Source organism: Actinotalea fermentans, assembly GCF_007991475.1.
Taxonomy (GTDB): domain Bacteria; phylum Actinomycetota; class Actinomycetes; order Actinomycetales; family Cellulomonadaceae; genus Actinotalea; species Actinotalea fermentans.
The window spans coordinates 1,027,594-1,255,414 of sequence record NZ_BJYK01000001.1 but is presented as its reverse complement, the minus strand read 5'-3'; the positions used below and the strand labels follow the sequence as shown (position 1 = coordinate 1,255,414).

Here is a 227,821-nt window from a genome sequence, read left to right as displayed (position 1 = left end):
CCTCGAGCCGGCCGGCGCCGTCGTACTTGCTGCCCTGGTCGTCGAAGCCGTGGCCGATCTCGTGGCCGATGACGGCGCCGATCCCGCCGTAGTTGACCGCGTCGTCGGCGTCGGGGTCGAAGAACGGCGGCTGCAGGATCGCCGCCGGGAAGACGATCTCGTTCATCCCGGGGTTGTAGTAGGCGTTGACGGTCTGCGGCGTCATGAACCACTCGTCGCGGTCCACGGGCCGGCCGATCTTCGCGAGCTCGCGGTCCTGCTCGTAGGCGTGCGAGCGGCGCACGTTGCCGACCAGGTCGTCGGCCCGGATCTCCAGGCCCTCGTAGGACTTCCAACGGTCCGGGTAGCCGATCTTGGGCCGGAACGCCTCGAGCTTGGCGAGCGCCTTGGCCCGCGTCTCCTCGCCCATCCAGTCGAGCTGCTCGATCGACTCGCGGTAGGCCGCCACGAGGTTCGCGACGAGCGCGACCATGTGCTCCTTGTGCGTGGGCGGGAAGTGCCGGGCCACGTACTCCTGCCCGACGGCCTCGCCGAGGGCGCCCTGCACCAGCGAGACGCCACGCTTCCAGCGCTCGCGCAGCTCCTGCGCGCCGGTGAGCGTGCGCCCGTAGAAGTCGAAGTTCGCCCGCACGAACTCGTCGGTGAGGAACGGCGCCCGGGCGGTGACCAGGTGGTACCGCAGCCAGGCGCGCCACTGCTCGGCGGGCACCTGCGCCCACAGCGCGGCGAGCCCGACGGCGAAGTCCGGCTCGCGCACGACGAGCTGGTCCAGCGCGCCCGCTGGCGCCCCGACCGCGGCGGCCCAGCCCGCCCAGTCGAACCCGGGGGCCCGCTCCGACAGCTCGGCGAGCGTCATCGGGTTGTACGTCAGGTCCGCGTCCCGGTCCCGCACGACGTCCCAGTGGTGCGCGGCGAGCCGCGTCTCGAGGTCCACCACCAGCTCGGCCCGCGCCTCGGCCTCGGCCTCGGCCAGGCCCGAGAGCCGGAGCATCCGGGCGACGTGCGGCGTGTACGCGGCCCGCACCTGCGCGTAGTCGTCCTCGCGGTAGTACGCCTCGTCGGGCAGCCCGAGGCCCGACTGGTAGAGGTAGACGACGTAGCGCTCCGGGTCCTTCGCGTCGTTGTCGACCCAGAAGCCCACCGCGCCGGCGCCACCGGTCCGCTGGAGCTCGCCGAGGACGGTGAGGAGCTCGTCCGGTGTGCCGGCCGCCTCGATCCGGTCGAGCTCGTCGGCGATCAGCGTGAGGCCGAGCTCCTCGATCCGCTCGGTGTCCATGAAGGACGCGTACAGCGCGCCCACCTGGGCTGCGGGCGTCGCCCCGTGGGCCCCTCCAGCGGCGCGCTCGGCGAGCTCGGCGATGATCACCCGCACCTGCTCCTCGGCGCGGTCGTGCAGCTCGCGCGTGGCGCCGTCGGCGGCCCGGTCCGCGGGGATCTCGTAGGTGTCGAGCCACCTGCCGTTCACGTGCCGGAAGAGGTCGTCCTGCGGGCGGACGCCGCCGTCGAAGGTGCCGACGTCGATGCCGCTGCGGACGGCGTGGCGGACGGTGCTGGAGGTGGCCTCGGTCGTCATGCGCCCAAGGCTACGTGGCCGACGCGCGCCGACCGGAGGTGGTCGGCGCGCGTCGGCGGGGTCGTGCGTGTGCTGTGTCCGGCGCGGCCGTCAGGCGGTCGTGACCGGCGTCAGGAGCACCCGGTCGTGGCCGAGCGTCCGGGTGGGGCCGGTGACGGTCAGCGGCGCGGTGAGCGTGAGGTCGCCCGACGAGGCCCCGACCGACAGCGACGCGCGGTGCGCCGCGACGGTCCACTCGAGGTCCGCGCCGACCCAGGCGAGACGGTCGGCCGCCACCTGGAACGTCACGTCGCGCGACTCGCCGGGGGCGAGCTCGACGCGGGCGTAGCCCAGGAGGGCCACCTCCGGGCGGGTGACCGGTGCGACGACGTCGTGCAGGTAGAGCTGGACGACGTCCACGCCCGCCCGGTCGCCCGTGTTGGTCACGCGGACGGACACGTCGACCGTGCCGTCCGTCGCGATCTCGGACGTGGACAGCCGCAGGTCCGTGCGCTCGAACGACGTGTACGACAGGCCGTGCCCGAACGGGAAGACGGGCGTCGGGTCCAGGTTCGTCACGCCGACCTTGCCGGCGAGCCGCACGTGGCGGTAGGTCGTCGGCATCATGCCCGCCGACCGCGGGAAGGACAGGGTCGTGCGGCCCGACGGGTTCAGGCGCCCCGAGAGCACGCCGGCGACCGCCGAGGCGCCCTCCTGGCCCGGGAACCACGCCTGCACGATGGCGGCGCAACGGCCGGCCGCCCACTCGAGCGCGTAGGGCCGGCCGGTGACGAGCACGAGGACGACGGGCGTGCCGGTCTCGAGCACGGCCTCGATCAGCGCCCGCTGCTCGCCGGGCAGCTCCAGGTCGTCGACGTCGCAGCCCTCACCGACGGTGCCGCGGCCGAAGAGCCCGGCGCGGTCGCCCATCACCATGACGGCCACGTCAGCGGCCTGGGCCGCGCGGACGGCCTCGGGGAAGCCGTCGCGGCCGGGCTCGCGGACGTCGCAGCCGGCCGCGTGGGTGATCGCGGTGCCGCCGTCCAGCTCGGCGCGCAGGGCCTCGAGGATGGTGGCCATCGTCAGGCCCGGCTCGACGTCCGGGTGGTGCACCTCGACGTGGTTGGTGAAGGAGTAGTCGCCGAGCAGCGCCGCCGCGGTGTCGGCGTTCGGGCCGATGACGGCGATCCGGCCGGGTGCGGCGAGCGGCAGGGCGCCGTCGTTCGCGAGCAGGATGACCGACTCCTCGGCCACCCGGCGGGCGAGGGCGGCGTGCGCCGGCGGGTTGAGGTCCACGGGCTCGTCGGAGAGCTCGGTCGGCTCGTCCAGCAGCCCCAGCTCCGCCTTGAGCTCCAGGACGCGGCGGACCGAGCGGTCGATCGCCGCCAGGACCTCCGGGTCCAGGTCGGGCGTGTCCAGGGCCGGGTAGCAGTCCGCGTTGGGCAGCTCGATGTCGAGGCCCGCGAGGAGCGCGCGCTCGGCGGACGCCCGCTTGGAGCCGCTGACCGCGTGCAGCGTCTGAAGGAAGTTCACGCCGAAGTAGTCCGCCACGACGGTGCCGGTGAAGCCCCACTTCTCCCGCAGGAGGGTGGTCAGGAGAGCGGGGTCGCCGTGCACCGGCATGCCGTCGATCTCCGAGTACGAGGGCATGACGGCGCGGGCGCCGCCCTCGCGCAGCGCCATCTCGAACGGGTAGAGCAGCAGCTCCGTGAGCTCCCGCGGGCCCATGTGCACCGGGCCGAGGTTCCGCCCGCCCTGCGACGCGGGGTAGGCGACGAAGTGCTTGAGCGTGGCGACGATGCCGCCCTCCTCGAGCCCGCGCACGTACGCCGTGCCGAGCGTCCCGACGAGGTACGGGTCCTCGCCGAAGCACTCCTCGACGCGGCCCCAGCGCGCGTCCGTGACGACGTCGAGCAGCGGCGCGAGGCCCTGGTGCACCTCGAGGGCGCGCATGGAGGCGGCGATCGCGGAGCCCACCTCAGCGATCAGCTCGGGGTCCCAGGTGGCGCCGTAGGCGGGCGGCGAGGGGAACGTCGTGGCCTTCCAGGTCGCGACGCCGGTCAGGCACTCCTCGTGCGCGATCGCGCCGATGCCGGACTCGCGGCGCAGCTCGCTCTGCATCCGACGGAGCGCGGTGCGCCCGTCCGTCGGGTCGAGGGGGCGGGTGCCGTACAGCCGCGTGATGTGGCCGAGGCCGGTGCGGGCGAGCGTCTCCCAGTCCGGGCTCGTCGGCATGTTCTCGTTCTGCGCGGGCGCCACGGCACCCGTGGTCGAGTCGATGCCGATCCACGCGCCCACGAGCTGCGCGAGCTTCGCGCTGAGCGGCATCTCGGCGAGCAGCGCGTCCACGCGCGCTCGATCGGTCGTCGTCAGGGCCATGGGAGCCGCCTTCCACTGCGGCCGTCAGCCGCGCCACGTCGGTCCGTGCGTCGTCCGCACGAGGGAGGCCAGAGAGCGCTCTCTCAGGACCTTTCCCGGGCCAGACGATACGCGACCGACGGGGCGCCCCGCCATGGTGCGCTGAAGCGTCGGGCGGGTGATCTGACGCTCCAGAGAGCGCTCTCTCGAAAAGCCCCCGAAGCCTCCCGCCCGGGCCGTCGTTCTGCCACCATGGGCGGGTGCCTGCGCTGCCCCCGACGCCGCGCCGCGCCGCGACCCTCGAGGACGTCGCCGCGGCGGCAGGGGTGTCACGTGCCACCGCCTCCCGGGTGCTCAACGGCGTGCCCACGGTCCGCGCGTCGGCGGTGGACGCCGTCCGGCGCGCCGCCGCCGACCTGGGCTACCGGCCCAACCCGGCCGCGCGGTCGCTGGCCCGCGGCCGGCACGACTCGATCGCCCTCGTGCTGACGGAGCGCGACCTCGCCGAGCTGCCCCACTCGTTCTTCGCCGAGCCGCTGCGCGGCGCGACGGCGGCCGTCACCCGGCGCTCGCTGCAGATGGTGCTCCTCCTCGCCGGCCCCGACGAGGCCGCGCTGCGGCGATACCTCGACGGGAGCCACGTCGACGGCGCGCTCGTCATCGTCGAGGCGCACAGCACGAACCTGCCGCGGCTGCTCCGGTCGAGCGCCGTGCCCGTCGTCTACCTCGGTCGCCCCGTCGAGGACCCCGACTCCCACTCGTACGTCGACGTGGACAACTACGGCGGTGCGCGCCTGGCGACCGCCGAGCTCGTGCAGGCGGGGCGCCGCGTGATCGGCACCATCGCCGGGCCGCAGGACATGGGCGTCGCGGTGGACCGGCTGGCCGGCTGGCGCGACGTGCTCGCGGAGCACGGCCTGCCCGCGCCGACCCCGGTCTACGGGAACTTCACCGCCGACGGCGGCGCGAACGCGATGGCGCGCCTTCTCGCCACCCGGCCGGACCTCGACGGCGTCTTCGTCGCGTCCGACCTGATGGCGATGGGCGCCCTGCGCGTGCTCGCGGCGAGCGGGCGGCGGGTGCCGGAGGACGTCGCGGTCATCGGCTACGACGACTCGATCCTCGCCCGCACCGCGACTCCGCCGATGACGTCGGTCCGCCAGCCGCTGGAGGAGATGGGCGAGCTGATGGTCGACGTCCTGCTCCAGCTCATCGCGGACCCGGCGGCAGGGCCCGTGCGCCGGATCCTGCCCGCGCAGCTGGCCCGGCGCGAGTCGGTCTGACGGCAGCACCGCCGCACGCCGCCGTCCGACGGGCGTCGGCCCGAACGGCCCCGCAGGATCCCCCGCGAGGTGCGGCAGGATGTGCGCCATGCGCATCCACATCGCCGCCGACCATGCAGGGTTCGAGCTCAAGGCCCACCTCGTCGAGCACCTCACGGCTGCCGGGCACGACGTGACGGACCACGGCGCGCACGCCTACGACCCCGAGGACGACTACCCGTCCGTGTGCTTCGCCGCGGCGGAGGCGGTCGTGGCGGACCCGGGCAGCCTCGGCGTCGTCATCGGTGGCTCGGGGAACGGCGAGCAGATCGCCGCGAACAAGGTCACCGGGGTGCGGGCCGCGCTCGCCTGGAACACCACGACCGCGCGGCTGGGGCGCCAGCACAACGACGCGAACGTCGTCGCGGTCGGTGGGCGCCAGCACTCCGTGGACGAGGCGGTCGAGATCGTCGACGCGTTCCTCGCCGAGCCGTTCAGCGGCGACGCCCGCCACCAGCGGCGCATCGACCAGCTCGCGGCCTACGAGGCCGCTCGCTGACGAGCGCCGCCGGCGGGCGGGCGTCGGCCGGCCGGGCGTCAGGCCCGGCCGGTCACCACACGTACGAGGAGACCGGAGCCACCGGCCACCCGAACGCCGTCGACGCGGCGTGCAGCGTCCCGGGCCGGAGCTCGGTCACGAGCCCGGCCCCGGCGAGCGCCGCGAGCGTGAAGCCGCCGAGGTAGGCCGTCCCGAGCTCGCGCACGTCGAGCGCGAGGTCGGCGTCGGCGTCGGTGCGGGTCACCTCGGCGCCGTCCGGGCCGGCGACGAGGCGCCAGCGGCCGGCGTTGGGCGTCCACAGCGCGTCGGTGACCTCGAGCACGACGTCGACGGGCGCCGCGTAGCGCCGCTGCGCGAGCGCGGCCGGCACGTCGAGCACGCGGACCCACAGGTTGTCCCCGACCGCCGGGCGGGCGGCCCGCGGGTCCACGAGCAGGAACCACAGCGGGTCGTCGAGCGCCAGGAGCCCCACCTCGACGCTCGCCATGAGGTCCAGGTCCAGGAGCACGCCCCACAGGGCCCGGGCGGTCGCGGCGTCCTGCGCCACCGCCTCGCGCACCCGCACGACGCCGCGGGGCCCCTCGGGCTTCCAGTCGTCCTTGCGGCGGAACTTGGCGTAGCCGCGCGGCGTGCCGTCGGCGTCCTCGACGAGCGCGATGCGCAGGGACTCGGCCCCGTCGCGGTAGAACTCCGGGTCGGCGAGCGAGGCCTCGAGGGCACCGTCGGTCTCGCGCGTCGCCCAGCCGGGCCGGTCCACCGCGCTGTGGATCGCGTGCAGCACCGGACCGTGCTTGGCGGCGTCGAGCTTCTCCAGCCGCACCCGCAGCGCGTCGGCGCCCGGCACGTCGCGCAGCGCCGCGCCGCGCGGGACCGACAGGCGCAGGTCGCGGGCCGCGAGGCCGTAGCCGAACCGCCCGTAGATCGCGGGCTCGGCCGCGAAGAGGGCCGCGACCGCCTCGCCGGCCTCGCGCGCCTGCGCGAAGTGCCGGTCGATCATGGTGCGCAGGATCCCGCGCCGTCGGTGCCCCGGGTGCACCCCGACCCAGGTCAGCCCCGCGAGGGGGATGCGCGCCCCCGGGACGGGGAAGGACCGGTAGGGGTAGGCCGCGTACATGCCGACGAGCTCCCCGTCCGCCGCCTCCACGCCGCCGGCCCGGGACCAGGGCAGCGCGGTCGGGAGCTCGGCGAGCTTGTCCTCGCCGACCGAGGAGGGGAACGCCCAGGTGTCGATCGCGAGGACGTCGCGCAGGCGCGCGGGGCTGAGGTCGACGGCGCGGTAGCCGTCAGGCACTGGGGTCATGGCGCACATCGTGCCGGGAGTGCCCCTGGCCTGCGAACCTTTTGACCTGCGCGTCGCCCGCCCGGGATAGCCTGCGGCAGTGACCACCCAGGCCGCCGCCCGCCGCGCCCGGCGGGCACGCCGGAGCGCACCGGGCGAGCCCGGGCTCCGCGACGTCCTGAGGCGGCGCCGGCTCGTGGCGCGCCAGATGTCGGCGACGGTGGTCCTCGCGGGCCTCTCGTTCCTCGTCGGCGCCGGGCTGCTGACGTGGCCGGAGTGGCTGACGCCGGCGAGCCTGCTGTTCGTGGTGCTGCTCGGGGTCTTCGTGCTCCGCGTGCGCGCGATGGCGGTGCTGAGCGCCGTCGTGGTCGGGCAGGTCGTGGGCCTGCAGCTGGCCGGGTTCACGCAGTTCGCGCCCGGCGACCTCATCCTGCTGGGCGCCGGGGTGCTCGCGGCCGTCGCCTTCGTGCGGTCGCGGGACCGGCTCGGCCTGCAGGGAGCGGCCAGCGACCTCATGCTGGTCGACCTGCGCGACCGCCTCGTCGCCCACGGCCGGATCCCGCCGCTGCCGCCCCGCTGGCGGGTGGACAGCGTCGTGCGCTCGGCCTACGCGGAGGCCTTCTCCGGCGACTTCGTGGTCGCCTCGCGGAGCCGGTCGGGGAACCTGCTGGAGATCGTGCTCGTCGACGTGTCCGGGAAGGGGCAGGACGCGGGCGTACGCTCGCTCCTCCTGTCCGGTGCCTTCGGCGGACTGCTCGGCACGATGCCGCCCGAGCGGTTCCTGCCGGCGGCGAACCGGTACCTGCTCGCGCAGGACTGGCCGGAGGGCTTCGCCACCGCCATCCACCTCGCCGTGCGGCTCGACACGGGGGAGTTCACGGTCTCGACGGCGGGCCACCCGCCCGCGGTGCAGCTGCACGCCGGCTCGGGCCTCATCCAGGTGCTGGCGACGAACCCGGGGCCGGCGCTGGGCATCGTCGCGTCGCCGGTCTTCGGCGCGCACCACGGGACGCTCGCTCCCGGCGACACCGTGATGCTCTACACCGACGGGCTCGTGGAGACCCCCGGAGCGGACGTCGAGCTCGGCATCGACCGGCTCATGGGGGAGGCCGAGCGCTTCGTCGCGACGCGCAGCGGCGGTGCGGACGCGGTCCTCGACGGTGTGCGCGCCGGTGACACCGACGACCGGGCCCTCATCCTCGTGCACCGGGACTGACGCGCGCCGGACGGAGGCTCAGGTGGACGAGGAGTACGTCGAGGCGGTGCTGGACCTCGCGGACCGCGTGCCCGCCGGGCGCGCCACTACCTACGGGGTGATCGCGGAGGTGCTGGCCGAGCGGCTCGGCCGCGGCGGACCGCGTTCGGTCGGTCAGGCGATGGCACGCGCCGGCGGCGCCGTCGCCTGGTGGCGCGTGGTGAACGCCTCGGGCGAGCCGCCGGCCGCGTACCGGGCCGACGCCGTCGCGCGCCTGCGCGCCGAGGGATGCCCGCTGACCTCGGCCGGCGACGACGCCCGCGTCGTCCTGCGCGCCGCCGTCTGGTGGCCCGAGAACGATTGACGCCCGCTCAGCGCGCGGTGCGTTGCCGCCGCGAGCTGATGACCCCCGTGTCGAACCCGGCGAGGTGCAGGCCCCCGTGGAACCGTGCGTGCTCGATCTTCACGCACCGGTCCATGACGACGTCGAGCCCGGCCGCCTCCCCGGTGCGCGCGACCTCCTCGTGCCACGAGCCGAGCTGCAGCCACAGGGTGCGGGCACCGACGGCGAGCGTCTCCTCGAGCACGGTCGGCAGGTCGTCGTGGCGCCGGAAGACGTCGACGAGGTCCGGCACCACCGGCAGCGCGGCGAGCGAGGGGTAGACCGGGCGGCCGAGGAGCTCGGTGGCCCGCGGGTTGACGAAGTAGACGTCGTAGCCCGACGAGGCCAGCAGGTAGGTCGCCACGAAGTAGCTTGCCCGCGCCGGGTTGGTTGACGCGCCGACGATCGCCACCGAGCGGGTGCGGCGCAGGATCGCGAGGCGTTCGGCCGCCCCGGGGCCCACCCAGGTGCGTTCGGCGGCCTCGGGAGCGCCGGGTGCGCCTGGCGCAGCGGGGACGGCGCACGCGTCGCCCCCGGCGACCGGCCCGAGCGGGAGCACCGTGGTCATGCCGTCACCTCCGACAGGTGGGTGGTCTGCTCAGCCCGGGCCCCGACGGCCGTCGTGAGCGCGCTGTCGAGGTCCCACAGGATGTCCTCGACGTCCTCGAGCCCGACCGAGATCCGGATCAGGTCCGCCGGCACGCCGGCGGCGGCGAGCTGCTCGCCCGAGAGCTGCTGGTGCGTCGTGGAGGCCGGGTGGATGACGAGCGTCCGCGCGTCGCCGATGTTGGCCAGGTGGCTCGCCAGCTGCAGCGACTCGATGAACGCCCGGCCGGCCGCCCGCCCGTCGACGGTGTCGGTGCCGCGGATGCCGAAGGAGAAGACGGCGCCGGGCCCGGCCGGCAGGTAGCGCGCGGCACGCTCGTGGTGCGGGTGGGAGGGCAGGCCCGCCCAGTTCACGTAGCCGATGCGCGGGTCCGCCTCGAGCCACTGCGCGACCACGCGCGCGTTCGCCAGGTGCGCGTCCATGCGCTGCGGCAGCGTCTCGACGCCCTGGAGCAGCTGGAACGCGGCCTGCGGGGAGAGTGCCGGCCCGATGTCGCGCAGCTGCTCGCTGCGCAGCTTGGTCAGGAAGCCGTACTCGCCGAAGTTCTCCCACCAGCGCACGCCGCCGTAGGAGGGCACCGGCTCGGTCATCTGCGGGAACTTCCCGTTGCCCCAGTCGAACCGGCCGCTCTCGACGACGACGCCGCCGAGCGTCGTCCCGTGGCCGCCGAGGAACTTGGTGACGGAGTGGATGACGATGTCCGCCCCGTGCTCGAGCGGGCGGCACAGGTAGGGCGTGGCGAGCGTCGCGTCGACGACCAGCGGCACGCCCGCCGCGTGCGCGACGTCCGCCAGGGCGGCGAGGTCGGCGATCTCGCCGGACGGGTTGCCGATGACCTCGACGTAGACGACCTTCGTCTCCGGCCGGATCGCCGCGGCGTAGTCGGCCGGGTCCGTGCCGGGCACGAACGTGGTCTCGACGCCGAACCGGCGCAGCGTCACGTCGAGCTGGGTGACAGTGCCGCCGTAGAGGGCACCCGCCGCGACCACGTGGTCCCCGGCGCCGACGAGCGCGGCGAACGTGATGAACTCCGCCGCCATGCCCGACGCCGTCGCGACCGCCCCGATGCCGCCCTCGAGCGAGGCGATGCGCTCCTCGAGCGCGGCGACCGTCGGGTTGCCGATGCGGGAGTAGATGTTCCCGTACTTCTGCAGCGCGAACAGGTTCGCGGCGTCGGCGGTGTCGTCGAAGACGAAGCTGGTGGTCTGGTAGATCGGGACCGCGCGCGCACCGGTCGTGGCGTCGGGCACGCCGCCCGCGTGCAGCGCCCTCGTGCGAAAGCCCCACTGGCGGTCGGTCATGCGACGTCCTCCCTGTGTGCGCGTGCGCCCGCGGCCAGGACCGCGGCGATCCGGTGGACACTGCCGGCGTCGGTGAGCGAGGTGACGTCCCCCAGCCTGTCACCCGCGACGAGGTCGGCGAGCAGCCGCCGCATGATCTTGCCCGACCGGGTCTTGGGCAGGTCGGGGACGACCACCACGCGGCGCGGACGGGCGACGGGCCCGATGGCGCGGGCGACGTGGGCGCCGAGCTCGGCGGAGACCTCGGCCGCGTGCGCGGCCCAGGTCCGCGGGTCGCCGACGTCGCCCGGGGGACGGCTCGGCACGACGAAGGCCGCGACGGACTGGCCGGTCACCTCGTCGGGCACACCGGTGACGCCGGCCTCGCCGACGAGCGGGTGCGCGACGAGCGCGGACTCGATCTCGACCGTCGACAGGCGGTGGCCGGAGACGTTGATGACCTCGTCGACCCGGCCGAGCAGCCACACGTCGCCGTCGTCGTCGACGCGGGCGCCGTCCCCGGCGAGGAACCAGCCCTGGCGTGCGAAGCGCGACCAGTACGCGTCGCGGTACCGCTCGGGGTCGCCCCACACGGTGCGCGCCATGCCGGGCCACGGCTGGGTGACCACGAGCAGGCCGGGGGTGCCGGGCGCCACGGGGGCGCCGTCGTCGTCCACGACCGCGGCCGCGACGCCGGGCAGCGGACGGGTGGCGGAGCCGGGCTTGCGGGCGCTCACGCCCGGCAGCGGGGCGATCATCGCGGCGCCGGTCTCGGACTGCCACCACGTGTCGACGACGGGCGCGCGGCCGCCGCCGACGTGGTCGTGGAACCACTGCCAGGCCGCGGGGTTGATGGCCTCCCCGACGCTGCCGAGCAGGCGGACGGAGGACAGGTCGTACTCCGGCGGCGGGCCGCTGGGGAACCGGGTGGCGAGCGTGCGGATCAGCGTGGGGGCCGTGTAGTACGTGGTCACGCCGTAGCGCTCGATGATCTCGAAGTGCCGCGCCGCGTGCGGGGTGTCGGGCGTGCCCTCGTAGAGCACCTGCGTCACGCCGTTCGCGAGGGGACCGTAGAGCACGTAGGTGTGCGCGGTCACCCACGCCAGGTCAGCGGTGCACCAGTAGACGTCGTCGTCGCGCGCGTCGAAGCACGCCCAGTGCGTCCAGGCCGCCTGCACGAGGTAGCCGCCGGTGGTGTGCACCAGGCCCTTCGGGCGGCCGGTGGTGCCGGACGTGTAGATGACGAACAGGGGGTGCTCGGCGTCGAACGCCTCGGGCTCGTGGGTGTCGGGCGCCGCGGCGAGCGCGTCGTGCCACCAGACGTCGCGGCCCGGCGTCCAGGGGACGGGGCCGGTGGCGTCGCCCGTCCGGCGCACCACGAGCACGTGCTCGACGTGGTCGAGCCCGGCGACCGCCTCGTCCGCCGCGGGCTTCGTCGCGACGGCGCGGCCCCGGCGGACCTGGCCGTCGGAGGTGATGAGGACCTTCGCGCGCAGGTCCGCGAGGCGGAAGCGCAGCGCCTCGGCGGAGAAGCCGCCGAACACCAGCGAGTGCACCGCCCCGATCCGGGCGATGGCCAGCGTCGCGACGACGGTCTCGGCGAGCACGGGCAGGTAGACGACGACGCGGTCGCCCGCGCGCACGCCCAGCGCCGTCAGCGCGTGGGCGGCGCGGGCGACCTCGCGCTGGAGCTCGGCGTAGGTGACCGTGCGCCGGTCGCCCGCCTCACCCTCGACGTGCAGGGCGACGCGGTCGCCGCGGCCCGCGGCGACGTGCCGGTCCACGCACTGGACGCTCGCATTGAGGCGCCCGCCCGCGAACCACGTCGCGCGCGGGACGGTGAGCTCGCCGGGCCGCTCGGGGTCGGGCGCCGCGGGCGCCCAGGTGTGCGCGGTGTGCCACCGCTGCGCCCAGTCGAGGCGCTCGGCGGCCCGCTCCCAGAAGGCGACCGGGTCGGCGGCGGCCAGGGCGGACAGGCGGGCGTGCTCGGTGGCGTCGACGTTCCAGGTGCTCATCGGGTCACCACCTCCGCAGCAGGCGGCGCTCGACGACGCCCACGACGGCGTCGGTCGTCTTGCCGAGGACGGCCAGCAGGACGATGGCGAGGACGATCCGGTCCGTGCGGCCGTTGAACTGCGAGTCGTTGAGCAGGAAGCCCAGGCCCATCGAGGACGCGATGAGCTCGGCGGCGACGAGGAACAGCCACGACTGCGCGAGGGCGAGCCGCAGGCCGGAGACGACGGCCGGCGTCGCCGCGGGGAGCTGCACTCGCAGCAGCAGCCGCGCGCCGCGCAGCCCGAAGGCCCGGCCCGCCTCCACCAGGTGCGGGTCCACGTGCCGCAGCGCCGAGGCCACGGTGGTGTAGACGGGGAAGAACGCGCCGATGGCGATGAGCGTCACCTTCGAGTCCTCGCCGAACTTCAGCCAGATCAGCAGCAGCGGCACCCACGCGAGCGAGGGGACGGCCCGCAGCGCCCCGAGGGTGCCGGCGAGCAGGGTGTCGGCCAGGCGGGAGAGCCCGACGACGGCGCCGAGCGCCAGGCCGACGGCGGAGCCGGCGGCGAAGCCGAGCAGCACGCGCTGCACCGAGATCAGCACGTGGGCGGACAGCTCGCCGCGCTGCGCGAGCTCGACGCCGGCCTCCCAGACGGCAGCGGGGGCCGGGAGCTCGAACGGTCCGAAGTAGCCGGTCACCGCGGTGAGCAGGTGCCACGTCGCCAGCACGGCGAGGGGGACGACCGCGGCGAGCGCGACACGTGCGGCCCGCCCCCGTCGGCGTCGGGCCGCGGGTGCCGGGGTGCCGGGTGGCGTCCCCTCGCCCGGCACTGCGGTGCCCGGCGCCGGGCCCGACGCGCGGGCGGAGGGGTCCTCCGCCCGCACGTCGAACGGGGTGCGGGCGGGCCGCGCCCGCGCGTCGGTCACAGGATCGCTGCCGATCGTGCCGGGGATCGTCATGACTGGCTCCTGTGCGCGGGGGACGGGGGACGTACGGCGGCTGACGCGTGCGTCAGTCGTCGATGCGGGACGGGTCGGCCTGCGTCGCGAACGACGGGTCGAAGAGCGCGTCGAGCGCGTCGTCGATCTGGGCCTGGCTGGAGACGTCGCCGGACTCGACGAAGATCGGGCCGACGACCTCGAGCACGGCGCGCTGCGCCTCGCCCGGCACCGGGTCGAGGTCGATGACCGTGCGCTCGAGGATGACCTTCTCGGCGATGGCCAGGTCGATGCCGGCGACGTCGGCGAGGATGGCCGCCGTCTCCTCGGGGTTGGCCAGGGCCCAGGCGCGGGCCTTCTCGTACGCGTCGACGACCGCCTGGACGACGTCGGGGTGCGCCTGCAGGTACTCCTCGCGCACGTTGAGGAACCCGTAGCTGTTGAAGTCGATGTTCCGGTAGATCAGGCGCGAGCCCGCGTTGACCTCCGAGTCGGCCATGATCGGGTCGAGGCCCGACCACGCGTCCACCGACCCGTTCTCGAGGGCGACGCGGCCGTCGGCGTGCTGCACGTTCTGCACCTCGACCTCGTCCAGGCCGACGCCGTGCGCCTCGAGCGCCTGCAGCAGGAAGAAGTACGGGTCGGTGCCCTTGGTGGCGGCGACGGAGCGGCCGCGGAGGTCCTCGACCGAGTCGATGTCGGAGTCGGCGGGCACGACGATCGCCGCCCACTCGGGCTGGGTGTAGATCTCGACGGTCTGGATCGGTGAACCGTTGGCGCTTGCGAGGAGCGCCGCGGAGCCGGCCGTCGAGCCGACGTCGATGGCGCTCGCGCGCAGCGCCTCGTTCGCCTTGTTCGAGCCGGCGGACTGGGTCCAGGTGACCGTGACGCCCTCGAGCTCGGCCTCGAGCCAGCCCTGCTCCTTGATGATCAGGGAGAGCGGGTTGTAGGTCGCGAAGTCGATGTTCAGGGCGTCCGCGCTCCACTGCGCGTCGTCCTCGGTGCCCGCGGTGGCGCCGGCGGCGTCGGCGGTGGGGGCGCTCTGGGCGGAGCCGGACTCGCCCGCGAGGCAGCCGCCGAGCATCAGGGCGGCGGAGAGCGTCGCGGTGACGGACAGTGCGGTGCGGATCCTCATGGGGGTCCCTTCGTGGTGCGGGCCGGCCTGCGGGGTCGCGGGCCGGGTGGGGCTCGTGCGGTGGGGCTCGTGCGGTGGGGCTCGTGCGGGTCAGATCGAGTGGTGCAGGTCGGGCGAGGGCGGGTCGGCGTGGTGGCTCGGCACACCGAGACCGTCCAGCAGCCGGGCCCTCAGCAGCGCGAGGTCGGCGTCGCCCCGGTCCCGCGGACGGGTGCCGGGGACGGCGAGCACCTCGCGCACGGTGCTCGGCGCCGTGCGGGGCGCGCCCGCCGGCCGGCCGAGGAGCACCACGCGGTCGGCGAGGTAGAGCGCCTCGTCGACGTCGTGGGTCACCAGGAGCACCGTCGTGGGTTCGGCGGCGTGCACCTCGAGCAGCAGGTCCTGCATCCGCAGGCGGGTGAGGGCGTCCAGGGCGCCGAAGGGCTCGTCGAGCACGAGCACCCCGGGGTTGCGGGCCAGCGCCCGCGCGAGGGCGGCGCGCTGGGCCATGCCGCCCGACACCTGGCGGGGACGGTGGTGCAGGCACTCGCCGAGTCCCACGAGCTCGAGGAGCTCGCGGGTGCGCCGCTGGCCCGTGGCGCGATCCGTGCCGTCGGGCAGGCCGAGGGCGACGTTCTGCGCGAGCGTGCGCCAGGGCAGCAGGCGCGGCTCCTGGAAGGCGACGGCGCAGCGCGGGTCGGCGCCGGTGACCGGGGTGCCGTCGATGAGGACGCGCCCGGTGGTGGGGAAGTCCAGCCCGACGACCTGGCGCAGCAGGGTCGACTTGCCGCACCCGGACGGGCCGAGCAGCGCGACGATCTCGCCGGGGGCGATCTCGACGTCGACGTCGGCGACGACGGTCGTCGCGGCGCCGCCGCCGGGTGCGGGGAAGGCTCGGGAGACGCCGCGCAGGCTCACGGGGTGGGCGGGATGGGCGCGGACGGACGTGCTGATGGCCATGACTGGTCCTCGGGCTGCGGCGCGCGGCGCATGGCCGGACCGAGGGCCGGCGGGCGCTCGCGCAGGGGCGGGCGGGGAGCGGGGTCGCCGACTGCCTCGGGTCCGCCATCGGACCGCTACGGGGGAGCTGGGCTCCCGCCCGTCAGGCGCCGGCGCAGGGCATCTGCATGCCCATCGGCAGCGCCGTACACATTCGTGCCATGGCGCTGCCTCCCTCCGGCTTCGTCTCGTCTCGCGAGACCGCGCCGTCCGCTGCTCGGACCGGCGTCGCCCCGAACGTTAGAACCGGCGCAGAGCGGGCGCCAAGGGTACCGACCGGTAACTCCACATGCTGAGACGTGGTTCAGGCGCGGGTGCGGGCGGCGAGCGTGTTCAGCAGGGCGGCCCCGGTGGCGGAGTCGTCCACCGTGACCACGACGCGGCGACCCCCGGTGCGCGTCACCTGGAGGCCCTCGCCGCCGCGCAGGACCACGCCGACGCGCCCGTCGATCCCCATCCGCAGGCCCCAGCCGCCGAACTCCCGCAGCGGGCTGACCTGCACCACCTCGGCGTGCTCCACCTCGGCCAGCGGCACGACGACGCGCGGCCGCGGCAGCCGCGCCCGGGCGACCAGGCCGCGCGCGTCGACGGTCACCGTCCAGCTCGACAGCCCGCCGACGAGCGTGGCCAGGAACGCGAAGAGCACCGCGGCGAACCACCACGTGCGGGTGGTGAGACCCATGACCGCCGCGAACGCGGCGCAGATCGCCACGACGACGCCCGGGTGCACCCAGTCGATGCGGCGCACCCACGTGGCGACCTCGCCGTCGGGCAGGGGCAGCCGGGCGGCCGAGGCGGGGACGGGCGCGGTCGCCGGCAGGGCGGCGTCCCCGGGCGTCACCCAGGCTGCGAGGGCCGCGAGGGCGAGCGGGACGGCGAAGGCGAGGGCCATCCCGCCGCCGATGTCGCCCGCGTCGGCCGCCTCGGGGAGGTCGAGCTGAGCGGCCAGCATGGCGAGCGTCAGGGCGGCGGCGAAGCCCGCGACCCAGACCGCCAGGCCTGCGGCGAACCGGCGGGTGAGCGCGGAGCGGCCGGCGAAGACGGCGATCGCCCAGGCCAGGACCGCGAACGGCACGCCGACGGCGGGCAGCACGGCGAGCAGGCCGGCGAACGAGGAGGTGCCGTCGACGCCGTCGGGACCCCAGTGCGAGGCGACCGGGTCCGGGAGGCGGTCGCGCCAGGCGAACGCGACGGCCGTCGCCGCGAGCAGCAGGACGGCCGGCACGACGAGCGTGAGGACGGTGCTCGCGGCGCGGTGGGGGACGGGCGTCGTCGTGCGCCGGGTGGGGCGCGCTGGGGCGGTCATCGCAGGGCCTCTCGGACCAGGGCCAGTGTCGTGTCGGGGGGCACGCCGAGGCGGCGCGCCGTCGCGGCGACCGCGGCGACCGCGTCGGTGAGCGGGGTGAGGTCCCGGCCGGCCCCGGCGCTCACGACGGCGCCCCGGCCGCGCCGCAGCTCGATCAGCCCGGCGTCGCGCAGGTCCTGGTAGGCCCGGAGCACGGTGTGCAGGTTGACCTGCAGCGACTCGGCGAGATCGCGCGCCGCGGGCAGGCGCTCGCCGGCCCCGACCTCGCCGCGCGCGGCGGCGGATCGCACCTGGGCCGCGATCTGGGCGTAGATCGGCTCCGGCGCCGAGGGGTCGATCCGGAAGAGCACCGGATCATCATACTTGTTTGATCACAACTAGAACAACCGACGCACGGGCGGTCGCCGGCGCGCGTGGTGGGCCGAGGCCGACACGGCACGCCGTGGCGTCCGGACCACTCACGTGGAGCGCGGTGGCGGCCGGAACGCCCATGTGGAGCGCCATGGCGCCACGGCGCTCCACGTGAGCGGACGGGGCTGCGGACGGGGTGGCGTCAGATGTACATCGCGGGGTCCTCGGCCCAGACCGCCTCCGGCGGGTGGGGTGCCACGCGGACCTCCGCGGGGACACCCACCGCGACGGCGCCGGCCGGGACGTCCTTGACGACGACGGCGTTCGCGCCGATCCGCGCGCCGTCGCCGATCCAGACGGGCCCGAGGATCTTCGCGCCGGCCCCGACGACGACGCCGTCGCCGAGCGTCGGGTGCCGCTTGCCCTTCTTCATGGACTTCCCGCCGAGCGTCGAGCCGTGGAAGAGCACGACGTCGTCGCCCACCATCGCCGTCTCGCCCACGACCACGCCCATGCCGTGGTCGATGAACAGCCGTCGCCCCAGCTGGGCGCCCGGGTGGATCTCGATGCCGGTCAGGAAGCGGGCGAACTGGGAGAGCAGCCGCGCGGGCAGCCGCAGCCCCGGCTCGCGCCACATCCGGTGCGCGACGCGGTAGGCCCAGACCGCGTGCACCCCGGGGTAGCCGAGCGCGACCTCGACGGCCGTGCGCGCGGCGGGGTCGCGCGTGCGGGCCGCCTCGAGGTCCTCACGGAGCACGGCCAGGAAGCGCTGCAGACGTCTCATCGTGACCCGCTCAGTCCATCAGGTCGGCGTAGAGCGGAGTGGACAGGTACCGCTCGCCGAACGACGGCACGATGACCACGATCAGCTTCCCGGCGTTCTCGGGCCGCCGCGCCACCTGCAGCGCCGCGGCGATCGCCGCGCCCGACGAGATGCCCACGAGCAGGCCCTCGCGCGTCGCGGCGTCGCGTGCCGTCGCCATAGCGGTCTCGGCGTCGACGTCGATGATCTCGTCGTACACCGTGCGGTCGAGGATGTCGGGCACGAAGTTCGCGCCGATGCCCTGGATCTTGTGCGGGCCGGGCTGGCCGCCGTTGAGGATCGGGGACTCGGCCGGCTCGACGCCGACGACCTGCACGCCGGGCTTGCGCTCCTTGAGCACCTGCCCGATGCCGGTGATGGTCCCGCCCGTCCCGATGCCGGCCACGACGACGTCCACGCCGCCGTCGGTGTCCGCCCAGATCTCCTCGGCCGTGGTGGCGCGGTGGATGGCGGGGTTCGCCTCGTTCGCGAACTGGCGGGCGAGGACGGCACCCGGGCGCTCGGCGGCGATGGCCTCGGCGCGGGCGACCGCGCCGCGCATGCCCTCGGACGCCGGCGTGAGCACGAGCTCGGCGCCGAACGCGCGCAGCAGGGCGCGGCGCTCCTTGGACGCCGACTCCGGCATCGTGAGCACGACGTCGTAGCCGCGTGCCGCGCCGACCATCGCGAGCGCGATGCCGGTGTTGCCGCTGGTCGCCTCGACGATCGTGCCCCCGGCGGCCAGCTCGCCGGACTTCTCCGCCGCATCCACGATCGAGACGCCGATGCGGTCCTTGACGGAGTTGGCGGGGTTGTAGAACTCGAGCTTCGCGGCGACCGTCGCGACGGCGTCCTCGGTCAGCCGGTTCAGCCGGACCAGGGGCGTGTTGCCGACGAGCTTCGTGACGTCGTCGTAGATCCGAGCCATGGGTGTGTCCTCTTCTCGCAGGTGGGGGTCGGCCGCCGCCGTGGGCAACCGTGCGTCGGGCGTGGGAATTCCAGCCGCGACGCGGGGGACCGTGCCGGGGGGACGAGCGCTGGCGGCGACGCGGGTGCGCCGGGCGGTCTCAGCCGCGCAGGGGCCAGCGCTCTACAGACAGGTGCAGCGCAGACAGGCGCAGCAGGCACAGGTGCGCCCGGAGCGGGCGACGCGCGGGCAGAGGCTGACGGCAGGCGTGTGCACCCGCATGGCCCCTCCCTCAGTGCTGGATGTCCCGACGCTAGCCGGTGGACGAGCGCGTCCGCAATGTGGTCGCCGCCCGTCGGACGGCGCTCGTCGGACGGTGCTCGTCGGACGGCGCTCCTCGGACCGTGCTGCGAGCGGGCGACGGGAATCGAACCCGCATGACCAGCTTGGAAGGCTGGGGCTCTGCCATTGAGCTACGCCCGCGTGCCCCGGAGGCCGGGACGGGACAAGGGTAGCGAGTGCCTGGGCCGCACCCGACCGGCGGTCACGCGGTCGGCCGGCCCAGCCCTCGGAACTCCCACCCGGCGGCGCGCCAGGCCGCGGGGTCCAGCTTGCCGCGGGCGTCGATCACCCGAGGGGTCGGCGTGAGCGCGGCCAGCATCGCCGGGTCCGCCTCGACGAACTGCTTCCACTCCGTCAGCACGAGCACGACGTCGGTGGCCTCGACGGCGTCCTCGGTGGAGGAGACGTAGGTCAGCGTCGGGAACGTGCGCCGGGCGGTCTCGCTCGCCGCGGGGTCGAAGACCTTCACCTGGGCGCCGCGCAGGTGCAGCGCTGCGGCGACGTTGAGGGCGGGGGAGTCGCGCACGTCGTCGGTCTCGGGCTTGAAGGCCGCCCCGAGCACGCCGATCGACTTGTTGAGCACCGAGCCGTCGCACGCGGCGAGGGCGAGGGCGACGACCGCCTCGCGCTGGCCCATGTTGATCTCGTCGACCTTCTGCAGCAGCCCCGCCATCCGGTACGCGCCCAGCTCGCCGGAGCGGTGCATGAGGGCGCGGATGTCCTTGGGGAGGCAGCCGCCGCCGAAGCCCAGCCCGGCGTCGAGGAACTTGCGCCCGATGCGCGGGTCCAGGCCGATCGCGTCGGCCAGGACCGTGACGTCCGCCCCCGCCGCCTCGCACACGCTCGCGACCGCGTTGATGAACGAGATCTTCGTGGCGAGGAAGGCGTTCGCGCTCACCTTCACGAGCTCGGCGGTCGGCAGGTCGCAGACGATGACGGGGGCGCCGGCCGCGATGGGCCGCGCGTAGACCCGCCTGAGCAGGGCCTCCGAGCGCTCGCTCACGCCGCCGATGACGATGCGGTCGGGGTGCAGCGTGTCCTCGACGGCCTTCCCCTCGCGCAGGAACTCGGGGTTCCACACGAGCTCGGCGTCGACGCCGTCGGGAGCGTGCTGCGCGACGACCTCGCGCAGGCGCGCGGCGGTGCCCACGGGCACCGTCGACTTGCCGACGATGACGCCGTCGCGCGTCAGGTGCTCGGCGACGGCACGCGTGGCGGCCTCGACGTAGCTGAGGTTCGCGGCGTTGCTGCCGGGCTGCTGGGGCGTGCCCACGCAGATGAAGTGCACGTCGGCGTCGCCCACGGCGTCCGCGACGTCGGTGGTGAACCGCAGCCGGCCGGCCTCGACCTGCTCCGAGAGCAGCGCGTCCAGCCCCGGCTCGTAGAAGGGGACCTTGCCGAGGGACAGGGCACGCGTCTTCTCGGGGTCGGTGTCGAAGCCGACCACGTCGAAGCCGAGGGCCGCCATCGCCGCCGCGTGGGTGGCGCCCAGGTAGCCGGTGCCGATGACGGCGATGCGGGGCGCAGGGCCGGCCTCGGGTGCCGCGGCCGTGCCCGTCGTGGCGTCGGTCATGGGTGCTCCTGCTCGCTCGTGGTGGGCGGCCGCGCCGGTGCGTCCGGTGTGACTGATCACGGTATAGGGCGGTTTTATCTTTCACGAGTCCGCGGGGGAGTGCCGCGCGCGGGCCCCGGGCGGGAGTGCCGCGCCGGGCGCGGTCCGGTGCGCACGGACGGCGCCAGTAGGCTGCGCGGTGTCACGGGATGTGGCGCAGGTGGTAGCGCGTCCGCTTTGGGAGCGGAAGGTCGCGAGTTCGAGTCTCGCCATCCCGACCAGGCCCGGCCGCCGGCAGGGGCGTCCGGGACCCCGGCCCACCGCTGCGCGCCGCCGTGTGCCGTAGGATCGGCGGGCGGCGCCCACGCGCCGATCCGCAGGGCTGCAGGCCTCTCGCCGAGGCCCGGCCACCACACGCCACGCCACATCCTGGAGAGCCTTCGTGAAGAGCGCCGTCGAGACCCTGGACGCCACCACCGTCAAGCTGACGGTCGAGGTGTCGGGTGACGAGCTGAAGCCGAGCATCGACCACGCGTACGAGCACATCGGCTCGCAGGTGCAGATCCCCGGGTTCCGCAAGGGCAAGGTCCCCCCGCGCATCCTCGACCAGCGCGTCGGCCGCGCGGCCGTCATCGAGCACGCGGTGAACGACGGGCTCCCGGGCTTCTACGGCCAGGCGGTCAACGAGGCCGGCCTGCGCCCGCTCGGCCAGCCGGAGATCGAGGTCACCGAGGTGCCGGCGCTGACCGACCCCGAGGCCGGCCTGACCTTCACCGCGCAGGTCGAGGTCCGCCCCGACATCGAGCTGCCCGCGCTGGACTCGCTCACCGTGACCGTCTCCGACCTCGAGGTCACCGACGAGGACGTCGACGCGCGCCTCGACGCGCTGCGCGAGCGCTTCGGCACGCTCGTCGGCGTCGACCGCCCGGCCGCCGACGGCGACTACGTCGTCATCGACCTGCGCGCCGTGCAGGGCGAGGCCGAGATCGACTCGGTCAGCGGCGTCTCCTACCAGATCGGCTCCGGCAACCTGCTCGAGGGCCTCGACGAGGCCCTCACCGGCCTGTCCGCCGGCGAGACGACGACGTTCGAGGCGCCCCTGGCGGGCGGCGAGCACGCCGGCGAGCCGGCCCAGGTCACCGTCACCGCCACGTCGGTCAAGGTCCGTGACCTGCCCGCCGCCGACGACGACTTCGCCCAGCTCGCGAGCGAGTTCGACACGATCGCCGAGCTCCGTGACGACCTGCGCGAGCAGGCCAGCCGGATCAAGAGCCAGAACCGCGCCGTCGAGGCGCGCGAGGCCCTGATGGCCGCCCTGCGCGAGGCCGTCGAGGTGCCCGTGCCGACGAACGCCGTGCAGAACGAGGTGCACCGGCACCTGGAGTCCGAGGGCCGGCTGGAGGACGAGAACCACCGCGCCGAGGTCGAGGAGTCCACGCGCGCGGAGCTGGTCGAGCGGATCCTGCTCGACACGCTCGCCGAGAAGCTCGCCGTCCAGGTGAGCCAGGAGGAGCTCCTGGACTTCATGGTGAACGCGGCCGCCCAGTACGGCATGGACCCGAGCACCTTCGTCCAGACGGTCGACCGGCAGGGCCAGCTGCCCGCCATGGTCGGCGAGGTCGCGCGCTCCAAGGCGATGGCGCTGGCGCTGCGCCAGGTGAAGGTCGTCGACGGCGCCGGCGCCGAGGTCGACCTGTCCGAGTTCATCGGCAGCGACGAGACCGACGAGGTCGAGGTCGACGAGGCCCCGGCCGCCGAGGAGACCGACGACGCGGCCCCCGAGGACGCCAAGGCCTGACAGCCGTAGACGAACGGCGGTGCCCCGCAGCGGGGCACCGCCGTTCGTGCGTCCGGCGTCGTCGCCCCTCCGGCGGCGGCGCGGCTCGCGCGCCGGGCCCGGCCGTGCGCCGTCAGCGAAAAGGCGCCGTCGGAGGACGGTTCGGCCACCGGCCGCGCGTTAGGGTCGGTGCGGCGGTGGGGATCCGGTCCACCCGCCGGTACCGACGAGGTGAGGGAGAGTTCGTGAACGAGAGTGTCATGCCGCAGGCAGCGCGCGGTGACGGTCCGAACCTCGGTCTGCAGGACCACATCTACAACCGTCTGCTGCGCGAGCGGATCATCTGGCTCGGCTCCGAGGTCCGCGACGAGAACGCGAACGCCATCTGCGCGCAGATGATGCTGCTCGCGGCCGAGGACCCCGACAAGGACATCTACCTGTACATCAACTCGCCCGGCGGCTCGATCACCGCGGGCATGGCGATCTACGACACGATGCAGTACATCCAGCCGGACGTCGCGACGGTCGCCGTCGGCATGGCGGCGTCGATGGGCCAGTTCCTGCTGTCGTCGGGCGCCAAGGGCAAGCGCTACGCGACCCCCCACGCCCGCGTGATGATGCACCAGCCCTCGGGCGGCATCGGCGGCACCGCGACCGACGTGCGGATCAACGCGCAGCTCATCCTGCACATGAAGCGCGTGCTCGCGGAGCTCACCGCCGAGCAGACGGGCAAGACCGTCGAGGAGATCACCGCGGACTCCGACCGCGACCGGTGGTTCACCGCCGAGGAGGCCAAGGAGTACGGATTCGTCGACTTCGTCGTCACCCACGCCGGCTCGGTGAGCGGCGGCGGCGGGACGACCGGGTCCTGACGGACCCGCCCGCGCCACCACCCGACCCCGCGACACGTCCGAGCAAGGAGCACCCGTGAGCATCCAGTACCCGTTCACCCCCGAGGGCGTGGTCCGCCCCGGCGGCACCGGCCTTCCGTACGGCGCGCCGTCGTCGCGCTACGTGCTGCCGCAGTTCGAGGAGCGCACCGCCTACGGCTTCAAGCGCCAGGACCCGTACACCAAGCTGTTCGAGGACCGGATCATCTTCCTCGGCGTCCAGGTGGACGACGCCTCGGCGGACGACATCATGGCCCAGCTGCTGGTCCTCGAGAGCCAGGACCCGGACCGTGACATCACGCTCTACATCAACTCCCCGGGCGGCTCGTTCACGGCGCTGACGGCGATCTACGACACGATGCAGTACATCAAGCCGCAGATCCAGACGGTGTGCCTCGGGCAGGCCGCCTCGGCCGCGGCCGTGCTGCTCGCGGCCGGTGCGCCGGGCAAGCGCCTCGCGCTGCCGAACGCGCGGGTGCTCATCCACCAGCCGGCGATGGAGGGCGGCGGCTACGCGCAGGCGTCCGACATCGAGATCCACGCCGCCGAGCTCATCCGGATGCGGGAGTGGCTCGAGGAGACGATCGCCCACCACAGCGGCCAGAGCGTCGAGCGGGTGCGGGCCGACATCGAGCGCGACAAGATCCTCACGGCCGAGCAGGCGAAGGACTACGGCCTGGTCGACCAGGTGCTGGCGAGCCGCAAGGGCGTCATCGTCCCGACCGCCTGAGGCGGCGATCGGCAGGTCGCGACGCCCCGGCACCTCAAGCCGGGGCGCCGCAGGCCGATGGAGTCGGCAGAGCCCTTCCGCGCGTCGTGCGCCGGAAGCCCGGGGTGAAGACACGCCGTAGAGGGCGGGGCGGCTGACACCGCGCCCGGGGTGGTGTGCAATGGACTGATGGGGCGCCGGAGGCGGCGCCCAGGGGAGGAGCGACCAGGTGGCACGCATCGGTGACGGCGCCGACCTGCTCAAGTGCTCCTTCTGCGGGAAGAGCCAGAAGCAGGTCAAGAAGCTCATCGCCGGGCCCGGCGTCTACATCTGCGACGAGTGCATCGACCTGTGCAACGAGATCCTCGAGGAGGAGCTCGCCGAGGCCGCCGAGGTCGGCATGGTCACGCTGCCCAAGCCGCGCGAGATCTTCGAGTTCCTCGAGCAGTACGTGATCGGCCAGGACTCCGCCAAGCGCTCGCTCGCCGTCGCCGTGTACAACCACTACAAGCGCATCCGCGCAGGTGAGGGCCCCCGCCAGGACGTCGAGGACGTCGAGCTCGCGAAGTCCAACATCCTGCTCATCGGCCCCACGGGCTGCGGCAAGACCTACCTCGCCCAGACGCTGGCCCGGATGCTCAACGTGCCGTTCGCGATCGCGGACGCCACGGCGCTGACGGAGGCCGGGTACGTCGGCGAGGACGTCGAGAACATCCTGCTCAAGCTGATCCAGGCCGCCGACTACGACGTCAAGAAGGCCGAGACCGGCATCATCTACATCGACGAGATCGACAAGATCGCCCGCAAGGCGGAGAACCCGTCGATCACGCGCGACGTCTCCGGCGAGGGCGTCCAGCAGGCGCTGCTGAAGATCCTCGAGGGCACGACGGCGTCGGTGCCGCCCCAGGGCGGCCGCAAGCACCCGCACCAGGAGTTCATCCAGATCGACACGACGAACGTGCTGTTCATCGTGGCCGGCGCCTTCGCGGGCCTGGAGGACATCATCACGGCGCGCTCGGGCCGGCACGGGATCGGCTTCGGTGCCCCGCTGCACTCGCCGGACGACACCGAGGTGTTCGGCGACGTCATGCCCGAGGACCTGCTCAAGTACGGCCTCATCCCGGAGTTCATCGGTCGCGTCCCGGTCATCACCACGGTGAACCCCCTGGACCGCAGCGCGCTCGTGCGGATCCTCACCGAGCCGCGCAACGCGCTCATCAAGCAGTACCAGCGCATGTTCGAGATCGACGGCGTCGAGCTCGAGTTCACGCCCGACGCGGTCGAGGCGGTCGCCGAGCAGGCGCTGCTGCGCGGCACCGGTGCACGCGGCCTGCGCGCGATCCTCGAAGAGGTCCTTCAGCAGGTCATGTTCGAGGTGCCGAGCCGCGACGACGTCGAGCGCGTGGTCATCACGCGCGAGGTCGTCCTCGAGAACGTGAACCCCACGATCGTCCCGCGCGAGGTGGCACCGCCCAAGCGCACCCCGCGCGAGAAGTCGGCCTGACCCTTCCGCGGTTCGCCCGCGGTTGGGCAAGGGGTGGCGCCCGGGCCTGAGCTGGACCAGTGTGGAGTCGGACAGGTGCCGGCCCCTGGCCGGCCTCGGCTGACCGGAAGGTGCGCGATGAAGCTCGACTCCCTCAAGCCCCTGCTCCACCACGACGGGCCGCTGACGACGGTCTGCCTCGACGTCACCCGCGGTGACGAGTCGAGCGGCGACCGCGAGGTCCGCAGCCGGTGGAACGGGATGCGACGGAGCCTCGAGCAGGCCGGCGCGCCCCTGCAGACCATCGCGGCGATCGAGGACGTCGTCCTCCGCCCCACGCACGTCTCCGGCCCGCACGGGCGGTACGTCGTCGCCGCGCAGGGCCGGGTGCTCTGGGAGCAGGTGCTGCCCGAGCCGCCCGCACGGGACGAGGCGTTCCACGACGGCGCCCCCTCGCTCGTGCCCGCGGTGGCCGGGCTGGCCGAGTCGGTGCGCTACCTGCTGGTCGAGGTCGACCGGCTGGGGGCCGACCTCCGCTGGCCTGGTCAGGCCGCCGACGCGGACGCGCAGGAGGACGTGGGCCGCGTGGAGCACGTGGAGGGCGGCCACGACGTGCTGCACAAGTTCGGCGGCGGCGGCTGGTCGCACCAACGGTTCCAGGCGCGCGTCCAGGACTCGTGGGAGCGCAACGCCGAGGCCGTGGCCGTCGAGCTCGACCGCGTCGTCGCCGAGCGGCGGCCCGAGCTCGTCCTCATCACCGGTGACGTCCGGGCGCTGCCTCTGGTGCGCGCGGCCGTCGGACGGGCGGCGGGTGAGCTGCTCGTCGAGGTGCCGGGCGGGTCACGGGCCGACGGCGTCAAGGAGGACGTGTTCGCCCAGCGGGTCGGGGAGGTCCTCGAGCAGTACCGCGCCCGGCGTCGGGAGGCGGTCGTCGACCGGCTGCGCGAGGCCCTGGGGCGCGGAGACGGTGCCGTGACGTCGCTGGAGGACCTGGTGGACGTCCTGCGCAAGGGTCAGGTCGCCGACCTCGTGGTGCTGCGCACCGCAGGCGGCGCGTCCGTCGCCCGGCTCAACGAGCGCACCCTCTGGACGGGTCCTGACCCCCTGCAGCTGGCCGTCCGTCGCGGCGACCTCGCGGCCCTGGGCGTGCCCGACGGCGCCGCACGCGAGCTGCGGGCCGACGTCGCCGTGCTGCGGGCCGTCGTCGCGCAGGACGCGGGCTTCACCTACGCCGACGAGGGGAGCGTGGACCTGGTCGACGGCGTCGGCGCGCTGCTGCGGTGGACGGACGCCGCCACGCCGCACGAGACGGCGCCGAGCTACACCGCCGACCGCCAGCGCAAGGGGCACCACCGGCCGGCCGGCGGCTGACCGGACGGGCCCGAGGGCGGCGGCGAGCCCGCTGGGTGGTCGCCGCCGCTCCTCGAGCGCTCGAGCCGCGCGCTCGAGCCGTCAGGACGCGTAGAGGGCGTCCACCTCGTCGGCGAAGTCGCGCAGCACCGCGTCGCGCCGCACCTTGAGCGACGGTGTCAGGTAGGCGTTCTCGACGGTGAAGTCCGTGGTCAGGACGCGGATCTTGCGGATGGACTCGGCGCGGGACACGGCCTCGTTCGCGCGTGCCACGGCCCGGTCGAGCGCCGCGAGGACGGCGTGGCTCTTCGACGCGCTGCGCACGTCCATCTCGGGCAGCCCGTGAGCCGCCAGCCACCCGGGGAGCATGTCCGCGTCCAGGGTGACGAGCGCGCCGATGAACGGCCGCCCGTCGCCGACCACGACGACCTGGGACACCAGCGGGTGCCCGCGCAGGCGGTCCTCGAGGAGCGCGGGGGCGACGTTCTTGCCGCCCGCGGTGACGATGATCTCCTTCTTGCGGCCCGTGATGGTGAGGTAGCCGTCGTCGTCGAGCGCGCCCAGGTCGCCGGTGCGGAACCAGCCGTCGTCGAACGCCTCGGCCGTCGCCTCGGGGTTCGCGTGGTAGCCGCGGAACACGTGCGCGCCCTTCACCTGGATCTCACCGTCGTCGGCGATGCGCAGCGAGGCCCCCGGGAAGGCGGGGCCGACGGTGCCGATCTTCACGGGACGGTCGGGGAGGTTGACGGCCGTCGGGGCGGTGGTCTCTGTCAGGCCGTAGCCCTCGAGGACGCGCACGCCGACGCCGCGGTAGAAGTGCCCGAGGCGCTCGCCGAGGGGAGCGCCGCCGGAGATGGCGTACGTGACGCGCCCGCCGAGGGCGTGATGCACCTTGTGCAGGACGAGCCGGTCGGCGAGCGCGTGCTGCGCCTTGAGCGCCGCCGTCGGGCCCTCGGCGGTGTCCAGCGCGCGGGAGTAGACGATGGCCGTCTTCGCCGCCCAGCGGAACAGCTTGAGCTTCGCGCCCGCGCCCGCCTTCTGCTCGGCGGAGTTGTAGAGCTTCTCGAACACGCGAGGCACGGACAGGATGAACGTCGGCTGGAAGGTGCCGAGGTCGGCGACGAGGTTGCGGGTGTCGGGCGTGTGACCGAGGACGGCGCCCGTCGTCATGCAGAGCACCTCGATGAACCGCGCGAACACGTGCGCGAGCGGCATGAACAGCAGCGTCCGGGTGCCCGGGGCGGCGCAGACGTCGTACAGGCCGAGCGCCCCCTCCTGGGTCAGGGACGTGAAGTTGCCGTGGGTGAGTTCGGCGCCCTTGGGGCGGCCCGTGGTGCCGGAGGTGTAGATGATCGTCGCGAGGTCGTCGGGTCCCGCGAGGGCGCTGCGGCGGGCGATCTCGGCGTCGTCGACGCGCGCGCCCTTCTCGACGAGCTCGCCGATGGCGCCGTCCTCCAGCACGAGGACCGGGCCGAGGGCGGGGACCCGCGCCCGGACCGACTCCGTGACCGTGGCGTGGGCGCTGGTCTCCACGACGGCGAGGCGCACGTCGGCGTCGGAGAGGATCCACTCGACCTGGTCGGCCGACGACGTCTCGTAGACGGGCACGGGGACCGCGCCCGCGGCCCAGATGGCGAAGTCGAGCAGCGTCCACTCGTAGCGCGTGCGGCTCATGATCGAGACGCGCTCGCCGGGCTCGACGCCCAGGGCCACGAGTCCCTTGGCGACGGCCGCTGCCTCCTCGGCGAAGGCCTGCACGCTCATCGGGGTCCAGGAGGTGCCCAGGCCGCTCTTGCGCTCCACGAACGTCGCTGACGGGTCGCGGTCGAGGCGGTTCCGCACGAGCTGGGGGATCGAGCAGACCGCCTCGGGGGAGATGAGGCTGGGGTTGGTGGTCTCGCGCACGGGGGGCTCCGTCGTCGTCCGGCGGCCGGCGGTAGGCCGGCGTGGCAGCGGGGGCCGGGTCGGCCCTGTTGGACGACGACCCTAGCGCCGCGCGGCGGGCTGGGTGAGCCCTCGGCCCGCCGCGCGGCGACTCAGGCGTCGGTGCCGGTGACCTCGTCCACGTGCGTCGGGTCCAGGACGCGGCGCAGGAACGACCGCGTGCGCTCCTCGCGCGGGTTGCCGATGACCTGGTCGGCCGGGCCCTCCTCGAGGATGACCCCGGCGTCGAGGAAGATCACGCGGTCGGCGACCTCGCGGGCGAAGGCCATCTCGTGCGTGACGACGAGCATGGTCATGCCCTCGTCGGCGAGCTCGCGCATGACGGTGAGCACCTCGCCGACGAGCTCGGGGTCCAGCGCCGACGTCGGCTCGTCGAAGAGCAGCAGCGCCGGGTCCATCGACAGCGCGCGGGCGATCGCCACGCGCTGCTGCTGGCCGCCGGACAGCTGGGCAGGCATGGAGTCGGCCCGGTCCGCGAGGCCCACGTGCGCCAGGTTCTTGCGCGCGATGGCCTCTGCCTCGGCCTTGGACCTCTTGAGGACCTGCCGCTGGGCCAGCGTGCAGTTGTCCAGCACCGAGCGGTGCGGGAAGAGGTTGAACTGCTGGAACACCATGCCGACGTGCGCGCGCACGCGGTCGATGTCGACGTCGGGGTCGGTCACCTCGACGCCGAGCACCTCGACGGTGCCCGACGTCGGCTGCTCGAGCAGGTTGACGCAGCGCAGCAGGGTCGACTTGCCCGAGCCGGAGGCGCCGATGATGCAGACGACCTCCCCCTGGGCGACGTCGAGGTCCACGCCGGTCAGCACCTCGCGCTCGCCGAAGGACTTGTGCAGGCCGGAGATCCGGACGACGGGGCCGGCGGGCGCCGGTGCGGACGGTGCGGGCGCGCTCATACGTGTCCCTTGTAGCCGGTCTTGCGCTCGAGCCAGCGGGTGAGCGAGCTGAGCGGGATGGTGATGAGCAGGTAGACGAGGCCCACGAGGACGATGGCCGTGAGCCCTCCTTCGGCCTGGCTCAGGGCCTTGCGGCCGACCATCGTGAGCTCGAGGTCACCGACGGCGAGGGCGAGGCCGAAGACGAGGGACGTGTCCTTCAGGAGCAGCACGACCTCGTTCGTCAGGGGTGGGAGCACGATCCGGAACGCCTGGGGGATCGTCACGAGCCGCAGGGTCGCGCCGGAGGACAGCCCCAAGGACCGGGCGGCCTCGATCTGGCCCTTCGGGACCGCCTGGATGCCTGCCCGGATCGTCTCGGCGGTGTAGGCCGCGGAGACGGAGCCGAGAGCGAGCGCGATCTGCAGGACGATCGACTCGAACCGGATCTGGAAGGCCGTCGGGATCGCGTAGCCGAAGGCGAAGACCACGAGGAGCGCGGGGATGCCCCGGAAGAACTCCACGTACCCCGTCGCGACGATCCGGTAGAAGCGCACGCTCGAGAGCTTCATGAGCGCGAGCGTCGTGCCCAGGGTGATGCTGAAGGCGAAGGCAGCCGCCGTGTAGGTGATCGTGTTGAGCGCCGCGCGCGGCAGCTTGGGGGCGACGTACTCGATGGCACCACGGTTGAAGAAGGTCTCGCCGAGCTGACCCCAGTCGGCCATCAGTGCGAGGGCCACGAGGACGGCGACGATCACGACGTACTGCACGCCGCGGGAGATCTGACCGCGGCGGCGCGGGCTCATCCGCGCCCGGCCCGCCACCAGGGCGGGCCGGGCGTCGGTGCGTTCGGTCGACATCAGCCAGCGGACGGCGCGGTGCCGATGTACTTCGTGTAGATCTCCTCGTACGTGCCGTCGGAGGCGATCCGCTCGAGGGTGGCGTTGACGGCGTCGAGGAGCGCGGTGTTGCCGGTCTTGATGCCCAGGCCGTACTGCTCACCGGTCGGGAACGTCGTGCCGACCTCGAAGTCGTCGCTCGCGAAGGGGCCGAGCACGGCGATGTCGTTGATGACGGCGTCGATGGTGCCGTTGCGCAGCGCCTCGATCTGCAGGCCGAGGTCCTCGAACTCGACGACGTTCAGCGCGTTGTCGGCCGCGAAGGTCGCACCGGTCGTCGCGGTCTGGACGCCGACGGTCAGGCCGTCGAGCTCCTCGACCGAGGCGATCCCGGAGCCGGCGGGCACGAGCAGGCCCTGGTCGGCGTCGAAGTACGGGTCGGAGAAGTCCATCTTCGCCTCGCGCTCCTCGGTGATCGTGATGCCCGAGGCGACGATGTCGCAGTTGCCGGAGTCGAGGTCGGCACCGGACTGGATGCCCTCGAATGGCGTGATCTTGATCTCCAGCTCGGCGCCGAGGTCCTCGGCCACCGCGCCGACGATGTCCATGTCGAGGCCGACGACCTGGCCGTCCTCCTCGTACTCGAACGGCTCGTAGGGCGGGTTGGTGCAGACGGTGAGCTTGCCCTCCGTCAGGAGGGTGACCTCGCCGTCGCCCGCGGCGGGCGAGGCGTCGTCGTCGCCGGTGGAGGCGCAGCCGGCCAGGAGCAGGGTGGCGGCGGCCACCGGGACCGCGAGCCGGGTCAGTGAACGCATGGGGAGGGTCCTTCCGGTCGGCCCAGCAGGCCACGTACGAGGGGGCGTATGGCTATGCACCATCAACCATAAGTATACAGCCGGTCCAGCATCTGGGACGCACGTCCCAGGTTGGTGATCTTGGCAGAACGGCCATGACGGCGTGATGCCGAGCATGTGTCATCCGGATTTCGTCCGCCATGCGGGCACGCTCGCGCCCCGCACGGAGGCACCGACGTGGAGCGCGGCGGCGCCATCGTGCTCCAGTTGAGCAGATCCAGCGCCACCGCGCCCCACGGGACGTGGTCGGTGATGCGGCCTCAGGCCGGGGGCTGCTCCAGCTCGGCCGCGCGGACGACGACCGCGTCGGTCGCCGTCTCGTCCGCCACGAGCGTCAGGTCCGCCACTCGGCCCGCGGCCCGGACGTCCGGGGCCGCCGCCTCCACGAGGGGCAGCTCGGCCGCAGGCACGCCCAGCTCGGCGCGCACGATGCCGACGCGCATCGAGACCTTGGCCTCCGACTTCACCTTGCGCAGCGCCGCGAGCGCCCGCCCGGCGGCCGGCAGACCGGCGGGTCCGACGCCGTCGGCGGCCTCGCGCAGGGGAGCGGCCACCGGCCACGACGCGCGGTGCACCGAGCCCTCGCGCCACCACGACCAGACCTCCTCGGTCGCGAACGGGAGGGTCGGCGCGAGCAGCCGCAGGAGCGTGTCGAGGGCCAGGCCCAGCGCGGCCCGCGCCGACGCGGTCGCCTCGGCCGCCCACCTCTCGCCACCGTAGGCGCGGTCCTTGACCAGCTCGAGGTAGTCGTCGCAGAACGTCCAGAAGAACGTCTCGGTGGCCTCGAGCGCGCGCGTGTGGTCGTAGGACTCGAAGGCCTCGGTGGCGACGTCGACGACGTCGGCCAGCGCGGCGAGCATCGCACGGTCGAGCGGCGCGGTGACGTCCGCCGGCGACGCCGCGGCGCCCTCCGTGATCGAGAGCACGAACTTGCTCGCGTTGAGCACCTTGATCGCCAGGCGCCGGCCGATCTTCATCTGGCCGACCTCGAACGCGGCGTCCGTGCCCAGGCGCGCCGAGGCGGCCCAGTAGCGCACGGCGTCGGAGCCGTGCTCGACGAGCAGGCCCATGGGCGTGACGACGTTGCCCTTGGACTTGCTCATCTTCTTGCGGTCCGGGTCGAGGATCCAGCCGCTGATCGCCGCGTGCTTCCACGGCAGCGAGCCGTGCTCCAGGTGCGAGCGGACGACCGTCGAGAACAGCCAGGTGCGGATGATGTCCTGGCCCTGCGGGCGGACGTCCATCGGGAAGACGCGCGCGAACAGGTCCGGGTCGCGCAGCCAGCCGCCGGCCACCTGCGGGGTGAGCGACGACGTCGCCCACGTGTCCATGACGTCCGCCTCGCCGACGAACCCGCCAGGGACGCCGCGCTGCTCAGCCGTGTAGCCGGCGGGCGTCTCCGAGCTCGGGTCGACGGGCAGCGACGCCTCGTCGGGCACGATCGGGTGGTCGTGGTCGACGGTGCCGTCCTCGAGCACCGGGTACCACAGGGGGATGGCGACGCCGAAGAAGCGCTGGCGGGAGATCAGCCAGTCGCCGTTGAGGCCGTTCACCCAGTTCTCGTACCGGACGCGCATGAACTCCGGGTGGAACGCGAGCTCGCGGCCGCGGCCCAGCAGCGCCTCGCGCAGCCCGACGCCGGCGCCCTCCTCGCGGCCGCCGTTGCGGATGTACCACTGCCGTGACGTGACGATCTCGAGGGGCTTGTCGCCCTTCTCGTAGAAGTTCGTCATGCGCAGCGTGGGCGCGGGCTCGCCGTCGAGGTCGCCGCTGGCGCGCAGCTGCTCCACGAGCGCGTTCCGGGCGCCCGTCGTCGTCCGGCCGGCGAGCTCGGCGTAGGCCGCGCGGCCCCGCTCGCTGGTGATCCACTCCGGCGTCTCACGCTGCAGACGGCCGTCCCGGGTCACGACGGACCGCGTGGGCAGCTGCAGCTCGCGCCACCACTGCACGTCGGTGAGGTCACCGAAGGTGCAGCACATCGCGATGCCGGCGCCCTTGTCGGGCTCGGCGGCCGGGTGCGCGAGCACCGGGATCTCGATGTCGAAGACCGGCGACGTGACGGTGGTCCCGAACAGGTGCTGGTAGCGCTCGTCGTCGGGGTGCGCGATGAGCGCGACCACCGCGGGGATCAGCTCAGGGCGGGTCGTCTCGATGTGGAGCGGCGAGCCGTCGGGCCGGTGGAAGGCGACGCGGTGGAAGAAGCCCGGGTACTCGCGCGCCTCGAGCTCGGCCTGGGCGACGGCCGTCTGGAAGGTGACGTCCCACAGGCCCGGCGCCTCGGCCTGGTAGGCCTCGCCACGTGCGAGGTTGCGCAGGAACGCGGTCTGCGCGACGGCGCGGGCGTTCGCATCGATGGTCTGGTACGTGTTCGACCAGTCCACCGAGAGGCCCAGGTGACGCCACAGCGCCTCGAACTGGCGCTCGTCGTCGACGGTCAGGCGCTCGCACAGCTCGACGAAGTTGCGGCGCGAGACCGGCACCTGGTCGGCCGGCTTGACGTTCTTGCCGTCCGTGCCGTCGTGCGGCGGGACGAAGCCCGGTTCGTACGGCAGGGTCGGGTCGCAGCGGACGCCGAAGTAGTTCTGCACGCGGCGCTCGGTGGGCAGGCCGTTGTCGTCCCAGCCCATCGGGTAGAACACCTCGCGCCCGCGCATCCGCTGGTAACGGGCGAGCAGGTCGGTGTGGGTGTAGCTGAAGACGTGCCCGACGTGCAGCGAGCCGGAGACCGTCGGCGGCGGGGTGTCGATCGAGAACACCTGCTCGCGGGTCGCGGTCCGGTCGAAGGCGTACGTGCCCTGCTCGCGCCAGACGGCGCCCCAACGCTCCTCGAGCCCGTCGAGGCTGACCTTGTCCGGGACGCGCTCGGCTACCAGGCCGGACCCCGCTACGGCCGGCGACGTGGGCGTCGCAGCGGGCGTGGTCGCGGTGTTCGGCTCGAGGCTCATGAGCCCCGATTGTTCCAGAACCGCGGGCCCGTTCCTGCCGACGAACGGGCCGGTGGTCCGGGTCTCGTCGGCGGTCGGTCCTGATCGCTCCTGCGAGGCCCGGCTAGGCTGGCCGGTCACCGCTGTCCGCCGGGGTGCCGCGGTCGCCGCGCAGCGCGCGCCGACGTGGTCACCCACCACGTCAGGAGACCCATGACGCGCCCGCTCACCGGACCCACGGAGCCGACGGCCCCGCGACGCCCCCTGATCGTGCGGGCCGTCCTCTCGCTCCTCGTGCTCGCCGGCGCCACGGTCGCCGTCCTGACGTCGTCGCCGACGCTCGGCCTGGACCTGCGCGGGGGCACCCAGGTGGTCCTCGAGACCCGGGACTCGCCGACCACCCAGGCCGACGCGGAGTCGACCGACCGGGCGCTCGAGGTGCTGCGCCGCCGCGTCGACGCGCTCGGGGTCGCCGAGCCGGCGATCGTCCGGTCGGGGGAGCGGCGCATCGTCATCGAGCTGCCCGGCCTGCAGGAGCCGCGCGAGGCGGTCGAGGCGATCGGCCGCACCGCCCAGCTGACCTTCCACGCGGTCGAGGGCTACGCCGCGCAGGCGCCGGCGCGCGCCGAGGGCGAGCCGATCGACCCGTCGCAGCCGCTGGTGCTCGTGGACGAGGCGGGCGTGCCGCTGCAGCTCTCCGCGGCGGCGCTCACGGGCGCCTCGGTCACCGGTGCCCGGGCGGCGACCGAGCCGTCGCGGGGCACGGCGTGGTTCGTGGAGATCGACTTCGCGGGCGACGGGGGAGCGGCCTGGGAGGAGATCACGGCGGCGGCGGCGTGCCAGCCCGACGGCGACCCGCGGCGTCGGGTCGTGATCGCGCTGGACGGCGAGGTCATCACCTCCCCGCAGGTGAACGTCGACGTCCCGTGCGGCGTCGGGATCGTCGGCGGCACCACCACCATCACCGGCCGGTTCGACCAGGCCGAGGCGCGCGAGCTGTCAGCGCTCATCCAGGGCGGCGCCCTGCCGGTCCCGGTCGAGGTCATCGAGCAGCGGACCGTCGGCCCCAGCCTGGGCGCGGCCGCCATCGACGCCAGCGTCCAGGCCATCGTGATCGGCATCATCGCGACCGCGCTGTTCATCGTGGCGGTCTACCGGCTCATGGGCCTGCTCGCGATCGTGGCCCTGCTCTGCTACGCCCTCATCTCCTACGCCTCACTGATCACCCTGGGCGCGACCATCACCCTGCCGGGCCTCGCCGGCTTCGTGCTGTCCGTGGGCATGGCGGTGGACGCCAACGTGCTCGTCTACGAGCGTGCGCGCGAGGAGCGGATCCTGGGCGGGCGCTCCCTGCCGACGGCGGTCGTGCAGGGGTTCCGCCGGGCGTTCTCCGCCATTGCCGACTCGAACGTCACCACGCTCATCTCGGCGGGTCTGCTGTTCTTCCTCGCCTCAGGGCCCGTCCGCGGATTCGGCGTGACCTTGACCATCGGTGTCCTGGTCTCCTTCTTCTCGGCGCTGGTGATCACCCGGGTGCTGGCGCAGTCGATCGCGTCGTCGCGCCTGCTCGCGCGCCACCCGGGCCTGAGCGGGCTCGACACCCTGGGCGCCTTCCGGCGCCGGGTCACCGCCTGGAACCCCGACCTGCTGGCGCGGTCGGGTCGCTGGCTCGCGGTCTCCCTGGCGCTGGTGGCGGTGGCCGCGGCGGGCGTCGCCGCCCGCGGCGTCGAGCTCGGTGTCGAGTTCACCGGTGGCCGCGGCGTCCAGTTCGCGACGCAGGAGCCGATCGGCGCGGACGACGCGCGGGAGGCGGTCGCGGCCGCGGGGTTCCCGGGCGCCGTCGTGCAGCAGGCCGGGGACGCGGACATCGCGGTGCGGACCGAGCCGATCGACGACGCGGAGGTCGAGCGCATCCGGGAGGCGCTCGCCGAGGCCGCAGGCGGCGCGACGGTCGTCAGCGACGAGCTGATCGGGCCGAGCCTGGGCGACGAGCTGCAGCGCAACGCGCTCATCGCGCTCGCGGTCGCCCTGGCGGCCCAGCTCGCCTACCTCGCCGTCCGGTTCCACTGGACCTTCAGCAGCGGCGCGGTCGCCTCGCTCGCGACCAACGTCCTCGTCGTCCTGGGGGTGTTCTCCTGGCTCGACAAGACGCTGGACGGGGTGTTCCTCGCCGCGCTCCTGACGGTCATCGGCTACTCGGTCAACGACTCGGTGGTCGTGTTCGACCGGATCCGCGAGACGTGGCGCTCCCGCCACGACGAGCCGTTCCACCGGCTCGCCGGCGAGGCCGTGCTGCAGACGCTGCCGCGCACGGTGAACACCGGGGCGAGCACGCTGATGGTGCTGCTCGCGCTGCTGTTCCTCGGCGGCAGCTCGCTGGGGGACTTCGCGCTCGCGCTCGTGCTCGGCATCGTGGTCGGCACGATCGGCACGGTCACGGTGGCGGTCCCGCTGACCATCCTGCTCCAGCGTCGCTGGCCGACGGCGGCCCCCGTCCCGGAGGAGAAGAAGCCGCTGCGGCCCCGCGCCGGCGACCGGACGGACGGCGCCGTCGTCTGAGGTCGCCGCGCCAGGCCCCGCGGTCAGGCCGCGCTCGGGCGCGCGTAGGAGCCGGCGGCCACGTCGGTGACGGCGCCGACGCGCCGCGGGTGCCAGCCGAGGGCGAACCGGGTGCGCGTGGCGCTGACGACCTGGCTGGTGGCGAGCGCGTCGGCGAAGGCCGCCCCCACCTCGGTCGCGGTCTCCGCAGTGCTCCGGACCGTCCATCCCGGTCCGGCGCCGGCGGCGTGCGCGGCTGCCGTCGCGAGGTCGGTGACCGGCACGCCCTCCTCGGCCACGCCGTGCAGGACGCTCCCGCTCGCCGCACGCTCGACGGCGGCGACGTACAGGTCGGCCAGGTCGTCGACGTGCACCATGGGCCACCGCACGTCGGCGGCGCCGGTGACGACGCCCGTCCCGGCCCGGCGCGCCTGCTCCACGAGCAGCGCCGGGATGCCGCCGCCGTGCCCGTGCACGATCCCCGGCCGCAGGACGACTGCCCGGACGACGTCCGCCGCGGACAGGACGGCCCGTTCGGCCGCCACGCGGTCGTGCACCAGCGCGATCGGGGCGGTGGGGGAGTCCTCCGCCGCCGCACCGCCGTCGGTCGGCCCGAGGACCCAGACGCCGGTCGTCCACACGAGGACGCCACCGCGGCCGGCGAGGGCGTCGGTGAACGCCCGGGCAGCGGCCAGGTCGGTCGCCAGGCCGCCCGAGGGGGCCAGGTGCACGACGCCGTCGACCCGCGAGGCGGCGTCGGCGAGGACCTCGGGCGACTCGACGGCGCCCTGCACGAGCCTCGTCCCGGCGGGCAGGCCGGTGGCCCGGGACGGCTCGCGGACGACGGCGGTGAGCGCGTGGCCGGCCTCGGCGAGCCGCCGCGCGACGACGCCGCCGAGATAGCCGGTCGCGCCGGTCAGCAGCAGCTCCATGGTTCCTCCTGGGATCCGGACGAGAACCGGACTAGAGTCCGGTACGTGATCGAACGTAACGGACTGCAGTCCGGTTCGCAAGACCCGGCGCCCGAGGGTGCCCTCCTGCCGGTGGTGCAGGTCGGACGACCGGCGGACGTCCCGCGCGGGCGGGCGGACGCCGCGCGCAACCGTGCCCGGGTCCTCGATGCCGCGCAGGCCCTCTTCGCCGAGCGGGGCGTGCAGGCCGTGACGATGGACGACGTCGCGCGGGCGGCCGGCGTGGGCAAGGGCACGCTCTACCGGGGCTTCGGGGACCGCGCGGGGCTGGCGATGGCCCTCCTGGACGACCGCGCGCGCGCGTTCCAGGCGGCGGTGCTCGACGGTCCCGCGCCGCTCGGGCCGGGGGCGCCGGCCGACGACCGCCTCGTCGCGTTCGTGCTCGCCTACTTCCGCTTCCAGGCGGACCACCTCGAGCTCGTGCTCGAGTCCGAGGCCGGGCGCGGGCCTGGGGCTCGCCTCGCCAAGGGCTCCTACCGGTTCTGGCGCCAGCATGTGGCCTGGCTGCTGCAGGAGGCGGGTGCGCCGCACGCCGGCACCCGCGCCGAGGTGCTCCTGGGTGCGCTGGCGGCCGACCAGGTGCGGCACTGGCTCGTCGTCGTGGGCCGGCCCGCCGATGCCGTCGCCGCCGAGCTCGCTGCGGTGGCCCGGTCGCTGCTGCGCTGAGCGCTCCGGGAGACGGGCGGCGCACGCCCCATACGTGTCCGAAACTCTTGACATGATGTCTGGTCTGCTTGACACCCGCCATGTCAAACATTCCTGACATCGCGGAGGCGGACGTGTCGTACGAGGAGAAGGGCACCTGGGCGTACGTCGTCGCGGGCGTCGCGGTGTTCGGGGGGTACGTCGCCTGGCTGCTCGGTGCGGCCGACGGCGGTCCGCTCGTCGAGGTCTCCTACCAGCGGCCGCTTGTGACCGCCATCGTCGTCTCCGTCGTCGCGACCGTCGTGGGCCGGGTGCTCATCGAGGTCGTGCGACCGAGCGAGAGCACCCGGCCGGACGTGCGCGACAAGGAGGTGTCCCGGTTCGGCGACTACGTCGGCGGCACGGTCCTCTCGATCCTCGGCGCGGGCGTGCTGGCCCTCGCCATCGCCGATGCCGACACCTTCTGGATCGCGCAGGCGCTCTACGCCGCCTACGTCGCGTCGATGGTCGCGTCGTCCGTCACGAAGATCGTCGCCTACCGGCGGGGGCTGTGATGGGCCGCGCCACCCGGGTCACGAACTCGATCCGGGTGCACCGCGCCCGGCTCGACATGACCCAGGCGGAGCTCGCCGACCGCATCGGCGTCACCCGCCAGACCGTCATCGCCATCGAGCAGGGCCGCTACTCGCCCTCGCTGGAGATGGCCTTCCAGATCGCCAGGGCCTTCGGGGTCGCCCTCGACGACGTCTTCGCCTACCCCGCCGAGGAGCCGACATGACCACGCACGAGCCCAGCGCGCCCGAGCCGCCCGTCCCCGGTGCGCGGGCCGCCGACCGTCCGGAACCCGCCCTGCCGACGACGATGCGTGCCGTCACCTGCCGGCGCTACGGCCCGCCGCAGGTGCTCCGCGTCGAGGAGGTGCTCGTGCCCACGCCGCGGGCCGGCGAGGTCCTCCTGCGCGTCGGGGCAGTGTCGGTCTCGCGGGCCGACGCCGCGCTGCGTGCGGCGGATCCAGCCATCGCCCGGCTCGCCGCCGGGCTGCGCCGGCCCCGCACCCCGGTCCCGGGCGCCGAGCTCGCCGGCGAGGTGGTGGCCCTCGACCCGGGGGTCGACGGCGTCGCCGTGGGGGACCGGGTGGTCGGCGCGACCGGCGTCGCCCAGGGCGGCTACGCCGAGTTCGCACGGGTGCCGGTGGCCGGCGTGGTCCCCGTACCCGCCGCGATGACCGACGCGCAAGCCGTCGCGCTGGTCGAGGGCGGCCTGACCGCCCTGCCGTTCCTGCGCGACGGCGGCCACGTCGGCCCGGGTGACGCCGTGTGCGTCAACGGCGCCGCGGGGTCGGTGGGCAGCGCGGCGGTCCAGCTCGCCGTGGCCCTCGGGGCGCAGGTGACGGCCGTGTGCAGCGCCGCCGGGGCGGACCTGGCGCTCCCTCGGGGCGCACGAGGTCGTCGACCGCGAGGCCGACGACGTCACGGCGGGCGGCCGGGCCTTCGACGTCGTCCTCGACGCCGTCGGCACCCTCAGCCTGCACCGGGTGCGGCGCGTGCTGCGCCCGGGGGGCACCTACCTGAGCACGGCGCCGTCCGCGGGGATCGTCTGGCACACCCTGACGGCGACCGTCCCCGGCCGGCGGCGCCGCGGCCGGCTCCTGCTGACGGGCCTGCGGTCGGCGCCGGCGAAGGCCGCCGACCAGGCGCGGCTGCTCGAGCTCGCGGCGGCCGGTCGCATCCGTCCCGTGCTGACCCGGACATACCCGCTCGAGGACGCCGTCGCCGCGCACGTCCACGTCGACTCCGGCCGCAAGCAGGGCACCGTCGTCCTGACCCCGTCGTCCTGAGGCCGTCGTCCTGACCCCGTCGTCCTGAGGCCGTCGTCCCGACCCCGCGCCGGGCCTCCTAGGGGTCACCCCGAGCCGGTCGCGCGCCGTCCCGCGGGCAGGCCGACGAGCCGTGTCACCGCAGGTCAGGGCCCTGCGGTCGGACCGGGAGAAATACCGGTGACCGTGTCGGACCTCCGGAGGAGACTTCACCCGGGCGGGTGAGTGGGAGCGCCACCGCCGGGCTCCCCCCACGTGACCCTGAGGCCGCTACGGCGGCTCTCAGGGGCGGGTCCGGGGCACTCCCTGATCCGCCGCCGATCACGGCCCGGCCAAGATCGAGCCATCGCGACGACGACGTCGATCCCCACATCTTTCCTACGAAGGGAACTCCCGTGCGCCCAGTGACCGTCTACCCCCGAGGTGAAGGCGCGATCGCGTCCGCTCGCGGACTCGTCAAGGTCTACGGCTCCGGCGAGACGGCCGTCCGCGCGCTCGACGGCGTCGACGTCGACTTCGCCGCAGGCGAGCTGACCGCCATCATGGGGCCGTCCGGGTCTGGCAAGTCCACGCTCATGCACTGCATGGCCGGCCTCGACACCGTGACCGACGGCACCGTCGTCGTCGGCGGCGAGGACATCGCGCGGATGAACCAGCGCGGCCTGACCAAGCTCCGCCGCGACAAGCTCGGGTTCGTCTTCCAGGCGTTCAACCTGATCCCGACCCTCACGGCCGCCGAGAACATCACGCTGCCGCTCGACATCGCGCGCCGCCCGGTGGACCGCGACTGGTTCGACACGGTCGTCGAGGCCGTCGGCCTGGGCGACCGGCTCAGCCACCGCCCCAGCGAGCTGTCCGGCGGGCAGCAGCAGCGCGTCGCGTGCGCCCGTGCGCTCGTCTCGCGCCCGGCCGTCGTGTTCGCCGACGAGCCCACCGGCAACCTCGACTCCCGGTCGTCGGGCGAGGTGCTCTCCTTCCTGCGGCACTCGGTCGACGTGCTCGGCCAGGCGGTCGTCATGGTCACCCACGACCCGACCGCCGCGTCGTTCGCGCACCGCGTCCTGTTCCTGGCCGACGGGCGCCTGGTCGGCGAGGTCGTCAACCCCACCACCGAGAGCGTCCTCGACGCGCTGCGCGAGATCGGCGCCGGTCGGCGCGACGCGTCCGCGCCCGTCGCGGCCGCCGACGAGCTCGTCGGCGGGCGGCGATGACCCGGGTCGCGCTGCGGGGCATCCGCAGCCACCTCGGTCGGTTCCTGCTCTCGATCCTCGCGGTGCTGCTCGGCGTCGCCTTCGTCGCCGGCACCTTCTCGCTGCGCGAGATGATGTCGAACACCTTCGAGGACATCGTCGCGTCGGGCACCGACGCCGACACCTACGTCAAGGGCCTCGAGGGTGCGGGCGGCGCAGCCGACGACCCGATGGCTGCCAGCAGCCAGGAGCGCTTCCCGCTCGACGTCGTCGACGCGGTCGCGGCCGCCGACGGGGTCGACCGGGCGGTGCCCGACGTCAGCGGGCCGATCGTGCTCATCGGCGCCGAGGGGACCGCGGTCCTCAGCTCCGGTCCGCCGAGCTTCGGCATGGCGGTCTACCCCGACGACTCGGCCCTGCAGATCGTGCAGGGACGCGCGCCGGCGGGCCCGGACGAGATCGTGCTCGAGTCCTCCGCGCTGGAGCGTTCGGGCCTCGCGGTCGGTGACGAGACCTCCGTGGTGCTCGCCGACGGGATCCGGTCCGTCGAGGTCGTGGGCGAGGTCGGCTTCGCCGCGCCGATGGCCGGCGCGATCATGGTCGGCCTGGACGAGGCGACGGCGGTCGCCGCCTACGCACCGGACGGCGCCACGTCGCTGATCTCGGTGTACGGCGAGGACGGCGTCAGCCAGTCCGCGCTCGCCGACTCGGTCTCCGCCGCCGTGGCGGGCACCGCCGCGGACGGGGCCGCCGAGGTGCTCACCGGCGACCAGATGCGCGACGACGCCGCGGAGCAGTGGACGTCCGCGCTCGGCTTCGTGTCCACGTTCCTCCTGGTCTTCGCCGGCATCGCGCTCTTCGTCGGCACGTTCATCATCAGCAACACGTTCGCGATGGTGGTCCGCCAGCGGCAGCGCGAGTTCGCGATGCTGCGTGCCGTCGGCGCGTCCCCGAGCCAGGTGTTCGCGTCGGTGCTGGGCCAGGCCGCCGTGATCGGCATCCTCGGGTCCGTGCTGGGCGTCGGGGCGGGCCTCGGGCTCGTCCAGGTGCTGCGCCAGGTGTTCGCCGGGATGGGCATGGAGCTGTCCGGCCAGGTCCCGCTCGACACGTTCACCGTCGTGGTGTCCGTCGTCGTCGGCACGGTGGTGTCCCTCGTGGCGGCCGTGCTGCCGGCCCGGCGCGCCGCGCTGACGGCGCCCGTCGAGGCCATGCGCGACGACCTGCCCACGCACGACCGCGCGTCGCGGATCCGCACCGGGATCGGCGCGGTCCTGCTCGCGGGCGGCCTGGCGGCCGTCGGTGCCGCCACGGCGGGCGTGGTCGAGGAGAACGCCGGGTCGCTGCTCGGCCTCGGCGCCGCGGCGATCGTCGTCGCCGTGCTCGCCCTCGCCCCGGCGATCGTCCCGCCCATGCTCGGGGCCCTCGCCTCGCCGCTCGTCAAGGGCGCCCGGCCGCTCGGCGGCCTCGCCCGCGGCAACGTCACCCGCAACCCCAAGCGGACCGCCACGACGGCGGGCGCGCTCATGATCGGCATGGCCCTCGTGGGCGCGGCGTCGGTCATCGCCGCCTCCGCCCAGGCCTCCGTGCGCGACGTCGTGGACAACCAGGCCAAGACCGACCTGCTCCTGCAGTCGGCCACCTGGGACGTCCCGGCCCAGCTCGTGGACGACGTGGCGGGCGTGGACGGCGTCGAGCGGGTGGACGCGCTGCAGATCTCCGGCCCCGCCTCGGTCGACGGGACCAGCACGCCGGTCATCGGCGTGCCGGCGGGCTTCTTCACCGACACCCTCACGGTGCCGGTGGAGGACGGCGCGGTCGCGTCGCTGGCGCCGGGCACCGCCGTGGTGCAGGCGACGACGGCGGAGGCGAACGACTGGGCGGTCGGGGACACCCTGACCGTGGCGAGCGCGGGCGGGACGCGTGACGTGCAGATCGGCGCGGTCATCGACTCCGGTGCGCTCGGGCTGCCCGTGGTCCTCGAGGCCTCGGACTTCGCGGCCGTCGCCGGCGCCACCGAGGCCGTCATCGACACGGTCTTCATCTCGGCCGTGCCGGGTGCCGACCTCGCCGACGTGCGGGCCGACATCACCGCGCTCGCCAAGCCGTACGTCATCGTCTCCGTGATGGACGCCGAGGAGTACGGCGACGCGATCGCCGCCCAGGTGAACCAGATGCTGACGATCCTGTACGCGCTGCTCGGGCTGTCGATCGTCATCGCCGTGCTCGGCATCGTGAACACCCTCGCGCTGTCGATCTCGGAGCGGACCCGCGAGATCGGGCTCCTCCGGGCGGTGGGCCTCGGTCGGCTGCAGCTCGCCTCGGTGGTCACCATCGAGTCGGTCCTGACGGCGGTGTTCGGCACGGTGCTCGGCATCGCGGTCGGCGCGGGTCTCGCGTCGACGATGACGGTGGTGTTCGAGGACGAGGGGTTCACCAACCTCGCCATCCCGTGGACCGGCCTGGGCACCCTGCTCGGCCTGGCCGTCGTCGTCGGTGTGGTCGCGGCCGTGTGGCCCGCGGCCCGGGCGTCCCGCATGAACGTCCTCGAGGCGATCGCCTACGAGTGACCGCAGGGCTCGCGGGGTGCCGTCCGGTGGGAGGGACCGGCGGCACCCCGCGCGTGCGCAGCGCTGCCCCCGGCAGCCACGCCACCCGTCCGGCCCGGCCGGCTCGATCGTGAGCCGACCGGGCCGGACGCGTAGGGTCAGGTCATCGTGCAGAGCAGTGCTCGTGCCAAGCAGTGCATACCGTTGAGAGGACGTGGATGGCGGGGTTGACGATCGGGTACGCCGCGGCGCTGGAGCAGTTCCCCCCCACCGAGGTCCTCGACCTGGCGGTGCACGCCGAGGCGCACGGCTTCTCAGGGGTGATGGCGGCCGACCACTTCCAGCCGTGGGTGCCCGCCCAGGGGCAGAGCTCGTTCGTCTGGAACGTGCTGGCGGCGCTCGGCGAGCGGACGCGCGGCGACCTGGGGCCCGGGGTCACCGCCCCGACCTTCCGCTGGCACCCGGCGATGGTCGCGCAGGCGTCGGCGACACTCGCCGCGATGTACCCCGGGCGGCACTGGCTCGGCCTGGGCTCGGGCGAGGCGCTCAACGAGCACATCCTCGGCACCTACTGGCCCGAGGCACCCGAGCGCATCAACCGGATGTTCGAGGCCATCGAGATCATCAGCAAGCTCTTCGCGGGCTCGCTGGCCGGCAAGGACGTCAAGCACGCGGGGACGTACTACAAGCTCGAGTCGACACGCCTGTGGACGATGCCGGAGACGCCGCCGGAGATCCTCGTGGCCACCGCCGGCCCGGTCACCGCGAAGCGGGCCGGGCGCCACGCCGACGGGCTCATCACCGTGGGCGCGCCGCTCGAGAAGATCGCGGGCCTGTTCGCGCGGTTCGACGAGGGGGCGCGCGAGGCGGGCAAGGATCCACAGACCATGCCGCGGGCGCTCCAGGTGCACCTGTCGTGGGCAGCGACCGACGAGGAGGCGCTCGCGAACGCGCTGGACCAGTGGCCCAACGGCGGCATGAAGTTCCCGAAGGGCGACATCCGCTCGCCGCACGACTTCGAGCAGATGGCGCGCCTGGTGCGCCCCGAGGACTTCGAGGGCCGGATGGTCATCTCGGCGGATCCGGACGTGCACCGCGCCGAGCTGCAGCGCTACGTGGACCTGGGCTTCGACCGGGTCTACCTGCACAACGTCGGACGCAACCAGCGGGAGTGGATCGAGGTCTTCGGCCGCGAGGTGCTGCCGAAGCTGCACCGGTGACCGCCCCGACACCGCCCGCCCCGGACGGCCTGGCCGTGTGGGCCCCCGCGGGCCTGCCCGAGATCCGGCCCGGGGACGACCTGGCGCGGCTGGTCGGGGACGTCCTCGCGGATGCCGGTGGGCTTGTGGACGGGGACGTCGTGGCCGTCACGAGCAAGGTCGTCTCCAAGGCGGAGGGCCGCGTGCTCGCCGCGGCGGACCGCGAGGAGGCGATCGCCGACCAGACGGTCCGCGTGGTCGCCACCCGGGAGCGCCCGGGCCAGCCGCCGCTGCGCATCGTGGAGAATCCGCAGGGCCTGGTCATGGCCGCCGCAGGCGTCGACGCGAGCAACACCCCCGACGGCACCGTGCTGCTGCTGCCGGTGGATCCCGACGCGTCGGCGCGGACCCTGCGGGCGGCCCTGGCCGCGCGCTTCGGAGTGCGCCTGGCCGTGGTCCTCACCGACACCGCCGGGCGCGCCTGGCGCGAGGGGCTGGTCGACATCGCGATCGGCGCCGCGGGCCTGCAGGTGCTCGACGACCTGCGTGGCAGCGTCGACGCGCATGGTCGGCCGCTCACCGTGACCGTGACCGCGGTGGCGGACGAGGTGGCGGCGGCGACCGAGCTGGTGCGCGGCAAGAGCGCGGGCCGGCCCGTCGCCGTCGTGCGCGGGCTGGGCAGGTACGTGACGCACGACGACGGCCCGGGCGCCCGGGCGCTCGTCAGGCCCGCCGAGGCCGACCTGTTCCGCGAGGGCACCGACCTGGCCTACGCGCGGGGGTACGCCGACGGCGCGGCAGGCCGTCCGCCGCGCGACTGAGCCGGCGCCGGCGGGCCGGGGGAGGTCCGGCGGCGGTGTCGGCGGTGGCTCGTCGGCGCCTCAGCCGCCCGCCTTGGCCGCCGCCTTCGCGGCCTTCTTGGTCGCGCGGACGCGCGCGAGCGCCTCGGCGTCCGTCACGTCCGCGATCGAGCGGTAGCCGTCGTCGCCGTACGCCCCGGCGGCCTCGCGCCAGCCCGCCGGCTGGATGCCGCGGCGCTTGGCGAGCAGCGCCAGGAAGATCCGCGCCTTCTGGTCGCCGAAGCCCGGCAGCGCGCGCAGGCGGCGCAGCACCTCGGCGGCGTCCGGCTCGCCGTCGGTCCACAGGCGCGTCACGTCGCCGTCGTAGTCGTCGACGACGGCGCGCGCGACCGCCTGGATGCGCGTCGCCATCGAGCCCGGGAAGCGGTGCACCGCGGGCGGTGTCGCGCAGAGGGCGGCGAACGCGTCCGGCTCGGCGTCGGCGACGCGCGCCGGGTCGAGGCCGCCCATCCGGTCGGCGATCTTGCGGGGCCCGGCGAAGGCCGTCTCCATCGCGACCTGCTGATCGAGCAGCATGCCGAGCAGGAGCGCGAAGGGGTCGTCCGCCAGGAGGCGGTCCGCCTCGGGGTCGCCGGTCAGCCAGAGGGTCATCGGGCCATGGTGCACCGGCGGCGGCCAGGGGAGAAGCCCGCGCCCCGCCTCACGACGCCATCAGGACCGGCCGGCCGGTGCGCGGGTGCGTGAGCAGGTCGAAGCGCACGTGGTAGACGGGCTCGAGGACGGCGGGCACCAGGACGTCGGCGACCGGGCCCTCGGCCACGACCCGCCCGGCGTCGACGAGCACCACGTGGTCGCAGGCCGCGGCGGCGAGGTTGAGGTCGTGGAGCGCCGCGACCACGGTGACGTCCGCCGCGGTCAGGCGGCCGAGGAGGCGCAGGAGCTCCTGGCGGGCCCGGACGTCGAGATGGTTCGTGGGCTCGTCGAGCAGGAGCAGGCGCGGCTCCTGGGCGAGCGCCCGCGCGAGGTGCGCGCGCTGTCGCTCGCCCCCGGAGAGGGTCGCCAGGGGCCGCTCGGCGAGCGCGGCCACGCCGGCCGCGTCGAGCGCGACGTCCACGGCGGCGTGGTCGGTCGCCGTGAGCCCGCCCCACCGCGGCAGGTGCGGGGTGCGGCCGAGCTCGACGGCGTCCCGCACCGTCAGGGGCAGGGTGGACGTCGCCTCCTGCTCGACCAGCGCGACGCGGCGTGCGCGCTCGCGGCGGGGCTCGGCCAGCAGGTCGACGCCGTCGAGGCTCGCCCGGCCACCGTCCGGGACGAGCGCGCCCGCGACGACGCGCAGGAGTGTGGACTTCCCGGCGCCGTTCGGCCCGAGCACGCCCGTGAGCAGGCCGCCGGGAGCCGCCGCCGTGAGCCCGTCGAGCACCGGGCGCCCGCCGGCGGACCAGCGCAGCCCGTCCAGCCGCAGGCTCATCCGTCCGCCCCCGCGTGCCGGCTGCGCCACAGCAGGACGGCGAACACGGGCGCCCCGAGGAACGCCGTGACGATGCCGACCGGGAGCTCGCGCGGCTCGAAGGCCGAGCGCGCGGCGGTGTCGGCCCAGACCAGGAACGTCGCGCCGGCCAGGGCCGACAGGGGGAGGAGCCGACGGTGGGCGGCGCCGACGACGAACCGCACCGCGTGCGGCAGCGCCAGGCCGACGAACCCGATGGACCCGCTCACGGCGACCAGTGCCCCGGTGAGGAGGGCGACGACGGTCAGCAGCACCCAGCGCGTGCGCGCGACGTCGATGCCGAGTGCCCCTGCGGCGGTGTCGCCGAACGCGAACGCGTCGAGCGTGCGGCCCTGCAGGGCCAGGCCGGTGCCCAGGACGGCCGTCGCCCCGAGCGCGATCCCGACGGCGGGCCAGCCGGCGCCGGCCAGCGAGCCCATGAGCCACGCCAGGATCTCGCGGTAGGAGTCGCCGGTCGCCGACCAGAAGATCACGAACGAGGTCCCCGCCGAGGCGAGCTGCGCGACCGCGAGCCCCGCGAGCACCGCCCGGCCCGGGGTGATCGCGCCCCCGGCTCCGGCGAGGAAGAGCGAGGCGAGCAGCGCGAGGAGCGCACCGACGAACGCGGCCACCGGGAGCAGCACCCCGGCGCCGAGGACGAGCACGGCGACCGCGCCGAGGGACGCGCCCGACGACAGGCCCAGCAGGTAGGGGTCGGCGAGCGGGTTGCGCGTGAGGCTCTGCATCACCGCGCCGCACACGGCCAGGCCGGCGCCCACCGCGGCAGCGGTCAGCACCCGGGGCAGGCGGAGCTCCCAGACGATGCCGTCGCGCAGCAGCCCCAGCGCCGGCTCCGCGGGCCCGCCGCCCACGAGCGCCGCGAGGTGGTCGCCGATCGAGCGCCACACGTCCAGTGGGGCGAGATCGGCCGGCCCCACGGTCACGGCCAGCGTCACGGACGCCACGAGCAGAGCGGCCGCGACGCCCACGGCGACCGACGTCGGCACGCGCCGCCGGGCGTCGCGGCGCACCGGCGCGCCCGCGCGGGCGGGCGGCGCCGGTGCGCGCTCGAGGACGTCGCTCACCGGCCGGTCAGGTCCAGAGCCGCCAGCTGCGCCGCGAGGTCGACCGTGGCCGGAACGGTGCGCACCCCGGCCTCCGAGCCGGCGAACGGCACGACGAGGTAGCGCTCCTGCTGGACCGCGGTGAGGTTCGCGGTCACGGGGTTCGACGCGAGCAGCTCGCGCTTGGCCTCCGCGGTGTTCCAGGTGGCGTCGACGAGCACGATGACGTCCGGGTCCACGGCCGCGACCTGCTCCCAGCCGAAGGAGGTCCAGGTGTCGGCGACCTCGCCCGCGATGTTGGTCAGCCCGAGCGCGTCCATGACCATCTGCGGGGCGCCGATGCCCGCGCCCACGTAGGGGATGTCGGTGCCCGAGGAGTACCACAGCGCCGTGAGCCCCCGGTCGTCCGGCACGACGCCGGCCAGCGCGTCCTCCTGCTCGGCCACCAGCTCCTCGGCGGCCTCGGGCGCCCCGAGCAGCGCGGCGACCTCGACGATCTCGGCGAACACCGACGCGAAGGTCAGCCGGTCCGGCTGGTAGGCGGGGTCCTTGCACGCCGACGGCGACACGTACGTGGCGACGCCGAGGTCGGCGAGGACCGCCCGGTCGCCGGCGCCCTCGGCGGTGAGGTTCGACTCCCAGCCCGCGTAGACGAGGTCGGGCTCGGTGCCGAGCACCACCTCGGCCGACGGCACGCGGTCCGAGAGCAGCGGGAGGTCGCCGGCGTCCTGCGCCCACTCCTGCGGCACGGGGCCGTCGGGGAACCCGGTCCCGACGATGCGGTCGCCGAGCCCGAGGGCGAGGAGCATCTCGGTCGCGCTGGACTTGATGGTGACGACCCGCTCGGGCGGCGCGTCCACGGTCACGTCGAACCCGCAGTTGTCGACGGTGACGGGGAAGGCGTCGGCGGCGTCGTCGGTGGCGGCGTCGTCGGGGGCGGCGGCGGTCACCCGCGCGTCGGCGGGCTCGTCCGCCGGCCGGGCGTCGGCGCAGCCGCCGAGGAGCGCCAGGGCGACGGCGAGGGGGACGGTCGCGGCTGTCGCGCGCCGGGCGGTGCGCGGGGCCGCAGCGGGCGCAGGGGTGCTGGGGGTCATCGAGGCTCCGGACGGGTCGGGACACGGGGAGGCTCGGTCGGGCCAGCTGCCGACCACGGGTCACGGCCCAGGAACGGACCGGGTGCCGGACCGGGCGTCGGCCGGGGACCCGAGCCCAGCCTAGTCGGCCGCGGCGACGCCCTCCGCAGCCGAGAGCGCCGTCGCGACGCGCACGGCGTTGCGGCCGTCGGCCTTGGCCGCGTAGAGGGCGACGTCCGCGGCGGCGAGCAGCGCCTCCGGCGTGCCGTGCAGGTCGGAGGTGACCACACCGAGGCTGATGGTCAGCCGGTGCCCGGGCATGAGCTCGCCCCAGTCGATGTCCGCGACGGCCCTGCGCATCCGTTCGCACACCAGGACGGCCGTCGCCATCTCCACGTCGGTCAGCACGACGGCGAACTCCTCGCCCCCGTAGCGCGCCGCCAGGTCGTCGCCCCGCAGGGTGCCGCGGAGCTCGGCGGCGAGCCGGACGAGCACCTGGTCGCCGGTCTGGTGCGACCACGTGTCGTTGACGGTCTTGAAGTGGTCGATGTCGAGCAGCGCGACGGCGAAGCGCGCCCGCGTGCTGGTGAGCCGCAGGAGCACGGCGTCGAGCACCCGGCGGTTCGCGAGCCCGGTGAGGGCGTCGTGCGACGCCTCCCACGCCAGGCGGGCGTTGCGTTCCTCGAGCGCCGCCGCCCGACGGCGCTCGGCCTCCGCCGTGCGCTGCGCCCGTTCGACCTCCAGCCGCGAGGACAGCAGCGCCGAGCGGCGCTCGGCCACCGCGTCCGCCAGGCGCACGGTCAGCTCGTGCAGCTCGTGCAGGGCACCGAGGGCGGCGGGCGCGTCGTCGCGGCCCTCGTGCGCGGCCACGAGCGAGCGCAGCAGCTCGACCCGCTCACCCGGTCGGTCGAGCGTCTCGCACAGCGCCAGGCCCGCCTCGACCTCGGCGACGGCCTCGTCGTGACGGCCCGTGAGGACCAGCCAGCGGGCGGCCTCGCGGTGGATGGCCAGCTGCCCGTTGCGCGTCGGGAACCGCTCGACCATCGCGCGCGCGGCCTCGAGGGTCACCCCGGCGGCCGCGAGGTCCCCGGCCAGGATGTGCGCGCCGACGACGGCGAGGCGGGCGTCGATCGCGAAGCGGGTCAGCCCCGCCGCGTCCGCCTCCTCGACCGCCTGCTCGGCGAAGGTCAGGGCGCGGCGCGCGGCCGCCAGGGCGCCGCGCGGGTTCTGCTCGGCGATGCGCCGGCCCGTCACGACGAAGGCGCGCGCCAGGTTGACCTGCGCCACGGCCGCCTGGTCGGTGTCCCCCTCGGCCAGCCACAGGCGCCGGGACTCGCTCAGCACCGCTGCCGCCTCGGGGCCGAACTGGCTCATCCCCGTGTAGACCGTGCCGAGGTGGTTCAGCAGCTCGGCGGTGCCCGCGGCGTCGTCGGCCTCGCGGCGCAGCTCGACCGCGCGCCGCAGCAGGTCGACCGCGTCCTCGACGTGGCCGAGGGCGTGGTGCACGAGGCCCCGGCACACGAGGGCCCGGGACTGCCACACCAGGTCGGACGCCCGCTGGGCCAGGTGTGCCGTCCGCTCGGCGGCGGCGAGCGCGTCCGAGTCGTGGCCGAGGTGCAGGTGCGCGAAGCCGACGTGCAGGCTGATCCGCATCTCGGCGTCGGCCGGGCCCTGCGCGCGGGCGAGCTCGAGGGGACGCTGCGCGCGCACGAGGCAGGCCTGCGGGTCGTGGTCGGCGAGGAAGGCGAGGTCGTCGACGAGCGCGTCCCACTCCGGGGCGTCGTCGTCCGCCGCGCGGAGCGGGCTCCCTGCGCCGTCGACCGTTGTCATGGCCCCCCTGTCAGCGTCGGCTCCTGCCTGGTGATCGGCCGCGCCGCGCCGCTGGTGAGCGGTCGGTGCGCGCGAGCGGCCTACCCTGGCTGCGACACCGTCGAAGGAGCCCGCCATGACCGCCGCCCCCACGTCCGCGCTGCGCGCCGTCGTGACGGGAGCGTCGTCCGGCATCGGGGCGGCGACGGTGCGCCGCCTGCGCGCCGAGGGGTGGGACGTCGTCGCGGCGGCCCGGCGCGGCGACCGCCTGGCCGCGCTCGCGGCGGAGACCGGGGCGGTGCCCGTGACGTGCGACGTCACCTCGGACGACGACGTCGCCCGGCTCGCCGAGGTCGTGGCCGCCCAGGGGGCGGTGCACGCGCTGGTCAACAACGCGGGCGGGGCGCTGGGGCTCGATCCGGTGGCGACCGGGTCGCTGGCCGACTGGCGCGCGATGTACGAGGTGAACGTGCTCGGCGCGCTGCGGACGACGCAGGCGCTGCTGCCGGGGCTGCGGGCGTCGGGGCGCGGCGACGTCGTGCTCCTCACCTCGACGGCCGGGCACGGCACGTACCCCGGCGGCGGCGGGTACGTCGCGGCCAAGCACGCCGAGCGCACGATCGCGGAGACGCTGCGCCTGGAGCTCGTGGGGGAGCCGGTGCGGGTCATCGAGATCGCGCCCGGCATGGTCGCCACCGAGGAGTTCTCGCTCGTGCGGTTCGGCGGCGACGCGGCCCGGGCCGCCGCGACCTACGCCGGGGTCGACGGTCCCCTGACGGCGGACGACGTGGCCGACGCGATCGCGTGGTGCCTGACGCGGCCGCACCACGTCAACATCGACTCGATGGTCATCCGTCCGCGCGCCCAGGCGAGCAACACGGTCGTCGCCCGGCGCGTGTCCTAGGTCCGCGGGCGGCCCGCGTCCTCCGCGCTCCGAGGAGCCCGAGCATGGGACCAACGTCCCAGATGATGGACCGTGCATTCCCGGCGCGTCCACGCGCCTGCCAGAGTCACCCCATGACTTCCGTCCGGCTGCCGTTCGTGCCCTGCGACCTCGTCGCCGCGCGAATGTGCATGCCCGCGGGGGCCTTCGCCGTCTGTCGCTGAGACGACGCGCGCGACGCCCGTCGTCGCCACCTCCTGAGCAGGCGCCTTCGCGCGCCCGGGAGGGTGCAGGCTCCCGCCCCCGCTGACCCGGCCCACGCCCGGTCGCGCCGACGTCCGCGCTGACCTCCGCGCCGACGTCCGTCCGCGACCGCGGCCGGCCCCCTCGCCGCGCGCACCGGCCCGCGGCGCCTCATCGCCTGGCTCCCGCGCGCCCTCGTGCGCCCGCGCCAGGTCCGTCCGAGCACCACCCGTCGCCACACCGTTCGAAAGGGCAGATCGAATGGCCTCAGTCCTCGTCCTCACCGGCAGTCCGTCCGCCGCCTCACGCACCGCCGCGCTCGCGCACCACATCGGCGGCGAGCTGAGCCTCGCGGGGCACGACGTGTCCACCCTGGCGATCCGCACGCTGCCGCCGCAGGCGCTCCTGGCCGCCGACACCGGCGCACCGGAGATCGCCGCGGCGGTCCGTGCCGTCATCGGCGTCGACGCGCTGGTCGTCGCGACGCCGATCTACAAGGCCGCCTACTCGGGCCTGCTCAAGGCCTTCCTCGACCTGCTGCCACAGGCGGCGCTCGCGGGCAAGATCGTGCTCCCGATCGCCACCGGCGGGACGATCGCGCACCTGCTCGCGATCGACTACTCGCTGCGCCCCGTGCTCGCCTCGCTCGGTGCGCGGCACGTCACCGCCGGCCGCTTCGTGCTGGACGTGCACATCGACCACACGTCGGGCGGGCCCGTGCTGGTCGACGACGCCGCCCGCGAGTGCGTGACCCGCACGGCCGCGGCGTTCCGCGAGGCGATCGAGCTCGCCGCGGACGAGGACCGCCGCCTCGTCGCGGCGCCCTGAGCCACGACCTGACTCACGACCTGACTCACGACCCGCGACCTTCACCCGCGACCTTCACCCGCGACCTCCACCCAGACCCAGGAGCAACCATGCCCAAGCAGATCCACGTCAACGCGTTCGAGATGGCCACGCCCGGCCACATCAACCACGGCCTGTGGCGCGTGCCCGGCAACCGCCGCACCGAGTACAAGGACCTCACCTACTGGACGGACCTCGCCAAGGTCCTCGAACGTGGCCTGTTCGACGCCGTCTTCCTCGCCGACGTCGTCGGGACGTACACGACCTACAAGGGCGACCGGCGCGCGGCGCTGCGCGCCGGGATGCAGGTGCCGAACATCGACCCGGCCTTCGTCGTCCCCGCGATGGCGGCCGTCACCGAGCACCTCGGCTTCGCCGTCACGTCCACGACGACGTACGAGCCGCCGTTCGGCCACGCGCGCCGCCTGTCCACCCTGGACCACCTCACGCGCGGTCGGCTCGCCTGGAACATCGTCACCGGGTACCTGCCCGACGCGGCCCTCAACTACGGGCTGAGCGAGCAGATCAAGCACGACGACCGCTACGCGATCGCCGACGAGTACCTCGAGGTCGTCTACCGGCTGCTGGAGTCCTCGTGGGACGACGACGCCGTCGTGCAGGACGCGGAGGCGCTCGTGTACACCGACCCGGACAAGGTCCACGAGATCGGCTTCGAGGGGCAGTACTACCGCGTGGCCGGCCCGCACCTGGCCGAGCCGAGCCCGCAGCGGACGCCCGTCCTGTACCAGGCGGGCACGTCGTCGCGCGGCAAGGGCTTCGCGGCCCGCCACGCCGAGGCCGTGTTCCTGCTGCCGCGCGACGACCAGCAGGCGCGCGAGGAGATTTCCGACCTGCGCCGGCTGGCGGTGGAGGCCGGTCGCGCGCCCGACCACGTGAAGGCGTTCGTCGGCGCGGAGGTCGTCGTCGCGCCGACCCGCGCCGAGGTCGAGGACAAGGTCGCGCTCCTGAAGGAGTACCGCGACGTCGAGGGGCACCTCGTGCTCTTCAGCGGCTGGGCCGGCATCGACCTGTCGGGCGACGACACGGACGCCTACCTCGAGTACAAGGCGGGCGACGCGATGCAGACCTTCGAGCGCATGTGGTCCGAAGGTGCGGACCGCAAGAAGGTCGGCGAGCTCGTCCAGCACCTGTCGGCACCCGAGAACGACAACCGCTTCATCGCCGGGACCCCGGCGGAGGTCGCCGACCGGATCGAGGAGTTCATCGACACGACCGACGCGGACGGGATCAACCTCATCCAGCACCTGTCCCCGGGGACCTTCGCCGACTTCACCGAGCACGTGGTGCCCGAGCTCCAGCGGCGCGGTCGCTACCGGACCGCGTACACGCCGGGGGAGACCCTGCGCGAGCGGCTCTTCGGCGCCGGCCACGCGCGCGCCCTGCCGGACCACCCTGCGGCCCAGTACGCGCGCGCAGCCGCGACCGTCGGCTGACCGGTCGGCCACCGGGGCCGCCCCCGCAGGGGGTGGGCGGCCCCGGTGGCCCGGGCGGTCGGGCCCCGTCAGGCGGAGCGCTCGACCCAGACGCGCAGGGCGTCCCGCACGAGCGTGGCGCCCGGCTCCCCGCCGTAGTTCGCCGCGAACCGCGGGTCGGCCACGTACATGTCGGCCAGGCCCAGCACGTAGCCCTTGTCGGGGGCGCCGGTGCCGTACCCGGGCGTGCCCGGGATCGACGCGAGCCACGCGGCGTGCCGACGGGCGACGTCCTGAGCCTCGTCGGAGTCCGGTGCGACGCCGGCAGCGGCCAGCGCCGCCCACGCCTGCGCGATGGCGGCGGTGCGCTCCTGCCACGAGCGGCGCTCGTCGTCGGACATGCCACGCCACCACCGGTCGCCCGTGGCGTACGCGTCCGCGCCCCAGCGCTGCTCGACCTCCGCCTGGTACTGCGTGTGGTCGAACCCGTCGAACATCTCCTCGGCCACGATCGGGCCTCCCGTCTCCAGCGTGTCGATCGTCCGGGCGACCGACGCGGCCATCCGCGTCAGCCGTCGCTGCTCGGTCTGCAGCGCAGCGAGGTGACGGCGCAGGGCGGCCAGGCGGTCGCGCTCGCCGTCCAGGACGGCCCGCACCTCGGCGAGCGGCATCCCCAGCGAGCGCAGGACGAGCGCCTCCTGCAGGCGCACCAGCGCGTCGTCGTCGTAGTACCGGGTGCCCCCGGCCCCGACCTCCGTCGCCGGCAGCACGCCCACGGCCTCGTAGTGCCGCAGGGTGCGGCTGGTCGTCCCGCTCGCGCGGGCGACCTCCTGGATCGAGTGCATGCCGTCACCTCCTCTCCGGACGCTGACGACCGTACGAGTTGACGTTACGTCAACCGCAAGTCTCCCGGGTTCGCGCCTGAGCCCAGGCCCTCGGCGCGCGCGAGGACGACGGCGGCGGCGCGGTCGCGTGCGCCGAGCTTCGCCAGGACCGTACCGACGGTGTTGCGCACGGTCTTCTCGCTGAGCGACAGGCGCCGGGCGATGCCCGCGGTGTCGTGCCCGGCCGCGAGGTGGTCGAGCACCTCGCGCTCACGGTCGGTGAGCTGGGGGAAGGGCAGGCGGACCGACGTGCGCCCGCCGAGCACGTAGGCCATGGCGCGATCGGCCACGGCGGGGGACAGGATCATCTCGCCCGCGGCGACGGCGCGGACGGCGCGTTCGACCTGGTCGGGGGAGGCGGACTTCACCAGGAAGCCGCGCGCCCCGGCCCGGATGGCGGCGACGACGGCGTCGTCGTCCTCGTGCATGCTGACGACGAGGACCGCGACGCCGGGGCGATCGCGCGTCACGTCGCGCGTCACGTCGACGCCGGACCCGTCCTGCAGGTCGAGGTCCATCAGCACGACGTCGGCGGCCGGTCCGCCGGGTCCCAGGAGCGCCCGGGCCTCGGCGGCGCTGGCGGCCTGGCCCGTCACCTCCACGCCCGGCAGCGACCCGAGCAGGGCGACCATCCCGATCCGGAAGACCGGGTGGTCGTCGACCACGACGGCGCGGATGCTCATGCGACCGCCCCGACGGCCGTCGTGGCGGGCAGCACCGCGCGCACGCGCGTGCCCGGCCGCAGGGCGGTGATCTCGAGCGTCCCGCCGCGCTCGGCCGCGCGCTCGTGCATCGTCCGGGTGCCCACGCCGGGCGGCGCGTCGGGCGCGACGCCTCGCCCGGCGTCCTCGCACACGACCTCGAGTCCCTCGGTCGAGCGCCGGACCGTGAGGGTGCACCCGGCGGCGCCGGAGTGCCGCGCGGCGTTGAGGACGGCCTCGGCCGCGATGCCGTACGCGGCGGCGGCCTCCGGTCCGACCAGCCCGTCGCAGCCGTGCGCCTCGACGCTGACCGTGAAGCCCTCGGTCGCGTGCCGCTGGACCAGCTCGCTCAGGGCCGCGGCGAGGCCCAGCTCGTCGAGCGCAGGGGGGAGGAGGCTGCGGGAGAGGGACCGCACGTCGTCGACGCGCAGCTGGGCCTCGTCGGCGAGCGCCGCGACGAGGGCCCGCGCCGCGGCGGGGTCGGCCGACCAGAGGTTGAGCGCGCCCTGCAGGCCCAGGCGCAGCCCGCTCAGCCACGGACCGAGACCGTCGTGGATCTCGCGGCGGATGAGCCGACGCTCGGCCAGCCGGGCGAGCGTCGCGGCGTCGTGGGCGCGGCGCTGCTCGTGCGCCGCGTGCGCGAGCGCGATGCCGGCCGCGAGCACCGGGAGCAGGTGGTCGAGGGCCTGCCTGCTGCGCGCGTCGAGACGTTCCCCGGGCCGCGCCGTCCAGGTCAGCTCCCCGACGCGCCGCCCGGCGTGCAGGACGGGCAGGGTCTCGGCCGCAGCCGTGGCCAGCCCCCAGGAGGCGTCGACGGCCAGCGGCGGCGCCGTCCGCAGGACGACCGACTCGAGCCGGAGGGACTCCCCGACGCTCCGGGCGAGCCCGGCGAGCAGGTCGTCGGCCGAGCCGGCGCCGGCGAGTTCCCGCCCGACCCGCAACGCGGCGCGGCCCGGGTCGGCCGCCTCGCCGTAGACGAGCGTGCGCACCCGGCCCTCCAGGTGCGCGCGTGTCGGCCCGAGGGCCAGCGCCATGCCGACGGCCGCCACGAGCTGGGGGACGAGCCCGCCGCCGACCAGCAGCGTCGCGGCCGCCGCGAGGGCGGCGTAGACCGCCGCCATGCCGAGCGTGGTGAGGCCGGCCAGGGTCGCGCGGCTCACGACGAGGTCGATGCCCCACAGCCGGTTCCGTAGCACGCAGACGAGGATCGCCGCGGGGTAGAGCGCCTGCGTGGCGAGGTGGCTGATCGGCACGGCGAGCACCAGGTCCGGGGTGGACTCGACCAGCAGGAGGGGGACGAAGGAGAGGGCCAGGACGCCCGCGCCCGCCGTGAGCAGGCCGAGCCCGCGCCGCTCGGCGACCGGTCCGCGCCGCCACCGGTACGCGGTGGCGGCGGCGCTGACGAGCCCGACCGCGACCACGGCCACCAGCGGCGCGTCCGCGCGTGACGCGGGGGCCAGGAGGCCGGCCGCCGGCAGCCACACCGCGGTGCCGGCGCCGAGCAGCACGCCGACGCGCGCGGCGGTCGGGAGCGGGTGGTCGCGCACGAGCCAGGGCACCACCGTGAAGAGCGCGACCGTCCCGGGCATCCAGGCCCAGCCGTAGAGCTCGGCCACGCCGTCGAGCGCCGGCAGGTCCGGGTGCGCCGCCGCGTAGGCGCCCCACCCGCCGCCGGTCGCGGACAGGCCGCCGCCCAGCCCGGCCAGCGCGACGAGGAAGCCGACCGCGTGCCGCCGTCGGGCGAGCACGACGGCACCGACGGTGCCGTAGACGATCGCGACGGTGACGTCGACCAGCAGGAAGAGGACGTTCGCGTCGGCGATCCCCGCGCCGGAGGCCAGGTGCAGCACGAGGCCGAGCAGCCCGAGGAACCACGCCACGCCGCCGAGGACGAGGGCGGTGCGCGGCAGCCCGACCGTGATCGACACCGCGCCACAGTAGGCGGCGGCCCCGGGCGGAGGGAATGCCCCGCCCGGGGCCAGTTCATTGCTCACCGACGACGGTCGCCGAGGAGGAAGCCCAGGGCGACGACGACCAGCCACACGGGCGCCACCATGCCCGCCAGGTACTGGAACGGCGAGACGCCGGTGAGGACGGTCAGTCCGCCCAGCAGCAGGCTCACGACGGCGATCCAGCGCGGCACGGCCCGGTGCCGCAGGCCGGCGACGGCGACCGCGAGCGCGCTCACGCCGGCGCCGAGCCAGAGCCACGGGATGGTGGCCACCCAGTCGGAGTAGAAGGAGCCGGACGTGTTCACCAGCTCGGGGGTGCCGAGGGCGAACATGAACTGGGTGTCCAGGCCGCCGCCGAGCAGCGCCGCCGCGGAGGTGAGCAGGAGTCCGCCCGAGGCCACGGCCGGGAGCAGGCTGCCCGCCGGGGTACCGGCACGCAGGCGACGGCCGAAGCCGGCGGCGGCGACGAGCAGCAGCACGGTGCACAGCGCCGTGGCGGTGTGGAAGACGAGCAGCGTCGGCACCCGCTCGGCGAGGTCGGCGACGATCGCGTCGGGGTCTCCGGCGACCTCCGTCCAGTTCACCGAGAGGGCCATGGACGCCTGGATGGACACGATGCCGGTCAGGCCGGCGAGCAGGGCGGTCGCCGCCCAGGCGCGCGACGGGGTGTCGGCGCCGGGGGCGGGCGCCGTGGCGGGCTGCCGGCTCGCCGCGGGTGCGGTGGGGCCGGTCGTCGTCGTGGTCATTCGTCCTCCCGAGGGTCGGGCGGCCGGGGGTGGCCGCCGTGGTCCCGGCGAGCCTCTCCGCGGCGGCGTCCCGGGCACCAGGGCGCGGCGCCCGGGACACCGGGCAGCTCGTGGAAGGGCGTCCACGCCCGGGCCGGGTACCATCGTGGGCACAGGCGAGGACCCGGCCATCACCGGTGAGCCTCCGGAAGAACGGGCACGCGAGCCGCCTCCAGCGGCCGAGGGCCTCAGTAGAACCGGACGGGTGGGCCCGTGACAGCCCACGAGAGCGGTCTCCGCAGGACCGGTACGCACCCGCGAGGGGCGTGGTGGTGCTGCGGCGGCAAGCGAGGTGGTACCGCGGTGGCCCATCGTTCGGTGGGACGTCGTCCTCGCACTGCACGTAGCCGCCAGGACCCAGGAGCCCCCTCGATGGTCTACCCCCTGCACCGACGCTCGACCGACCCCCAGGCGGCCGTTCCCGCGTCGCCCGACCTGCCCGCGCTCGAGAAGGACGTCCTCGCGCACTGGGACACGGACGGGACGTTCCAGGCGTCGATCGACGCCCGGCCGGCCGGCGAGAACGGCAGCAACGAGTTCGTCTTCTACGACGGGCCGCCGTTCGCCAACGGCCTGCCGCACTACGGGCACCTGCTCACCGGCTACGCCAAGGACGTCGTCCCGCGCTACCGCACGATGCGCGGCCAGCGCGTCGAGCGGCGGTTCGGCTGGGACACCCACGGCCTGCCCGCCGAGCTCGAGGCCGAGCGCATCCTCGGGATCACCGACAAGTCGCAGATCGACGCCATGGGCGTCGACGCGTTCAACGCCGCGTGCCGCGAGTCGGTGCTGCGGTACACGAACGAGTGGCGCGAGTACGTGACCCGGCAGGCGCGCTGGGTCGACTTCGACAACGACTACAAGACCCTCGACCTGCCCTTCATGGAGTCGGTCATCTGGGGCTTCAAGCAGCTCTACGACAAGGGCCTGGTCTACGAGGGCTACCGCGTCCTGCCCTACTGCTGGCGCGACGAGACGCCGCTGTCCAACCACGAGCTGCGGATGGACGACGACGTCTACGCGACGCGGCAGGACCCGGCCGTGACCGTGGGCGTGCGGATCGAGACCGGCGAGCTCTTGCTCATCTGGACGACCACCCCCTGGACGCTGCCCTCGAACCAGGCGATCGCCGTCGGGCCCGAGATCGAGTACGTGCGCGTGTGCCCGGCCCGTGGCTCGGCGCTGGAGGGCGAGGTCGTGATCCTCGCCCAGGCACGCCTGGCCGCCTACGAGCGCGAGCTCGGCGCGCCCGGGGACGAGGACGGCGCGCTGGCGGTCCTGAGCGATCGCGAGGGGCGGACGTCGTTCCCCGGCAGCGAGCTCGCGGGGCTGCGCTACACCCCGCCGTTCGGGTACTTCGTCGGTCGCAACGGGGACCACCGGATCCTGCCCGCCGACTTCGTCACGACGGAGGACGGCACCGGCGTCGTGCACCTCGCGCCCGCCTTCGGCGAGGACGACATGGCCGCGTGCGCGGCCGCGGGGATCACCCCGGTCGTGCCGGTGGACAGCAAGGGCCGGTTCACCGCGGAGGTGCCCGACTACGCCGGCCTGCAGGTCTTCGAGGCCAACCCGCGCATCGTGAGCGACCTCAAGCACGGCACGGGCCCCCTCGAGCACGTCGCCGCGCCCCAGCGGGTGCGCCTGGTCCGGCACGAGACGTACGAGCACTCCTACCCGCACTGCTGGCGCTGCCGGAACCCGCTGATCTACCGCGCGGTGTCGAGCTGGTTCGTGCGCGTGACCGCGTTCCGCGACCGCATGGTGGAGCTGAACCAGCAGATCACCTGGGTGCCCGAGCACATCAAGGACGGCCAGTTCGGCAAGTGGCTCGAGGGCGCGCGCGACTGGTCGATCTCGCGCAACCGCTACTGGGGCACGCCCATCCCGGTGTGGATGAGCGACGACCCGGCGTACCCGCGGATCGACGTGTACGGCTCGGTCGCGGAGCTCGAGCGCGACTTCGGCGTGCCCGTGACCGACCTGCACCGGCCGTTCATCGACACGCTCACGCGGCCGAACCCGGACGACCCGCGGCCCGAGGGCGAGCGGTCCACGATGCGCCGCATCCCCGACATCCTCGACGTCTGGTTCGACTCCGGCTCGATGCCGTTCGCGCAGGTGCACTACCCGTTCGAGAACACCGACTGGTTCGAGAACCACTACCCGGGCGACTTCATCGTCGAGTACATCGGCCAGACGCGCGGCTGGTTCTACACGCTGCACGTCCTCGCCACGGCGATCTTCGACCGGCCGGCCTTCCGCACCGTCATGTGCCACGGCATCGTGCTGGGCGACGACGGGCGCAAGGCGAGCAAGAGCCTGCGCAACTTCCCCGACCCGGTGGCGATGTGGGACGTGTACGGCTCCGACGCCGTGCGCTGGTCGCTGATGTCCTCCCCGATCCTGCGCGGTGGCAACCTCGTCGTCGTCGAGGAGGGCATCCGCGAGGGCGTGCGCCAGGTGCTGCTGCCGCTGTGGAGCACCTACTACTTCCTGTCGCTGTACGCGGACGCCGCGCGTGGTGGGGAGGGCTACCTCGCCCAGCCGGTGACGGCGGACCGGGTCGCCGGCCTGCCGCCGATGGACCGGTACCTGCTCGCGAGCACCCGCGAGCTGGCCGTCCGCGTGACGTCCCAGATGGACGCCTACGACATCGCGGGGGCGTGCGAGTCGGTGCGGCTGCACCTGGACCTGCTGACCAACTGGTACGTGCGCACGCAGCGGCAGCGGTTCTGGGACGAGGACGTCGACGCGTTCGACACCCTCTGGACGGCGCTCGAGGCGCTGCTGCGCGTCATGGCGCCGCTCGCGCCGCTGGTCACCGAGGAGATCTGGCGCGGCCTGACCGGCGGGCGCAGCGTGCACCTGACCGACTGGCCCGTGCGCGACGCCGAGCCCCGGACGGTGTACGGGTCCGCGGACTCGTGGCACCTGGACGTCGTCGGCGTCGAGACCGAGCCCGCGCTCGTCGCCGACGGCGCGCTGGTCGCCGCCATGAACGGGGTGCGCGACGTCGTCTCGGCGGCCCTCGGCCTGCGCAAGGCGCACGGCCTGCGGGTGCGCCAGCCGCTGCGCGAGCTGGCCGTCGCGGTGCCCGAGCCCGGCCGGCTCACCCCGTACGTCCCGCTGATCGCGGCCGAGCTCAACATCAAGCACGTGACGCTCGTGGACCTGGCGGACGTGAGCATGGCCGAGCTCGGCGTCGCGAACCGGCTGTCGGTGAACGCCCGGGCCGCAGGCCCGCGCCTCGGGCGGGCCGTCCAGGACGTCATCCGCGCTGCGAAGGCCGGGGCCTGGAGCCAGGGCCCGGACGGCGTCGTCGTGCAGACCGAGGCCGGCGCGGTCGCGCTGGTGGACGGCGAGTACGAGGTCACCACGGTGGTGGCCGAGGACGCGCCGCAGGGCCAAGTCGCCGCGGTCCTCCCGGGCGACGGCGTCATCCTGCTGGACACCTCGCTCGACGAGGCCCTGCTCGCCGAGGGCTACGCGCGCGACGTCGTGCGCGCCGTGCAGGACGAGCGCAAGGCTGCGGGCCTGCAGGTCTCCGACCGGATCGCCCTGAGCCTGCGCGTGCCGGCCGACGCGGTGGCCGCCATCGAGGCGCACCGCGAGCTGGTCGCGGCCGAGACGCTCGCGCTCGACCTCACGATCGAGGCCGCGGACGTCGCCGAGCCCGAGGTCACCGTCCGCCGGCTGGGCTGACCCGGCGCCGCGCGGACCCGGCCGCCCTGGTCCGGGGCTTCGTCACTCGATGACGGAGCCCCGGATCACCGGCAGGGACGACGTGCCCAGGTAGAACAGGCTGCGGTACGGGTGGGTGTAGAAGCTCTGGCCCGTGTTCCCGGTGATCGTGGCGTGGTCGATCGTGAGGGTGCCGGTGCGGCTGTTGCTCACGTAGAAGATGCCCGGCCCGCCTTCCGGCGCGACGTTCCCCGTGATCGTCGTGTCCTGGACCAGGACGTTCTGCCACGTGCCGTCGAAGTAGACCGCGCCGCCGTTCCCGCCGTTCCCGTTCGACGCACCGGAGCCGGTCGCGGTGTTCGCGGTGAACACCGAGTCGGTGATGACCATCGGCGCGTGCAGGCTCGACAGGGCCCCGCCGTTGGCGCCGCGGTTGCCGGTGAAGGTGCTCCCGATGATCGTCGCGGGGTTGTTCTGGCCGAAGACGCGCACCGCGCCGCCGCCCCAGTCCGAGTGGGCCGCCACGGTGCGGTTGTCGCGGAAGACCACGTCCTCCAGGGTGAGCGTGCCCGCGCGCATCGCGATGGCCCCGCCGCCGCCGACGTCGGCGAGGCCCGGTGGCGGGCCCTGCGCGTTGCCGTCCGCGAACGTGATGTTCCGGAACGTGACGCTCGGACGGCTGTCGTTCTGGCACGCGCTCGAGAGCCAGCCGAAGCTCTCCTGGCACGCGTTCGCGTAGAAGATGCCGCGCGCGCCGCCGCCGCTGAGCGTGACGAGTCCGCCGCCGTCGACCGTCAGCTGGGACACGGGGGTCCCGCCCTGCCACGGGTGGCGGCACGTGTCGGTGTTGCAGGTGACCAGCGTCTGGTCGACGACGATCGTCACCGGGGCCGGCCCGCACGAGAAGGCGACGTACCCGCCGTCGCGCACCGCTGCCGCCAGCGCCGCCGACGTGCAGGACGCGGGCGTGCCCGTGCCGACGACCGTCGTGCCGGTCGGGTACACCACCGGGGGCAGGGCGGCGACGTCGGTCAGGTAGCCGACGACGTCGACCACCACGTGCGCGGAGCTGCCGCGGAACTGGTCGTTGTAGAGCGACACGCGGCCGCCGTCGCCGACGGCCGCCACGACGAGGTTCGCGATGTCGCCGCCCGGGACGTAGTTCAGCGTGGCGATCGGCGGCGGCCCGGACCAGGCGCGCCGGTACGGGGCGACGGCGAGGTTGCCGACGCCCGTCGGGACCACGCCGACGACGGACAGCACCACCGCGCCGGCGTCGCCGGGCACCGGGCCGCCCGGCGGCAGGGTGACGTCCTGCCGTTGACCCGCGATGAGCGACGACGTCGCGCGCGTGTCGAGGAGGCGGGTCGGTGTGACGGGCACGAAGGCCGAGCCGTCGACGGTCCAGCCGACGACGTCGAGCACGACCCGCACCCGGTTGCCCGGTGCGGTGTCCGACCAGTAGGAGAGGGCGCCGCCGGGGGACAGCTGGACGATCGCGGCCGTGGAGCGGTCGCCGGCCACCGGGTAGTTCAGGCTCGCCGTCGGCGGCACCGGCGTGCCCGCCGCGAACAGTCGCAGGTGCCCCGCGGAGGTCGACCCGGCGACGGCGACGTTCACGATGACGGCGGTGGCGCCGGCCGGCACGCCGGCCGCCGGGACGCCGGTCACCTGGACGGTGTGGACCTGCCGCGACGTCACGGAGGAGACGTCGTGCAGCCGTGCCGGCGTGCGCAGCGTGATCCCCGAGCCGGCCCGCAGGTAGCCGACGGCGTCGATGACGATGCCCGCGCGGGCGCCCCGCACGAAGTAGCACACCCGGCCGTTCGGCGGGAGGTCGACCAGCGCCGCGTTCGAGATGTCGGCACCCGGCTGGAAGTTCACGGTCGCCGCCACCGGGGCGGCCGTCTGACCCGTGCCGTCCACGTCCGGGTAGACCACGACGTGCCCGGGGCCCGCCGGCTGCACCGAGGCGACGTTGAGCGCGACGCCATCGGCGCCGGCCGGGATGCCGGTCGCGGCGCCGGTCATCTGGACGCACGTGGGCGTGCCCGCCGTCACGCCGGAGCGCATGTCGTGCACGCGGACCGGGTTGATGGGCACGTAGGCGGCCTCGTCGGGCGGCACGGCCGCGGGTGCGGCGGCCTGGACGGCGGGCGGCGTCGTCGCCCTGGTGGTGAGAGCGGCGGAGCTCGCCGGCATCGTCGCCGGCACCGTCGCCGGCTCGCCGGCGGCACCGCCGGCGCTCGCGGCGGTCAGCAGCGCGAGAGTGGCAGCGGCAACGGCGATGGTGCGGGCCCCCGGCATGCGTGAACTATCGCCGCGTGCAGCTGGGTGCGGCAAGGCCCGCCACAATGGGTCCATGAGATCGTCCACCCCTGGCTGCACCCCCCGGCACGCGCCCGCGCCCTCCCGCGTCGGCCGTACCTCCCGCGCCGAGGGCGGCCGGCCGTGAGCCTGCCCGGGCCGGACGCGCTGGCGGAGGTGTACGCCGGCATCCTCGAGCGGGCGCCGGAGCACGACTTCGAGCCGACGCTCGACCGGGTGCGCGAGGTCTGCTCGCTGCTGGGCGACCCGCAGCTGGCGTACCGCGTGGTGCACGTGACGGGCACGAACGGCAAGACGTCCACCAGCCGGATGGCCGAGCGGCTCCTGCGCGAGCACGGCCTGCGCACCGGGCGCTTCACGAGCCCGCACCTGACGAGCGTCACCGAGCGCATCGCCATCGACGGCGAGCCGATCAGCGCCGAGCGGTTCGTCGAGGTCTGGCAGGACGTCGCCCCGTACGTGCACATGGTCGACCAGCGGTCGCTCGCCGCGGGCGGGCCGCGGCTCAGCTTCTTCGAGGTGCTCACCGTGATGGCGTTCGCGGCGTTCGCGGACGCGCCCGTGGACGTCGCCGTCGTCGAGGTCGGCCTCGGCGGCACGTGGGACGCCACCAACGTGGTCGAGGCGGAGGTCGCGGTCATCGCCCCCGTCGCCAAGGACCACGAGGCGTGGCTGGGTCACGCGCTCGCCGACATCGCGGGGGAGAAGGCGGGCATCGTCAAGGACGGCGCGACGCTCGTCCTCGCCGACCAGGACGACGACGCCGAGGGCGTCATCCTCGCGACGGCGGCCGAGCGCGGCGCCCGGGTGCTGCGCGAGGGCGTCGAGCTGGAGATCCTGGACCGCCAGGTGGCCGTCGGTGGCCAGCTGCTCACCCTGCGCACCGTCGGCGGCGTGTACGCCGACGTGTTCCTCCCGCTGCACGGCCCGCACCAGGCGCACAACGCGCTCCTCGCGCTCGCGGCCACCGAGGTGCTGCTCAAGGGCGTCGGGACCCTCGACGGCGGCGTCGTCGAGGCCGCCTTCGCGGACGTCGACTCGCCGGGCCGGCTCGAGCTGGTGCGGTCGTCGCCCACGGTGATCGTCGACGCCGCGCACAACCCCGCGGGGGCGCAGGCCCTGGCGGACGCGCTCGAGGACGGCTTCGCGTTCGAGCGGCTCGTCGGCGTCGTCGGAATCCTCGCGGACAAGGACGCCGAGCACATCCTGTCCGTGCTCGAGCCGGTGCTCGACGAGGTCGTCGTGACCGCGTCCTCCTCGGCGCGGGCCCTGCCGGCCGACGAGCTGGCCGCGGTCGCGGTGGACGTGTTCGGCGAGGAGCGCGTGCACCTGGTCGAGCGCCTCGACGACGCGATCACGCGCGCCGCGGACCTCGCCGAGGGTGGCGTGGACGGCTCGCCCACCGGTGCCGGCGTCCTGGTGACCGGCTCGATCACGCTGGTGGCCGAGGCCCGGATCCTCCTCGGGAAGGGCTGAGCGGTGGGCGACCCGGACGGCGCGCGCCCGCCGCGCCGCGCACGCTCGGCGCGGCGGCAGTTCGCCGCGACGATGCTCACCCTCGAGGCGTTCGTCGTCCTGTTCGCCGCGCTCGTCGCGTACGGCCTGCAGGTGGCCGAACCCGCCCGCGTGTGGCTCGTCGGTGGCGCCCTGGTGCTCTCGCTGCTGCTCGCCGCGGGCACGCTCGGGCGGCCGGGCGGCTACGTCGTGGGCACCGTGCTGCAGCTCGCGGTCGTGGCGGCGGGCCTCGCGGTCCCGATGATGTACGTCGTCGGCGGTGTGTTCGCGGCCCTGTGGGTCGCCTCGCTGCGGCTCGGCGCGCGGATCGACCGCGAGCGGGCGGAGCGCGAGCGGGCGGCCGGGCGCGAGCCGGCGGACCAGGGGCCGGACGGCCGCTAAGGTGACGGCCATGTCTGCCGCCACGTCCGCCGCCGCCCCGGCCGCGCCCGCCGTCGAGCGCACCCTGGTCCTGGTCAAGCCCGACGGCGTCCGCCGCGGTCTCGTCGGTGAGGTGCTGCGCCGCCTGGAGGCCAAGGGCTACACGCTCGTGGCCCTCGACCTGCGCGTGCCCGACGCCGAGCTGCTGCGGGCGCACTACGCCGAGCACGAGGGCAAGCCGTTCTTCGGTCCGCTCGTGGAGTTCATGGGCTCGGGGCCGGTCGCCGCCGTGGTCGTCGAGGGCCAGCGGGTCATCGAGGCGTTCCGCGCGATGGCGGGCGCGACCGACCCGACAGCCGCCGCCCCGGGCACGATCCGCGGCGACCTCGGCCGGGACTGGGGAACGGCCGCGACGCAGAACATCGTGCACGGCTCGGACTCGCCCGCCTCGGCGCAGCGCGAGATCGCCCTCTGGTTCCCGCACCTGTGAGCGAGCGCCTCCCCGGCCGCCGCCCGCGCACCTCCTAGGCTCGACCCGTGCACCTGAGGACGCTCACGCTGAGGGGCTTCAAGTCCTTCGCGTCCGCGACGACGCTGCACCTCGAGCCGGGGATCACGTGCGTCGTCGGACCGAACGGCTCGGGCAAGTCCAACGTCGTCGACGCGCTCGCCTGGGTGATGGGCGAGCAGGGGGCGAAGTCCCTGCGCGGCGGGACGATGGAGGACGTCATCTTCGCCGGCACGGCCGGGCGGCCGCCGCTGGGCCGCGCCGAGGTCGCCCTGACCATCGACAACACCGACGGCGTGCTGCCGATCGAGTACTCCGAGGTCACGATCTCCCGGACCCTGTTCCGCAGCGGCGGGTCCGAGTACGCGATCAACGGCACCCCGTGCCGGCTGCTCGACATCCAGGAGCTGCTGTCCGACACGGGCATGGGCCGGGAGATGCACGTCATCGTCGGCCAGGGCCAGCTCGACGCCGTGCTGCGCGCCACGCCCGAGGACCGGCGCGGGTTCATCGAGGAGGCCGCGGGCATCCTCAAGCACCGGCGGCGCAAGGAGAAGGCGCTCCGCAAGCTCGAGGCGATGCAGGTCAACCTCACGCGCCTGTCGGACCTCACCGCGGAGATCCGCCGCCAGCTGGGCCCGCTCGGCCGCCAGGCGGAGGTCGCGCGCAAGGCGGCCACGATCCAGGTGGACCTGCGGGACGCCAAGGCGCGCCTGCTGGCGGACGACCTGGCGCAGCTCACCGCGACGCTCCAGCAGGAGATCGCCGACGAGACGGCGCTGCGGATGCGGCGCGAGGAGGTCGAGACGGCGCTGGCCGCGGCGCGGGCCGACCTCGCCCGCCTCGAGGCCGAGGCCGCCGCCGCGGCGCCGCTCCTCGCGGAGGCGGGGGAGACCTGGTACCGGCTGTCGTCGGCCCGCGAGCGGCTGCGCGGGACGGCCACGCTCGCGGCCGAGCGCGTGCGCCTGCTCGGCAGCGCCGACGACGACGCCGCGCCGTCCGGGCCCGACCCGGACGACCTCGAGGCCCAGGCCGCGCGCGCCCGCGAGTCGGAGGCGGACCTGCGAGCGGAGGCCGAGCTGGCCCGGGGCGCCGTCGAGCGGGCCACCGCGGCCCGCGAGGAGACCGAGCGCCGCGTCCGCGAGACCGAGCGGGTGGTGGCCGACCTGCACCGCGCCGTCGCCGACCGGCGGGAGGGCCTGGCACGACTCGCGGGCGACGTGGCCGCCCGGCGCAGCCGCGTCGAGTCCACCGAGGCGGAGATCGGCCGCTTGCGCGAGACACTCGCGGAGGCCGAGCGGCGGGGCCACGAGGCGACCGTCGCGTTCGCGGCGCTCGAGTCGCAGGTCGCGGGCGCGGAGGAGGGCGAGGAGGGCCTCGACGCCGAGCACGAGGCGGCGGCCGAGGCGCTCGAGCGCGCGAGTGCCGCCCTCACGGAGCTGCGCGAGGCCGAGCGGACGGCGGAGCGCGACCGGGCGACCTGGCAGGCCCGGGTCGACGCGCTCGAGCTCAGCCTCGTGCGCAAGGACGGCGCGGGCGCGCTGCTCGCGGGCAGCGAGCCGGTGCTCGGCTCGGTGGCCGCCCTCATCGACGTCGAGGCGGGCTACGAGGACGCCATCGCCGTCGCCCTCGGCGCGATGGCCGACGCCGTCGCCGTGGAGAGCGTGGACGTGGCCGTGGACGCCCTGCGGCGCCTGCGCGACGACGACGCGGGCCGCGCGAGCGTGCTGGTCGCCACCGGGGGCGCCGCGCCGGGACCGCAGACGCCGCAGGACCTGCCGGCCGGCGCCGTCGCGGCCGCGAGCCTCGTGCACGCGCCCGGCGGGGTGGGTGCGGCGGTCGCCGCCCTGCTCGCAGGCGTCGTCGTGGTGGACGACCTGGCCCACGCGCGCGCGCTCGTCGCGGCGCGCCCGGAGCTGGTCGCGGTCACGCGGGGCGGGGACCTCCTCGGTGCGCTGCGGGCCGTCGGAGGCTCGGCGGGCGCGCCGAGCACCCTCGAGCTGCAGGCCGCGCTGGACGACGCCAAGGCGAAGGTCGCCGAGGCCACGGCGACGGGGGAGCGGACCCGGTTCGCGGTCGTCGCGGCGCAGCGGGCCGAGGCGGAGGCGCGTGAGGCCTACGAGACGACGCTCGACCGCCTGCACGAGTCCGACGCCGCGCTCGCGGCGGTCGCGGAGCAGCTGGGGCACCTGGGCTCGGCGGCCCGCGCAGCGCGCGGCGAGGCGGACCGCGCGCGCACCGCGCTCGAGCAGGCGACGGGGCGCCTCGAGGGTGACCTCGCGGCCCTCGCAGAGCTGACCGAGCGCCTCACCCAGGCCCAGGCGGACCCCGCGGAGTCCGACGCGCGGATCGAGGCCGCCACGGCCGATCGGGACGAGGCCGCCGCGGGCGCGACCGCCGCGCGCGCCGCCGAGACGGAGGCGCGGCTCGCGCTGCGCACGCTCGAGGAGCGGGTCCGGGCGCTCGCGGGGCGCGCGCAGTCGCTCGAGGCCGCCGCGCGGGCGGAGCGCCAGGCTCGTGAGCGGGCCGCCGACCGGGCCCGGCAACGGGCCGTGCAGGCCGCGCGGGCGCGGGCCGTCCGCACGGGTGCCGAGTACGCGCTGGACGTCGTCGAGGTCTCCCTGCGGCGGGCCCACGAGGCGCGCGAGGCGGCCGAGGCCGGCCGCGCCGAGCGGGACGCGCGCCTGGCGCAGGTGCGCGCCGGCGTGGACGCCGCAGCGACCGAGCTGGCCAAGCTCACCGACGTCGCGCACCGCGACGAGCTCGCCCGGTCCCAGCAGCAGCTGCGCGTGGAGCAGCTGCAGGAGCGCGCGATCGAGGAGCTGGGCCTGGACCCGCAGGTGCTCGTCGACGAGTACGGACCCGACCGGCCGGTGCCCCTGACGGGCGACGCGGCGGAGACCGACGGCGAGGACGGGCCGCGCACCGTGCCCTACGTGCGCGCGGAGCAGGAGAAGCGGCTGCGGGCGGCGGAGCGCAACCTCGCCCTGCTCGGGCGCGTCAATCCCCTGGCGCTCGAGGAGTTCGCGGCGCTCGAGGAGCGGCACGCCTTCCTCGCCGAGCAGCTCGCGGACCTGAAGAAGTCCCGCGCCGACCTCATGGAGATCGTCCGGGAGATCGACGAGCGGGTCGAGCAGGTGTTCGTCGAGGCCTACCGCGACACCGCGGAGCAGTTCGAGCAGGTCTTCGCGCGCCTCTTCCCGGGCGGTGAGGGCCGGCTGCTCCTGACGGACCCGGACAACATGCTCACGACCGGTGTGGAGGTCGAGGCGCGGCCGGCGGGCAAGAAGGTCAAGCGGCTCTCGCTCCTGTCCGGTGGCGAGCGGTCGCTCACGGCCGTCGCGCTGCTCGTCGCCATCTTCCGCGCGCGCCCCAGCCCCTTCTACGTCATGGACGAGGTCGAGGCGGCGCTCGACGACACGAACCTCGGCCGGCTGCTCGAGATCTTCCGGGAGCTGCGCCAGGACAGCCAGCTCATCGTCGTCACGCACCAGAAGCGGACCATGGAGATCGCCGACGCCCTGTACGGGGTGACGATGCGCGGCGACGGCGTCACGACGGTCATCAGCCAGCGCCTGCGCGAGGACGAGGACGCGGACGCGACCGCCTGAGCCGGTTCTGGGACGGGCCCGTCCCGCACCGCGGGACGCGGTGTGGAGATCGTGTGGCGATGCGGTCAGACTCCCGGCGTCGTCGCGCGGGACTGCGCCGAACGGGTGACACTGGGCCCATGGCGCCCATCCTGACCTCGATCGTCCTCGCCCTCGTGACGGCCGTCGTGGTGATCCTCGTGGCGGGGACCACGTCCGGCGCCCCGCGCAGGGGCCCGCGGCAGCTGCTGGCGGACCTGCGGGACGGCTTCCGCCACCCCGTCCGGGGCGAGTCGGTGGGGCTGATCGCCGGGACGCGACGCGAGCTGGTGGGCGCGGCCGAGGCCGAGGGCACGGTGGACGACCTGTTCCGGTTCGGCCAGGACGCGGGCCCCGCGTACGTCGAGCCCGTGGAGCTCGCCGGACCGCTGGCCGAACCGCTGGCCAGCGCCGGTCGGCGCCTTCGCCAGCTCGTGCGCTGAGGCAGGCCCGAGCCGCGGCGGCCGGCGACGTGGTGCCACCGCGCGACGGTCGGCCCGCGCCTGAGGGACCGACGCCGGGGAGACCGCCGACGCCTGGGAGACCGCCGACGCCTGAGAGACTGCTGCCGTGAACGAGCTCAGCGACATCCTCATCTGGGCGCTGCCGGCGCTCGCCGTGCTCGGCGTCGGGATCGCCGTCCCGCTGCGCCGCCGCTCGCGCCGCCCCGCGCCGCCCGCGGGCGAGGTCGCGCCGGCCCGGCCTGCGAGCGTCCCGACGACGACGGCGGGGCCCGTAGCCGAACCCGAGGCCGCGCCGCAGGAGACCCCGCAGGCGCCGTCGCTCGAGACTCCCGAACCCGTCGCCGGCCGCCTCGTCCGGCTGCGCGAGCGCCTCGCCCGCTCCGGGTCGCCGCTCGGCGCGCGCCTGCTCACGGTGCTCTCGCGCGACCACCTCGCCGAGGCGGACTGGGAGGAGCTCGAGGAGGTCCTGCTCCTGGCCGACGTCGGCGCCGGGCCGACCGCCGAGCTCGTCGACGCGCTGCGCGAGCGCGTGCGGGTGCTCGGCGTCCGCGAGCCGGCCGCGGTGCGCGCGCTGCTGCGCGAGCAGCTCCTCGCGCTCGTCGGGACCGACCTCGACCGTTCGCTCGCCGTCGCGCCGACGGCGGCCGACGGCGTCACGCACCCCGCCGTCGTCCTCGTCGTCGGCGTCAACGGCACGGGCAAGACGACGACCGTCGGCAAGCTGGCCCGCGTGCTCGTCGCCGAGGGCAGCAGCGTCGTGCTCGGCGCCGCGGACACCTTCCGTGCCGCCGCCGCCGACCAGCTCCAGACGTGGGGCGCCCGGGTGGGCGTCCCGGTGGTGCGGTCCGACCGCGAGGGCGCGGACCCGGCGTCGGTCGCGTTCGAGGCGCTCGCCCAGGCGCAGGAGGCGGGCGCCGACGTCGTGCTCGTCGACACCGCGGGCCGGCTGCAGAACAAGGCGGGCCTGATGGACGAGCTGGGCAAGATCGTGCGCGTCCTGTCCCGTACGGCGCCGGTGTCCGAGGTGCTGCTGGTGCTCGACGCCACGACCGGCCAGAACGGGCTGCGTCAGGCGCAGGTGTTCACCGAGGTCGCCGGCGTGACCGGCATCGTGCTGACCAAGCTCGACGGCACCGCCAAGGGCGGCATCGTGGTCGCGGTCCAGCGCGAGCTCGGCGTGCCGGTCAAGCTCGTCGGGCTGGGCGAGGGCCCGGACGACCTCGCGCCGTTCGACCCCGAGGCGTTCGTCGACGGCCTGCTCGCCGGCTGACGGCCACCGGGGACCGCGCGCGGGCCCGCAGAAACGCAGAGTTAACGCAGCGGGTCCTGGTGTGATCGCGCCGTAACGCGACGCACGTCGTCGCGAAACGGCGCGCCCCGACAGTTGTTCCCGGACCAGCCGCCCGGCTGGCGAGGGAAGGAAGTCGGATGGACCTCAACTTCGGAGCGACAGCCTGGATGCTCACCTCGGCATCCCTCGTGCTGCTGATGACGCCCGGACTGGCTCTGTTCTACGGCGGGATGTCCCGCGCCAAGTCCGTGCTGAACATGATGATGATGAGCTTCGGCGCGCTGGGCGTCGTCGGGGTCATCTACGTGCTGTGGGGCTGGTCGATGTCCTACGGCTCGGACGTGGGCGGGCTCTTCGGCAACCCGTTCGACCAGTTCGGGCTCGCGGGCACGATCTACGACGACGCCGGTGAGTTCGTCCTCGACGGGTGGGGGGTCCCCGGCATCGTCGGCGTGGCCTTCCAGGCCACCTTCGCGATCATCACGGTCGCTCTCATCAGCGGTGCGCTCGCCGATCGCGTCAAGTTCGGGACGTGGCTGGTCTTCGCGGGCGCCTGGGCCACCGCGGCCTACTTCCCGATGGCCCACATGGTGTGGGGTGGCGGTCTGCTGAGCGGCAGCGAGGACGGTCTGGCCGCGATGATGTTCGGCACCACCGACGGCGCAGCCACGGTGGCACCGATCGACTTCGCGGGTGGCACCGTCGTGCACATCAACGCCGGTGTGGCGGCCCTGGTGCTCGCCCTGATCGTCGGGAAGCGCAAGGGCTTCGGCAAGGAGCCGATGCGCCCGCACAACCTCACGCTGGTCATGCTCGGCGCGGCCCTGCTGTGGTTCGGCTGGTTCGGGTTCAACGGCGGTTCCGCCTTCACGGCCGACGGGTTCGCCGGCCTGGCCTGGGTGAACACCACCACCGCGACGTGCGCGGCGATGCTCGGGTGGCTCCTGGTGGAGAAGATCCGTGACGGACACGCCACATCCCTCGGGGCGGCGTCCGGCATCGTGGCGGGCCTCGTCGCGATCACCCCGGCGGCGGGCACCGTCTCGCCCGTCGGCTCCATCTTCCTCGGCGCGATCGCCGGTGCGCTGTGCGCGCTCGCGGTGGGCCTGAAGTACAAGCTCGGGTACGACGACTCGCTCGACGTCGTGGGTGTGCACCTGGTCGGCGGTCTGACCGGCACCGTGCTCATCGGCTTCTTCTCCACGAGCACGGGTCTGTTCTACGGCGGCGGCGCTCGCCAGCTCGTCGTCCAGGCCGTGATCGCTCTCGTGGCGGTGCTCGTCTCCGGCGTCGTGACCCTCGTGCTCGGACTGATCCTCAAGGCCACCATGGGCTGGCGGGTCACCGAGGACGTCGAGGTCGCCGGGATCGACATCTCGGTGCACGGTGAGACCGCGTACGAGGCCCTCCCGGCCACCCGTGGTCGCGCGATCGACACGTCAGTCCCGAGCACGGCCGCCGGCCGCGCCAGCACGGAGGTGAACGCATGAAGCTCGTCACGGCTGTCATCCAGCCCCACCGGCTCGACGACGTGAAGGCGGCCCTCGAGGCAGCAGGCGTCCGCGGCATGACGGTGAGCGAGGCGAGCGGCTACGGCCGGCAGCGCGGGCACACCGAGGTCTACCGGGGCGCGGAGTACCAGGTCGACCTCATCCCGAAGCTGCGGGTCGAGGTCCTCGTGGCCGATGTCGACGCGCTCACGGTCACCGAGGCGATCGTCAAGGCCGCGCAGACCGGCAAGATCGGCGACGGCAAGGTCTGGACCATCCCCGTGGAGGACGTCGCTCGCGTCCGCACCGGGGAGCACGGCCCCGACGCGCTCTGACCGATGTCCCTGCCTGAGTCCACCTGGCCGGTCCCCGGCCCGGGCTCCGGCGAGCCCGAGGTCCCGCACCCCCTCGCCGGGGTGCGGGACCTCGCCGTCGACAGGCTCGACGTCGCGGCCCGGATGACCGGCCCGGGCGCCGACGGCACCGTGCGCCGGGCCGCCGTCGCGCACCTGGTCACCAGCCGGCTCGCCGAGCTGTTCGACGTCGTCACCGCGGACCTGCCGACGGCGGACGGCCTGGCGCTCGGCGCGGTCGGCAGCCTGGGTCGCGGCGACGCCAGCCCCGCGTCCGACCTCGACCTGCTCCTCGTGCACGACGGCCGGACGCACACCGACGCCACCGTCGCGCGCGTCGCCGAGCGGCTCTGGTACCCGATCTGGGACGCCGGCCTGTCGCTGGACCACTCGGTGCGCTCGCTCGCCCAGTGCCGCCAGGTGGCGTCCGCGGACCTGCCCGCCGCCGTCGGGCTCCTCGACCTGCGGCACGTGGCGGGGGACCGCACCGTGGTGCACCGGGCCCGCACCGCCCTCCTGACCGACTGGCGCGGCGCCGCGCGTCGGCGCCTGCCGGAGCTCCTCGCGTCCACCAAGGCGCGCGCGGACCGGTCGGGGGAGCTCGCCTACCTGGTCGAACCCGACCTCAAGGACGCTCGCGGGGGCATCCGCGACGCCGTCGTGGTCTTCGCGCTCGCGGCCACGTGGCTCACCGACCGCCCGCACGGCGGCGTCGACGCGGCGTACGCCCACCTGCTCGACGTGCGGGACGCCCTGCACGTGGTGACCCGACGCCCGACCAACCGGCTGCTGCGGGCCGACCAGGACGAGGTCGCGGCGCTCCTGGGGGTGGGCGACGCCGACGACCTGCTCGCGGGACTCGCGGAGGCCGGCCGCACCGTCGCGCACGCCCTGGACACGACCGTGCGCCACGCGCGCCAGGCGCTCGCGCGGCCGTCTTTGCGCCGGCCGGTCGTGCGCCGAGGGCGTCCCCTCGCCCCGCGCCTGCGCTCGGTCGGGGAAGGGCTCGTCGAGCACGACGGCGAGCTGGTGCTCGCCGCGGGCGTCCGGCCCGAGGACGACGCCCTGCTCACCCTGCGTGCCGCGGCGACCGCCGCCCGCACCGGCCTGCCGCTCTCGCCGGTGACCGTGGCGAGCCTGGGCCGGACGCCGCCGCTGCCGCAGCCCTGGCCCGCCGCCGCGCGCGAGCACCTGTCGGTCCTGCTCGCCAGCGGACCGGCGCAGGTACCGGTCTGGGAGACCCTCGACCTCGCCGGCGTGGTGACCCGCTGGATCCCGGAGTGGGCGGGCGTGCGCAACAGGCCGCAGCGCTCGCCGATCCACCGGCACACCGTCGACAGGCACCTGGTCGAGACGGTCGCACAGGTCGGCCGCCGCGGTCGTGAGCACGGGGAGGCCCTGCTGCTGGCGGCGCTGCTGCACGACATCGGCAAGCGCCCCGGCGCCGTCGACCACTCCGTCGAGGGCGCCGCCCTCGTCCCGGGCATCCTGGCCCGCATGGGCGTGGCCGCGCCGGTGCGCGACGACGTCGAGCTGCTCGTGCGCCACCACCTGACGCTCGCCGCGCTCGCCACGACGCGCGACCCGGACGACCCGGCGACCGTGGCGGAGCTGGTGGCCGCCGTCGACGGCCGAGCGGACCTCCTGCTGACCCTGCGCGCGCTGACGGAGGCGGACGCGAGCGCGGCCGGGCCGACCACCTGGACCCCGTGGCGCGAGCGGCTGGTGTCCGAGCTCACGGCGCGCGCCTACACGTCGCTCACGGGCCGTCCGGCACCCGGGCCGATCCGGGTCCCGGGGCGGGGGACGTAGGCCCGGACGGTACCCTGGGACCTCGCCCGCCCCCGCCCGGACCCCGGAGAGCTGCCCGTGTTCGCGACCCTGTCCGACCGCCTCACCTCGACGTTCCGCAACCTGCGCACGCGGGGCCGGCTGTCCGAGGCGGACATCGACGCGACGATCCGCGAGATCCGCCGCGCGCTGCTGGACGCCGACGTCGCCGTGCCCGTCGTCCGGGCGTTCACCGGCACCGTCCGCGAGCGCGCGCTCTCGGCCGAGGTCTCGGGCGCCCTGAACCCGGCCCAGCAGGTCGTCAAGATCGTGCAGGAGGAGCTCGTCGCGATCCTCGGCGGGGAGCAGCGGCCGCTGCGCTTCGCCAAGCGGCCGCCGACGGTGATCCTGCTCGCGGGCCTGCAGGGTGCGGGCAAGACGACGCTCGCCGGCAAGCTCGGCCTGCACCTGCGCGAGCGCGGGCACACGCCCCTCCTCGTCGCGGCGGACCTCCAGCGGCCGAACGCCGTCACGCAGCTCCAGGTCGTCGGCGAGCGCGCCGGGGTGCCGGTGTTCGCACCGCACCCGGGCGTGCAGGAGACCGCGGCGGGCCTGGTCGGCACCCCCGGCGACCCGGTCGGGGTCGCGCGCGAGGGCCTCGCGTGGGCACAGGAGCGCCAGCACGACGTCGTCATCGTCGACACGGCCGGCCGGCTCGGCGTGGACGCCGAGATGATGCAGCAGGCGGCGGACATCCGCGACGCCGTCGACCCGGACGAGATCCTCTTCGTCGTCGACGCGATGATCGGTCAGGACGCGGTCACGACGGCGCAGGCGTTCGCGGAGGGCGTCGGCTTCACCGGCGTCGTGCTCGCCAAGCTCGACGGCGACACGCGCGGTGGTGCGGCCCTGTCGATCGCGAGCGTCACGGGCTCGCCGGTGATGTTCGCCTCCACGGGCGAGAAGCTCACGGACTTCGAGGTCTTCCACCCGGACCGGATGGCCTCGCGCATCCTCGACATGGGCGACGTCCTGTCGCTCATCGAGCAGGCCGAGCGCGCCTTCGACGCCGAGCAGGCGGCGAAGATGGCCGAGAAGCTCGTCGGCGGCGAGGACTTCACGCTCGACGACTTCCTGGTGCAGGTGCAGGGCCTGCGGCAGATGGGCTCGATGAAGAAGATGCTCGGGATGCTCCCGGGCATGGCGCAGATGCGCGACGCCATCGACAGCTTCGACGAGCGCGAGGTGGATCGCATCGAGGCGATGGTCCGCTCGATGACCCCGGCCGAGCGCGCCAACCCGAAGATCATCAACGGCTCGCGCCGCTCGCGCATCGCGCGCGGCTCGGGCACCACCGTCACCGACATCAACCAGCTGCTCGAGCGGTTCGGCCAGGCGCAGACGATGATGCGCCAGGTCGCCCGGGGCGGCGGCGTCCCCGGTATGCCGGGCATGCCCGGCTTCGGCATGGGCAAGAAGTCGCGCGGTCGCTCGGCCCCGGCGCCGGCGAAGGGCAAGGGGCGCGGCGCCAAGTCGGGCAACCCGGCCAAGCGGGCGCAGCAGGAGCGCGAGGCGGCCGAGCGCGCCTCCGGTCAGCCGTCGGCGCCGGCCGGCTCGGCGTTCGGCCTCGGCGGCGGCGCGACGCCGCCCGCCGCGCCGCCGGGACCCGCCGCGGAGCTTCCGCCGGGCATGGAGCGCTTCCTGCGACGCTGAGGGCATGACACAGCAGGTCGAGGCGGGGACGACCGAGCCCGTCGCCGGGACGACGTCGGGGCGGCGGCCGGCCCGACGCGAGGACCGGGCCCAGGCCGCCGTCACCGCAGTGCTCCTGCTGGCCCTGTTCGCCGGCGACCTCCTCGTGGCGCTGCAGCTGCCGGTGCGCACCTCGACGTGCACCGACCGCCTGTGCGGTCCGGCACTCGGGGTCGCGGCGGGCGCCGTCGCCGTGGGTGTGCTCGGGGTGGTCACGTGGCTCGTCGGGAACCGGCACGCCGAGCGCGGCCGTGGGCTCTGGCTCTGCTGGGTGGCGCTCGTCCCGGCCGCCGTACCTTGGGCGTTCCTGGCGCTCCGGCTCCAGTGGTGGTGAGCGGGTCCGTCCGCCTGGGCGGGTGAGGATCCTGGGCCGCGCGGGTGATCTTCGTCCAGAATGTGGCGAATCGGACTAATCGGGCGGGTGAACCTGCCAGGCTTGCCCCATGGTGAACCTCGCCTCCCGGACGCAGCCGCCGGTGCTGGCCCCGCTCGACGTCCCCGCCCCGGTCCGCTCGCGCCGCTCGACGCTCGTGCAGGAGATCCTGACGGCGATCCTGCTGGCCGTCGGGGCGGTCGGTGACGTGCTCATCGCCTGGGTGATGCCGACGCGGCTGGACAGCTGCCCGCCGGACGTGGCGATCCTCGACTGCCCGGATGCGCTCACGGTCACGATCACGCCGGGGGTCGCGGCCATCGGCGCGCTGCTCGTCTGGCTCGTGGGCACGCTCGCGCGCGAACGCCGCGGCGGGCTCGCGTGGTGCTGGATCGGCGCCGTCGTCGCGTTCGCCCCGTGGGTCTTCGCGATCCCTGGCCTGGTCTTCTCCTGACGACCGGCCGGCACGTCAGCCGGCCGTCGGGCCCCCTGGCATGGCGGGCGGTGGGGGCGTCGGCCGGCCTGCGCCGGTCTCCTTCTCCCAGAGGTCGAGCTGCTGGGTCAGGGCGCGCGCGATCTCGAACACCTGCTGAGGTGGGATGCGCACGCGGGTCACGACCTTGGCGTTGACGACCGCGCGTCGACCGGCGTCGTCGTCGATCATCTGAGGCGGTCCCTTGGGCACAGCGAAGTCGATGATGAACGAGGTCCGCGTGTGCCAGATGTTGGCGAACTCGGCGGGCACCCCTGCCTCCAGCTCCGTGGGGAGCTCCATCTGGAATCGCACCGGGACCTGGCGGGCGGGCTCGCGGGTCGGATCTGCCATGGCGGCGGCTCCTGCTCGGCCGAGGGGACGTGTCCCACTCAGCCTCTCACGAGGTCGTCAGGCGCCGCGGGCGGCTTCGCGCCGACGCCTCGGCGACACCAGCGCGGCCCAGGCTCGCACCGGGACCAGGCGTGCGGCCTTCATGACCAGGGCCATCCGCCACGGGAAGACGATCTCCACCCGACCGCGCTCGAGGCCGTCGGCGATGGCGCGCGCCGCCTGATCCGCCTCGACGATGAACGGCATCGGGAAGGTGTTGACGGCCGTCATCTCGGTGCGGACGAAACCCGGCGCCACGGTGGTCACGCGGACCCCGTCGTGGCGGAGCGACGCACGCAGCGACTCCAGGAGCGCGATCTGCGCGGCCTTGGTGGACCCGTACGCCTCGGCGCCCGGCAGGCCCCGGTACCCCGCCACCGAGGCGATGGCGACGACGTGCCCGGAGCGGCGTCGGACCATCGCGGGCAGCACGGCGGACAGGACGTTGTTCAGGCCGAGGAGGTTCACGCGGACGTGCTCGGCGAAGGCGGGCCCGTCCCAGGTCCGGGGGTCGGAGCGCTGCCAGTGCCCGGCCGACCAGACCACCGTGTCGAGCCCGCCGAGCACCTCGCGCACCGCCTGCGCCGCAGTGGCCACCGCCCGGTCGTCGGTCGCGTCCAGCGGGACGGCGGTCATCCGTCCGCGCGCCACGTCGGCGAGGCGGTCCGCGCGTCGGGCGCTGATGGCCACCTGCGCCCCGCGGGCGGCGAGCTCGGTGGCGAGGGCCGCGCCGATGCCGCTCGAGGCGCCCACGACCCACACCCGCTGACCCGCCAGGGGCCACCGGGCGTCGGTGCTCACCCCGTCACCCGCCGCAGCCGCAGCTGCGCGACGTCGAGGTAGCCCGTGGCGAACCCGGACTCGCTGTAGGCGAGGTAGAACTCCCACATCCGGCGGAACGTCTCGTCGAAGCCCAGCTCGCGGACCTGCGGCCAGGCGGCGTCGAACTGCGCGCGCCACCGCCGCAGCGTCTCGGCGTACGAGGCGCCGAAGTGCCGCGAGCCGACGACGCGCAGCGAGGTGTGCGCCACGGTGGCCTGCTCGATCGCGCGCGTCGACGGGATGATCCCGCCGGGGAAGATGTACTTCTGGATCCAGCTGAACGAGCGGCGGGTCGCCAGGTAGCGGTCGTGCGCCATGAGGATCGACTGCACCACCGCCGTCCCGCCGGGGGCCAGGAGCCGGTCGATGGCGGCGAAGTAGGTCGGCCAGTACTCCTCGCCCACGGCCTCGATCATCTCGATGCTCACGACGGCGTCGAAGGTGCCGGCGGCCTCGCGGTAGTCCTGCAGCCGGACGTCGACGCGCTCGGTGAGACCTGCGGCCGCGACGCGTTCGCGCGCCAGGCGGGCCTGCTCGTCCGAGAGCGTCAGCGTGGTGACGTGCGCACCGCGCTCGGCGGCCCGCAGCGCGAGCGTCCCCCAGCCGGTGCCGATCTCGAGCAGCCGGGTCCCCGGACCCACGCCGGCGGCGTCGAGCGCGGCGTCGACCTTGCGCAGCTGCGCCTCCTCGAGGCCTTGCCCGGCGAGCGGGCGGTCGTCGTCGAAGAGGGCCGAGCTGTAGGTCAGCGACGGGTCGAGGAACGCTGCGAAGAGGTCGTTGGACAGGTCGTAGTGCGCCTGGATGTTCCGTCGGGCGCCGTGCAGGGTGTTGCGCTGGTGCGCGGGCAGGCGCTCCTCGACGAGCCCGCGCAGTCGCTGCATCCACGCGGGCACGGCGTGGGTGATGCTCGCCGCGAAGGGGCGGAGCGCGACGCCGAGGTCGACGCCGGGAGCAGGCCGCCAGTCGCCCGCCATGTAGGCCTCGCCGAAGCCGATCTTGGGGGCGTGGCCGAGGCGCGCGAAGAAGGCCCGGGGGCGGACGATCTGCAGGACGGGGACGCCGTCGGGCGCCGCGGCCCGGTCCGGCCAGCCGAGGACCGCGCCGCCCGGGCTCTCGACCCGCACCGGGACCCGCCGGACGACCCGCCCCGCGAGGACCCGGGCCAGGCGCGCGCGCACGCACGGCCGGGCGTCGGGGCGAGCGCCGGGGCCCGCGAGGCAGGAGGGGGTGGGGACGGTGCTCATACGACCTCCTGGGTGCGTCGGGAGCCGGGCATGACGGGCAGGCGGCGCAGCCAGAGGACGACGCCGTGCAGGCGGATGAGCGTGCTGACGCGGTAGGGCATGACGGCGTGCCGCAGCGCGGTCCGCAGCACCGCGCGGGGTGTCGCGGGGACGACGGCACCCGACACGCCCGCGTCCACGACGGGCGTCCCGTCGACGAGGAGCCTGATCGACACGGCGGCCTCCTGCTCGCCGAGGACGAGCCGCATCCGGTACGTCCCGGTGACGGGGTTGAACGGGGAGACGTAGAACGCCTTCTCCACGACGGCGCGGCCTGCGTCGTCGGGCCGGACGAGATAAGCGTGCCGCCCCCCGTAGGTGTTGTGCACCTCGACGACGACGGCGGCCACGGAACCGTCCGGGCGGACGCACCAGAACGCGGACATCGGGTCGAACACGTGGCCCAGGGCCCGCGCGTGGGCGAGCATCCAGATCCGGTCCTGCGCCGTCACGTCCACGCCGCGCGCGGCGCAGAAGCGCACGACGTCGCCGCGCAGGCCGCCGCCGAGGCGGCCGCCGTCGAGGTGGTCGGCGGCGTCGAAGCGCGCGAGCCAGCCGAGGGGGCCGCGCAGCCGCGGCAGGTCGTCCACGTCGACGAGCCACGTGTAGTGCCGGTAGGTGAAGGTGTGCGTCAGGGGCGTGCGCCTCGTGTGCGTCACGGACCCGACGACGAGCGCCGGCACCGGCGGGGGAGCGACCCTCACCAGGAGCCGCCCAGGCGCCGCGCCGCCTCGAGGCCCGACCGGGCGCCGTCCTCGTGGAAGCCCCAGCCGAGGTGCGCGCCGGCGAACGCGAGCCGGGGGCCGCCCGCGCCGCGCAGGCGCGCGGCCGCCGCGACGGCGGCCGGGGTGAAGACCGGGTGGCGGTAGGTCATCTCGGCCACCAGGGCGGCGGGGTCGACGCGCTCCGGCGCGTTCAGGGTGACCACGAGGTCGTCGGCGGTGTCGAGGCCCTGCAGGTGGTTCATCCAGTAGCTGACCAGGACGGCGGAGGCGCCGGTGCCGCACGTCTCCTTGCGGTAGTTCCAGGAGCCGCGGGCACGACGCAGGGCCGGCAGCACCGACCCGTCGCGGTGCAGCCAGGTGGTGTTGGCGGAGTAGCCGATCGCGGCGAGGTCGGCCTTCTCCTCGGGCGTCGCGTCGGCCAGGACCGCTAGGGCGTCGTCGGCGTGCGTGGCGAGCACGACCTGGTCGAACCGCGCCGCGCCGCCGTCGGCCGTGCGGACGACGACGTGGTCCTCCTCGCGCGCGACGGCGACGACGGGCGTCGCCGCACGCACGTCCTCGAGCGTCGCCGCGACCCGGTCGACGTAGGTGCGCGAGCCGCCCACGACCGTGCGCCAGGTCGGCGACCCGCCGATCGTGAGCATCCCGTGGTTCTCGAGGAACCGGAACAGGTGCCGCGCGGGGTAGCCGAGGGCGTCGTCGTCGCCGGAGGACCACACGCAGGCGACCAGGGGGACGGCGAAGTGCTCGACGAAGTACTGCGAGTACCCGCCCTGGTCGAGGAACTGGCCCCAGGTGAGGTCGGTCGAGGCGTCGTCGAGGACGGCGCGCGCGTCCCGGTGGAAGCGGGGCACCTCGGCGAGCATCCGCAGGTACCGCGGGTCGGCGAGGCGGCGGCGCTGGGCGAACAGGCCGCGCGCGCCGCGCGCGCCGGCGTACTGCAGCCCGCACCCCGCGCAGGTGACGCTCATCGACATCTCGGTCGGCCGGGTCTGGATGCCCAGCTCGCGGAAGAGGCTCAGGAGCGTGGGGTACGTCCGCTCGTTGTGCACGATGAAGCCGGAGTCGACGGCGACGCGTCCGCCCTCCGACGTCGCGACGTCGTGCGTGTGCGCGTGGCCGCCGAGCCGCCCGTCGGCCTCGAACAGCGTCACCTCGTGCGTGTGGCGGAGGACGTAGGCGGCGGTCAGCCCGGAGACCCCGGAGCCGACGACGGCGACGCTCGGGCGGCGGGCGGGCCCCACCGGCGTGGTGTCTGCTGCGGGTGCCGACATGTGCCCTCCGTCCAAGGTTTGTCTAGTGCTCTGACCGGCAGATTAGGCGAGGCCTTGCTATCCCGTCAAGAGTTTGTCTAACCTTCGTTCAGGTTGCTCGACCGGCACAGGAGGAGGCTGCGATGATCGTCGTGACGCGTGAGGTGCTGACGAGGGCGACGCCGCGGGTGGCGTTCGGCTACCTCTCGGACTTCCGGAACACGACCGAGTGGGACCCGGGGACGGTCCGCACCGTCCGGCGCAGCGGCGACGGCGGCGTGGGCACCGTCTACGAGAACACCTCGGCCTTCAACGGCCGCACCACCGAGCTGACGTACACCGTGACCGACCACGTGGCGCCGCGCCGCGTCACGCTGCGGGGCGAGAACGGCACGCTCGAGGCGCTGGACACGATCACCGTCGAGCCGCACGACGACGGTGCGCTCGTGCGGTACCAGGCCACCTTCCGGTTCCGCTCGGTCCTGCTCCGGCTCGCCGAGCCGTTCCTGCGGCCCGCGTTCCGTAGGCTCGGCGACGAGGCCGAGGCCGGGATGCGCGCGGCGCTGGCCAAGCTCTGACCCGCGCGGCACCGGCGGGCAGGAGAGGACCGGAGGAGTCGGCGTGTACACGATCAAGCACGCGGCGGAGCTGACCGGCGTCCCGGTCGCGACGCTGCGTGCCTGGGAGCGCCGCTACGCCGTCGTCGCGCCGGAACGCACCGAGGGCGGCTACCGCCTATACGACGACGCGGCCGTCGACCGGCTGCGTGCCATGCGCGACCTCGTCGCGGCCGGGTGGGCGCCCCGCCAGGCGGCCGACGAGGTCCGCGGGCCGCGCCGCCGGCCGCTGCCGACGCCGCCGGGCGAGCGCGTGGACGCCGCTGGGCCCCCGCCGGTGCCCGTGCCCGCGGGGGGCCCTGCGGTCGTCGAGGGAGCCGCCGACCTGGTGGCCGCCGGCCGCGCGCTCGACGCCGCCTCGGTGGCTGCCGTCCTCGACGAGCGCTTCGCGCGCGGCTCCTTCGAGTCCGTCGTCGACGACTGGCTCATGCCGGCGCTCCGGTTGGTCGGTGACGCCTGGGAGCGCGGGGAGGTCTCCACCGCCGCCGAGCACCTCGTGGCGCACGCCGTGCTGCGCCGGCTCGCCGCGGCGTTCGAGGCGGCGGCCGCGGGCACGCGCGGTCCGCGCGTCGTGATCGGCCTGCCGCCGGGCGGCAGGCACGAGCTGGGTGCGCTCGCGTTCGCCGTCGCCGCGCGTCGGGCAGGGCTGGCCGTGACGTACGTCGGCGCCGACCTGCCGCAGGACAGCTGGCTCGACGCCGTCGGCCAGACCCGGCCGCACGCGCTCGTCCTCGCGGTGCCGCGGCCGGAGGACGTTCCCGCGGCCGCCCGCGTCATCGACGCGGTGCGGCGCGCCCACCCGGACCTGCGCGTCCTCGTGGGCGGCGGTGCGCAGGACTCGCCGGACCTGCCCGCGCCCGCGCTGGGCCACCGGATCGGCGACGCCGCGGACCGCCTCGCGCACGCGCTGGCCGGCGCCTCGGCGGGCTGAGAGCGCCTCCGGATGCGGATGGCGGCCGCGTCCGTACGCTCGAGGACATGCGCGTCGCGTCCGTCGTCCTGGTCCTCTGGCTCCTCATCGGCGCGCTGGCGGCCGGCCAGCGCGGCTACTTCGGCTCGTCGCCGGGCAACTGCGCCACCGTGGCGACGGTCGCCGTGACGGTGGTGGCCGGTCCGCTCAACTACGTGGGCCTCAACCCGCGGGTCGAGTGCCCGGAGCTCCCGCAGCCGTCTCCCTGATCCCGGCGGCCACGGCGTCCGGTACAGCACGGGGCGCCACGTCTGGCACAATGGCGGGCTGTACCCGATGTCGTCGGTCCCTCTACCCGGCGGTCGTCGCGTCCTCGGACCTCCCACGCGCCCATCCCCACGGGATCGCGTGCGGCGGACCTCCCGTCGTGAACCAGGAGAGACCACCACAGTGGCCGTCAAGATCCGTCTGAAGCGCTTCGGCAAGATCCGGGCGCCGTTCTACCGCATCGTCGTCGCGGACTCGCGCACCAAGCGCGACGGTCGCGTCATCGAGGAGATCGGCAAGTACCACCCGACCGAGGAGCCGTCGCTCATCGTCGTCGACTCCGAGCGGGCGCAGTACTGGCTGGGTGTCGGCGCGCGGCCGACCGAGCAGGTCCTCGCGCTCCTCAAGATCACCGGCGACTGGCAGAAGTTCAAGGGCCTGCCGGGCGCCGAGGGCACCCTGAAGGTCAAGGGCGCCGCTCCCGACACCGCCGCCGCCATCAAGGCCGCCGCGGACGCCGCGGAGAAGGCCAAGGCGAAGGCGTCCGAGGCCAAGGCCAAGGCCGCCGAGGCGCCGGCTGACGAGCCCGTCGCCGACGAGGCCGCCGAGGCCCCGGAGGCCACGGAGGAGCAGGCCTGATGCTCGGCGACGCGCTCGACCACCTCGTCCGCGGGATCGTCGACCACCCGGACGACGTGCGGGTCACCTCGCGGACGCTGCGCCGCGGGCACCTGCTCCAGGTGCGCGTGCACCCGGAGGACCTCGGGCGCGTCATCGGGCGCGGCGGTCGGACCGCCCGCGCGCTCCGGACGGTGATGGGCGCGCTGTCGTCCACGCCCGTCCGGGTCGACGTCGTGGACGGCGACCGGCACTGACCGACGCGCGGGCCGTGCGCCCGCGCAGCACTGGCACGAGCCGCACCCGTGGCCCGGCCCCTACCCTGGGGCCGGGCCACGGTCGCGTCCGGCCCCAGGTGAGGAGAACCCATGCAGCTGACGGTGGCCACGATCGGCCGGGCCCACGGTCTCAAGGGCGAGGTCGCCCTGGACCTGCGCACGGAGACGCCCGAGGAGCGCCTGGCCGTGGGGGCGGTCCTCGCGACCGAGCCCGCAGCCGCGGGCCCGCTCACGGTCGTGCGCACGCGCGTGCAGTCGGGCCGGTGGTTCGTCGCCTTCGCCGAGGTGGCCGACCGCACGGGCGCCGAGGCCCTGCGCGGTGTCGAGCTCGTCGTCGACACGCCGGCGTCCGACGAGGACGACGCGTGGTACCCCCACGAGCTCGTGGGGCTGCGGGCCGAGCGCCCGGACGGCTCGCCGGTGGGGGAGGTCGTCGGCCTCGAGCACCTGCCCGCGCAGGACGCGCTGGTGGTGCGCGAGCCGGACGGCTCGCGCACGCTCGTGCCCTTCGTCCTCGCCATCGTGCCGGTGGTCGACGTCGCCGGGGGGCGCGTGGTCGTCGACCCGCCGGCCGGCCTGCTGGCCGCCGACGCCGACGCGGCACTGCTCGACGAGCCGGCGCAGCCGGGCGAGGGCTGAGGCGTGCGCGTCGACGTCGTCACGATCTTCCCGGACTACCTCGCCCCGCTCGAGCTGTCCCTGGTCGGCAAGGCGCGGGAGGCCGGGCTGCTGGACGTGCGCGTGCACGACCTGCGGGACTGGACGAGCGACCGGCACCGGACGGTCGACGACACCCCGCTCGGCGGAGGCGCGGGCATGGTCATGCGGCCCGACGTCTGGGGGGCCGCCCTCGACGAGCTCCTCGCGCCGGCCGGCGCCCCCGGGCCCGCGGACGGCGGCGTCGAGCTGCTCGTGCCGACGCCGTCGGGCGAGGTGTTCACCCAGCGCACCGCCGAGCGGCTGGCCGAGCGGGCGCACCTGGTGCTCGCGTGCGGCCGCTACGAGGGGATCGACGCGCGGGTCGCCGAGCACTACCGCGACCGCGGCGTGGCGGTGACCGAGATCTCCATCGGCGACTACGTGCTCAACGGCGGCGAGGTCGCGGCGCTCGTCGTCGTCGAGGCGGTGGCGCGGCTGCTGCCCGGGGTGCTGGGCAACCCCGAGTCGCTCACGGAGGAGTCCCACGGCGCCTCGGGACTGCTGGAGTACCCCGTCTACACGCGCCCCGTCGAGTGGCGCGGTCTGGTCGCGCCCGAGGTGCTCCTGTCCGGGCACCACGCGCGGATCGCCCGCTGGCGCCGCGACCAGGCGCTCGAGCGCACGGCCGTGCGCCGCCCCGACCTGCTCGCCGCGCTCGGGCCGGAGTCGCTCGACCGGCACGACCGCGCGGTGCTGGAGGCGCTCGTCGAGCCGCAGGGGCCGGCGCAGGAGCCGTAGCGGATCTCGCGGGGGAGCCGGTGCCGTCGGTGCCCGGTGTCGCTCGGCGTGTCGAGCCGGGCGCTGCTGATGTGGCAGACTGGTCCGCCGGTGTGCGTCGGCCGCGCCTCTGCCACAGGGGAGGCGGACCCGGCCCGGTACGCACCCGCTCGATCTGACCTCGGCGGCCGCCCGCGGCCGCCCCTATGACGCTCCTGACCTGTGGCAGGGCGGGGAAGTGACGACCATGAACATCCTCGACTCCGTCGACGCGGCATCGCTCCGCGACGACATCCCCCCGTTCCGGCCGGGCGACACCGTCAAGGTGAACGTCAAGGTCGTCGAGGGCAACCGCTCGCGCATCCAGGCGTTCCAGGGTGTCGTCATCGCCCGCAACGGCGGCGGCATCCGCGAGACCTTCACGGTGCGCAAGATCAGCTTCGGCGTCGGCGTCGAGCGGACGTTCCCGCTGCACGCTCCGTCCGTCGACTCGATCGAGGTCATCACCCGCGGTGACGTGCGGCGCGCGAAGCTCTACTACCTGCGCTCGCTCCGCGGCAAGAAGGCCAAGATCAAGGAGAAGCGCTAGTCACGCTCGGGTCCTGGACCCGCACGGTGCGCCCCGTCCCGCGGTCACGCGGGCGGGGCGCACCTGCATGAGACCGACCGGCGCCTCGACGGCCTGCTGATGCCGGCGGTGCCCGATCCGCATGGCACAGTGGAGGCGTGGACCCGGTGACGCCCGACGAGGACCTGGACGAGGGCCGGGCGGCCGACCACGGCGCGCCCCACCACGAGGCCTCCGCCCAGCACAGCCGGCCACGGAGCACGCTGCGGTCGTGGCTGCGCGAGACGGCGATCATCGTCGTGAGCGCGCTGGTCCTGTCCGTGCTCATCAAGACGTTCCTCGTCCAGTCGTTCTTCATCCCCACGGGGTCGATGGAGTCGACCCTCGAGGTCAACGACCGGGTGCTCGTCTCCAAGCTCGCGCCGGGTCCGCTCGACCTGCACCGCGGCGACATCGTCGTGTTCAAGGACCCGGGGGGCTGGCTCGAGCCGGTGCAGGACGGGCCGGACGGCTGGCGCGGCACCTTCTCCGACGCGCTGACCTTCGTCGGGCTCCTGCCGCAGGACGCCGGCGAGCACCTCATCAAGCGCGTGATCGGGCTCCCCGGTGACACCGTCGAGTGCTGCGACCCGCAGGGCCGGCTCATCGTGAACGGCGTGCCCATCGACGAGCCCTACATCAACGCGGGCTCCCGGCCCAGCGAGATCGAGTTCTCCGTCGTCGTCCCGCCCGACAGTCTGTGGGTGATGGGCGACAACCGGCAGAACTCCCGCGACTCCCGCTACCACCAGGGCGAGCCGGGCGGCGGCGCCATCCCGCTGCGCAACGTCGTCGGCGTCGCGTTCGTGACGCTGTGGCCCCTCGATCGTGCGACGGTCCTGCGCAACCCCGGGGACACGTTCGCCGACGTCCCGTGAGCGGGCGCTGATGCCTCCCCGTCCGGACCTGCGGCACGAGCGGACCCTGCTGCGCGCCGGTGCCCGCGTCGTCGTCGGCATGGACGAGGTGGGGCGCGGGGCGCTCGCGGGGCCTGTGAGCGTCGGCGCGGTCGCCGTGGACCTCACCACGCGGGCGTGCCCCAAGGGCGTGGCGGACTCCAAGCTCCTGAGCGCCCTGGCGCGGGAGCGGCTGCTGCCGGCACTCGGGCGGTGGGGCACGGCCCGCGCCGTCGGGCACGCGAGCCCGCAGGAGATCGACGCCGTGGGCATCGTCGCGGCGCTGCGGCTCGCGGGACGGCGGGCGCTGGCGAGTCTGGGTGTCGTGCCCGACGTCGTGCTGCTCGACGGCTCGCACGACTGGCTCAGCGCGCCCCGGCAGCCGCAGCTGTTCGAGCTCGGTCCCACGGTGAGCCTGCCCGCGGACGGGGGTTTCGACGGCGTCGCGTTCGACGACGCGGCGTTCGGCGACGTCGTCGTGCACACGCGGGTGAAGGCGGACCGCACCTGCGCGTCCGTGGCGGCGGCGAGCGTGCTCGCCAAGTGCGAGCGGGACGCCCTGATGGTCGGGCTGGCCGCCGAGCACCCCGAGTACTGCTGGGCGGAGAACAAGGGGTACGGCGCACCGGAGCACCTGCAGGCCCTGCGCTCCCTCGGCCCGACGCCCCTGCACCGGCGCAGCTGGCGACTCCCGCTCGCCGTCGAGAGCGGGGCGGGGTCGGACGGCGACGTGCGATGGGCCATGATGGACGCGTGAGCGCGGAGGACCTGGAGAACTACGAGACGGAGATGGAGCTCGCGCTGTACCGCGAGTACCGCGACGTCGTGAACCTGTTCGCCTACGTCGTGGAGACGGAGCGCCGGTTCTACCTGGCGAACCAGGTCGACCTCCAGGTGCGGTCGGCCGCGGGCGAGGTCTACTTCGAGCTGAGGCTCAGCGACGCCTGGGTCTGGGACGTGTACCGCTCGGCGCGGTTCGTGAAGTCCGTGCGCGTCGTCACGTTCAAGGACGTCAACGTCGAGGAGCTCGCGAAGGCGGAGCTCGACCTCCCGGAGGGTGGCGGCTTCCGCCGCTGACCCGGTCTCGTCCACCGGGTGCCCCCGGCTCTCGCGTGCCCACAGGCGCCGCGGGCCGACGACGACCGCACGCCCCGCCGGGACCATCGTCGCCGGCGGAGGTGGTGCCGGGTGCGTGCCAAGGACGCCGTGGGGCGGTACGGGGAGAAGGTGGCGGCCGCGTTCCTCATCGAGCGTGGTTGGCGGGTGCTCGACAGGAACTGGCGCGGGCCTTCCGGTGAGCTGGACATCGTCGCGCTGGACGGCGACGTGCTGGTCGTCGTCGAGGTCAAGACGCGCACGGGGGACGGGTTCGGCCACCCGGCCGAGGCCGTGACCCCGGCCAAGCTCGGACGGCTGCGCAGGCTGGCCGGCCAGTGGCTGGCGAGCCACGAGGTCCACCCTCGCGGTGTACGGATCGACGTGCTCGCGGTGCGGGCCGGGGGCAGCGGTGCGGCACGGGTCGAGCACCTCGTGGGTGTGCAGTGACCGGCGCGCTCGGACGCACGACGGCCGTCTCGCTCGTCGGGCTCACGGGGCACGTGGTCGAGGTGGAGGCGCACCTCGCTGCGTCGATCCCCGGGTTCACCCTCGTCGGTCTCCCGGACGCCTCGCTGGCCGAGGCTCGGGACCGCGTGCGGGCGGCGATGACGAGCTCGGGTCTGCCCTGGCCCCAACGGCGGATCACGGTGAACCTGTCGCCGGCGTCGCTGCCCAAGGCGGGGTCGAGCTTCGACCTCGCCGTGGCCGTGGCGACCCTCGTGGCCGCCGGTACCTGCGACGGCGACGTGCCCTCGCGCGTCGTGCACATCGGGGAGCTGGGCCTCGACGGCAGGCTGCGACCGGTCCGCGGGGTGCTGCCCGCCGTCGTCGCGGCCGTCGCCGCCGGCCACCCGCGCGTCGTCGTGCCCGCGGGGAACGAGGCCGAGGCCCGGCTCGTGCCGGGCGCACAGGTGCGCGCGGCCGCCCACCTCGCCCAGGTCGCCGCGTGGTACGGGGCGGACGTCGAGGTGCCGGACATCGAACCCGCCCGCGCGGAGGTCGCGGAGAGCCCCGCCCACTCCGTCCCGGACCTGGCCGACGTCGTCGGCCAGTCGGCGGCACGGAAGGCGCTCGAGGTGGCCGCCGCCGGTGGGCACCACGTGCTCATGGTCGGGCCGCCGGGTGCCGGGAAGACGATGCTGGCGTCCCGGCTGCCCGGCCTGCTGCCCGATCTCGACGAGGCCGGGGCCGTGGAGGTGACCGCCGTGCACTCGGTCGCCGGCACGTTCCGCGCGACGGACGGCCTCCTGCGGCGCCCACCGTTCGAGGACCCGCACCACACCGCCACGCCGGCGGCAGTGGTCGGCGGTGGCTCGGGGGTGCCGCGGCCCGGCGCGGCCTCACGCGCGCACCGCGGCGTCCTGTTCCTCGACGAGGCTCCCGAGTTCAGCTCGGCCGTGCTGCAGACGCTCCGCCAGCCGCTCGAGCACGGGGAGCTGGTCATCCAGCGCGCCGGCGGCAGCGCCCGGTTCCCGGCGCGGTTCCAGCTCGTGCTGGCGGCGAACCCGTGCCCGTGCGGTCGCTCGGTCGGCAAGGGGATCGAGTGCAGCTGCACCCCGATGGCGCGCCGGCGGTACTTCTCGCGGCTGTCCGGGCCGCTGCTCGACCGGGTTGACGTGCAGCTCGAGGTGCTCCCGGTCACGCGCGTCGACCGCCTGCGCGCGACGCGCGGCGAGGCGACGGCCGTCGTGGCGGCTCGGGTCGCGGCGGCGCGAGCGGCCGCCGCGGCGAGGCTGGCCGGCACCGCGTGGCGGACCAACGCCGAGGTGTCCGGTGCCTGGCTGCGCGACCACACACCCCGCACGGCGGTGCACGCCGAGCTCGAGCGTGCCCTCGACGAGGGCTCCCTCAGCCTGCGTGGCCGGGACCGGGTGCTCCGCCTGGCGTGGACGCTCGCCGACCTGCGTGGCGGGACGAGCCCCGACGGCGGCGACGTCGGCGAGGCCCTGCTGCTGCGCACCCGCGGCCGGGTCGGCGGGTGACGGGGGTGGTCACCGACGCGCTCCTGATCGCTCGCGCGGCCTGGAGCCGCCTCGTCGAACCGGGCGACGCCGTCGCAGGCGCGCTCGTGGCGGCACTCGGTCCGCAGGAGGCCCTGGACTGGCTGCGCGGGCACGAGCCGCTGCCCGGCCTCGCGGCGGCGGACGGACGGGCCAGGGCAGCTCTGGGCGCAGCGGCACAGCGGTGGCGGACCCGGTTGCCGGACCTCGACGCCGCGCGAGACCTGGGCATGCTCGAGCGCGTCGGCGGCCGGCTCCTGGTCCCCGAGGCGCCCGGCTGGCCCCGAGGGCTGGAGGTCCTCGGATCCTCGGCACCGATGTGCCTGTGGGTGCGCGGCTCGCTCGCCGGGGAGGCGCTCGGCGCGGCGCTCCGGCGTTCCGTGGCGCTGGTCGGGGCGCGGGCGTGCACCGGCTACGGCGAGCACGTGACGGCCGAGATCGCGGCGGGCGTGGCGGCGCGGGGCTGGTGCGTCGTGAGCGGCGGGGCGTACGGCATCGACGCCGTGGCGCACCGGGCCGCGCTCGCGGGCGACGGGACGACGGTCGCCTTCCTCGCCGGGGGCGTCGACAGGCTCTACCCGGCGGGCAACACCGAGCTGCTGCGGGCGGTGGCGGACGCAGGTGCCCTGGTCTCCGAGGTACCCCCGGGCAGCGTGCCGGCCAAGGTCCGCTTCCTCCAGCGCAACCGGCTCATCGCGGCCGTCTCGGGCGCCACCGTCGTCGTCGAGGCCGCCTGGCGCTCCGGTGCGCTGAGCACCGCGCGGCACGCGGCGAGCCTCCTGCGCCCCGTCGGGGCGGTGCCAGGCCCGGTGACCTCGGCCTCCTCGGCCGGCTGCCATCGCCTCCTGCGCGACGGCGTCGCCGTCTGCGTCTGCGACACCGCGGAGGTGCTGGAGCTGGTGGAGCCGGTGCCGGCACCCGAACCACGCACCGACCCGCGCGCCGGCGACGGTCTGGACCTGGTCCTTCGGCGGACCCTGGACGCGCTACCCCTGCGCAGGCCAGCCCCGGAGGGCTCCGTGGCGCGCACGGCCGGCCTGTCGGAGCGGGAGGTGCGGGCGTCGCTCGGCAGGCTCGAGCTCGCCGGCCTGGCGGTCCGCGACGCGCACGGCTGGCGCCGGGCGAACCCGGATCGATCCCGATAAGTCGGTCAGAGGGGCGAAACGATCTTTCTCGAGCGGGTGAAGTCTGTGTGTGCCGTCTTGTGAGGAGACGGGAACCACGTCACGGTAGAGCCGTGCACCCAGCGGTGGCGGACGCGGGGGCGATGACCGGCGTCGAGGTCGTCGCCGCCTTCGCAACGCACCTCGAGCTGGACCGTGCGATGTCTCCCCACTCGGTGCGTGCCTACGCCGGTGACCTGCGCCACCTCCTTGCGTTCGCGGAGCGCCATGGTTGCGGGTGGCGCGATGTCGACCTCGCGCTGCTGCGGGCCTGGCTCGCGTCCATGGTGGGGGAGCAGCTCGCACGAGCCACGGTCGCGCGCCGCGGCGCGGCGGTCCGTTCGTTCTTCGCCTGGGCGCTCGCGGAGGGCCTCGTCGAGCGCGACCCGAGCGCGCGCCTGGTGACCGCCCAGCCCGGCACGCACCTGCCTGAGGTGCTCGGCGTGGATGCGGCTGCGCGCATGCTCGAGGTGGCCCGCGCCGGCGCGCTGGCCGACGGCGACCCCCTCGCGGTCCGTGACTGGACCACGCTGGAGCTGCTGTACGCGACAGGGGTGCGCGTGGGCGAGCTGGTCGCGGTCGACGTCGGCGACGTCGACCGGTCCGCCCGGCTCCTGCGCGTGATGGGCAAGGGCGCGAAGGAACGGGTCGTCCCGTTCGGGCTGCCTGCGGCCCGTGCGCTCGACTCCTGGCTCGAGGGCGCCCGCGACCGGCTGGTCACGGCCGACTCGGGCGCGGCGCTGCTGCTCGGCGTCCGGGGTCGGCGCGTCGACCAGCGCCAGGTCCGCGCGCTGGTGCACCGGGCTGCGCTCGCGGCCGACGTCGAGGACATCGCACCCCACGCGTTGCGGCACTCCGCGGCGACGCATCTTCTTCAGGGCGGGTCGGACCTTCGTAGCGTCCAGGAGATCCTCGGGCATGCGACACTGACGACGACACAGAGGTATACGCACGTCACGCCTGAGCGGCTGCGCCGCTCATACCAGCAGGCGCACCCGAGGGCATAGGAAGATGTCGACCCAACCGCGCGCGGAGCAGATCGCAGCCGCCGTCCGCCAGCCGGCGACGGTGGTGCCTCGGCCGCACGTCGAGGGCTCCGGCGAGGACGCCGTGGACCTCGTGTCGCTCTGGGCGGTCTTCAAGGAGTCCGGGGACCGCACGGCGCGCGAGCGCCTGATCCTGCACTACGCGCCCCTGGTCACCATGGTCGCCGGGCGGGTCGGCGCGGGTCTGCCGAGCACCGTCGAGCAGGCGGACCTCGTCTCGTACGGGATGTTCGGACTGATCGACGCGATCGAGAAGTACGACGCCGAGCGGGCCGTGAAGTTCGAGACCTACGCCTCGGCGCGCATCCGCGGCGCGATCATCGACGAGCTTCGGGCCATCGACTGGATCCCGCGATCCGTGCGGACGAAGGCGCGCGCCGTCGACCGCGCGTACGCCGAGCTCGAGGCCGAGCTGCGGCGCCAGCCCACCGAGCACGAGGTCGCCGACCGGCTCGAGATGGGGGTCGGGGAGCTCCGGGCGATCTTCACCCAGCTGTCGACCGTGAACGTGGCCGCACTGGACGAGCTCCTGGGCGCCGGCACCGAGCGCGGGGACTCCCTGAGCCTCCTGGACACGCTCGAGGACCACCACGCCGTCGACCCCGCTGCGACCGTCGAGGTCGCCGAGACGAAGGTGCTGCTCGCGCGGGCGATCGAGCGGCTCGGCGAACGCGAGAAGATCGTCCTGGTCCTCTACTACTACGAGGGCATGACGCTCGCCGAGATCGGCCGCGTGCTCGGCGTGACCGAGTCGCGGATCTCCCAGATGCACACCGCGGCGATGCTTCGCCTGCGCACCGCCCTCCAGGAGAGCGAGCGCATCTAGGCGCCCTGTTCGGCGGCAGTGCCCTGCGGCACTCCCACGTGGCGTCGGCGGTGACCGGCCGTCCCCTCACGGCCAGGGGAGCAGGACCACGGTCGCCCTGGCCAGCAGGTCGAGCGGATCGACGTACTCCCCGTCCCGTCGGACGCCCCAGTGCAGGCACGGCGTGCCGCCGCAGTGGCCACCGGCATCCCCGGGACCACCGGTGACTGCGAGGACGCCGACGGCGTCTCCCGCCGCCACGGGGGTGCCGACCTCGGCCACCTCCGACAGCGGTTCCAGGCTGGTCCGCAGCCCGTCGGCGCGCACGACCGTCAGGACCGTGCGCCCCGCCACGGGGCCCGCGAACTCCACCACGCCGTCGACGGGGCTGCGCACGACGGCGCCGGGCTCGGCACGGAGGTCGACGCCCCGGTGACCCGCGGACCAGCGCTCGGCGGGCCTGACGAAGAAGCGGACGACGGGCCCGTCGACCGGGAGCACGACGTCGCCGGTCACCGGCTCGATGGGCACCCGGGCGGCGGACACCGCTCCGGCTGACGCGGCGTCGGCAAGCGCAGCCCCGGCGCTCGGCCCGGGTGCGCCGAGCGGTCCCAGGAACGCGGTGGCGAGCAGCCCGATGACGAGGACGCGAGACGTGCGCCCGCGTGCCGGGCGCGGTGGCCGCCGGACGACGGACGGTGGGTGCATGACGGGAGCCTCCTGCCCGCGTGCGACGCGCGGGCGACCGAGCCGTCCGGGCGGTGGACGCCCGGCGAGCCCGGGACGCTGTGCACACCGCCGACCGACATCGGGGGCCCGCGCGTCCGGTAGCATGTGCGCTGCACTCGGCTCGCCGGGTGACATCGCGCGCCTTCCCACGTCCGGCCCCAGGGTCGGGCACGGGTGCCGACGGCGGTCCGTCCCTGCTCACGCGGGTGCGGTCGTCGGTGCCGGAGGGCGCCAGGGGTCGCGGCCACCCGGCCGGGACCGACAACCGAACCGCGGGACCTGAGCCCGCAGACGTCGCGCGGCCGTGCCGCGCCAGGAGGAACCATGGCCGTCGTCACCATGCGACAGCTGCTCGAGAGCGGCGTGCACTTCGGGCACCAGACCCGTCGGTGGAACCCGAAGATGAAGCGCTTCATCTTCACCGAGCGCAACGGCATCTACATCGTCGACCTGCAGCAGACCGTCACCTACATCGACCGTGCGTACGCCTTCGTGCGCGAGACGGTCGCCCGTGGCGGCACCGTGCTCTTCGTCGGCACCAAGAAGCAGGCGCAGGAGCCGGTGGCCGAGCAGGCCGCGCGCGTGGGCATGCCCTACGTCAACCAGCGCTGGCTCGGTGGCATGCTCACCAACTTCCAGACCGTCAACAAGCGTCTCCAGCGCCTCAAGGAGCTCGAGGAGATCGACTTCGACGACGTCGCGGGCAGCGGCTTCACCAAGAAGGAGCTGCTCATCATGCGTCGCGAGAAGGACAAGCTCGCGAAGACGCTCGGCGGCATCCGTGACATGGCCCGCGTGCCGGCCGCCGTGTGGGTCGTCGACACGAACAAGGAGCACCTCGCCGTCGACGAGGCCCGCAAGCTGGGCATCCCCGTCGTGGCGATCCTCGACACCAACTGCGACCCCGACCTGGTCGACTACGCGATCCCGGGCAACGACGACGCGATCCGCGCCGTCGCGCTGCTGACCCGCGTCGTGGCCGACGCCGTGGCCGAGGGCCTCATCGCGCGGCACTCGTCGGCGTCGTCCGAGGCCGCCGAGGGCGCGGCGCCCGCCGAGGCCGAGCCGCTCGCCGAGTGGGAGCGCGAGCTCCTCGCCGGCGCCGGTGACGCCGCTGCGGCCGTGACGCCGGCCGAGCCGGCTGCCGCCGAGGCTCCCGCTGCTGAGGCTCCCGCTGCTGAGGCTCCCGCCGCTGAGGCCCCCGCCGCCGAGGCCGCTGCGGCCGAGGCCGAGCCGGCCGCCGCTGAGGCGCCGGCTGCGGACGCCCCGGCCGAGGAGCCGGCCGCGGACGCCGACTCCGACGCCAAGTGACCCGACGCCCACCGACGAACGACAAGGACGTGTGATGGCGAACTACACCGCCGCTGACATCAAGGCCCTGCGCGAGAGCACCGGCGCGGGCATGCTCGACGTCAAGAAGGCTCTCGACGAGGCCGACGGCGACGTCGCCAAGGCCACCGAGATCATCCGGGTCAAGGGCCTCAAGGGCATCGCGAAGCGCGAGGGCCGTGCGGCCTCCGACGGTCTGGTGGCGGCGAACGTCGCCGACGCCGCGGACGGCCAGGTCGGCGTCCTCATCGAGCTCAACTCCGAGACGGACTTCGTCGCCAAGAACGAGAAGTTCATCGCCCTCGGCGACAAGGTGCTCGCAGCGGCCGTCGCCGCGGGCACCGACGACGTCGCCGCGGTGCTCGCGTCCGACGCCGGCGGCCAGACCGTCCAGGCCGCGATCGACGAGCTGGCTGCGGTCATCGGCGAGAAGCTCGTGCTGCGCCGGGTCGCCCGCGTCAGCGCGCCGCGCGTGACCGTCTACCTGCACAAGGTCAACAAGGACCTGCCCCCGCAGGTCGGCGTGCTCGTGGGCTCGGACGAGGCCGGAGCGGCCGTGGCGAAGGACGTCGCGATGCACATCGCCGCGTACTCGCCGACGTACCTCACGCGCGACGAGGTGCCCGCGGAGACGGCCGCCGACGAGCGCCGCATCGCCGAGGAGACCGCCCGCAACGAGGGCAAGCCCGAGGCCGCGCTGTCGAAGATCGTCGAGGGCCGCATGACCGGCTTCTACAAGGAGAACGTCCTGGTCGACCAGGCGTTCGCCAAGGACCAGAAGAAGTCGGTGGCGCAGGTCGTCGCCGAGGTCGGCGGCACGGTGACCTCCTTCGCGCGCTTCCGCGTGGGAGCCTGAGCGACAGGGTTGCGGCCCGCGCCCCTCGGGGTGCGGGCCGCTGTCCTACCCGCCGTCCGGCGGGACCAGCACGACATGGCACCGCCGGCGGCGGCGGAGGGTGGAGGAACAGTGGTCCAGGAGCCCGCTTCGCAGTCCGCGCAGGAGGCCGACCCGTCCCCGACCCCCCGGCGGGTGCTGCTGAAGCTGTCCGGGGAGACGTTCGGGGGCGGGCAGATCGGCCTGGCGCCCGACGTCGTCCGCCGCGTCGCTGAGGAGATCGCGGCTGCGGTGGGCGAGGGCGTGCAGGTCGCCGTCGTCGTCGGCGGTGGGAACTTCTTCCGCGGCGCCGAGCTGACCAAGCGCGGCCTCGACCGGGCGCGTGCCGACTACATGGGCATGCTGGGCACGGTCATGAACTGCCTGGCGCTCCAGGACTTCCTCGAGCAGGCGGGCGTGCAGACCCGCGTGCAGACGGCCATCGCCATGGGTCAGGTCGCCGAGCCGTACATCCCGCTCAAGGCGATCCGGCACATGGAGAAGGGCCGCGTCGTCATCTTCGGTGCCGGTGCCGGCCTGCCCTACTTCAGCACGGACACGGTGAGCGTCCAGCGGGCGCTGGAGACCCACTGCGACGAGGTGCTCATGGGCAAGAACGGGGTCGACGGCGTCTACACCGCCGACCCGCGCACGGACCCCACGGCCACGCGCTACGAGCAGCTGACCTACACCGAGGCCCTCGTCGACGGCCTCGAGGTCATGGACGCCACGGCGCTGAGCATGTGTCGCGACAACGGCGTGCGGATGCGCGTCTTCGGCATGGAGTCCCGCGGCAACGTCACGCGGGCGCTCCGGGGTGAGAGGATCGGGACGCTGCTCACCGAGGGCTGAGCGGGCGCCCGGCGTCCATCCGCGATGAAACTGATGAAGAAGGAGCACCGGTGATCGACGAAACTCTCCTGGCTGCCGAGGAGAAGATGGACAAGGCCGTCGAGGTCGCCAAGGAGGACTTCTCCACCATCCGCACGGGGCGGGCGAACCCCGCCATGTTCTCCAAGATCATGGTCGACTACTACGGCTCGCCCACGCCGCTGCAGCAGCTCGCGTCGTTCGCCACGCCCGAGGCCCGCACGGTCCTCATCTCGCCGTTCGACATGAGCTCGATGCGCGCGGTGGAGAAGGCGATCCGGGACTCCGACCTCGGCGTGAACCCGACGGACGACGGCAAGGTCATCCGGGTCGTGCTGCCGCAGCTCACCGAGGAGCGCCGGCGCGACTACGTGAAGCTCGCGAAGCACAAGGCCGAGGAGGCTCGCGTCGCCGTGCGCAACATCCGCCGGCACGCCAAGGAGGAGCTCGACCGCATCGCCCGTGACGGCGAGGCCGGCGAGGACGAGGTCGCCCGCGCCGAGAAGGAGCTGGAGACGCTCACCAAGCGCCACGTGGAGCTCGTGGACCAGCTCCTCGTGCACAAGGAGAACGAGCTCCTCGAGGTCTGATGATCGCCCCCACCACCGCCGAGGCCTCCGGGTCCGTGACGCCGTCGCGGGCCGGGCGCAACCTGCCCGTGGCCACGGCCGTCGGGCTCGGGCTCCTCGGGCTCGTGGGCGCCAGCCTCTGGTTCCGCAAGGAGGCGTTCGCCGTCCTGGCCGTGGTCGCCTGCGCGGCGGCTCTGTGGGAGCTGGCGCAGGCGTTCACGCGCCGCGGCGTGCACCTGCCGCTGCTCCCACTGGTCGTCGGCGAGGTGGGCATCCTCGTCTCTGCGTACACCTCGGGTCCGGAGGCGCTGCTGGTCGCCTTCCTGCTGACCGTCGGTGGCGTCGTTGTCTGGCGCGTGCTGGACGGCGGCGGGGCGCAGGCGCTGCGTGACGCGGCGGCCGCGGCCTTCGCCGCGGCCTACGTGCCGTTCATGGCCGGCTTCCTCATGCTGATGCTCGCCGCCCCCGACGGCGCGGAGCGCGTCGCGCTCTTCATCCTCCTCGTGGTCGGGTCCGACACGGGCGGGTACATCGCCGGCGTGCTGTTCGGCCGGCACCCGCTCGCGCCGTCGGTCAGCCCCAAGAAGACCTGGGAGGGCCTCGCCGGGTCGCTGATCCTGTCCTCGACCGTGGGTGTCGCGGGGATGGTGCTGGTGTTCGACGCCGCCCCGCTCGTCGGCGTCGCGCTCGGCGCGGCGTCCGTCGCCACCGCGACCCTGGGCGACCTGGCTGAGTCGCTGCTCAAGCGCGACCTCGCCCTGAAGGACATGGGTTCGCTGCTGCCGGGTCACGGGGGCGTCATGGACCGCATCGACGCGATGCTGCTCACGGCGCCGCTGGTGTACCTGCTCCTGCTCGCGCTGGTGCCGGTGGCATGACGCGACCGACGACGGCTGACTCGGCCACCGGCGCGCCCGCGCCCCAGCCCCCGGCGGCCCTGCCCCTGGTGCCCGCCCAGCCGCGGCGCGGCAAGCCGCCACGCCATCTCGCGGACCTGTCGGTCGCGGATCGTGCAGCCTTCGTCACCGAGCGCGGCGAGCCGGCGTTCCGGGCGAAGCAGGTGGCGACGCACTACTACGGCCACCTCACGGACGACCCGGCGGAGATGACGGACCTGCCCGCGCGGCTGCGGGGTGAGCTCGTCCCGGCGCTCCTGCCGACGCTCGTGACGCCGGTCCGCACCATCACCGCCGACGCCGGGGCCACGGTGAAGACCCTGTGGTCCCTGCACGACGGCGTGAAGATCGAGTCCGTCCTCATGCGCTACCCCGAGCGCGCCACGCTGTGCGTCTCGAGCCAGGCGGGCTGCGGGATGGCCTGCCCGTTCTGCGCGACGGGGCAGCTCGGCCTGACCCGCAACCTGTCCACGGCGGAGATCGTCGACCAGGTCCGACGCGCGGCGCGTGCCCTGCGCGACGGCGAGGTGGCCGGCGGCCCCGGGCGCCTGTCCAACGTCGTCTTCATGGGCATGGGCGAGCCGCTCGCGAACTACCGCGCGGTCGTCGACGCCGTGCGGCGTCTCGTCGCACCCGTGCCCGACGGCTTCGGGATGTCGGCGCGCGGGATCACCGTGTCGACCGTGGGCCTCGTCCCGGCGATCGACAAGCTGGCGGCCGAAGGGCTCCCGGTCACGCTCGCGCTCTCCCTGCACGCGCCGGACGACGAGCTGCGCCGGGAGCTCGTCCCCATCACCACGCGGTGGAGCGTCGACGAGGCGCTGGACGCCGCGTACCGCTACTACGAGCGCACCGGGCGGCGGGTCAGCATCGAGTACGCGCTGATCCGGGACATGAACGACCACGCCTGGCGCGCGCAGCTCCTCGCCCGCAAGCTCACCGAGCGCGGGCGCGGCTGGGCGCACGTGAACCCCATCCCGCTCAACCCGACGCCCGGTTCGGTCTGGACGGCGAGCGACCCGGAGGTCGCCGCGCGGTTCGTGTCCGAGCTGCGCGCGGCGGGGATCCCGACGACCGTGCGGGACACGCGCGGCAGCGACATCGACGGCGCCTGTGGGCAGCTCGCGGCGGAGGAGAGATGACGAAGACGAAGATGTTCCGCACGGTCGGCCGGCTCCGGTTCGGTTACGACCCGGACCAGGTCGAGACCTTCTTCACCCACGCCCGGCGCGCGTACGAGGGCGACCGTGTGGAGCCCCTGACCGGTGCGGACGTCCGGCGTGCGGCCTTCGACGTCGTGCGGGGCGGGTACGCCACCTCGAGCGTGGACGCCGCGCTGGACCGGCTCGAGCGCGCGTTCGCCGCCCGCCAGCGCTCCGAGTTCGTCGCGTCGCACGGCCAGCAGGCCTGGATGGAGCACGTCGCCGCCCAGGCCCGGACGCTCTACGAGCGTCTGCGGCGGCCGGACGGCGAGCGGTTCGCCCCGGCGCGCCGCGGAGAGCAGGCGTACGCGGCACAGGACGTCGACGCCCTGTGCCAGCGGCTCGTCGAGTACTTCGACAAGGGCACGCCGCTCACGTCCGACGAGATCCGGCAGACCACGTTCGGGCGTGCGCACGGCCACGGTGGCTACGCCGAGGGCCCGGTGGACGCGTTCTGCGAGCGGGCGGTGGAGGTCCTGCTCGGCGTCGAGTGACGGCCGAGCTGGTCAGTTCGCCTCGTCCTCGGCGGGGATCTCCTCCTCGAGGATGATCTCCTGCACCTGGAGCAGGCGGCGCTCGATGTGCGCCACGTCGTCGAGCTCCACGTCGCTGGTCTCGCCGGCCGTCTGCACGATCAGCGTGCCGCAGCCCAGGATCCGGTCGAGCAGCGTGCGGCGGTAGCTGACGGCCTGCACGCGGTCGATCGGGATGTCGCGGCCCTCGCGCGAGAAGACGCCACGCCGGCTGATGAGGCGGCGGGTGGTCAGGGTGTCCTGGGACGCGAGCCACACCACGATCGGCCACAGCCCGAACGCGATGCCGAGCAGGCCGGCCACGGCGACGACGGCCCAGCGTGCGACGGCCTGGTCCTCGGTGTCCGGGAGCCACTCCAGCAGGGTGACCGTGACCAGTCCGGCGAGGGCGACGAGCAGCACCACCGGCCAGAAGATGTTCTTCCAGTGCGAGTGCGCCTCGAAGATCACGCGCTCACCGTTCGCCAGCATCGACTCCTTGACCATGGCCGCAGATCATGCCACCTGCGGCCGCCCGGTGTCCGGGACATCGCCGGTCGGCGCCGTCGGCGTGCGCGAGAATGCGACGGTGAGCACCCGCAGCGTCGTCGTCCTCGGCTCGACCGGCTCCATCGGGACCCAAGCCCTGGACGTCCTGGGACGTCACGGCGACCGGTTCACGGTCGCAGGTCTGTCGGCGGGCGGTGCCAACGTGCGCCTGCTCGCCGAGCAGGTCGTGGCGACACGGTCGCCGGTCGTCGCCCTCGCGGACGCCGCGGCGGCGCCGGCTCTGCGTGCCGCGCTCGCCGACCTCGCCCCCGGCTGGCCCGAGCCCGAGCTGCTGCTCGGCCCCTCGGCCGCCGAGGAGCTCGCCGGGGCGGGCGCCGACGTCGTCCTCAACGGCGTCACCGGCGCCGTCGGCCTCGGTCCGACGCTCGCCGCGCTGCGCGCCGGCAGCACGCTCGCCCTGGCCAACAAGGAGTCGCTGGTGATCGGCGGCGCCCTCGTCACGGGCGCGCGCCGGTCCGCCGACCAGGTGGTGCCCGTGGACTCGGAGCACTCGGCGATCTGGCAGTGCCTGCGCGCGGGGCGCCGCAGCGACGTCCGGAGGCTCGTGCTCACGGCGTCCGGGGGACCGTTCCGCGGGCGCCCGGCCGACGAGGTGAAGCGGGCGACGCCGGCGGAGGCGCTCGCGCACCCCACCTGGTCCATGGGGCCGGTGGTCACGGTCAACTCGGCGTCGCTGGTGAACAAGGGGCTCGAGCTCATCGAGGCCCACCTGCTGTTCGACGTGCCGGTGGCGGACATCACCGTCGTCGTGCACCCGCAGTCGGTGGTGCACTCGATGGTGGAGTTCGTCGACGGTTCGACGATCGCCCAGGCCTCGCCCCCCGACATGCGCCTGCCCATCGCGCTGGGCCTGTCCTGGCCGGACCGGCTGGACGCGGTCGCGCCCGCGTGCGACTGGACGGCCGCCGCCTCCTGGACGTTCGAGCCGCTCGACGAGGAGGCCTTCCCCGCCGTCCGGCTGGCGCGCGGGGCGGTCGCGGCGTCGGGCACCCACCCGGCCGTGTACAACGCGGCGAACGAGGAGTGCGTCGCGGCGTTCCTGGCCGGCCGGATCGCCTTCGGTGACGTCGTCGGGACGATCGAACGGGTCCTGGACCGGCACGAGGGCGTCGGCGGGGACGCGCTCAGCCTCGACGCCGTCCTGGCGGCCGACGCCTGGGCGCGGCGAGCGGCCCGCGAGGTCCTCGACCGGCGCTGACCGGCACCGGCCGGGGGGTCAGGCCCGGCGGTACGTGGAGAGCTGCTTGCGCACCTTCAGGTACACGAAGGTCTCGGTCCCGACGACGCCGTGCAGGGTCCGGATGCCGTCGTTGAGGATCCCGAGCAGCTGCTCGTCGTCCTCGCAGAGCACCTCCGCCAGGATGTCGAAGGTGCCGGCGGTGATCACGACGTAGACGACCTCCGGCATGGCCGCGAGCGCGTCGGCGACCCTCTGCAGGTCGCCCTCGGCGCGGATGCCGATCATCGCCTGCCGGGTCAGGCCCACCCGCCGCGGGTCGGTCACCGCGACGATCTGGACGACGCCCGTCTCGACCAGCCGCTGCACCCGCTGGCGGACGGCCGTCTCCGAGAGACCCACCGCCTTGCCGATCGCCGCGTACGGGCGGCGTCCGTCCCTCTGCAGCTCGGCGATGATCGCCTGGGAGATCTCGTCGAGCGGGGGCGTGGTCATGCGCCGATACTCCTCGCCCGGTGGCGCCCGCGGCAAACCCCGATCATGCGGATGGCGCATGCGTCGCGCGTGCGTGCACGACGGCGCGCCCCGGCGGGAGATGATGGGGGCCGGTCTGCTGGGCGGCGTGCGCCGCCGGACGGGGAGGTGTCATGGCGTACGCCCTCGGGCTGCTCGTGCTCGTGGTCGGGTTGCTCGTCTCGATCGGGCTGCACGAGCTCGGGCACATGATCCCCGCGAAGCGCTTCGGCGTCCGGGTGCCGCGGTACATGATCGGCTTCGGGCCGACCCTGTACTCCGTCACGCGGGGCGAGACGGAGTACGGCCTGAAGGCGATCCCGCTCGGTGGCTACGTGAAGATGGTCGGGATGCTGCCGCCGGCGCACGAGGTGGGTGCGGAGGGGGTGGAGCCGAAGGGCGCCATCGGGCAGATGGTCGCCGAGGCACGCAACGCCAGCGCCGAGGAGATCCCGCCGGGGGAGGAGGCGCGCGCCTTCTACCGGCTGAGCACGCCGAAGAAGATCCTCGTCATGGCGGGCGGCACGCTGACGAACCTCGTCGTCGGGGCGCTGCTGCTCGGTGGCGTGTACGTCTTCCACGGGGTGCCGGACGACACCGTCGTCGGCATGGTCGGGCAGTGCATCCTCCCGGCCGACGCCGAGGGCCAGCGGGAGTGCACCCCGAGCGACCCGGCGAGCCCGGCCGACGTCGCCGGCCTGCAGGTCGGCGACACGCTGGTGTCCTTCGACGGCCGCCCGATCGACGCCTGGGCGGACTTCAGCGCCGCCGTGCGCGCGAGCGAGGGCGCCGACGTGCCGCTGGTCGTCGAGCGCGACGGCGAGCTCGTCACGCTCACGGTCGACCCCGTCGAGGTGGAGCGCCCGGTCTGGAACGACGACGGCACCGCCCGCGAGGAGAACGGCGAGCTCGTCACGGAGACGGTCCGCTACGTGGGCGTGAGCCCGAGCAACGAGCCGCGGCCCCTGTCGGTGGCGGAGGCGGCCCCTGCAGTGGCGGAGGGCGTCTGGCTGAACATCCAGGAGATCGCGAAGCTGCCCTGGACCGTCGTGGAGATCGGCCAGGCGATCGGCGGCGACGGCGAGCGGGAGCCCGGCGTCGTCGGCCTCGTGGGGGTGGCGCAGATCGCGGGGGAGTCCGCGAGCGCGTCCCAGGCGAGCATCGGCGACCGGGTCGCCTCGATGGTCGCGCTCCTCGGCTCGCTCAACATCGCCCTCTTCGTGTTCAACCTCATCCCGCTGCTGCCGCTCGACGGCGGGCACGTGGCGGGCGCCCTGTGGGAGGGCGTGAAGCGGCAGTGGGCGCGCGCCCGCGGGCTGCCGCGGCCGCGCCCGGCCGACATGGCGAGGATGATGCCGGTCGCGTACGGGGTGTTCGTCGTGCTCGTCGCGCTCGGGCTGTTCCTCGTGGTCGCCGACGTGGTGGTCCCCGTCATCTGACGCGCAGGTCTGGTGAAGGTGCCGCGAGCGGGGCCGGCGCGGTACGGGTCGGGTCGGTGACCGGGGGGATACTGGGACGGTGAGCACCCCCATCAACCTCGGCATGCCCGCTGCGCCTGCGCCTGTCCTGGCCCCGCGGCGGCCCACGCGGCAGATCACGGTCGGCAAGGTTCTCGTCGGCGGCGGCGCGCCCGTGAGCGTGCAGTCGATGACGACGACCCCCACCACCGACATCAACGCGACGCTGCAGCAGATCGCGGAGCTCACGGCGGCGGGCTGCGACATCGTGCGGGTCGCGGTGCCGAGCCAGGACGACGCGGACGCCCTGCCGGTCATCGCGAAGAAGTCGCAGATCCCGGTGATCGCCGACATCCACTTCCAGCCGAAGTACGTGTTCGCGGCGATCGACGCCGGCTGTGCCGCCGTCCGCGTGAACCCGGGGAACATCCGCAAGTTCGACGACCAGGTGGGTGCGATCGCGCGCGCGGCCGCCGACGCCGGGGTCTCGCTGCGGATCGGCGTCAACGCCGGGTCGCTCGACCCGCGGCTGCTCGAGAAGTACGGGTCGGCCACGCCGGAGGCGCTCGTCGAGTCGGCAGTCTGGGAGGCGTCGCTCTTCGAGGAGCACGACTTCCACGACTTCAAGATCTCGGTGAAGCACCACGACCCGGTCGTCATGGTCCGGGCCTACGAGCTGCTGTCCGAGCGCGGTGACTGGCCGCTCCACCTCGGCGTCACCGAGGCGGGCCCCGCGTTCCAGGGCACGATCAAGTCCGCGACGGCGTTCGGCGCCCTGCTGAGCAAGGGCATCGGCGACACGATCCGCGTGTCGCTCTCGGCGCCGCCGGTGGAGGAGGTCAAGGTCGGCATCCAGATCCTGCAGTCGCTGAACCTGCGGCCCCGCAAGCTGGAGATCGTCTCCTGCCCCTCGTGCGGACGCGCCCAGGTGGACGTGTACTCGCTCGCGGAGCGGGTCACCGCCGGTCTGGAGGGCATGGAGGTGCCGCTGCGCGTGGCCGTCATGGGCTGCGTGGTGAACGGCCCCGGCGAGGCGCGCGAGGCCGATCTCGGTGTGGCGTCGGGCAACGGCAAGGGCCAGATCTTCGTCCGCGGTCAGGTGGTCAAGACGGTGCCGGAGTCGCAGATCGTCGAGACCCTGATCGAGGAGGCCATGCGGCTGGCGGAGGAGATGGAGCCGGTGGACGGCGGCGCGCCCGTCGTCTCCGTGTCCTGACCAGCGCGGTGGGCCGTCGCGGCTCGCCGTCCGGGCGCGGTCCCCGGGTGGTCGGCCTCTGCTGAGGCAGAATCGCGGCATGGGACGGTGGCGCACCTCGGCCCGGTCCGTCGTCACGGACGTGGCCCTGGCTGACGCGGCTGCCCTGTGTGCCCACGACCCCGTCGCCACGGTGCTCGCGGCCACGCGCGTCGAGGCTGCGCTCGCGTCCGGCTCCGACCGGGCCGGCGCGGTCATCTGGGGGATGCAGCGAGGTGGCGTCCTGGACGCGCTGTGCTGGGCGGGGGCCAACCTGGTGCCCGTCTGCGATCCCGACGACGCCGAGGCCCTCGATGCGTTCGCCGACGCGGCGCGGCGCCAGGGGCGGCGGTGCTCGTCGATCGTGGGGGAGGCCCGTTCCGTGCTGGGCCTGTGGGAGCGGCTCGCTGACGCGTGGGGGCCCGCGCGCGACGTCCGTGCAGACCAGCCTTCGCTGGTCATCGACCACCTCGCCGACGTGGCGCCCGACCCCGCCGTGCGCATGGCGCGCCCGGAGGAGCTGCCCCTGCTCCTGCCGGCGTCCGTCGCGATGTTCGTCGAGGAAGTGGGGTACTCGCCGCTCTCGGGGAGCCCCGGGGCCTACGAGGCGCGGGTACGAGCGCTGGTCGAGGAGGGCCGCACCTTCGTGCGGATCGAGGACGGACCGCAGGGCCCGGAGGTCGTGTTCAAGGCGGACCTGGGCGCGGTCACGCAGCAGGTCGCCCAGGTCCAGGGCGTGTGGGTGACGCCGCGCCTGCGTGGGCGTCGGATCTCCGAGCACGGGATGGCGGCGGTCGTCGCGCACACCCTCGGCCGCGTCGCCCCCGTGGTGTCGCTGTACGTCAACGCCTACAACGCACCCGCCCTCGCCTGCTACCGCCGGGTGGGATTCCGGCAGGTCGGCACCTACGCCACCGTGCTCTTCTGACGTTCAGCACGACGCGGTGCTGCGCGCCTGCGCGCGAGGCCGCTGGTTCGCGACGCGGCCCTCCTGCCATGGGATTGCGGGCGTCGGGGTGCGGGCGCGGGCGGCGTTGGTGCGGGCGTTGGGGTGCGGCGGCGTTGGGGTGCGGCGGCGTTGGTGCGGGCGTCGCCTCCGCGCGCACAAGGGTTGGGACCACGAACAACCGTCCCGCGCGCGAACAACTGTCGTTCGAACGTGCACCGTTGTTCGAGCTCGAACGTGTGCGCGGCGCGCGGCGGGGCGGCGGGGCGGCGGTGCGTCGTGGTGGTTCGCCGTGCTGGTGGGTGTTCAGCAGGTGGTGGTGTGGTGGCAGTCGGTGGTGACGAGGTGGGTGGGGGCTTCGGTGGTGGTGATGGGGGGTGCGGTGGTGGTTGTGGTGGCGGTGCCGGTGATGGGGGTCCAGGTGGTGGTGCCGGTGAGGCGGTAGCGGCCGGTGAGGGTGGTGGTCAGGGTGATGGTGTAGGTGCCGGGTTGGGGGTAGGGGTGGGCGATGTCGTGGTGGGGGTAGGGGTGGCCGGGGCTGGTGGTGGTGAGGGTGGTGCCGTCGCCGAAGTCCCAGGTGTAGGTGGTGGGGGTGGCTTCGACTTCGAGGGGGTAGCCGAGCAGGGTGGTGGTCAGGAGCTGGGTGGCGCTGGTGGTGTAGACGATGGTGGGCAGGTTGACCAGGTGCTGGGTGCGGTTGGGTTGGATGGTCAGGGGTGCGGGGGCGAGGGGGAGGCGGCGGAAGTCCTCGGCGGTGAGGGCGGGTAGGTAGTCGGTCGGGCAGGTCCAGGCCACGACGTTGACCCAGTCCGACCAGGGTGAGGTGGTGGTGGCGCGGGTGCGCCGCCACAGGGGCAGGACCGCGGTCTCCCCGCCGCAGATGCGGATGCCGATCTCCTCGGGCGTGCCGGGGAAGCAGACGCCGCTGTCCTCAGGGTGGGCGATCGCTGGGTCGCACTCCGGCCGGCGCTTGTACTCCTCGAGTCGCTCGGCGGGCGCGACGCCGGCGGCCGCTTGCTCAGCATCGCGACCCTCGATCGCTGTGACCGTGACCGTGTCGCCCTCGCTTTCGGCTGAGTGGCGCGTGTCCATCGGCGTGGGACCGCCGATCGGAAAGGCCATTGATGCCGCGAGGCAGGCAGCCGGGAGCCTCCTCATCGCGTGATCTCGTCGACTTCGCCTTCGCGCACCCGCCACGTCTCAGGGGTCTCGGCGGTCACCACCAGCGTGATGAGTGAGTCGCCGCCGGTGGACTGTTCGCTGACGGAGCCCTCAGTAGTCACCAGCTGCGCGGGAGCCTCGACGACGTGTAACGCGACATTGAAGAGCTGCCCGGTCACGGCGGTCGTGGTGACATCGGGAAACTCGGCGTGCCCGCCCTCCCAGTGTTCGCCGGCGGCGACCATCTCCTCCACGTTCGTGATGACGCTCGCGCAGAAGATGCACTCGGGGTGGCTCAGGGTGCGCCATTCGGTCAGGTCGCCGGTGGCGTACACGTACGGGTACAGCTGCAGGAAGTACACGGCCACCGCTTCGGCGGTCTCGGTGTCGACCTGGCTCATGTCCGGCCGCTCGGGCGGGGTGGCGGCGTCCGGCGTCGGCGTCGGCGTGGGGGTGGCCGAGGGTGAGGGGGCTGCGGAGGTGGCGGGCGGCGTCGTCGGGGGAGGCGTGCCCGGGTCGCTGGTGCAGCCGGCGAGGGCGACGCTCGTCGCGCAGAGCGACAGCACGGTCATGACCATCTGGAGCGATCCCCTGCGCACGTCCAGAACCTAGCGGGAACCGGACATTCCGGTCAGCCGATCCGGCGACCTGTGGACGTCTCGTCGAAGTCGCTGAAGCCACGCGGTGGGACGGCGCAGGTCCGCCGTCGTCCACCTCACAACGCGAACGCCGGTCGCACGCAGCCGATCCTCCCGGAGCTTCTCGCCCCACAGGACCTCCTCGGGCGGACGGCCGGACGGGTTCGCACGGCCGTACTTGACCCGGCCGTCGAACTCGCCGACGACCCGGCTGCACGGCCACCAGAAGTCCGTGCGGCCGATGAAGCCCTCCTCGTCGACGAAGACGTGCTGCCTCTCGGGTCGCGGGATTCCGCCCTCGTGCATGACCACGGCGCTCCACGACTCGCCGGGACTCTCGGACTCACCTGTGGCGAGGCTGGCGCACACGCGTGCCCGTGAGACACCGCGGAGCCGGTTCATCGTCGAGAGGACGATCGCGAGGTCCTCTGCCGTCGCCATCCGGGTTCGCAGAACATGATCAGCAGCAGCCACTCCGGCGACCAGCGAGTGCAACCGGGCGGTGTCCAGTGCAGCGCGCATGGGAGAGGCGACGATCGTGCCACGGCGCTCACATCGTTGGTCCGCCGGCGGAACGGCGACGGTCGAGACGATGCTCCGTGCAGAGGATCCGCCGCGTGCATCGAGGCCGCCGTGGATGGCACGCGGCTGCCCGAGGATCGGGATCCCGAGCAGGCTCAGCGCGGCAGGCCCGGTCAGGACGCGCGACGGATCGGACCAGGTCACGGCGCGCACGGCCGCCGCGTAGCGCTCGGACGGGCGCCCATCCGGCCCCGGAAGCCGGTAGGCGTCCCGGTGCAGGCGTTCGAGGACACCGGTCTCGACGAGCGTCCTGACCTGCCTGGGGGAGAGCCCGCAAGCATCGAGGTCGCGGCGCCGGAGGATCCCGTCCCGCGAAGCCGCGATGGAGCCGATGTCCTGCGCAACGAACGACGTCATGTCGGCACGGTCGCCTCGATCACCGGCTCGGGATCACTCGGTCCGTCCAGGCTGTGGGCGGCGATCCAGGTGGTCACCTGGGGAGGGCGCGGCACGCAGCTCAGTTGGCGGCGGCCGACTCGTGTCGAACAACGAGCCGTTCCGCGAACAACTCGCCGTTCCGCGAACAACGGGCCGCTGTGCGAACAACGGTCGTTCGAATGTGCGCGGTCGTTCGAATGTCGGCTCTGGAGGGCATCCCGCCGCCCGCCGGCCTACTTCAGCAGCTTCGACAGGCGGCGGTCCGCGAGGGGCTTGCCGCCCGTCTGACAGGTCGCGCAGTACTGGAGTGCCGAGTCGGCGAACGACACCTCGCGGACCACGTCTCCGCACACCGGGCACGCCTCGCCGGTCCGGCCGTGCACCCGCATGCCGCGGCGCTTGGAGTCCTTGAGCTCGGCCGCCGGCCGACCCGCGGACGCGGCCAGGGCCTCGCGAAGCACCTCCTGCACGACGCCGTGCAGCCGCGTCAGGTCCTCGTCCGACAGCGACCCCGTGAGCGCGAACGGGCTCATCCGGGCCACGTGCAGGATCTCGTCGGAGTACGCGTTGCCGATGCCGGCGATCGTCCGCTGGTCCCGCAGCAGGCCCTTGACCTGCTGGTTCTTCGCCCGGGCGAGCTCGGCGAACCGCTCGGGTGTGAAGTCCGGCGCGAGCGGCTCCACCCCCAGCGACGCGACGAGCGGCACCTGGCCCGCGTCGTCGACGACGTGCACGGCCAGCCGCCGCCGCGTCCCCTGCTCGGTGAGGTCGAAGCCGGCGCCGTCGTCGAGCACGACCCGCAGCGCGAGCGGGGACCGACCGGGCCGCACCACGGTGGAGGGCACGGCGTCGTACCAGCGGACCCAGCCGGCGCGCGAGAGGTGCCAGACGAGGTGCGGTCCGTCGGTCGCCAGGTCCAGCCACTTGCCGTGCCGCGTCACGGCGACGACCGAGCGGCCCACCAGGTCGGACGGCGCCGGCGCGTACGTCTTGAGCACGCTGATGTTCGCCACGGCGACCGACGCGATCGCGTGCCCCACGGCACGCTCGGCGAGGAAGCGGGCGAGGGACTCGACCTCAGGCAGCTCCGGCACCCGCCCATCGTGCCCGCCGACGACGCGCGGGCACACCCCCGCGGGGGAACGGCGGACCGGGCGCCCTCGCGCACGCCACTACGCTGGCGCCCATGCTCCTGCGGATGTCGACCCTGTTCGTGCGCACGCTCCGGGAGGACCCGGCCGACGCCGAGGTCCCCAGCCACAAGCTCCTCGTCCGCGGCGGGTACATCCGCCGCGCGGCGCCGGGGATCTACACGTGGCTGCCGCTCGGCCTGCGCGTCCTCGCCAAGGTCGAGCGCGTCGTACGCGAGGAGATGGACGCGATCGGCGCGCAGGAGGTGCACTTCCCGGCGCTGCTGCCGCGCGAGCCCTACGAGGCGACGAACCGGTGGACCGAGTACGGCCCGAACCTCTTCCGGCTGCAGGACCGCAAGGACGCCGACTACCTCCTCGCGCCCACGCACGAGGAGATGTTCACGCTCCTGGTCAAGGACCTGTACTCGAGCTACAAGGACCTGCCGCTCGCGCTCTACCAGATCCAGACCAAGTACCGCGACGAGGCGCGTCCCCGCGCCGGGCTGCTGCGCGGGCGCGAGTTCGTCATGAAGGACGCCTACTCCTTCGACGTCGACGACGCCGGCCTGGACGCCGCCTACCAGCGCCAGCGCGAGGCCTACCAGCGGATCTTCACGCGCCTCGGCCTGGAGTACGTGATCGTCGCCGCGATGTCGGGCGCCATGGGCGGCTCGCGCAGCGAGGAGTTCCTCACCCCGACGGCGATCGGCGAGGACACGTTCGTGCGCTCGCCCGGCGGGTACGCGGCCAACGTGGAGGCCGTCACGACGCCGGTCCCGGAACCCCTGCCGTACGACGACGCCCCCGCGGCGCACGTCGAGGACACCCCCGACACCCCGACCATCGAGTCCCTGGTCGCCCTCGCCAACGAGCGCCACCCGCGCGCCGACCGGGCCTGGACCGCCGCCGACACGCTCAAGAACGTCGTGCTGGTGCTCACCCACCCCGACGGCGAGCGCGAGCTCGTCGTGGTCGGGCTGCCCGGCGACCGCGAGGTCGACCTCAAGCGCCTCGAGGCGGCCGTGTCGCCCGCGGAGGTCGCGCCGGCCACCGAGGCGGACTTCGCCGCGCACCCCGAGCTCGTCAAGGGCTACCTCGGGCCGGCCGCCGTCGGCGCCGCGAACACCGGCCGCGAGGACGCCGTCCGGTACCTGCTCGACCCGCGCGTCGTCCCCGGCACCCGCTGGATCACGGGCGCGAACGTCGAGGGCAAGCACGTGTTCGACCTGGTTGCGGGCCGCGACTTCGCGGCGGACGGCACGGTCGAGGCCGCCGAGGTCCGCGCAGGCGACCCGGCACCCGACGGCTCGGGCCCGCTCGAGCTCGCGCGCGGCATCGAGATGGGCCACATCTTCGCCCTCGGCCGCAAGTACTCCGACGCCCTCGGCCTGAAGGTGCTCGACGAGAACGGCAAGGCCGTCACGGTGACCATGGGCTCCTACGGCATCGGGATCTCCCGCGCCGTCGCCGCGCTCGCGGAGGCCAACCACGACGACGCCGGGCTCGGCTGGCCCATCCAGGTCGCGCCGGTCCAGGTGCACCTGGTGGCCACCGGGAAGGACGACGCCGTGTTCCAGGCTGCCGCCGAGCTCGCGGCGGAGCTGCACGGCGCCGGCGTGGAGGTCCTCTACGACGACCGCCCGCGGGTCTCCCCGGGCGTGAAGTTCGCGGACGCCGAGCTGCTCGGCGCACCCGTGCTCGTCGTCGTGGGTCGCGGGCTGGCCGAGGGGAACGTCGAGCTCCGGCTGCGCCGTGCGGCCGATGCCGAGGCCCTCGGTGTCGAGGTGCGCGACGGCCGTCCCGTGGCCGAGCAGGTCCCGGTGGCGGACGCGGCGCACCGGGTGGCCGACGTCGTGTCCGCGCTCCTGGACCGCTGAGCCGGTCCTCGGGCGCTGCGCCGGCCCGTCAGGCGCGCTCGGGCAGGCCGGGGAACGCGGGGACGGGCTGACCCGCACCCAGGCCGCGGCGTACCTGGTCGAGGGCGTGGTCGAGGACGACGGCCCGCCCGCCGGCCTGCGTGCCGGCGACGAGCGAGGTGTAGACGACGCCGAGCGAGGCCTCGACCTGCGCGGCGACGGCGAGCATCGCCTCCGGCGCGGCGCCGTCGACCGTGAGCTCCGGCGGCAGGTCGTACGCGACGCGGCGGGGGTCGTCGGCCGTGCGGGCGACGCCCGCGGCGACGGCCCACGCCTCGGCGCGATCGCGGTGCAGGACGGCCCTGGCGGCGGCGTCGGCGCGGACGGCATCGCCCGTGCGGGCCGCCACGACCTCCCACACGAGGCCGGCCGCGTCCTCGGACTGCACGAGGGCCGGCACGTCGCCGGGTTCCGCGAGGGGCGGGAGCGTCTGCGGCACGACGGCGGCCGGTGCGTCCGGCCATGCCTCGGGGTCGGCCGGCGCGTCCGGCGTGCCCGCGACGGCCGCGTCGAGCGCCTCACCGAGCAGCACCCGGCTCACCCAGACCGAGGCCAGGAGCCGGGCCAGGTCGCCGTCCGCCACGGCGTCGGCGTCCGTGCGGGCGTCCCCCGCGGTGCGCGCGAGGGCGGCCAGGACGGCCGCGGCATCGGCCGGGGGCGTCGGCGGTGCCGGCGCGACGGTGGCGCCCGCACCCACGTCGGGCGCGGCCGGGGCCGAGGCTGACGGGGTGGCGTCCGGGAAGGGCTCGTACACCCCGCCGAACGCCTCGGCGTGCGCGACCGCGACCTCTGCGACCCGGCCGAGCACCGGTGCGACGGCCTCGGGAGCCGTGAGCGCGGCCTGCGTCGCGAGGTCGGCCAGCTCGACGGCGTCGCGCGCGGTGCGGTCGCGCACCTGCTCGACGGCGTCAGGGGTCGGGGTCGCCGGCGCAGGCGTCTCGAGGCGCACGTCCGCGCAGCCCCCGAGCAGCGCGCCCACGACGAGGGCGGCCACCGCCGTCGTCGCCGCGCGCGCCAGGGGGCGGTGGACGGCACCGGCGGCACGGGCGGCACGGCCTGAGGCCCGGCCGGCAGCGTGACCGGCTGCGGGGCCGGCGGCCCGGTGATCGGGGGAGTGGTGAGTCATCGCGGGCGATCCTGCCACGCTCCGGCGGCGCCCGGTCGCCCAGGGAGTCGTTAGGCTGGGCCCGGACAAGTCCAGATGGCCCATGGGGCCGCCGAACGTAACGGAGGCGACGATGGTCGGCGCATCGAGCCCCGCAGGGGCGGTCCGCGAGGTGGTCGAGCCGGTGGTGACGGCGGCCGGACTGGTCCTCGAGGACGTGCACGTGTCGGCAGCCGGCCGGCGCAGCGTGGTGCGGGTCGTCGTCGACCTCGCCGACGGCGTCGGCGGCATCGACGCCGACACCCTGGGCGACGTGTCGCGCGACATCTCCGTCGCGCTCGACGCGAAGGACCCCGTCAAGGGCGCCTACACGCTCGAGGTGTCGAGCCCGGGCACGGACCGGCCGTTGACGGAGCCCCGGCACTTCCGGCGTGCCCGCACCCGGCTGGTGCGCCTCACCCTGCGTGACGGCGGCACCGTGCAGGGCCGGCTCACGGCCGCCGACGACGACGCCCTGGTGCTCGAGACCGGCGACGGCGAGGTGCGGCTCGCGCCGGCGGACGTCGTGCGCGGCACCGTCGAGGTCGAGCTGAGCCACCCCACGGACGAGGAGGAGGGTGCCTGATGGACATCGACATGACTGCCCTCCGGCTCGTGGAGCACGAGCGGGACATCAGCCTCGACACGCTGGTCTCGGCGATCGAGCAGGCGCTGCTGTCCGCGTACCACCGCACCCCTGGGGCGTACGAGCACGCCCGGGTCGAGGTGGACCGCCGGAGCGGCCACGTGACCGTCTGGGCACGAGAGCGGATGGAGCCGGCCCCGGTGGCCGAGGCCGCGGCCGACGCCGCCGAGCCGGCGGTCCACGACGGCGCCGCGGCACCGGCGGCACCCGTGCTCGGCCCGGAGTTCGACCACACGCCGGAGGGCTTCGGGCGGGTCGCGACCTCGACGGCGCGCCAGGTCATCGTGCAGCGGCTGCGCGACGCCGAGGACGAGCAGGTGCTCGGAGCCTTCCGCGGGACCGAGGGCGAGGTGCTCGCCGGCGTCGTCCAGCAGGGCCGGGACCCGCGCGTCGTGCTCGTCGCCGTCCGCGGCACCGAGGCGGTGCTGCCGGCCCACGAGCAGGTGCCGACCGAGCACTACCAGCACGGTGAGCGCATCCGGGCGTACGTGCTCGACGTCGCCCGCGGGCCCAAGGGTCCGTCGATCACGCTGTCGCGCACGCACCCGAACCTCGTCCGCAAGCTGTTCGCGCTCGAGGTCCCGGAGGTCGCGGACGGGTCCGTCGAGATCACGGCGCTCGCCCGCGAGGCGGGCCACCGCACCAAGATCGCGGTCCGCAGCACGGTGCCCGGGCTCAACGCCAAGGGCGCCTGCATCGGCCCGATGGGCGCGCGCGTCCGTGCCGTCATGGCCGAGCTGCGCGGGGAGAAGATCGACATCGTCGACCACAGCGACGACCCCGCGGAGTTCGTCGCCCACGCGCTCTCCCCGGCCCGCGTCACCTCCGTGACGATCGTGGACCCGGAGACGCGGTCGGCCCGCGTCGTGGTGCCGGACTTCCAGCTCTCGCTCGCCATCGGCAAGGAGGGCCAGAACGCCCGGCTCGCGGCGAAGCTCACGGGCTGGCGCATCGACATCCGGTCGGACGAGGGCGGCCAGACGGCGTCCGCCGACACGGCGGAAGGGCCCTCAGGTCAGCAGTCGTGAGCCGGGGCGCTAGACTGGCCGGTGCTGGGCCGAGCGCCCGGCTCCCCGCGCGCGTCGATGCCGGTCCGCTGGACGGTCCGGTGCGCACCTGTGTGGGGTGCCGCGCACGAGGTCCGCGGTCCGTCCTGCTACGGGTGGTGGCGGTGACCGACGACGCCGGGACGTCCCGGGCGGTCGTCGACAGCCGACGCTCCCTTCCTGGTCGGGGCGCCTGGGTGCATGCCGACCCGGAGTGCCTGGAGCTTGCCGAACGCCGTCGGGCGTTCCCGCGTGCGTTGCGCGTCGGGACGCTGGACCTGGCCGCCGTGCGGGCTCACCTCGATCAGCCGGGCCACGACGCAGCAGGGACAGCAGTGGCCGCGAAGCACGTCCGTCGAATCACTGGATCAGAGAGCGGGTTGGAAGCCGATGGGCACCCGATGAGCACCCAGAGATGAGTACCCAGCACTAACGACGGTCCACCCTGTCCGGGCGGACCGAGACAGGGAGAGTTGTGGCAAAGGTCCGCGTGTACGAGCTCGCGAAGGAGCTCGGCGTCGACAGCAAGGCTCTGATGGCCAAGCTGGGCGAGCTCGGCGAGTTCGTACGGTCGGCGTCCTCGACCATCGAGGCACCCGTCGTCCGGAAGCTGCGTGACGCCTACCCGGCGCAGCCCGCACAGCCCGCGGCGGCACCCGCCCCCGCGCGTGCGGCGACGCCCAAGGCGCCCGCTCCGGCGGCACCCCCGACGCCGGCGCCCGCCCCGCGCACGGAGGCCCCGGCCCCCGCGCCGGCCCCGGCACCGGCGGCGCCGGCCGCTCCGGCGGCGCCCGAGACCCCGGCCCCCGCGGCGCCCGCCGCCCGGGCGGCCGACCCCGACGCCGGCCCGCGCCCCGGGGCTCCGCGCCCCGCGGCGCCGACGCCGGCCCCCCGGCCGGGCATCCCGCGGCCGGGCAACAACCCGTTCGCGCCCAGCCAGGGCATGCCCCGGTCGGGCGGTGGCCCGCGTCCCGGTGGCCCGCGGCCGGGCAACAACCCGTTCGCGCCGAGCCAGGGCATGCCCCGGCCCGGTGCGCCGCGTGAGCGTGCCGAGGGCGCAGAGCGTCCCGGCGGGCCTCGTCCCGGCGGCCCGCGCCCGAACCCGGGGATGATGCCGGGCCGCACGACCGTCGGTCGTCCCGGGGCCGGCACGGGTGGTCCGGGGCGCCCCGGCGGCCCCGGCCGTCCGGGTGCCGGTGGCGGTCGTCCTGGTGGCGCAGGCGGTGCGGGTGGCGGCGGTTTCGCCGGTCGTCCCGGTGGCGGCGGTGGCCGTCCGGGTGCCGGTGGGCGCGGCTCCACGCAGGGCGCCTTCGGCCGGGCCGGCGGCAAGCCGGTCCGCGGGCGCAAGAGCAAGCGCGCGAAGCGGCAGGAGTTCGAGCAGATGCAGGCGCCGTCGCTCGGCGGCGTCTCGGTGCCCCGTGGCGACGGCTCGACGGTCATCCGGCTGCGCCACGGCGCCTCGCTGAACGACTTCGCGGACAAGATCGACGCGAACCCCGCGAGCCTCGTCACCGTGCTGTTCCACCTCGGTGAGATGGCGACGGCGACGCAGTCGCTCGACGAGGACACGTTCGGCACGCTCGCGGCCGAGCTGGGCTACGTCATCGAGATGGTCTCGGCCGAGGAGGAGGACCGCGAGCTGCTCGGGGCCTTCGACATCGACCTCGAGGCCGAGCTCGCCGAGGAGGGCGACGACCAGCTGCAGCCGCGGCCGCCCGTCGTCACCGTCATGGGTCACGTCGACCACGGCAAGACGAAGCTCCTCGACGCGATCCGGTCGACGGACGTCGTCGCGGGTGAGGCCGGCGGCATCACCCAGCACATCGGTGCCTACCAGGTGAAGGCCGAGCACGAGGGCGTCGAGCGTCCGATCACCTTCATCGACACCCCGGGCCACGAGGCGTTCACCGCCATGCGTGCCCGCGGTGCCCAGGTGACCGACATCGCGATCCTCGTGGTCGCGGCCGACGACGGCGTGATGCCGCAGACCATCGAGGCGCTCAACCACGCGCAGGCGGCCGGCGTGCCGATCGTCGTCGCGGTCAACAAGGTGGACAAGGAGGCGGCGAACCCCGCCAAGATCCGCCAGCAGCTGACCGAGTACAACCTCGTGGCCGAGGAGTACGGCGGCGACACCATGTTCGTCGACGTCTCCGCCAAGCAGCGGATCGGCATCGACCAGCTGCTCGAGGCGGTCCTCCTCACGGCTGACGCCGCGCTGGACCTGCGGGCGAACCCGGACAAGGACGCGCGTGGCGTGGCCGTCGAGGCCAACCTCGACCGCGGCCGCGGCGCCGTGGCGACCGTGCTCGTCCAGTCGGGCACCCTGCACGTCGGCGACGCGATCGTGGCGGGCACGGCGCACGGCCGCGTCCGGGCGATGTTCGACGAGCACGGCGCGACGCTCACCGAGGCCACCCCGGCTCGTCCGGTCCAGGTGCTCGGCCTGACGTCGGTGCCGCGCGCCGGCGACACCTTCCTGGTGGCGCCCGACGACCGCACCGCCCGTCAGATCGCCGAGAAGCGTGAGGCCGCCGAGCGCGCCGCCCAGCTGGCCAAGCGCCGCAAGCGGATCAGCCTCGAGGACTTCACCCAGGCCCTCCAGCAGGGCAAGGTCGAGACCCTCAACCTGGTCCTCAAGGGCGACGTCTCCGGTGCCGTCGAGGCGCTGGAGGACGCGCTGCTCAAGATCGACGTCGGCGACGAGGTCGACCTGCGGGTCATCCACCGCGGTGTGGGTGCGATCACGCAGAACGACGTCAACCTGGCGACGGTCGACAACGCGATCATCATCGGCTTCAACGTGAAGTTCGCGGAGCGCGTCGAGGAGCTCGCCGAGCGCGAGGGTGTGGACGTCCGGTTCTACTCGGTCATCTACCAGGCGATCGACGACGTCGAGGCGGCCCTCAAGGGCATGCTCAAGCCGGAGTACGAGGAGGTGCAGCTCGGTACCGCCGAGGTGCGCGAGGTCTTCCGCTCCAGCCGCTTCGGCAACATCGCCGGTTCGCTCGTCCGGTCCGGGATCATCCGCCGCAACGCCAAGGCGCGCGTCCTGCGCAAGGGCACGGTCATCGGGGACAACCTCTCCATCGACTCGCTCAAGCGCTTCAAGGACGACGCCACCGAGGTCCGCGAGGGCTACGAGTGCGGTATCGGCCTCGGGTCGTTCAACGACATCGAGGTGGACGACGTGATCGAGACGTACGAGATGCGGGAGAAGCCCCGCGCCTGACGCTGGTGCCTGCCGGCCCAGTCTCCTGCGGGGGACTGGGCCGGCGGGCATCGGGCCAGGTGACGGTGCACGCCCGCACGATGTGAAGGGACGCACGCCATGGTCGACCACCCCCGGGCCACCAAGCTCGCCGAGCGGATCCAGGAGATCGTCGCGCGCATGCTCGACGGCCGCGTCAAGGACCCCCGCCTCGGTTTCGTCACCGTCACCGCGGTGCGCGTGACCGGCGACCTCCAGCACGCGTCCGTGTTCTACACGGTGCTCGGTGACGAGGCCGCCCGGGCGGACTCCGCCGCCGCGCTGGAGTCGGCCAAGGGTCTGATCCGCTCCGAGGTCGGCAAGCAGACCGGCGTCCGCCTGACGCCCACCCTCGAGTTCGTGCCCGATGCCGTCCCCGAGACCGCCGCGAGCATCGCCGAGGCGCTGCGCGAGGCCGCGCGGCGTGACGCCGAGGTGGCCGCGCTGGCCGCCAGCGCCCAGTACGCCGGCGACGCCGACCCCTACCGCCACCCCGCGGACGAGGACGGCGCGGACGACGAGGACGACGAGCCGGAGGCGGCCGACCGGTGACCGACGGCCTCGTCGTCGTCGACAAGCCGGCCGGGCTGACCAGCCACGACGTCGTCGCGCGCGTGCGGCGGCTGGCGGGGACCCGCAAGGTCGGGCACGCCGGCACGCTCGACCCCATGGCGACGGGCGTCCTGGTGCTCGGCATCGAACGGGCGACGCGGCTGCTCACCTACGTCGTGGGTGCGGACAAGGAGTACGCCGCGACCATCCGTCTCGGCGTGGCGACGACCACCGACGACGACGAGGGCGAGACCACCGCCCTCGTCGACGCGTCGGGCGTCACGCCGGAGGCCGTCGCGGCGGGGGTGGCGGCGCTCACGGGCCCCATCGAGCAGGTGCCGTCGTCGGTCAGCGCGATCAAGGTCGACGGGCGCCGGGCCTACGCCCGCGTCCGCGCGGGGGAGGACGTCGTGCTCGCGGCCCGTCCCGTCGTCGTGCACCGGTTCGATGTCGGCGCGAGCCGCGCGGCCGCGCACGACGGGGTGCCCGTGCTCGACCTGGACGTCACCGTCGTGTGCTCGTCCGGGACCTACATCCGCGCGCTCGCGCGGGACCTCGGCGGCGCGCTCGGCGTCGGCGGGCACCTGACGGCCCTGCGCCGCACCCGCGTGGGCGGCTACGGGCTCGACGTCGCGCGCACGCTCGAGCAGCTGGGCGAGGAGTTCGCGGTGCTGCCCCTGGCCGATGCCGCGCGCGCGGCCTTCCCCGTGCGCGAGCTCACGGAGGAGGAGGCGCGCGAGCTGTCGTTCGGCCGACGCATCGCGGCGGACCCGTCCTGCCGTGGCACGGCGCAGGCCCCGGTGGCGGCCTTCGCGCCCGACGGCGGTGTCGTGGCCCTGCTCGCCGACGAGCGCGGTGACCGGGCTCGCCCGGTGCTCGTGCTCCGGCCGGCGGGGACCGGGCCGGCGGACGCCTGACGGCGTCGGTCCCAGGTCGTGGCAGGCTAGGCGCGTGCACCGCTGGTTCGACCTCGCCGACGTCCCCCCGGGCTTCGGCCCCTCGGTCGTCACGATCGGCAACTTCGACGGCGTGCACCGAGGCCACCGGGCCGTCCTCGGGCGGATGGTCGCCGACGCGCGCGCGGCCGGCGGGGCCGCCGTCGCGGTCACCTTCGACCCGCACCCGGCCCGGGTGCACCGCCCGGACGACGCGCCGGACCTCATCACCGGGCTGGCCGACCGTCTCGAGCTGCTCGCCCAGACGGGTCTGGACGCCGTCCTCGTCGTCACGTACACGCTGGAGTTCGCCTCGGCCACGCCGGAGGAGTTCGTCCGCCGGTACCTCGTCGAGGGGCTGGGCGCGACGACCGTCGTCATCGGGCGGGACGTGCGCTTCGGCCGGGGCAACGTGGGCGACCTGCGCACCATGGTCGAGCTGGGGGAGCGGTACGGCTTCCGCGTGGAGGTCATCGAGGACGTGCACGGGGGGCGGGACCCGCAGCGGCGCTGGTCGTCCACCTGGATCCGCGAGCTGCTCTCCGACGGCGAGGTGGGCGCGGCCGCCGAGGTGCTCGGTCGGCCGCACCGCCTGCGCGGGGAGGTCGTGCACGGCGACGCGCGGGGGCGCACCCTCGGCTTCCCGACGGCCAACCTCGGGCAGATCACGGGCTTCGTGCCCGCCGATGGCGTCTACGCCGGCTGGATGCGACGCCCGCAGCGTCCGGCCGACGCCCCGGACGGCTACCTGCCGGTGGCGATCTCGATCGGCACCAACCCCACGTTCGACGGCGGTGACCGGCGGGTCGAGGCGCACGTCCCCGACCGCACGGACCTCGAGCTCTACGGCGAGGAGGTCGTCCTCGAGCTCGTCGAGCGCCTGCGGCCCACGCTGCGCTTCGACTCGGTGCAGGCCCTGGTCGAGCAGATGTACGACGACGTCGCGCGCACGCGTGAGCTGCTGGCGCGCGGACCGCTCGTGTTGGGCGGCCCGTCCGACCACTGATACTCTTTCGTCGCCGTCTGATCGGCCGCGGATCCCAGTGCCCGGGTGGATGTGCCCCGGTGCGCCGCGCAACGAGTATCCCAAGGAGAGCCTGTGCCCCTCGACGCCGCAACCAAGCAGCGCATCATGGCCGAGTACGCCACCGGACCGAACGACACCGGCTCCCCGGAGGTCCAGATCGCGATGCTGACGCAGCGCATCAAGGACCTGACCGAGCACCTCAAGCAGCACAAGCACGACCACCACAGCCGTCGTGGCCTGCTGCTCCTCGTCGGCCAGCGGCGTCGCCTCCTCGGCTACCTGCAGAAGGTCGACATCGAGCGCTACCGGAGCCTCATCGAGCGCCTCGGCCTGCGTCGCTGAACGTCCCGAGCCAGCCCGGACCCGTGGGGTCCGGGCTGGCTCGGTGTCAGGCGCCGGACCTCCGGCGCGCCCTACAACTCCATCCAGACCACTCCCGGCCGACGTCCGGTCCTCGGTAGTGGCTCGCGGAACGAGCGGCAGCGCCGGACGGTCCGCGGACCTCGATCGAAGACCGCCGCGCGCCCGGGCCTTCTCCCGAAGGAGGGCATCCCGTGGAGGGACCCGAGATCCAGTTCGCCGAGGCCGTCATCGACAACGGCCGCTTCGGCACCCGCACCGTCCGTTTCGAGACCGGTCGCCTGGCCAAGCAGGCCGCCGGCTCCGTCGTCGCCTACCTCGACAGCGACACCACGCTGCTGTCGACCACGACGGCGGGCAAGTCGCCCCGCGACCAGTTCGACTTCTTCCCCCTGACCGTGGACGTCGAGGAGCGGCAGTACGCCGTCGGCAAGATCCCCGGCTCGTTCTTCCGGCGCGAGGGGCGTCCCTCGACCGAGGCGATCCTCGCGTGCCGCCTGATCGACCGCCCGCTGCGCCCGCTGTTCGTCAAGGGCCTGCGCAACGAGGTCCAGGTCGTCATCACCGTGCTGTCGCTGCACCCCGAGGACGCGTACGACGTCCTGGCGATCAACGCCGCGTCGATCTCCACGCAGATCTCCGGCCTGCCGTTCTCGGGCCCGGTGGCCGGCGTGCGCATCGCGCTCATCGAGGGCCAGTGGGTCGCCTTCCCGCGGTACGAGGAGCGCGCGCGCGCCACGTTCGACATGGTCGTGGCCGGCCGCGTCGTCGGTGACGACGTCGCGATCGCGATGATCGAGGCCGAGGCTCCCGAGGGCGCCTGGAACCTCATCTCCGAGGGCGCGACCGCGCCGTCGGAGGAGGTCGTGGCCGAGGGCCTCGAGGCCGCCAAGCCGTTCATCCGCGTGCTGTGCGAGGCGCAGGCCGCGCTCGCCGCCAAGGCGGCGAAGGAGACGCGGGAGTTCCCGCTGTTCCCGGACTACCAGGCCGACGTCTACGAGGTCGTCGAGCGCGTCGCGGAGGGTCGCCTGTCCGAGGCCCTCTCGATCGCCGACAAGCAGACGCGGGAGAACCGCCTCGACGAGATCAAGGACGAGGTCCGCGCCGAGCTGGCCGAGCAGTTCGAGGGTCGCGAGAAGGAGATCTCCGCGGCCATCCGCTCGGTGACCAAGAAGGTCATCCGGCGCCGCATCCTCACCGACGGGTTCCGCATCGACGGCCGCGGCCTCCGCGACATCCGCAGCCTGTCGGCCGAGGTCGACATCCTCGCGCGGACCCACGGGTCGGCCCTGTTCGAGCGCGGCGAGACCCAGATCATGGGCGTCACCACGCTGAACATGCTGCGCATGGAGCAGATGCTCGACACGCTCTCCCCGGAGACGCGCAAGCGCTACATGCACAACTACAACTTCCCGCCCTACTCGACCGGTGAGACCGGCCGCGTCGGCTCCCCGAAGCGCCGCGAGATCGGCCACGGCGCCCTCGCCGAGCGGGCCCTGATCCCCGTCCTGCCGAGCCGCGAGGAGTTCCCCTACGCGATCCGCCAGGTCTCCGAGGCCCTGGGCTCCAACGGCTCGACGTCGATGGGCTCGGTCTGCGCCTCGACGCTGTCGCTGCTCAACGCGGGCGTGCCGCTGCGCGCGCCGGTCGCGGGCATCGCGATGGGCCTGGTCTCCGACGAGGTGGACGGCCAGACGCGGTACGCCGCGCTGACCGACATCCTCGGCGCCGAGGACGCCTTCGGTGACATGGACTTCAAGGTCGCGGGCACCAAGGACTTCGTCACGGCGATCCAGCTCGACACGAAGCTCGACGGCATCCCCGCCGACGTCCTGGCCGGCGCGCTGACGCAGGCCAAGGAGGCCCGTCTGCACATCCTGGACGTCATGGCCGAGGCCATCGACGGCCCGGACGAGATGTCGCCCTACGCCCCGCGGATCATCACGGTGAAGGTCCCGGTCGACAAGATCGGCGAGGTCATCGGCCCGAAGGGCAAGATGATCAACCAGATCCAGGACGAGACCGGCGCCGACATCACGATCGAGGACGACGGCACGGTCTACATCGGCGCGGTCGACGGTCCGTCGGCCGAGGCCGCACGCGCGATGGTCAACGCCATCGCGAACCCGACGATGCCGGAGATCGGCGAGCGGTACGTCGGCACCGTCGTGAAGACCACGACGTTCGGCGCGTTCGTCTCGCTCACCCCCGGCAAGGACGGCCTCCTGCACATCTCGCAGATCCGTCGCCTCGTCGGTGGCAAGCGCGTCGAGAACGTCGAGGACGTCCTCGCCGTCGGCCAGAAGGTCCAGGTGGAGATCGCCGAGATCGACCCGCGCGGCAAGCTCTCGCTGCACGCCGTGGTCGAGGAGGAGAAGGCGGAGGGCGGCGCGTCCGCCGAGCCCGCCGAGGCGACCGACGCCGACGCCTGATGCCCCTGGATCTGCCGCTCGTCGCGCCCGGTGAGCCGGGCGCGGAGCTGACCGCCGAGCAGGACGGCGGCGCCATCGTGCGCCGTTCCGTCCTGCCCGGCGGGATCCGGGTGCTCACGGAGCACATGCCCGGGCTGCGGTCGGCGACCATCGGCGCCTGGGTGGGCGTGGGCTCGCGCGACGAGCGCGACGGCCACCACGGTTCGACGCACTTCCTCGAGCACCTGCTGTTCAAGGGCACCCCGCGGCGCACCGCCATGGACATCGCGGAGGCGTTCGACGCCGTCGGGGGCGAGGCGAACGCGGCCACCGGCAAGGAGCACACCTGCTACTACGCGCGGGTGCGTGACACCGACCTGCCGATGGCCGTCGACGTGATCATGGACATGGTGACGTCCGCCCTCCTCGACGAGGAGGAGCTCGAGGTCGAGCGCGGGGTCATCCTCGAAGAGCTCGCGATGAACGACGACGACCCGTCCGACGTCGCGCACGAGCAGTTCGCGGCAGCGGTGCTCGGCGCGCACCCGCTCGGCCGGCCGATCGGGGGCACGCCCGCGACCATCCGGGCCGTCCCGCGCGCCGCCGTGCACGACCACTACGCCGAGCACTACCGGCCGTCGACGCTCGTGGTGACGGCGGCGGGTGGCGTGGACCACGACGCGCTGTGCGCGCAGGTCCTCGAGGCCGCCCGGCTCGGGGGCTGGGACCTGGACCCGGACGCCCGTCCGGCACCCCGGCGGGACTCGAGCCCGGCCGCGATCGACGCCGGCCCGGTCGAGCTCACGGTGCACCGCGCGACCGAGCAGGCCAACGTGATCCTCGGCGGCCTCGCGCTGCCGTCGGCCGACGACCGGCGGTACGCGCTGTCGGTCCTCACCACGGTGCTCGGCGGCGGGATGTCGTCGCGGCTGTTCCAGGAGATCCGGGAGAAGCGCGGGCTCGCGTACTCCGTGTACGCGTTCTCCTCCGGGCACGCGGACACGGGCTTCCTCGGTCTGTACGCCGGCTGCGCGCCGGCGAAGGTCGACGACGTGGTCGCGCTGCTCGGCAGCGAGTGGGACCGGTGCGCCGCCGACGGCATCACCGCCGCAGAGCACGAGCGCGCCCTCGGCCAGCTCTCGGGTGGCCTGGTGCTCGGCCTGGAGGACACGGGCTCGCGGATGACGCGCCTGGGCAAGGCGGAGCTCGTCCACGGCGAGCTCATGAGCCAGGCGGAGTCGCTCGCGCGCATCCAGGCCGTCACGCCGGACGACGTCCGCGTCCTGGCCGCGGAGCTCGCCGCCATGCCGAGGTCCATCGTTCAGGTCGGCCCGTTCGCCGACTGAGGCCGGCCGCTACTGTGGCGCCCGTGAGCCAGATCCCCGTCGCGGTGCTCGGCGCCGCAGGCCGCATGGGACGTGCCGTGATCGCCGCCGTCGAGGCGGCCCCGGACCTCGACCTGGTCGCCGCGCTCGACGCGGACGACGACGTCGCCGAGGTGCGCGCGGCCGGTGCCCGGGTGGCGGTCGACTTCACGGTGCCCGGCGTCACCGAGGCCAACGTGCACGCCCTCGTCGACGCCGGCGTGCACGCGGTCGTCGGCACCAGCGGATGGACGGAGCCCGCGCTGCAGCGCGTGCGCGACCACCTGGTCGAGGCGCCGTCGGTCGGCGTGCTCGTGGCACCCAACTTCGCGCTGGGTGCCGTCCTCACGATGGCGTTCGCCGCCAAGGCCGCGCGCTGGTTCGAGTCCGTCGAGGTCGTCGAGCTGCACCACCCGGACAAGGTCGACGCGCCGAGCGGCACCGCCCGGCACACGGCCCAGGCGATCGCGGCGGCGCGCGAGGCCGCCGGCGTCGCCCCGGCACCGGACGCGACGACCACCGCGCTCGACGGCGCGCGGGGCGCCGTCGTCGACGGGGTGCACGTGCACGCGGTGCGGCTGCGCGGCCTGGTCGCCCACCAGGAGGTGCTGCTCGGCAATCCCGGGGAGCTGCTGACGATCCGCCACGACTCGCTCGACCGGGCCTCCTTCATGCCCGGCGTCCTCCTGGCGACGCGGTCGGTCGGCGCGCGTCCGGGTCTGACCGTCGGCCTCGAGCACTACCTCGACCTCGCGTGAGCGACACCGGCCGTCGACGGATGCTGCCCGCCCTCGCGGGGGCCGTCGTCATCACCCTGCTCCTGCTGCTGTACATGGTCGTGGCGGGCCGGGCAGGCGTGGCCCTCGTCGCGACCGGGGAGCCGCTCGCCGTCGGCATGGGCGCCGCCGTCCTGGTGCTGCCGGTGCTCGCGCTGTGGCTGCTGGCCCGTGAGTGGTGGCTCGCGATCCAGGTGCAGCGGATGGCCGACGAGCTCGCAGCGGCAGGGAGCCTGCCGGTGGACGACCTCCCGCGCCGGCCGAGCGGCCGCGTGGACCGGGCGGCGGCCGACGCCGCGTTCGCGCCCGCCCGGGACGCGGTGGAGGCGGCGCCCGAGGACTGGCGTGCCTGGTTCCGCCTGGGCTTCGCCTACGACGCGGCGCGCGACCGGCGTCGGGCCAGGGCGGCGCTGCGGACGGCGGCCCGGCTGCGCCGTGCCGCGCCCCGCGCCGGCGGCGAGACCCCGGCAGCCGGCTAGATCTCGGCGACCCAGCGTCGCTCGACGGGTGCCCCCGCATCGGAGAGCGGACGCTCCGCGCCGTCGGGACCCAGGCCCGAACCGGCGAGGAACTGCTCGCGCGCGGGGTCGTCGTCGAGCACCCAGGTGCTGATCGAGCGGGCGCCGTCCTCGCGGGCGAGGTCCACGCACGCGGCGAGGAGCCGGGACCCGTGGCCGCCCTTCTGGTGGTCCGGGTCGACCTCGAGGGCGAGCACCTCGACGGCCTCGTCGCCGGCGGGCGCGGTCGCCGCGAAGCCGACGACGCGCGGGCCGTCGCAGGCCACCAGGACGCGGTGCGCGGGTGTGGGCGGGGCTGTGATGGCCTCGGCCCAGAGCTCGCGCACGGCGGCCGCGTCGAGGCTCTCGAGCACCTCGGCGCCCAGCGCCCGGGCGTGGCTGACGCGCCACGCCCGCAGCTGGACGCGGGTGATCACGGCGTCGTCGCCCGGGACGGCGGGTCGCACGGAGACGTCGGCGGTGTCGCGGAAGAGGGCCACCCCGGCACGCTACAGGCCGGTGAGGGCGCGGAGCCCGGCCGCGACCAGGGCCGCGAGCACCACGACGACGAGGAACGGCGCCCGGAGGGCGAGCGCCACGGCTGCGGCGGCCAGCGCGGCGAGCCGCGCGTCCAGCACCAGGACCTGACCTCGCGTGAACGTCTGCACGGCGACCAGGGCGGCCAGGAGCGCGGCCGTGACCAGGGCGGCGATCCGGGCGACGCGCGGGTGCGCCAGCCAGTGCTCGGGCACGCGGTGGCCGGCGTACTTCGTGGCGAAGCACACGGCGCTCGCGGCCACGACGGCCGCCCAGACCCCGGCGTCGCTCACGCGCGCCCCGCCGTCCCGCTCGCGCGGCCGAGGGCCGGCCCCGGTGCGCGCCAGCCCACGGCCACCGCGACCGCCGCGGCGGCCAGGACGGGGATCCCCGCCGGGGCGACCGGCGTCAGCGCGAGTGCCACGACGACGGCGCCCACGGCCACGAGCCGCGTGGCCCGACCGGCCGCCAGGCGGGGCCACAGCAGGGCGAGGAAGGCCGCGGCCGCCGCCGCGTCGAGCCCCCAGCGCCGGGGGTCGCCGATGGCGTTGCCGACGAGCGCTCCCAGCAGCGTGAACGCGTTCCAGAGCACGAAGACGCCCACGCCGGTCCACCAGAAGCCCGTGCGCGCCAGCTCCGGTGTCCGCTGCGCGGTCGCCACCGCTGTCGACTCGTCGATGGTGACGTGGGCCGCGGCCAGGCGCCGGGCCCCGGTGGCCCGCAGCAGCGGCGCCATCGCAGCCCCGTAGAGGGCGTTGCGCGCACCCAGCAGCGCGGCGGTCCCGACGGCGGCGACACCCGCGCCACCCGCACCCAGGACGCCGACGAACGCGAACTGCGAACCACCGGTGAACATGAGGAGGCTCAGCGCCGCCGTCTGCCAGACGTCGAGCCCGGCGGCCACGGACAGGGCGCCGAACGAGACGCCGTACAGACCGGTGGCGGTCGCCACGGACAGCGCCTGCCGGACGACCGCCCGCCGGCCGCCGTCGGTCACGGCCGGTCGCTCGCAGGTCGGGGGAGGGTGGGCACGTCCCGAGTATCGCGCGTCCGCACCGGGGCGTCGGTGGCCGGGCCTACCCTGGGGCGCATGCCGCAGCCGACCTCTGCTCCCGTCGACAACCCCGTCGACGCCCCCGTGGACACGCAGTACGAGGACCTGCTGCGCCGGGTCCTCGCGGAGGGGGTCGCCAAGGGGGACCGCACCGGCACGGGGACGCGGAGCGTCTTCGGCCACCAGATGCGCTTCGACCTGTCGGCCGGGTTCCCGCTCGTCACGACCAAGCGCGTCCACCTGCGCTCGATCGTCTACGAGCTGCTGTGGTTCTTGCGCGGGGAGTCCAACGTCGGCTGGCTGCGCGAGCACGGTGTGACCATCTGGGACGAGTGGGCGGACACCGCCGGCGAGCTCGGCCCGGTCTACGGCGTCCAGTGGCGCTCCTGGCCCACGCCCGACGGCGGCCACGTCGACCAGATCGCCGCGCTGATCGAGGGCATCCGACGCGACCCGGACTCGCGCCGGCACATCGTCTCGGCGTGGAACGTCGCCGAGCTGCCGGCGATGGCGCTCGCGCCGTGCCACGCGTTCTTCCAGTTCTACGTCGCCGACGGCCGGCTCTCCTGCCAGCTCTACCAGCGCAGCGCGGACCTGTTCCTCGGGGTGCCGTTCAACCTGGCCTCCTACGCCCTGCTCACGCACATGGTCGCCCAGCAGACCGACCTCGAGCCCGGCGACTTCGTGTGGACCGGCGGCGACTGCCACATCTACGACAACCACGTCGAGCAGGTGACCACACAGCTCGCACGTGAGCCGTACCCGTTCCCGCAGCTGCGGCTGCGCCGGGCGGCGTCGATCTTCGACTACGCGTTCGAGGACGTCGAGGTGGTCGGCTACCAGCACCACCCGGGTATCGCCGCCCCGATCGCGGTCTGAGGGGCGCCGTGACGAGTCGGCTTCACCTCGCGGCGATCTGGGCACAGTCGGTCGACGGCGTGATCGGCCGCGACGGCGGCCTTCCGTGGTCGCTCCCCGAGGACCTCGCGCACTTCCGCGCCCTGACGGCCGGGCACGTCGTCGTCATGGGTCGTGCCACCTGGCAGTCGCTGCCCGACGCCTTCCGGCCGCTGCCAGGGCGGGAGAACGTCGTGCTGTCCCGGCGCGACCTGTCAGCGCCCGGCGCCACGGTCGTGCACGACGTCGCCGAGGCACTCCGCGTGGTCGGCGACCGCGCGGCGTGGGTGGTCGGCGGGGCGCAGGTCTACGCCGAGACGCTCGACCTGGTGCACCGCGTCGAGGTGACCGACGTCGACGTCGTGGTCGGGACGGGGGTCCGGGCACCGCGGCTGGACCAGGGGTGGCGCGAGCTCGCCGTCGACCCTGCGGACGGCGGCTGGCACACCTCGCGCACCGGGCTGCGCTACCGGTTCCGGTCTCTCGAGCGGGTCTGAGGCGCCCGGGGTGGGCGGTGCGTGGGACGGTGGCCGCGGGGACGGTCAGGCTCCGGAACGCCGGGGCACCGTGAGCGGCACCGACGGTAGGTTGTGCGCCATGGCTCCCGCGACATCCCGGCCGTTCGGCGCGCTGCTGACGGCGATGGTCACGCCCATGGCGCCGGACGGCGCCGTCGACGTCGCTGCCGGGGTCGCGCTCGCGAAGCACCTGGTGGACCACGGGCACGACGGCCTGGTGCTCAACGGGACCACGGGGGAGGCCCCGACCACCCACGCGCCAGAGAAGGCCGAGCTCGTCCGCGCGGTGGTCGAGGCGGTCGGCGACCGGGCGATGGTCCTGGCGGGCGCCGGCTCCAACGACACCGCGCACGCCGTGCGGATGGCCGAGCAGGCCGCCGACGCCGGCGCGCACGGCCTGCTCGTCGTCACGCCCTACTACTCGCGGCCCTCGCAGGAGGGCGTCTACCGGCACACCGTGGCGGTCGCGGACGCGACGGACCTGCCGGTGATGCTCTACGACGTGCCCGGCCGCACGGCCGTCCGGTACGCGGACGCCACGCTGGACCGCCTCGCCGAGCACCCGCGCATCGTCGCCCTGAAGGACGCCACCGGTGACCCGCAGGCGGCGCTGCCGCGGATCGCGCGCACCGGCCTGGCCTGGTACTCGGGCGACGACGGTCTCCTGCTCCCGTTCCTGGCGGTCGGTGCCGTCGGCCTCGTCAGCATGGCCGCCCACATCGTCGGCGACGAGCTCGCCGCCGTCATCCGCGCCTTCGACGACGGCGACGTCGCCGCGGCGCGGACCCAGTTCGCGGACCTGCTGCCCGTGATCGACGTCATCGGTGGCTCCGGGAACGGAGCCCTGCGGTCCAAGACCGCCCTGCACCTGCTGGGGCTCATCCCCAGCGCCACGATGCGGCTGCCCCACGTGGGCGCCGACGAGGCCGAGACGGAGCACGTGCGTAGCGTGCTCGTCGCCACCGGCCTGCTGCCCTGACCGGAGGTTCCATGTCCCACCCCCACCCCGAGCTCGGTCTGCCCCCCGTTCTCGCGCCCGGAACGCTGCGGGTGGTCCCGCTCGGCGGCCTCGGCGAGATCGGCCGGAACATGAGCGTCCTGGAGTACGACGGGCGCCTGCTCGTCATCGACTGCGGCGTGCTCTTCCCCGAGGACCACCAGCCGGGCGTCGACCTGATCCTGCCGGACTTCGACTACATCGCCGACCGGCTGGACGACGTCGAGGCGCTCGTCCTCACGCACGGCCACGAGGACCACATCGGCGCCGTGCCGTACCTGCTCCGGCTGCGCCCGGACATCCCCGTGGTCGGCTCGCAGCTCACGCTCGCCTTCGTCGAGGCGAAGCTGCGCGAGCACAACATCACCCCGTTCACGCTCGGGGTGAAGGAGGGGCAGCGCGAGCGGTTCGGGGTGTTCGACTGCGAGTTCGTCGCGGTGACGCACTCCATCCCGGACGCGCTCGCGGTCTTCATCCGCACCCCCGCGGGGACCGTGCTCAACACCGGCGACTTCAAGATGGACCAGCTGCCGCTGGACGGCCGGATCACCGACCTGCGCGCCTTCGCGCGCCTGGGGGAGGAGGGGGTCGACCTGTTCATGGTCGACTCCACCAACGCCGAGGTGCCGGGCTTCATCACGCCGGAGGTCGAGATCGGCCCGGTGATCGACAAGCTCTTCGCCGAGGCGGAGCAGCGCGTGATCGTGGCGTCGTTCGCCTCGCACGTGCACCGCGTGCAGCAGGTGCTCGACGCCGCCGCCGCGCACGGCCGCAAGGTGGCACTGATCGGTCGCTCGATGGTGCGGAACATGGGCATCGCGGCCGACCTGGGCTACCTGCACGTGCCCGAGGACGTCCTCGTCGACGCCAAGGAGATCGACCGGCTCCCGCCCCAGGAGCAGGTGCTCATGTGCACGGGCTCGCAGGGCGAGCCGATGGCCGCCCTGTCGCGGATGGCGAACCGCGACCACAAGATCGAGGTCGGCCGCGGCGACACCGTGATCCTCGCGTCGTCCCTGATCCCCGGGAACGAGAACGCGGTGTTCCGCGTGGTGAACGGCCTGACCAGGCTCGGTGCGCGCGTCGTGCACCAGGGGAGCGCGCGGGTGCACGTCTCGGGCCACGCGAGCGCCGGCGAGCTGCTCTACTGCTACAACATCCTGCGCCCGCGCAACGTGATGCCGGTGCACGGGGAGGTCCGCCACCTCGTGGCCAACGGCGCCATCGCGGTGCGCAGCGGCGTACCGGTGGAGAACGTCGTGCTCGCGGAGGACGGCGTCGTCGTGGACCTCGCGGGTGGTCAGGCGCGGATCGTCGGTGCGGTGCCGTGCGGCAACGTGTACGTCGACGGCTCGAGCGTCGGCGGCATCACCGACGCCGAGCTCAAGGACCGGCGGATCCTCGGCGAGGAGGGCTTCATCTCGGTCTTCGCCGTGGTGGACTCCCAGTCCGGCAAGGTCCTCGCGGGCCCGACGATCAACGCTCGTGGCGTCGCGGAGGACGACGAGGTCTTCACCCAGATCCTCCCTGACGTCACGCGCGCCCTGGAGGACGCGGTGACGGCCGGCACGGTCGACGCCCAGCAGCTGCAGCAGGTGGTGCGCCGGGTGGTCGGCCGGTGGGCCGCGAACCGGCTCCGGCGACGCCCGATGATCATCCCCGTGGTGATCGAGGCCTAGCCGAAGGCGGCGCGACCGGCGGCGCGCAGCGCACGCGTGTAGCGGTCGGCGCGCTCGTCGGCGTCGCCGGGCAGCAGCCCGGCGAGCTCGAGCGCGACCAGGCCGTGCACCTGCGCCCAGAGCGCGTAGGCGACCTCGTCGGCGTCGCCGGTCGCCAGCACCCGGGCGACGGCGTCGCGCAGGGTCCTGAACGTCTCGCGCTCGGCCGGGCGCGGTGCACCGGGTCGCGGCCGGTCGAACATGACGCGGTAGAAGTGCGGGTCGGCGAGCGCGCTGCGGCGGTAGGCGAGGCCGAGGGCGAGCAGGTCGTGGCCGGCGTCGGCCGTGCGCGCCACGGCCGCCAGGTGCGCGCCGAAGCGCCGGAAGCCCTCCTCGGCGACCTCGGCCAGGAGCGCGTCGCGGCTGCCGAACAGCGCGTAGACGGCCGACGACGACGTCCCCGCGAGGCGAGCGACCTCGCGGACCGTGACGGCGGCCGTGCCGGCCGTCGAGACGAGCTCCGACGTGACCTCGAGCATGCGCGCGCGGAGCGCGTCGTCGTGGACTCGGGGCCGGGGCACGGCGTCAGCATAGGGCTTGACGGCTGTTCCGTAACATCGTTTCATAACAATGTTCTGAAACGATGTCACGCACCTGGGAGGCGCCATGATCGAGCTCGCCGAGGAGGCCCGCGTCACCGCCGGGATCGTCCTGCTCACCATCGTCACCATCGAGGCGGGCGGGGGGTTCCTCGTCGCCGTCGCGACCGGCAAGGTCCCGGCCACCGAGTTCCAGCGGCGCTTCTTCCGCGCCGGGCACGCGCACGCCGGCGTCCTCGTGCTGCTCGGGCTCGTCTGCCTGCTGCTGGCCGAGGTCACCGCGCTCGAGGGAGCGTGGCTGTGGCTGGCCAGGACCGGCGTCCTCGTCGCCGCGGTGCTGATGCCGATGGGCTTCTTCTTCTCGGCGATGGGACGGGACCGGACCAGGCCCAACCGGGCGGTCTGGCTCCTGCCCGTCGGCGCCGCCGTGCTGGCCGCAGGCGTCCTCACGCTCGGCATCGGGCTCCTGACCGCGTGAGCGGGCTGGTGGTCCGCCCACGACACGGGCCGCGCCCGTCCCGGGCTCGGCGGGTGCGCGCAGGTACCGTGGACGCCATGGCCGGCCGGACCTCCGCGACCGCCGGGCGCGCTGCGCCCCGCGGGACGTCCCGAGCCGCCGCAGCGGGCGCGCCGCGCGGCGGTGGCTCGGCGCGCCCACCCGCGCGCGGCGCGCGTCCGGCGCCCCCGCCGCGCCGGTCGCTGCCCGTGCGCATGGTCCGCGGGGTCTGGATGGGCGGCGCGCACCTCGTGGGCGGGGCCGCCCGGCACATCGGCCAGGGCGCGCGCGACCTCGATCCTGCGCACCGCCGGGACGGCATCGCTTTCGCCCTCGTCGGGCTGGCGGTCGTCGTCGCGGCGCGCGAGTGGTGGGGACTGTCCGGCACCGCCGGCGACGTCGTGCACAACGCCGTCGCGGGGACCTTCGGCGTCGTGGGCCTCGTCGTCCCCGTGCTGCTGGTCGCCGGCGCCGTCCGGCTCATGCGCCACCCCGACCGGGTGCAGGCGAACGGGCGCATGGGCATCGGCATCACGGCGCTCCTGCTCGCGGCGTGCGGGCTCGTCCACCTCGACGCCGGACTCCCGTCGCCGTCGGACGGCTTCGAGCCGGTCCGCGCCGCCGGGGGTGTGGTCGGGTACGTCGTGGCCACGCCGCTCGAGACGCTGGTCACGGCCTGGGTGACCGTCCCGCTGCTGCTGCTGGCCGGTGTCTTCGGCGTGCTGGTGCTGACCGCCACGCCCGTGCACCAGGTGGTGCCGCGCCTGCGGCAGGCCGTGGCCTGGGCGACCGGCCGTCGCGGCGGCGAGCCGGACGCGGAGCCGTCCGAGCCGGACTCGCGGACCAAGGCCGACGCGCCCGCCAAGCCGAGCCGCCTGCGCGGCCGCGGCGCACGTCCGGAGCCCGTCCCGTGGGACGACGACGAGCCGGTGACCGACGTGGTGGAGGTCGAGCCCGCGGACGCCGTGGTCACGGCCGTCGTCGCGCCGCCGCGCGCGGCCGCCGTCCTCGCGCCGCCGCCCGACCAGGCACCGCCACCGCGCGGTGAGCAGCCGATGCTCGACGGCGACGTGATCTACGTGCTGCCGTCAGAGGACCTCCTGGCCAAGGGCATGCCCCACAAGGTGCGCTCGGCCGCGAACGACCGCGTGGTCGAGGCGCTCACGAACGTCCTCGACGAGTTCGAGATCGACGCGCAGGTCACCGGCTTCACGCGCGGCCCGACGGTGACCCGGTACGAGGTCGAGCTCGGCCCGGGCATCAAGGTGGAGCGGGTGACCGCCCTCAGCCGCAACATCGCCTACGCGGTCGCCAGCGCCGACGTGCGCATCCTGTCCCCGATCCCCGGCAAGTCCGCCATCGGCATCGAGATCCCGAACACCGACCGCGAGGTCGTCTCGCTCGGTGACGTGCTCCGCTCCGCACCGGCCCGCAAGAGCGAGCATCCGCTGCTCATGGGCGTCGGCAAGGACGTCGAGGGCGGGTACGTCACCGCGAACCTCGCCCGGATGCCGCACATGCTCGTGGCGGGCGCGACGGGTGCCGGCAAGTCGAGCTTCGTCAACTCGATGATCGTCTCGATCCTCATGCGCTCGACGCCCGACGAGGTCCGCATGATCCTGGTGGACCCCAAGCGCGTCGAGCTCACGGTCTACGACGGCATCCCGCACCTCATCACGCCCATCATCACCAACCCGAAGAAGGCCGCGGAGGCCCTCGAGTGGGTGGTGCACGAGATGGAGCAGCGGTACGACGACCTGGCGATGTTCGGCTACAAGCACATCGACGACTTCAACGCCGGCGTCCGCTCGGGCAAGGTCAAGCCTTTGCCCGGTAGCGAACGTCACATCGCTCCCTACCCGTACCTGCTTGTGATCGTCGACGAACTTGCCGATCTCATGATGGTGGCACCCAGGGACGTCGAGGCGTCGATCCAGCGGATCACCCAGCTCGCACGAGCGGCGGGGATCCATCTGGTGCTGGCGACGCAGCGACCGAGCGTGGACGTGGTGACCGGCGTGATCAAGGCGAACGTCCCGTCGAGGATGGCCTTCGCGACGTCGTCGCTCACGGACAGCCGGGTCGTCCTGGACCAGCCGGGCGCGGAGAAGCTCATCGGGCAGGGCGACGCCCTGTTCCTGCCGATGGGCGCCGCGAAGCCGATGCGCGTCCAGGGCGCGTGGGTGACCGAGGCGGAGATCCACGCCGTGGTCGCGCACGTGAAGACCCAGCTGAAGCCGACGTACCGGACCGACGTGGCGGCGCCGGTGGCTCGCAAGCAGGTCGACGACGACATCGGCGACGACCTCGACCTGCTGCTCCAGGCCGCTGAGCTCGTCATCTCGACCCAGTTCGGCTCCACCTCCATGCTGCAGCGCAAGCTGCGGGTCGGCTTCGCCAAGGCGGGCCGCCTCATGGACCTGCTCGAGTCCCGCGAGATCGTCGGTCCCTCGGAGGGCTCCAAGGCCCGCGAGGTGCTCGTCGCGCCGGACGACCTGGCCGCCACGCTCGCCCTCCTGCGCGGGGAACCGCCCGAGGAGGACGACGTGTTCGACCAGTCGGACGACGACGGCGGGCGGACATGGGACCAGGAGAGCTGACCCCGCTGACGGTCGCCCTGGCCGTCCTGGTGCTTGCGCTGACGGCCGCGGTCGTCATGCTCGTCCTCGCCCGACGTCGCGACGCGGCCGCGCGTGCCGAGGCGTCGGCCACCGTCGAACGGCGGCTCGCCGTCGTCCTCAGCGCCGGGCGCGACGGCGTGGTGGTGCACGCCGCCTCCGGCGCCGTGCTCGTCGCCAACGAGGCGGCAGCGGCGACGTTCGACGTGCCCGTGGCCCAGCTCGTCGGCCGACGCGTCGGCGAGCTCCCGGTGCGCTGGGTCACCGAGCAGGGCCAGGAGGTCACGCCTGCTTCGGTGTTCGGGCGCCGGCAGGGCGCGGACGCGCCGCCGTTCGTCGTCGGGGCGCTGCCGCACACCGGCGGGCCGGTGCGCTGGGTGCAGGCCTCCACCCGGCTGGTCGGCGCGGGCGACGGCGACCTGCTCACCGTGCTGGCCGACGTGACCGGCCCGCGCGAGGTGCGGGCCGCGCTCGCCCAGTCCGAGCTGCAGTTCCGGCTCGCGATGGAGAACGCACCGATCGGGATGGGCCTGGCCGACCCGCAGTGGCGCCTGCAGGAGGTCAACGCGGCGCTGGCGGCGCTGTTCGCGGTCGAGCCGGCCGTGCTGATCGGGCACGACCTGTCGGCGCTGTCCCACCCGGACGACCGGGGCGTCGAGCGCGCCCAGGTCCAACGTCTGCTGGCGGGGGAGGGGGAGCGGTTCTCGCTCGAGAAGCGCTACCTGCGACCGGACGGGCAGGTGGTGTGGGTGGTGCTGGACGTCGTCCTGGTGCGTGCCGCCGACGGCGCGCCCGCCCAGTTCGTCGTCCAGATGCGGGACATCACGGAGTCGCGCCTGCAGTCCGAGGCGCTCGCCCACCGGGCGATGCACGACCCGCTCACGGGCCTGGCGAACCGCTCGCTGATGCAGGACGTGCTCCAGCGGGCGTGCGAGCCGCCGGACGCTCCGGGCCGGATCGCGGTGCTCGCGATCGACCTCGACGAGTTCAAGCAGATCAACGACAGGTACGGGCACGCGGCCGGGGACGACGTGCTCATCCACGTGGCAGGCGTGCTGCGGGGGGCCACGGCCGGCCGTGGGCTCGTCGCACGCCAGGGCGGCGACGAGTTCGCGATCATCGTGACCGGCGACGACGCCGCGCGGATCGCGTTCGAGATCGCCGGGTCGATCCACAAGGGACTCGTCAACCCGGTCCGGACGCACCGGCGGCAGCTGCCCATCCGCGCCAGCGTGGGTGTCGCCGTCGCCGAGCCCGCGATCCTCACGGCAGGCGCGATGGGCATGCTCGCCGCGGCCGATGCCGCGCTGTACCGGGCGAAGGGCGGCGGGCGCAGCCGCACCGAGGTCTACGACAGGTCGATGACGGTCACGGCCGGTGCGAAGCACGGCGCCGCCGCCGAGCTCGTGCACGCGATCGAGACCGGCGAGCTCGTGCTGCACTACCAACCCACGGTCGCGCTGGCCACCGGTCAGGTCGTCGGCTACGAGGCCCTCGTGCGGTGGCAGCACCCGGAGCGCGGCCTCCTGCTGCCCGGTTCCTTCCTGCCGACGGCCGTCGAAGGCGGCCTCGCGGTCGCGCTCGGCACGAACGTCGTCTGGCAGGCGGCGTCCTACCTCGCCCGGACCGCCGACACCGGGCGCTGGGTGTCCGTGAACGTCTCGGCCGACCAGCTCGGCAACGGCGAGCTGGCGGCCCAGGTGCTCATGGCGCTCTCCCGGCACCGCGTGGGGCCCGGACGCCTCGTCATCGAGCTCACCGAGGCCGGGCTCGTGGACGGCGAGAGCCGGATCCGGCACGAGCTGGCCGAGCTGCGGGAGGCGGGCGTCCCGGTCCTGCTGGACGACTTCGGCACGGGCATCGCGCCGCTGTCCTACCTGCGCGACCTGCCGGTGGACGGCGTGAAGCTCGACATGTCCTTCACGGCGGGCATTCCCGAGGACCCTGCGGCGCAGCGCGTCAGCCGCGCTCTCGGCGCCCTGGCGCGCGAGCTCGAGATGATCACGATCGCCGAGGGGGTCGAGACGACCGAGCAGGCGCAGTTCCTGCACGCCTGCGGGTGGGAGTACGGCCAGGGCTGGCTGTTCGGCGCGGGGGAGTCCGAGCGCGTGCAGGCGGAGGGCCGCACGCACGGCTGAGGCCGGTCAGGCCCCCGGGGTGCGACGCTCGACCACGGGCGCCGGCCCGGTCGGCGTCGGCGGCGCGGTGAGCTCGGGGGCGGCCGGGCCCGCCACTCCCGCGACCAGGCCGCGGCGCTGGGCGACCTGCTCGGCGGAGAGGGTGCCGACGCCCGCGCCGGCCGCGCCCGCCGCGGACAGCGACTCGACGCGGTGCCCTGCCGACCGGTCCACGGTGATCGCGGTCCACTCGACGCCGTCGACGGTCACCGGCCCGTCGGCCGGCTTGCGCAGGTGGGCCAGCATCATCAGGCCGTTCTGGGTCTCCGCGGCGAGGCCGGCGTGCGGGCCCTGGTTCGAGACGAAGTTGCCGAGCCCGTAGGCCACCCACATGCCCTCGCCGCGCGGGCCGCCCGGGAGCTCGACGACGGGCTGCGGCACGTGGGCGTGGTGCCCGATGAGGAGGTCGACCGCGCCGGAGGCGGCGAGCCCGTTCGCGATCTCCTCCTGGAGCGCCGTCGGGTTGCTCGTGTACTCGACGCAGCAGTGCACGCTCGCGACGACGACGTCGGCGCCCGCCGCCCGCGCGGCGTTCGCCTGCGCGACCATCCCGGCGACGTCGATCAGCTGCACCATCCACGGGCTGTCGGCGGGGACGGGCAAGCCGTTGGTGCCGTAGGTGGCCGCGATGTGCGCCACCCGGATCGTCTGGCCCTCGCGCTCGAGGGTGTAGATCTGCGGTGCGGCGGCCTCCTCGGCCGTCCGCGCGGTGCCCACGTGCCCGAGCCCGGCCGCGTCGAAGGCGTCGAGCGTCGTGACCACCCCGGCCGCGCCCCGGTCCACGGAGTGGTTCGACGCCGTCGAGCACCCGTCCCACCCGGAGGCCGCCAGCGCCGGCACGATCTCGGGCGGGGCGCCGAACATCGGGAAGCCCGACGGCGACGAGCCGGCCGGGGCCACGGGGACCTCCATGTGGCACAGTGCCAGATCCGCGCCGGCGATGAACGGCTGCACGGGCGCGAACAGCGCGCCGAAGTCGTACGCACCGCCCGCGCGGGCCGAGATGTTGACCGACTCGTGGGTGAGCACGTCGCCCGCCGCGAGGATCGTGAACACGGCGTCGGGTGGCGGCGTCGGCGTCGGGGTCGGCGTCGGCGTGGGGGTGACGGGCTCGCGCGGCGGGGGCGTCGGCGACGGGCTCGTCGCGCTCGTCGCCGCGCCGTCGGCGGCGAACGGGCCGACGCCGGCCCAGGCGGCACCGGCCACGCCGCCCGTCGCCAGGGCGGCGCCGAGGAAGACGGCGAGGAGCGCCGGCCGGTGGCGCGGCGCGCTGCGGACATGGCGCGGCACGCCGCGACACTACCGCGCGCCAGGGCGCGTACCGGCGCGCGCGTGGGCCGGGTCCGGCTCGGCGGACCGTAGGGTGGTGCCCGTGCCAGCTGTCGTCGCGTCCGTGTGGACCCCGGCCAACGTCGTCACCATGGTGCGGATCCTGCTCGTTCCGCTGGTGGTCGCGGCGCTGCTGGTGGACGACGACGGCGGGTGGCGGACCGTCGCGTGCGCCCTCTTCGTGCTCGCGGCGGCGACCGACAGGCTGGACGGCTGGCTGGCCCGCAGCCGCGACCAGGTCACCGACTGGGGCAAGCTCGTGGACCCGATCGCCGACAAGGCGCTCATGGGCGGCAGCCTGCTGGCGTTGTCCGCCCTGGGCGACCTGCCGTGGTGGGTGACCGTCGTGATCCTCGTCCGGGAGCTGGGGATCACGGCGCTGCGCCTGGCCGTGCTCCGCTTCGTCGTCATCCCGGCCTCGCGCGGCGGGAAGCTCAAGACGGTGCTGCAGTCCGTGGCGATCGGGTTGTTCCTGCTGCCGCTGGACCGCCTGCCGGACTGGGCGACCACGCTCGCCTGGGTGGTCATGAGCGCCGCCCTCGTCGCGACGGTGGTGACCGGGGTGGACTACCTGCGCCGCGGCTGGGCGGTGCGACGCGCGGCGCGCGAGGCGGTGTGAGCGCGGCGTGAGCGCGGACGGGGCGGCGGGCGAGGTCGTCCGGCTGCTGACGGCGGCCGGTCAGACGCTCGCGGTGGCGGAGTCCCTCACGGGGGGCGCCGTGGCCTCCGCGATCGTCGACGTGCCGGGTGCCTCGGCCGTGCTGCGTGGTGGGGTGGTCGCCTACGCGACGGACCTCAAGGCCGAGCTCCTCGGCGTCCCGCAGGACCTCCTCGACGCCCACGGCGCGGTCCACCCGCAGGTCGCGGGCGCGATGGCGTCGGGTGTGCGGGCGCGTCTCGGTGCGACGTGGGGGGCCGCGACCACGGGTGTCGCCGGTCCGGACCCGCAGGACGGCCGTCCCCCCGGTGAGTACCACGTGGCGGTCGCCGGACCGCGGGGCGTCCTCGTGCGGTCCTTCGCCCCGACCGGGACGCCGACGCGCGAACGGGTGCGCGCCGCCGCGCGCGAGGCAGTCCTCGCGCTGGTGCTCGACGCCGTCCGCGCCGACGCCACCGGGCCGGACGACCCCGGCGGCCCGGGTGCGCGACGGGCGGCCCCGGGGACCCCGGGAACAGGCCCGGCCCCCCGCGCGTTGCACTGACCGTGACGCACAAGTCAGGCCCCGGCGGGATCACCCGCGACGCTGTCCGCCCGGCGGGGTACGGTAGTCATCCAGCACGGTTGCGTCCCGTGTCGTCGGCCCCGGTCGTCGCTCACGTGGATCGGGCCATGACGAAGGGAGGTCGCCCCGTGGTCGTTCTTCGACGTGAGATCGGCGACGTCCTGCGTAGCGCGCGGCAGCGGCAGGGGCGCACCCTGCGCGAGGTCTCCTCGGCAGCCCGCGTCTCGCTCGGTTACCTGAGCGAGGTGGAGCGTGGTCAGAAGGAAGCCTCGTCCGAGCTGCTCGGCTCGATCTGCGAGGCCCTCGACGTGCCCCTGTGGCTCGTCCTGCGCGAGGTCAGCGACCGGGTCGCGCTCGCCGAAGGCCTGAGCATCCCCGACACGGTGCCCGCGGACCTCGAGTGGTCCGCACGCCGCGGCTGGTCGCACGACAGCCACGACGGGCTGTCCGCCGGAGCCGCCCTCGCGCCCGTCGGCTGACGGTCGCCTGTCTTCTCGAGGCGCCGGCCCCTCCGGGGGTCGGCGCCTCGTGACGTGCTCGGGCACCGTCAGCCGACCGGCGCCACCTGGCACGTCGGGCACCAGAAGATCGGGCGCTCCATCGGCGGCCGCCTCGCCGTGCCCACGGCGATCGGTGTGCCGCAGCGGCGGCACGGCTGCCCCGCGCGACCGTGCACGAGCGTGCCGCGGCCGGGAGTGGTCTCCCCGGTCGCCGTCGGGCTCGGCGCCGCCACGCTGCGCTGCATCAGCGTGCGCGCGACCATGAGGAGAGTGGCGGCGTCGGTCCGGTCGACGGGCGTCCACGGCCACACGCGCCGCACGAAGAGCGTCTCTGCCGTGTAGATGGTCCCGAGGCCGGCGGCCACCGTCTGGTCCAGCAGGACCTCGGCGACCGGCGTCGCGCCCTGCGCGGCCACCCGGTCGAGCGCCTCCGGCAGCCCGTGCTCGGGGAAGTCGTCCGCGAGCACGTCCGGCCCCAGGTGCGCCACCAGGGAACCCTCGTCGCGCGTGGGCACCACGTCCAGCATGCCGAGTCGGTGCCCGACGGCCGTCCACTCCTGGGCGCCGATGACGGCGCGCACGAACGGGTCGCGCGCGCGGGCCTGCGGCGAGACGCTCGCGGGCGTGCGCCAGAACCCGTCCATGCGCAGGTGGGTGTGCAGGGTTCGGCCGTCGTCGAACCGCGTGAACAGGTGCTTGCCGTACGCGTGGGTGCCGAGCACGGTGCGCCCGTCGAACGTCGTGCCCGCCGCGGACGGCCAGCGCAGCTCCGTCCGCAGGACGACGGCGCCGGCCAGTGCGCGGTCGAGCGCTGCGGCGGTGCGCCGGAGGATGTCGCCCTCGGGCACGGCTCAGGTCCGGTCCCGCAGGCGCAGGCCGCGCGGCGTGACGCCGAACCCAGCCTCGGCGAGCGCGCGGGCGAGCGGCCCCGCGAGCGTCTCGCGGTCGAGCACCGCCGCGCCGTCGGCCCGGCTGAGGGTGAGCCGACCGAGCGCGCCGGTGCGCGCCGTGTCCGCGAGGGCCCGTGCCGCGGCGAGCAGCGCAGGGTCGGCGTCCGTGAACGACAGGAGCGTGCGGCCGCCGCGTTCGAGGTACAGGACGAGCGCCCCGTCCACCAGCACGACCACCGCGCCCGCCTTGCGCCCGGGGCGGTGGCGTGCGGCCCGGTCCGCCTCGCCGTCGCCGGTGCCGGCGCCTGGGTCGGGCCACGCGAGCGCCGCGCCGTACGGGTTGGCCGGGTCCGTCGCGGCGAGCACGACGGCGGTGGGCGACGTCCGGCGTGCGTCCGGGGCCTGGGCGAGCTCGGCGGCGTCCTGACGGAGCAGGTCCACGGCGCCGGGGAGGGCGAACTGCGAGCCGCCGAGGTGCTCGACGAAGTACCCACGGCGGACCTGGCCGGACTCCTCGAGCGCCGCGAGCACGCGGTAGAGGGCGGTGTACCACGCGCCCGTGCCCTCGACCCCGGCGACGCCGCGCGTCAGCACGCCGTGCCGGTCGAGGAGCAGCGCCGCCAGGGCCCGGGCCCGCACCGTCGGCTCGGTCTCCCTGCCGGGCAGGAGCGACCACCGCCCGACGGCGTCCGGACCGGCGCCGGCGCCGCTCGCCTCGGGGCGCAGGGCCAGCCGCGTCATCGTGCGGGCCCGGGGCGGTGGTCGGCGGGTCGGGTGCGCCGTGCCGCCGATGCGCGCGCCGAGACGTGCCCGCAGCGGCGCCATGCTGTCGTTGGTCACCCGGCCCGCCCACACGAGCTCCCAGAGCGCGTCGCGCACGGCTGACAGGGCGACGCCGGTGCCGAGCCGGAGCCGCACCTGCTCCGCGAGCGCGGGCAGGAAGAAGCCGCCGCCGCCGCCGAGCACGTCCAGCAGCGCGTGCTCGACGCGCGGACCCTGCGGTGCGGCGACGCCCTCGACAGGGGTCCCGGCGCCCGACGGCGCGTCGCCGTCGAGCATCTCGAGGTCCCCGGTCACCGCGACGATCGCGTCCGGGTCCAGGAGCGGCAGCGTGAGGTCGGCGGTGGCGGCGAGGTGGAGGCTGACCAGGCCGTCCTGGGCGGCCAGGGGGCCGTGGCCGGCCCACAGGACCTCGCCGGCGCCCGTGAGCTCGTCGAGCATCCGCGGGTCGTAGTCCGCGACGCGCGCCGGCAGCACCAGGCTCTCGAGCGCCGACGCGGGCACGACGGCGCCCGCGAGCTGCTCGACCGCGCGGAGCAGCCCGTCGGCGCCGCGCAGGCGGGTTGGCCCGGCGGCCGAGGCGACGCCCTGCCAGCGGGGGAGGAAGACGCCCAGCGCCGCGGGCGGGACGGGCTCCACCTCGGCGCGCAGGGCGGCGAGCGAGCGTCGCCTGATGAGCCGGAGCACGTCGGCGTCGCAGACGTCCTCGCCGGTGCCGCCGAGCGCCTCGGGGCGGATCCGGCCGACGACCACGGCCCCGTCCGCCTCCAGCCGGCGCAGGACGTCGGCGACCACCGCCACGCCCAGGCCCAGACGCGCGGCGACGTCGGCGGCGGTGAACGGGCCGTGCGTGCGCGCGTGCCGGCGGACGAGGTCACCCAGCGGGTCGGGGACGACCTCGGTGAACTCGACCGGGACGCCGACGGGCAGCGCCACGCCCAGGGCGTCCCGCAGCCGCCCGGCGTCCTCGATGGCCGCCCAGTGCTCCGGCTGCGCGGTGGCTCCGATGCGCACCTGGATCACGCGGCGCGCGGCCGCGAGCTCGGTGAGCCACGTGCCGACCTCGGCCCGGAGCTCGGGACGGGTGCGCGCGGCCAGCTCGGCGGCGGTCAGGGGGCCGTGGCGGCGGACGACGTCGGCGGCGTCCTCGAGGTGCCGCGCCTGCCGGGCGGGTGCGGTTCCCGTGACCTCGGCCTCGGTGCGCTCGAGGGCTCCGGGGTCGAGCAGGTCCGCCAGCTGGGCGGCGCCCTGCTGGCCGAGGAGCTCGGCGAGCAGCGTCGGGTCGAGCGTCAGCGCTGCGGCCCGCCGCTCGGCGAGGGGCGCGTCCCCCTCGTACAGGAACTGGGCCGTGTACCCGAAGAGCAGCGACCGGGCGAACGGCGACGGCGTCGGGGTGGTCACCTCCACGACGCGGACGCGCCGGGCCGCGACGTCCGCCATGAGCCGGGTCAGCCCTGCGACGTCGAAGTCGTCCTGGAGGCACTCGCGGGCCGCCTCGAGGAGCACGGGGAACTCGGGGAACTTCGCGGCGACGGAGAGCAGCTGGCTCGAGCGCTGCCGCTGCTGCCACAGCGGCTGGCGGCGGTCCGGCCGGCGACGGGGGAGCAGGAGCGAGCGCGCCGCCGCCTCGCGGAACCGCGCCGCGAAGAGCGCCGACCCGCCGAGCTGGCTGCGCACCGCGTCGGCGACCTCCTCGGGTGCGAGCAGCAGGTCGTCGAGCTCGATGCGGGGCCCCTCGCCGCCGCGCCAGCGGCCCGCGGCCACGTCCCACACCGCCTCCGACAGCGTGTCCGGCAGGCGCAGCACCAGGCCGTCGTCGGCGTGCAGGACCGCGGCGTCCAGGCCGTGCCGCTCGCGCAGGCGCGCCGCGAGCACGATCGCCCAGGGACCGTGCACACGAGCGCCGAACGGCGAGTGGACGACGACGCGCCAGTCGCCGATCTCGTCGCGGAACCGCTCGACGACGACCGTCGCGTCGTCGGGCAGGTGGCCTGTCGCGTCACGCTGCTCGCGCAGGTAGGCCACGAGGTTGTCCGCGGCCCACTCGTCGAGACCGTCGGCCGCCAACCGGCGCCGGGCCTGCGCCGGCGGCAGCGCCGCGACCTCACGGACCCAGGCGCCGAGGGCGCGTCCGAGCTCCGCGGGTCGGCCGGGCGCGTCACCCTTCCAGAAGGGCAGGCGGCCGGGCAGGCCGGGGGCGGGCGAGACGAGCACGCGGTCGGGGGTGATCTCCTCGATGCGCCAGGTGCTCGAGCCGAGGGTGAACGTGTCGCCGACGCGCGACTCGTAGACCATCTCCTCGTCGAGCTCGCCGACGCGGCGCCCTCCCCGCCCCCGCGCGTTGGGGTCGGTGGGCGCCTGGCCCGCGGCGTCGTCGGCACCGGCCAGGAACACCCCGTACAGGCCGCGGTCGGGGATCGTGCCTCCGCTGGTGACGGCCAGGTGCAGCGCCCCGGGCCGGGGCGTGAGCACGCCGGTCGCGCGGTCCCAGACGATGCGCGGGCGCAGCTCGCCGAACTCCTCGCTCGGGTAGCGCCCCGCGAGCATGTCCAGCACCGCACGCAGGGTCGCGTCGCCCAGACCGGCGAAGGGGGCGGCCCGACGCACGACCGTCGCCAGGTCCGCCACGGTCCACGCGTCGACCGCGACCATGGCGACCACCTGCTGGGCGAGGACGTCCAGCGGGTTGGCCGGCACCGACAGCTCCTCGATCGCGCCGGCGCGCATGCGGGCGGCGGTGACCGCCGCGGGGACGAGATCGCCCCGGTGCGTCGGGAAGAGCACACCTCGGGACACGGCGCCGACCTGGTGCCCGGCGCGGCCGACCCGCTGCAGGCCGGACGCGACGCTCGGTGGGGCGCCCACCTGGACGACCAGGTCCACGGCGCCCATGTCGATGCCGAGCTCGAGCGACGACGTCGCGACGACGGCCGGCAGGCGCCCGGACTTGAGCTCGGACTCGGTCCGGGTGCGCTCCGTCCGGCTCATCGAGCCGTGGTGCGCCCGCGCGAGGATCGTCGTCGCGTCCCGGGTGTCGATGCCGGCGCTCGTCCCGGACGCGCTCGGCGCCGCGGCGGGCTGCGCCGCCCCGACGTCGGGCACCTCCGCGCCGCTGCGTTCGGCCCAGACCTCGTTCAGGCGCGACGTGAGGCGCTCGGCGGCCCGGCGCGAGTTCGTGAAGACGAGCGTGGACCGGTGCTGTGCGACGAGGTCGGTGATGCGCTCCTCGACGTGCGGCCAGACCGAACGGGCCCGCCGCGCCTCGGCGGCCGACGCCGCACCCCCGTCGGCGTCCAGCCGATCGCCCGCACGGCGTGGGCCGGCGGCCGCGCCGTCGCCCCCGGGCGCGCGCGGTGCCAGGTCCGCGAGGTCGGGGACCGGGACGACGACGTCGACCTCGACCTGCTTCGCCGCCGGCGGCTGGACCACCGCGACGGTGCGCCCGCCGTCCTGCGGCGTGCGGGCGCCGGACAGGAAGCGCGCGACCGCCTCGACGGGCCGCACGGTGGCGGACAGCCCGATCCGCTGCGCCGGCCCGGGGCCGTGCTCGAGGAGGGCGTCGAGGCGTTCCAGGCTCAGCGCCAGGTGCGCGCCCCGCTTGGTCCCGGCGACGGCGTGGATCTCGTCGAGGATGACCGTCCGGACGCCGGCGAGCCCCGCGCGCGCCTGCGACGTGAGCACGAGGTAGAGCGACTCGGGCGTCGTGATGAGCACGTCGGGCGGCCGGCTGCCGAACGCGCGGCGCTCGGCAGCCGGGGTGTCGCCGGTGCGGATGCCGACCTCGACGTCGGGGACCGTCACGCCCAGCCGGGTCGCGGCCTGGCGGATGCCGACCAGCGGCGACCGCAGGTTCTTCTCGACGTCGACGGCGAGGGCCTTCAAGGGCGAGACGTACAGCACGCGGCAGCGCAGGGCGGGGTCCTCCGGCGGCGGCTCGGCATGCAGCCGGTCGAGCGCCCAGAGGAACGCCGAGAGGGTCTTGCCGGAGCCGGTCGGCGCGACCACCAGCGCGTGCTGGCCGGCGCCGATCGCCGACCACGCACCCACCTGCGCCGCCGTCGGACCGGCGAACGCCCCCGTGAACCACGCCCGCGTCGCGGGCGAGAACTGGGCGAGCGCGTCCGCGATCCCTGCGCCCGTCGCGTCCACGGGTCCATTCTGGTGCCCGCCCCCGACAGGCGCGCCGATCGCTCGCCGACCCGCTCGCCGGCGCCCGCTCGCAGGCACGGCTGCCGGCGCCGCGCCGGCCGCTGGTGCGGCGCCGAGGTCGTGGCAGGCTGTCCCGGTGCGCTACAGCGAGTTCTGGGAGCTGGTCGACGACGTCTTCGGCCCGCAGGGCCGCACGCTCGCGCGCGATCTCGTGATCGGGCAGCTCGACGACCGGACCGCCGTCGTCGCGCTCGACGCGGGGGAGGACCCGGCCGCCGTCTGGCGCGCGCTGTGCGACGCGCAGGACGTGCCGGCCGCCCTCCGGTGGGGCCACCCACGGCCCCGGCGGAGAGCCTGAGCGCGGCTGCCGTGGGCGCGGGCGAGGCGACGAATCCGGTGTCGCGACGTCGGTGGGCGGGAGTACGGTCTCCCGGTGCCTGACAGCCCCCTCATCGTCGCCCGCGGACTGGTCAAGCGGTTCGGCGACTTCGTCGCCGTCGACGGCATCGACGTCGAGGTGCGGCCGGGCGAGTCGTTCGGCTTCCTCGGGCCGAACGGTGCGGGCAAGTCCTCGACGATGCGGATGATCGGCTGCGTCTCGCCGCCGTCGGGCGGCACCCTGCAGGTCCTCGGCATGGACCCCGCGACCGACGGGCCGCGGATCCGCGCGCGGCTCGGCGTCGTGCCGCAGCGCGACAGCCTCGACGAGGAGCTCACCGTCGAGGAGAACCTCTGGGTCTACGGCCGCTACTTCGGGCTGCCCCGCGCCGTCGTGCAGGAGCGCGCCAAGGAGCTGCTGGAGTTCGCCCAGCTGACCGACCGCGCGTCGTCGATCGTCGAGCCGCTGTCCGGTGGGATGAAGCGCCGCCTGACGATCGCCCGCGGCCTGGTCAACACCCCCGACATCCTGCTGCTCGACGAGCCGACGACGGGCCTGGACCCGCAGGCCAGGCACGTCCTGTGGGACCGCCTCTTCCGGCTCAAGCGCGAGGGCGTGACGCTCGTGCTGACGACGCACTACATGGACGAGGCCGAGCAGCTGTGCGACAGGCTCGTCGTGATGGACCGTGGGCGGATCGTCGCCGAGGGCTCCCCGCGCGAGCTCATCGACACGTACTCGACCCGCGAGGTGCTCGAGCTCCGGTTCGACACCGACGACCACGCGCACCGGCTCGGGGACGTCGACGGCATCGCGGACCGGGTGGAGGTGCTGGCGGACCGGCTGCTGCTGTACGTGCGCGACGGCGAGGCGGCGCACGCGGAGGTGCTGCGGCGTGGGCTCGAGCCGTTGTCGGCCCTCGTGCGCCGGGCGACGCTCGAGGACGTGTTCCTGCACCTGACCGGCCGGAGCCTGGTGGACTGATGGCGCTCGGCACGAGGATCGCGCCCGCGTCGCGCCCGATGGTCCGGGGCGGCGGGTGGGCCGTCATGGCCCACTGGCTGCGCAAGTACCGCCGCGTCTGGTTCGGCTCGGCGGTCTCGAGCTTCCTGACCCCGCTGCTCTACCTCGCCGGCATGGGCTTCGGGCTCGGCATGCTGGTCGACTCCGGCAGTGGCGGCGTCGGAGGCGTGCCGTACGTGGTGTTCGTCGCCCCGGGCGTGCTCGCCGCGACCGCGATGCAGGTCGGCACCGGGGAGACGTCGTTCTCGGTCATGGGTGGCATCAAGTGGGACCGCATGTACCACGCGATGCTGGCGACGCCGCTCGGCCCGCGCGACGTCGTGGCGGGCCAGCTGGGCTTCGTCGCGGTCCGCGTCCTGACGTCGGTCACGGCGTTCTTCGTCATCGCGGCGATGCTCGGCACCGTGCGCTCACCGTGGGCCGTGCTGGCGATCCCGGTGGCCGGCCTGGGCGGCATGGCCTTCGCGGCGTTGATGTTCGCGTTCGCGGCCCGGCTCGAGAACGACCGCGGGCTGACGCTCGCGTTCCGGTTCGTCATCACGCCCATGTCGCTCTTCGCGGGCACCTTCTTCCCCGTCGAGCAGCTGCCCGGTTGGCTCCAGCCCGTCGCGTGGGCCACGCCCCTGTGGCACGCGGTCGAGGCCTGCCGCGACCTCTTCCTCGGCACCGTGGCACTCGGTCCGCTGCTCGGGCACCTCGCCTACGTCGGCGCGTGGGCGGTGCTCGGGTACGTGCTCGCCGTGCGGGTGCTGACCCGACGGATGGTGGTGTGATGACGACGACGTACCGCTCGTCCGGCCCGGGGGGCGCCGCGCCGTCGGGCATCGCCCACCGCCTGGCCCGCGCGCTGCCCATGCCGGCCGGTGCGGGCATGGCACGCACGCTCGTCGAACGGAACTTCGTCTCGTTCCGGCGCACGTGGACGATCATCGTGTCCGGGTTCTTCGAGCCCGTCTTCTTCCTGTTCGCGATGGGTGTCGGGATCGGGTCGATGGTCGGCGACATCCAGCTGCCCGACGGCGGCTCCGTCCCGTACCTGGCGTTCGTCGCGCCGGCGCTCCTGGCGTCGTCGGCGATGAACGGGGCGGTCTTCGACTCGACGACGAACGTGTTCTTCAAGCTCAAGTACGCCAAGCTCTACGACTCCGTGCTCTCGACGCCGCTGGGTCCGCGCGACGTGGCGATCGGGGAGATCAGCTGGGCGCTGCTGCGGGGCCTCGTGTACTCCGGGGCGTTCCTGGTCGTGGCCTGGCTCGCAGGCGCGGTGGAGAGCCTGTGGGCGCTGGCGGCGGTGCCGGCGGCGACGCTCATCGGATGGGCGTTCGCCTCGGTCGGGATGGCGTCGGCGACGTACATGCGCACCTGGGCGGACTTCGACTACATCCAGCTCGCGATCATGCCCATGTTCCTGTTCTCGGCGACGTTCTTCCCGCTGACCACCTATCCCCAGGCGCTGCAGTGGCTGGTGCAGGCGACGCCGCTGTACCACGGGGTCGCGATGACGCGAGAGCTCATGCTCGGGGACGTCTCGCTCGCCATGGTCGGCCACGTCGGCTACCTCGCCGTGATGGGCATGGTCGGCACGCTCTGGACGGCGGGCCGCGTCGAGCGGCTCCTCCTCAAGTAGCGAGTGCCTGCGCCGGGCGTGTCGCACCGCGTCGAACAGGTGTTCGGCTAGGCTGTCCACACGAGCTGCGGCGGCGCGGGTGTGCACAGGCTCGGAGGGTCGGCACCGATCGTGTCGGAGGTGGCCCGTAGCGTCGCTTGCACTCCACAGACGAACGATGGGCCGACGGCCCCCGGACACACGAGGTGTTCCATGCCTGCTCCCGCAGACCGCACCAAGGCGCTCGAGGCTGCGCTCAGCCAGATCGACCGCCAGTTCGGCAAGGGCTCGATCATGCGCCTCGGCGACGAGAGCCGCGCCCCCGTCGAGGTGATCCCCACCGGGTCGATCGCCCTCGACATCGCGCTCGGCATCGGCGGCCTGCCGCGCGGTCGTGTCATCGAGATCTACGGCCCGGAGTCGAGCGGCAAGACCACCGTGGCGCTGCACGCGGTCGCCAACGCCCAGAGGGCCGGGGGGATCGCGGCGTTCATCGACGCCGAGCACGCCCTGGACCCCGACTACGCGAAGAAGCTCGGTGTCGACACCGACGCGCTCCTCGTGTCCCAGCCGGACACCGGCGAGCAGGCGCTCGAGATCATGGACATGCTGATCCGCTCCGGCGCGATCGACATCGTCGTCATCGACTCGGTCGCCGCGCTGGTGCCCAAGGCGGAGATCGAGGGCGAGATGGGTGACAGCCACGTCGGCCTCCAGGCGCGCCTGATGTCGCAGGCGCTGCGCAAGATCACCGGTGCCCTGAGCGCCTCGGGCACGACGGCGATCTTCATCAACCAGCTGCGCGAGAAGATCGGCGTGTTCTTCGGCTCGCCGGAGACGACGACCGGTGGCAAGGCGCTGAAGTTCTACGCCTCCGTGCGCATGGACATCCGGCGCATCGAGACCCTCAAGGAGGGCACCGAGGCGGTCGGCAACCGGACCCGCGTCAAGGTCGTGAAGAACAAGCTCGCGCCGCCCTTCAAGCAGGCCGAGTTCGACATCCTCTACGGCATCGGCATCTCGCGCGAGGGTGGCCTGATCGATCTCGGCGTCGAGCACGGGCTGGTCCGCAAGTCCGGCTCGTGGTTCACCTACGAAGGCGACCAGCTCGGTCAGGGCAAGGAGAACGCTCGCGGGTTCCTCCGCGACAACCCCGACCTCGCCAACGAGATCGAGAAGAAGATCAAGGAGAAGCTGGGCGTCGGTGCGCGCGTCGACGCACCCGCCGACCCCAGCGCCTCCGTCGACTTCTGAGGCACACCCTGACCGGACGCCCACGCCGCCCCCGGTCGCCGGCGCACGAGCCACCGGCGACCGGGTCGGCGTCTGCCGACCGCGAGCCCGATCCTGAGTCGGTCGCCCGAGCCATCGCCCTGCGCCTGCTCACCAGTGCGCCGCGGAGTCGCCAGCAGCTCGCCGAGGCCATGGCCCGGCGTGACGTCCCTGAGGACGTCGCGAACAGGGTGCTCGACCGGTTCACCGAGGTGGGTCTGATCGACGACGCCGAGTACGCCCGCATGCTCGTCCGCTCCCGCCACGAGTCGAGGGGCCTGGCGCGGCGTGCCCTCGCCGTCGAGCTCCGCAGGAAGGGGATCGACCCGGAGCTCGCGACGGAGGCGCTCGGGCAGGTGGACGACGACGCCGAGCAGGCGAGCGCCCGCGAGCTCGTGCGTCGTCGTTGGCGGCCGGGCCTCGACCGGGACGTCCAGACCCGGCGACTCCTCGCGATGCTCGCGCGGAAGGGATATCCCTCCGGCCTGTCGCACCGCGTGGTGGCCGAGATGCGCGACGATGAGGGGTGGTCGGACGCCGTCGAGGCGGACGAGTAGCCCCTGACGGAGGGAGAGCACGGTGGACTGGGGTGACGCGGCCATCATCATCGCGTTGCTGGCCGCATGCCTCGTCGCCCTCATCCTCGTGCTCCTCGCCCGCCGCGAGGCGGACGCGACGCGTCGCCAGGCACACGAGGACACCGACGCGATCAAGACCGAGGCCCGCGCGATGCTGGCCGACGCCCAGCGCCGTGAGGAGCACGTCGCGCGGCGCGAGCAGGAGGTCGCGGCAGAGTGGCGCCAGGCCCGCGAGCTGACCGAGCAGGCCGAGGCCAAGGCGCAGCAGGTCGAGCTCCGGGCGCAGCAGGCCGAGGCGGACCGCCGCGCCGCACGCGACCAGCTCGCTGCGGCGCGCCAAGAGGCCGCCGAGCTGCTCCAGATCGCCTCCGGGCTCACGCCGGACGAGGCCCGGGCCCACCAGCTCAAGCTCATCACCGAGGACGCCGAGCGCGACGCCGCGGCCATGGTGCGGCGGGTCGAGGCGAAGGCGCGTCGCGCCGCGGACGACCGGGCCCGCCACATCGTCGCCACCGCCGTCCACCGGATGGCCGGGCCGACGAGCACCCAGAGCGTGGTCACGGTCGTGCCGCTGCCGGCGGAGGAGATGAAGGGCCGCATCATCGGCAAGGAGGGGCGCAACATCCGCACCTTCGAGGCGCTCACCGGCGTGAACGTCATCATCGACGACAGCTCGGACCAGGTCACCCTCTCGAGCTTCGATGCGGAGCGCCGGGAGGTCGCCGCCGTCGCACTCGAGGCACTCATCGCGGACGGGCGCATCCACCCCCAGCGCATCGAGCTCGCGTACGCCGAGGCTCTCGCCGGTGCCCGTGACCGCGCCGTCGCCGCGGGTCACGAGGCCGCCGAGCGGGCCGGCGTCGTCGGGCTGCACCCGGAGGTCATCGAGACGCTCGGGCGGCTCCGCCTCCGGGTGAGCTACGGGCAGAACGTCCTGGCGCACCTCGTGGAGACGGCGCAGCTCGCCGCCGCCATGGCAGCGGAGATAGGCGCGGACGTCGCCACCGCACGGCGGGCGGCCTTCCTGCACGACCTGGGCAAGGCGATGTCGGCGGAGCGTCCCGGGACGCACGCGGCCCTCGGGGCCGAGCTGCTCCGCAGGCTCGGCGAGTCCGAGATCGTCGTCAACGCGGTCGCCGCGCACCACGACGAGGTGGCGCTCCAGTCCGTCGAGGCGGTCATCGTCCAGGCGGCCGACGCGGTCTCGGCTTCGCGGCCGGGCGCCCGGCGCGAGGAGCTCGACCAGTTCGTCGAGCGGATGACGACCCTGGAGTCCCTCGTCGCCTCACACCCCGGCGTCCGCCGTGCGGTGGCCATGGCCGCCGGCCGCGAGGTGCGTGTCGTCGTCGAGCCCGAGATCGTGGGCGACGCCGCGGTGCCCGAGCTCGCCGGCGCGATCGCCCGGCAGATCGAGTCCGACCTGACCTACCCGGGCGAGATCACGGTCACGGTCGTGCGCGAGTTGCGCGCCTCCGCGACGGCCGGCTAGCCACCAGGGCCAGGCCGGCCGGATCGCCCACCGCTCCCGCGCGGGCGCCGGTCCGGCGGCTGAGCCACCGCGCGAACGCCGACAGGCTGAGGTTCACCGCGAGGTACGTCCCGGCACCCACGACGAACAGCGCGACGAAGTAGCGGTTGCCGAAGTACTGGCCGTTGTTCTGGATCGCCTTGAGCAGCTCGGGGTAGCTCACGATGAAGCCGAGCGAGGAGTCCTTGAGGAGGACGACGAGCTGCGCCACCAGGCTCGGCAGCATCATGCGGACCGCCTGCGGGAGCAGGACGTGGCGCAGCGACTGCCAGCGGGAGAGGCCGATCGCGGAGGCCGCCTCGGCCTGCCCCTTCGGCAGCGCCGCGAGGCCCGCTCGAAGGATCTCGGCGAAGATCGCCATGTTGTACACGACCAGCCCGAAGACGACGCCGCCGAACGGGTCCATGCCGAGCGCGAGCGTGCCTACGAGCATCATGAGCAGCACGGGCAGCCCGCGGAACACCTCGACCACGGCCACCGCGGGCACCCGCAGCCACCTCAGTCTCGTCGTCCGCCACAGCGCGAGCACCAGGCCCAGGACCAGCGCCAGCGGGGCTGCGACCGCTGCTGCGCGCAGCGTCGCGCCGAGGCCGCGCACCAGGATGGAGCGCCAGACGTCGGCGGCGGACTGGCCCTTCGGAGGGTTGTGGAGCACGTCCCAGTGATCGGCCTGGAACACGCCGCGCCCCGCGGCGTACCGCAACGCGAGGAACGCCAGGGCGAGGACGACGACGGCGCCCACGACTGAGCCGATGCGCTCACGGCGCCGCGTGACGGGGCCGGGGGCGTCGTACAGGACGGAGGTCATCGCGCGAACGCCACCCTTCGCTCGAGCGACGTGGCGAGCAGGCCCATCGGGATCGTGATGACGAGGTAGCAGACGGCGACGCCGACGAGCACCCACGGGTCGCCGGCGTTGGCGGTCGACAGCCGCCGTCCCGTCCCGACCAGCTCCACGACGGCGAAGCCCGCGGCGACCGAGGTGTTCTTGGTGAGGGCGATGAGCACGTTGATCAGCGGCGGGACGGTGGACCGGACCGCCTGTGGCAGGACGACCTCGCGCAGGACCTGTCCGAAGGTCAGCCCGATCGAGCGGGCGGCCTCCGCCTGTCCCACCCCGACGCCGTTGATCCCGGACCGGACGGCCTCCGCCACGAAGGCGGACGTGTAGAGCGCCAGGCACGCGACGGCCGTCCAGAACCCGAGCGGCGGGAGGATGCCGAACTGGGGAGCGACCAGCACCATGAAGAAGAAGACCAGCGTGAGCGGGGTGTTGCGGAGCACCTCGACGTACGCGGCGGCGACGACCCGCAGCGAGCGCAGCGGGGCGATGCGCAGGGCCGCCATCACCAGCCCGACGGCCAGCGCCGCCACGGCCGAGTACGCCGTCAGGCGTGCCGTGACCGCGAACCCGTCCAGGTACGTCGAGGCGTTGTCGACGATGAGGTCCACCCGCGTCCTCCGTTCGGTGGCCGTCGGTGCCAGGTGTGGACATCCGGGGAGCGGGACGGCGCGCCGGCGCGTCCCGCTCCCCGGCGGGGTCAGTCCTCGTACCGGTCGACGGCGGGCGGCTCGGGCGTCGGCAGGACGGTGCCGGCCGTCGACTCCCACGCCTGCGTCCAGCGGCCGTCGGCGAACAGGTCCTCGAGGACGTCGTTGATCCACATCCGGAACTCGACGTCGTCCTTGGCGACGCCGATGCCGTAGGGCTCCTGCGTGAACGGCTCCCCGCGCACCTCGAGGTCGTCGTTCTCGGCGGCGAAGCCCGCGAGGATGACGTTGTCCGTGCTCACGGCGTCCACCTGGCCGTTGCGCAGCGGCTCGAGGCACTCGGAGTAGGTGCCGAACGGCACCACCTCGACCTCCGGGTAGTTCTCGAGCAGGTTCTGCTCCGGCGTGGAGCCGGAGACGGTGCACACGCGCGCGCCCGCGAGGTCGTCCGGCCCCTGGATGTCCTCGTTCGAGGCCAGCGTGAGGATCGACTGACCGGCCTCGTAGTACGGGCCCGCGAACCCGACGCGCTGCTTGCGGTCGTCGTTGATGGTGTAGGTCGCGACGACGAGGTCGACGTCGCCGTTCTCGATCGCCGTCTCGCGGTTCTGCGACGGCGTCTCGACCCACTCGATGTCCTCGGCGGCGATGCCGAGCTCGCCGGCGATGAGCGTGCCGATCTCGACGTCGAACCCTTCCGGCACGCCGTCGGGCCCGACCAGGCCGAACAACGGCTGGTCGAACTTCGTCCCGATGGTGATCGAGCCCTCCTCGGCGAGGCGGGCCATGGTGCTGCCCTCCGGGAAGGCCCCCGGGTCGGACTCGCCGTCGTCGGTGGTCGCCGTGCCGTCGGCCTCGGGCGCCGGTGCCGGGTCGTCCTCGGCGTCCGCCTGGCAGCCGGCCACCGCCAGCGCCGCCGTCGCGAGGAGGACGGCTCCCGTTCTGCGTCGACTCATCGTGGTCACCTTCCGTGTCGTGCCCCCAGGGGCGTGGTCGGTCAGTGCAGTCAGTGGGTGAGGATCGCGGACAGGAAGTCGCGGGCGCGGTCGGACCGCGGGGCCGTGAAGAACTCCTCCGGGCTCGCCTGCTCGACGATCCGGCCGCCGTCCATGAAGACGACCCGGTCGGCCGCACGTCGGGCGAAGCCCATCTCGTGGGTGACCACGACCATCGTCATGCCGTCGCGCGCGAGGGCGACCATGACGTCGAGCACCTCGTTGATCATCTCCGGGTCGAGCGCGGAGGTCGGCTCGTCGAAGAGGATGACCTTCGGGTGCATGGCGAGGGCCCGGGCGATGGCGACCCGCTGCTGCTGGCCACCGGAGAGTTGCGCGGGCAGCTTGTGCGCCTGGTCGGCCACGCCGACGCGCTCGAGCAGCCGCATCGCCTCCGCCTCGGCGTCGGCGCGGCGCGTCCGGCGCGCCTTGACCGGGCCCAGTGTGACGTTCTCGAGTACCGTCTTGTGCGCGAACAGGTTGAACTGCTGGAAGACCATCCCGACGTCGGCGCGCAGTCGCGCGAGCGCCTTGCCCTCCGCGGGGACGGGGACGCCGTCCACGGTCACGGTCCCGGAGTCCGCCGGCTCCAGGCGGTTGATGACGCGGCACAGGGTCGACTTGCCCGATCCGGACGGCCCGATGACGACGACGACCTCGCCGCGGTGCACCACCAGGTCGACGTCGACCAGCACGTGCAGCCGCCCGAAGTGCTTGTTCACGCCCGACAGCACGACGAGCGGCGCGCCCGCCCGCGCCGTGGTGCCGTCCTCGACTCCGTCCCCCATCATCTGCCGACGGTAGGACCGTCCTGTTTCCCCGGCCACTCGGGATGATCACAGCGGGGTAAACCCTGGGCCTCGCGCGCCGTACCCTGGTGGGCGATGTCCACCACGCTCTCCACCCCGGCCCACGCCCCCGACGACGCCCCCGCGCCCGGGGGGGTGCGCGCGCCCGACGCGCGCGGCACCTACGTCGTGCGCACGCTCGGCTGCCAGATGAACGCGCACGACTCCGAGCACATGGCCGGCCTCCTGGAGACCGCGGGCTACGTGCCGGCGTCCGCGCAGGACGCCGCCGCCTGGCAGGCGGACGTCGTGGTCATCAACACCTGTGCGGTGCGCGAGAACGCCTCGACGCGGCTCTACGGCAACCTCGGCCAGCTCGCGGGGATCAAGCGCGGGCGGCCGGGCATGCAGATCGCCGTCGGCGGGTGCCTCGCCCAGAAGGACCGCGCCGGCATCGTCGAGAAGGCGCCGTGGGTCGACGTCGTCTTCGGCACCCACAACCTCGACGCGCTGCCGGTGCTGCTCGAGCGCGCGCGGCACAACGCGCGCGCGGAGGTCGAGATCGCCGAGTCGCTGCAGGTCTTCCCGTCGACGCTGCCCACCCGCCGGGAGTCGGTCTACGCGGGCTGGGTCTCCATCAGCGTCGGGTGCAACAACACGTGCACCTTCTGCATCGTGCCCCACCTGCGCGGCAAGGAGCGCGACCGGAGGCCGGGCGACGTGCTCGCCGAGGTCGAGGCGCTCGTGGCGGAGGGCGCGGTCGAGGTGACGCTGCTCGGGCAGAACGTCAACTCCTACGGGGTCGGCTTCGGGGACCGGGCGGCGTTCGGCAAGCTCCTGCGCGCTGTCGGTGCGATCCCCGGGCTGGAGCGCGTGCGCTTCACCTCACCGCACCCCGCGTCGTTCACCGACGACGTCATCGAGGCGATGGCGCAGACGCCCACCGTGATGCCGAGCCTGCACATGCCGCTGCAGTCGGGCTCGGACCGCATCCTGCGGGCCATGCGCCGCTCGTACCGCTCCGAGCGGTTCCTCGGCATCCTGGACCGGGTGCGCGCGGCGATCCCCGATGCGGCGATCACCTCCGACGTCATCGTCGGCTTCCCGGGCGAGACGGAGGAGGACTTCGCCGAGACCCTCCGCGTGGTGGAGCAGGCGCGCTTCAGCTCGGCCTTCACGTTCCTCTACTCGCCGCGGCCCGGCACCCCTGCCGCGGACCTGCCGGACCAGGTGCCCGCCGACGTCGTGCAGGAGCGCTACGAGCGGCTCGTCGCCCTGCAGGAGCGCATCTCCACGCAGGAGAACGAGCGACAGGTCGGGCGCGTCGTCGAGGTCCTCGTCGCCGAGGGGGAGGGCCGCAAGGACGGCGCGACGCAGCGGATCAGCGGCCGTGCCGCGGACAACCGCCTGGTGCACCTGGCGCTCCCACCGCACGTCGTGGCCGCCGCGACCGCGGACGCCACCGACCAGCGGCTCGCCGCCGACCTCGACCCTGCGCTGCCGCGGCCGGGTGACCTCGTGACGGTGCGGGTGACCCACGGCGCACCGCACCACCTCGTCGCGGACTCCGCGCTGGCCGGCGGGCCGTACCAGGTGCGACGGACGCGGGCGGGCGACGCCTGGGCGCGATCCCGCGGGGCCGACGACGGGCACGGGCACGCGCACGGAGAGCCGCCGACGGCGGGTCCCGTCACCCTCGGCATGCCGACCCGCCGGGCCTGAACCTCACGCCCGGACGGCGTCCGCCTCGTCGTCGCGCCCCGCGGCGCGCAGCACCGCGATGAGCTCGCTGGCGACCTCGGCGCGCCGCGTGCGGTCGCCGGCGATGTCGAAGCCCTCGCTCGCCGACTCCAGGTGCCACGCCGCCGCCGTCAGGTCGCCGCGGTCCCGGTGCGCGCGGCCGGCGAGCCAGAAGGCGTGCGCCGCGTCGGCGACGGCGCCCAGCTCGGCGAGGGCGACGGCCGCCTCCTCGGCGAGGTCGGCGGCGCCCTGGAGGTTCCCGGCGCTCGCCAGCAGGCGCGCGGAGACGTCCGTCAGCTCGGCCCGGGCGCGCGTCCGCTCGGCGCGCGTGCGCCCGGCGAGCTCCTCGTCGGGCGGGTTCGCGGCGAGCGGCTCGCTGCCGGCGTCCGGCCCGTCGGCCGGGGGAGCGGGCGCCAGCAGGACGTCCAGGGCCGCGACGTGCGCCCGGACCGCCGGGAGCGCCGCCTCCGGCACGCCGGCGTCGGCCGCGCACTCGGCGTGGTCGCTCAGTACCGGGACCAGGTGCTCGGGCGGCGTCCCGGCGGCGTCGAGCAGCTCCAGCGCGCGCGCGAACGCGGCGGTGGCCCCGGCGTGGTCGGTGGCGCGCCACGCGAAACGGGCGGCGTTGGCGAGAGCCCAGCCGGCGTCCGCCAGCCGCCCGGCGGCCTCGGCGAGCCGCGAGGCGGCGAGGAAGTGCGCGGTCGCGCCCTCGGGGTCCCCGTCGGCGACCGCGCGCTCGGCCTGCGCGAGCTGGTCCGCCTCGGGATCGGTGTCCGCTGCGGGCGGCGTCGCCGCGTCGGCGTCGCCCCGTGCCGTGCCCGACGGCGCGACGGCGGCCCCGGCGACGGCCGAGGCGTCCCCGTCGGGCGAGAACCGCAGCACGCTCAGGTCCACGACCCGACCATCGCGCTCGGCCGACCACGCGCGTGCGACGAGCCGGCTCGCGGCCGTGGTGCCGTTGCGCGCGTCGAAGGCCGCCGCCAGGGCGGTCGCCTCGGCGCGGAGCCAGTCGTCCAGCTCCGCCACGGTCGTCGTGGGCGCCGCACCCGGCAGGGACATGGCGAGCACCCGGCCCCCGCCGCCGGCGTCGCGCACGAGGTGCGTCGCGGTGCCGACCCGGGCGAGCAGCTCCAGGCGAGCCCGAGGCGTCTCGCACTGGAGGAGCAGCTGCTGGTCGCCGACGATCCGGCGCAGTGCGGCGTCGTCGTTGCCGGAGCGCGCGCAGAACTCGATGAGCCGGCCGCGCGCGCCGGCCATCTCGCCCGTGGCCTCGTCGAGCTCCGCGATCGCCCGACGGTGCGCCCGGGCGGCGTCGGCGTCGTTGCCCAGGGCCAGGTGGGCGAGCTGGAGCACCGACAGCATGTCCGCCGGCTCCGTCGCGCAGCGCGCCGACTCGGCGAGCGCCGCCTCGACGATGCGCACCACCTCGGCGTAGCGCGACCGGGCGAGCAGGTAGACGGCCCGGTCACCCGGCTCGCAGGCCTCGCACTGGCTGTACTCGTCGCGCGGCGTGGCGCACCAGGCGTCGAACGCCGCGTCCGCGGTGGCCTCGTCGCCGAGCTCGTCCGCCCAGAGGAAGCGCTGCTGCATGACGGCGTTCAGGCCGAGGCCCTCGAGGCGGTAGCGGCGCGCCATGTCCTCGATCGTGGCCGTGATCTGCGCGGCGGGGACGGCCGGGAACTCCATGAGGTCCGCGACCATCCACTTGAACATCCAGAAGAGGGCGTGCCGGTCGTGCTCGTCGAAGTGCTCCGGGTGCTCCTCCCACAGCCGGACCAGCCGGGTGAACGGGACGAAGGACTTCTCGGCCTCGCCGGCCCAGAACATCGAGTCGACGAGGGTGCCGAGGGCGTACGGCACCACCTCGGCCGGGCCCTCGGTCTCGAGACGGCGCACGACCCGCTCGGCTGCCTGGGTCCGCGCCAGGCCGTACGGCATCGAGCTCACCCGGTGCACCTCGCGGATGGCCGCGTCGGTCATGGCGTGTCCTTCCCGGACCTGTCGGTGGGCAGCTCGTCGGTGGGCGACCCGTCGTCCCGCCCGTCCGGCGCGTCGTCCGTCGTCACGTCCGGCGCGTCGTCCGGCAGGCCGGCGTCGAGCAGGGCCACCAGCGACTCGGTCATGAGCGCCGTCTCCCGCCCGCGCAGGGGCTCCCCGGCCAGCAGGAGGGCCGACACGTACAGGGAACGCAGGCCGGCGTCCCGCACGGCCCCGGGGGGCGCCGCCAGCAGCCGGCCGGCGATCGGGTTCGCCGCGTTCAGCACGAGCTGGCGCGCGGCCGTCGGGCGTGCGAAGGCGGCCAGGGTCTGCCCCCAGGTGTCCGCGACCTCGGCCGTGCGCGCCAGCTCCCGCTGGTGGTCGCCCTCACGGTCGTGCAGCAGGATCGCGGGCAGCGTGGACGGCTCGAACGTCCGGACCGTGACCTCGGTCTCCTCGCGGCGGAGCAGCTCCGTGAACGCGGCGATGGTCGCAAGCCAGACCAGCTCCTGGGCGGGGTCCACGGGGCCGAGCACGTGCCGGACGTCGTCGCTCGTCAGGGTCCGTACGCGCCACTCGGGGCGTCGGCGGGCGAGCCGGGTGAGGATGTCGGCGTCGTAGACGTAGCCGCCGTTGACGACCGTCAGGCGCTGCGCGCGGGCGACCGGTGCCACCCGCCGGTACTCCTCCACGCTCGGGGTCCAGAGCACCTCGCCGGCGGCCGCGGCGACCTCGGCGAGCGTGGCCACGCCCTCGGTCGTCTCGTACGGCAGGACGGCGGCCGCGGTCTCGAGCATCGTGTCGTCGGTCACGGCGAGCGCCCGGACGGCGAGGTGGTGCGCCTCGAGGAATCGCCGACGCAGGGGACCGGGCTCGGCGAGCGTGCGGGTCAGCCAGTCGCGGATGGTGCGACCGAGCGACTCGCGCACCCCGAGCAGCACGTCGTCCACGTAGAGCTGCTCGCGCGAGGCGGTCGGGCGCAGGCCGTCCGCGTTGACCACGCACCTGACGAAGAACGCCCACTCGGGCAGCAGGCCGTCGACGCGCGTGCCGAGCAGCATCCGCTTGACGTACACGCGGTGCGCACCGCCGGACGTGGGGCTCACGGCCGAGGGCAGCACGAACGCGACGCCCGAGACGCCGGCGAGCGGGAGGTCGAGGTCCACGGCGGCCAGCGGGCTGAACCCGAGGGTCGCCTCGCAGTAGTCGGCGAGGGCCTGCGTGCGGTCGCCGTCGCGCGCGTCCCGGGCCCACGGCAGGGCGCCGGACGTCACGCGGCGCCACGCCCAGCCGTCCCCGACGGGTACCTCGACCGCGATGTCCACCGGCAGGAGCCCGCCGACGTCCCCGGCGAGCGCGAGCACCGTCTCGCGCGTCAGCCAGTGCTCGGCGTCCGGCCGGGCGCGCAGGCGCACGCGCGACCCCGGGGCGGCCACCCCGCCGGGCTCGCCGGCCAGCTCCTCGTCGAGGGCCCCGTGGGGGAGCGTCTGCAGCGTGTAGCTGCCGTCGGCGAAGCCCCGCCACCGGATCGGGGCGGCGCCGGCGGCGCTGACGCTGACGAGCTCGACCTCGTCGGCGACCATGAACGAGGACAGCAGACCGATGCCGAACTGGCCCAGGTACTCACCGCGGGCGGTGCCCAGGTCGTCGTCGCGCTTGGAGCTCGCGCCGATCGTGGCCAGCAGCTCCTCGGCCTGCTCCCGCGAGAGGCCGATGCCGGTGTCGCGGACCTCGAGCGTGCCGTCCGGCAGGCACCGCAGCCGCACCTGGGCGGGGCAGCCCGGCTCCGTCCCGCGTCGCGCCGTGATCGCGTCGACGGCGTTCTGCAGCAGCTCGCGCAGGTACACCCGCGGGCCGGAGTACAGGTGCCGGGCGAGGAGGTCGACGACGCCGTGCAGGTCGACCTGGAACGCGTGCGCGGACGGCCCGGCCGCGCCGTCGCCCTCGGCGGACGGGCGAGGGGTCATGCGTCGTCGGAGTCCGCGGCAGCTGCGGCCGCCGCCTCGGGGTAGTGCTCGTCGAGGTGCTCGAACAGCTGCAGGGTGGTGGCGAGGCCGCAGCTGACGAGGTCCTTGAGCTGGTCGTCGGTGACGCCCGCGCCGAGCGGCGTGGAGACCTCGCCGTAGACGCCGAGCTCCTCGCCCTCGGGGCGCACGTAGCCCTTCGGCCAGATCTTGTCGTCGTGCCAGCCGTTGAGGAGCGACATCATCGGCGCGAGCTGGTCCACGCCGACCGTGCGGGCCCAGCGGCCCCGGATGGTCAGCACGGTGCCCTCGGCGCCGCCCAGCATGAAGAAGAACAGGTGGCCGTCCCAGTAGCCGCCCAGGTCGCCGTCGTCGTCCACGGCGTAGTGCGCGTCCCAGCCGTCCAGGACCGCCGCGATGGCCTGCTGCGTGAGGGGGGTGGGTGCGCCCGCCGCCGCGCGTCCGCCGTCCTTGGTGAAGTAGCCCACTGGTCGCTCCTCATGATCGTCTGCCCTGCGGACGGTACCGGGCCGACGAGGTCTCGCGAGGGCGATTCCGCACGTTGGCCCCGTTCGCGGCACCCGTGCGCGATAGGTTCGCAGCGTGCTCGTGGCTGCCGCGCTCGTCCCCCCGACCGCCCTGCTGGTTCCCGGCGCATCCGGGGCCACGCCCGTGCTCGGTGTGGAGCGGGCCGCCGCCGTCGCCGCGGCGACCGCCGTGCGCGCGGCACGGCCGGACGTGGTGGTGGTCGTCGCGCCCGGGCGCGACGCCGGCCGGCACGCCGTGGGCCGCCTGCACCCCTCTCTCGCGGCCTCCGGGCTGGACGACGCGCGGCTGGGCTGGGCGCCGCGCGCGACCTACGGGCGTGGGCCGGCGGTGCTGGTCGACGACACGGCCGCCGCCGTCGGCGTGCTGCTGCTCGACCGGGCCGGCTGGACCGGACCCGTGGAGCTCGCCACGGTCGGCATGGACGATCCCGCGGCCCTGCAGGCCACCGGCGCGCGGCTCGTGTCGGGACGGTCGACCGGCCTGCTGCTCGTCGGAGGCCTCAGCGCCCGGCGCGGCCCGGACGGCCCCCTGGAGACCGACGAACGGGCCGCCCTCGTCGACGACGCGACGGTCAGCGACCTCAGCGACCTGGGGCCGGCGGCGCGCGCGCGGCTGGCGGCCGTGCCGCCCCAGCTCGCCGTCGAGCTCGCCGTCAGCGCGTGGGCACCCTGGCAGGTGCTCCTGGGTGCGATCCAGGCGTCGGACGGCGGAGCCGCCCCCGAGGGCGGCCCGACGACGGCGCCGGCGGCGCCGAGGGTGCCGACGACCGTGCGCCACCACGTCAGCGCACCGTTCGGCGCCACCTACGCGACGTTCTCGTGGCGGTGGTCGTGACGGTCCCGCTCGTCGTCGCCGTCGTCGGCCCGACGGCGACCGGCAAGTCCGACCTCGGGCTCGCCCTCGCGCAGGCGCTGGGCGGGGAGGTCGTCAACGCGGACGCCATGCAGCTGTACCGCGGCATGGACGTCGGCACGGCGAAGCTGACGGTTGCCGAACGACGGGGCGTCCCGCACCACCAGCTCGACGTCCTGGACGTGGCGCAGGACGCCACGGTCGCGGCCTACCAGCGCGACGCCCGGGCCGACCTGGCCGCGATCGCCGCGCGCGGGCGACGGGCCGTCGTCGTCGGCGGGTCCGGGCTGTACGTGCGGGCGCTCCTGGACCGGCTCGAGATGCCGCCCACGGACCCGGAGGTCAGGGCGCGCCTCGAGGAGCGCGCGGCCCGGGAGGGCCCCGGGCTGCTGCACGACGCCCTCGCAGCCGTGGACCCGGCGGCCGCGGCGCGCATCGACCGGGCGAACACGCGCCGCATCGTGCGCGCGCTCGAGGTCATCGAGATCACGGGACGGCAGTACTCCGCGACCCTGCCCGACCACGCGACCTACGAGGTGCCCGCCCTGCAGATCGGGCTCGACCTGGCGCGCGGCGCGCTCGACGCCCGCATCGAGCACCGGGTCGACCGCATGTGGGCCGGCGGGCTCGTCGCGGAGGCGGCCGGCCTCGCGCCGCGCATGGGCCGGACGGCGGCGCGTGCCGTCGGCTACGCCCAGGTGCTCGCGATGCTGGCCGGGGAGACGGGCGAGGCGGAGGCGCGCCTGGGCACGGTCGTCGCGACCCGGCGCCTGGCGCGCAGGCAGATGACCTGGTTCGGCCGGGACCCTCGGGTGCACTGGCTCCCGGCCGACGCGCCGGACCTCGCCGAGCGGGCCCTCGGGCTGGTCGCGGCCGCCGACGCCGGGACGCTGCCCGAGCCGGACGGCGGTCGCCGTACCCTCGGGGCATGACGCTGCACGTCACCAAGGGCCACGGCACGCGCAACGACTTCGTGCTGCTCGACGACGCCGACGGCGCGGTCGACCTCACCCCGGCGCTCGTGCGCGCCCTCGCCGACCGGCGTTCCGGCGTGGGCGGCGACGGCGTCATCCGCCTCGTGCGCAGCGCCGCGGCCGACGACGCGGCGGCGGCCCTCGCGGAGGACCCCGGCGCCGCGTGGTTCATGGACTACCGGAACGCGGACGGTTCCGTCGCGGAGATGTGCGGCAACGGCGTGCGCGTGGTCGCGGCCTTCGCCGAGCGCCTGGGGGTGTGGGACGGCTCCGGCGAGCTGGTCCTCGCGACCCGCGCCGGCGTCCGGCGGGTGCGCCGCCTGCCCTCCCACGAGGTGCCGGCAGAGGACGGGGCGCCCTGGTACGAGGTCGAGATGGGGGCCTGGGACCTGCCCGGCGGCCCCGCGGCCGTCGACGACGGCGGGGACGCCCAGGTGTCCGTCGCAGGCCTCGAGGTCGCGCGCCCCGCGCTGAGCGTCGACGTCGGCAACCCGCACACGGTCGTCGCGCTCGCCGACCTCGGCTCCCTGGCGCAGGCGGACCTGACCCGCGCCCCGCTCGTCGCGCCCGCCCCGCCGCACGGCACGAACGTCGAGCTCGTGGTCCCGCTCGGCGAGGGGCCCGACGGCGCCGGGCGGCTGCGCATGCGGGTGCACGAGCGCGGCGTCGGGGAGACGGAGTCCTGTGGCACCGGGGCGTGCGCCGCGGCTGTCGCCGTCCGGACCTGGGCCGGGGCGCACGCCCCCGAGACGTGGTGGGTCGAGGTGCCCGGCGGCACGGTCCGCGTGCGCGTCGTCGGCGGCCGGGTGCTGCTGGCCGGGCCGGCCGAGCTGACCTTCGAGGCCGACGTCGCCGGGCCGGTGGCGACCCGCTAGAGGTCGCCCTGCCGCGTCACGCGCAGCACCCGGAAGCCCTTCGCGCTGCCCAGGCGCTCCGTCGGCAGGCCGAGGTCCTCGGCCAGCCAGCGGTGCAGCGAGTCCGCACCCAGGTTGCGCTGCGCCACGAGGTACGCGGCGCCGTCCGGCGCCAGGCGGGGCAGCCAGCGCGCAAGGAGATCGTGCAGGGCGGCCTTGCCGACGCGGATCGGGGGGTTGGACCAGATCGCAGCGAACGTGACGTCGTCCGGCACCCCGTCCGGCTCGACCGCGCGCAGGCCGTCCAGGTGGAGGTCCGCCGCGGTCCGCGCCACGAGGTCCAGGCTGCGCCGATTGACGTCGACGGCCCACACGCGCGCATGCGGCGAGGCCAGCGCCATCGTCAGCGCGAGCGGGCCCCAGCCGCAGCCGAGGTCGAGCAGGTCGCCCTCGGCGGGCGGCGGCGGCACCTCGCGCAGCAGCACCTGGGTGCCGAGGTCGACCCGGCCCGGGGAGAAGATGCCGGGGGCCGTCCACGCCCGGACGGCGCGCCCGCCCAGCCTCACCTCGAGCTGGCGCCGCTCGTCGGGCGAGGCGGGGTCGGCGGTGAAGTAGTGGTCGCCCTGGTCCGCCCGTCGGGGGTCGTGGTCGCTGTCCGGCACGCAGCGCACTGTACCGAGCGGGCGGACCGAGGGCGGACCGCCGGCGGACCGCCGTTGGACCGCGCCATATGGGTTCGCGCGGTGGCGTCGCGCCGTGTCACGCTGGTCGGCAGAAGGAAGGTGCAGATGACCACCCCGAACCACCCGGCCGCCTCCGACGGCGACCCGATCGCCCTGGCCGACGACGTCGTCGCCCGGGTCCTCGCCCGGGCGGGCCGCTCGCTCGACGCCGCGCCCGAGAGCTGGGAGGACGCCGACGGCGACCAGCTGGACCGCGCCGACCGTGCGGCGCTGCGCCGCGTCGCGGGCCTGTCCACCGAGCTCGACGACGTCACCGAGGTCGAGTACCGGCAGCTGCGGCTCGAGCGCGTGGTCCTCGCCGGCCTGTACTCGCGCAGCGCGCACGAGGCCGAGGTCTCGCTCCGTGAGCTCGCGGCCCTCGCGGAGACGGCGGGCTCGCAGGTGCTCGACGGCGTCCTGCAGCGCCGTCCGCACCCGGACCCCGGCACGTTCCTGGGCTCGGGCAAGGCCGGTGAGCTGGCGGACCTCGTCCGCGACTCGGGCGCGGACACGGTCATCGTCGACGGGGACCTGGCGCCGTCGCAGCGCCGCGCGCTCGAGGACATCGTGAAGGTCAAGGTCATCGACCGGACCGCGCTGATCCTCGACATCTTCGCCCAGCACGCCCGCTCCAAGGAGGGCAAGGCGCAGGTCGAGCTCGCCCAGCTGGAGTACCTGCTCCCGCGGCTGCGCGGCTGGGGCGAGTCCATGTCGCGCCAGGCCGGTGGGCGGGTCGCGGGCGGTGAGGGCATCGGCTCCCGCGGCCCCGGCGAGACAAAGATCGAGCTGGACCGGCGCCGGATCCGCGCCCGGATGGCCAAGCTGCGGCGCGAGATCGCCGAGATGAGCCCGGCGCGCTCCACCCGCCGCGCCTCGCGGCGCCGGCACGGCGTGCCCGGGGTGGCGGTCGTCGGCTACACGAACGCAGGCAAGTCGAGCCTGCTCAACAGGCTGACGGGGGCGGGCGTCCTCGTCGAGAACGCCCTGTTCGCCACGCTCGACCCGACGGTCCGGCGGACCCAGACGCCCGACGGGCGCACGTACACCCTCACGGACACCGTCGGCTTCGTGCGCGCACTGCCCACGCAGCTCGTCGAGGCCTTCCGGTCGACGCTCGAGGAGGTCGCCGAGTCGGACCTGCTCCTGCACGTGGTGGACGCCTCGCACCCCGACCCCGAAGGGCAGATCGCGACCGTGCGCGGCGTGGTCAGGGAGATCGACGGGGCCGAGCGCATCCCCGAGCTCCTCGTCCTGAACAAGGTGGACGTCGCCGACCCGGACGTCGTCGACCGGGTGCTGCGGCGCGAGCCGCGCGCCGTCGTGATCTCCGCGCGCACCGGCGCGGGGCTGGAGGAGCTGGCCGAGCGCGTCGCCGCGGCCCTGCCGCGCCCGCACGAGCTCGTTGACCTCGTCGTGCCCTACGCGCGTGGTGACCTCGTCAGCCGCGTGCACGACGACGGGGAGATCGAGCGGGAGGTGCACACGGCTGAGGGCACCGCGCTGGTCGCGCGCGTGGACCCGGCCCTCGCCGCCGAGCTCCGCGCAGCCGCTCGGCCCTGAGGACGCGGTCGGGGACGTCGGCCGCAGCGCCTAGGCTTCCCGCCGTGGAGACGCCGGAGGTCGACGAGCTGCTCGACCTGGCGGTGTCGTCGCTCGGCGGCCGGCGACGCGACGGCCAGCACCGCATGGCCCTCGCCGTCGGACGGGCCATCGACACCGGCGAGCACCTGCTGGTCCAGGCCGGCACGGGAACGGGCAAGTCCCTGGGCTACCTGGTGCCGGCCGTGCGGCACGCCGTGCTCGCGGACGAGCGGGTCGTGGTGTCGACGGCGACCCTCGCACTCCAGCGGCAGGTCATGGCGCGCGACCTGCCCCTCGTCGCGGAGGCCGTGGCGCCGCGGCTGCCGCGCGCGCCTGCGGTCGCGCTCCTCAAGGGCTGGCACAACTACCTCTGCCGGCACCGCGTCGCGGGAGGCTACCCCGAGGAGGAGCCCGCCGGCCTGTTCGACGCCGCCGAGGGCCGCGGCGCGGCCGAGCACCCGAAGGCCGTCGACCCGCTCGGCAGGCAGGTCGTGCGGTTGCGGGAGTGGGCCGAGGAGACGACGACCGGCGACCGTGACGACCTGGTGCCGGGTGTCTCGGACCGTGCGTGGCGCCAGGTCTCCGTCACGGCGATGGACTGCCTGGGCAAGGACTGCCCGTTCGTCGACGACTGCTTTCCCGAGCAGGCGCGGGAACGGGCGCGCGAGGCCGACGTCGTCGTGACGAACCACGCCATGCTCGGCATCGCCGCGAGCGGGTCGCCCGGCGTCCTGCCGGAGCACGACGTCCTCGTCGTCGACGAGGCGCACGAGCTCGCCGAGCGCGTCACGGCGCAGGCGACGGCCGAGCTGTCCGCGCCCGTCGTCGAGCGCGCGGCGCGCCTGGCCCGTCGGCACGGCGGCGTGCCACCGGAGGAGCTGGTCGGCGCGGCGGCGCAGCTCGGTGCCGCGCTCGCGACCGCGCCCGAGGGCCGGCTGCCGCAGGGCCCGGACGGTGCCCTCCTCGCGGCAGTGGAGGCGGTCCGGGACGCCGCCCGGTCGCTGCTGACGGCGCTGCGCCCCGAGGCGGTGACCACGGGCTCCGGACCCGGGGACACGACCCGTCAAGCCGGGCTGAAGATGGCGACCTCGGCCGTGCTCGTCCTCTTCGAGGTCGCCGAACGGATGGCCGGGGACGGCGCACGGAACGGTCGGGACGTGGTCTGGACGGCGGGGGAGGAACCCGGGGACCGCCCGAGCCGACTCCTCGCGGCGCCCCTGGACGTCGCGGGCCTCGTGCGCGGCGGCCTGTTCGCCGGCCGTACCGCCGTGCTGACGTCCGCCACCCTCACGCTCGGCGCGAGCTTCGTCCCCCTCGGGTCGGCGGTCGGCCTCTGGCCGAGCGAGCTCGTGGACGACGCGCGGACCGAGCCCGGCGCGTCGGGCGGCGGCGACGGCGACGGGGCCAAGGAGAACGGGCGGCCGGACGGCGAGGGTACGGAGGTCCGCGACCCCTCGGCGATGCCTCAGCCCTGGCGTGGCCTCGACGTCGGGAGCCCCTTCGACCACGCGCGCCACGGCATCCTGTACGTCGCACGGCACCTGCCCGCGCCGGGTCGGGAGCCGGCCACGGCGGCCCAGCTGGACGAGATCGCCGCACTCGTCGAGGCCGCCGGCGGCGCGACGCTGGGTCTGTTCTCCTCGCGGAGGGCGGCCGTCGCGGCGGCCGAGGCGATGCGCGAGCGGCTCGCGGTGCCCGTGCTCTGCCAGGGCGAGGACTCCGTGCCCGCGCTCGTCCGGCGGTTCGTCGACGACGACGCGACCTGCCTGTTCGGCACGCTCTCGCTCTGGCAGGGCGTCGACGTCCCCGGTGCGACCTGTCGGCTCGTGGTCATCGACCGCATCCCGTTCCCCCGGCCGGACGACCCGGTGCGGTCCGCACGTGCCGACGCCGTGGCGGCTGCCGGCGGGAACGGCTTCATGGCGGTCTCGGCGACGCACGCGGCGCTGCTGCTCGCGCAGGGGTCCGGGCGGCTGCTGCGGACCGAGAGCGACCGCGGCGTCGTCGCGGTGCTGGACCCGCGGCTCGTCACGGCGCGCTACGGCTCCTTCCTGGTCCGGAGCATGCCGCCGTTCTGGCGGACGACGGACCGCGCCGTCGCGCTCGCTGCGCTGCGGCGCCTCGCCGACGCCGCCGGGCCTGTCCCGCCGGCTCCCGGAGCCGACGTGGACGGCGACGTGGACGGTGACGTGGGTCGGGGCGCCGAGTCCGGTTAGGGTCGGTTCAGATGTCGCCACCAGGGCGACCGTCGGCGAGAGGCGGCCATGGAGACCACGACCCGCGGACAGCAGGGAGGCCCGGAGGACGGCGCGTCCGGCGCCGCCCGGCGGACCACGAAGGTGTCGGTCGTCGGTGCGGGCAGCGTCGGGGCGACGCTCGCCTATGCGGCCCTCATGCGGGGTGCCGCGCGCACGGTCGCGCTGTACGACATCAACGCCACCAAGGTCGAGGCCGAGGTGCTCGACATCGGGCACGGCATTCAGTTCATGCCGATGGCGGAGATCATCGGCTCGGACGACGTCGCGGTCTGCGCGGACTCGGACGTCGTGGTGGTGACCGCCGGGGCGAAGCAGCACGCCGGGCAGTCCCGGCTCGACCTCGCGGAGGCGACGGTCGGCCTGGTCAAGACGATCATGCCGAAGCTCGTCGAGGTCGCCCCGAACGCGGTGTACCTCATGGTGACCAACCCCGTCGACGTCGTGACCTACGCGGCGCTGAAGATCTCCGGCCTGCCCTCGGGCCAGGTCTTCGGCTCGGGCACCGTCCTGGACTCGTCCCGGCTGCGCTACCTGCTGGCCCGGCACACGGGCGTGGCGGTGCAGAACATCCACGCCTACATCGCCGGCGAGCACGGGGACACCGAGATCCCGCTGTGGAGCTCCGCGACCATCGGCTCGGTGCCCCTGACCGAGTGGCGCGGCATGACCGGCCCGGACGGCACCGTCGTCGGGCGGCTCACGGAGGCCGACCGGGAACGGATCGCCCACGAGGTGGTCACGTCCGCCTACAAGATCATCGAGGGCAAGGGCGCGACGAACTACGCCGTCGGCCTCGCCGGCTCCCGGATCATCGAGGCGGTGCTGGGGGACGAGGGCCGGGTGCTGCCCGTGTCCTCGTTCCTCGACGGCTACCTCGGCATCGACGACGTCTGCCTGTCGGTGCCGTCGATCGTCGGGCGCGAGGGTGTCCGGCACCGGCTGGAGATCCGCATGTCCGTCGAGGAGCTCACCGGGCTCCGGCGCTCGGCCGACGCCCTGCGGGGGGTCGCCCGCTCGCTCGGCCTCTGACGCCACGAAGGCTCCCCGGCGGTCGGCCGGGGAGCCTTCGTCGTCTCGTCCTCAGAGGCTGCGCAGCACCGCGACCACGCGGCCGAGCACCGACGCGTCGTCGCCGGGGATCGGCTGGTAGGCCGGGTTCTGGGGCAGGAGCCAGACGTGGCCGTCGGCCCGGCGCAGCGTCTTCACGGTCGCCTCGCCGTCGATCATCGCGGCGACGATCTCGCCGTTCTCGGCCACGGGCTGGCGGCGCACGACGACCCAGTCGCCGTCGCAGATCGCCGCGTCGACCATCGAGTCGCCGGAGACCTTGAGCAGGAAGAGCTCGCCCTCGCCCACGAGCTGGCGCGGAAGGGGGAACACGTCCTCGACGGCCTGCTCCGCGAGGATCGGCCCACCGGCGGCGATCCGCCCCACGAGCGGGACGTACGCGGGGGCGGGGGCGGCGTCGTCCGGCGCCAGGTGGTCCTCGCCGAGCGCCAGGGGCGCGGCCGCCCGGGAGTCGTCGGGGTGGACGACCTCGATCGCACGCGGGCGGTTGGGGTCGCGGCGGAGGTAGCCCTTGCGCTCGAGCACCGTCAGCTGGTGCTTGACGGACGACGGGCTCGTCAGCCCCACCGCCTCACCGATCTCGCGCATGCTCGGCGGGTACCCCCGCTGCTCGACGCTCGCGCGGATCGTCTCGAGGACGAGCCTCTGGCGCGGCGTGAGCGGCCCGCCCCGGGCGTCGTCGAGCTCGTGGACGGACGCGAGCCGGTCCTGGTCGTCCGGCGCCTCGTTCGCCCAGGGGAACGTCGGGTCCGACGGCGGGATGCGTACCACTGTGCCCTCCTTCGCCACGGCCGTGTCGGTGGCTCGTGGTGGCCTTGTCCTCGCCGCCAGCGTAGGTGCGGGCGACACGGAGATCAAACATCTGTTCGAGCGTGTCGTCGACAATGTCGGCCGGCAGTGATAGACATCGTACAGACGTTCGTCATACAGGCGTTCGAGCGACACCCGATGTGGCAACAGACCTGAGCACGACCCGGATGAGCGAGACCGAGGAGACGAGATGAGCGCGATCGCTGCGGACCTCCCGCGGGGGACGAGGCTTGCTGCCGCGCCGCGGTCCACGGGCACGGCGGCCGATGCGCCGCTTCGGCTGACGCGTCGGGGGAGGGTCACGGTGTTCCTCCTCGCGCTGGGTCTGGGTCTGGTCGGCATGCTGGGCAACCAGGTCGCGAACGCCGGCACGCCGAGCCCTGGCGTCCCCGTCGAGACCTACACCGTGCGGTCGGGCGAGACCCTCTGGGACATCGCCTCCGGCATCGCCGCGCCCGGACAGGACCTGCGGGACGTCGTGGACCACCTCGTGAACCTCAACGACCTGCCCGGTGCCGGCCTGACCGCGGGTCAGCAGATCCTCCTGCCGGCCGAGAGCTGAGTCGGCACGCCTCCGGGCGCGCCTTGCGTGTGCATGGGGGCCTGCGTAGCGTGAGCGCCGCCCGTCCGGCACCCGCCGGGCACCGGTCAGCCGGTGCCCGCGTGGCGACCCAGGAGGTCCGCGTGCACTGCCCGTTCTGCCGACACCCCGACTCGCGCGTCGTCGACTCGCGCACCTCGGACGACGGCGCGTCGATCCGCCGGCGTCGGCAGTGCCCCGAGTGCCACCGGCGGTTCACCACGGTCGAGACCGCGAGCCTGTCGGTGGTGAAGCGGTCGGGCGTCGTCGAGCCGTTCAGCCGGGAGAAGATCGTCACCGGGGTGCGGAAGGCCTGCCAGGGCAGGCCCGTGAGCGAGGACGACCTTGCACTCCTCGCGCACCGCGTCGAGGAGACGCTGCGGAGCACGGGGAGCGCGGAGCTGGACGCGCACGAGATCGGCCTGGCCATCCTCGGCCCGCTGCGCGAGCTGGACGAGGTCGCGTACCTGCGCTTCGCGAGCGTCTACCAGGCCTTCGAGTCGCTCGAGGACTTCGAGGCCGCGATCACGGCGCTGCGCGCCGAGCGAGCGGCGTCCGGGGACGACGCGTCGGTCGAGCCCCCGGGAGACGAGCCCGTGACCGGACCCGTGACGGGCGGCGAGGACGCGCTCAGCCGCGGCTGACGATCTGCTCGCGCACGACGCGGCGCAGCACCTTGCCGATCTGCGAGCGCGGCAGCTCGGGCACGATGACGAGGTCGCGCGGGTGCGCGTAGCGCGCCAGCCGCTGCTCGCTCCAGGCGCGCACCGCCGAGAGCTCGACCTTCGTGACCCCCTCGGCGAGCACGATGGCGGCCACCACCTTCTCGCCGAGGTCTCCGCCGCCGGGGATGCCGACGACGGCGACGTCGCCGATCTCCGGCATCTCGCGCAGGAGGTCCTCGACCTGGGACGGGTACACGTTGAACCCGCCGGTGATGATGACCTCCTTGATGCGGTCGACGAGGCGCACGAAGCCCGCCTCCTCGACCACGACGATGTCGCCCGTCCGCAGCCAGGTCCGGCCGTCGATCTCGAGAAGGACGGCCGCGGTGTCCGCGGGGTGCTCCCAGTAGCCGTCGAAGACCTGGGGTCCGGCGACGAGCAGCTCGCCGCGCTCGCCCGGAGGAACCTCCACGGTGGGGTCGTCCGGGTCGACGACGCGCATGCGGCTCGAGGGGAACGGGATCCCGAGGTAGCCGGGGCGCCGATCCGGCGACATGGGGTTGCCGAGGATCACGGGGGAGGTCTCGGTGAGGCCGTACCCCTCGACGAGGATCCCGCCCGTGACCTCCTCCCAGGCGCGCGCCGTCTCGGTGGGCAGGCTCATGGCGCCGGAGATCGCGTGCCGGCAGCTCGTCATGTCCACGCCCTGCGCCTTCGCCGCCGTGGCGAGCCGCTCGAACATCGGCGGGACGCCGGGGAAGAACGTCAGCGGGCGACGGCGCTGGGCCGCGAGCACCTGGTCGACGTCGAACTTGGGGAAGACCACGACGGTCGCCGCGATGCGGATCGCGTACGTCAGGCAGAGCGTCATGCCGAAGGCGTGGAAGAACGGCAGCGCTGCGCCGATCGTCTCCTCCGCCTCGCGGTGCTGGGTCCACGCCGCCCCCTGGGCTGCGTTCGCCACGAGGTTCCGGTGCCGCAGGATGGCGCCCTTCGGGACGCCCGTCGTCCCGCCGGTGTACTGCAGCAGCGCGATGTCCTCGGCCGTGGGGTGCGGGTGATCCGCGGGGAGCGCGCGAGCGGCGGAGACCAGCCGGTGCCAGCGGAGCACGTGGGCGCCCGCGGCGAGGGGAGCGCGCATCGCCGAGCGGAGCTTGCGAGCCGCCGGGACGGGCAGGTGCAGGGCGGCGCGCTTGGCGGAGGGAAGGTCGCGCGTGAGGTCCACCACGACGACCGTCCGTACCTGCGTGCGCGGCTGTGCGGCGAGCACGGCGGCGGCGGCCACCTCCCAGACGACGGCGGTCGTGGCCCCGCTGTCGGCCAGCTGGTGCGCGAGCTCGTCGGCGGAGTAGGTGGGGTTGTGCTCGACCACGACGGCGCCGAGCCGCAGCACCGCGTAGAAGGCGACGACGTGCGTCGCGCAGTTGGGCAGCACGAGCGCGACGCGGTCGCCCTTGCGCACGCCGATCTCCCGCAGGGCCTCGGCTGCGTGCTGGACGCGGCGCCACAGCGTGTCGTACGTGGTCACGGCACCCATGAAGTCCAGGGCCACCCGTGAGGGGTGCGCAGCGGCGGACCTCTCGAGCGCAGCGGTGAGCGGCTCGTCGAGCGGTTCGAGGTCGGCGGGCACGCCGGGCGCGTAGGCGCCCAGCCACGGTCGGTCAGCGAGCGTCACCGGATCATCGTAGACCTACGGGTGCGTAACCTACGACGCCGTAGGGGAGCGGTCGGCGGGGCCCTTGAGCGGCCGCGACGCGCCGAATGCGCTGGCTCCCGCAGCCCCCTGGCGGCAGACTGGGCGAGCGGCCCGACCGCGGACGAGAGGAACGACCATGACTGGTGACCGAGATCGCGCACCCGCGGCGTCCGAGGACGCGAAGGCCAAGTTCCGCGAGGCTCTCGAGCGCAAGAAGCAGGCCGCGCACCGCAGCGCCGACGCTCGCGACGCCGACGGCAGCGTGCACGGCCCCGAGGTCACCGGCGGTGGCCGGCGGACCTTCCGTCGCAAGACGGGCTGAGCACGGCCGTGCTCAGGACAGCGAACGCAGCCGGATGGTCTGCGGCATCGCGAGGAGCATCTCCCGCACCTCGGGCTGCAGACCCGACGCGATGTCGGTGACCACGTAGCCGACCTCGCCGCGCGTCGAGAGCAGCTGGCCCTCGATGTTCACACCGTGCTCGGCGAGCGACTTGTTGATGCCTGCCAGCACGCCGGGCGTGTTCTGGTGCAGGTGCGCGAGCCGGTGGGCGCCGGTCCGGGCGTCCAGCGCGAGGTTCGGCAGGTTGACGCTGAGCGTGGTCGAGCCGTTGGCGATGTAGTCGCGCAGCTTGTTCGAGACGAACTGGCCGATGGCCTCCTGCGCCTCGAGCGTCGAGCCACCGATGTGCGGGGTGAGGATGACGTTGGGCAGGCCGCGCAGCTCGGAGGCGAACGCATCGCCCCGGCGCTTCGGCTCCTCCGGGAAGACGTCCACGGCCGCGCCCGCCACGTGACCCGAGACGACCGCGTCCCGCAGCGCGCCGTAGTCGACCACGAAGCCCCGCGACAGGTTCAGGAAGATGGCGCGCCGCTTCATCCGGGCGAACTGCTCGGCGCCGAACAGGCCCGCGTTGCCCGGGCGGCCGTCGACGTGCAGCGTCACGGTGTCGGCGACCTCGAGCAGCTCGTCGAGGGAGCCCATGCGCCGGGCGTTGCCGAGCGCGAGCTTCTCCTGGGTGTCGTAGAACACCACGGACATGCCCAGGTTCTCCGCGAGCACCGAGAGCTGGGTGCCGATGTTCCCGTAGCCGACGATGCCGAGGACGCGGCCCCGCACCTCGTGGGCCCCCTCGGCGGTCTTGTCCCAGACGCCGTCGTGGAGCGCCTTGTCCCGCTCCGTGAGGCGGCGGGCCAGGGCGATGATCTCGGCCAGGGCGAGCTCGACCACCGACCGCGTGTTCGAGAACGGGGCGTTGAACACCGCCACACCCCGGCGTGACGCCGCACGCAGGTCGATCTGGTTGGTGCCGATGCAGTACGCGCCGACGGCGAGCAGGTCGGGCGCGGCGTCGAGCACGCGCTCGGTCACCTGCGTCTTGGACCGGATGCCGAGCAGCTGGACGCCGTCGAGCGCCGCGATGAGCTCGTCCTCGTCGAGGGCACCGGTGCGCGAGGTCACCTGGGTACCGTCCGACTCGAGGATGGTGGTCGCGAGCGGGTGGAGGTTCTCGAGGAGGAGGGCACGTAGCACCTGCCTATCGTGGCCCGGTCGCGTCCGCGGTGGGAACCGCGACCGGCTGGCGGACGATGCCCCCGGTGCCGGGCGGGTGAATCTGGCCCGGTCCCACGCGAGCGCACGGCCCTGGCGCGAGACTGGACCGATGGACGCCGACGCCCGCGAGGAACGACGCTCGCGGCGCGTCGTGCGTCGGATGGACCGCGAGGCGGCCCGGTTCGCCCGGCGGGCGCGGCGCCGTCGGCCGGGTGCGGCGGGCGCGCTGCTGGTGCTCGGCACCGTCGTGGGCCTCGCCGTCGTCGGGGCGGTGGTGGCCGGGTTCTCCTGGCGCGACTGGTTCGAGCCCCGGGCCTACGTCGAGATCGACGGCCGTGCCCTGGGGATCCCGGACCCGGCCCCCTCGGCCGGGCGGCTGCGCCCGGCCGTCCCGGTGACGACCGACGGCGCGTACGCGTTCCTGCACACCGACGAGCTCGGCGGACCGGTGGGCTACGACCCGTGCCGGCCCGTGCGCTACGTCGTGCGTCCGGACGGGATGCCGGCCGGTGGGCAGGCGGTCATCGACGAGGCCGCCGCGGTCGTCGGCGCGGCCTCCGGACTGGTCCTGGAGTACGCGGGGACGACCGACGAGGAGCCCGCCGTCGAGCGCGCGCTCATCCAGCCGGAGCGCTACGGCGACTCCTGGGCGCCCGTCCTCGTCGCGTGGTCGGACGAGGCGACCATCCCGGAGCTGGCCGGGGAGGTGGCCGGTGTCGGCGGGTCGGCGGCCGTGCCGGGCGCCGACGGCACCGGGCAGTGGCTCGCTGCCGGGCGCGTCGTGCTCGACGCCGCGGACCTGGGGGCGATGCTCCGCGAGCCGGGCGGGCACGACCGGGCGCGCGCGCTGGTCGTGCACGAGCTCGCCCACGTGCTCGGGCTCGACCACGTGGACGACCCGACCGAGCTCATGTACCCCGTGAGCGCGAGCCGCACGGACCTCGGCCCCGGTGACCTCGCGGGCCTCGCGCAGGTCGGTCAGGTGGCCTGCGAGGACTGACCGGGCCCGGTCGCCGGCGCGAGGCCCTCGGGCAGCTCGCCCGCGGCCACGACGTGCAGGGCCCGCGTCGGCCGGGTCATCGCGACGTACAGGTCGCCGACCCCGCCCTCGCGCGCGACCTCGGCCGGCTCGGCGAGGACGACGGCGTCGAACTCCAGGCCCTTGGCCGCGCGCGGCCCCAGGACCGCCAGCCGGGCGTCCAGGAACGACCCGCCGTTCAGGTCGTCCGCCAGGTCCGTCCCCCGCAGCGCCTCGTGCAGCGCGTTCACGCGCGCCGGCGCGGCGATGACGGCGACGCGCCCCGCACCCTCGTCGTTCGTGCCGAGCTCGGCGAGCGCGGCCCGGGCGTGGGCGACCACGCCGGCCGTGAGGTCGGCCACGCGGTCCACGACGAGGGAACCCGGCACGCGGCGGGCCGACGTCAACGGGCTCGTCGGCAGGTGGGCGGCCCGTGCGACCTCCTGCGCGGTGTCGGCGACCTCGGCGGGCGTCCGGTAGTTGACGGTGAGCTCCGCCAGGCGCCACGACGGACCGAGCACCGGTGCGAGCATCGCCCCCCACGCCCTGGCCCCGGCCGCCGACGACGTCTGGGCGAGGTCGCCCGCGATCGTCATCGAGCGGGTCGGCACGCGGCGCACGAGCATCCGCCAGGCCATCGCGGACAGCTCCTGCGCCTCGTCCACGATCACGTGCCCGTAGGTCCAGGTGCGGTCGGCGGCCGCGCGCTCGGCGGTGGTGAGCAGCGGGCCGGAGTGGGCGAACCGGTCGACCAGCACCTCGGCGCTGACCAGGGCCCCGGCGCCTGAGGTGGTCAGGACGTCCCGCGCGTACTCCAGCTCGGCCTGGCGCCGACGGGCGTCCTCGGCGGCCTGCGCGCGCTCGGCCTGGTCGTCCTCCCCGAGGAGCTCCGCGGCCTCGTCCAGGAGCGGGACGTCGGCGGGCGTCCACGCCGAGCCCGCCGGCCGGGCGAGTGCCGCGCGCTCGGCGTCCGTGAGCTCCGGGGCGGCCGCCGCGAGACGCTCGGGGCGGGTGTACAGGGACTCGAGCAGGCCCTGCGGCGTCAGCGGCATCCAGGCCAGGTTGAGCGCGATCCGCACCTCCCGCGTCGTGCGCAGGTCCTCGACCACCTCGCCGCGCTCGTCGGGCGGCACGGGGAAGGCGAGCTGGGTGACGTACTGCTGCGCGAGCCGGCCCAGCATGTCCCGGACGAAGGTGGCGCGCGCGAGGTTGTGCGGCTGGCCCGTGCGTCGGGCCCGCGCGGCGGCGTCGGCGACGTCGCGGGGGTCGACCGTGACGAGGTGCCCGTCGAGCGTCACCTCGCGTGCGGGCAGGCGCACGCCCTGCCGTTGCCGGACCGCGCGCGCCAGGATCTGCCGCCACACGTCGCGGCCCTTGATCTCGGCGACCGCGTCCGGCTCGACGCCGTCGGCCCGGACGCCCGGGAACAGCTCGGCGACGGTGGCCGTGACGACGCCCGTCTCGCCGAGCGACGGCAGGACCTGGTCGATGTAGCGCAGGAAGACGCGGCTGGGCCCCACCAGGAGCACGCCCGACCGCTCGAGCGTGCGCCGGTGCGCGTAGAGGAGGTAGGCCGCGCGGTGCAGCGCGACGGCGGTCTTGCCGGTCCCGGGCCCGCCCTGCACCACCAGGGCGCCGGTGAGGTCGGAGCGGATGATCGCGTCCTGCTCGGCCTGGATCGTCGCCACGATGTCGCCCATGCGGCCGGTCCGGGCGCCGGCCAGCGCGGCGAGGAGGGCACCCTCACCCGCGAGCGTGGTGGCATCGGTCTCGCCCGACGCCACCGCGTCGAGGTCGAGCACCTCGTCCTCGAGCCCGGTGACGACCCGCCCGCGGGTGACGAGGTGGCGACGCCGCCGCACGCCGTCGGCCTGGGCGGCGGTGGCGCGGTAGAACGGCTGGGCCGCGGGCGCCCGCCAGTCGGTGAGCAGCACGGTGTGGTCGGGGTCGGTGAGTCCGATGCGCCCGACGTAACGGGTGCTGCCGTCCGCCATGTCCAGCCGGCCGAAGGTGAGGCGCTGCTCCACGGCGTCGAGCTGGGCGAGGCGGTCCTCGTAGAGCGTCGCGAAGGCGTCCCGCTCGGACCGGTTCTGCGGCGAGCCGCTCGGACCGACCCTTCTGGTGCGCCGCAGCCGGTCCGCCGTCTGGGCCCGCAGGTCGTCCAGACGGGCGTACCGGCGGTCGACGGCGTCCTGCTCCTCGCGCAGCTGTTCTGCCCGCACCCCGCTCCCTCCCGCGGTCGCCCGCGCGACCGGCCGTCCATTATCCGCCTCGGACGCCCCCACGTGGGGTGCCGTCCGGGGTGCGGGCTCGTCGCAGGGCACGGTTCACCCGTCCGGCCCTGCCGGGCACGCTCGACGCGCGCCGCTGCGGGCGCGACCCTAGGATCGGCCCGCGTCGTCGAAAGGTGGACCGTGCCCTACCACGAGGTTCAGCCGAAGCCGGTCTCGGTGCTGCTGGTCGAGGACGACGACGGCGACGCCCTGCTCGTGCGCGAGCTCTTCGCGGACTCCGGCGCTGCGGTCGACCTGCGCCACGTGCGCACCATGGACGACGTCCCGATGTGGCTGGACGTGGACTGCGTGCTGCTGGACCTGGGCCTGCCGGGGATGGCCGGCCTCGAGGCGCTGGAGGCGCTGCTGCGGCGGCCCGGGTCCGCGGCCGTGATCGTGCTCACGGGGCACGCCGGCACGGGGCAGGGCCTGCGGGCGGTGGCCGCCGGCGCCCAGGACTACCTCGTCAAGGGCGAGGTCGACCCGGAGCTGCTGCACCGGGCCGTCCGGTACGCCATCCAGCGCCGCCGCTTCGAGCTCGCCGAGCGCGAGCTCTACCGGGCCGAGCTGCGTCAGTACGAGACGAGCCGTCTGGAGCGCGCGCTGCTGCCGCGCCCGGCCGTCGAGGACGACCGCCTGGAGGTCGACGTCGGGTACCGCGCCGGGCGCGACGGGCTGCTCGGTGGGGACTTCTACGACGTCGTCGAGCGGGACGACGGCGTGGTGCTCGCCGTGGTGGGCGACGTCGCCGGGCACGGCCCGGACGAGGCGGCGCTGGGCGCGACGCTGCGGACGGCCTGGCGCACCGGGGTGCTCGCCGGGCTCGACGCGCCGGTCGTGCTCGACGTCGTCGAGCGGGTGCTCCTGGCCGAGCGCGCGCGGCCCGAGATCTTCGCGACCCTGGTCATGGTGGAGGTGGCCAAGGACCGGCGCAGCCTCGACCTGTACCTGTGCGGCCACCCGACGCCGTTCCTCGCGGGGCCGCCCGTCGTCCCGCTGCCCGCGACGCACCGCGGTCGCGCGCTCGGTGTGCCGGTGCCGGGCGGCTGGTCGCCCGCGCGGGTCGAGCTCGACGACGCGTGGCGGGTGCTCCTGTTCACCGACGGGCTGGTCGAGCCGACGGTCGACGGCGGTCGGCAGCGCCTCGGGGAGGACGGCCTGCGGGAGATCGTCGCGCAGGCGCTGCTCGCGGACGCCGGGCAGCCCGCGGGCGACGTCGTCGACCGGGTGCTGGAGGCCGTCACCGCGCGGCACGGCGGCCACCTGGTGGACGACGCCGCGCTGGTGGTCGTCGGGTGGGCCGGGTGGGCGGCGTGACGGCCCCCACGAGCGTGCGCGACGGGAGATCGCTGCGGCGCCGGCTCGGCACGGCGCTCGTCGCCGGCGGGGTCGCCCTCGGCGTGCTCGCCGGTGTCGCGGGGACGGCGCTCGTCGTCATGCGCGACCGGCAGGACGCGATCACCGGCACGTACTTCCGGGCGGTCACGGAGGTCGACGCCGGGCACATCCTCCTGCTCGACGCCGAGGCCGCGATCGACTCCTACCTGGCGACCGGCAACGCCTCCACCCTGGACGTGCTCGACCGGATCGCCGAGTCGCCCGAGCCCGAGGTCGACGTCGGCGCCGAGCTGGCCCGCGAGCTGGGCGCGGACCACCCGGTGCTGCGGCTCCGGGCCGCGGCGACGGCCGCGCTGGACACCTGGTACGGCGGGCACGTGCAACCGCTCGTCGCCGTCGTGCAGGAGGCGGGTCCGTCGGCGGTCGACCCCGCCGACCTGCGCGCGGAGGACGCGGCGTTCGCGGCGCTCGAGGACGTGCTCGACGAGTACACGACGGCCGTCCGCGAGGCGCGCGAGGACGCCAACGACCAGCTGCGCCAGTGGATCGGCGTGACGTCGGTCGCGTCCGGGCTGCTCGTGGCCGGCGCGGCGGCGGCGGGTGTCGCGCTGTGGGTCTCGCTCCGGCGATGGGTGACCGACCCGCTCGCGGCGCTCGCCAGCGAGGCCCGGGTCGTGGCCGGGGGCGACGTGCACCACCGGGTCGACGTCACCGGCCCCGGCGAGGTGGGCGACCTGGCCGGCGACGTGGAGCTCATGCGCGAGCGGCTCGTCGTGCTGCTGGACGAGTCGGCCCGCGCGCGCGAAGAGCTGGAGGCCTCGCACGCCGCGCTCGAGGAGCAGGCGGAGGAGCTCCGCCGGTCCAACCGCGACCTGGAGCAGTTCGCCTACGTCGCCTCGCACGACCTGCAGGAGCCCCTGCGCAAGGTCGCGAGCTTCACGCAGCTGCTGTCCTCGCGCTACCGGGGGCAGCTGGACGAGCGCGCGGACCAGTACATCGACTTCGCCGTCGACGGCGCCAAGCGGATGCAGCGGCTCATCAACGACCTCCTCGGCTTCTCGCGCGTCGGGCGCATCGGCACGGAGGTCACCGACGTGGACATGCGCGCCGTCGTCGACCAGGTCGTCGCCGACCTGGGCCCGCTGGTGGAGGAGACGGGCGCGCAGGTGACCGCGGGTGAGCTCCCGACCGTGCGGGGCGAGGCGCCGCTGCTCGTCCAGCTCGTGGCCAACCTCGTCGGCAACGCCGTGAAGTTCCGCCGGCCCGGGGTGCCGCCCGTCGTGCGGCTCGAGGCCGAGCGGGTGGGGGACGTGTGGCAGTTCTCCTGCCGGGACAACGGCATCGGCATCGACCCGCAGTACGCCGAGCGGGTGTTCGTGATCTTCCAGCGGCTGCACGCCAAGGAGGTCTACGAGGGCACCGGGATCGGGCTCGCGCTGTGCAAGAAGATCGTCGAGTACCACGGCGGCGACATCTGGGTGGACCAGGCGGTCGGTGAGGGTAGCGTCGTCCGCTGGACTCTCCCCGCGGCGCCCGCCCCGGGGACCACCGTCGTCCCGGACACCGACCTCGGTGGCGACCACGCGCAGGAGGGCCCGCACGATGACTGAGCGCAAGGAGATCGACGTCCTGCTGGTGGAGGACGACCCGGGCGACGTGCTGATGACGCGCGAGGCCTTCGAGGAGAACAAGGTCGCCAACCGGCTGGCGGTGGTCAGCGACGGCGAGAGCGCGATGGCGTACCTGCGCAAGGAGGGGCCGTACGCGGACGCGCCCACCCCGGACCTCGTGCTGCTCGACCTGAACCTGCCGCGCATGGACGGCCGCGAGGTGCTGGCGGCGATGAAGGGCGACGACGCGCTGCGGAGCATCCCGGTCGTCGTGCTGACGACGTCGGAGGCCGAGGAGGACGTCCTTCGTTCGTACGCGCTGCACGCCAACGCGTACGTCACGAAGCCCGTCGACTTCGAGCGGTTCATCGACGTCGTCCGGCAGATCGACGACTTCTTCGTCCAGGTCGTCCGGCTGCCCGCGCGGTGAGCCGTCCGCGCCGGTCAGCACGCACGGCGCGAGCCAGGAATTCTCGGCCCCGCTCACGGCGTTGCACCCTGCAGACGACGCAGAGGAGCACACCGTGACGAGCGACCCGCGAGACCTCTTCGAGGTCGAGGAGGAGACGGCGGCCGAGCTGGCGACCGCTGCACCCGAGGACGGCCTCGTCCTGCTGCACGCCATGCGCGGCTTCATCGACGCCGGCGGCGCGGGCGAGGTGGCGACCGAGCACCTGCTCGAGCGCTTCGCCGGCCGACGCCTGGTGACCTTCGACACCGACCAGCTCGTGGACTACCGGGCGCGGCGGCCGGCCATGACGTTCGACGTGTGGCGTTGGCGCGAGTACGACCAGCCGCAGCTGGTGGTCGACCTCATGCGCGACGCCGCCGGGCAGCCCTTCCTGCTGATGCACGGCCTGGAGCCGGACGTGCAGTGGGAGCGGTTCGCCGCCGCCGTGCGTCAGGTCGTCGAGATGTTCGGCGTCCGCCTGGTGATGGGCATGCACGGGATCCCGATGGGCGTCCCGCACACCCGACCGCTGGGCGCGACGCGGCACGGCACGCGCCGGGAGCTGACGGGCCCGACGAGCTGGTTCGGCACGGTGCAGGTCCCCGGCTCGGCCGCGTCGCTCCTGGAGTACCGGCTCGGTCGCTGGGGCCACGACGCCGGCGCGGTCGGCGTGCACGTGCCGCACTACCTCGCACAGTCGTCGTTCCCGCCCGCTGCGCGGACCGCGCTGGAGCACGTGGAGGAGGTCACCGGGCTCGCCCTCGACCCGCTCGCGCTCGCGGACGCCGCCGCCGAGGCGCTCGAGGCCGTGGCGCAGCAGATGGCGGACGCCCCCGAGGTCGCCGCCGTCGTGCGGGCGCTGGAGGAGCAGTACGACGGTCTCTCGCGGTCGCTCGGCCGGGTCGGGCTCCTCGCCGAGTCGACGCAGCTGCCGACGGCGGACGAGATCGGGGCCGAGTTCGAGCGCTTCCTCGCCGAGCAGGACGGGTCCGAGGAGGCCTGAGCGTCCTGCCCCCGGCTAGCGTGAGGGCGTGAACAGCCGGACGTGTCGGGCGCCGTCGTCGGCGGGCATCCGGCTGTGACCGCGAGACGGGGGTCTCCGGTCGCCCGGCTGCGCCACCTTCTCGCGTCCGGCCCGGTGGTCTGGGGCGCTGCGGTCGTCGCCTACGCGGTCGCGGTGCTGCACCGGGCCTCGCTCGGCGTGGCCGGCCCGCAGGCCGTCGAGCGGTTCGACGTGGGCGCCGCGGTCCTGTCGACGTTCGTGGTGGTCCAGCTGGCGGTCTACGCGGGCCTGCAGGTCCCGGTCGGCGTCCTCCTGGACAGGTTCGGCTCGCGTGCCCTCATCGCGGGCGGCGCCGCCGTCATGGGGACGGGCCAGGTCCTGCTGGGCGTCGCCGGCGACCTCCCGACGGCGTACGTCGCCCGGGTGCTCATCGGCGCGGGCGACGCGGCGACCTTCATCTCGGTGGTCCGTCTCGTGGCCCTGTGGTTCCCCGCGCGCAGGGTGCCGCTGTTCACCCAGCTCACGGGCATGGCGGGGCACCTGGGCCAGCTCACGGCGTCCGTGCCGCTCGTGGCCGTGCTCCAGCACCAGACCTGGGAGCACACGTTCGTCGGGCTCGGCGCGGTCGGTGCGCTCGCGGCCCTGCTCGCCTGGGCCGTGGTGCGCGACGGGCCCGACGCCGGTTCCGCCGCGGGCGGGACGTTGCGGGCCAGCCTGCGCGGCGCGGTGACGACGTCCGGGACCTGGCTCGGGTTCTGGTCGCACGCCCTGGGGACGTTCCCGCTCGCGGTCTTCCTGCTGCTGTGGGGCTTCCCGTTCCTCGTGGCGCAGGGTCTGTCGGCGAGCGCGGCCGGCGGGCTCATGAGCCTGGCCGTCGTGGCCGCCGTCGTGACCGGGCCCGTGATCGGGGTGCTGACGGGTCGCCACCCGCTGCGCCGCTCGTGGATGGTGCTGGCGGTGGGCGTCGCCGTCGCGCTCGCGTGGGCGGCCGTGCTGAGCCACCCCGGCCGCAGCCCGGTGTGGCTCCTCGCCGTGCTGGTGGTCGTCATCGGCATCGGTGGCCCGACGTCGGCCATCGGCTTCGACTACGCCCGCACCTTCAACCCGAGCGGGCGCCTCGGGACCGCGTCCGGTCTGGTCAACGTCGGCGGCTTCTCGACGGCCGTCGTGAGCGTGCTCGCCGTGGGCGTCGTGCTGGACCTCGTGGCGGACGGGAGGCAGTGGAGCGTCGACGACTTCCGGGTCGCCTTCGCCGTGCAGGCGGTGCCGTGGCTGGTCTGTGTCGGGGGAGTGCTCGTCACCCGACGCCGGACCCGGCGGACGATGGCCGAGGACGGCGTGGTGGTGCCGCCGGTCCGGGAGGTCGTGGCACGGCGGCGCGCTCGTCCGTGACGGGGCCCGGCGGGGCCGGGCGCGGGCTGCCCCGGGCGGGGCCGCGGACCCGTCCTTGCCCAGGTGGGACGGTCGAACCGATGATCACGACCTGTGGCGCCGCGCCAGGTCACCGTGCCATGCTTGCGCCTGTTGCAGTGACCAGCAGGGCCCTCGGGCCGTCCGGGCCCCCGTCGTGACCTCGTCGTAGGTCGGTCGGAGCAGGACGCGGGACGTGGCATTGCGGCACTGGACCGGGCACAGGGTTCGGTCATGACGTCCCCGGATGGACAGAAGGACAGGCACAGCATGGCGCAGGGTTCCGTGAAGTGGTTCAACGCGGAGAAGGGCTACGGCTTCATCGCCCAGGACGGTGGCGGCGCTGACGTCTTCGTCCACTACTCGGCGATCGACGTGTCCGGCTACAAGACCCTCGAGGAGGGCCAGCGGGTCGAGTTCGAGATCACCCAGGGGCCCAAGGGCCCGCAGGCGGAGAGCGTCCGCCCGGTCTGACAAGGTCGTACGACGAAGGCCGCGCCGTCACGGCGCGGCCTTCGTCGTCTCCTCACCCGTGCGCGGGCGGGTCGCGCAGCGCGGCCGATCCCGCGACCAGCCCGGTCAGCTCGTCGCCGTGCACGAGCCGGGCGGGGACGGCGAGCGACCGCAGCGCCCGCGCGAGCCCAGGACCGTCGAGACCCGGACCGGCGTCGCGCGCCGGGACGGCGACGAGGACCACGTTGCCGTAGCGCCGCCCGCGCAGGACCCCGGGCTCGGCCACGATCGCGACGTCCCCCATGGCCCGGCGCAGCGTGGCCGCCTCGGCCCTGGCGAGGGTCAGCGGCGGGCGGTCGGCGCAGTTGGCCAGGTAGACCCCGCCAGGTCGCAGCACGCGGGCGACGTCGGTCGCGAACTCCAGCGTCGTCAGCTCGGCCGGCGTCGTGGTCCCGGCGAAGACGTCGCGCACGACGACGTCCTGGCTCGCGTCGGGCAGCGAGGCGACGGCGGCGCGGGCGTCCTGGACGCGCAGGCGAAGCCGCGGGGAGCGGGGCAGGTCGAACCACTCGCGGACGAGCCGCACGAGCTCGGCGTCCACGTCCACGGCGAGCTGGCGGGACCCGGGGCGCGTGGCGTCGAGCCAGCGGGGCAGGGCGCAGGCCGCAGCGCCCAGGTGCACGGCGTCGAGCGGACCCGGGGGCAGCGTGTCGACGACCGCGGCCATCTGCTGCATGTACTCGAACTCCAGCCACCGCGGTTCGGCGAGGTCCAGCGACGAGCTCGGGACGCCGTTGAGGTACACCGTCACCTGGTCGCTGCCGGCTTCGCGCTGCAGGCGCACGGTGCCCGTGCTGACGGGCACCTCGCCCTCCGGCAGGACGCCGCCCGCACGGCCACCGCGCCGGCCGCGGGCAGGCCCCGGCGCGGGGCGGGACGACGGGTCGCGGCGGGCCATGGGGCCAACGGTACGCAGGCTGTCGGAGGCGGGTGCCATCATGGAGGTCGAACAGGCGTTCGACCCCGGAGGTGAGGATGATGCAGACCCCGCTGCCAGACGCCGTGCTGGACCTGATGGCGCGCAGCCGGGCGGAGCTGTCCGCCGCCGCGTCGGCCCCGGACGTGGGCGCGTCCTTCGTGCACGCCCACCTGGCCGCCCTGCGCGCCGGGGCGGCGCTGGTGCAGGCGCGCGGCCGACCGGGCCCGCGCAGCGGCGCGCGTACGGTGTGGGACATGGTGACGCGCGTGGCCCCCACGCTGGCCGACTACGCCGCGTACTTCGCGGCGAACGCCGCGACGCGATCGGCGATCGAGGCCGGGCGCCTGGACGTCGACGCCGGGAGCGCCGAGCGTGCTCTCGGCGTCGCCGAGCAGTTCCACGAGGCCGTCCGTGTCGTGCTCGACGACGGTGAGCGTCAAGGGCAGCTCGCCCTGCGTGCCTCCTGACGGTCGGGCGCGGTGAGCCGGCACGGGCCGCCCCCAGGACTGCGCAGGGACTGGGGCGACGACGACACGGGTTGCTCGATCCTGCACGTCGACATGGACGCGTTCTACGCCTCGGTGGAGCTGGTCAGGCGGCCGGACCTGCGCGGCCGGCCGGTCATCGTCGGCGGTGAAGGGCGGTCCGTCGTGCTGGCGGCCACGTACGAGGCGCGCGCGTTCGGGGTGCACGCCGCCATGCCGATGGCACACGCCCGCCGGCTCTGCCCGCGCGCGGTGGTCCTCCCGCCCGACCATCGGCGCTACGCGGAGGTCTCCCAGGGGGTCATGACCGTGCTGCGCGACGTCACGGCACTGGTCGAGCAGGTCAGCGTGGACGAGGCCTTCCTCGACGTCTCCGGTGCCCGTCGCCGGCTGGGCAGCCCGACCGCCATCGCGGCGCTCATCCGCGCCCGGGTGCACGCCGACTTCGACGTCACGTGCTCGGTCGGGGTCGCGGCGACGAAGTTCGTCGCCAAGCTCGCCTCGGGAATGGCCAAGCCCGACGGGATGCTGCTCGTCCCCAAGGGCGCGTCGGTGGAGTTCCTCCACTCGCTGCCGGTCAGCGCGCTGTGGGGAGTGGGGGAGCGGACGCAGGAGGCGCTCGCCCGGTGGGGCATCACCACCGTGGCGGAGCTCGCCCGCACGGACGTGGCGACGCTGCAGCGCGCGGTGGGCAAGGCCGGCGGGGCGCACCTTCACGACCTGGCCTGGGGCCGCGACCCCCGGCCGGTGACGCCCGAGCGGCAGGAGAAGAGCGTCGGCGCGGAGACGACGTTCGAGTCCGACCTGCGCGACGCGGCGGCGATCGAGGCGCACGTGCTCGCGATGGCGGACCGGTGCGCGCGCCACCTGCGCGCCAAAGGCCTGGTCGGCCGCACCGTCAGTCTCAAGCTCCGGACGGCCGACTTCACGACCTCGACGCGCTCGCGCACCCTGCGCGTCCCCACCGACGTCGCGGGTGAGATCTTCGCGGCCGCACGCGACCTGCTCGACTCGGTGGACCGGCGGGGGCTCGCCGTGCGTCTGGTCGGCGTGCGGATGGAGGGCCTGAGCGCTGCCCAGGGTCGCCAGCTCACGCTCGAGGAGGCCGCCGACGACGGCGGGCCGGCCCGGCGTCGGGCGGAGGTGGTGGCCGACGAGGTGCGGCGGCGCTTCGGTACGGGGGCGGTCGTCCGGGGTGCGATGATCGAGTCGAGCCGCGCTCAACTTCCGCCCCCCGCGGCGGGGATCTATCCTGAAGGCCAGTGACCGATCGAGCACGGAGGTATCCGATGCCTCTGTCCGAGTACGAGCAGCGCGTGCTCGAGCAGATGGAGCGTCAGCTGACGTCTGACGATCCGAAGCTCGTGAGCACCCTGCGCGGGGGTCGGTCGAGCCTGCGCCGCTGGCTGTTGACCGGGTTCGGCGCTCTCGTCGGCCTCGGCATGCTCGTCGTCGGCACCGCGGCCAGCATTCCCGTGGTCGGGATCCTCGGCTTCGTGCTGATGTTCGTCCTGGTCGTCCTCGCCTTCACCCCGCCCCGGCGGTCCGGCCCTGTCGGCACCGTGCAGCCCGACGGCGGCGTGCGCCGCCCGGCCCCGGGCCAGAAGGGCAAGGGCAAGGGCAGAGGATTCCTCGAGCGGCTCGAGGAGCGCTGGGAGCGCCGCCGCGACGAGGGCCGCTGAAGCGCCTCGAGCGCTGACGTTTCTCTGAAGCGCTGACGATCCTCTCGAGCGCTGACGGTCTTCTCGAGCGCTGACGGTCTTCTCGAGCGCTGACGATCCTCTGAAGCGCTGACGGTCCGCGGCGCTCAGGCCTCGTCGACGGCCGCGCCGACCGCAGCGAGCGGGCGCTCGACGGCGGCGACCCACGCCGCCAGGTCCTCGGCCCCCGCGCCGGACGGTCGAGGCGAGTACCGGTCCGCCTCGACCGCGGCGACCAGGCGGTCCAGCGCGGCGTCGGCGTCGGCGAGCAGTGCCGCCTCCGGCACCGGCTCGCCCGGCGACGTCAGCGCCGGGCGCGTGCGTGCGCTGCGGACCAGGTGCGCCGCCTGCCGTGGGGTCGTCGCGTCGGTCCATCGGATGCCGTGCTCGGCCAGGTCCTCGCGGAGGCGGGCCCACCACTCCTCCGGGCCGTGGGGCACGGAACGCTTCCGGCGACGGCGGTGCCACAGCACGAGCGCGAGGCCGACCAGCAGGACCGCGACGCCGCCCGTGACCCCCGCGAAGGCTGCGACGGGCACCTCGGCGTCACCGATCCCCACGTAGCCCTCCCGCTCCGCGACCTGGCCGCCGGGGCCGGTCGTCGGCGCGGTCGTGGGCATGGCCGACGACGTCGGCACGTTGGCGGAGGCCTGCGGGTCCGGGGCGAACGGGTCGGCGTAGATCGGCGGGGCACCGGTCTGCTGCGCGGGCGTCGGCTCGAAGCGCACCCACCCGGCGTCGGCGAAGTAGAGCTCGGGCCAGGCGTGGGCCTGCCGGGCGGAGACGACGTAGGTGTCGCGGCGGTCCTCGTCGGGCGAGCCGGGCAGGAAGCCGATGGCCATGCGCGCGGGGATCCCCACCATGCGGGCCATCAGCGTCATCGCGGTGGCGAACTGCACGCAGTAGCCGCGCCCGGAGGTGAGGAAGTCCCAGACGGCGTCGTCGGTCTGGGGCGCGGCGAGCTCGGTGTCGTAGGCGAAGTTCTGGCTGCTGCGCAGGTACGACTGGAGGGCGATCGCCTGGTCGTAGGTCGTGCCCGCACCGGCGACGATCTCCTGGGCGAGCGCGCTGATGTCGGCCGAGTGCTGCGTGGCGGGGACGTCGAGGTAGAGCGCCGCACCCTCGGGCGGCGCGCCGGCGGCGTCGGCCTGCAGGGTGTCGGCGGAGAGCTCACGCGGGCTGATGGTGAGCTCGTAGTCCAGGCCGCGCACCGAGGTGTCGGATCCGATGATCTCGTCGCGCGTGGCGTCGTACAGCCACACCCCGTCGGCGGTCACTGCGCGCGGCTCGGCGGGCACGGGCAGCCGGTCCCCCTCGAGCGCGAGGACCCGCACGTCGACGATCAGCGGCTCCTCGGACGTCTCCGCCTGGTCCGGCCACAGGAGGCCGTTCGCGGGGACCAGCCCGGTCGAGCGCGCCCCGCGCTGCCACTCCTCGCCGTCGAACGTGGCCAGCGTGTACGTGCGCAGGGCGCCGATGGAGCGCGCGCTCCCGGTGTACTCCAGGAGCGGACGGTTCGAGCGACCGTCGAGGTTCGCCCGCATGTCGAGGTCGGTGGACAGGCGCAGCGGGCTGTCGGTGTTCTGCTCGCCCCACGACGAGGGCAGCTCCATGCTGCCCGCGAACGGCAGCGCCGACGCCATGGAGCCGAGGGCCAGGGCGCCGACCGTGACGGCGGCGGCCGCGGTGAGCGCCGTCGTCGCCTCCCGTCGCCAGGTCAGGTCGTTGCGACGGGGACGACGCCGGGTGAGGGCGAGCAGGAGCACGTAGGTGGTGCCGCCGACGAGCAGCAGCGGGATCCCGACGTCCCGCTCGTAGCTGACCGCCGGGGACCACAGCGCCAGGAGCGGCAGGCCGGCCAGGCCGCCCCGGCCCAGGCCCACGGCGACGAGCTCGGCGCCGAGGTACGTCGCGAGGACGCCGACGACGAGGAGCATCTCCAGGCCACGCGTCGGCTGGACCGGGATGCGGCCCTCGACGATGGTCTGCTCGCCCTGGGCGATGAGCAGCCGCAGCCGCTCCAGCGTCTCCGCCGTCGGGCGGGGGATCGAGAAGGTGCTGGTGAGGCCCCCGTACTGGCCCGCGACGCCGAGCACCGACGCCAGGATGCCCCACGCGGTGGGCGCGAGCGGGGAGCGCAGGACCACCCGCAGCAGGACCAGGAGCAACGCCAGCAGGAGCAGGCCCATCACGCCCGTGCCCACCCAGGGCCCGGACTGCACGACGGTCGTCATCGACCGGAAGGCCGCCAGCACGGCCACCACGAGGACGGCGGTGCACAGCCACAGCCGCGCGCCGCTGATCCGGCTCGTCTGGCTCATCGCATCGCCTCCGCCCGGTCGCTCGCCCCGAGCAGGCGCTCCCAGGCCGCCGCGAGGTCCTCGCCCGGCTGGACGCCGACGGCCCGCCACCCGGCGCGCCGCAGGGCCTCGAGCGTGTAGGTCTCGTCGTCCCCGGCCGGCTGGCCGACGCGGCCCAGGCGCACCATCGCCCAGCCCTGGTGCGCATCGCCGATGCGGGCGAGCGAGGCGAGGGCGTCCGGGTCCAGACCCCCGACGACGGCCACGATGAGCTCCGCGCCGCCGCCCTGCTGGCTGAGGGTGTCGACGGCGGTGCGCAGCCAGGCGTCGCGCGTCATGCGGTTCGGCGGCAGGACGAGGTCGACCGTCTGGTCCAGCAGGGCGTCGGCCGCCGTGCCGTCGACGTCGGGACGGTGGTGCTCGGCCAGCGCGTCGACGACGCCGCCGCCGAGGAGCCGCACGCGGTGGCCCGACCGCATGAGGGCGAGGGCGATCGACGCCGCGGCGGAGATCGACCACTCGGCCGTCGCGTCGTCGTCGGGCAGGTCCAGGAGGACGCTGACCGGCCGTCGCGCGGCGCGCTCGTCCTGGCGCACCATGAGCTCTGCGCGGCGGGCGCTCGTCCGCCAGTGCACGCGCCGCAGGTCGTCGCCCGCGCGGTAGTCCCGCAGGGACGCGTCGTCGGCGGCCGGCATCCGCGTGCCGACGGCCGCGCGGTCGACGTCCGTCGACGACGACCGCGTGTCCATGTCGAGGTGGACGACGCGCGGCCGGACCGCGACCTTCATGGGCGGGCCGAGCGGGCCCGACCACCGGGCGACGCCGAACAGGTCCTGGCGCTGGACCTGCAGCGGGCCGACGGTCCAGCGCCCGCGGTGCGACGGGTGGATCGCGTAGGTGAGCTGCAGGCGACCGCGGGACCGGTGCACCCGGGCGCGCAGCCCGCCCCCACCGGACAGCTCGCGGGCGGCCTGCTCGGCGATCTCGAGGCGGTCGAGGCGGTGCACGCCCCCGGCGCTCGTGAGGTCCACCTCGACGACTGCCTCGTCGTCCACGGTCACGGGGTGCGGCACGACCCGCCGCACCAGCGTCAGCCCGCCGCGGTTCGCCGTGCGGGCGGCGGTGCCGAGCACGACGAGTCCGTACGCGAGGACGCCCACGAGCAGGAGGCCCGCCTGGGCGAGCACCTGGACGCCGAGCAGGATCCCCGCGGCGGCGACGCCGACGCCGACGGCGCCGAGGGCGAAGCCGCGAGCGGTGACCTGGACCCGTCGGACGTCGTCCATCAGCCGGCGGTCGCCCGGCGGTCCGGTGCGGACGCCCGGCCGGAGATCGGCAGGCGCGTGCGCGCGACGATGGCGGTGATCGACTCGGTGACCGTGTGGCCGGCGAGACGGGCGTCGGTGCTCGGCAGCAGCCGGTGGGCGAGCACCGGGACGGCAAGGTCCTGGATGTCGTCGGGCAGGACGTGGTCGCGGCCGGACATGGCCGCGAGCGCCTTCGCGCACCGCAGCAGCTGGATCGCGGCCCGGGGGGAGGCGCCGAGCCGCAGCATGGGGTCGGTGCGCGTGGCCTCGGCGAGGTCGACGACGTACTGCTTGATGCCCTGGGCGGCGTAGAGCCGCCGCGCGGTGCCGACCATCGCGGTGATCATCTCGACGTCGGCGACGGGGCGGACGGCGGCGAGCGGGTCCGCCGTCTCCTGCCGCTCGAGCATCTCCACCTCGGCGTTGCGCGCCGGGTACCCGACCGACAGTCGCGCCATGAACCGGTCGCGCTGGGCCTCCGGCAGCGCGTAGGTCCCCTCCATCTCGATCGGGTTCTGCGTCGCGACCACGAGGAACGGCCGGGGGAGCTGGTACGTGGTCCCGTCGATCGTCGTCTGGGCCTCCTGCATGCACTCCAGGAGGGCCGACTGCGTCTTGGGCGAGGCGCGGTTGATCTCGTCGGCGATGACGATGTTCGCGAAGACCGGGCCCGGCCGGAACTCGAACTCGTGCTGCGCCTGCCGGTAGATGCTGACGCCGGTCAGGTCGCTGGGCAGCAGGTCCGGCGTGAACTGGATGCGCCCGACCGAGCAGTCGATCGCCTTGGCGAGGGACTTGGCCAGCGTGGTCTTCCCGACGCCCGGCACGTCCTCCAGCAGCAGGTGGCCCTCGGCGAGGAACACGGCGACGGTCAGCCGGACTAGGTCCGGCCGCCCGGAGATCACCGACTCCATGGCCCCGCGTACCCGGTCGGCCGTCTCGGCGAAGGTGTCGAGCTCCGCGGGACTGGGCAGTGCATGGACCATCGGGGGATCCCTTCGACGTGAGTGGCTAGAGCCTAATCACGAGGTCACCCCGGGCGCGGGCGGTCGGGGTGGCGGGTCGCCCCGGGTGTGCCGCGGGGCCCCTCCACATTCCTCCACCGGCCCGGGCCGCGACGTGTGCCGACGGCGGCGTGCGCGCCAGGACGGGCGTGCGTCGTGCTCGAGCGGTGTCGGCGCCCGGCGGACGACGCGACGGGACGCCGCGTGGCACGCCGGGTGCCGCCATCGCCCTCCACTTCGCACCACGCCGCTGACCAGGGCTGACGTGTCGCTTCACCCGCTCAGACCGGCCGTTTCCTCTTGAAGGTGGAGGGAAGTGGAGTACTGTGGAGCCACTTGGGGGAGGGTGGGTCTCCCGTGCCGCAGGCGAGGACGGAAGGAGGCGGACGGATGGCCGACGAGTCGACCGGCGCCTTCGCCTCCTACGCGCCCTTCCTGGGCACCTACACCCCGCGGCTGGACGACAAGGGGCGGCTGATCCTGCCCGCCAAGTTCCGGGCCCAGCTCGCCTCCGGCCTCGTGGTCACGCGGGGACAGGAGCGCTGCCTGTTCGTCTTCCCGATGAGCGAGTTCCAGCGCATGCACGAGCAGATCCGTCAGGCCCCGGTGACGAGCAAGCAGGCGCGGGACTACCTGCGCGTCTTCCTGTCCGGCGCGCACGACGAGATCCCCGACAAGCAGGGGCGGCTCGCCATCCCGTCCGCGCTGCGCGCGTACGCCGGCCTCGACCGCGACGTCGCCGTGATCGGCGCGGGCACGCGGGTCGAGATCTGGGACGCGGCGGCCTGGGAGGCCTACCTGGCCGAGCAGGTCGAGAGCTACTCGGACACGGCGGAGGAGGTGTTCCCGGGTGCCTTCTAGGTGACGGGCTGCCGGTCGGCGCGGGCGACGCCCGCACGACGAGGTCTCTCCCCGCCCGCTGCGACGCACTTCCCCGGCGCCGGAGCGAGCTGCGGAGGGAGACCTGGTCGGGCGGTTGGAGGGCCCCCGGCCAGCACTGTGACCAGAAGAGCCAGCACGGACAGTCGACCCGCGAAGCGCCCACCGGCGCCAGCTCCCGAGCACGACGCCGGCCCGCCCGGCGCCCGCAGACCCCGAGGACCCGACAGGAGGCGAGATGGCCGAGACGCCCGCCGCGCAGCCCGCGCGGCACGTGCCCGTCCTTCTCGAGCGCTGCGTCGAGCTCCTCGCCCCGGCCGTGGCGACGCCCGACGCGGTGCTCGTCGACATGACGCTGGGCCTCGGCGGCCACGCCGAGGCGTTCCTGCAGCGGTTCCCCGGCCTCCGTGTCGTCGGTCTCGACCGCGACGCCCAGGCGCTCGCGCTCGCCGGCGCCCGCCTGGCGCCGTTCGGCGACCGGTTCACGGCCGTCCAGGCGGTGTACGACGACGTGCTCGCCGTGGTCGAGCGCGTCGTCGGTCGTCCCGTGCAGGGCGTGCTCGCCGACCTCGGCGTCTCGTCCATGCAGCTCGACGAGGCCGACCGGGGCTTCTCCTACGCGCAGGACGCGCCGCTGGACATGCGCATGGACGCCGGCTCGCCGCTCACCGCCGCCGAGGTGCTCAACACCTACCCGGAGCGGGAGCTCGTGCGGATCCTGCGCACGTACGGCGAGGAGCGGTTCGCCCCGCGCATCGCTCGCGCGGTCGTCGCCGCCCGCGCGTCGGCGCCGCTCGCGCGCACCGGCGAGCTCGTCTCCATCGTGCGGTCGGCCATCCCCGCCGCGGCGCGCACGAGCGGCGGCAACCCCGCCAAGCGCACGTTCCAGGCCGTCCGGATCGAGGTCAACGACGAGCTCGGCGTGCTCGAGCGCGCGCTCCCTGCCGCGCTGGAGTCCGTCGACGTGGCCGGGCGCGTCGTCGTGCTCGCCTACCACTCGCTCGAGGACCGGCTGGTCAAGCAGGCGTTCGCGCGTGGCGCCACGTCCAGCGCTCCGCGGGGCCTGCCCGTCGAGCCGGAGACGCACCGCGCGTACCTGCGCCTGCTCACGCGGGGCGCGGAGCTCGCCGGCGACGACGAGCGCGCGACGAACCCCCGCTCGTCGTCCGTCCGGCTGCGCGCCGTCGAGCGCCTGCGCCCGACGCCGGACCACCTGCGGACCGTCACGGCGGGGTGGGCCGCATGAGCGCCCTGCACGCCACCACGGCCACGGCACGCGCCGGCGCCGCACCCCGGACAACGCCCCGCCGCGCCCCGGCGCCGGCACCGGCCCCGCGGCCGCGCCTGCGCGTGGTCGGCGCGCCGACCCAGGCGCGCACCCGGGTGCCGTTCGTGGTCACCTGCATCGCGGCCCTCACGTCGGCCCTGCTCGGCGCGCTCCTGCTGAACACGTCGATGGCGCAGATGGAGTACCAGCGCTACGACCTGGCGACCCGCCTCTCGCAGTCGGCCCAGGCGCAGCAGGAGATGCGCGGACGGCTCGAGCAGATGTCCTCCCCGGAGGCGCTCGCGGGTGCGGCCCGCGCGCTGGGCATGGTCCCGACGACGTCGGGCGGCTACCTGCGCCTGTCCGACGGCGTGGTGCTGGGCAACCCCGTGCCGGCGGGTCAGGGCTGATGCGGCGAGCGGACGGCCCGGGCCCCGGTGAGCGCGGGGCGCCCGGTGCCGCGGGCGCACCCGAGCGGGTGAGGAGCGCGCCTCGGCGGCGTGGCAGCGCCCAGGGCCGCGGACCCGTGGCGCACGATGCCCGTGTGCCCGGTCCCGTGTCCCCGCGCGGCGCCGGCGCGCGCGCCGGGGGCCACGGCGCGGCGACCGGGCGGCGGACCGCACCGGGCGCGGAGCCGCGGACCGCGCGGGTCCCCGCGCAGCGGTCCGCTCCCGGCTCGGCGCGCCCGGCACCCGGGCGGGCGGCCGGGCGTGACGTGCCCGGGCGTCCGGTCCCCGCGCGGCCGGCCCGCCCGCCGCGCGTGACGGCGCGCACCCGCGCGCCACTGCGGGTGCGGCGGCAGAAGATCCTCCTCGCCCTCTCGCTCGTCCTGCTCCTCGTGTGCGCGGGCCGTCTGGTGTACGTCCAGGCCATCGCCGCCCCGGCGTTCGCCGCCGAGGCGCTGCGGGGGCGCACGGTGACCCAGGTGGTGCCGGCGGAGCGCGGCGAGATCCTCGACCGGTCCGGGGTGGTCCTGGCGACGTCGGTCGAGCGGTGGAACATCGTCGTCGACCAGAAGCAGCTCGCCGACTGGAAGAAGGACGGCGACAGCGCGGCCCACGCCGCGGAGCTGCTCGCACCGTTGATGGGGACCTCGGCCGCGGAGCTCGGCCCCAAGCTCCTCGGCGACTCGACGTTCACCTACCTCGTCAAGGGCGTGCCGCCCGAGGTGTACGAGCAGATCATGAAGCTGCGGATCATGGGCGTGTGGGGGGAGCGGGTCTCCCAGCGGCTCTACCCGGCCGGCACGACCGCCGGCACCATCCTCGGGTTCGTCGGCACCGACGGGTACGGCCTGGCCGGCCTGGAGCAGGTGTACGAGGAGACGCTCGCGGGCCAGGACGGCTCCGACACCTACGAACGGGGCGAGGGCGGCCAGCGCATCCCGACGGGCGAGGAGCAGTACGTCGCCCCGCAGCCGGGCCGGGACGTGCAGCTCACCATCGACCGCGACCTGCAGTACACCGCGCAGGCGGCGATCGACGCCCAGGTCGCGGCGACGGGTGCGCCCTGGGGCGCGGTGCAGGTGGTGGACACGCGCACGGGGGAGATCCTCGCGCTCGCCGACTCGGGCAGCATCGACCCGAACAACCCCGGCGGCAACGCGCAGCCGAGCCGCGCCGCGTCGTACACGTACGAGCCGGGCTCGACGGCCAAGGCGATCTCGATGGCCGCGATCCTGGAGACGGGCGTGGCGACGCCCACCAGCCAGTTCGTGGTGCCCTACCAGTACGCGACGCCGAACGGCGAGGTGTTCAAGGACTCCCACGCGCACGGCGACCTGCCGCTGACGCTCACGGGCATCCTCGCGGAGTCGTCGAACACGGGCACCGTGATGGTCGGGCAGAACGTGCCCCCCCAGGTGCGGCTCGACTACCTGCACAAGTTCGGGTTCGGCCAGCGCACCGGCGTCGGCCTGCCGGGCGAGTCGCCGGGACTGATCGTCGACGACGTCTCCGGCTGGGACCACGACGGGCGCTCGCCGTACGCCGTGCTGTTCGGCCAGGCGGTGGGTGCGACGACGCTGCAGAACACCCAGGTCTTCGCCACGCTGGCCAACCACGGGCTGCGCGTGCAGCCGCACATCGTCGCGGCCGTCGAGGACGACGACGGCGTGCTGCAGCCGGTCGAGCTCGCCGACCCGGTCCAGGTCGTCTCCGCCGAGACCGCCGACACCGTGGTGCGCATGCTCGAGAGCGCCGTCACCGAGGGCACCGGTGGCAACGCCGAGGTCCCCGGGTACCGGATCGCGGGCAAGACGGGCACGGCGCAGGCGTTCGAGGGCGGCGGGGTCGTGAAGACCGTGGCGTCCTTCATCGGCATCGCGCCCGCGGACGACCCGCGCATCGTGGTCAACGTCGTCCTCTACGACCCGAAGACGTCGATCTACGGCGGCACGGTGGCAGCGCCGGTCTTCAGCCAGGTCACGGCGCAGGCGCTGCAGCACCTGGGGATCCCGCCGTCGGGGACCGTGCCCGAGCTCTTCCCCACCACGTACCCGTGACCGCCGGAGGGCTCGGCGCGGCAAGGGCCGGTGCGGACGGTACATTCGGGGCCGTGACGTCCCCCCAGGGCCGTATGCGCCCGGCGAGCCGCCCCCGGCGTCACCTGTCCCACCTCGTCGAGGCCTTCGGGCTGGCCGGCGAGGCCGGGGAGGTGACCGTGACCGGGGTCGCCGTGGGCTCCGCCGACGTGCAGCCGGGCGACCTGTTCGTCGCGCTGCCCGGGCTGCGCGCGCACGGCGCCGACTACGCGGCCGACGCCGTGGCGGCGGGTGCGGTGGCCGTGCTGACCGACGACGGGGGCGCCGGGCGCCTGGCCGGTCTGGGCGTGCCGGTCCTGACGACGCCCGCGCCCCGCTCGCTCCTCGGTCCCGTCTCCGCGTGGTTCTACGGCGAGCCCGGCCGCGACCTGACGCTCGTGGGGATCACCGGCACCAACGGCAAGACCACGACGTGCTACTTCGTCGCGGCGGCTCTCGAGCGGCGGCACCCGCTCACGGGCGTGGTGGGCACCGTCGAGCTGCGCGTGGGCGAGGAGTCCATCGAGTCGCCGCGCACGACCGTGGAGGCGCCCGTGCTGCACGGGCTCTTCGCCCTCATGCGCGAGCGCGGGGCGACGGCGTGCGCGATGGAGGTCTCGTCCCACGCCCTGGCGCTCGAGCGCGTGGGCGGCGTCCAGTTCGACGTCGCCGCCTTCACGAACCTCCAGCGCGACCACCTGGACTTCCACGGCGACATGGAGGGCTACTTCCGCGACAAGGCGCGCCTCTTCGCGCCCGAGCGGGCTCGCCGCGCCGTCGTCTGCGTCGACGACGAGTGGGGCGTGCGGTTGGCCTCCGAGGTCGAGATCCCGGTCGACACCGTCGCGACGCGCGAGGGCGCGGCCGGCTGGGCGGGCGCCGACTGGCGCGTGACCGCGGCGACGATCGGGCTCGACGGCGTCGGGTCGACGTTCACGCTCGAGGGCCCCGGCGGCGTCCGCGTCGAGGCGGCCAGCCCGTTGCCGGGCCTGGTCAACGTCTCGAACGCCGCCGTCGCCGTCGTCGTGGCGCACCGCGCGGGCATCCCGCTGGACGAGGCCGTGGCGGGGGTCGCCGGCGCGCACGCGATCCCCGGCCGCATGGAGCGGGTCATCGAGCGCGGGCCGGGTCAGGCCCTCTGCCTGGTCGACTACGCGCACACGCCCGACGCGCTCACCCTGGCGCTCGAGGCCGTCCGCCCGATCACACCGGGCCGCCTCGTCCTGGTGTTCGGCTCCGACGGCGACCGCGACCAGGGCAAGCGGCCCATCATGGGCGAGATCGCCGCGCGGCTCGCGGACGTCCTCGTCGTGACCGACGAGAACCCGCGGTCGGAGGAGCCGGCCGCGATCCGCGCGTCGATCCTGGACGGGGTGCGCGCGGTCCGGCCCGACCTGCGCGACGTCGTCGAGCTGTCGCCCCGGTCCGAGGCGCTGCGCGTCGGCATGGAGCTGGCGGTCGAGGGCGACACCGTGATCGTCACGGGCAAGGGCCACGAGCCCACGCAGGAGATCGCCGGCGTCTTCCACCGCTACAACGACCGCGACGCCTACCTCACGGCCCTCGCGCAGTCGTGGCAGGTCACGGTCCGGCCCGACGGCGTCACGGTGGTCGACGCGGCACACGCGGCGACGCCGGACTCGACGCGGGCGGCGCTGCGGCGCCTGCGGCGTGAGCGCGACGAGCGCGGGGGCACCCGGGCGGTCGCGGTGCTCGCCGCGCCCGACGACCTCGGGCCCGTGCCGGTGACCGAGCTGGACGCCCTCGGCCGGGCGGCGGTCCGGCTCGGCGTCGACAAGCTGCTGGTGGTGGGGGAGGACGCCCGCGCCGTGCACGTCGGTGCCGTGCAGGAGGGTTCCTTCGACGGCGAGTCCGAGCTCGTGCCCGACCGTGCCGCCGCGCAGGACTGGCTCGCGCGGCACCTGCGGCCCGGCGACGTCGTGCTCGTCAAGGGCGGCCGGAGCGCCGGGCTCGCAGAGCTGGCCGGGAAGCTGGCCGGGAAGCTGGCCGGCGAGCTGGCCGGTGAGGGAGGGGCCGCATGATCGCCGTCCTGCTGTCCGGCGGGTTCGCGCTGGTGATCGCGCTGCTGGCGACGCCGCTGTTCATCCGGCTGCTCGTGCGCAAGCAGTACGGCCAGTTCATCCGGCAGGACGGCCCCACGGCCCACTTCACCAAGCGCGGCACGCCGACCATGGGCGGCGTCGTCATCATCGCGGCGACGCTCATCGGCTGGGCCGGCTCGAGCCTGGTCACCGGGCACGTGCCGAGCGCGTCGGCGGTCCTGCTGCTCTTCCTCATGACCGGCCTCGGCTTCGTCGGCTTCCTCGACGACTACATCAAGATCTCGCGCCAGCGCAGCCTCGGGCTCAAGGCCCGCTGGAAGATCGTCGGCCAGGGCCTGGTGGGCGTGACCTTCGCGGTCCTGGCGCTGCAGTTCCCGAGCGGTCAGTTCCGTACGCCGGCGTCGACCCACATCTCGTTCATCCGGGACCTCGACCTGGACCTGGCGTTCGGCGGGGCGGCGCTCGGGCTGGTGCTCTTCGTCATCTGGGCCAACTTCCTCATCACCGCGTGGTCGAACGCGGTGAACCTGACCGACGGCCTCGACGGCCTCGCGACCGGTGCGTCCCTGATCGTCTTCGGCGCCTACGTCGTCGTCGGCGTGTGGCAGTTCAACCAGCGCTGCACGTCGGTCCTGACGGCGGGCCCCACCTGCTACGAGGTACGTGACCCGCTGGACCTCGCGATGGTCGCCGCCGCGATCACCGGTGCGTGCTTCGGGTTCCTGTGGTGGAACGCGAGCCCGGCGAAGATCTTCATGGGTGACACGGGCGCGCTCGCGCTCGGCGGCGCGCTCGCCGGGATGTCGATCCTCACCCGCACGGAGATCCTCGCCGCCATCATCGGCGGTCTCTTCGTGCTCGTGGTCCTCTCCGACGTCATCCAGATCGGCTTCTTCAAGATGACGGGCCGGCGCGTGTTCAAGATGGCGCCGCTGCACCACCACTTCGAGCTGTCGGGCTGGGGCGAGGTGACGATCGTCATCCGCTTCTGGATCATCGCGGGCCTGTTCGTCGCGGGCGGCGTCGGCCTGTTCTACGCGGAGTGGGTGACCGGCTGATGGCGGGGCGGCAGGACGACGGCGGAGCCGTGCCCATCAGCGGAGCCGCGAACGACGGCGGAGCCGACCCGACGGGGACGGACCTCGCGGGGCGTCGGGTGCTCGTCGCCGGGCTCGGGGTGACCGGTCGCGCGGTCGTCGGCGTGCTCGCCGCGCGCGGCGCCGTCGTCACGACTCTCGACGAGCGCGCGGCCGACGCCGACGTCGCCGACCCGGGCTCGGTGGACCTCGGCGGGATCGACCTCGTGATCGCCTCCCCGGGGTGGCCACCTGCGCACCCGCTGCTCGCCGGGGCCGCGGAGCGCGGCGTCCCGGTGTGGAGCGAGGTCGAGCTGGCGTGGCGGCTGCGCGTGGACCGCGCGTCGGCCCCCGGCCCGGCCCCCTGGCTCGTGGTCACGGGCACCAACGGCAAGACGACGACCGTCGGGATGCTCGCCTCGATCCTGGCCGCCGCCGGGCACGCGGCGCCCGCGGTGGGGAACGTGGGCACCCCGGTCGTGACGGCGGCGACCGACCCCGGCGTCGACGTGCTCGCCGTCGAGCTCTCGAGCTTCCAGCTGCACTTCACGACGTCGATGTCCGCGCACGCGGCGGCCGTCCTCAACATCGCGCCCGACCACCTGGACTGGCACGGCGGCATGGACGCCTACGTCGCCGACAAGGCGCGCATCTACGAGCGGGCGGTGCTCGCGTGCGTCTACGACGCCGCTGACCCGCGCCTCGAGCGCCTCGTGGCGGAGGCGGACGTCGTCGAGGGCGCCCGCGCCGTCGCCTTCACGCGCGGCGCGCCGGCTCCGGGCCAGCTCGGCGTCGTCGACGGGATCCTCGTCGACCGCGCCTTCCACGCGCCGCTGGACCATCCCGACCGCACGGGGCACGCGGCCGAGCTGGCCACCCTCGACGACCTCGCGCACCTCGCCGGCCCGACCGGCGTCGTCGCGCCGCACGTCGTCGCGAACGCCCTGGCCGCCGCCGCGCTCGCGCGTGCCTGGGGGGTGCCGGCGCAGGCCGTCCGGGACGGCCTGCGTGCCTTCCCCGCCGGCGAGCACCGCTCGGTCGTCGTCGCGGAGGTCGACGGCGTGGCGTACGTCGACGACTCGAAGGCGACCAACGCGCACGCCGCCGCCGCGTCGCTGGCCGCCTACCCGCCCGGCACTGTGGTCTGGCTGGCCGGCGGGCTCGCCAAGGGCGCCGAGTTCGACGAGCTCGTCGCCGCGCGGGGTGAGCGGCTCGCCGCGGCCGTGCTCATCGGCGTCGACGCCTCGCCGTGGGAGAGGGCGCTCGCCCGACACGCGCCGGGAATCCCCGTGGTCCGGGTGGATCCGACCGAGACTGGGACGGTGATGACCCGCGCCGTCGACACCGCCCGCCGGCTCGCCCGGCCCGGCGACACGGTGCTGCTCGCTCCCGCGAGCGCGTCGATGGACCAGTTCGTCAGCTACGCCGACCGCGGAGAGCGGTTCGCGCAGGCTGTACGGGCGCTCGACGAGGGCGAGCCGAGCGGCCCCGCGACCTGATGGCGGCCCCGGTCGTCCTCGAGGCGGAGGCGCACGAGCGCCGCTCCGCCCTCGGGCAGTGGAACAGCGCGGTGACGAGCTACTACCTCATCGCGGGGGCGGTCGCGCTGCTCGTCGCCCTCGGGCTGGTCATGGTGCTGTCGAGCTCGAGCATCTCCTCGCTGAGCGACACCGACGGCGCCTCGCCGTACTCGATCTTCCTCAACCAGGCGCGGTTCGCGCTCATCGGGCTGCCGCTGGCCTGGGTCGCCAGCCGCCTGCCGGTCGCGTTCTACAAGAAGTTCGCGTGGCCGGCCGTCCTCGCCGCCAGCGGCCTGCAGGTGCTCGTCCTGCTCATCGGCATCGAGGTCAACGGCAACCGCAACTGGCTCGCCGTCCCGGGCGGCCAGGTGCAGCCGTCGGAGTTCGCCAAGCTCGCGCTCGCGGTCTGGCTGGGCGTGGTCCTCGCGCGCAAGCAGGCGCTGCTGCACCAGTGGTCGCACGTCCTGGTCCCGGGGGTCGTCGTCGCCGCGGGCGTGGTCGGCCTGGTCCTGCTCGGGCACGACCTCGGGACCGGCCTGATCATCCTCGTCCTCGTGGCCGGCGCCCTCTTCGTCGCCGGGGTGCCCCTGCGGTTCTTCGCGGTGGCCTTCGTCGTGGTGGGCCTCGTCGTGTGGCAGATGACGCTCATCGGGGAGACCCGCGTGAAGCGCATCGCGGCGTTCTTCAGCGCGGACTGCGACACCCAGGGCGCCTGCTACCAGACCCTGCGGGGCCGCTACGGCCTCGCCACCGGAGGCCTCACGGGCATCGGGCTGGGCGAGAGCCGGGAGAAGTGGTCCTACCTGCCCATGGCGCACAACGACTTCATCCTGGCGATCATCGGCGAGGAGCTCGGGCTGCTGGGCACGCTGCTGGTGCTCGCCCTGTTCGGTGTGCTCGCCGTCGCCGTCACCCGCGTGGTGCGGCGCCACCACGACCCGTTCGTGCAGATCGCGGCGGCGGGCATCGGCTCGTGGGTGCTGGGCCAGGCGATCATCAACATCGCCGTCGTCATCGGCCTGATGCCCGTGGTCGGCGTCCCGCTGCCGCTGGTCTCGGCCGGTGGCTCCGCGCTCGTGACCACGATGGTCGCGATGGGCGTGCTGCTGTCGTTCGCACGCTCGGAACCCGGGGCCGCCGAGGCGCTGGCGGCCCGGCCGAACGTCGTCCGCCGCTCGCTGGCCGTCGTCGGCCTGGCGACCCGCCCCCGGCAGGCGCGCCGTGGCTGACGTCGTGGGCCCGGCGGACCCGGGCGCGGTGGCCTCGGAGGCGACGGCGGGCGCGCCGCGGCCGCCGCTGCGGTCGGTGGTCCTCGCCGGCGGCGGCACGGCCGGCCACGTGAACCCGCTGCTGGCGGTCGCCGACGAGCTCCGCCGCCGGCACGCCGGGATCGACGTGACGGTGCTGGGCACGGCGGAGGGCCTGGAGGCCGAGCTCGTGCCGGCCCGGGGGTACCGGCTCGTGACGGTGCCCCGCGTGCCGTTGCCCCGCCGCCCGACCCTCGACTGGTTCCGGCTCCCGGCGCGCCTGCGCCGCGCGGTCGCCGTCGCGCGGGACGCCGCGGTGGGCGCGCAGGCGGTCGTGGGCTTCGGCGGGTACGTCGCCACGCCCGCGTACCTCGCGGCCCGCGGTCGCGTGCCGGTCGTCATCCACGAGCAGAACGCGCGCCCGGGCCTGGCCAACCGGCTCGGTGCGCGCTGGGCCGACGCCGTCGCCGTCACCTTCCCGGGCACCCGGCTGCCCGGCGCGACGGTGACCGGCCTGCCGCTGCGCCCGCCCGTCGCCGCGCTCGCCGCCGCGCGTCAGACCGACGCGGACGGTGCGCGGCGGGCGGCTGCGAAGACCCTCGGGCTCGACCCGGCGGCGACGACCCTGCTGGTCACGGGCGGCTCGCTCGGCGCACTGAGCCTGAACCGGGCCCTGGCGGGCGCAGCGGCGGACCTGGCCGACGCCGGGGTGCAGGTCCTGCACCTGACCGGCACCGGCAAGGACGCCGAGGTGCGGGCCGCCGTCGCAGGCGTGCCGGGGTACCACGTGCTGGCCTACCTGGCCGACATGCAGGACGCGCTCGCCGTGGCGGACCTGGTCGTGTGCCGAGCCGGCGCCGGCACGGTCAGCGAGCTCGCGGCGCTCGGCATCCCCGCGGTCTACGTGCCCCTGCCCGTCGGCAACGGCGAGCAGCGCCTCAACGCCGCGCCCGTCGTGGACGCGGGCGGCGGCGTCCTGGTCCCGGATGCCCAGCTCGACCCCGCCTGGGTGCGGGCGCACGTCGTGCCGCTGCTCGCCGACCGTGCGCGGCTTGCCGCGATGGCGCAGGCCGCGCGCTCCGTCGGGACGACGGACGCGGCGGCCCGGGTGGCCGACCTCGTCGAGCAGGTGGCCCGGTGACCGCGGCCGGCGGGGCGACGGGGGCCACCGCGACGCCCCCCGCGCTGGACACCCTCGGTCGTGTGCACCTCATCGGCGTGGGCGGTGCAGGCATGTCCGCCGTGGCGCTCCTCCTCGCTGCGCGGGGCGTCCCCGTCTCCGGGTCGGACGCCCGCGACTCCGCCGTCCTGGCCGCCCTGCGCGAGGCAGGCGTGCGCGTGCACGTCGGCCACGACGCCGCACACGTGGCGGGGGTGCACACGGTCGTCGTCTCCTCGGCGATCCGCGAGACCAACCCGGAGCTCGCGGCCGCCCGCTCGGGTGGGCTGCGCGTGCTGCACCGCTCGGTCGCCCTCGCCGCGCTCATGGCCGGCAGGCGGACCGTGGCCGTCGCGGGGGCGCACGGCAAGACCACGACCTCGGCCATGGTCGCCGCCGTGCTGGTGGCCGCCGGGCGGGACCCGTCGTACGCGATCGGCGCCGCGGTGGACGGACCCGTCGGTGCGCGGCCGGGGGCCGGCGACGCCTTCGTGGCGGAGGCCGACGAGTCCGACGGCTCCTTCCTGGCCTACGCGCCGGAGGTGGCGGTCGTCACGAACGTGGAGCCGGACCACCTCGACCACTACGGGACGCGCGAGGCGTTCGAGGCGGCGTTCGTCGCCTTCGCGGGGCGCATCGTGCCCGGCGGCTCGCTCGTGGCGTGCGCGGACGACGACGGGGCACGGCGGCTGGCCGCCCGCGTGGCTGCCGACGACGTGCCGGTGATCACCTACGGCACCGCCGCGGACGCCGTCGTACGGATGGGCCCGTGGGTGCCGGCCGGTGAGGGCGGCTCGGTTGCGGTCCACGACACCCGCGACGGCACCCGCGCCGTCCTCGAGCTGCAGGTCCCGGGCGCGCACAACGGTCTCGACGCGGCGGCCGCGTGGACCGCCGCACGCCTGCTCGGGGTGCCGAGCGACGTCGCGGTGGACGCGCTCGCAGGCTTCCGGGGCACCGGCCGCCGGTTCGAGGCCCGCGGCGAGCGGGGCGGGGTCCGCGTCGTCGACGACTACGCGCACCACCCGACCGAGGTGGCGGCGCTCCTGCGCGCGGCGCGGACGGTCGCCGGCAACGGGCGCGTGCTCGTGCTCTTCCAGCCCCACCTGTACTCCCGGACCCGGACGTTCGCCCGGGAGTTCGCCGAGGCCCTCGCGACCGCCGACCTGGCAGTGGTGACCGACGTGTACGCGGCTCGGGAGGACCCTGACCCCACGGTGACCGGAGCCCTGATCACCGAGGCGATGCCGGCGGGTCGCGGCCTGCACGTGCCGGGGCGCCTGGAGGCGGCCACGCAGCTCGGTCGGCGCGCCCGGCCCGGCGACCTCGTCCTGACCGTCGGCGCGGGCGACGTGACGGAGCTCGCGCCCGTCGTGCTCGCCGCGGTGGGGACGGGCGACGGCGGCGCGGCCGCGGACGGCGGCCCCGCGGGCGGCCCGCGCGACGGCGGCCCGGCGGTGGGACGGTGAGGCCCCCGCAGGTGCCTCGGCGCACGGCCACCGTGCGTCCGGAGACCCCGGTCCGGCCGGCGCCGCGGTCGTCGGCGCCGGCGCCCCGAGCGCAGCCGCCCGTGCCGCGGCCTGTCGTGCCTCGTCCGCCCCAGCCCCGGCCGCCTGCCACGCCGCTGGCGTCACGGGCGCCGTCGGCGCCGGCGGCTCCGGACCCAGGGTCGACGGCGCTCGAGCGGTTCGCCCCGGCGCCCCGGCCGACGGTGCTCGCCACCGCCGAGCGGTTCGCCGAGCGCGCCCGCCTGCGCCGACGGCTGACGCGGCGCCGCGCCGTGTGGTCCGCCGTGGGCGTCGTGGCCGCCGTGGCCCTGGGCTGGCTGGCGTTCCTGTCGCCGGTGCTGGCGCTGGACGTCACCGCGGTCGAGGTCGTCGGCGAGGGGACGGTCGTCGACCCGGCGAGCGTGCTGGCGGTGGTCGCCGCGTACGACGGGACGCCGCTGCCGCGCCTGGACACCGTCGAGCTGCGCCGCGGCGTGCTCGACGTGCCGGGGGTGCGCGCCGCGGAGGTGGCACGGGACTGGCCGCACGGGCTGCGGATCACGCTCGTCTCGCGCGAGCCCGTGGCCGCCGTGCCGGCGCCGTCCGAGGACGCCGCGGCCGCCGCCGACCAGGGCGGTCACGGTGCCCCGGCCGCCGACCAGCAGGCCGGCCAGGCCGCGGGCTACCTCCTGCTCGACGTCGAAGGCGTGCAGGTGGGCCGCGCGGCGGAGCCACCGGTCGGCCTGCCCGTAGTGAACGTCCCGCCGGACGACGAGGACGCGCGGGCGATGACGGCCGTGCTCGCCGTGCTGGAGTCCCTGCCGCCCGAGCTCGCCGAGCAGGTGTCGGCGGCGGGTGCGGCGAGCGAGGACACCGTGAGCCTCACGCTGGCCGACGGCGCCCGCGTCGAGTGGGGGAGCGCGGAGCAGTCCGCGCTGAAGGCCCGCGTGCTGCTCACGCTGCGGGCGGCACCGGCGAGCGCGGGCGCCGCCGTCTTCGACGTCGCCGCCCCGACGATGCCGATCACGCGCGCGGGGTAGCGCCCGAGGGCGCGCGAGTGGTCGACACCACTGGCGGGAATCCCGACACGCGCCCGCGGTGATTGCCGGTCGGGGGTCGGCAACCTAGCGTCGAACCCGACAGCACTCTGACATAACTCTAACCTTCCACCTGAACCTGAAGGTTGGATCCCGCGGCACGAGAGGCACCGACGTGGCAGCTCCCCAGAACTACCTCGCCGTCATCAAGGTGGTCGGGATCGGCGGCGGCGGCGTCAATGCCGTCAACCGGATGATCGAGGTCGGCCTCAAGGGCGTCGAGTTCATCGCGATCAACACAGACGCGCAGGCCCTGCTGATGTCCGACGCCGACGTGAAGCTCGACGTCGGTCGCGACCTCACGCGGGGCCTCGGCGCAGGCGCCGACCCGGAGGTGGGGCGCAAGGCCGCCGAGGACCACGCGGAGGAGATCGAGGACGTCCTGCGCGGCGCGGACATGGTCTTCGTCACCGCGGGCGAGGGCGGGGGCACCGGCACCGGCGGCGCGCCCATCGTGGCCCGCATGGCTCGGTCGCTCGGCGCGCTCACCATCGGCGTCGTGACCCGGCCCTTCACCTTCGAGGGCCGCCGCCGCTCGGTCCAGGCCGAGAACGGCATCGAGGCGCTGCGCGCCGAGGTCGACACGCTCATCGTCATCCCGAACGACCGGCTGCTGTCCATCTCCGACCGGTCCGTCTCGGTGCTGGACGCGTTCCGCTCGGCCGACCAGGTCCTCCTGTCCGGCGTCCAGGGCATCACCGACCTCATCACCACGCCTGGCCTGATCAACCTCGACTTCGCGGACGTGAAGTCCGTCATGCAGGGCGCCGGCAGCGCGCTCATGGGCATCGGCTCGGCGCGCGGCGACGAGCGGGCGGTGCAGGCCGCCGAGCTCGCGATCTCCTCGCCGCTGCTGGAGGCGAGCATCGACGGCGCCCACGGCGTGCTGCTCTCCATCCAGGGTGGCTCGGACCTCGGGCTGTTCGAGATCAACGAGGCCGCCCGCCTCGTGCAGGAGGCCGCGCATCCCGAGGCGAACATCATCTTCGGTGCGGTCATCGACGACGCCCTCGGCGACGAGGTGCGCGTCACGGTCATCGCGGCGGGCTTCGACAGCGGCACGCCCACGACGCGGCGCAACCCGCGTGCGATCGGCGAGGTGAGCGGGCGTCGGGTGGCCCCGGAGAACCACCCGGCCCAGCCCGCACCCGGCGAGCTGCCGCCCGTGATCGCCCCGGTGACGCCCCCGTTCGGCGGCCACGCCGCCACGCCGCCGACCCTCGAGCCGGAGGCGCGGCCGGCGCCGGCCGCCCGTGGCGGCCAGGCCGAGGAGGGACAGGGCGAGGTGCCCTCGTTCCTCGCCGACGAGCGGGAGCCGCTCGAGGTGCCGCGGGTGCTCGAGGAGCGCCCCGCGCCGCGACGCACCGACGACCTCGACCTGCCGGACTTCCTCAAGAACCCGTGACCGACGCGGTGGGGCCCGACCCCGTGGTGGCCGGCCTCGCGGTCGTCGACCTCGGGCCCGGCGTCCGCGCCGCCTTCTCCGGGCCGGGGAACCTCTCGCGGACGGTCGGCGACCAGGACGGCGTGCTGGCCCGGCGCCAGGCGCTGGCGGCGTGGGCGGGCGCGCCCGTCGCGTACGCCTGGCAGGTGCACGGTCGGCGGGTGCACGTGGTGACCGGCCCGGCCCAGGTGCCCGACGACGGACCCGTCGCCCAGGCCGACGCGCTCGTCGCGATCGGGGGCCGGGTCGCGCTGGCCGTGCTCGTCGCCGACTGCGTGCCGGTGCTGCTCGCGGACGGCACGGCCGGCGTCGTCGGCGTGGCCCATGCCGGTCGCGCGGGGGTCGCCGCCGACGTCGTCGGAGCGACGATCGCCGCGATGACGGCCGTGGGTGCGGACCCGGCCCGCCTGCGCGCCGTCGTCGGGCCGGCGGTGTGCGGCCGCTGCTACGAGGTGCCGGCCGCGCTCCGCGACGAGGTGGCGCAGGTCGTGCCGGTCGCGGCGTCGACGACGACGTGGGGCACTCCCGCGCTCGACCTGCCCGCCGCCGTGGCGAGCCAGCTGGCCCGGGCAGGCGTCCAGACCGTCCACCGCGTCCAGGCGTGCACGCTGGAGGACGCCCGATGGTTCTCGCACCGCGGGACGGGGACGGACGCGACGCGCACGCCCGGCCGGTTCGCGGGCGTCGTGCGGGCGCTCGCGGGTTGACGCGGCCGCGCGTCAGGACCCGGCATCGGTGCAGGTCCGTCCCTGTCGGGCGTGTCGCGAAGGCGGGGGAGCGGGCGCGGGTTAGCGTGAGGAACGACCGGACCGAGCACGCCCGACCCTCGGGTCTTTGTGCCGGTCCTGCTGGACCGGACGAGGATGGAGGCCCGCGATGGCCGGAGCGCTGCGCAAGACGATGCTGTACCTCGGCCTGGCCGAGGCGGACCGGGCGGACGACCTGGACTACGTCGAGGAGTACGACGACGAGGAGTACGCCCCGCCGTCGGCGCCCGACGCGCAGCCCGAGTACGCCGCGCCCGTGACGCCCATCCGCCGGTCCCCGCGCGCCTCGGTGGCACCCGAGCTGCGCCGCATCACGACGGTCCACCCGCGCTCGTACAACGACGCCCGGGTGATCGGCGAGGCCTTCCGGTCGGGCACGCCGGTCATCATGAACCTGTCGGAGATGAGCGACGCGGACGCCAAGCGCCTCGTGGACTTCTCGGCAGGGCTCATCTTCGGTCTGCACGGCGCGATCGAGCGGGTGACGGCGAAGGTGTTCCTGCTGTCGCCGGCCCACGTCGAGATCGCGGGTGAGGAGCAGGTCCCGACCGAGGCACCCCGCTCGGCCTTCTACAACCAGAGCTGACGTTGGGCATCGTCGCCGACGTCCTGGGCCTGGTCGTCTGGGTCTTCCTGCTCCTCCTCTTCGTCCGTCTGGTCTTCGACTGGATCCAGGTCTTCGCACGTGACTGGCGTCCCCGCGGCGTCGTGCTCGTCGTGGCCGAGGCGGTCTACACGGTGACCGACCCGCCGCTCAAGGCGATCCGGCGCGTGATCCGGCCGGTCACCATCGGCATGGTGCGGATCGACATCGCGTTCATGGTCCTCGTCTTCGGCTGCTGGGTGCTGCTCGCCGTCCTGGCGATGTTCTGAGCGCGCCGCACGCGTCCCGACCGTCCGCCTCGAGGGCCTCGTGCGCGGACGCCGTCGGCCGACACGCCGACGGACCGCGTCGCTCCCGTGGGTGCGCGGGGCCCGAAGTCCGCTAGCGTGTGGCGTGGCGGTGAGCGACTGCCCGGCCTGACCAGCACTAACGACCGAGGTGACATCCATGGCGCTGCTGACGGCAGACGACGTCCTCAACAAGAAGTTCCAGGCGACCAAGTTCCGCGAGGGCTACGACCAGGACGAGGTCGACGACTTCCTGGACGAGGTGGTCAACACCCTGCGGGTGACGGCCGCCGAGAACGAGGACCTCAAGGCGAAGCTGGCGGCCGCCGAGCGGCGGATCGCCGAGCTCAGCCGCGCGGCTGAGTCGGCGCCGGCCTTCGAGGCCCCGGCCTACGAGGCGCCGGCCCCGGTGCCCGCTCCCGAGCCGGAGCCCGCGCCCGCCCCCGAGCCGGAGCCCGAGCCGGAGCCCGAGCCCGTCTTCGCCGCACCCGTGGTCGCCCCGGCGCCCGTGGCGCCGCAGCGGATCAGCGAGCCGGAGTCCGCCACCGGGATGCTCCAGCTGGCCCAGAAGCTGCACGACGACTACGTGCGCGCCGGCCAGGAGGAGTCCGACCGCATCATCACCGAGGCGAAGTCGCAGGCCACGCGCATCGTCGCCGAGGCTGAGGAGACGTCCAGCCGCACGCTTGCCGCCCTGGAGCAGGAGCGTGGCCTGCTCGAGCGGAAGATCGACGAGCTGCGGGTCTTCGAGCGCGACTACCGGACGCGCCTGAAGAGCTACCTCGAGAACCTGCTCGGCGACCTGGAGTCCCGCGGCACCTCGGTCCAGCCGCGCCAGGCCGGCGAAGGCCTGCCGTACAACGGCTGAGCTGCCGCACCGCTCCCGCTGACGACGCACGACGCGCCACCGCTTCGGTGGCGCGTTGTGCGTTTGCGGCGGGAGGTCTACTCTCTCGTGACCCATCACACACAGGAGCGCCATGACCACCGATGACGCCATCCGCTCGAGCGTCGAGCCGGCGACGGGCCACGAGCTGCCCGATCTCGCGAAGCTCGTGAAGACCTTCCCGGTCCGCGACGGCGAGAAGCCGTGGACCGTCAAGGAGGTCACGGCGATCGCGGACGAGCTCATCGCGGAGATCGCCCGGCTGGAGGTCGAGCTCTCCGAGGCGGACGCTGAGCTGTCGGCCCTGCTGCGCAACTCCGGCGACGGCGCCGGCGACGACCAGGCGGACTCCGGCTCGAGCGCCCTCGAGCGCGAGCAGGAGCTGACGCTGGTGAACAACACCCGTGACCTCCTCGAGCAGAACCGGCACGCTCTCGAGCGGGTCGGCGCGCCCGGCTTCGGTACCTGCGAGTCGTGCGGCGAGGCCATCGGCAAGGCGCGCCTGCAGGCCTTCCCGCGCGCGACCCTCTGCGTCACCTGCAAGGCCCGCCAGGAGCGTCGCTGAGCGTGCGCCGTCCCTCCTCGCTGGTCCTCTGGCTCGTCCTGCTCGCCGTCGTCGTCGTCGTGCTCGACCAGGGCACCAAGGTCTGGGCGCTGTCGGCGCTCACGGAGGGTGAGCGCACGCCGCTCCTCGGCGACCTGCTGGGTCTGACCCTCGTCTTCAACCCGGGGGCGGCCCTGAGCATCGCCACGGGGATGACGTGGGTCCTCACGCTCGCGGCCATCGCGGTCACGGTGGTCGTCCTGAAGGTCTCGAGCAGGCTCGGCTCCCGGACGTGGACCGTGGCCCTCGGCCTGCTGCTCGGCGGTGCGGTGGGCAACCTCATCGACCGGCTCTTCCGCGAGCCTGGCGTCGCGCGGGGGCACGTCGTCGACTTCATCGCCTACGCCGACTGGTTCGTGGGAAACGTGGCGGACATCGCCATCGTGGCGGCCGCCGGCCTGATGATCCTGCTGGGGATGCGCGGGATCGCGCTCGACGGGACCCGGCACGTCGAGCCGGGTGCGTCCGAGGCCGCCCAGGACGGCGCCCCCGACGCCGGCGCCCCCGACGCCGCCGCCCCTGAGGGCGATGCCCCTGACGGCGATGCCCCCGACGGCGAGCCCGCCGGGGACGAGCTCGCCGGCCAGCGGTGAGCACCCGCGCGCTGCCTGTCCCGGACGGCCTTGCCGGGGACCGGGTCGATGCCGGCCTGGCCCGTCTGCTGGGGGTCTCGCGCACCCGCGCTGCCGACCTCGCCACCGCCGGTGCGGTCGTCGTCGACGGGCACGTGGTCGGCAAGTCCGACCGGCTCGTGGCCGGCGCCTGGCTCGAGGTGGACCTGACCTCGCTGGACGAGCCAGTGGTCACCGCACCGCCGGAGCCCGTGCCGGGCATGCGGATCGTGTACGACGACGAGCACGTCGTCGTGGTGGACAAGCCGGTCGGCGTCGCCGCGCACCCGTCGCCGGGCTGGACGGGACCGACGGTCGTCGGTGCCCTCGCCGCCGCGGGGTACCGGGTCTCGACGTCCGGTGCGGCCGAGCGGCAGGGCGTCGTGCACCGGCTCGACGTGGGAACCTCGGGCCTGATGGTGGTCGCGAAGAGCGAGCGCGCCTACACCGCCCTCAAGCACGCCTTCAAGGTGCGCGAGGTCGACAAGGTCTACCACGCCGTCGTGCAGGGCCATCCGGAGCCGACGGAGGGCACCATCGATGCGCCCATCGGCCGGCATCCCTCGGCCGACTACAAGTTCGCCGTCGTCGCCGACGGCAAGCCGTCGGTCACCCACTACCACGTGCTCGAGATGGTCCCGGCGGCCTCGCTCGTCGAGGTGCACCTCGAGACGGGGCGTACGCACCAGATCCGGGTGCACATGTCGGCCGTCCGGCACCCGTGCGTGGGCGACCTGACCTACGGGGCGGACCCGGCCCTCGCGCAGCGTCTGGGCCTGACACGGCAGTGGCTGCACGCCGTGCGGCTCGGGTTCACGCACCCGGCCACCGGTCGCTGGCTCGAGGTGACGAGCGAGTACCCGGCCGACCTGGCCGCGGCGTGGGAGCGGCTGCGCGCCGCGGGCTCCGGCCACTGACCGGGCCGTGAGACGCGGCGGCGTCGCGCGCTGAGACGGCGGCCCTGGCCCCCGCTGGGTGCGGTCCGGCCTGTCACCGACCCCGCCTAGAATCGCCGCCATGGCCGCTGCAGGAGACTTCGCCCACCTGCACGTGCACACCGAGTACTCGATGCTCGACGGCGCCGCCAAGATCGACGAGCTGCTGGCCGAGGTCAAGGCGCACGGGCAGAGCGCGGTCGCCATGACCGACCACGGGTACCTCTTCGGCGCCTTCGAGTTCTGGAGCAAGGCCCGCGCGCAGGGCATCAAGCCGATCATCGGGCTCGAGGCCTACGTCACGCCGGGCACCAGCCGGTTCGACAAGACGCGGGTGCGCTGGGGCGAGCAGCACCAGCGCGAGGACGACGTCTCCGCGGGCGGCGCCTACACGCACCTGACGCTGTGGGCACGCGACAACGAGGGCCTGCACAACCTGTTCCGGCTCGGCTCGATGGCCTCGCTCGACGGCCAGATGGGCAAGTGGCCGCGGATGGACCTCGAGCTCCTCCAGCGGTACTCGCGCGGCCTCTCGGTGGGCACGGCGTGCCCGTCCGGCGAGGTCCAGACCCGCCTGCGCCTGGGCCAGTACGACCAGGCCGTGCGCGCGCTCGGCGAGCTCCAGGACGTCTTCGGCAAGGAGAACGTCTACGTCGAGCTGATGGACCACGGCGCGGACATCGAGGCGCGCGTCTTCAAGGACCTGATCCGGATCGCGCAGGACGTCGGCGCCCCGCTCCTGGCCACGAACGACTCGCACTACGTCCGGCCCGAGCACCACGACGCGCACGACGCCCTGCTGTGCATCAACTCCGGCTCGACCCTCGCGGACCCGGACCGCTTCAAGTTCGACGGCGACGGCTACCACGTGCGCTCGACCGACGACATGCTGCGGCTGTTCGCCGAGCTGCCCGACGCCTGCACGAACACCCTGCGGCTCGCCGAGCAGTGCGACGTCTCCTTCACCACGGCCTCCGACGGCGCGAACTTCATGCCGCGCTACCCGACGCCGGCCGGCGAGGACGAGACCAGCTGGTTCGTCAAGGAGGTCGAGCGGGGCCTGCAGGTGCGCTACCCGTCGGGCATCCCGGACGAGGTGCGCAGGCAGGCGGAGTACGAGACCCAGGTCATCACCCAGATGGGCTTCCCGGGCTACTTCCTCGTCGTCGCCGACTTCATCAACTGGGCCAAGGACAACGGCATCCGCGTCGGTCCCGGGCGCGGGTCGGGCGCGGGCTCGATGGCCGCCTACGCGATGCGGATCACCGACCTGGACCCGCTCCAGCACGGCCTGATCTTCGAGCGCTTCCTCAACCCTGACCGCGTGTCCATGCCCGACTTCGACGTGGACTTCGACGAGCGCCGGCGCGGCGAGGTCATCAAGTACGTGACCGAGAAGTACGGCGAGGACCGCGTCGCGCAGATCGTCACCTACGGCACCATCAAGGCCAAGCAGGCGCTGAAGGACTCGGCCCGGCTGCTCGGGTACCCGTTCGCGGTGGGGGAGAAGCTCACCAAGGCGATGCCGCCGGCCGTCATGGGCAAGGACATCCCGCTCTCGGGGATCTTCGACAAGGCGCACCCGCGGCACGCCGAGGCGGAGGAGTTCCGCCAGCTGCACTCCACCGACCCCGACGCGCAGGCCGTGGTGTCCCTCGCGCGCAACATCGAGGGCCTGAAGCGGCAGTGGGGCGTGCACGCCGCCGGCGTGATCATGTCGAGCGAGCCGCTCATCGACATCATCCCCATCATGCGGCGTCCCCAGGACGGCGCGATCATCACGCAGCTCGACTACCCCACCTGTGAGGGCCTCGGCCTGATCAAGATGGACTTCCTCGGGCTGCGCAACCTGACGATCCTCGACGACGCGCTCGAGAACATCGTCATGAACGGCAAGGACCCGGTCGAGCTCGAGTCGCTCACGCTCGACGACCCGGCCACGTACGAGCTGCTCGGCCGCGGGGACACCCTCGGCGTGTTCCAGCTCGACGGCGGTGGCATGCGCACGCTGCTCCGGCTCATGCGGCCGGACAACTTCGAGGACATCTCCGCCGTCGGCGCCCTGTACCGGCCCGGTCCGATGGGCGCCAACTCGCACACCAACTACGCGCTGCGCAAGACGGGGCAGCAACCGGTGGTGGCGATCCACCCCGAGCTCGAAGAGCCGCTCCGGGACATCCTCGACACGACCTACGGCCTGATCGTGTACCAGGAGCAGGTCATGGCCATCGCGCAGCGGGTGGCCGGGTACAGCCTGGGCCAGGCGGACATCCTGCGCCGCGCGATGGGCAAGAAGAAGAAGTCCGAGCTGGACAAGCAGTTCGCGGCCTTCTCGGCGGGCATGGTCGAGCGCGGCTTCTCGATGGACGCCGTCAAGACGCTGTGGGACATCCTGCTGCCCTTCTCGGACTACGCGTTCAACAAGGCGCACTCCGCGGCGTACGGCGTCGTGTCGTACTGGACCGCCTACCTCAAGGCGAACTACCCGACGGAGTACATGGCGGCGCTCCTGACGAGCGTCCGCGACGACAAGGACAAGTCGGCGCTGTACCTCGGCGAGTGCCGGCACATGGGCATCACGGTGCTCCCGCCGGACGTGAACTCCTCGTCGGCGAACTTCACGGCGGTCGGCAGCGACATCCGGTTCGGCCTCACGGCCGTGCGCAACGTCGGCGCGAACGTCGTCGAGGCGATCGTGGCCGCGCGTGAGGAGAAGGGCGAGTTCACCTCCTTCACCGACTTCCTCGACAAGGTGCCCGCCGTCGTCTGCAACAAGCGGACCATCGAGTCGTTGATCAAGGCGGGCGCGTTCGACTCCCTCGCGCCCTCGCGCCGGGCCCTGCTGCTCGTGCACGAGCAGGCGGTCGACGCCGTCGTGGGGATCAAGCGCAAGGAGGCGGAGGGGCAGTTCGACCTGTTCGCCGGCATGGGCACCGACGACGACGCCGTCACGGTGACCGTCGACGTGCCGGACGTGCCGGACTGGGACAAGAAGCAGCGGCTGGCCTTCGAGCGGGAGATGCTCGGCCTGTACGTGTCCGACCACCCGCTGTCCGGGCTCGAGCACGTCCTCGCGACGGCGTCGGACTGCTCCATCACCACGCTGAACGCCGACGAGACACGCCCAGAGGGATCCGCCGTCACGGTGTGCGGCCTGATCACCTCCCTCCAGCGCAAGATGTCCAAGAACGGCAACCCCTGGGCCGTCGTGACGCTCGAGGACATCGACGGGTCGATCGAGGTCCTCTTCTTCGGTGAGACGTACCTGAGCTACGCGACGATGCTGGCCGAGGACGCCGTCGTGACCATCCGCGGCCGTGTGCGCCGGCGCGACGACGCCGTGCAGCTCCAGGCGATGGAGGTCTCGCTGCCCGACGTGTCGGCGGCCGACTCGCGTCCCGTGACGATCACGATGCCGGTGAGCCGGTGCACGCCCCCGGTGGTCGAGCGGCTGCGGGAGATCCTGGGTGCGCACCCCGGCGTGACGCAGGTGAACCTCAAGCTCACGCAGCCCGGGCGTGCGACGGTGATGCGGCTCGAGGACACCCTGCGCATCGAACGGTCCTCGGCGCTGTTCGGCGACCTCAAGGCGCTCCTGGGCCCGGGCTGCCTCGTCCCCTAGGCGTGCGCGCCCGGGCTGCCCGGGCACGGTGGCGCCGGCCGGATGGGAGACTCACGGCGTGATCTCCCTGACCCCCGAGCAGCGCGTCTTCGTCGTCGAACGTCACCTCGCCACGCTCACCACGCTGCGACCGGACGGGACCCCGCACGTCGTGCCGGTGGCCTTCACCTGGGACGCCGAGCGCGGCACCGCCGTCATGACCACCCGGGAGGGGTCGGCCAAGGTGCGCAACATCGAGGCGCTCGCGGCGAGCGGGGCACCCGCACGCGGTGCCCTGTGCCAGGTGGATGGCGGCCGGTGGCTGACGCTCGAGGGGGAGCTCACCGTCTCGCGGGACCCGGAGGTCGTCGCGGACGCGGAGCGCCGCTACGCGGCTCGCTACCGGCACCTCGAGCCGTCGCCGACCCGGATCGTGCTGCGCCTGGCCGTGGACCGCGTCATGGGATCGGCCTACATGACGCGGTGACCGGTGCGCGCGGCGGCGTCTCGCGGGACGTAACGACGACGCCCGCCGACCGGGCCCGACCTAGACTCGCGAGCGTGATCACCCGCATCGACCTGCGCGGGCGCCGCCTCTCGGCGCGTGACCTCGCCGCCACCCTGCCCCGTCCCGAGCTCGACGTCGCGACCGCCGCGGAGCGGGTCGCACCGATCGTCGAGGACGTCCGGCATCGCGGCGCGGCTGCCCTGCGGGACCTGGCCGAGCGGTTCGACGGCGTGCGGCCCGAGCACCTGCGGGTCCCGGCGAAGGCCCTCGCGGACGCGCTCGACGGGCTCGACGCGGGCGTCCGGGCAGCGGTGGAGGAGTCGATCCGGCGTGCCCGGCTCGTGCACGCCGCGCAGGTGCCGAGCGACTTCGCGGTCGACCTCGCCCCGGGCGCACAGGTGCGCCAGCGGTGGCTGCCCGTGCGCCGCGTCGGGCTGTACGTGCCCGGTGGCCTGGCGGTCTACCCGTCGTCGGTCGTCATGAACGTCGTGCCCGCTCAGGAGGCGGGTGTCGGCAGCCTCGTCGTGACGAGCCCGCCTCAGGCCGCCAACGGCGGCCTTCCGCACCCGACCATCCTCGCTGCGTGCGCCCTGCTCGGCGTCGACGAGGTCTACGCGGTGGGCGGCGCCCAGGCCGTCGCGATGCTCGCCTACGGAGCCGCGGGCGAGACCGAGGCGGACGGTGCCGTGCTGTGCGAGCCGGTCGACGTCGTCACCGGGCCGGGCAACCAGTACGTCACCGCGGCCAAGCGCCTGGTGCGTGGCGTCGTCGGGATCGACTCGGAGGCGGGGCCCACGGAGATCGCGATCCTGGCCGACGCCGGGGCGGACCCGCGGCACGTCGCCGCGGACCTCATCTCTCAGGCCGAGCACGGACCGACGTCGGCGTCGGTGCTGATCACCGACTCGCTCGCGCTCGTGGACGCCGTGGAACGCGCGCTCCCCGCGATGGTCGCGGCGACGAAGCACGCCGAGCGGGTCGCGACGGCGCTCGCCGGGCCGCAGTCGGCCATCGTGGTCGTCGACGACCTCGAGCAGGGCCTGGACGTCTGCAACGCCTACGGCGCCGAGCACCTGGAGATCCAGACCGCCGACGCCGCTGCGGTGGCCGACCGCGTGACGAGCGCGGGCGCCATCTTCGTCGGGCCGTACTCGCCGGTCTCGCTCGGGGACTATATGGCGGGCTCGAACCACGTGCTCCCGACCGGTGGCTGCGCCCACTTCTCGAGCGGCCTCGGGGTGCACTCGTTCGTGCGACCGGTACAGGTCATCGAGTACGACAAGGCGGCGCTGGGCGTCCTCGCGGAGCGGATCGTCACGCTGGCCGACGACGAGGACCTGCCCGCCCACGGTGAGGCCGTCGAGGTCCGGTTCGCCTAGGTGCGGCCCGGCGGGCCAGGCCCGCGTCGCGCGCGCAAATCCATGCCGTGGCGCGGGCGGTTCTGCCATGCTCGAAGCCGTGCCCAGCCGTTCTGCAGTCCCCGCGCGGGTCGCCGCCGCGGCGGCGATCGCGGCCGGACTCCTCGCGGCGTGCGACACGCCGCCGGCGGTGGAGACGCCGAGTGCCTCGGGGACGCCGGGCCCGGGGGAGTACCTGCCCGGACTGGAGGCCGTCGTCGAGCTGCCGGCGCGCGACCCGAGGGCTGTCTTCCTCGTCGTGCCCGGAGGTGGCTTCCGGGCCGCCGACCCGACGGGTCTCCTCCCGCTGGGCGCGGACCTCGCCGACGAGGGCTTCGCCGCGGTCACGATCACCTACGACCACGCCGGCACCGGCACGTACTACCCGCGTCCGGTGGAGGAGGTCGCCTGCGGCATCGCGTACGCGGCCACCCAGGCGCCCGGGGTCCCCGTCGTCGTGGTCGGGCACTCGGCGGGCGCCGACCTCGCGATGCTGGCGGGGCTGCAGCCGCTGCGCACCGACGTGAGCTGCCCGTACGAGCCGCGGGCCGCGGACGGCATCGTCGGCCTCGCCGGTCCTTACGACATCCATCAGTCGCGGATCGGGGAGGACCTCTTCGGCGTCCCGCAGGAGGAGGACCCGGAGATGTGGCGCGACGGCGACCCGCTCCGGTGGGCGGACGCCCGGCCGGAGGTCCCCGTGCTGCTGATGCACGGCGAGGCGGACGAGATGGTCCCCGTGTCGTTCACCGAGTCGATGGCCGCGGCCCTCGAGCAGGGCGGGCACGACGTCGTGGCCGAGTACCTGCCGGAGGCCCGGCACAACGACCTCTTCCTGTCCGAGTGGATCCTTGCCGACCTCGTGGACTGGACGCGGGACACGGTCCTCCCCGGCGCGACCGACTGACGCGACCGACTGAACCGGGCTGCGCCCCGTCCCCACCCACCCGGCGGGGAGACCTGTGTGCGCCGTCCTAGGATCTGGTCGTGCCCATCCTGGAGATCATCGGCTGGTCCGGTTCCGCGCTGCTCGTCATCTCGCTCCTGCAGACCCGGGTGATGCGTCTGCGGGTCCTCAACTCCGCCGCCTCGGCGGTCCTCGTGGGCTACAACGCCGCCCTCGGCGTCTGGCCGATGGTGGCGATGAACGTCGTGCTCGTCGCCATCAACCTCTCGGTGATCTGGCGAATGGTGCGTCAGCGGCACGACGCGCGGGCCTACGACGTCGTCCGGGTGGGCGTCGACGAGCCGTTCCTGGCCCGGCTGCTCGAGCGGCACGCGCGGGACATCGGCGCGTTCAACCCGGCGGCCGACACGCTGCTGACCCGCGCGGAGAACGCGTTCCTCGTCACGAGCGGCGACGAGGTGGTGGGCGTCGTGCTCTCCCACACGGGAGGGGCGCCGGACGAGCAGCAGGTCGTGCTCGACTACGTCCTGCCGCCGTACCGCGACTTCACGCCCGGGGAGTTCGTCTTCCGTGCCGACGGGCCGTTCGCGCAGATGGGCGCCCGCCGCGTCGTCGCGTCCCAGGCCATGACGGCGTCGGCCGCCTACCTCGCGGCGGTCGGCTTCCGGCCCGAGGGCGACCGCCAGGTGCTGCACCTCGCCGGGGCTGGGCCGACCGGGGCCACCGCCACGGAGCCCCGGGCGCCCGGCGCCTGAAACCCGGCGGCGTCGCCCGCCGCGCCGTCGCTACCATCGGCCCGTGCCTGCACCCACCGGCGCCGACGGCGCCCGACTTCCCCTGCGTGAGGACCTGCGCGGGCTCGAGCCGTACGGCGCGCCGCAGCTCGACGTCCCGGTGGTGCTCAACGTCAATGAGAACCCGTACCCGCCGTCGCCGGCCGTGGTCGAGGAGATCGCTGCCGCCGTCCGGACGGCCGCGGGCGGCCTCAACCGCTACCCGGACCGGGAGTTCGAGGCCCTGCGCGCCGACCTCGCCGCGTACCTGCTCGCGGAGTCGGGCGTCGCGCTCGACGTGCGCCAGGTGTGGGCCGCGAACGGCTCGAACGAGGTCATGCTGCACCTGCTGCAGGCGTTCGGCGGCCCGGGCCGCACGGCCGTGTCCTTCGCGCCGACGTACTCCATGTACCCCGAGTACGCGCGCGACACCGCCACGGCCTGGGTGGTGGGTCGGCGCGCCGAGGACTTCAGCCTGGACCCGGACCACGCCGCGGCGGTGATCGCCGAGCACCAGCCCTCGGTCGTCCTGCTCGCCAGCCCGAACAACCCGACGGGGACGGCGCTGCCGCGCGCCACGGTCGAGGTGGTCCTGGAAGCCGCGGACGCCGTCCCGGGCGGCTGCGTCGTCGTTGTCGACGAGGCGTACGGGGAGTTCCGCCGGGCGGGGACGCCGGCGGCCCTCGAGCTGCTGGCCGAGCACCCGAACCTTGCCGTCAGCCGCACGATGTCGAAGGCGTTCGGCATGGCCGGGGCCAGGATCGGCTACCTCGCCGCGGCCCCGGCGCTGGTCGACGCGCTGCGGGTCGTGCGCCTGCCCTACCACCTCTCGGCGGTGACGCAGGCCGTCGCGCGGGCCGCGCTCGCGCACGCCGGTGAGCTGATGGCGCAGGTCGCAGGGCTGCGCGAGGAGCGCGACGCGACCGTCGCGTGGCTGCGTGCGCAGGGCTGGCGGGTCGCCGACTCGGACGCGAACTTCGTGCTCTTCGGGCGCTTCGACGACCGGCACGCCGTCTGGCAGGGCCTGCTCGACCGCGGCGTGCTCATCCGCGAGGTCGGGCCGCCCGGGTGGCTCCGCGTGTCGATCGGTACGCCGGAGGAGATGGCGGCATTCCGGGAGGCCTTGCTCGCCGTCACCCGGTGAACGGGTGAAACCGGACGGCCCGGGCGGGAACCGCCCCGGCGACCGGCCTCTCGCCACTACGGTCCGGGCATGACCGTGGAGCAGACCACCGCCTTCCGCCCGACACCGGGCATCCTCGTCGCCAAGCCGCGCCGGGACCGCAAGCACCCGCGCCTCGGCGGGTACGTCCTGTATGGCCTCATCGCCCTGGGGGGCGTGGTCGCGGTCGTCTGGGAGGTCGCGACCGGCATGCAGTACGTCGTCCGCTTCTGGGGGGTGCTCGAGCTGCCGGCCGTCGTCATCTACGCGGTCGCGGTCCTCGCCGGCGTCGGCGGCCTGGTGGCCACCTGGCGCAAGCCGCTCGCGCCCTGGTACCAGCCGTGGTCGCTCGTGGAGTTCGCCGAGGAGCCGGGTGGCCTGCGTGTGCTCGCGGGCCGCAACGGCGTCGAGGGCTTCCTCGTCAGGCCGGGCGAGGTGCTGCGAGTCGACGTCGAGGGGCGTCGGCAGGGCAGCGCCAAGGTCTACGAGCTGATCGTCTCGGCCTCGACCGGCGAGCACCGGATGACCGTCGGGTCGCGCCTGCACACGCTCACGATGACGCCGTTGGTCGAGGCCGCCCGGGCGCACGGCATCGACGTCGTCCGGTACGGCGACGCCGGGGAGATCGAGCACCCCGAGCCCCGGGAGGGGTGAGGCGTCCGCACGTGGCCCCGCCCGGACGTGAGAGAGTACGGCCGGTCCCACCTGCGAGGAGGATGAGCGCATGAGCCGCATCGGACGCGTGCAGCGCACGACGTCGGAGTCCGACGTCCTCGTCGAGCTCGACCTCGACGGCTCGGGGCGCACCGAGATCGCCACGGGCGTGCCTTTCTACGACCACATGCTCACCGCGCTGGGCAAGCACTCGCTCATGAACCTGACGGTCCGGGCCAGCGGCGACACGCACATCGACGCGCACCACACCGTCGAGGACGTCGCGATCTGCCTGGGCCAGGCGCTGCGGCAGGCGCTCGGCGACAAGGCCGGCATCTCCCGGTTCGGTGACGCGCTCGTCCCGCTCGACGAGGCACTCGCGCAGGCGGTCGTCGACGTCTCGGGTCGTCCTTACCTGGTGCACCGGGGCGAGCCGGCAGGCCAGGAGTACCACCTCATCGGCGGGCACTTCACCGGCTCGCTGACGCGGCACGTGCTCGAGTCGATCGCGCACCACGCCGGGATCTGCATCCACATGCGCGTGCTGTCCGGTCGCGACCCGCACCACATCGTGGAGGCCCAGTTCAAGGCGCTCGCGCGGGCGCTGCGGGCCGCCGTGGAGCCGGACCCGCGGGTGCAGGGCATCCCCTCCACCAAGGGCGCGCTGTAGCCCATGGGTGAGCTTCCCGCCGCCGCGGTCGTGCTGACCCAGGTCGCGGTGCCCGAGGCCCTCGCGGCCGCGTGCGCGCTGCAGAAGCTCGCGGTGGACGCGGTGCCCACGCCCATCGGCACCCTGGCCTGGTGCCGGGACACGAGCGACGGGGCGCCGACGGTCGTCGCGCGCGCGGTCTCGGCCCTCCTGCCCGCGGTCCCGGTCCTCCTGCTCACCCAGCGTGACGGGCAGATCTCCGCCAGCCGCTGGAGCGGGGGCGCGGAGGGCGAGCAGCTGTCGCCGGGCCTGGTGCTCGACGGCGCACCGGCGGTGGTCGAGCAGCTGCTGCTGGGGCAGGTGTCCGCGGCCGACCAGCCCGGCGTCGTCACCAGTGCCGGGATGTCGCGGTGGCGCGCGACCAGGACGCTCGCTGCCGTCTCCCGCTCGACGCGGAGAGCGGCCCGGGGCACGGGTCGCGCCACCGACGGCCCCTCGGCCTGAGACGTCGCGAGATCGGCCTGGATCGATCGTTACCCTGACCGGGTGAGCTCACCCCACGTCGTCGTCCTCGACTACGGCTTCGGCAACGTCCGCTCCGCCGTGCGTGCGCTCGAGCGCGCCGGTGCCGTCGTGGAGCTCACGGCTGACCACGACGCCGCGGAGAAGGCCGACGGCCTGGTGGTGCCCGGCGTCGGCGCATTCGCGGCCGTGATGGCCGGCCTGCGCGCCGTGCGCGGGGACCAGGTGATCGACCGCCGGCTGGCGGGTGGGCGACCCGTCCTGGGCATCTGCGTCGGCATGCAGGTGATGTTCGAGGCCGGCGTCGAGCACGGGGTGCGCGCGGAGGGCCTGGGGGAGTGGCCCGGGGTGGTCGACCGCCTCGAGGCTCCCGTCGTGCCGCACATGGGCTGGTCGACGATCGAGGCGCCGACAGGCAGCGTGCTCTTCGACGGCCTGGCGGACGAGCGCTTCTACTTCGTGCACTCCTACGCGGCGCGGTCGTTCCCCGAGCTCGGCGGGGGCCGGTTCCACCCGCCGCTCGTGACCTGGTCGCAGCACGGCGGGCCGTTCGTCGCCGCGGTGGAGAACGGGCCCCTGGCCGCGACGCAGTTCCACCCGGAGAAGTCGGGCGACGCCGGCGCCCAGCTGCTGCGCAACTGGCTCCGCACGCTCGGCTAGCCTGCGCAGCGTCCGCAGACCGCCGTCCGATCCCCGTGTCCGGGACCGGCCCCACCCCGACCGTCGCGAGAGAAGGAAGCCCCATGTCCCGTCTGGTCCTGCTGCCCGCCGTCGACGTCGCGGCCGGCCAGGCCGTGCGCCTCGTCCAGGGCGAGGCCGGCTCCGAGACCTCCTACGGCAGCCCGCTGCAGGCCGCGCTGGACTGGCAGGCCGGTGGCGCCGAGTGGATCCACCTCGTGGACCTGGACGCCGCCTTCGGCCGCGGGTCGAACGCCGAGCTCCTCGCCGAGGTCGTCGGCGCGCTGGACGTGCAGGTCGAGATGTCGGGCGGGATCCGCGACGACGCGTCGCTCGAGCGTGCCCTGGCGAGCGGCGCGACCCGGGTCAACCTGGGAACCGCGGCGCTGGAGGACCCGGAGTGGACGGCGTCGGCCATCGCGCGGTTCGGCGACGCGATCGCCGTGGGCCTGGACGTGCGCGGCACCACGCTCGCCGCGCGCGGCTGGACGCGCGAGGGCGGCGACCTGTGGGAGGTCCTGGCCCGGCTCGACGCCGCCGGCTGCGCCCGGTACGTCGTCACGGACGTGACGAAGGACGGCACGCTGCGCGGTCCGAACCTCGACCTGCTCCGCGAGGTGTGCGCGCGCACGCAGGCGCCGGTGGTGGCCTCAGGCGGGATCTCGTCGCTGGACGACCTCGCGGCGCTGCGCGAGCTGGTGCCGCTCGGGGTCGAGGCCGCGATCGTCGGGAAGGCCCTGTACGCCGGCGCGTTCACGCTGCCGCAGGCGCTGGACGTCGCCGGGCGGCCATAGTGCCCGGTCGCGAGCTCCCACCGACGTCGCGCTTCGCCGCCGACGACGGCGCCCCCGACCCGGCGCTGGCGGCCGCCCTCGCGCGACGCGCCGCCGGCCAGGGGTCGCTCGAGGACGTCGTGGCCGCGCTCGCCCGCGCCCGCGTCCTGGTGCCGGTCCTCGCCGTCGAGCACGAGGACGGCCCCGAGCACGAGGACGGCGCCGAGCGTGAGGTCCCCACGGCCGGACCCGGTGCCGCCGACGCGTGCCGGACCGGTGACGTCGCGGAGTCGCGCCACGCGTCCGCGGGCGTCG

Annotated in this window: 206 protein-coding genes, 2 tRNA genes and 3 pseudogenes (2 of these 211 running past the window's edge); 144 read left to right on the top strand and 67 right to left on the bottom strand. The window is 74.7% G+C overall.

Annotated elements, in window-relative coordinates:
• Together AFE02nite_RS05820 and AFE02nite_RS05815 are read right to left on the bottom strand one after the other, a co-directional pair.
• Positions 1-1,573 carry the 5' portion of a M13 family metallopeptidase gene (locus AFE02nite_RS05820; protein WP_034246012.1) on the bottom strand. Its footprint begins 446 nt before the window's first position, so the window shows 1,573 of its 2,019 coding nt (coding positions 1-1,573); the start codon lies at positions 1,571-1,573; its stop codon lies off the left edge, out of view.
• 90 nt (positions 1,574-1,663) lie between these two features.
• On the bottom strand, positions 1,664-3,931 hold the full coding sequence (locus AFE02nite_RS05815; RefSeq protein WP_034246010.1) for a glycoside hydrolase family 3 N-terminal domain-containing protein: 2,268 nt from the start codon (positions 3,929-3,931) through the stop codon (positions 1,664-1,666).
• 239 nt (positions 3,932-4,170) lie between these two features.
• Between AFE02nite_RS05815 and AFE02nite_RS05810 the strand changes: the two genes are divergently transcribed.
• Together AFE02nite_RS05810 and AFE02nite_RS05805 are read left to right on the top strand one after the other, a co-directional pair.
• The gene (locus tag AFE02nite_RS05810) at positions 4,171-5,193 is read left to right on the top strand and encodes a LacI family DNA-binding transcriptional regulator (RefSeq protein ID WP_034246007.1); all 1,023 of its coding nucleotides are present in this window, start codon (positions 4,171-4,173) and stop codon (positions 5,191-5,193) included.
• Between the two features lie 88 nt (positions 5,194-5,281).
• Positions 5,282-5,731: a ribose-5-phosphate isomerase gene (locus tag AFE02nite_RS05805; protein WP_034246005.1), complete on the top strand. Its 450-nt coding sequence runs from the start codon at positions 5,282-5,284 to the stop codon at positions 5,729-5,731.
• Positions 5,732-5,783: 52 nt separating this feature from the next.
• On the opposite strand, the gene AFE02nite_RS05800 is transcribed toward AFE02nite_RS05805, so the two are convergent.
• Complete coding sequence (locus AFE02nite_RS05800; RefSeq protein ID WP_034246002.1) at positions 5,784-7,031, bottom strand: GNAT family N-acetyltransferase; 1,248 nt, start codon at positions 7,029-7,031, stop codon at positions 5,784-5,786.
• Positions 7,032-7,110: 79 nt separating this feature from the next.
• On the opposite strand from AFE02nite_RS05800, the gene AFE02nite_RS05795 reads away from it, so the two are divergent.
• Positions 7,111-8,226, top strand: a complete 1,116-nt coding sequence (locus tag AFE02nite_RS05795) for a PP2C family protein-serine/threonine phosphatase (protein ID WP_261765484.1) — start codon at positions 7,111-7,113, stop codon at positions 8,224-8,226.
• Positions 8,227-8,248: 22 nt separating this feature from the next.
• The gene (locus tag AFE02nite_RS05790) at positions 8,249-8,569 is read left to right on the top strand and encodes an MGMT family protein (RefSeq protein WP_034245999.1); all 321 of its coding nucleotides are present in this window, start codon (positions 8,249-8,251) and stop codon (positions 8,567-8,569) included.
• A gap of 7 nt (positions 8,570-8,576) precedes the next feature.
• Here AFE02nite_RS05790 and AFE02nite_RS05785 read toward each other — a convergent pair whose 3' ends face one another.
• The 12 genes from AFE02nite_RS05785 to AFE02nite_RS05730 form a co-directional block, all read right to left on the bottom strand.
• Positions 8,577-9,155: a CoA-binding protein gene (locus AFE02nite_RS05785; protein ID WP_146819190.1), complete on the bottom strand. Its 579-nt coding sequence runs from the start codon at positions 9,153-9,155 to the stop codon at positions 8,577-8,579.
• Positions 9,152-10,495: an O-acetylhomoserine aminocarboxypropyltransferase/cysteine synthase family protein gene (locus tag AFE02nite_RS05780; RefSeq protein WP_052113659.1), complete on the bottom strand. Its 1,344-nt coding sequence runs from the start codon at positions 10,493-10,495 to the stop codon at positions 9,152-9,154. Before AFE02nite_RS05780 ends, AFE02nite_RS05785 begins: the two co-directional genes overlap by 4 nt.
• Entirely contained in the window at positions 10,492-12,489 is a 1,998-nt protein-coding gene (acs, locus tag AFE02nite_RS05775) for an acetate--CoA ligase (protein ID WP_146819189.1), read from the bottom strand. Before acs ends, AFE02nite_RS05780 begins: the two co-directional genes overlap by 4 nt.
• Positions 12,490-12,493: 4 nt before the next feature.
• Entirely contained in the window at positions 12,494-13,429 is a 936-nt protein-coding gene (locus AFE02nite_RS05770) for an ABC transporter permease (RefSeq protein WP_146819188.1), read from the bottom strand.
• Positions 13,430-13,481: 52 nt separating this feature from the next.
• Entirely contained in the window at positions 13,482-14,543 is a 1,062-nt protein-coding gene (locus AFE02nite_RS05765; protein ID WP_034244161.1) for an aliphatic sulfonate ABC transporter substrate-binding protein, read from the bottom strand.
• A 90-nt stretch (positions 14,544-14,633) separates the two neighbouring features.
• Positions 14,634-15,482 (bottom strand): ABC transporter ATP-binding protein, encoded by an 849-nt coding sequence (locus AFE02nite_RS05760; RefSeq protein ID WP_034244158.1) that lies wholly within the window; start codon positions 15,480-15,482, stop codon positions 14,634-14,636.
• Between the two features lie 343 nt (positions 15,483-15,825).
• Complete coding sequence (locus AFE02nite_RS05755; protein ID WP_034244155.1) at positions 15,826-16,827, bottom strand: DUF1648 domain-containing protein; 1,002 nt, start codon at positions 16,825-16,827, stop codon at positions 15,826-15,828.
• On the bottom strand, positions 16,824-17,177 hold the full coding sequence (locus AFE02nite_RS05750) for a GntR family transcriptional regulator (RefSeq protein WP_034244152.1): 354 nt from the start codon (positions 17,175-17,177) through the stop codon (positions 16,824-16,826). Before AFE02nite_RS05750 ends, AFE02nite_RS05755 begins: the two co-directional genes overlap by 4 nt.
• A 203-nt stretch (positions 17,178-17,380) precedes the next feature.
• Positions 17,381-17,962: a serine O-acetyltransferase EpsC gene (epsC, locus tag AFE02nite_RS05745; protein ID WP_034244149.1), complete on the bottom strand. Its 582-nt coding sequence runs from the start codon at positions 17,960-17,962 to the stop codon at positions 17,381-17,383.
• 10 nt (positions 17,963-17,972) lie between these two features.
• Entirely contained in the window at positions 17,973-18,908 is a 936-nt protein-coding gene (gene cysK / locus AFE02nite_RS05740) for a cysteine synthase A (protein ID WP_034244146.1), read from the bottom strand.
• 391 nt (positions 18,909-19,299) lie between these two features.
• A tRNA-Gly gene (locus AFE02nite_RS05735) sits at positions 19,300-19,370 on the bottom strand.
• Positions 19,371-19,431: 61 nt separating this feature from the next.
• Complete coding sequence (locus tag AFE02nite_RS05730; protein ID WP_052113477.1) at positions 19,432-20,802, bottom strand: UDP-glucose dehydrogenase family protein; 1,371 nt, start codon at positions 20,800-20,802, stop codon at positions 19,432-19,434.
• 184 nt (positions 20,803-20,986) lie between these two features.
• Here AFE02nite_RS05730 and AFE02nite_RS05725 point away from each other — a divergent pair.
• The 6 genes from AFE02nite_RS05725 (at position 20,987) to AFE02nite_RS05700 (ending at position 27,011) form a co-directional block, all read left to right on the top strand.
• Positions 20,987-21,062 (top strand) — tRNA-Pro (locus tag AFE02nite_RS05725).
• Positions 21,063-21,223: 161 nt separating this feature from the next.
• Complete coding sequence (gene tig, locus AFE02nite_RS05720) at positions 21,224-22,579, top strand: trigger factor (protein WP_034244144.1); 1,356 nt, start codon at positions 21,224-21,226, stop codon at positions 22,577-22,579.
• A 239-nt stretch (positions 22,580-22,818) separates the two neighbouring features.
• Positions 22,819-23,430: an ATP-dependent Clp protease proteolytic subunit gene (locus AFE02nite_RS05715; RefSeq protein ID WP_146819285.1), complete on the top strand. Its 612-nt coding sequence runs from the start codon at positions 22,819-22,821 to the stop codon at positions 23,428-23,430.
• Between the two features lie 88 nt (positions 23,431-23,518).
• Entirely contained in the window at positions 23,519-24,178 is a 660-nt protein-coding gene (locus AFE02nite_RS05710; protein ID WP_052113479.1) for an ATP-dependent Clp protease proteolytic subunit, read from the top strand.
• Positions 24,179-24,386: 208 nt separating this feature from the next.
• Positions 24,387-25,661, top strand: coding sequence for an ATP-dependent Clp protease ATP-binding subunit ClpX (gene clpX / locus AFE02nite_RS05705; protein WP_034244138.1), 1,275 nt, complete (start codon positions 24,387-24,389; stop codon positions 25,659-25,661).
• Positions 25,662-25,778: 117 nt separating this feature from the next.
• Positions 25,779-27,011 (top strand): baeRF2 domain-containing protein, encoded by a 1,233-nt coding sequence (locus AFE02nite_RS05700; protein WP_034244135.1) that lies wholly within the window; start codon positions 25,779-25,781, stop codon positions 27,009-27,011.
• Positions 27,012-27,092: 81 nt separating this feature from the next.
• Here the strand turns inward: AFE02nite_RS05700 and AFE02nite_RS05695 are convergent, their stop codons facing one another.
• The 5 genes from AFE02nite_RS05695 to valS all read right to left on the bottom strand — a co-directional run bounded on the left by AFE02nite_RS05695 (position 27,093) and on the right by valS (position 34,447).
• Positions 27,093-28,895, bottom strand: coding sequence for an AMP-dependent synthetase/ligase (locus AFE02nite_RS05695; protein ID WP_034244132.1), 1,803 nt, complete (start codon positions 28,893-28,895; stop codon positions 27,093-27,095).
• Between the two features lie 131 nt (positions 28,896-29,026).
• Positions 29,027-29,830, bottom strand: coding sequence for an amino acid ABC transporter ATP-binding protein (locus tag AFE02nite_RS05690; protein ID WP_034244130.1), 804 nt, complete (start codon positions 29,828-29,830; stop codon positions 29,027-29,029).
• Positions 29,827-30,669, bottom strand: coding sequence for an amino acid ABC transporter permease (locus tag AFE02nite_RS05685; protein ID WP_146819187.1), 843 nt, complete (start codon positions 30,667-30,669; stop codon positions 29,827-29,829). The genes AFE02nite_RS05690 and AFE02nite_RS05685 overlap by 4 nt, the downstream gene beginning before the upstream one ends.
• Positions 30,669-31,463, bottom strand: a complete 795-nt coding sequence (locus AFE02nite_RS05680) for a transporter substrate-binding domain-containing protein (protein ID WP_034244127.1) — start codon at positions 31,461-31,463, stop codon at positions 30,669-30,671. The genes AFE02nite_RS05685 and AFE02nite_RS05680 overlap by 1 nt, the downstream gene beginning before the upstream one ends.
• A 299-nt stretch (positions 31,464-31,762) precedes the next feature.
• Positions 31,763-34,447: a valine--tRNA ligase gene (valS, locus tag AFE02nite_RS05675; RefSeq protein WP_034244124.1), complete on the bottom strand. Its 2,685-nt coding sequence runs from the start codon at positions 34,445-34,447 to the stop codon at positions 31,763-31,765.
• A gap of 192 nt (positions 34,448-34,639) precedes the next feature.
• Here valS and secD point away from each other — a divergent pair, with 192 nt between their 5' ends.
• The gene (gene secD / locus AFE02nite_RS05670; RefSeq protein WP_052113476.1) at positions 34,640-36,985 is read left to right on the top strand and encodes a protein translocase subunit SecD; all 2,346 of its coding nucleotides are present in this window, start codon (positions 34,640-34,642) and stop codon (positions 36,983-36,985) included.
• Between the two features lie 23 nt (positions 36,986-37,008).
• On the opposite strand, the gene AFE02nite_RS05665 is transcribed toward secD, so the two are convergent.
• Positions 37,009-37,896, bottom strand: a complete 888-nt coding sequence (locus tag AFE02nite_RS05665) for an NAD-dependent epimerase/dehydratase family protein (protein WP_052113475.1) — start codon at positions 37,894-37,896, stop codon at positions 37,009-37,011.
• Positions 37,897-37,941: 45 nt separating this feature from the next.
• Here AFE02nite_RS05665 and AFE02nite_RS05660 point away from each other — a divergent pair, with 45 nt between their 5' ends.
• The 9 genes and pseudogenes from AFE02nite_RS05660 (at position 37,942) to AFE02nite_RS05625 (ending at position 46,152) form a co-directional block, all read left to right on the top strand.
• Entirely contained in the window at positions 37,942-38,601 is a 660-nt protein-coding gene (locus tag AFE02nite_RS05660) for a TetR/AcrR family transcriptional regulator (RefSeq protein WP_034244121.1), read from the top strand.
• A gap of 80 nt (positions 38,602-38,681) precedes the next feature.
• Entirely contained in the window at positions 38,682-39,134 is a 453-nt protein-coding gene (locus AFE02nite_RS05655) for a hypothetical protein (RefSeq protein WP_261765482.1), read from the top strand.
• The gene (locus AFE02nite_RS05650; RefSeq protein WP_034244116.1) at positions 39,134-39,358 is read left to right on the top strand and encodes a helix-turn-helix transcriptional regulator; all 225 of its coding nucleotides are present in this window, start codon (positions 39,134-39,136) and stop codon (positions 39,356-39,358) included. The genes AFE02nite_RS05655 and AFE02nite_RS05650 overlap by 1 nt, the downstream gene beginning before the upstream one ends.
• A pseudogene (locus AFE02nite_RS17995) lies at positions 39,355-39,735 on the top strand (alcohol dehydrogenase catalytic domain-containing protein); the annotation flags it as partial. The gene AFE02nite_RS05650 and the pseudogene AFE02nite_RS17995, both read left to right, overlap by 4 nt.
• A gap of 286 nt (positions 39,736-40,021) precedes the next feature.
• Positions 40,022-40,417 (top strand): annotated as a pseudogene (locus AFE02nite_RS17295) (zinc-binding dehydrogenase); the annotation flags it as partial.
• 374 nt (positions 40,418-40,791) lie between these two features.
• Positions 40,792-41,607 carry an ABC transporter ATP-binding protein gene (locus AFE02nite_RS05640; RefSeq protein ID WP_222594324.1) on the top strand — a complete coding sequence of 272 codons (816 nt, stop codon included), beginning with the start codon at positions 40,792-40,794 and terminating at the stop codon, positions 41,605-41,607.
• Positions 41,604-44,153 (top strand): ABC transporter permease, encoded by a 2,550-nt coding sequence (locus AFE02nite_RS05635; protein ID WP_146819185.1) that lies wholly within the window; start codon positions 41,604-41,606, stop codon positions 44,151-44,153. Before AFE02nite_RS05640 ends, AFE02nite_RS05635 begins: the two co-directional genes overlap by 4 nt.
• 197 nt (positions 44,154-44,350) lie before the next feature.
• Positions 44,351-45,352 carry a TIGR03557 family F420-dependent LLM class oxidoreductase gene (locus tag AFE02nite_RS05630; protein WP_034249171.1) on the top strand — a complete coding sequence of 334 codons (1,002 nt, stop codon included), beginning with the start codon at positions 44,351-44,353 and terminating at the stop codon, positions 45,350-45,352.
• Positions 45,349-46,152 carry a coenzyme F420-0:L-glutamate ligase gene (locus AFE02nite_RS05625; RefSeq protein WP_186814464.1) on the top strand — a complete coding sequence of 268 codons (804 nt, stop codon included), beginning with the start codon at positions 45,349-45,351 and terminating at the stop codon, positions 46,150-46,152. The genes AFE02nite_RS05630 and AFE02nite_RS05625 overlap by 4 nt, the downstream gene beginning before the upstream one ends.
• A gap of 60 nt (positions 46,153-46,212) precedes the next feature.
• On the opposite strand, the gene AFE02nite_RS05620 is transcribed toward AFE02nite_RS05625, so the two are convergent.
• From AFE02nite_RS05620 to AFE02nite_RS05600, 5 genes and pseudogenes are all read right to left on the bottom strand, one after another.
• Positions 46,213-46,782, bottom strand: a complete 570-nt coding sequence (locus AFE02nite_RS05620; RefSeq protein WP_034250249.1) for an HhH-GPD-type base excision DNA repair protein — start codon at positions 46,780-46,782, stop codon at positions 46,213-46,215.
• A 49-nt stretch (positions 46,783-46,831) separates the two neighbouring features.
• Positions 46,832-47,560: pseudogene (locus AFE02nite_RS05615) on the bottom strand (ABC transporter ATP-binding protein); the annotation flags it as partial.
• 35 nt (positions 47,561-47,595) lie between these two features.
• On the bottom strand, positions 47,596-48,702 hold the full coding sequence (locus AFE02nite_RS05610; protein WP_407643071.1) for a putative F420-0 ABC transporter permease subunit: 1,107 nt from the start codon (positions 48,700-48,702) through the stop codon (positions 47,596-47,598).
• On the bottom strand, positions 48,699-49,775 hold the full coding sequence (locus AFE02nite_RS05605; RefSeq protein WP_052113871.1) for a putative F420-0 ABC transporter substrate-binding protein: 1,077 nt from the start codon (positions 49,773-49,775) through the stop codon (positions 48,699-48,701). Before AFE02nite_RS05605 ends, AFE02nite_RS05610 begins: the two co-directional genes overlap by 4 nt.
• 120 nt (positions 49,776-49,895) lie before the next feature.
• Positions 49,896-51,584, bottom strand: a complete 1,689-nt coding sequence (locus tag AFE02nite_RS05600) for a GGDEF domain-containing protein (RefSeq protein ID WP_052113869.1) — start codon at positions 51,582-51,584, stop codon at positions 49,896-49,898.
• Positions 51,585-51,699: 115 nt separating this feature from the next.
• On the opposite strand from AFE02nite_RS05600, the gene AFE02nite_RS05595 reads away from it, so the two are divergent.
• The 3 genes from AFE02nite_RS05595 to AFE02nite_RS05585 all read left to right on the top strand — a co-directional run bounded on the left by AFE02nite_RS05595 (position 51,700) and on the right by AFE02nite_RS05585 (position 54,989).
• Positions 51,700-52,467 carry an SDR family oxidoreductase gene (locus AFE02nite_RS05595; protein WP_034247603.1) on the top strand — a complete coding sequence of 256 codons (768 nt, stop codon included), beginning with the start codon at positions 51,700-51,702 and terminating at the stop codon, positions 52,465-52,467.
• Between the two features lie 483 nt (positions 52,468-52,950).
• Complete coding sequence (gene ssuE / locus AFE02nite_RS05590; RefSeq protein WP_052113867.1) at positions 52,951-53,517, top strand: NADPH-dependent FMN reductase; 567 nt, start codon at positions 52,951-52,953, stop codon at positions 53,515-53,517.
• A gap of 89 nt (positions 53,518-53,606) precedes the next feature.
• Positions 53,607-54,989: an LLM class flavin-dependent oxidoreductase gene (locus tag AFE02nite_RS05585; protein ID WP_034247601.1), complete on the top strand. Its 1,383-nt coding sequence runs from the start codon at positions 53,607-53,609 to the stop codon at positions 54,987-54,989.
• A gap of 68 nt (positions 54,990-55,057) precedes the next feature.
• Here the strand turns inward: AFE02nite_RS05585 and AFE02nite_RS05580 are convergent, their stop codons facing one another.
• The 4 genes from AFE02nite_RS05580 to AFE02nite_RS05565 form a co-directional block, all read right to left on the bottom strand.
• Entirely contained in the window at positions 55,058-55,813 is a 756-nt protein-coding gene (locus tag AFE02nite_RS05580) for a MerR family transcriptional regulator (RefSeq protein ID WP_034247599.1), read from the bottom strand.
• Between the two features lie 44 nt (positions 55,814-55,857).
• Positions 55,858-56,535 (bottom strand): response regulator, encoded by a 678-nt coding sequence (locus tag AFE02nite_RS05575; protein ID WP_034247597.1) that lies wholly within the window; start codon positions 56,533-56,535, stop codon positions 55,858-55,860.
• Positions 56,532-58,481: a histidine kinase gene (locus AFE02nite_RS05570; protein ID WP_146819182.1), complete on the bottom strand. Its 1,950-nt coding sequence runs from the start codon at positions 58,479-58,481 to the stop codon at positions 56,532-56,534. The genes AFE02nite_RS05575 and AFE02nite_RS05570 overlap by 4 nt, the downstream gene beginning before the upstream one ends.
• Positions 58,482-58,543: 62 nt before the next feature.
• Positions 58,544-59,251 (bottom strand): hypothetical protein, encoded by a 708-nt coding sequence (locus AFE02nite_RS05565; RefSeq protein WP_186814463.1) that lies wholly within the window; start codon positions 59,249-59,251, stop codon positions 58,544-58,546.
• Positions 59,252-59,662: 411 nt separating this feature from the next.
• Between AFE02nite_RS05565 and ileS the strand changes: the two genes are divergently transcribed.
• On the top strand, positions 59,663-62,995 hold the full coding sequence (gene ileS, locus AFE02nite_RS05555; RefSeq protein ID WP_034247519.1) for an isoleucine--tRNA ligase: 3,333 nt from the start codon (positions 59,663-59,665) through the stop codon (positions 62,993-62,995).
• A 42-nt stretch (positions 62,996-63,037) separates the two neighbouring features.
• Here the strand turns inward: ileS and AFE02nite_RS05550 are convergent, their stop codons facing one another.
• Positions 63,038-65,281, bottom strand: a complete 2,244-nt coding sequence (locus AFE02nite_RS05550) for a right-handed parallel beta-helix repeat-containing protein (RefSeq protein ID WP_052113854.1) — start codon at positions 65,279-65,281, stop codon at positions 63,038-63,040.
• 144 nt (positions 65,282-65,425) lie between these two features.
• Here AFE02nite_RS05550 and AFE02nite_RS05545 point away from each other — a divergent pair, with 144 nt between their 5' ends.
• From AFE02nite_RS05545 to AFE02nite_RS05490, 12 genes are all read left to right on the top strand, one after another.
• Positions 65,426-66,778: a bifunctional folylpolyglutamate synthase/dihydrofolate synthase gene (locus tag AFE02nite_RS05545; RefSeq protein ID WP_146819181.1), complete on the top strand. Its 1,353-nt coding sequence runs from the start codon at positions 65,426-65,428 to the stop codon at positions 66,776-66,778.
• A gap of 3 nt (positions 66,779-66,781) precedes the next feature.
• Complete coding sequence (locus tag AFE02nite_RS05540; protein ID WP_052113852.1) at positions 66,782-67,198, top strand: DUF4233 domain-containing protein; 417 nt, start codon at positions 66,782-66,784, stop codon at positions 67,196-67,198.
• A 10-nt stretch (positions 67,199-67,208) separates the two neighbouring features.
• Positions 67,209-67,667 carry a nucleoside-diphosphate kinase gene (gene ndk, locus AFE02nite_RS05535; RefSeq protein ID WP_034247513.1) on the top strand — a complete coding sequence of 153 codons (459 nt, stop codon included), beginning with the start codon at positions 67,209-67,211 and terminating at the stop codon, positions 67,665-67,667.
• Between the two features lie 47 nt (positions 67,668-67,714).
• Positions 67,715-71,296 carry a chromosome segregation protein SMC gene (gene smc / locus AFE02nite_RS05530; RefSeq protein ID WP_146819180.1) on the top strand — a complete coding sequence of 1,194 codons (3,582 nt, stop codon included), beginning with the start codon at positions 67,715-67,717 and terminating at the stop codon, positions 71,294-71,296.
• A gap of 119 nt (positions 71,297-71,415) precedes the next feature.
• Positions 71,416-71,757, top strand: coding sequence for a hypothetical protein (locus AFE02nite_RS05525; protein WP_034249894.1), 342 nt, complete (start codon positions 71,416-71,418; stop codon positions 71,755-71,757).
• A 127-nt stretch (positions 71,758-71,884) separates the two neighbouring features.
• Complete coding sequence (gene ftsY / locus AFE02nite_RS05520) at positions 71,885-73,048, top strand: signal recognition particle-docking protein FtsY (protein ID WP_146819179.1); 1,164 nt, start codon at positions 71,885-71,887, stop codon at positions 73,046-73,048.
• A 158-nt stretch (positions 73,049-73,206) separates the two neighbouring features.
• Positions 73,207-74,559 carry an ammonium transporter gene (locus tag AFE02nite_RS05515; RefSeq protein WP_052114047.1) on the top strand — a complete coding sequence of 451 codons (1,353 nt, stop codon included), beginning with the start codon at positions 73,207-73,209 and terminating at the stop codon, positions 74,557-74,559.
• Complete coding sequence (locus AFE02nite_RS05510; RefSeq protein WP_034248954.1) at positions 74,556-74,894, top strand: P-II family nitrogen regulator; 339 nt, start codon at positions 74,556-74,558, stop codon at positions 74,892-74,894. Before AFE02nite_RS05515 ends, AFE02nite_RS05510 begins: the two co-directional genes overlap by 4 nt.
• Before the next feature lie 3 nt (positions 74,895-74,897).
• Positions 74,898-76,724, top strand: coding sequence for a [protein-PII] uridylyltransferase family protein (locus tag AFE02nite_RS05505; protein ID WP_146819178.1), 1,827 nt, complete (start codon positions 74,898-74,900; stop codon positions 76,722-76,724).
• Between the two features lie 57 nt (positions 76,725-76,781).
• Positions 76,782-78,395 carry a signal recognition particle protein gene (gene ffh, locus AFE02nite_RS05500; RefSeq protein WP_146819177.1) on the top strand — a complete coding sequence of 538 codons (1,614 nt, stop codon included), beginning with the start codon at positions 76,782-76,784 and terminating at the stop codon, positions 78,393-78,395.
• Between the two features lie 4 nt (positions 78,396-78,399).
• Positions 78,400-78,768 (top strand): hypothetical protein, encoded by a 369-nt coding sequence (locus AFE02nite_RS05495; protein ID WP_034248246.1) that lies wholly within the window; start codon positions 78,400-78,402, stop codon positions 78,766-78,768.
• Positions 78,769-78,877: 109 nt separating this feature from the next.
• Positions 78,878-79,261, top strand: coding sequence for a hypothetical protein (locus AFE02nite_RS05490; protein ID WP_034248248.1), 384 nt, complete (start codon positions 78,878-78,880; stop codon positions 79,259-79,261).
• A 15-nt stretch (positions 79,262-79,276) separates the two neighbouring features.
• Here the strand turns inward: AFE02nite_RS05490 and AFE02nite_RS05485 are convergent, their stop codons facing one another.
• Genes AFE02nite_RS05485 through AFE02nite_RS05465 form a run of 5 tightly spaced genes read right to left on the bottom strand, consistent with a single transcriptional unit; the run spans position 79,277 to position 83,776 of the window.
• Positions 79,277-79,633 (bottom strand): DUF3467 domain-containing protein, encoded by a 357-nt coding sequence (locus tag AFE02nite_RS05485; protein WP_052113970.1) that lies wholly within the window; start codon positions 79,631-79,633, stop codon positions 79,277-79,279.
• A 57-nt stretch (positions 79,634-79,690) separates the two neighbouring features.
• Positions 79,691-80,473 carry an SDR family NAD(P)-dependent oxidoreductase gene (locus tag AFE02nite_RS05480; protein WP_261765480.1) on the bottom strand — a complete coding sequence of 261 codons (783 nt, stop codon included), beginning with the start codon at positions 80,471-80,473 and terminating at the stop codon, positions 79,691-79,693.
• Positions 80,470-81,738: an SAM-dependent methyltransferase gene (locus tag AFE02nite_RS05475; RefSeq protein WP_034248251.1), complete on the bottom strand. Its 1,269-nt coding sequence runs from the start codon at positions 81,736-81,738 to the stop codon at positions 80,470-80,472. The genes AFE02nite_RS05480 and AFE02nite_RS05475 overlap by 4 nt, the downstream gene beginning before the upstream one ends.
• Complete coding sequence (locus AFE02nite_RS05470) at positions 81,735-82,436, bottom strand: DUF1365 domain-containing protein (RefSeq protein WP_261765479.1); 702 nt, start codon at positions 82,434-82,436, stop codon at positions 81,735-81,737. The genes AFE02nite_RS05475 and AFE02nite_RS05470 overlap by 4 nt, the downstream gene beginning before the upstream one ends.
• Before the next feature lie 41 nt (positions 82,437-82,477).
• Complete coding sequence (locus tag AFE02nite_RS05465; RefSeq protein WP_052113972.1) at positions 82,478-83,776, bottom strand: NAD(P)/FAD-dependent oxidoreductase; 1,299 nt, start codon at positions 83,774-83,776, stop codon at positions 82,478-82,480.
• A 122-nt stretch (positions 83,777-83,898) separates the two neighbouring features.
• On the opposite strand from AFE02nite_RS05465, the gene AFE02nite_RS05460 reads away from it, so the two are divergent.
• From AFE02nite_RS05460 to whiG, 16 genes are all read left to right on the top strand, one after another.
• Positions 83,899-84,333, top strand: coding sequence for an SRPBCC family protein (locus tag AFE02nite_RS05460; protein WP_034248262.1), 435 nt, complete (start codon positions 83,899-83,901; stop codon positions 84,331-84,333).
• Between the two features lie 43 nt (positions 84,334-84,376).
• Positions 84,377-85,303 (top strand): MerR family transcriptional regulator, encoded by a 927-nt coding sequence (locus AFE02nite_RS05455; RefSeq protein ID WP_146819176.1) that lies wholly within the window; start codon positions 84,377-84,379, stop codon positions 85,301-85,303.
• Between the two features lie 47 nt (positions 85,304-85,350).
• Positions 85,351-85,551, top strand: a complete 201-nt coding sequence (locus tag AFE02nite_RS05450) for a hypothetical protein (RefSeq protein ID WP_034246780.1) — start codon at positions 85,351-85,353, stop codon at positions 85,549-85,551.
• 181 nt (positions 85,552-85,732) lie between these two features.
• Complete coding sequence (rpsP, locus tag AFE02nite_RS05445) at positions 85,733-86,188, top strand: 30S ribosomal protein S16 (RefSeq protein WP_034246782.1); 456 nt, start codon at positions 85,733-85,735, stop codon at positions 86,186-86,188.
• Complete coding sequence (locus tag AFE02nite_RS05440; protein ID WP_034246784.1) at positions 86,188-86,424, top strand: RNA-binding protein; 237 nt, start codon at positions 86,188-86,190, stop codon at positions 86,422-86,424. Before rpsP ends, AFE02nite_RS05440 begins: the two co-directional genes overlap by 1 nt.
• A 111-nt stretch (positions 86,425-86,535) precedes the next feature.
• Complete coding sequence (gene rimM, locus AFE02nite_RS05435) at positions 86,536-87,084, top strand: ribosome maturation factor RimM (protein WP_034246787.1); 549 nt, start codon at positions 86,536-86,538, stop codon at positions 87,082-87,084.
• Positions 87,085-87,087: 3 nt separating this feature from the next.
• Entirely contained in the window at positions 87,088-87,882 is a 795-nt protein-coding gene (gene trmD, locus AFE02nite_RS05430; protein WP_034246789.1) for a tRNA (guanosine(37)-N1)-methyltransferase TrmD, read from the top strand.
• Positions 87,883-88,108: 226 nt separating this feature from the next.
• Positions 88,109-88,450, top strand: coding sequence for a 50S ribosomal protein L19 (rplS, locus tag AFE02nite_RS05425; RefSeq protein ID WP_034246791.1), 342 nt, complete (start codon positions 88,109-88,111; stop codon positions 88,448-88,450).
• Between the two features lie 137 nt (positions 88,451-88,587).
• Complete coding sequence (gene lepB / locus AFE02nite_RS05420; RefSeq protein ID WP_052113739.1) at positions 88,588-89,346, top strand: signal peptidase I; 759 nt, start codon at positions 88,588-88,590, stop codon at positions 89,344-89,346.
• Positions 89,347-89,356: 10 nt separating this feature from the next.
• Positions 89,357-90,121, top strand: coding sequence for a ribonuclease HII (locus AFE02nite_RS05415; protein WP_146819175.1), 765 nt, complete (start codon positions 89,357-89,359; stop codon positions 90,119-90,121).
• Entirely contained in the window at positions 90,118-90,441 is a 324-nt protein-coding gene (locus tag AFE02nite_RS05410; RefSeq protein WP_034246793.1) for a DUF2469 domain-containing protein, read from the top strand. The genes AFE02nite_RS05415 and AFE02nite_RS05410 overlap by 4 nt, the downstream gene beginning before the upstream one ends.
• Positions 90,442-90,552: 111 nt before the next feature.
• Positions 90,553-90,909: a YraN family protein gene (locus AFE02nite_RS05405; protein ID WP_034246795.1), complete on the top strand. Its 357-nt coding sequence runs from the start codon at positions 90,553-90,555 to the stop codon at positions 90,907-90,909.
• The gene (locus AFE02nite_RS05400; RefSeq protein ID WP_034246798.1) at positions 90,906-92,444 is read left to right on the top strand and encodes a YifB family Mg chelatase-like AAA ATPase; all 1,539 of its coding nucleotides are present in this window, start codon (positions 90,906-90,908) and stop codon (positions 92,442-92,444) included. The genes AFE02nite_RS05405 and AFE02nite_RS05400 overlap by 4 nt, the downstream gene beginning before the upstream one ends.
• Positions 92,441-93,607, top strand: a complete 1,167-nt coding sequence (gene dprA / locus AFE02nite_RS05395; RefSeq protein ID WP_034246800.1) for a DNA-processing protein DprA — start codon at positions 92,441-92,443, stop codon at positions 93,605-93,607. The genes AFE02nite_RS05400 and dprA overlap by 4 nt, the downstream gene beginning before the upstream one ends.
• A 92-nt stretch (positions 93,608-93,699) precedes the next feature.
• Complete coding sequence (locus AFE02nite_RS05390) at positions 93,700-94,632, top strand: tyrosine recombinase XerC (RefSeq protein ID WP_261765477.1); 933 nt, start codon at positions 93,700-93,702, stop codon at positions 94,630-94,632.
• Between the two features lie 4 nt (positions 94,633-94,636).
• Positions 94,637-95,497, top strand: a complete 861-nt coding sequence (gene whiG, locus AFE02nite_RS05385) for an RNA polymerase sigma factor WhiG (protein ID WP_052113740.1) — start codon at positions 94,637-94,639, stop codon at positions 95,495-95,497.
• A gap of 66 nt (positions 95,498-95,563) precedes the next feature.
• On the opposite strand, the gene AFE02nite_RS05380 is transcribed toward whiG, so the two are convergent.
• Positions 95,564-96,184 (bottom strand): murein hydrolase activator EnvC family protein, encoded by a 621-nt coding sequence (locus tag AFE02nite_RS05380; protein ID WP_146819174.1) that lies wholly within the window; start codon positions 96,182-96,184, stop codon positions 95,564-95,566.
• Between the two features lie 345 nt (positions 96,185-96,529).
• Between AFE02nite_RS05380 and rpsB the strand changes: the two genes are divergently transcribed.
• The 7 genes from rpsB (at position 96,530) to AFE02nite_RS05345 (ending at position 102,439) form a co-directional block, all read left to right on the top strand.
• Positions 96,530-97,516: a 30S ribosomal protein S2 gene (rpsB, locus tag AFE02nite_RS05375; RefSeq protein WP_146819173.1), complete on the top strand. Its 987-nt coding sequence runs from the start codon at positions 96,530-96,532 to the stop codon at positions 97,514-97,516.
• Between the two features lie 34 nt (positions 97,517-97,550).
• Positions 97,551-98,390, top strand: coding sequence for a translation elongation factor Ts (tsf, locus tag AFE02nite_RS05370; RefSeq protein ID WP_034246977.1), 840 nt, complete (start codon positions 97,551-97,553; stop codon positions 98,388-98,390).
• A gap of 111 nt (positions 98,391-98,501) precedes the next feature.
• Positions 98,502-99,260, top strand: a complete 759-nt coding sequence (pyrH, locus tag AFE02nite_RS05365; protein WP_034246979.1) for a UMP kinase — start codon at positions 98,502-98,504, stop codon at positions 99,258-99,260.
• A gap of 50 nt (positions 99,261-99,310) precedes the next feature.
• Entirely contained in the window at positions 99,311-99,868 is a 558-nt protein-coding gene (gene frr, locus AFE02nite_RS05360) for a ribosome recycling factor (RefSeq protein WP_034246981.1), read from the top strand.
• Positions 99,868-100,725 carry a phosphatidate cytidylyltransferase gene (locus AFE02nite_RS05355; protein WP_052113761.1) on the top strand — a complete coding sequence of 286 codons (858 nt, stop codon included), beginning with the start codon at positions 99,868-99,870 and terminating at the stop codon, positions 100,723-100,725. The genes frr and AFE02nite_RS05355 overlap by 1 nt, the downstream gene beginning before the upstream one ends.
• Positions 100,722-101,885 carry a 23S rRNA (adenine(2503)-C(2))-methyltransferase RlmN gene (rlmN, locus tag AFE02nite_RS05350; protein WP_146819171.1) on the top strand — a complete coding sequence of 388 codons (1,164 nt, stop codon included), beginning with the start codon at positions 100,722-100,724 and terminating at the stop codon, positions 101,883-101,885. Before AFE02nite_RS05355 ends, rlmN begins: the two co-directional genes overlap by 4 nt.
• Complete coding sequence (locus AFE02nite_RS05345; RefSeq protein ID WP_261765476.1) at positions 101,882-102,439, top strand: DivIVA domain-containing protein; 558 nt, start codon at positions 101,882-101,884, stop codon at positions 102,437-102,439. Before rlmN ends, AFE02nite_RS05345 begins: the two co-directional genes overlap by 4 nt.
• Before the next feature lie 12 nt (positions 102,440-102,451).
• On the opposite strand, the gene AFE02nite_RS05340 is transcribed toward AFE02nite_RS05345, so the two are convergent.
• Positions 102,452-102,964 (bottom strand): PH domain-containing protein, encoded by a 513-nt coding sequence (locus tag AFE02nite_RS05340; RefSeq protein WP_034246983.1) that lies wholly within the window; start codon positions 102,962-102,964, stop codon positions 102,452-102,454.
• Between the two features lie 82 nt (positions 102,965-103,046).
• Between AFE02nite_RS05340 and dxr the strand changes: the two genes are divergently transcribed.
• Entirely contained in the window at positions 103,047-104,225 is a 1,179-nt protein-coding gene (gene dxr / locus AFE02nite_RS05335) for a 1-deoxy-D-xylulose-5-phosphate reductoisomerase (protein ID WP_034247000.1), read from the top strand.
• 18 nt (positions 104,226-104,243) lie between these two features.
• Here dxr and AFE02nite_RS05330 read toward each other — a convergent pair whose 3' ends face one another.
• The gene (locus AFE02nite_RS05330) at positions 104,244-104,699 is read right to left on the bottom strand and encodes an Lrp/AsnC family transcriptional regulator (RefSeq protein ID WP_034246985.1); all 456 of its coding nucleotides are present in this window, start codon (positions 104,697-104,699) and stop codon (positions 104,244-104,246) included.
• 152 nt (positions 104,700-104,851) lie between these two features.
• Between AFE02nite_RS05330 and AFE02nite_RS05325 the strand changes: the two genes are divergently transcribed.
• The 3 genes from AFE02nite_RS05325 to AFE02nite_RS05315 all read left to right on the top strand — a co-directional run bounded on the left by AFE02nite_RS05325 (position 104,852) and on the right by AFE02nite_RS05315 (position 108,336).
• Entirely contained in the window at positions 104,852-106,156 is a 1,305-nt protein-coding gene (locus tag AFE02nite_RS05325) for a M50 family metallopeptidase (protein ID WP_034246988.1), read from the top strand.
• Between the two features lie 103 nt (positions 106,157-106,259).
• On the top strand, positions 106,260-107,390 hold the full coding sequence (ispG, locus tag AFE02nite_RS05320) for a flavodoxin-dependent (E)-4-hydroxy-3-methylbut-2-enyl-diphosphate synthase (RefSeq protein ID WP_186814482.1): 1,131 nt from the start codon (positions 106,260-106,262) through the stop codon (positions 107,388-107,390).
• A 79-nt stretch (positions 107,391-107,469) separates the two neighbouring features.
• Complete coding sequence (locus AFE02nite_RS05315) at positions 107,470-108,336, top strand: GNAT family N-acetyltransferase (RefSeq protein WP_034246992.1); 867 nt, start codon at positions 107,470-107,472, stop codon at positions 108,334-108,336.
• Between the two features lie 324 nt (positions 108,337-108,660).
• Here AFE02nite_RS05315 and AFE02nite_RS05310 read toward each other — a convergent pair whose 3' ends face one another.
• The 4 genes from AFE02nite_RS05310 to AFE02nite_RS05295 all read right to left on the bottom strand — a co-directional run bounded on the left by AFE02nite_RS05310 (position 108,661) and on the right by AFE02nite_RS05295 (position 112,207).
• Positions 108,661-109,446 (bottom strand): PKD domain-containing protein, encoded by a 786-nt coding sequence (locus AFE02nite_RS05310; RefSeq protein ID WP_146819169.1) that lies wholly within the window; start codon positions 109,444-109,446, stop codon positions 108,661-108,663.
• Positions 109,447-109,508: 62 nt separating this feature from the next.
• Positions 109,509-110,087 (bottom strand): DUF6318 family protein, encoded by a 579-nt coding sequence (locus tag AFE02nite_RS05305; RefSeq protein ID WP_146819168.1) that lies wholly within the window; start codon positions 110,085-110,087, stop codon positions 109,509-109,511.
• Positions 110,088-110,123: 36 nt separating this feature from the next.
• Positions 110,124-111,092 carry a type IV toxin-antitoxin system AbiEi family antitoxin domain-containing protein gene (locus AFE02nite_RS05300; protein WP_052113994.1) on the bottom strand — a complete coding sequence of 323 codons (969 nt, stop codon included), beginning with the start codon at positions 111,090-111,092 and terminating at the stop codon, positions 110,124-110,126.
• Positions 111,093-111,346: 254 nt separating this feature from the next.
• A complete protein-coding gene (locus tag AFE02nite_RS05295) occupies positions 111,347-112,207 on the bottom strand; it encodes an Fpg/Nei family DNA glycosylase (RefSeq protein ID WP_034248496.1) in 861 nt (286 codons plus the stop codon).
• Between the two features lie 92 nt (positions 112,208-112,299).
• Here AFE02nite_RS05295 and AFE02nite_RS05290 point away from each other — a divergent pair, with 92 nt between their 5' ends.
• Positions 112,300-114,123 (top strand): proline--tRNA ligase, encoded by a 1,824-nt coding sequence (locus AFE02nite_RS05290; protein WP_034248495.1) that lies wholly within the window; start codon positions 112,300-112,302, stop codon positions 114,121-114,123.
• 28 nt (positions 114,124-114,151) lie between these two features.
• On the opposite strand, the gene AFE02nite_RS05285 is transcribed toward AFE02nite_RS05290, so the two are convergent.
• Positions 114,152-115,156 (bottom strand): DUF4439 domain-containing protein, encoded by a 1,005-nt coding sequence (locus AFE02nite_RS05285; protein WP_146819167.1) that lies wholly within the window; start codon positions 115,154-115,156, stop codon positions 114,152-114,154.
• 244 nt (positions 115,157-115,400) lie between these two features.
• On the opposite strand from AFE02nite_RS05285, the gene rimP reads away from it, so the two are divergent.
• The 12 genes from rimP (at position 115,401) to AFE02nite_RS05225 (ending at position 128,152) form a co-directional block, all read left to right on the top strand.
• Complete coding sequence (gene rimP, locus AFE02nite_RS05280; RefSeq protein ID WP_034249441.1) at positions 115,401-115,892, top strand: ribosome maturation factor RimP; 492 nt, start codon at positions 115,401-115,403, stop codon at positions 115,890-115,892.
• Positions 115,892-116,980: a transcription termination factor NusA gene (gene nusA / locus AFE02nite_RS05275; protein WP_034249439.1), complete on the top strand. Its 1,089-nt coding sequence runs from the start codon at positions 115,892-115,894 to the stop codon at positions 116,978-116,980. The genes rimP and nusA overlap by 1 nt, the downstream gene beginning before the upstream one ends.
• Positions 116,977-117,417 (top strand): YlxR family protein, encoded by a 441-nt coding sequence (locus AFE02nite_RS05270; protein WP_146819165.1) that lies wholly within the window; start codon positions 116,977-116,979, stop codon positions 117,415-117,417. The genes nusA and AFE02nite_RS05270 overlap by 4 nt, the downstream gene beginning before the upstream one ends.
• Before the next feature lie 56 nt (positions 117,418-117,473).
• Positions 117,474-120,230: a translation initiation factor IF-2 gene (infB, locus tag AFE02nite_RS05265; protein ID WP_146819164.1), complete on the top strand. Its 2,757-nt coding sequence runs from the start codon at positions 117,474-117,476 to the stop codon at positions 120,228-120,230.
• Positions 120,231-120,329: 99 nt separating this feature from the next.
• Positions 120,330-120,800 (top strand): 30S ribosome-binding factor RbfA, encoded by a 471-nt coding sequence (rbfA, locus tag AFE02nite_RS05260; RefSeq protein WP_034247405.1) that lies wholly within the window; start codon positions 120,330-120,332, stop codon positions 120,798-120,800.
• Entirely contained in the window at positions 120,797-121,717 is a 921-nt protein-coding gene (gene truB, locus AFE02nite_RS05255; RefSeq protein WP_034247406.1) for a tRNA pseudouridine(55) synthase TruB, read from the top strand. Before rbfA ends, truB begins: the two co-directional genes overlap by 4 nt.
• Before the next feature lie 34 nt (positions 121,718-121,751).
• Positions 121,752-122,741 carry a bifunctional riboflavin kinase/FAD synthetase gene (locus AFE02nite_RS05250; protein WP_034247407.1) on the top strand — a complete coding sequence of 330 codons (990 nt, stop codon included), beginning with the start codon at positions 121,752-121,754 and terminating at the stop codon, positions 122,739-122,741.
• A 93-nt stretch (positions 122,742-122,834) separates the two neighbouring features.
• Positions 122,835-123,104, top strand: coding sequence for a 30S ribosomal protein S15 (gene rpsO, locus AFE02nite_RS05245; RefSeq protein WP_034247408.1), 270 nt, complete (start codon positions 122,835-122,837; stop codon positions 123,102-123,104).
• Between the two features lie 212 nt (positions 123,105-123,316).
• A complete protein-coding gene (locus tag AFE02nite_RS05240; protein WP_034247410.1) occupies positions 123,317-125,554 on the top strand; it encodes a polyribonucleotide nucleotidyltransferase in 2,238 nt (745 codons plus the stop codon).
• Positions 125,554-126,879: a M16 family metallopeptidase gene (locus AFE02nite_RS05235; protein ID WP_034247413.1), complete on the top strand. Its 1,326-nt coding sequence runs from the start codon at positions 125,554-125,556 to the stop codon at positions 126,877-126,879. The genes AFE02nite_RS05240 and AFE02nite_RS05235 overlap by 1 nt, the downstream gene beginning before the upstream one ends.
• A 65-nt stretch (positions 126,880-126,944) precedes the next feature.
• Positions 126,945-127,655 carry a 4-hydroxy-tetrahydrodipicolinate reductase gene (gene dapB / locus AFE02nite_RS05230; protein ID WP_052113831.1) on the top strand — a complete coding sequence of 237 codons (711 nt, stop codon included), beginning with the start codon at positions 126,945-126,947 and terminating at the stop codon, positions 127,653-127,655.
• Positions 127,652-128,152, top strand: coding sequence for a hypothetical protein (locus AFE02nite_RS05225; RefSeq protein ID WP_407643069.1), 501 nt, complete (start codon positions 127,652-127,654; stop codon positions 128,150-128,152). Before dapB ends, AFE02nite_RS05225 begins: the two co-directional genes overlap by 4 nt.
• Here the strand turns inward: AFE02nite_RS05225 and AFE02nite_RS05220 are convergent.
• The 3 genes from AFE02nite_RS05220 to AFE02nite_RS05210 are packed head-to-tail and all read right to left on the bottom strand — an operon-like array spanning position 128,149 to position 129,704.
• Complete coding sequence (locus tag AFE02nite_RS05220; protein WP_034250325.1) at positions 128,149-128,670, bottom strand: GNAT family N-acetyltransferase; 522 nt, start codon at positions 128,668-128,670, stop codon at positions 128,149-128,151. The genes AFE02nite_RS05225 and AFE02nite_RS05220 overlap by 4 nt on opposite strands.
• 9 nt (positions 128,671-128,679) lie before the next feature.
• Positions 128,680-129,000, bottom strand: a complete 321-nt coding sequence (locus tag AFE02nite_RS05215; protein ID WP_034250326.1) for an AzlD domain-containing protein — start codon at positions 128,998-129,000, stop codon at positions 128,680-128,682.
• Positions 128,997-129,704 (bottom strand): AzlC family ABC transporter permease, encoded by a 708-nt coding sequence (locus AFE02nite_RS05210; RefSeq protein ID WP_146819163.1) that lies wholly within the window; start codon positions 129,702-129,704, stop codon positions 128,997-128,999. Before AFE02nite_RS05210 ends, AFE02nite_RS05215 begins: the two co-directional genes overlap by 4 nt.
• A gap of 93 nt (positions 129,705-129,797) precedes the next feature.
• Between AFE02nite_RS05210 and AFE02nite_RS05205 the strand changes: the two genes are divergently transcribed.
• The 4 genes from AFE02nite_RS05205 to AFE02nite_RS05190 all read left to right on the top strand — a co-directional run bounded on the left by AFE02nite_RS05205 (position 129,798) and on the right by AFE02nite_RS05190 (position 133,852).
• Complete coding sequence (locus AFE02nite_RS05205; protein WP_052113981.1) at positions 129,798-130,640, top strand: thymidylate synthase; 843 nt, start codon at positions 129,798-129,800, stop codon at positions 130,638-130,640.
• 8 nt (positions 130,641-130,648) lie between these two features.
• On the top strand, positions 130,649-131,155 hold the full coding sequence (locus AFE02nite_RS05200) for a dihydrofolate reductase (protein WP_034248361.1): 507 nt from the start codon (positions 130,649-130,651) through the stop codon (positions 131,153-131,155).
• 100 nt (positions 131,156-131,255) lie between these two features.
• Positions 131,256-132,155, top strand: a complete 900-nt coding sequence (gene dapA, locus AFE02nite_RS05195) for a 4-hydroxy-tetrahydrodipicolinate synthase (protein WP_034248363.1) — start codon at positions 131,256-131,258, stop codon at positions 132,153-132,155.
• Positions 132,156-132,166: 11 nt separating this feature from the next.
• Positions 132,167-133,852: a ribonuclease J gene (locus AFE02nite_RS05190; protein WP_034248365.1), complete on the top strand. Its 1,686-nt coding sequence runs from the start codon at positions 132,167-132,169 to the stop codon at positions 133,850-133,852.
• Here AFE02nite_RS05190 and AFE02nite_RS05185 read toward each other — a convergent pair.
• The gene (locus AFE02nite_RS05185) at positions 133,849-134,412 is read right to left on the bottom strand and encodes a TetR/AcrR family transcriptional regulator (RefSeq protein ID WP_034248366.1); all 564 of its coding nucleotides are present in this window, start codon (positions 134,410-134,412) and stop codon (positions 133,849-133,851) included. The two genes, AFE02nite_RS05190 and AFE02nite_RS05185, sit on opposite strands and share 4 nt — an antisense overlap.
• Before the next feature lie 85 nt (positions 134,413-134,497).
• Between AFE02nite_RS05185 and AFE02nite_RS05180 the strand changes: the two genes are divergently transcribed.
• The 3 genes from AFE02nite_RS05180 to AFE02nite_RS05170 all read left to right on the top strand — a co-directional run bounded on the left by AFE02nite_RS05180 (position 134,498) and on the right by AFE02nite_RS05170 (position 139,682).
• On the top strand, positions 134,498-134,908 hold the full coding sequence (locus AFE02nite_RS05180; RefSeq protein WP_034248368.1) for a hypothetical protein: 411 nt from the start codon (positions 134,498-134,500) through the stop codon (positions 134,906-134,908).
• Positions 134,909-134,985: 77 nt separating this feature from the next.
• On the top strand, positions 134,986-137,526 hold the full coding sequence (locus AFE02nite_RS05175) for an FtsK/SpoIIIE family DNA translocase (RefSeq protein WP_146819162.1): 2,541 nt from the start codon (positions 134,986-134,988) through the stop codon (positions 137,524-137,526).
• Positions 137,508-139,682, top strand: a complete 2,175-nt coding sequence (locus AFE02nite_RS05170; protein ID WP_052114044.1) for a putative bifunctional diguanylate cyclase/phosphodiesterase — start codon at positions 137,508-137,510, stop codon at positions 139,680-139,682. Before AFE02nite_RS05175 ends, AFE02nite_RS05170 begins: the two co-directional genes overlap by 19 nt.
• A 6-nt stretch (positions 139,683-139,688) precedes the next feature.
• Here the strand turns inward: AFE02nite_RS05170 and AFE02nite_RS05165 are convergent, their stop codons facing one another.
• Positions 139,689-141,011 carry a CapA family protein gene (locus AFE02nite_RS05165; protein WP_222594323.1) on the bottom strand — a complete coding sequence of 441 codons (1,323 nt, stop codon included), beginning with the start codon at positions 141,009-141,011 and terminating at the stop codon, positions 139,689-139,691.
• Positions 141,012-141,093: 82 nt separating this feature from the next.
• On the opposite strand from AFE02nite_RS05165, the gene pgsA reads away from it, so the two are divergent.
• The 3 genes from pgsA (at position 141,094) to AFE02nite_RS05150 (ending at position 142,752) form a co-directional block, all read left to right on the top strand.
• Positions 141,094-141,669: a CDP-diacylglycerol--glycerol-3-phosphate 3-phosphatidyltransferase gene (gene pgsA / locus AFE02nite_RS17585; RefSeq protein ID WP_261765475.1), complete on the top strand. Its 576-nt coding sequence runs from the start codon at positions 141,094-141,096 to the stop codon at positions 141,667-141,669.
• Between the two features lie 7 nt (positions 141,670-141,676).
• Positions 141,677-142,252 (top strand): CinA family protein, encoded by a 576-nt coding sequence (locus tag AFE02nite_RS05155; RefSeq protein ID WP_146819159.1) that lies wholly within the window; start codon positions 141,677-141,679, stop codon positions 142,250-142,252.
• Between the two features lie 149 nt (positions 142,253-142,401).
• Positions 142,402-142,752: a helix-turn-helix domain-containing protein gene (locus AFE02nite_RS05150; RefSeq protein ID WP_052114106.1), complete on the top strand. Its 351-nt coding sequence runs from the start codon at positions 142,402-142,404 to the stop codon at positions 142,750-142,752.
• 68 nt (positions 142,753-142,820) lie between these two features.
• Here the strand turns inward: AFE02nite_RS05150 and AFE02nite_RS05145 are convergent, their stop codons facing one another.
• Positions 142,821-143,621, bottom strand: coding sequence for a DNA-formamidopyrimidine glycosylase family protein (locus tag AFE02nite_RS05145; protein WP_034249347.1), 801 nt, complete (start codon positions 143,619-143,621; stop codon positions 142,821-142,823).
• 3 nt (positions 143,622-143,624) lie between these two features.
• A complete protein-coding gene (locus AFE02nite_RS05140; RefSeq protein WP_146819280.1) occupies positions 143,625-148,571 on the bottom strand; it encodes an Lhr family ATP-dependent helicase in 4,947 nt (1,648 codons plus the stop codon).
• A 157-nt stretch (positions 148,572-148,728) separates the two neighbouring features.
• Here AFE02nite_RS05140 and AFE02nite_RS05135 point away from each other — a divergent pair, with 157 nt between their 5' ends.
• The 7 genes from AFE02nite_RS05135 (at position 148,729) to rny (ending at position 154,939) form a co-directional block, all read left to right on the top strand.
• On the top strand, positions 148,729-148,950 hold the full coding sequence (locus tag AFE02nite_RS05135; RefSeq protein ID WP_034246756.1) for a DUF3046 domain-containing protein: 222 nt from the start codon (positions 148,729-148,731) through the stop codon (positions 148,948-148,950).
• 75 nt (positions 148,951-149,025) lie between these two features.
• Positions 149,026-149,955 (top strand): ABC transporter ATP-binding protein, encoded by a 930-nt coding sequence (locus AFE02nite_RS05130; protein WP_034246758.1) that lies wholly within the window; start codon positions 149,026-149,028, stop codon positions 149,953-149,955.
• Entirely contained in the window at positions 149,955-150,767 is an 813-nt protein-coding gene (locus AFE02nite_RS05125) for an ABC transporter permease (protein WP_222594322.1), read from the top strand. The genes AFE02nite_RS05130 and AFE02nite_RS05125 overlap by 1 nt, the downstream gene beginning before the upstream one ends.
• Positions 150,767-151,621 carry an ABC transporter permease gene (locus AFE02nite_RS05120; RefSeq protein WP_146819157.1) on the top strand — a complete coding sequence of 285 codons (855 nt, stop codon included), beginning with the start codon at positions 150,767-150,769 and terminating at the stop codon, positions 151,619-151,621. Before AFE02nite_RS05125 ends, AFE02nite_RS05120 begins: the two co-directional genes overlap by 1 nt.
• Positions 151,622-151,813: 192 nt before the next feature.
• Positions 151,814-152,854 carry a recombinase RecA gene (gene recA, locus AFE02nite_RS05115; RefSeq protein WP_034246765.1) on the top strand — a complete coding sequence of 347 codons (1,041 nt, stop codon included), beginning with the start codon at positions 151,814-151,816 and terminating at the stop codon, positions 152,852-152,854.
• Positions 152,851-153,429 (top strand): regulatory protein RecX, encoded by a 579-nt coding sequence (locus AFE02nite_RS05110; protein WP_407643080.1) that lies wholly within the window; start codon positions 152,851-152,853, stop codon positions 153,427-153,429. The genes recA and AFE02nite_RS05110 overlap by 4 nt, the downstream gene beginning before the upstream one ends.
• Positions 153,430-153,451: 22 nt before the next feature.
• Positions 153,452-154,939 carry a ribonuclease Y gene (rny, locus tag AFE02nite_RS05105; RefSeq protein ID WP_034246767.1) on the top strand — a complete coding sequence of 496 codons (1,488 nt, stop codon included), beginning with the start codon at positions 153,452-153,454 and terminating at the stop codon, positions 154,937-154,939.
• Here the strand turns inward: rny and AFE02nite_RS05100 are convergent.
• From AFE02nite_RS05100 to AFE02nite_RS05085, 4 genes are all read right to left on the bottom strand, one after another.
• Positions 154,896-155,786, bottom strand: a complete 891-nt coding sequence (locus tag AFE02nite_RS05100; RefSeq protein WP_052113737.1) for an amino acid ABC transporter permease — start codon at positions 155,784-155,786, stop codon at positions 154,896-154,898. The genes rny and AFE02nite_RS05100 overlap by 44 nt on opposite strands.
• Positions 155,783-156,430 carry an amino acid ABC transporter permease gene (locus AFE02nite_RS05095; RefSeq protein WP_034246768.1) on the bottom strand — a complete coding sequence of 216 codons (648 nt, stop codon included), beginning with the start codon at positions 156,428-156,430 and terminating at the stop codon, positions 155,783-155,785. The genes AFE02nite_RS05100 and AFE02nite_RS05095 overlap by 4 nt, the downstream gene beginning before the upstream one ends.
• Positions 156,431-156,519: 89 nt before the next feature.
• Positions 156,520-157,425 (bottom strand): glutamate ABC transporter substrate-binding protein, encoded by a 906-nt coding sequence (locus AFE02nite_RS05090; protein WP_034246774.1) that lies wholly within the window; start codon positions 157,423-157,425, stop codon positions 156,520-156,522.
• 50 nt (positions 157,426-157,475) lie between these two features.
• Positions 157,476-158,252: an amino acid ABC transporter ATP-binding protein gene (locus AFE02nite_RS05085; RefSeq protein WP_034246776.1), complete on the bottom strand. Its 777-nt coding sequence runs from the start codon at positions 158,250-158,252 to the stop codon at positions 157,476-157,478.
• A 96-nt stretch (positions 158,253-158,348) separates the two neighbouring features.
• Between AFE02nite_RS05085 and miaB the strand changes: the two genes are divergently transcribed.
• On the top strand, positions 158,349-159,974 hold the full coding sequence (gene miaB / locus AFE02nite_RS05080; RefSeq protein WP_146819156.1) for a tRNA (N6-isopentenyl adenosine(37)-C2)-methylthiotransferase MiaB: 1,626 nt from the start codon (positions 158,349-158,351) through the stop codon (positions 159,972-159,974).
• 3 nt (positions 159,975-159,977) lie between these two features.
• Here miaB and AFE02nite_RS05075 read toward each other — a convergent pair whose 3' ends face one another.
• Genes AFE02nite_RS05075 through AFE02nite_RS05065 form a run of 3 tightly spaced genes read right to left on the bottom strand, consistent with a single transcriptional unit; the run spans position 159,978 to position 164,421 of the window.
• On the bottom strand, positions 159,978-161,972 hold the full coding sequence (locus AFE02nite_RS05075; RefSeq protein ID WP_146819155.1) for a hypothetical protein: 1,995 nt from the start codon (positions 161,970-161,972) through the stop codon (positions 159,978-159,980).
• Positions 161,969-163,936 (bottom strand): HSP90 family protein, encoded by a 1,968-nt coding sequence (locus tag AFE02nite_RS05070; protein ID WP_052114056.1) that lies wholly within the window; start codon positions 163,934-163,936, stop codon positions 161,969-161,971. The genes AFE02nite_RS05075 and AFE02nite_RS05070 overlap by 4 nt, the downstream gene beginning before the upstream one ends.
• Positions 163,933-164,421 (bottom strand): type III secretion system chaperone family protein, encoded by a 489-nt coding sequence (locus tag AFE02nite_RS05065; RefSeq protein ID WP_034248986.1) that lies wholly within the window; start codon positions 164,419-164,421, stop codon positions 163,933-163,935. The genes AFE02nite_RS05070 and AFE02nite_RS05065 overlap by 4 nt, the downstream gene beginning before the upstream one ends.
• A 115-nt stretch (positions 164,422-164,536) precedes the next feature.
• Between AFE02nite_RS05065 and AFE02nite_RS17695 the strand changes: the two genes are divergently transcribed.
• The 3 genes from AFE02nite_RS17695 to dapF are packed head-to-tail and all read left to right on the top strand — an operon-like array spanning position 164,537 to position 167,183.
• Positions 164,537-165,316 (top strand): class III extradiol ring-cleavage dioxygenase family protein, encoded by a 780-nt coding sequence (locus AFE02nite_RS17695; RefSeq protein WP_261765472.1) that lies wholly within the window; start codon positions 164,537-164,539, stop codon positions 165,314-165,316.
• A complete protein-coding gene (miaA, locus tag AFE02nite_RS17690; protein ID WP_261765471.1) occupies positions 165,313-166,266 on the top strand; it encodes a tRNA (adenosine(37)-N6)-dimethylallyltransferase MiaA in 954 nt (317 codons plus the stop codon). The genes AFE02nite_RS17695 and miaA overlap by 4 nt, the downstream gene beginning before the upstream one ends.
• A complete protein-coding gene (gene dapF / locus AFE02nite_RS05055) occupies positions 166,263-167,183 on the top strand; it encodes a diaminopimelate epimerase (protein ID WP_146819153.1) in 921 nt (306 codons plus the stop codon). The genes miaA and dapF overlap by 4 nt, the downstream gene beginning before the upstream one ends.
• Here dapF and AFE02nite_RS05050 read toward each other — a convergent pair.
• Positions 167,180-167,824, bottom strand: a complete 645-nt coding sequence (locus AFE02nite_RS05050) for a class I SAM-dependent methyltransferase (protein WP_034248482.1) — start codon at positions 167,822-167,824, stop codon at positions 167,180-167,182. The two genes, dapF and AFE02nite_RS05050, sit on opposite strands and share 4 nt — an antisense overlap.
• Before the next feature lie 126 nt (positions 167,825-167,950).
• Here AFE02nite_RS05050 and hflX point away from each other — a divergent pair, with 126 nt between their 5' ends.
• From hflX to AFE02nite_RS05035, 3 genes are read left to right on the top strand one after another with little or no spacing between them, the layout of a single operon-like run.
• Positions 167,951-169,444 carry a GTPase HflX gene (gene hflX, locus AFE02nite_RS05045; RefSeq protein WP_034248478.1) on the top strand — a complete coding sequence of 498 codons (1,494 nt, stop codon included), beginning with the start codon at positions 167,951-167,953 and terminating at the stop codon, positions 169,442-169,444.
• A 44-nt stretch (positions 169,445-169,488) separates the two neighbouring features.
• Complete coding sequence (locus tag AFE02nite_RS05040) at positions 169,489-171,681, top strand: ATP-dependent DNA helicase (protein WP_261765469.1); 2,193 nt, start codon at positions 169,489-169,491, stop codon at positions 171,679-171,681.
• Positions 171,682-171,729: 48 nt separating this feature from the next.
• Complete coding sequence (locus AFE02nite_RS05035) at positions 171,730-172,752, top strand: L-lactate dehydrogenase (RefSeq protein ID WP_052113481.1); 1,023 nt, start codon at positions 171,730-171,732, stop codon at positions 172,750-172,752.
• 51 nt (positions 172,753-172,803) lie between these two features.
• On the opposite strand, the gene lexA is transcribed toward AFE02nite_RS05035, so the two are convergent.
• Entirely contained in the window at positions 172,804-173,553 is a 750-nt protein-coding gene (gene lexA, locus AFE02nite_RS05030; protein ID WP_052113485.1) for a transcriptional repressor LexA, read from the bottom strand.
• A gap of 238 nt (positions 173,554-173,791) precedes the next feature.
• On the opposite strand from lexA, the gene AFE02nite_RS05025 reads away from it, so the two are divergent.
• Positions 173,792-174,163, top strand: coding sequence for a LysM peptidoglycan-binding domain-containing protein (locus tag AFE02nite_RS05025; RefSeq protein WP_052113482.1), 372 nt, complete (start codon positions 173,792-173,794; stop codon positions 174,161-174,163).
• A gap of 122 nt (positions 174,164-174,285) precedes the next feature.
• Entirely contained in the window at positions 174,286-174,825 is a 540-nt protein-coding gene (gene nrdR / locus AFE02nite_RS05020; RefSeq protein WP_034244195.1) for a transcriptional regulator NrdR, read from the top strand.
• Here nrdR and AFE02nite_RS05015 read toward each other — a convergent pair.
• Positions 174,812-176,521 (bottom strand): AMP-binding protein, encoded by a 1,710-nt coding sequence (locus AFE02nite_RS05015; protein WP_034244174.1) that lies wholly within the window; start codon positions 176,519-176,521, stop codon positions 174,812-174,814. The two genes, nrdR and AFE02nite_RS05015, sit on opposite strands and share 14 nt — an antisense overlap.
• A 157-nt stretch (positions 176,522-176,678) precedes the next feature.
• Between AFE02nite_RS05015 and AFE02nite_RS05010 the strand changes: the two genes are divergently transcribed.
• Positions 176,679-176,864, top strand: a complete 186-nt coding sequence (locus AFE02nite_RS05010; protein WP_034244175.1) for a DUF5302 domain-containing protein — start codon at positions 176,679-176,681, stop codon at positions 176,862-176,864.
• Positions 176,865-176,876: 12 nt separating this feature from the next.
• Here AFE02nite_RS05010 and serA read toward each other — a convergent pair whose 3' ends face one another.
• A complete protein-coding gene (gene serA, locus AFE02nite_RS05005) occupies positions 176,877-178,076 on the bottom strand; it encodes a phosphoglycerate dehydrogenase (protein WP_034244177.1) in 1,200 nt (399 codons plus the stop codon).
• A gap of 130 nt (positions 178,077-178,206) precedes the next feature.
• Here serA and AFE02nite_RS05000 point away from each other — a divergent pair, with 130 nt between their 5' ends.
• Positions 178,207-179,097: a matrixin family metalloprotease gene (locus AFE02nite_RS05000; RefSeq protein WP_052113483.1), complete on the top strand. Its 891-nt coding sequence runs from the start codon at positions 178,207-178,209 to the stop codon at positions 179,095-179,097.
• Here the strand turns inward: AFE02nite_RS05000 and AFE02nite_RS04995 are convergent.
• The gene (locus tag AFE02nite_RS04995) at positions 179,076-181,337 is read right to left on the bottom strand and encodes a HelD family protein (protein WP_034244178.1); all 2,262 of its coding nucleotides are present in this window, start codon (positions 181,335-181,337) and stop codon (positions 179,076-179,078) included. The genes AFE02nite_RS05000 and AFE02nite_RS04995 overlap by 22 nt on opposite strands.
• 192 nt (positions 181,338-181,529) lie before the next feature.
• Here AFE02nite_RS04995 and AFE02nite_RS04990 point away from each other — a divergent pair, with 192 nt between their 5' ends.
• The 6 genes from AFE02nite_RS04990 to AFE02nite_RS04965 all read left to right on the top strand — a co-directional run bounded on the left by AFE02nite_RS04990 (position 181,530) and on the right by AFE02nite_RS04965 (position 187,674).
• Entirely contained in the window at positions 181,530-182,705 is a 1,176-nt protein-coding gene (locus AFE02nite_RS04990) for a PP2C family protein-serine/threonine phosphatase (RefSeq protein ID WP_052113484.1), read from the top strand.
• The gene (locus tag AFE02nite_RS04985; protein ID WP_261765468.1) at positions 182,702-184,336 is read left to right on the top strand and encodes a sensor histidine kinase; all 1,635 of its coding nucleotides are present in this window, start codon (positions 182,702-182,704) and stop codon (positions 184,334-184,336) included. The genes AFE02nite_RS04990 and AFE02nite_RS04985 overlap by 4 nt, the downstream gene beginning before the upstream one ends.
• Positions 184,329-184,766, top strand: a complete 438-nt coding sequence (locus AFE02nite_RS04980; protein ID WP_034244180.1) for a response regulator — start codon at positions 184,329-184,331, stop codon at positions 184,764-184,766. Before AFE02nite_RS04985 ends, AFE02nite_RS04980 begins: the two co-directional genes overlap by 8 nt.
• A gap of 94 nt (positions 184,767-184,860) precedes the next feature.
• Complete coding sequence (locus tag AFE02nite_RS04975) at positions 184,861-185,790, top strand: PAC2 family protein (protein WP_034244182.1); 930 nt, start codon at positions 184,861-184,863, stop codon at positions 185,788-185,790.
• Positions 185,791-185,865: 75 nt separating this feature from the next.
• On the top strand, positions 185,866-187,182 hold the full coding sequence (locus AFE02nite_RS04970) for an MFS transporter (protein ID WP_261765467.1): 1,317 nt from the start codon (positions 185,866-185,868) through the stop codon (positions 187,180-187,182).
• A gap of 288 nt (positions 187,183-187,470) precedes the next feature.
• Complete coding sequence (locus AFE02nite_RS04965) at positions 187,471-187,674, top strand: cold-shock protein (protein ID WP_034244186.1); 204 nt, start codon at positions 187,471-187,473, stop codon at positions 187,672-187,674.
• Between the two features lie 52 nt (positions 187,675-187,726).
• Here AFE02nite_RS04965 and AFE02nite_RS04960 read toward each other — a convergent pair whose 3' ends face one another.
• On the bottom strand, positions 187,727-188,611 hold the full coding sequence (locus tag AFE02nite_RS04960; protein WP_034244188.1) for a spermidine synthase: 885 nt from the start codon (positions 188,609-188,611) through the stop codon (positions 187,727-187,729).
• A gap of 77 nt (positions 188,612-188,688) precedes the next feature.
• Between AFE02nite_RS04960 and AFE02nite_RS04955 the strand changes: the two genes are divergently transcribed.
• The 3 genes from AFE02nite_RS04955 to AFE02nite_RS04945 are packed head-to-tail and all read left to right on the top strand — an operon-like array spanning position 188,689 to position 190,799.
• Positions 188,689-189,099: an SAV_6107 family HEPN domain-containing protein gene (locus AFE02nite_RS04955; RefSeq protein WP_146819152.1), complete on the top strand. Its 411-nt coding sequence runs from the start codon at positions 188,689-188,691 to the stop codon at positions 189,097-189,099.
• Positions 189,100-189,111: 12 nt separating this feature from the next.
• A complete protein-coding gene (locus AFE02nite_RS04950; RefSeq protein WP_261765464.1) occupies positions 189,112-190,383 on the top strand; it encodes a DNA polymerase IV in 1,272 nt (423 codons plus the stop codon).
• 23 nt (positions 190,384-190,406) lie between these two features.
• Positions 190,407-190,799 carry a DUF3040 domain-containing protein gene (locus AFE02nite_RS04945; protein WP_034244207.1) on the top strand — a complete coding sequence of 131 codons (393 nt, stop codon included), beginning with the start codon at positions 190,407-190,409 and terminating at the stop codon, positions 190,797-190,799.
• Between the two features lie 125 nt (positions 190,800-190,924).
• Here AFE02nite_RS04945 and AFE02nite_RS04940 read toward each other — a convergent pair whose 3' ends face one another.
• The 3 genes from AFE02nite_RS04940 to AFE02nite_RS04930 are packed head-to-tail and all read right to left on the bottom strand — an operon-like array spanning position 190,925 to position 195,410.
• Positions 190,925-193,138 (bottom strand): transglutaminase family protein, encoded by a 2,214-nt coding sequence (locus AFE02nite_RS04940; RefSeq protein ID WP_034244209.1) that lies wholly within the window; start codon positions 193,136-193,138, stop codon positions 190,925-190,927.
• Positions 193,135-194,403, bottom strand: coding sequence for a DUF58 domain-containing protein (locus tag AFE02nite_RS04935; RefSeq protein WP_034244211.1), 1,269 nt, complete (start codon positions 194,401-194,403; stop codon positions 193,135-193,137). Before AFE02nite_RS04935 ends, AFE02nite_RS04940 begins: the two co-directional genes overlap by 4 nt.
• A complete protein-coding gene (locus tag AFE02nite_RS04930; RefSeq protein WP_052113486.1) occupies positions 194,403-195,410 on the bottom strand; it encodes an AAA family ATPase in 1,008 nt (335 codons plus the stop codon). Before AFE02nite_RS04930 ends, AFE02nite_RS04935 begins: the two co-directional genes overlap by 1 nt.
• 408 nt (positions 195,411-195,818) lie before the next feature.
• Between AFE02nite_RS04930 and mraZ the strand changes: the two genes are divergently transcribed.
• The 31 genes from mraZ to AFE02nite_RS04775 form a co-directional block, all read left to right on the top strand.
• The gene (gene mraZ, locus AFE02nite_RS04925; protein WP_052113487.1) at positions 195,819-196,289 is read left to right on the top strand and encodes a division/cell wall cluster transcriptional repressor MraZ; all 471 of its coding nucleotides are present in this window, start codon (positions 195,819-195,821) and stop codon (positions 196,287-196,289) included.
• A 256-nt stretch (positions 196,290-196,545) separates the two neighbouring features.
• Positions 196,546-197,553 (top strand): 16S rRNA (cytosine(1402)-N(4))-methyltransferase RsmH, encoded by a 1,008-nt coding sequence (gene rsmH / locus AFE02nite_RS04920; RefSeq protein ID WP_034244213.1) that lies wholly within the window; start codon positions 196,546-196,548, stop codon positions 197,551-197,553.
• The gene (locus AFE02nite_RS04915; protein ID WP_146819151.1) at positions 197,550-197,984 is read left to right on the top strand and encodes a hypothetical protein; all 435 of its coding nucleotides are present in this window, start codon (positions 197,550-197,552) and stop codon (positions 197,982-197,984) included. The genes rsmH and AFE02nite_RS04915 overlap by 4 nt, the downstream gene beginning before the upstream one ends.
• Positions 197,985-198,118: 134 nt before the next feature.
• Positions 198,119-200,077 carry a peptidoglycan D,D-transpeptidase FtsI family protein gene (locus AFE02nite_RS04910; RefSeq protein WP_261765463.1) on the top strand — a complete coding sequence of 653 codons (1,959 nt, stop codon included), beginning with the start codon at positions 198,119-198,121 and terminating at the stop codon, positions 200,075-200,077.
• Between the two features lie 53 nt (positions 200,078-200,130).
• Positions 200,131-202,137 (top strand): UDP-N-acetylmuramoyl-L-alanyl-D-glutamate--2,6-diaminopimelate ligase, encoded by a 2,007-nt coding sequence (locus AFE02nite_RS04905; RefSeq protein ID WP_186814461.1) that lies wholly within the window; start codon positions 200,131-200,133, stop codon positions 202,135-202,137.
• The gene (gene mraY, locus AFE02nite_RS04900) at positions 202,134-203,216 is read left to right on the top strand and encodes a phospho-N-acetylmuramoyl-pentapeptide-transferase (protein WP_034248374.1); all 1,083 of its coding nucleotides are present in this window, start codon (positions 202,134-202,136) and stop codon (positions 203,214-203,216) included. Before AFE02nite_RS04905 ends, mraY begins: the two co-directional genes overlap by 4 nt.
• A complete protein-coding gene (gene murD, locus AFE02nite_RS04895; RefSeq protein ID WP_146819150.1) occupies positions 203,216-204,733 on the top strand; it encodes a UDP-N-acetylmuramoyl-L-alanine--D-glutamate ligase in 1,518 nt (505 codons plus the stop codon). Before mraY ends, murD begins: the two co-directional genes overlap by 1 nt.
• On the top strand, positions 204,733-205,983 hold the full coding sequence (ftsW, locus tag AFE02nite_RS04890) for a putative lipid II flippase FtsW (RefSeq protein WP_034249820.1): 1,251 nt from the start codon (positions 204,733-204,735) through the stop codon (positions 205,981-205,983). Before murD ends, ftsW begins: the two co-directional genes overlap by 1 nt.
• 67 nt (positions 205,984-206,050) lie before the next feature.
• Positions 206,051-207,142 (top strand): undecaprenyldiphospho-muramoylpentapeptide beta-N-acetylglucosaminyltransferase, encoded by a 1,092-nt coding sequence (gene murG / locus AFE02nite_RS04885; protein WP_261765505.1) that lies wholly within the window; start codon positions 206,051-206,053, stop codon positions 207,140-207,142.
• A complete protein-coding gene (gene murC / locus AFE02nite_RS04880) occupies positions 207,139-208,629 on the top strand; it encodes a UDP-N-acetylmuramate--L-alanine ligase (RefSeq protein ID WP_261765462.1) in 1,491 nt (496 codons plus the stop codon). The genes murG and murC overlap by 4 nt, the downstream gene beginning before the upstream one ends.
• Positions 208,630-208,871: 242 nt before the next feature.
• Complete coding sequence (locus AFE02nite_RS04875; protein ID WP_186814460.1) at positions 208,872-209,687, top strand: cell division protein FtsQ/DivIB; 816 nt, start codon at positions 208,872-208,874, stop codon at positions 209,685-209,687.
• A gap of 172 nt (positions 209,688-209,859) precedes the next feature.
• Positions 209,860-211,149 (top strand): cell division protein FtsZ, encoded by a 1,290-nt coding sequence (ftsZ, locus tag AFE02nite_RS04870; protein WP_034249424.1) that lies wholly within the window; start codon positions 209,860-209,862, stop codon positions 211,147-211,149.
• Positions 211,146-211,895: a polyphenol oxidase family protein gene (locus AFE02nite_RS04865; protein WP_146819148.1), complete on the top strand. Its 750-nt coding sequence runs from the start codon at positions 211,146-211,148 to the stop codon at positions 211,893-211,895. The genes ftsZ and AFE02nite_RS04865 overlap by 4 nt, the downstream gene beginning before the upstream one ends.
• A gap of 169 nt (positions 211,896-212,064) precedes the next feature.
• Positions 212,065-212,541, top strand: a complete 477-nt coding sequence (locus tag AFE02nite_RS04860) for a cell division protein SepF (RefSeq protein ID WP_034245888.1) — start codon at positions 212,065-212,067, stop codon at positions 212,539-212,541.
• Positions 212,542-212,543: 2 nt separating this feature from the next.
• Positions 212,544-212,828, top strand: a complete 285-nt coding sequence (locus tag AFE02nite_RS04855; protein WP_034245885.1) for a YggT family protein — start codon at positions 212,544-212,546, stop codon at positions 212,826-212,828.
• 178 nt (positions 212,829-213,006) lie between these two features.
• A complete protein-coding gene (locus AFE02nite_RS04850) occupies positions 213,007-213,714 on the top strand; it encodes a DivIVA domain-containing protein (RefSeq protein ID WP_034245882.1) in 708 nt (235 codons plus the stop codon).
• Between the two features lie 112 nt (positions 213,715-213,826).
• Positions 213,827-214,297: a TraR/DksA family transcriptional regulator gene (locus AFE02nite_RS04845; protein WP_052113648.1), complete on the top strand. Its 471-nt coding sequence runs from the start codon at positions 213,827-213,829 to the stop codon at positions 214,295-214,297.
• 2 nt (positions 214,298-214,299) lie between these two features.
• Entirely contained in the window at positions 214,300-214,929 is a 630-nt protein-coding gene (lspA, locus tag AFE02nite_RS04840) for a signal peptidase II (RefSeq protein ID WP_307726033.1), read from the top strand.
• Positions 214,926-215,864 (top strand): RluA family pseudouridine synthase, encoded by a 939-nt coding sequence (locus tag AFE02nite_RS04835; protein WP_034245879.1) that lies wholly within the window; start codon positions 214,926-214,928, stop codon positions 215,862-215,864. Before lspA ends, AFE02nite_RS04835 begins: the two co-directional genes overlap by 4 nt.
• 100 nt (positions 215,865-215,964) lie before the next feature.
• Complete coding sequence (gene dnaE / locus AFE02nite_RS04830; protein ID WP_034245876.1) at positions 215,965-219,504, top strand: DNA polymerase III subunit alpha; 3,540 nt, start codon at positions 215,965-215,967, stop codon at positions 219,502-219,504.
• Positions 219,505-219,562: 58 nt separating this feature from the next.
• Positions 219,563-219,970, top strand: coding sequence for a pyridoxamine 5'-phosphate oxidase family protein (locus AFE02nite_RS04825; protein WP_034245873.1), 408 nt, complete (start codon positions 219,563-219,565; stop codon positions 219,968-219,970).
• A gap of 74 nt (positions 219,971-220,044) precedes the next feature.
• Positions 220,045-221,370 (top strand): histidinol dehydrogenase, encoded by a 1,326-nt coding sequence (gene hisD, locus AFE02nite_RS04820; RefSeq protein ID WP_034245870.1) that lies wholly within the window; start codon positions 220,045-220,047, stop codon positions 221,368-221,370.
• A 79-nt stretch (positions 221,371-221,449) separates the two neighbouring features.
• Positions 221,450-222,295: an alpha/beta hydrolase family protein gene (locus AFE02nite_RS04815; protein WP_186814459.1), complete on the top strand. Its 846-nt coding sequence runs from the start codon at positions 221,450-221,452 to the stop codon at positions 222,293-222,295.
• Positions 222,296-222,375: 80 nt separating this feature from the next.
• The gene (locus tag AFE02nite_RS04810; protein WP_034245865.1) at positions 222,376-223,050 is read left to right on the top strand and encodes a hypothetical protein; all 675 of its coding nucleotides are present in this window, start codon (positions 222,376-222,378) and stop codon (positions 223,048-223,050) included.
• A 43-nt stretch (positions 223,051-223,093) separates the two neighbouring features.
• Positions 223,094-224,212 (top strand): histidinol-phosphate transaminase, encoded by a 1,119-nt coding sequence (locus AFE02nite_RS04805; RefSeq protein ID WP_034245863.1) that lies wholly within the window; start codon positions 223,094-223,096, stop codon positions 224,210-224,212.
• 69 nt (positions 224,213-224,281) lie between these two features.
• Entirely contained in the window at positions 224,282-224,884 is a 603-nt protein-coding gene (locus AFE02nite_RS04800; protein WP_034245861.1) for a hypothetical protein, read from the top strand.
• 70 nt (positions 224,885-224,954) lie between these two features.
• Positions 224,955-225,554 (top strand): imidazoleglycerol-phosphate dehydratase HisB, encoded by a 600-nt coding sequence (gene hisB, locus AFE02nite_RS04795; RefSeq protein WP_034245858.1) that lies wholly within the window; start codon positions 224,955-224,957, stop codon positions 225,552-225,554.
• 3 nt (positions 225,555-225,557) lie between these two features.
• Entirely contained in the window at positions 225,558-226,037 is a 480-nt protein-coding gene (locus AFE02nite_RS04790; RefSeq protein ID WP_146819146.1) for a hypothetical protein, read from the top strand.
• 42 nt (positions 226,038-226,079) lie between these two features.
• Complete coding sequence (gene hisH, locus AFE02nite_RS04785) at positions 226,080-226,715, top strand: imidazole glycerol phosphate synthase subunit HisH (RefSeq protein WP_034245856.1); 636 nt, start codon at positions 226,080-226,082, stop codon at positions 226,713-226,715.
• 83 nt (positions 226,716-226,798) lie between these two features.
• Positions 226,799-227,527: a bifunctional 1-(5-phosphoribosyl)-5-((5-phosphoribosylamino)methylideneamino)imidazole-4-carboxamide isomerase/phosphoribosylanthranilate isomerase PriA gene (gene priA / locus AFE02nite_RS04780; RefSeq protein ID WP_034245854.1), complete on the top strand. Its 729-nt coding sequence runs from the start codon at positions 226,799-226,801 to the stop codon at positions 227,525-227,527.
• Positions 227,527-227,821: the beginning of an SseB family protein gene (locus AFE02nite_RS04775; RefSeq protein ID WP_146819145.1), read on the top strand. The gene runs 602 nt beyond the window's last position; the window shows 295 of its 897 coding nt (coding positions 1-295); the start codon lies at positions 227,527-227,529; its stop codon lies off the right edge, out of view. Before priA ends, AFE02nite_RS04775 begins: the two co-directional genes overlap by 1 nt.

Excerpts from the sequence above, each read along its gene's own strand:
- AFE02nite_RS05235 (WP_034247413.1), top strand. The coding sequence starts at position 125,554 with ATGCCCCTGGATCTGCCGCTCGTCGCGCCCGGTGAGCCGGGCGCGGAG.
- murD (WP_146819150.1), top strand. The coding sequence starts at position 203,216 with ATGGCGGGGCGGCAGGACGACGGCGGAGCCGTGCCCATCAGCGGAGCC.
- ndk (WP_034247513.1), top strand. The coding sequence starts at position 67,209 with ATGTCTGCCGCCACGTCCGCCGCCGCCCCGGCCGCGCCCGCCGTCGAG.
- AFE02nite_RS04980 (WP_034244180.1), top strand. The coding sequence starts at position 184,329 with ATGACTGAGCGCAAGGAGATCGACGTCCTGCTGGTGGAGGACGACCCG.
- AFE02nite_RS05330 (WP_034246985.1), bottom strand. The coding sequence starts at position 104,699 with ATGACCACGCCCCCGCTCGACGAGATCTCCCAGGCGATCATCGCCGAG.
- AFE02nite_RS05655 (WP_261765482.1), top strand. The coding sequence starts at position 38,682 with ATGTCAAACATTCCTGACATCGCGGAGGCGGACGTGTCGTACGAGGAG.
- ileS (WP_034247519.1), top strand. The coding sequence starts at position 59,663 with ATGGTCTACCCCCTGCACCGACGCTCGACCGACCCCCAGGCGGCCGTT.
- AFE02nite_RS05310 (WP_146819169.1), bottom strand. The coding sequence starts at position 109,446 with ATGGACACGCGCCACTCAGCCGAAAGCGAGGGCGACACGGTCACGGTC.
- AFE02nite_RS05315 (WP_034246992.1), top strand. The coding sequence starts at position 107,470 with ATGGGACGGTGGCGCACCTCGGCCCGGTCCGTCGTCACGGACGTGGCC.
- AFE02nite_RS05035 (WP_052113481.1), top strand. The coding sequence starts at position 171,730 with ATGGAGACCACGACCCGCGGACAGCAGGGAGGCCCGGAGGACGGCGCG.
- ssuE (WP_052113867.1), top strand. The coding sequence starts at position 52,951 with ATGGCCTCAGTCCTCGTCCTCACCGGCAGTCCGTCCGCCGCCTCACGC.
- mraZ (WP_052113487.1), top strand. The coding sequence starts at position 195,819 with ATGGCCGACGAGTCGACCGGCGCCTTCGCCTCCTACGCGCCCTTCCTG.
- secD (WP_052113476.1), top strand. The coding sequence starts at position 34,640 with ATGACGCGCCCGCTCACCGGACCCACGGAGCCGACGGCCCCGCGACGC.
- AFE02nite_RS05000 (WP_052113483.1), top strand. The coding sequence starts at position 178,207 with ATGGACGCCGACGCCCGCGAGGAACGACGCTCGCGGCGCGTCGTGCGT.
- AFE02nite_RS05085 (WP_034246776.1), bottom strand. The coding sequence starts at position 158,252 with ATGGGGGACGGAGTCGAGGACGGCACCACGGCGCGGGCGGGCGCGCCG.
- AFE02nite_RS04850 (WP_034245882.1), top strand. The coding sequence starts at position 213,007 with ATGGCGCTGCTGACGGCAGACGACGTCCTCAACAAGAAGTTCCAGGCG.
- epsC (WP_034244149.1), bottom strand. The coding sequence starts at position 17,962 with ATGAGACGTCTGCAGCGCTTCCTGGCCGTGCTCCGTGAGGACCTCGAG.
- AFE02nite_RS04945 (WP_034244207.1), top strand. The coding sequence starts at position 190,407 with ATGCCTCTGTCCGAGTACGAGCAGCGCGTGCTCGAGCAGATGGAGCGT.
- AFE02nite_RS05465 (WP_052113972.1), bottom strand. The coding sequence starts at position 83,776 with ATGTCGGCACCCGCAGCAGACACCACGCCGGTGGGGCCCGCCCGCCGC.
- acs (WP_146819189.1), bottom strand. The coding sequence starts at position 12,489 with ATGAGCACCTGGAACGTCGACGCCACCGAGCACGCCCGCCTGTCCGCC.
- AFE02nite_RS05525 (WP_034249894.1), top strand. The coding sequence starts at position 71,416 with ATGGCGCCCATCCTGACCTCGATCGTCCTCGCCCTCGTGACGGCCGTC.
- AFE02nite_RS05505 (WP_146819178.1), top strand. The coding sequence starts at position 74,898 with ATGTCCCTGCCTGAGTCCACCTGGCCGGTCCCCGGCCCGGGCTCCGGC.
- AFE02nite_RS05380 (WP_146819174.1), bottom strand. The coding sequence starts at position 96,184 with ATGCACCCACCGTCCGTCGTCCGGCGGCCACCGCGCCCGGCACGCGGG.
- AFE02nite_RS05595 (WP_034247603.1), top strand. The coding sequence starts at position 51,700 with ATGACCGCCGCCCCCACGTCCGCGCTGCGCGCCGTCGTGACGGGAGCG.
- AFE02nite_RS05415 (WP_146819175.1), top strand. The coding sequence starts at position 89,357 with ATGCCTCCCCGTCCGGACCTGCGGCACGAGCGGACCCTGCTGCGCGCC.
- AFE02nite_RS05010 (WP_034244175.1), top strand. The coding sequence starts at position 176,679 with ATGACTGGTGACCGAGATCGCGCACCCGCGGCGTCCGAGGACGCGAAG.
- AFE02nite_RS05205 (WP_052113981.1), top strand. The coding sequence starts at position 129,798 with ATGCCGCAGCCGACCTCTGCTCCCGTCGACAACCCCGTCGACGCCCCC.
- AFE02nite_RS04845 (WP_052113648.1), top strand. The coding sequence starts at position 213,827 with ATGACCACCGATGACGCCATCCGCTCGAGCGTCGAGCCGGCGACGGGC.
- AFE02nite_RS05620 (WP_034250249.1), bottom strand. The coding sequence starts at position 46,782 with ATGACCCTCTGGCTGACCGGCGACCCCGAGGCGGACCGCCTCCTGGCG.
- dapA (WP_034248363.1), top strand. The coding sequence starts at position 131,256 with ATGGCTCCCGCGACATCCCGGCCGTTCGGCGCGCTGCTGACGGCGATG.
- hflX (WP_034248478.1), top strand. The coding sequence starts at position 167,951 with ATGACCACCCCGAACCACCCGGCCGCCTCCGACGGCGACCCGATCGCC.
- AFE02nite_RS05800 (WP_034246002.1), bottom strand. The coding sequence starts at position 7,031 with ATGACCCCAGTGCCTGACGGCTACCGCGCCGTCGACCTCAGCCCCGCG.
- AFE02nite_RS05070 (WP_052114056.1), bottom strand. The coding sequence starts at position 163,936 with ATGACCCCTCGCCCGTCCGCCGAGGGCGACGGCGCGGCCGGGCCGTCC.
- AFE02nite_RS05180 (WP_034248368.1), top strand. The coding sequence starts at position 134,498 with ATGATCGAGCTCGCCGAGGAGGCCCGCGTCACCGCCGGGATCGTCCTG.
- AFE02nite_RS05300 (WP_052113994.1), bottom strand. The coding sequence starts at position 111,092 with ATGACGTCGTTCGTTGCGCAGGACATCGGCTCCATCGCGGCTTCGCGG.
- AFE02nite_RS04790 (WP_146819146.1), top strand. The coding sequence starts at position 225,558 with ATGGGTGAGCTTCCCGCCGCCGCGGTCGTGCTGACCCAGGTCGCGGTG.
- dapB (WP_052113831.1), top strand. The coding sequence starts at position 126,945 with ATGGGACGTGCCGTGATCGCCGCCGTCGAGGCGGCCCCGGACCTCGAC.
- AFE02nite_RS04930 (WP_052113486.1), bottom strand. The coding sequence starts at position 195,410 with ATGGTCCATGCACTGCCCAGTCCCGCGGAGCTCGACACCTTCGCCGAG.
- AFE02nite_RS05100 (WP_052113737.1), bottom strand. The coding sequence starts at position 155,786 with ATGACCTCCGTCCTGTACGACGCCCCCGGCCCCGTCACGCGGCGCCGT.
- rpsB (WP_146819173.1), top strand. The coding sequence starts at position 96,530 with ATGGCCGTCGTCACCATGCGACAGCTGCTCGAGAGCGGCGTGCACTTC.
- AFE02nite_RS05170 (WP_052114044.1), top strand. The coding sequence starts at position 137,508 with ATGGGACCAGGAGAGCTGACCCCGCTGACGGTCGCCCTGGCCGTCCTG.
- AFE02nite_RS05355 (WP_052113761.1), top strand. The coding sequence starts at position 99,868 with ATGATCGCCCCCACCACCGCCGAGGCCTCCGGGTCCGTGACGCCGTCG.
- AFE02nite_RS05075 (WP_146819155.1), bottom strand. The coding sequence starts at position 161,972 with ATGACCGACGCGGCCATCCGCGAGGTGCACCGGGTGAGCTCGATGCCG.
- mraY (WP_034248374.1), top strand. The coding sequence starts at position 202,134 with ATGATCGCCGTCCTGCTGTCCGGCGGGTTCGCGCTGGTGATCGCGCTG.
- AFE02nite_RS05440 (WP_034246784.1), top strand. The coding sequence starts at position 86,188 with ATGCTCGGCGACGCGCTCGACCACCTCGTCCGCGGGATCGTCGACCAC.
- AFE02nite_RS05665 (WP_052113475.1), bottom strand. The coding sequence starts at position 37,896 with ATGGAGCTGCTGCTGACCGGCGCGACCGGCTATCTCGGCGGCGTCGTC.
- AFE02nite_RS04955 (WP_146819152.1), top strand. The coding sequence starts at position 188,689 with ATGATGCAGACCCCGCTGCCAGACGCCGTGCTGGACCTGATGGCGCGC.
- AFE02nite_RS04965 (WP_034244186.1), top strand. The coding sequence starts at position 187,471 with ATGGCGCAGGGTTCCGTGAAGTGGTTCAACGCGGAGAAGGGCTACGGC.
- AFE02nite_RS05805 (WP_034246005.1), top strand. The coding sequence starts at position 5,282 with ATGCGCATCCACATCGCCGCCGACCATGCAGGGTTCGAGCTCAAGGCC.
- AFE02nite_RS05765 (WP_034244161.1), bottom strand. The coding sequence starts at position 14,543 with ATGAGGATCCGCACCGCACTGTCCGTCACCGCGACGCTCTCCGCCGCC.
- rbfA (WP_034247405.1), top strand. The coding sequence starts at position 120,330 with ATGGTCGACCACCCCCGGGCCACCAAGCTCGCCGAGCGGATCCAGGAG.
- AFE02nite_RS05690 (WP_034244130.1), bottom strand. The coding sequence starts at position 29,830 with ATGAGCGCGCCCGCACCGTCCGCACCGGCGCCCGCCGGCCCCGTCGTC.
- AFE02nite_RS05650 (WP_034244116.1), top strand. The coding sequence starts at position 39,134 with ATGGGCCGCGCCACCCGGGTCACGAACTCGATCCGGGTGCACCGCGCC.
- AFE02nite_RS05090 (WP_034246774.1), bottom strand. The coding sequence starts at position 157,425 with ATGAGTCGACGCAGAACGGGAGCCGTCCTCCTCGCGACGGCGGCGCTG.
- ispG (WP_186814482.1), top strand. The coding sequence starts at position 106,260 with ATGCCCGCTGCGCCTGCGCCTGTCCTGGCCCCGCGGCGGCCCACGCGG.
- AFE02nite_RS05785 (WP_146819190.1), bottom strand. The coding sequence starts at position 9,155 with ATGACCACGGTGCTCCCGCTCGGGCCGGTCGCCGGGGGCGACGCGTGC.
- AFE02nite_RS05580 (WP_034247599.1), bottom strand. The coding sequence starts at position 55,813 with ATGCACTCGATCCAGGAGGTCGCCCGCGCGAGCGGGACGACCAGCCGC.
- AFE02nite_RS05780 (WP_052113659.1), bottom strand. The coding sequence starts at position 10,495 with ATGACCGACCGCCAGTGGGGCTTTCGCACGAGGGCGCTGCACGCGGGC.
- AFE02nite_RS05510 (WP_034248954.1), top strand. The coding sequence starts at position 74,556 with ATGAAGCTCGTCACGGCTGTCATCCAGCCCCACCGGCTCGACGACGTG.
- miaB (WP_146819156.1), top strand. The coding sequence starts at position 158,349 with ATGTCCACCACGCTCTCCACCCCGGCCCACGCCCCCGACGACGCCCCC.
- AFE02nite_RS05585 (WP_034247601.1), top strand. The coding sequence starts at position 53,607 with ATGCCCAAGCAGATCCACGTCAACGCGTTCGAGATGGCCACGCCCGGC.
- AFE02nite_RS05770 (WP_146819188.1), bottom strand. The coding sequence starts at position 13,429 with ATGACGATCCCCGGCACGATCGGCAGCGATCCTGTGACCGACGCGCGG.
- rlmN (WP_146819171.1), top strand. The coding sequence starts at position 100,722 with ATGACGCGACCGACGACGGCTGACTCGGCCACCGGCGCGCCCGCGCCC.
- rsmH (WP_034244213.1), top strand. The coding sequence starts at position 196,546 with ATGGCCGAGACGCCCGCCGCGCAGCCCGCGCGGCACGTGCCCGTCCTT.
- AFE02nite_RS04800 (WP_034245861.1), top strand. The coding sequence starts at position 224,282 with ATGACCGTGGAGCAGACCACCGCCTTCCGCCCGACACCGGGCATCCTC.
- dnaE (WP_034245876.1), top strand. The coding sequence starts at position 215,965 with ATGGCCGCTGCAGGAGACTTCGCCCACCTGCACGTGCACACCGAGTAC.
- whiG (WP_052113740.1), top strand. The coding sequence starts at position 94,637 with ATGTCGACCCAACCGCGCGCGGAGCAGATCGCAGCCGCCGTCCGCCAG.
- ftsW (WP_034249820.1), top strand. The coding sequence starts at position 204,733 with ATGGCGGCCCCGGTCGTCCTCGAGGCGGAGGCGCACGAGCGCCGCTCC.
- AFE02nite_RS05685 (WP_146819187.1), bottom strand. The coding sequence starts at position 30,669 with ATGTCGACCGAACGCACCGACGCCCGGCCCGCCCTGGTGGCGGGCCGG.
- AFE02nite_RS05490 (WP_034248248.1), top strand. The coding sequence starts at position 78,878 with ATGGTGAACCTCGCCTCCCGGACGCAGCCGCCGGTGCTGGCCCCGCTC.
- AFE02nite_RS05575 (WP_034247597.1), bottom strand. The coding sequence starts at position 56,535 with ATGAGCATCCGCGCCGTCGTGGTCGACGACCACCCGGTCTTCCGGATC.
- AFE02nite_RS05305 (WP_146819168.1), bottom strand. The coding sequence starts at position 110,087 with ATGACCGTGCTGTCGCTCTGCGCGACGAGCGTCGCCCTCGCCGGCTGC.
- AFE02nite_RS05485 (WP_052113970.1), bottom strand. The coding sequence starts at position 79,633 with ATGGCAGATCCGACCCGCGAGCCCGCCCGCCAGGTCCCGGTGCGATTC.
- AFE02nite_RS04935 (WP_034244211.1), bottom strand. The coding sequence starts at position 194,403 with ATGGACGACGTCCGACGGGTCCAGGTCACCGCTCGCGGCTTCGCCCTC.
- rimP (WP_034249441.1), top strand. The coding sequence starts at position 115,401 with ATGGTCGGCGCATCGAGCCCCGCAGGGGCGGTCCGCGAGGTGGTCGAG.
- AFE02nite_RS05495 (WP_034248246.1), top strand. The coding sequence starts at position 78,400 with ATGACACAGCAGGTCGAGGCGGGGACGACCGAGCCCGTCGCCGGGACG.
- AFE02nite_RS05730 (WP_052113477.1), bottom strand. The coding sequence starts at position 20,802 with ATGACCGACGCCACGACGGGCACGGCCGCGGCACCCGAGGCCGGCCCT.
- AFE02nite_RS05550 (WP_052113854.1), bottom strand. The coding sequence starts at position 65,281 with ATGCCGGGGGCCCGCACCATCGCCGTTGCCGCTGCCACTCTCGCGCTG.
- AFE02nite_RS05345 (WP_261765476.1), top strand. The coding sequence starts at position 101,882 with ATGACGAAGACGAAGATGTTCCGCACGGTCGGCCGGCTCCGGTTCGGT.
- rplS (WP_034246791.1), top strand. The coding sequence starts at position 88,109 with ATGAACATCCTCGACTCCGTCGACGCGGCATCGCTCCGCGACGACATC.
- AFE02nite_RS05125 (WP_222594322.1), top strand. The coding sequence starts at position 149,955 with ATGGCGCTCGGCACGAGGATCGCGCCCGCGTCGCGCCCGATGGTCCGG.
- AFE02nite_RS05120 (WP_146819157.1), top strand. The coding sequence starts at position 150,767 with ATGACGACGACGTACCGCTCGTCCGGCCCGGGGGGCGCCGCGCCGTCG.
- AFE02nite_RS05515 (WP_052114047.1), top strand. The coding sequence starts at position 73,207 with ATGGACCTCAACTTCGGAGCGACAGCCTGGATGCTCACCTCGGCATCC.
- priA (WP_034245854.1), top strand. The coding sequence starts at position 226,799 with ATGTCCCGTCTGGTCCTGCTGCCCGCCGTCGACGTCGCGGCCGGCCAG.
- AFE02nite_RS05605 (WP_052113871.1), bottom strand. The coding sequence starts at position 49,775 with ATGACCCCCAGCACCCCTGCGCCCGCTGCGGCCCCGCGCACCGCCCGG.
- AFE02nite_RS05460 (WP_034248262.1), top strand. The coding sequence starts at position 83,899 with ATGATCGTCGTGACGCGTGAGGTGCTGACGAGGGCGACGCCGCGGGTG.
- AFE02nite_RS05815 (WP_034246010.1), bottom strand. The coding sequence starts at position 3,931 with ATGGCCCTGACGACGACCGATCGAGCGCGCGTGGACGCGCTGCTCGCC.
- dapF (WP_146819153.1), top strand. The coding sequence starts at position 166,263 with ATGACGCTGCACGTCACCAAGGGCCACGGCACGCGCAACGACTTCGTG.
- AFE02nite_RS05630 (WP_034249171.1), top strand. The coding sequence starts at position 44,351 with ATGGCGGGGTTGACGATCGGGTACGCCGCGGCGCTGGAGCAGTTCCCC.
- rimM (WP_034246787.1), top strand. The coding sequence starts at position 86,536 with ATGCAGCTGACGGTGGCCACGATCGGCCGGGCCCACGGTCTCAAGGGC.
- AFE02nite_RS05755 (WP_034244155.1), bottom strand. The coding sequence starts at position 16,827 with ATGACCGCCCCAGCGCGCCCCACCCGGCGCACGACGACGCCCGTCCCC.
- AFE02nite_RS04860 (WP_034245888.1), top strand. The coding sequence starts at position 212,065 with ATGGCCGGAGCGCTGCGCAAGACGATGCTGTACCTCGGCCTGGCCGAG.
- AFE02nite_RS05635 (WP_146819185.1), top strand. The coding sequence starts at position 41,604 with ATGACCCGGGTCGCGCTGCGGGGCATCCGCAGCCACCTCGGTCGGTTC.
- nusA (WP_034249439.1), top strand. The coding sequence starts at position 115,892 with ATGGACATCGACATGACTGCCCTCCGGCTCGTGGAGCACGAGCGGGAC.
- AFE02nite_RS05290 (WP_034248495.1), top strand. The coding sequence starts at position 112,300 with ATGCTCCTGCGGATGTCGACCCTGTTCGTGCGCACGCTCCGGGAGGAC.
- AFE02nite_RS05175 (WP_146819162.1), top strand. The coding sequence starts at position 134,986 with ATGGCCGGCCGGACCTCCGCGACCGCCGGGCGCGCTGCGCCCCGCGGG.
- tsf (WP_034246977.1), top strand. The coding sequence starts at position 97,551 with ATGGCGAACTACACCGCCGCTGACATCAAGGCCCTGCGCGAGAGCACC.
- AFE02nite_RS05190 (WP_034248365.1), top strand. The coding sequence starts at position 132,167 with ATGTCCCACCCCCACCCCGAGCTCGGTCTGCCCCCCGTTCTCGCGCCC.
- AFE02nite_RS05565 (WP_186814463.1), bottom strand. The coding sequence starts at position 59,251 with ATGACCACGACGACGACCGGCCCCACCGCACCCGCGGCGAGCCGGCAG.
- AFE02nite_RS04940 (WP_034244209.1), bottom strand. The coding sequence starts at position 193,138 with ATGAGCCAGACGAGCCGGATCAGCGGCGCGCGGCTGTGGCTGTGCACC.
- AFE02nite_RS05340 (WP_034246983.1), bottom strand. The coding sequence starts at position 102,964 with ATGGTCAAGGAGTCGATGCTGGCGAACGGTGAGCGCGTGATCTTCGAG.
- AFE02nite_RS05680 (WP_034244127.1), bottom strand. The coding sequence starts at position 31,463 with ATGCGTTCACTGACCCGGCTCGCGGTCCCGGTGGCCGCCGCCACCCTG.
- AFE02nite_RS04915 (WP_146819151.1), top strand. The coding sequence starts at position 197,550 with ATGAGCGCCCTGCACGCCACCACGGCCACGGCACGCGCCGGCGCCGCA.
- AFE02nite_RS05715 (WP_146819285.1), top strand. The coding sequence starts at position 22,819 with ATGCCGCAGGCAGCGCGCGGTGACGGTCCGAACCTCGGTCTGCAGGAC.
- AFE02nite_RS05475 (WP_034248251.1), bottom strand. The coding sequence starts at position 81,738 with ATGAGCACCGTCCCCACCCCCTCCTGCCTCGCGGGCCCCGGCGCTCGC.
- AFE02nite_RS05450 (WP_034246780.1), top strand. The coding sequence starts at position 85,351 with ATGCGCGTCGCGTCCGTCGTCCTGGTCCTCTGGCTCCTCATCGGCGCG.
- valS (WP_034244124.1), bottom strand. The coding sequence starts at position 34,447 with ATGAGCCTCGAGCCGAACACCGCGACCACGCCCGCTGCGACGCCCACG.
- AFE02nite_RS05600 (WP_052113869.1), bottom strand. The coding sequence starts at position 51,584 with ATGACAACGGTCGACGGCGCAGGGAGCCCGCTCCGCGCGGCGGACGAC.
- AFE02nite_RS05700 (WP_034244135.1), top strand. The coding sequence starts at position 25,779 with ATGAAGCTCGACTCCCTCAAGCCCCTGCTCCACCACGACGGGCCGCTG.
- hisB (WP_034245858.1), top strand. The coding sequence starts at position 224,955 with ATGAGCCGCATCGGACGCGTGCAGCGCACGACGTCGGAGTCCGACGTC.
- recA (WP_034246765.1), top strand. The coding sequence starts at position 151,814 with ATGCCTGCTCCCGCAGACCGCACCAAGGCGCTCGAGGCTGCGCTCAGC.
- cysK (WP_034244146.1), bottom strand. The coding sequence starts at position 18,908 with ATGGCTCGGATCTACGACGACGTCACGAAGCTCGTCGGCAACACGCCC.
- AFE02nite_RS05760 (WP_034244158.1), bottom strand. The coding sequence starts at position 15,482 with ATGGCCATCAGCACGTCCGTCCGCGCCCATCCCGCCCACCCCGTGAGC.
- AFE02nite_RS05025 (WP_052113482.1), top strand. The coding sequence starts at position 173,792 with ATGAGCGCGATCGCTGCGGACCTCCCGCGGGGGACGAGGCTTGCTGCC.
- AFE02nite_RS04960 (WP_034244188.1), bottom strand. The coding sequence starts at position 188,611 with ATGGCCCGCCGCGACCCGTCGTCCCGCCCCGCGCCGGGGCCTGCCCGC.
- AFE02nite_RS05325 (WP_034246988.1), top strand. The coding sequence starts at position 104,852 with ATGGCGTACGCCCTCGGGCTGCTCGTGCTCGTGGTCGGGTTGCTCGTC.